The sequence below is a fragment of the Chitinophaga pinensis DSM 2588 genome, from assembly GCF_000024005.1.
Taxonomy (GTDB): domain Bacteria; phylum Bacteroidota; class Bacteroidia; order Chitinophagales; family Chitinophagaceae; genus Chitinophaga; species Chitinophaga pinensis.
This window is the reverse complement of sequence record NC_013132.1, coordinates 7726891-7957576: the sequence shown is the minus strand read 5'-3', so window position 1 is coordinate 7957576 and position 230686 is coordinate 7726891. Positions and strand designations below refer to the sequence as shown.

The 230686-nt window shown below is 45.6% G+C and carries 191 protein-coding genes and 1 pseudogene (1 of these 192 cut by a window edge); 112 read left to right on the top strand and 80 right to left on the bottom strand.

Features of this window, described 5'->3' with window-relative positions; translation table 11 throughout:
• The first annotated feature begins 61 nt into the window (after window positions 1-61).
• Window positions 62-226, top strand: coding sequence for a hypothetical protein (locus CPIN_RS39100; protein WP_012793887.1), 165 nt, complete (start codon window positions 62-64; stop codon window positions 224-226).
• Between the two features lie 30 nt (window positions 227-256).
• Complete coding sequence (locus tag CPIN_RS31240; protein ID WP_012793886.1) at window positions 257-1192, top strand: hypothetical protein; 936 nt, start codon at window positions 257-259, stop codon at window positions 1190-1192.
• Window positions 1193-1409: 217 nt separating this feature from the next.
• On the opposite strand, the gene CPIN_RS31235 is transcribed toward CPIN_RS31240, so the two are convergent.
• Window positions 1410-2348, bottom strand: coding sequence for an NmrA family NAD(P)-binding protein (locus CPIN_RS31235; RefSeq protein WP_012793885.1), 939 nt, complete (start codon window positions 2346-2348; stop codon window positions 1410-1412).
• A 109-nt stretch (window positions 2349-2457) separates the two neighbouring features.
• Window positions 2458-2883 carry a lipocalin family protein gene (locus CPIN_RS31230; RefSeq protein ID WP_012793884.1) on the bottom strand — a complete coding sequence of 142 codons (426 nt, stop codon included), beginning with the start codon at window positions 2881-2883 and terminating at the stop codon, window positions 2458-2460.
• Between the two features lie 142 nt (window positions 2884-3025).
• On the opposite strand from CPIN_RS31230, the gene CPIN_RS31225 reads away from it, so the two are divergent.
• From CPIN_RS31225 to CPIN_RS31195, 7 genes are all read left to right on the top strand, one after another.
• Window positions 3026-3538, top strand: a complete 513-nt coding sequence (locus tag CPIN_RS31225) for an RICIN domain-containing protein (RefSeq protein WP_012793883.1) — start codon at window positions 3026-3028, stop codon at window positions 3536-3538.
• Between the two features lie 357 nt (window positions 3539-3895).
• The gene (locus CPIN_RS31220) at window positions 3896-5038 is read left to right on the top strand and encodes a tetratricopeptide repeat protein (RefSeq protein ID WP_012793882.1); all 1143 of its coding nucleotides are present in this window, start codon (window positions 3896-3898) and stop codon (window positions 5036-5038) included.
• Between the two features lie 43 nt (window positions 5039-5081).
• Complete coding sequence (uvrA, locus tag CPIN_RS31215; RefSeq protein WP_012793881.1) at window positions 5082-7613, top strand: excinuclease ABC subunit UvrA; 2532 nt, start codon at window positions 5082-5084, stop codon at window positions 7611-7613.
• A gap of 74 nt (window positions 7614-7687) precedes the next feature.
• A complete protein-coding gene (locus CPIN_RS31210; protein WP_012793880.1) occupies window positions 7688-8485 on the top strand; it encodes a HipA family kinase in 798 nt (265 codons plus the stop codon).
• A complete protein-coding gene (locus CPIN_RS31205; protein ID WP_012793879.1) occupies window positions 8463-8846 on the top strand; it encodes a DUF3037 domain-containing protein in 384 nt (127 codons plus the stop codon). Before CPIN_RS31210 ends, CPIN_RS31205 begins: the two co-directional genes overlap by 23 nt.
• 340 nt (window positions 8847-9186) lie before the next feature.
• Entirely contained in the window at window positions 9187-10011 is an 825-nt protein-coding gene (locus CPIN_RS31200; protein ID WP_012793878.1) for a DUF5953 family protein, read from the top strand.
• Window positions 10012-10060: 49 nt separating this feature from the next.
• Window positions 10061-10801, top strand: coding sequence for a DNA-formamidopyrimidine glycosylase family protein (locus tag CPIN_RS31195; RefSeq protein WP_012793877.1), 741 nt, complete (start codon window positions 10061-10063; stop codon window positions 10799-10801).
• 35 nt (window positions 10802-10836) lie between these two features.
• On the opposite strand, the gene CPIN_RS31190 is transcribed toward CPIN_RS31195, so the two are convergent.
• Window positions 10837-11586 carry a hypothetical protein gene (locus CPIN_RS31190; RefSeq protein ID WP_187294710.1) on the bottom strand — a complete coding sequence of 250 codons (750 nt, stop codon included), beginning with the start codon at window positions 11584-11586 and terminating at the stop codon, window positions 10837-10839.
• A 229-nt stretch (window positions 11587-11815) separates the two neighbouring features.
• Between CPIN_RS31190 and CPIN_RS31185 the strand changes: the two genes are divergently transcribed.
• The 3 genes from CPIN_RS31185 (at window position 11816) to CPIN_RS31175 (ending at window position 14204) form a co-directional block, all read left to right on the top strand.
• The gene (locus tag CPIN_RS31185; RefSeq protein ID WP_012793875.1) at window positions 11816-12811 is read left to right on the top strand and encodes a DUF3667 domain-containing protein; all 996 of its coding nucleotides are present in this window, start codon (window positions 11816-11818) and stop codon (window positions 12809-12811) included.
• An 8-nt stretch (window positions 12812-12819) separates the two neighbouring features.
• Window positions 12820-13599 (top strand): enoyl-CoA hydratase-related protein, encoded by a 780-nt coding sequence (locus tag CPIN_RS31180; protein ID WP_012793874.1) that lies wholly within the window; start codon window positions 12820-12822, stop codon window positions 13597-13599.
• Window positions 13600-13679: 80 nt separating this feature from the next.
• Entirely contained in the window at window positions 13680-14204 is a 525-nt protein-coding gene (locus tag CPIN_RS31175; protein WP_148230679.1) for an Ivy family c-type lysozyme inhibitor, read from the top strand.
• 85 nt (window positions 14205-14289) lie between these two features.
• Here CPIN_RS31175 and CPIN_RS31170 read toward each other — a convergent pair whose 3' ends face one another.
• A complete protein-coding gene (locus tag CPIN_RS31170) occupies window positions 14290-16572 on the bottom strand; it encodes a Tex family protein (RefSeq protein ID WP_012793872.1) in 2283 nt (760 codons plus the stop codon).
• A gap of 136 nt (window positions 16573-16708) precedes the next feature.
• Between CPIN_RS31170 and mazG the strand changes: the two genes are divergently transcribed.
• Both mazG and CPIN_RS31160 read left to right on the top strand, forming a co-directional pair.
• Entirely contained in the window at window positions 16709-17476 is a 768-nt protein-coding gene (gene mazG, locus CPIN_RS31165; RefSeq protein ID WP_012793871.1) for a nucleoside triphosphate pyrophosphohydrolase, read from the top strand.
• A gap of 5 nt (window positions 17477-17481) precedes the next feature.
• Entirely contained in the window at window positions 17482-21249 is a 3768-nt protein-coding gene (locus CPIN_RS31160; protein ID WP_012793870.1) for a sensor histidine kinase, read from the top strand.
• 285 nt (window positions 21250-21534) lie between these two features.
• Here the strand turns inward: CPIN_RS31160 and plsX are convergent, their stop codons facing one another.
• The 3 genes from plsX to CPIN_RS31150 all read right to left on the bottom strand — a co-directional run bounded on the left by plsX (window position 21535) and on the right by CPIN_RS31150 (window position 23332).
• Complete coding sequence (plsX, locus tag CPIN_RS31155; RefSeq protein ID WP_012793869.1) at window positions 21535-22476, bottom strand: phosphate acyltransferase PlsX; 942 nt, start codon at window positions 22474-22476, stop codon at window positions 21535-21537.
• A gap of 45 nt (window positions 22477-22521) precedes the next feature.
• Entirely contained in the window at window positions 22522-22716 is a 195-nt protein-coding gene (gene rpmF / locus CPIN_RS37760; protein WP_012793868.1) for a 50S ribosomal protein L32, read from the bottom strand.
• A gap of 79 nt (window positions 22717-22795) precedes the next feature.
• Window positions 22796-23332, bottom strand: coding sequence for a YceD family protein (locus tag CPIN_RS31150; protein ID WP_012793867.1), 537 nt, complete (start codon window positions 23330-23332; stop codon window positions 22796-22798).
• Between the two features lie 168 nt (window positions 23333-23500).
• Here CPIN_RS31150 and CPIN_RS31145 point away from each other — a divergent pair, with 168 nt between their 5' ends.
• Complete coding sequence (locus CPIN_RS31145; protein ID WP_012793866.1) at window positions 23501-25522, top strand: ATP-binding protein; 2022 nt, start codon at window positions 23501-23503, stop codon at window positions 25520-25522.
• 225 nt (window positions 25523-25747) lie between these two features.
• Here CPIN_RS31145 and CPIN_RS31140 read toward each other — a convergent pair whose 3' ends face one another.
• The gene (locus CPIN_RS31140) at window positions 25748-26611 is read right to left on the bottom strand and encodes a fructosamine kinase family protein (protein WP_012793865.1); all 864 of its coding nucleotides are present in this window, start codon (window positions 26609-26611) and stop codon (window positions 25748-25750) included.
• 51 nt (window positions 26612-26662) lie between these two features.
• Between CPIN_RS31140 and CPIN_RS31135 the strand changes: the two genes are divergently transcribed.
• Entirely contained in the window at window positions 26663-27748 is a 1086-nt protein-coding gene (locus tag CPIN_RS31135) for a DUF3810 domain-containing protein (protein WP_012793864.1), read from the top strand.
• A 3-nt stretch (window positions 27749-27751) separates the two neighbouring features.
• Window positions 27752-30361 (top strand): MGH1-like glycoside hydrolase domain-containing protein, encoded by a 2610-nt coding sequence (locus tag CPIN_RS31130; RefSeq protein WP_012793863.1) that lies wholly within the window; start codon window positions 27752-27754, stop codon window positions 30359-30361.
• 177 nt (window positions 30362-30538) lie between these two features.
• Here CPIN_RS31130 and CPIN_RS31125 read toward each other — a convergent pair whose 3' ends face one another.
• Window positions 30539-31486, bottom strand: coding sequence for an arginase (locus CPIN_RS31125; RefSeq protein WP_012793862.1), 948 nt, complete (start codon window positions 31484-31486; stop codon window positions 30539-30541).
• 262 nt (window positions 31487-31748) lie between these two features.
• On the opposite strand from CPIN_RS31125, the gene CPIN_RS31120 reads away from it, so the two are divergent.
• The gene (locus CPIN_RS31120; RefSeq protein ID WP_012793861.1) at window positions 31749-32888 is read left to right on the top strand and encodes an acyl-CoA dehydrogenase; all 1140 of its coding nucleotides are present in this window, start codon (window positions 31749-31751) and stop codon (window positions 32886-32888) included.
• 204 nt (window positions 32889-33092) lie between these two features.
• Entirely contained in the window at window positions 33093-33770 is a 678-nt protein-coding gene (locus tag CPIN_RS31115; protein ID WP_012793860.1) for a YggS family pyridoxal phosphate-dependent enzyme, read from the top strand.
• Between the two features lie 107 nt (window positions 33771-33877).
• On the opposite strand, the gene CPIN_RS31110 is transcribed toward CPIN_RS31115, so the two are convergent.
• The 3 genes from CPIN_RS31110 to CPIN_RS31100 all read right to left on the bottom strand — a co-directional run bounded on the left by CPIN_RS31110 (window position 33878) and on the right by CPIN_RS31100 (window position 36259).
• Window positions 33878-34720, bottom strand: a complete 843-nt coding sequence (locus CPIN_RS31110) for a sigma-70 family RNA polymerase sigma factor (protein ID WP_012793859.1) — start codon at window positions 34718-34720, stop codon at window positions 33878-33880.
• 39 nt (window positions 34721-34759) lie between these two features.
• Window positions 34760-35221, bottom strand: a complete 462-nt coding sequence (locus CPIN_RS31105) for a carboxymuconolactone decarboxylase family protein (RefSeq protein ID WP_012793858.1) — start codon at window positions 35219-35221, stop codon at window positions 34760-34762.
• 111 nt (window positions 35222-35332) lie between these two features.
• Window positions 35333-36259 carry an alpha/beta fold hydrolase gene (locus tag CPIN_RS31100; protein WP_012793857.1) on the bottom strand — a complete coding sequence of 309 codons (927 nt, stop codon included), beginning with the start codon at window positions 36257-36259 and terminating at the stop codon, window positions 35333-35335.
• Window positions 36260-36398: 139 nt separating this feature from the next.
• Here CPIN_RS31100 and CPIN_RS31095 point away from each other — a divergent pair, with 139 nt between their 5' ends.
• Together CPIN_RS31095 and CPIN_RS31090 are read left to right on the top strand one after the other, a co-directional pair.
• Window positions 36399-36758 (top strand): VOC family protein, encoded by a 360-nt coding sequence (locus CPIN_RS31095; RefSeq protein WP_012793856.1) that lies wholly within the window; start codon window positions 36399-36401, stop codon window positions 36756-36758.
• 75 nt (window positions 36759-36833) lie between these two features.
• Window positions 36834-38075: a peroxiredoxin family protein gene (locus tag CPIN_RS31090; RefSeq protein WP_044220125.1), complete on the top strand. Its 1242-nt coding sequence runs from the start codon at window positions 36834-36836 to the stop codon at window positions 38073-38075.
• 93 nt (window positions 38076-38168) lie between these two features.
• Here CPIN_RS31090 and CPIN_RS37240 read toward each other — a convergent pair whose 3' ends face one another.
• The 3 genes from CPIN_RS37240 to CPIN_RS37235 all read right to left on the bottom strand — a co-directional run bounded on the left by CPIN_RS37240 (window position 38169) and on the right by CPIN_RS37235 (window position 40076).
• Window positions 38169-38477, bottom strand: coding sequence for a YtxH domain-containing protein (locus CPIN_RS37240; protein ID WP_012793854.1), 309 nt, complete (start codon window positions 38475-38477; stop codon window positions 38169-38171).
• A gap of 63 nt (window positions 38478-38540) precedes the next feature.
• Window positions 38541-39263, bottom strand: a complete 723-nt coding sequence (locus tag CPIN_RS31080) for an SRPBCC family protein (protein ID WP_012793853.1) — start codon at window positions 39261-39263, stop codon at window positions 38541-38543.
• Between the two features lie 159 nt (window positions 39264-39422).
• A complete protein-coding gene (locus CPIN_RS37235; RefSeq protein WP_012793852.1) occupies window positions 39423-40076 on the bottom strand; it encodes a hypothetical protein in 654 nt (217 codons plus the stop codon).
• Between the two features lie 143 nt (window positions 40077-40219).
• Here CPIN_RS37235 and CPIN_RS31070 point away from each other — a divergent pair, with 143 nt between their 5' ends.
• The gene (locus CPIN_RS31070; RefSeq protein ID WP_012793851.1) at window positions 40220-41065 is read left to right on the top strand and encodes a 3-keto-disaccharide hydrolase; all 846 of its coding nucleotides are present in this window, start codon (window positions 40220-40222) and stop codon (window positions 41063-41065) included.
• A 22-nt stretch (window positions 41066-41087) separates the two neighbouring features.
• On the opposite strand, the gene CPIN_RS38810 is transcribed toward CPIN_RS31070, so the two are convergent.
• Window positions 41088-41267, bottom strand: a complete 180-nt coding sequence (locus CPIN_RS38810; protein ID WP_148230678.1) for a hypothetical protein — start codon at window positions 41265-41267, stop codon at window positions 41088-41090.
• 182 nt (window positions 41268-41449) lie between these two features.
• On the opposite strand from CPIN_RS38810, the gene CPIN_RS31065 reads away from it, so the two are divergent.
• Window positions 41450-42631, top strand: a complete 1182-nt coding sequence (locus CPIN_RS31065) for an acyltransferase family protein (RefSeq protein ID WP_012793850.1) — start codon at window positions 41450-41452, stop codon at window positions 42629-42631.
• Here the strand turns inward: CPIN_RS31065 and CPIN_RS31060 are convergent.
• On the bottom strand, window positions 42564-43937 hold the full coding sequence (locus CPIN_RS31060; protein ID WP_044220121.1) for an endo-beta-1,2-glucanase: 1374 nt from the start codon (window positions 43935-43937) through the stop codon (window positions 42564-42566). The genes CPIN_RS31065 and CPIN_RS31060 overlap by 68 nt on opposite strands.
• Before the next feature lie 158 nt (window positions 43938-44095).
• On the opposite strand from CPIN_RS31060, the gene CPIN_RS39245 reads away from it, so the two are divergent.
• The 6 genes from CPIN_RS39245 (at window position 44096) to CPIN_RS31035 (ending at window position 49047) form a co-directional block, all read left to right on the top strand.
• The gene (locus CPIN_RS39245) at window positions 44096-44305 is read left to right on the top strand and encodes an RNA ligase family protein (RefSeq protein WP_222838164.1); all 210 of its coding nucleotides are present in this window, start codon (window positions 44096-44098) and stop codon (window positions 44303-44305) included.
• A 9-nt stretch (window positions 44306-44314) separates the two neighbouring features.
• On the top strand, window positions 44315-44809 hold the full coding sequence (locus CPIN_RS31055) for an RNA ligase family protein (protein ID WP_222838286.1): 495 nt from the start codon (window positions 44315-44317) through the stop codon (window positions 44807-44809).
• Window positions 44790-45902 (top strand): AAA family ATPase, encoded by a 1113-nt coding sequence (locus tag CPIN_RS31050; RefSeq protein ID WP_012793848.1) that lies wholly within the window; start codon window positions 44790-44792, stop codon window positions 45900-45902. Before CPIN_RS31055 ends, CPIN_RS31050 begins: the two co-directional genes overlap by 20 nt.
• A gap of 64 nt (window positions 45903-45966) precedes the next feature.
• Window positions 45967-47127: a multiheme c-type cytochrome gene (locus CPIN_RS31045; RefSeq protein WP_012793847.1), complete on the top strand. Its 1161-nt coding sequence runs from the start codon at window positions 45967-45969 to the stop codon at window positions 47125-47127.
• A gap of 87 nt (window positions 47128-47214) precedes the next feature.
• Window positions 47215-48123 (top strand): SDR family oxidoreductase, encoded by a 909-nt coding sequence (locus tag CPIN_RS31040; RefSeq protein ID WP_012793846.1) that lies wholly within the window; start codon window positions 47215-47217, stop codon window positions 48121-48123.
• Window positions 48124-48129: 6 nt separating this feature from the next.
• Window positions 48130-49047: a helix-turn-helix domain-containing protein gene (locus CPIN_RS31035; protein WP_012793845.1), complete on the top strand. Its 918-nt coding sequence runs from the start codon at window positions 48130-48132 to the stop codon at window positions 49045-49047.
• 72 nt (window positions 49048-49119) lie between these two features.
• On the opposite strand, the gene CPIN_RS31030 is transcribed toward CPIN_RS31035, so the two are convergent.
• On the bottom strand, window positions 49120-51330 hold the full coding sequence (locus CPIN_RS31030; protein WP_012793844.1) for a TonB-dependent receptor: 2211 nt from the start codon (window positions 51328-51330) through the stop codon (window positions 49120-49122).
• Between the two features lie 227 nt (window positions 51331-51557).
• Between CPIN_RS31030 and CPIN_RS31025 the strand changes: the two genes are divergently transcribed.
• Together CPIN_RS31025 and CPIN_RS31020 are read left to right on the top strand one after the other, a co-directional pair.
• A complete protein-coding gene (locus CPIN_RS31025) occupies window positions 51558-53006 on the top strand; it encodes a 3-keto-disaccharide hydrolase (RefSeq protein WP_012793843.1) in 1449 nt (482 codons plus the stop codon).
• 18 nt (window positions 53007-53024) lie between these two features.
• Complete coding sequence (locus CPIN_RS31020; RefSeq protein ID WP_012793842.1) at window positions 53025-55016, top strand: membrane protein; 1992 nt, start codon at window positions 53025-53027, stop codon at window positions 55014-55016.
• Window positions 55017-55339: 323 nt separating this feature from the next.
• Here CPIN_RS31020 and dcd read toward each other — a convergent pair whose 3' ends face one another.
• The gene (dcd, locus tag CPIN_RS31015) at window positions 55340-55876 is read right to left on the bottom strand and encodes a dCTP deaminase (RefSeq protein ID WP_012793841.1); all 537 of its coding nucleotides are present in this window, start codon (window positions 55874-55876) and stop codon (window positions 55340-55342) included.
• A gap of 87 nt (window positions 55877-55963) precedes the next feature.
• Here dcd and CPIN_RS31010 point away from each other — a divergent pair, with 87 nt between their 5' ends.
• The 7 genes from CPIN_RS31010 to lpdA all read left to right on the top strand — a co-directional run bounded on the left by CPIN_RS31010 (window position 55964) and on the right by lpdA (window position 64662).
• Window positions 55964-56632 (top strand): 4'-phosphopantetheinyl transferase family protein, encoded by a 669-nt coding sequence (locus CPIN_RS31010; protein ID WP_012793840.1) that lies wholly within the window; start codon window positions 55964-55966, stop codon window positions 56630-56632.
• An 18-nt stretch (window positions 56633-56650) separates the two neighbouring features.
• The gene (locus CPIN_RS31005) at window positions 56651-57163 is read left to right on the top strand and encodes a shikimate kinase (RefSeq protein ID WP_012793839.1); all 513 of its coding nucleotides are present in this window, start codon (window positions 56651-56653) and stop codon (window positions 57161-57163) included.
• 363 nt (window positions 57164-57526) lie between these two features.
• Window positions 57527-57922, top strand: a complete 396-nt coding sequence (locus CPIN_RS31000) for a DUF423 domain-containing protein (protein WP_012793838.1) — start codon at window positions 57527-57529, stop codon at window positions 57920-57922.
• Window positions 57923-58077: 155 nt separating this feature from the next.
• On the top strand, window positions 58078-59475 hold the full coding sequence (locus CPIN_RS30995; protein WP_012793837.1) for an alpha/beta hydrolase family protein: 1398 nt from the start codon (window positions 58078-58080) through the stop codon (window positions 59473-59475).
• A gap of 258 nt (window positions 59476-59733) precedes the next feature.
• Window positions 59734-62376, top strand: coding sequence for an FtsK/SpoIIIE family DNA translocase (locus tag CPIN_RS30990; RefSeq protein ID WP_012793836.1), 2643 nt, complete (start codon window positions 59734-59736; stop codon window positions 62374-62376).
• Between the two features lie 92 nt (window positions 62377-62468).
• Window positions 62469-63146: an outer membrane lipoprotein periplasmic chaperone LolA1 gene (locus tag CPIN_RS30985; protein ID WP_012793835.1), complete on the top strand. Its 678-nt coding sequence runs from the start codon at window positions 62469-62471 to the stop codon at window positions 63144-63146.
• 109 nt (window positions 63147-63255) lie between these two features.
• The gene (lpdA, locus tag CPIN_RS30980) at window positions 63256-64662 is read left to right on the top strand and encodes a dihydrolipoyl dehydrogenase (RefSeq protein WP_012793834.1); all 1407 of its coding nucleotides are present in this window, start codon (window positions 63256-63258) and stop codon (window positions 64660-64662) included.
• A gap of 253 nt (window positions 64663-64915) precedes the next feature.
• On the opposite strand, the gene CPIN_RS30975 is transcribed toward lpdA, so the two are convergent.
• The gene (locus CPIN_RS30975; RefSeq protein WP_044220112.1) at window positions 64916-65161 is read right to left on the bottom strand and encodes a hypothetical protein; all 246 of its coding nucleotides are present in this window, start codon (window positions 65159-65161) and stop codon (window positions 64916-64918) included.
• Between the two features lie 410 nt (window positions 65162-65571).
• On the opposite strand from CPIN_RS30975, the gene CPIN_RS30970 reads away from it, so the two are divergent.
• Window positions 65572-66405 carry a M57 family metalloprotease gene (locus CPIN_RS30970; protein WP_012793833.1) on the top strand — a complete coding sequence of 278 codons (834 nt, stop codon included), beginning with the start codon at window positions 65572-65574 and terminating at the stop codon, window positions 66403-66405.
• A 233-nt stretch (window positions 66406-66638) separates the two neighbouring features.
• On the opposite strand, the gene CPIN_RS30965 is transcribed toward CPIN_RS30970, so the two are convergent.
• Together CPIN_RS30965 and CPIN_RS30960 are read right to left on the bottom strand one after the other, a co-directional pair.
• Complete coding sequence (locus CPIN_RS30965) at window positions 66639-67535, bottom strand: class I SAM-dependent methyltransferase (RefSeq protein WP_012793832.1); 897 nt, start codon at window positions 67533-67535, stop codon at window positions 66639-66641.
• Between the two features lie 66 nt (window positions 67536-67601).
• Window positions 67602-69155 (bottom strand): acyl-CoA mutase large subunit family protein, encoded by a 1554-nt coding sequence (locus CPIN_RS30960; RefSeq protein WP_012793831.1) that lies wholly within the window; start codon window positions 69153-69155, stop codon window positions 67602-67604.
• Between the two features lie 114 nt (window positions 69156-69269).
• On the opposite strand from CPIN_RS30960, the gene CPIN_RS37230 reads away from it, so the two are divergent.
• Complete coding sequence (locus CPIN_RS37230) at window positions 69270-70196, top strand: M23 family metallopeptidase (RefSeq protein WP_012793830.1); 927 nt, start codon at window positions 69270-69272, stop codon at window positions 70194-70196.
• Between the two features lie 4 nt (window positions 70197-70200).
• Here CPIN_RS37230 and CPIN_RS30950 read toward each other — a convergent pair whose 3' ends face one another.
• From CPIN_RS30950 to CPIN_RS30935, 4 genes are all read right to left on the bottom strand, one after another.
• Window positions 70201-70737, bottom strand: a complete 537-nt coding sequence (locus CPIN_RS30950) for a DUF7935 family protein (RefSeq protein ID WP_012793829.1) — start codon at window positions 70735-70737, stop codon at window positions 70201-70203.
• Between the two features lie 179 nt (window positions 70738-70916).
• Complete coding sequence (locus CPIN_RS30945; RefSeq protein WP_245552050.1) at window positions 70917-72056, bottom strand: pyridoxal phosphate-dependent aminotransferase; 1140 nt, start codon at window positions 72054-72056, stop codon at window positions 70917-70919.
• A 248-nt stretch (window positions 72057-72304) separates the two neighbouring features.
• The gene (locus CPIN_RS30940; RefSeq protein WP_012793827.1) at window positions 72305-73021 is read right to left on the bottom strand and encodes a DUF4397 domain-containing protein; all 717 of its coding nucleotides are present in this window, start codon (window positions 73019-73021) and stop codon (window positions 72305-72307) included.
• A gap of 37 nt (window positions 73022-73058) precedes the next feature.
• The gene (locus CPIN_RS30935; RefSeq protein ID WP_245552049.1) at window positions 73059-74237 is read right to left on the bottom strand and encodes a serine hydrolase; all 1179 of its coding nucleotides are present in this window, start codon (window positions 74235-74237) and stop codon (window positions 73059-73061) included.
• Window positions 74238-74492: 255 nt separating this feature from the next.
• Between CPIN_RS30935 and secDF the strand changes: the two genes are divergently transcribed.
• Window positions 74493-77660: a protein translocase subunit SecDF gene (secDF, locus tag CPIN_RS30930; RefSeq protein ID WP_012793825.1), complete on the top strand. Its 3168-nt coding sequence runs from the start codon at window positions 74493-74495 to the stop codon at window positions 77658-77660.
• A 662-nt stretch (window positions 77661-78322) separates the two neighbouring features.
• Here the strand turns inward: secDF and CPIN_RS30920 are convergent.
• The 6 genes from CPIN_RS30920 to nusB form a co-directional block, all read right to left on the bottom strand.
• Window positions 78323-79435: a glycoside hydrolase family 5 protein gene (locus CPIN_RS30920; protein ID WP_012793823.1), complete on the bottom strand. Its 1113-nt coding sequence runs from the start codon at window positions 79433-79435 to the stop codon at window positions 78323-78325.
• A gap of 98 nt (window positions 79436-79533) precedes the next feature.
• Window positions 79534-82413 carry a DEAD/DEAH box helicase gene (locus CPIN_RS30915; protein WP_012793822.1) on the bottom strand — a complete coding sequence of 960 codons (2880 nt, stop codon included), beginning with the start codon at window positions 82411-82413 and terminating at the stop codon, window positions 79534-79536.
• Window positions 82414-82735: 322 nt separating this feature from the next.
• Complete coding sequence (gene coaE / locus CPIN_RS30910) at window positions 82736-83332, bottom strand: dephospho-CoA kinase (protein WP_012793821.1); 597 nt, start codon at window positions 83330-83332, stop codon at window positions 82736-82738.
• 70 nt (window positions 83333-83402) lie between these two features.
• Entirely contained in the window at window positions 83403-83744 is a 342-nt protein-coding gene (gene yajC / locus CPIN_RS30905; protein WP_044220102.1) for a preprotein translocase subunit YajC, read from the bottom strand.
• A gap of 42 nt (window positions 83745-83786) precedes the next feature.
• Window positions 83787-84230: a DUF1573 domain-containing protein gene (locus CPIN_RS30900; RefSeq protein WP_012793819.1), complete on the bottom strand. Its 444-nt coding sequence runs from the start codon at window positions 84228-84230 to the stop codon at window positions 83787-83789.
• Between the two features lie 28 nt (window positions 84231-84258).
• Window positions 84259-85188 (bottom strand): transcription antitermination factor NusB, encoded by a 930-nt coding sequence (nusB, locus tag CPIN_RS30895; protein ID WP_012793818.1) that lies wholly within the window; start codon window positions 85186-85188, stop codon window positions 84259-84261.
• A gap of 390 nt (window positions 85189-85578) precedes the next feature.
• Here nusB and CPIN_RS30890 point away from each other — a divergent pair, with 390 nt between their 5' ends.
• The 6 genes from CPIN_RS30890 (at window position 85579) to CPIN_RS30865 (ending at window position 93613) form a co-directional block, all read left to right on the top strand.
• On the top strand, window positions 85579-85860 hold the full coding sequence (locus CPIN_RS30890) for a co-chaperone GroES (RefSeq protein ID WP_012793817.1): 282 nt from the start codon (window positions 85579-85581) through the stop codon (window positions 85858-85860).
• 59 nt (window positions 85861-85919) lie between these two features.
• Window positions 85920-87554 carry a chaperonin GroEL gene (gene groL / locus CPIN_RS30885; RefSeq protein WP_012793816.1) on the top strand — a complete coding sequence of 545 codons (1635 nt, stop codon included), beginning with the start codon at window positions 85920-85922 and terminating at the stop codon, window positions 87552-87554.
• Window positions 87555-87661: 107 nt separating this feature from the next.
• Window positions 87662-88168, top strand: a complete 507-nt coding sequence (locus tag CPIN_RS37225; RefSeq protein WP_012793815.1) for an FKBP-type peptidyl-prolyl cis-trans isomerase — start codon at window positions 87662-87664, stop codon at window positions 88166-88168.
• A 58-nt stretch (window positions 88169-88226) separates the two neighbouring features.
• Window positions 88227-88724 carry an FKBP-type peptidyl-prolyl cis-trans isomerase gene (locus CPIN_RS30875; RefSeq protein WP_052306911.1) on the top strand — a complete coding sequence of 166 codons (498 nt, stop codon included), beginning with the start codon at window positions 88227-88229 and terminating at the stop codon, window positions 88722-88724.
• 339 nt (window positions 88725-89063) lie between these two features.
• A complete protein-coding gene (locus tag CPIN_RS30870; protein WP_012793813.1) occupies window positions 89064-90512 on the top strand; it encodes an L-serine ammonia-lyase in 1449 nt (482 codons plus the stop codon).
• Between the two features lie 293 nt (window positions 90513-90805).
• Window positions 90806-93613: a hypothetical protein gene (locus CPIN_RS30865; protein ID WP_148230677.1), complete on the top strand. Its 2808-nt coding sequence runs from the start codon at window positions 90806-90808 to the stop codon at window positions 93611-93613.
• On the opposite strand, the gene CPIN_RS30860 is transcribed toward CPIN_RS30865, so the two are convergent.
• The 3 genes from CPIN_RS30860 to CPIN_RS30850 all read right to left on the bottom strand — a co-directional run bounded on the left by CPIN_RS30860 (window position 93610) and on the right by CPIN_RS30850 (window position 98368).
• Complete coding sequence (locus CPIN_RS30860) at window positions 93610-94071, bottom strand: hypothetical protein (RefSeq protein ID WP_012793811.1); 462 nt, start codon at window positions 94069-94071, stop codon at window positions 93610-93612. The two genes, CPIN_RS30865 and CPIN_RS30860, sit on opposite strands and share 4 nt — an antisense overlap.
• A gap of 99 nt (window positions 94072-94170) precedes the next feature.
• The gene (locus CPIN_RS30855) at window positions 94171-96816 is read right to left on the bottom strand and encodes a valine--tRNA ligase (protein WP_012793810.1); all 2646 of its coding nucleotides are present in this window, start codon (window positions 96814-96816) and stop codon (window positions 94171-94173) included.
• 529 nt (window positions 96817-97345) lie between these two features.
• Window positions 97346-98368, bottom strand: a complete 1023-nt coding sequence (locus tag CPIN_RS30850) for a threonine aldolase family protein (RefSeq protein WP_012793809.1) — start codon at window positions 98366-98368, stop codon at window positions 97346-97348.
• A gap of 326 nt (window positions 98369-98694) precedes the next feature.
• Here CPIN_RS30850 and CPIN_RS30845 point away from each other — a divergent pair, with 326 nt between their 5' ends.
• The 4 genes from CPIN_RS30845 to CPIN_RS30830 all read left to right on the top strand — a co-directional run bounded on the left by CPIN_RS30845 (window position 98695) and on the right by CPIN_RS30830 (window position 102178).
• Window positions 98695-99552 carry a sigma-70 family RNA polymerase sigma factor gene (locus tag CPIN_RS30845; RefSeq protein ID WP_012793808.1) on the top strand — a complete coding sequence of 286 codons (858 nt, stop codon included), beginning with the start codon at window positions 98695-98697 and terminating at the stop codon, window positions 99550-99552.
• 241 nt (window positions 99553-99793) lie between these two features.
• Complete coding sequence (gene trxB, locus CPIN_RS30840) at window positions 99794-100738, top strand: thioredoxin-disulfide reductase (RefSeq protein WP_012793807.1); 945 nt, start codon at window positions 99794-99796, stop codon at window positions 100736-100738.
• A 226-nt stretch (window positions 100739-100964) separates the two neighbouring features.
• Complete coding sequence (locus tag CPIN_RS30835) at window positions 100965-101315, top strand: dihydroneopterin aldolase (RefSeq protein ID WP_012793806.1); 351 nt, start codon at window positions 100965-100967, stop codon at window positions 101313-101315.
• Between the two features lie 107 nt (window positions 101316-101422).
• Window positions 101423-102178, top strand: a complete 756-nt coding sequence (locus tag CPIN_RS30830; protein ID WP_012793805.1) for a tetratricopeptide repeat protein — start codon at window positions 101423-101425, stop codon at window positions 102176-102178.
• A 2-nt stretch (window positions 102179-102180) separates the two neighbouring features.
• On the opposite strand, the gene CPIN_RS30825 is transcribed toward CPIN_RS30830, so the two are convergent.
• Window positions 102181-103512: an MATE family efflux transporter gene (locus tag CPIN_RS30825; RefSeq protein WP_012793804.1), complete on the bottom strand. Its 1332-nt coding sequence runs from the start codon at window positions 103510-103512 to the stop codon at window positions 102181-102183.
• Between the two features lie 55 nt (window positions 103513-103567).
• Between CPIN_RS30825 and CPIN_RS30820 the strand changes: the two genes are divergently transcribed.
• Genes CPIN_RS30820 through CPIN_RS30805 form a run of 4 tightly spaced genes read left to right on the top strand, consistent with a single transcriptional unit; the run spans window position 103568 to window position 105927 of the window.
• The gene (locus CPIN_RS30820; protein WP_012793803.1) at window positions 103568-104443 is read left to right on the top strand and encodes a DUF3822 family protein; all 876 of its coding nucleotides are present in this window, start codon (window positions 103568-103570) and stop codon (window positions 104441-104443) included.
• The gene (locus tag CPIN_RS30815) at window positions 104434-104985 is read left to right on the top strand and encodes an RsmD family RNA methyltransferase (protein ID WP_012793802.1); all 552 of its coding nucleotides are present in this window, start codon (window positions 104434-104436) and stop codon (window positions 104983-104985) included. The genes CPIN_RS30820 and CPIN_RS30815 overlap by 10 nt, the downstream gene beginning before the upstream one ends.
• A 6-nt stretch (window positions 104986-104991) precedes the next feature.
• On the top strand, window positions 104992-105462 hold the full coding sequence (coaD, locus tag CPIN_RS30810; RefSeq protein WP_012793801.1) for a pantetheine-phosphate adenylyltransferase: 471 nt from the start codon (window positions 104992-104994) through the stop codon (window positions 105460-105462).
• A 30-nt stretch (window positions 105463-105492) separates the two neighbouring features.
• Window positions 105493-105927, top strand: a complete 435-nt coding sequence (locus CPIN_RS30805) for a hotdog fold thioesterase (protein WP_012793800.1) — start codon at window positions 105493-105495, stop codon at window positions 105925-105927.
• A gap of 28 nt (window positions 105928-105955) precedes the next feature.
• Here the strand turns inward: CPIN_RS30805 and CPIN_RS30800 are convergent, their stop codons facing one another.
• Window positions 105956-106582 (bottom strand): NUDIX hydrolase, encoded by a 627-nt coding sequence (locus tag CPIN_RS30800; protein ID WP_012793799.1) that lies wholly within the window; start codon window positions 106580-106582, stop codon window positions 105956-105958.
• A gap of 39 nt (window positions 106583-106621) precedes the next feature.
• On the opposite strand from CPIN_RS30800, the gene pyrE reads away from it, so the two are divergent.
• Both pyrE and CPIN_RS30790 read left to right on the top strand, forming a co-directional pair.
• Window positions 106622-107269 carry an orotate phosphoribosyltransferase gene (gene pyrE, locus CPIN_RS30795; RefSeq protein WP_012793798.1) on the top strand — a complete coding sequence of 216 codons (648 nt, stop codon included), beginning with the start codon at window positions 106622-106624 and terminating at the stop codon, window positions 107267-107269.
• Between the two features lie 69 nt (window positions 107270-107338).
• Complete coding sequence (locus CPIN_RS30790) at window positions 107339-107710, top strand: heavy-metal-associated domain-containing protein (RefSeq protein ID WP_012793797.1); 372 nt, start codon at window positions 107339-107341, stop codon at window positions 107708-107710.
• A 78-nt stretch (window positions 107711-107788) separates the two neighbouring features.
• On the opposite strand, the gene CPIN_RS30785 is transcribed toward CPIN_RS30790, so the two are convergent.
• Window positions 107789-108244 carry an LEA/WHy family protein gene (locus CPIN_RS30785; RefSeq protein WP_012793796.1) on the bottom strand — a complete coding sequence of 152 codons (456 nt, stop codon included), beginning with the start codon at window positions 108242-108244 and terminating at the stop codon, window positions 107789-107791.
• Between the two features lie 339 nt (window positions 108245-108583).
• On the opposite strand from CPIN_RS30785, the gene CPIN_RS30780 reads away from it, so the two are divergent.
• Together CPIN_RS30780 and CPIN_RS30775 are read left to right on the top strand one after the other, a co-directional pair.
• The gene (locus tag CPIN_RS30780) at window positions 108584-109216 is read left to right on the top strand and encodes a WbqC family protein (protein ID WP_012793795.1); all 633 of its coding nucleotides are present in this window, start codon (window positions 108584-108586) and stop codon (window positions 109214-109216) included.
• 230 nt (window positions 109217-109446) lie between these two features.
• Window positions 109447-110844 (top strand): type III PLP-dependent enzyme domain-containing protein, encoded by a 1398-nt coding sequence (locus CPIN_RS30775; RefSeq protein WP_012793794.1) that lies wholly within the window; start codon window positions 109447-109449, stop codon window positions 110842-110844.
• 360 nt (window positions 110845-111204) lie between these two features.
• Here CPIN_RS30775 and CPIN_RS30770 read toward each other — a convergent pair whose 3' ends face one another.
• Together CPIN_RS30770 and CPIN_RS30765 are read right to left on the bottom strand one after the other, a co-directional pair.
• Complete coding sequence (locus tag CPIN_RS30770; protein ID WP_012793793.1) at window positions 111205-112044, bottom strand: hypothetical protein; 840 nt, start codon at window positions 112042-112044, stop codon at window positions 111205-111207.
• A gap of 148 nt (window positions 112045-112192) precedes the next feature.
• A complete protein-coding gene (locus tag CPIN_RS30765; RefSeq protein WP_012793792.1) occupies window positions 112193-112648 on the bottom strand; it encodes an Hsp20/alpha crystallin family protein in 456 nt (151 codons plus the stop codon).
• Between the two features lie 230 nt (window positions 112649-112878).
• On the opposite strand from CPIN_RS30765, the gene CPIN_RS30760 reads away from it, so the two are divergent.
• The 14 genes from CPIN_RS30760 (at window position 112879) to CPIN_RS30695 (ending at window position 125888) form a co-directional block, all read left to right on the top strand.
• Window positions 112879-113292, top strand: a complete 414-nt coding sequence (locus CPIN_RS30760; protein ID WP_012793791.1) for a BrxA/BrxB family bacilliredoxin — start codon at window positions 112879-112881, stop codon at window positions 113290-113292.
• Between the two features lie 181 nt (window positions 113293-113473).
• On the top strand, window positions 113474-114772 hold the full coding sequence (locus tag CPIN_RS30755) for a prolipoprotein diacylglyceryl transferase (RefSeq protein ID WP_012793790.1): 1299 nt from the start codon (window positions 113474-113476) through the stop codon (window positions 114770-114772).
• Between the two features lie 4 nt (window positions 114773-114776).
• Window positions 114777-115208 carry a hemerythrin domain-containing protein gene (locus tag CPIN_RS30750; RefSeq protein WP_012793789.1) on the top strand — a complete coding sequence of 144 codons (432 nt, stop codon included), beginning with the start codon at window positions 114777-114779 and terminating at the stop codon, window positions 115206-115208.
• A gap of 295 nt (window positions 115209-115503) precedes the next feature.
• Window positions 115504-117966 carry a TonB-dependent receptor gene (locus CPIN_RS30745; protein ID WP_012793788.1) on the top strand — a complete coding sequence of 821 codons (2463 nt, stop codon included), beginning with the start codon at window positions 115504-115506 and terminating at the stop codon, window positions 117964-117966.
• A 267-nt stretch (window positions 117967-118233) separates the two neighbouring features.
• Window positions 118234-118800: an RNA polymerase sigma factor gene (locus CPIN_RS30740; protein WP_012793787.1), complete on the top strand. Its 567-nt coding sequence runs from the start codon at window positions 118234-118236 to the stop codon at window positions 118798-118800.
• Window positions 118800-119351, top strand: coding sequence for a hypothetical protein (locus tag CPIN_RS30735; RefSeq protein ID WP_012793786.1), 552 nt, complete (start codon window positions 118800-118802; stop codon window positions 119349-119351). The genes CPIN_RS30740 and CPIN_RS30735 overlap by 1 nt, the downstream gene beginning before the upstream one ends.
• Complete coding sequence (locus tag CPIN_RS30730; protein WP_012793785.1) at window positions 119335-120420, top strand: hypothetical protein; 1086 nt, start codon at window positions 119335-119337, stop codon at window positions 120418-120420. The genes CPIN_RS30735 and CPIN_RS30730 overlap by 17 nt, the downstream gene beginning before the upstream one ends.
• Before the next feature lie 43 nt (window positions 120421-120463).
• Window positions 120464-121198 carry a head GIN domain-containing protein gene (locus CPIN_RS30725; protein ID WP_012793784.1) on the top strand — a complete coding sequence of 245 codons (735 nt, stop codon included), beginning with the start codon at window positions 120464-120466 and terminating at the stop codon, window positions 121196-121198.
• Window positions 121199-121359: 161 nt separating this feature from the next.
• Window positions 121360-121851 carry a YajQ family cyclic di-GMP-binding protein gene (locus CPIN_RS30720; protein WP_012793783.1) on the top strand — a complete coding sequence of 164 codons (492 nt, stop codon included), beginning with the start codon at window positions 121360-121362 and terminating at the stop codon, window positions 121849-121851.
• A 155-nt stretch (window positions 121852-122006) separates the two neighbouring features.
• Window positions 122007-122258: a type B 50S ribosomal protein L31 gene (locus CPIN_RS30715; RefSeq protein WP_012793782.1), complete on the top strand. Its 252-nt coding sequence runs from the start codon at window positions 122007-122009 to the stop codon at window positions 122256-122258.
• Between the two features lie 68 nt (window positions 122259-122326).
• Window positions 122327-123496: a putative sugar nucleotidyl transferase gene (locus CPIN_RS30710; RefSeq protein ID WP_012793781.1), complete on the top strand. Its 1170-nt coding sequence runs from the start codon at window positions 122327-122329 to the stop codon at window positions 123494-123496.
• A gap of 33 nt (window positions 123497-123529) precedes the next feature.
• Window positions 123530-124291: a triose-phosphate isomerase gene (gene tpiA, locus CPIN_RS30705; RefSeq protein WP_044220084.1), complete on the top strand. Its 762-nt coding sequence runs from the start codon at window positions 123530-123532 to the stop codon at window positions 124289-124291.
• 378 nt (window positions 124292-124669) lie between these two features.
• On the top strand, window positions 124670-125278 hold the full coding sequence (locus CPIN_RS30700) for a 2'-5' RNA ligase family protein (protein WP_012793779.1): 609 nt from the start codon (window positions 124670-124672) through the stop codon (window positions 125276-125278).
• Between the two features lie 334 nt (window positions 125279-125612).
• Window positions 125613-125888 carry an acylphosphatase gene (locus CPIN_RS30695; RefSeq protein ID WP_012793778.1) on the top strand — a complete coding sequence of 92 codons (276 nt, stop codon included), beginning with the start codon at window positions 125613-125615 and terminating at the stop codon, window positions 125886-125888.
• A gap of 293 nt (window positions 125889-126181) precedes the next feature.
• Here the strand turns inward: CPIN_RS30695 and CPIN_RS30690 are convergent, their stop codons facing one another.
• The 6 genes from CPIN_RS30690 to CPIN_RS30665 all read right to left on the bottom strand — a co-directional run bounded on the left by CPIN_RS30690 (window position 126182) and on the right by CPIN_RS30665 (window position 134402).
• Window positions 126182-127312: a C1 family peptidase gene (locus tag CPIN_RS30690; protein ID WP_012793777.1), complete on the bottom strand. Its 1131-nt coding sequence runs from the start codon at window positions 127310-127312 to the stop codon at window positions 126182-126184.
• Window positions 127313-127417: 105 nt separating this feature from the next.
• Window positions 127418-129433, bottom strand: a complete 2016-nt coding sequence (locus tag CPIN_RS30685; RefSeq protein WP_012793776.1) for a M56 family metallopeptidase — start codon at window positions 129431-129433, stop codon at window positions 127418-127420.
• Between the two features lie 34 nt (window positions 129434-129467).
• Window positions 129468-129860, bottom strand: coding sequence for a BlaI/MecI/CopY family transcriptional regulator (locus tag CPIN_RS30680; RefSeq protein WP_012793775.1), 393 nt, complete (start codon window positions 129858-129860; stop codon window positions 129468-129470).
• 569 nt (window positions 129861-130429) lie between these two features.
• Entirely contained in the window at window positions 130430-131056 is a 627-nt protein-coding gene (locus CPIN_RS30675; protein WP_012793774.1) for a hypothetical protein, read from the bottom strand.
• Window positions 131057-131133: 77 nt separating this feature from the next.
• Window positions 131134-132000 carry a DUF4249 domain-containing protein gene (locus tag CPIN_RS30670; RefSeq protein ID WP_012793773.1) on the bottom strand — a complete coding sequence of 289 codons (867 nt, stop codon included), beginning with the start codon at window positions 131998-132000 and terminating at the stop codon, window positions 131134-131136.
• A gap of 23 nt (window positions 132001-132023) precedes the next feature.
• The gene (locus CPIN_RS30665) at window positions 132024-134402 is read right to left on the bottom strand and encodes a TonB-dependent receptor (protein WP_012793772.1); all 2379 of its coding nucleotides are present in this window, start codon (window positions 134400-134402) and stop codon (window positions 132024-132026) included.
• Window positions 134403-134844: 442 nt separating this feature from the next.
• On the opposite strand from CPIN_RS30665, the gene CPIN_RS37220 reads away from it, so the two are divergent.
• Window positions 134845-135846 (top strand): helix-turn-helix transcriptional regulator, encoded by a 1002-nt coding sequence (locus tag CPIN_RS37220; protein WP_012793770.1) that lies wholly within the window; start codon window positions 134845-134847, stop codon window positions 135844-135846.
• A 498-nt stretch (window positions 135847-136344) separates the two neighbouring features.
• On the opposite strand, the gene CPIN_RS30645 is transcribed toward CPIN_RS37220, so the two are convergent.
• The 8 genes from CPIN_RS30645 to CPIN_RS37215 all read right to left on the bottom strand — a co-directional run bounded on the left by CPIN_RS30645 (window position 136345) and on the right by CPIN_RS37215 (window position 147600).
• Entirely contained in the window at window positions 136345-138606 is a 2262-nt protein-coding gene (locus CPIN_RS30645) for a sodium-translocating pyrophosphatase (RefSeq protein ID WP_012793769.1), read from the bottom strand.
• Window positions 138607-138695: 89 nt separating this feature from the next.
• A complete protein-coding gene (locus tag CPIN_RS30640) occupies window positions 138696-140240 on the bottom strand; it encodes a bifunctional ADP-dependent NAD(P)H-hydrate dehydratase/NAD(P)H-hydrate epimerase (protein ID WP_012793768.1) in 1545 nt (514 codons plus the stop codon).
• Window positions 140241-140344: 104 nt separating this feature from the next.
• Complete coding sequence (locus tag CPIN_RS30635) at window positions 140345-140869, bottom strand: hypothetical protein (protein WP_012793767.1); 525 nt, start codon at window positions 140867-140869, stop codon at window positions 140345-140347.
• Window positions 140870-140912: 43 nt separating this feature from the next.
• Window positions 140913-141368, bottom strand: coding sequence for a hypothetical protein (locus tag CPIN_RS30630; RefSeq protein WP_012793766.1), 456 nt, complete (start codon window positions 141366-141368; stop codon window positions 140913-140915).
• A gap of 70 nt (window positions 141369-141438) precedes the next feature.
• Window positions 141439-142578, bottom strand: a complete 1140-nt coding sequence (gene nhaA, locus CPIN_RS30625; protein WP_012793765.1) for a Na+/H+ antiporter NhaA — start codon at window positions 142576-142578, stop codon at window positions 141439-141441.
• Window positions 142575-144704, bottom strand: coding sequence for an OstA-like protein (locus CPIN_RS30620; RefSeq protein ID WP_012793764.1), 2130 nt, complete (start codon window positions 144702-144704; stop codon window positions 142575-142577). The genes nhaA and CPIN_RS30620 overlap by 4 nt, the downstream gene beginning before the upstream one ends.
• Before the next feature lie 8 nt (window positions 144705-144712).
• The gene (locus tag CPIN_RS30615) at window positions 144713-145711 is read right to left on the bottom strand and encodes an MlaD family protein (protein WP_012793763.1); all 999 of its coding nucleotides are present in this window, start codon (window positions 145709-145711) and stop codon (window positions 144713-144715) included.
• A gap of 218 nt (window positions 145712-145929) precedes the next feature.
• Window positions 145930-147600, bottom strand: coding sequence for an N-acetylmuramoyl-L-alanine amidase family protein (locus CPIN_RS37215; RefSeq protein ID WP_012793762.1), 1671 nt, complete (start codon window positions 147598-147600; stop codon window positions 145930-145932).
• A 240-nt stretch (window positions 147601-147840) separates the two neighbouring features.
• Between CPIN_RS37215 and CPIN_RS30605 the strand changes: the two genes are divergently transcribed.
• Window positions 147841-150585 carry a putative LPS assembly protein LptD gene (locus CPIN_RS30605; RefSeq protein WP_063715346.1) on the top strand — a complete coding sequence of 915 codons (2745 nt, stop codon included), beginning with the start codon at window positions 147841-147843 and terminating at the stop codon, window positions 150583-150585.
• A 98-nt stretch (window positions 150586-150683) separates the two neighbouring features.
• Here the strand turns inward: CPIN_RS30605 and CPIN_RS30600 are convergent, their stop codons facing one another.
• From CPIN_RS30600 to CPIN_RS30590, 3 genes are all read right to left on the bottom strand, one after another.
• On the bottom strand, window positions 150684-151439 hold the full coding sequence (locus tag CPIN_RS30600; protein ID WP_012793760.1) for a lysophospholipid acyltransferase family protein: 756 nt from the start codon (window positions 151437-151439) through the stop codon (window positions 150684-150686).
• Window positions 151440-151539: 100 nt separating this feature from the next.
• On the bottom strand, window positions 151540-152283 hold the full coding sequence (locus CPIN_RS30595) for a peptidase associated/transthyretin-like domain-containing protein (RefSeq protein ID WP_012793759.1): 744 nt from the start codon (window positions 152281-152283) through the stop codon (window positions 151540-151542).
• Between the two features lie 98 nt (window positions 152284-152381).
• Window positions 152382-152957 (bottom strand): Crp/Fnr family transcriptional regulator, encoded by a 576-nt coding sequence (locus CPIN_RS30590; RefSeq protein ID WP_012793758.1) that lies wholly within the window; start codon window positions 152955-152957, stop codon window positions 152382-152384.
• Window positions 152958-153058: 101 nt separating this feature from the next.
• On the opposite strand from CPIN_RS30590, the gene CPIN_RS30585 reads away from it, so the two are divergent.
• The 3 genes from CPIN_RS30585 to CPIN_RS30575 all read left to right on the top strand — a co-directional run bounded on the left by CPIN_RS30585 (window position 153059) and on the right by CPIN_RS30575 (window position 156445).
• Window positions 153059-153799 carry an SDR family oxidoreductase gene (locus CPIN_RS30585; RefSeq protein WP_012793757.1) on the top strand — a complete coding sequence of 247 codons (741 nt, stop codon included), beginning with the start codon at window positions 153059-153061 and terminating at the stop codon, window positions 153797-153799.
• A 189-nt stretch (window positions 153800-153988) separates the two neighbouring features.
• On the top strand, window positions 153989-155299 hold the full coding sequence (locus tag CPIN_RS30580) for a DMP19 family protein (protein ID WP_012793756.1): 1311 nt from the start codon (window positions 153989-153991) through the stop codon (window positions 155297-155299).
• 393 nt (window positions 155300-155692) lie between these two features.
• Window positions 155693-156445 carry a M57 family metalloprotease gene (locus CPIN_RS30575; RefSeq protein WP_012793755.1) on the top strand — a complete coding sequence of 251 codons (753 nt, stop codon included), beginning with the start codon at window positions 155693-155695 and terminating at the stop codon, window positions 156443-156445.
• Window positions 156446-156738: 293 nt separating this feature from the next.
• Here the strand turns inward: CPIN_RS30575 and CPIN_RS30570 are convergent, their stop codons facing one another.
• Together CPIN_RS30570 and CPIN_RS30565 are read right to left on the bottom strand one after the other, a co-directional pair.
• The gene (locus tag CPIN_RS30570) at window positions 156739-157647 is read right to left on the bottom strand and encodes a helix-turn-helix domain-containing protein (RefSeq protein WP_012793754.1); all 909 of its coding nucleotides are present in this window, start codon (window positions 157645-157647) and stop codon (window positions 156739-156741) included.
• Between the two features lie 22 nt (window positions 157648-157669).
• On the bottom strand, window positions 157670-158485 hold the full coding sequence (locus CPIN_RS30565; RefSeq protein ID WP_012793753.1) for an SDR family oxidoreductase: 816 nt from the start codon (window positions 158483-158485) through the stop codon (window positions 157670-157672).
• 144 nt (window positions 158486-158629) lie between these two features.
• Here CPIN_RS30565 and CPIN_RS30560 point away from each other — a divergent pair, with 144 nt between their 5' ends.
• Window positions 158630-158878, top strand: a complete 249-nt coding sequence (locus CPIN_RS30560) for a hypothetical protein (protein ID WP_012793752.1) — start codon at window positions 158630-158632, stop codon at window positions 158876-158878.
• Between the two features lie 59 nt (window positions 158879-158937).
• On the opposite strand, the pseudogene CPIN_RS39710 reads toward CPIN_RS30560, so the two are convergent.
• A pseudogene (locus CPIN_RS39710) lies at window positions 158938-159138 on the bottom strand (LytTR family transcriptional regulator DNA-binding domain-containing protein); the annotation flags it as partial.
• A gap of 31 nt (window positions 159139-159169) precedes the next feature.
• Here CPIN_RS39710 and CPIN_RS30555 point away from each other — a divergent pair.
• The 3 genes from CPIN_RS30555 to CPIN_RS30545 all read left to right on the top strand — a co-directional run bounded on the left by CPIN_RS30555 (window position 159170) and on the right by CPIN_RS30545 (window position 161407).
• On the top strand, window positions 159170-159499 hold the full coding sequence (locus CPIN_RS30555) for a hypothetical protein (protein ID WP_044220074.1): 330 nt from the start codon (window positions 159170-159172) through the stop codon (window positions 159497-159499).
• Window positions 159500-159582: 83 nt separating this feature from the next.
• The gene (locus CPIN_RS30550) at window positions 159583-160554 is read left to right on the top strand and encodes an aldo/keto reductase (RefSeq protein WP_012793751.1); all 972 of its coding nucleotides are present in this window, start codon (window positions 159583-159585) and stop codon (window positions 160552-160554) included.
• Between the two features lie 43 nt (window positions 160555-160597).
• The gene (locus tag CPIN_RS30545; RefSeq protein ID WP_012793750.1) at window positions 160598-161407 is read left to right on the top strand and encodes a helix-turn-helix domain-containing protein; all 810 of its coding nucleotides are present in this window, start codon (window positions 160598-160600) and stop codon (window positions 161405-161407) included.
• Window positions 161408-161608: 201 nt separating this feature from the next.
• Here the strand turns inward: CPIN_RS30545 and CPIN_RS30540 are convergent, their stop codons facing one another.
• Window positions 161609-162469, bottom strand: coding sequence for a serine hydrolase (locus CPIN_RS30540; RefSeq protein ID WP_012793749.1), 861 nt, complete (start codon window positions 162467-162469; stop codon window positions 161609-161611).
• Window positions 162470-162577: 108 nt separating this feature from the next.
• Here CPIN_RS30540 and CPIN_RS30535 point away from each other — a divergent pair, with 108 nt between their 5' ends.
• A complete protein-coding gene (locus tag CPIN_RS30535) occupies window positions 162578-163336 on the top strand; it encodes a nuclear transport factor 2 family protein (RefSeq protein WP_012793748.1) in 759 nt (252 codons plus the stop codon).
• 53 nt (window positions 163337-163389) lie between these two features.
• Here CPIN_RS30535 and CPIN_RS30530 read toward each other — a convergent pair whose 3' ends face one another.
• Entirely contained in the window at window positions 163390-164010 is a 621-nt protein-coding gene (locus tag CPIN_RS30530; protein WP_012793747.1) for a hypothetical protein, read from the bottom strand.
• Window positions 164011-164152: 142 nt separating this feature from the next.
• Here CPIN_RS30530 and CPIN_RS30525 point away from each other — a divergent pair, with 142 nt between their 5' ends.
• The gene (locus CPIN_RS30525; RefSeq protein WP_012793746.1) at window positions 164153-165997 is read left to right on the top strand and encodes a glycoside hydrolase family 2 protein; all 1845 of its coding nucleotides are present in this window, start codon (window positions 164153-164155) and stop codon (window positions 165995-165997) included.
• A 144-nt stretch (window positions 165998-166141) separates the two neighbouring features.
• A complete protein-coding gene (locus CPIN_RS37210) occupies window positions 166142-167266 on the top strand; it encodes a YncE family protein (protein WP_012793745.1) in 1125 nt (374 codons plus the stop codon).
• 47 nt (window positions 167267-167313) lie between these two features.
• Here the strand turns inward: CPIN_RS37210 and galB are convergent, their stop codons facing one another.
• The 6 genes from galB to CPIN_RS30490 all read right to left on the bottom strand — a co-directional run bounded on the left by galB (window position 167314) and on the right by CPIN_RS30490 (window position 179283).
• Entirely contained in the window at window positions 167314-169755 is a 2442-nt protein-coding gene (galB, locus tag CPIN_RS30515; protein ID WP_012793744.1) for a beta-galactosidase GalB, read from the bottom strand.
• A gap of 3 nt (window positions 169756-169758) precedes the next feature.
• On the bottom strand, window positions 169759-172293 hold the full coding sequence (locus CPIN_RS30510; protein WP_012793743.1) for a cellulase family glycosylhydrolase: 2535 nt from the start codon (window positions 172291-172293) through the stop codon (window positions 169759-169761).
• A 320-nt stretch (window positions 172294-172613) separates the two neighbouring features.
• Window positions 172614-173642, bottom strand: a complete 1029-nt coding sequence (locus tag CPIN_RS30505; protein WP_012793742.1) for a glycoside hydrolase family 53 protein — start codon at window positions 173640-173642, stop codon at window positions 172614-172616.
• A gap of 14 nt (window positions 173643-173656) precedes the next feature.
• A complete protein-coding gene (locus CPIN_RS37205; protein ID WP_012793741.1) occupies window positions 173657-174715 on the bottom strand; it encodes a SusE domain-containing protein in 1059 nt (352 codons plus the stop codon).
• 24 nt (window positions 174716-174739) lie between these two features.
• A complete protein-coding gene (locus CPIN_RS30495) occupies window positions 174740-176332 on the bottom strand; it encodes a RagB/SusD family nutrient uptake outer membrane protein (protein ID WP_012793740.1) in 1593 nt (530 codons plus the stop codon).
• Between the two features lie 17 nt (window positions 176333-176349).
• Window positions 176350-179283, bottom strand: coding sequence for a SusC/RagA family TonB-linked outer membrane protein (locus tag CPIN_RS30490; protein WP_012793739.1), 2934 nt, complete (start codon window positions 179281-179283; stop codon window positions 176350-176352).
• 118 nt (window positions 179284-179401) lie between these two features.
• Here CPIN_RS30490 and CPIN_RS30485 point away from each other — a divergent pair, with 118 nt between their 5' ends.
• The 3 genes from CPIN_RS30485 to CPIN_RS30475 all read left to right on the top strand — a co-directional run bounded on the left by CPIN_RS30485 (window position 179402) and on the right by CPIN_RS30475 (window position 185192).
• Window positions 179402-183595, top strand: coding sequence for a two-component regulator propeller domain-containing protein (locus CPIN_RS30485; protein ID WP_012793738.1), 4194 nt, complete (start codon window positions 179402-179404; stop codon window positions 183593-183595).
• Window positions 183596-183873: 278 nt separating this feature from the next.
• Window positions 183874-184344 carry a DinB family protein gene (locus CPIN_RS30480; protein WP_012793737.1) on the top strand — a complete coding sequence of 157 codons (471 nt, stop codon included), beginning with the start codon at window positions 183874-183876 and terminating at the stop codon, window positions 184342-184344.
• Between the two features lie 140 nt (window positions 184345-184484).
• Window positions 184485-185192, top strand: a complete 708-nt coding sequence (locus tag CPIN_RS30475; RefSeq protein ID WP_012793736.1) for a hypothetical protein — start codon at window positions 184485-184487, stop codon at window positions 185190-185192.
• Window positions 185193-185289: 97 nt separating this feature from the next.
• Here CPIN_RS30475 and CPIN_RS30470 read toward each other — a convergent pair whose 3' ends face one another.
• On the bottom strand, window positions 185290-186591 hold the full coding sequence (locus tag CPIN_RS30470) for an alkaline phosphatase family protein (RefSeq protein ID WP_012793735.1): 1302 nt from the start codon (window positions 186589-186591) through the stop codon (window positions 185290-185292).
• Between the two features lie 200 nt (window positions 186592-186791).
• Here CPIN_RS30470 and CPIN_RS30465 point away from each other — a divergent pair, with 200 nt between their 5' ends.
• Window positions 186792-187349: a hypothetical protein gene (locus CPIN_RS30465; protein WP_012793734.1), complete on the top strand. Its 558-nt coding sequence runs from the start codon at window positions 186792-186794 to the stop codon at window positions 187347-187349.
• 21 nt (window positions 187350-187370) lie between these two features.
• Here CPIN_RS30465 and CPIN_RS30460 read toward each other — a convergent pair whose 3' ends face one another.
• Window positions 187371-187595, bottom strand: a complete 225-nt coding sequence (locus tag CPIN_RS30460) for an ADP-ribosylglycohydrolase family protein (protein ID WP_012793733.1) — start codon at window positions 187593-187595, stop codon at window positions 187371-187373.
• 296 nt (window positions 187596-187891) lie between these two features.
• Here CPIN_RS30460 and CPIN_RS37200 point away from each other — a divergent pair, with 296 nt between their 5' ends.
• Window positions 187892-189415, top strand: a complete 1524-nt coding sequence (locus tag CPIN_RS37200) for a family 43 glycosylhydrolase (protein WP_012793732.1) — start codon at window positions 187892-187894, stop codon at window positions 189413-189415.
• Between the two features lie 169 nt (window positions 189416-189584).
• Here CPIN_RS37200 and CPIN_RS30450 read toward each other — a convergent pair whose 3' ends face one another.
• The gene (locus CPIN_RS30450; RefSeq protein WP_012793731.1) at window positions 189585-190709 is read right to left on the bottom strand and encodes a beta-1,2-mannosidase; all 1125 of its coding nucleotides are present in this window, start codon (window positions 190707-190709) and stop codon (window positions 189585-189587) included.
• Between the two features lie 98 nt (window positions 190710-190807).
• Between CPIN_RS30450 and CPIN_RS30445 the strand changes: the two genes are divergently transcribed.
• The 13 genes from CPIN_RS30445 (at window position 190808) to CPIN_RS30385 (ending at window position 212501) form a co-directional block, all read left to right on the top strand.
• Window positions 190808-191374: an RNA polymerase sigma factor gene (locus CPIN_RS30445; protein ID WP_012793730.1), complete on the top strand. Its 567-nt coding sequence runs from the start codon at window positions 190808-190810 to the stop codon at window positions 191372-191374.
• Window positions 191375-191466: 92 nt separating this feature from the next.
• Complete coding sequence (locus tag CPIN_RS30440; RefSeq protein ID WP_012793729.1) at window positions 191467-192642, top strand: FecR family protein; 1176 nt, start codon at window positions 191467-191469, stop codon at window positions 192640-192642.
• A gap of 132 nt (window positions 192643-192774) precedes the next feature.
• Window positions 192775-196503, top strand: coding sequence for a SusC/RagA family TonB-linked outer membrane protein (locus CPIN_RS30435; protein ID WP_083781171.1), 3729 nt, complete (start codon window positions 192775-192777; stop codon window positions 196501-196503).
• A gap of 18 nt (window positions 196504-196521) precedes the next feature.
• Entirely contained in the window at window positions 196522-197952 is a 1431-nt protein-coding gene (locus tag CPIN_RS30430; RefSeq protein ID WP_012793727.1) for a RagB/SusD family nutrient uptake outer membrane protein, read from the top strand.
• Between the two features lie 31 nt (window positions 197953-197983).
• The gene (locus CPIN_RS30425; RefSeq protein ID WP_012793726.1) at window positions 197984-200422 is read left to right on the top strand and encodes a zinc-dependent metalloprotease; all 2439 of its coding nucleotides are present in this window, start codon (window positions 197984-197986) and stop codon (window positions 200420-200422) included.
• Between the two features lie 204 nt (window positions 200423-200626).
• The gene (locus CPIN_RS30420; RefSeq protein ID WP_012793725.1) at window positions 200627-201727 is read left to right on the top strand and encodes a DUF695 domain-containing protein; all 1101 of its coding nucleotides are present in this window, start codon (window positions 200627-200629) and stop codon (window positions 201725-201727) included.
• A gap of 47 nt (window positions 201728-201774) precedes the next feature.
• Window positions 201775-202356: a GDP-mannose pyrophosphatase NudK gene (gene nudK / locus CPIN_RS30415; RefSeq protein ID WP_012793724.1), complete on the top strand. Its 582-nt coding sequence runs from the start codon at window positions 201775-201777 to the stop codon at window positions 202354-202356.
• Window positions 202357-202481: 125 nt separating this feature from the next.
• Window positions 202482-203054 carry an RNA polymerase sigma factor gene (locus tag CPIN_RS30410; RefSeq protein ID WP_012793723.1) on the top strand — a complete coding sequence of 191 codons (573 nt, stop codon included), beginning with the start codon at window positions 202482-202484 and terminating at the stop codon, window positions 203052-203054.
• Window positions 203055-203207: 153 nt separating this feature from the next.
• Complete coding sequence (locus tag CPIN_RS30405) at window positions 203208-204230, top strand: FecR family protein (RefSeq protein WP_012793722.1); 1023 nt, start codon at window positions 203208-203210, stop codon at window positions 204228-204230.
• Window positions 204231-204279: 49 nt separating this feature from the next.
• Complete coding sequence (locus CPIN_RS30400; protein WP_012793721.1) at window positions 204280-207936, top strand: SusC/RagA family TonB-linked outer membrane protein; 3657 nt, start codon at window positions 204280-204282, stop codon at window positions 207934-207936.
• Between the two features lie 25 nt (window positions 207937-207961).
• On the top strand, window positions 207962-209332 hold the full coding sequence (locus CPIN_RS30395) for a RagB/SusD family nutrient uptake outer membrane protein (protein ID WP_245552048.1): 1371 nt from the start codon (window positions 207962-207964) through the stop codon (window positions 209330-209332).
• A gap of 31 nt (window positions 209333-209363) precedes the next feature.
• A complete protein-coding gene (locus CPIN_RS37195) occupies window positions 209364-211331 on the top strand; it encodes a TlpA family protein disulfide reductase (protein WP_012793719.1) in 1968 nt (655 codons plus the stop codon).
• A 69-nt stretch (window positions 211332-211400) separates the two neighbouring features.
• Entirely contained in the window at window positions 211401-212501 is a 1101-nt protein-coding gene (locus CPIN_RS30385) for an alpha/beta hydrolase family protein (RefSeq protein WP_148230676.1), read from the top strand.
• A 30-nt stretch (window positions 212502-212531) separates the two neighbouring features.
• On the opposite strand, the gene CPIN_RS37190 is transcribed toward CPIN_RS30385, so the two are convergent.
• Window positions 212532-214118, bottom strand: a complete 1587-nt coding sequence (locus CPIN_RS37190; protein ID WP_012793717.1) for a leucine-rich repeat domain-containing protein — start codon at window positions 214116-214118, stop codon at window positions 212532-212534.
• Between the two features lie 596 nt (window positions 214119-214714).
• On the opposite strand from CPIN_RS37190, the gene CPIN_RS30375 reads away from it, so the two are divergent.
• From CPIN_RS30375 to CPIN_RS30350, 6 genes are all read left to right on the top strand, one after another.
• Window positions 214715-215452, top strand: coding sequence for an SDR family oxidoreductase (locus CPIN_RS30375; RefSeq protein ID WP_044222828.1), 738 nt, complete (start codon window positions 214715-214717; stop codon window positions 215450-215452).
• 391 nt (window positions 215453-215843) lie between these two features.
• A complete protein-coding gene (locus CPIN_RS30370) occupies window positions 215844-216617 on the top strand; it encodes a YwqG family protein (protein ID WP_012793715.1) in 774 nt (257 codons plus the stop codon).
• A gap of 120 nt (window positions 216618-216737) precedes the next feature.
• Complete coding sequence (locus CPIN_RS30365; RefSeq protein ID WP_012793714.1) at window positions 216738-216986, top strand: hypothetical protein; 249 nt, start codon at window positions 216738-216740, stop codon at window positions 216984-216986.
• A 2-nt stretch (window positions 216987-216988) separates the two neighbouring features.
• On the top strand, window positions 216989-218029 hold the full coding sequence (locus CPIN_RS30360; RefSeq protein ID WP_044220065.1) for a tetratricopeptide repeat protein: 1041 nt from the start codon (window positions 216989-216991) through the stop codon (window positions 218027-218029).
• Window positions 217996-218661: a YdeI/OmpD-associated family protein gene (locus CPIN_RS30355; RefSeq protein ID WP_245552047.1), complete on the top strand. Its 666-nt coding sequence runs from the start codon at window positions 217996-217998 to the stop codon at window positions 218659-218661. Before CPIN_RS30360 ends, CPIN_RS30355 begins: the two co-directional genes overlap by 34 nt.
• Window positions 218662-218792: 131 nt before the next feature.
• Window positions 218793-218999: a hypothetical protein gene (locus CPIN_RS30350; RefSeq protein ID WP_012793711.1), complete on the top strand. Its 207-nt coding sequence runs from the start codon at window positions 218793-218795 to the stop codon at window positions 218997-218999.
• Between the two features lie 52 nt (window positions 219000-219051).
• On the opposite strand, the gene CPIN_RS30345 is transcribed toward CPIN_RS30350, so the two are convergent.
• Complete coding sequence (locus tag CPIN_RS30345) at window positions 219052-219933, bottom strand: enoyl-CoA hydratase/isomerase family protein (RefSeq protein WP_012793710.1); 882 nt, start codon at window positions 219931-219933, stop codon at window positions 219052-219054.
• A 59-nt stretch (window positions 219934-219992) separates the two neighbouring features.
• On the opposite strand from CPIN_RS30345, the gene CPIN_RS30340 reads away from it, so the two are divergent.
• Window positions 219993-220625, top strand: coding sequence for a Crp/Fnr family transcriptional regulator (locus CPIN_RS30340; protein ID WP_245552046.1), 633 nt, complete (start codon window positions 219993-219995; stop codon window positions 220623-220625).
• Window positions 220626-220638: 13 nt separating this feature from the next.
• Here CPIN_RS30340 and CPIN_RS30335 read toward each other — a convergent pair whose 3' ends face one another.
• The 4 genes from CPIN_RS30335 to CPIN_RS30320 all read right to left on the bottom strand — a co-directional run bounded on the left by CPIN_RS30335 (window position 220639) and on the right by CPIN_RS30320 (window position 225261).
• Window positions 220639-221556, bottom strand: coding sequence for a helix-turn-helix domain-containing protein (locus CPIN_RS30335; RefSeq protein ID WP_012793708.1), 918 nt, complete (start codon window positions 221554-221556; stop codon window positions 220639-220641).
• A 19-nt stretch (window positions 221557-221575) separates the two neighbouring features.
• Window positions 221576-222367: an SDR family NAD(P)-dependent oxidoreductase gene (locus CPIN_RS30330; RefSeq protein WP_012793707.1), complete on the bottom strand. Its 792-nt coding sequence runs from the start codon at window positions 222365-222367 to the stop codon at window positions 221576-221578.
• A gap of 101 nt (window positions 222368-222468) precedes the next feature.
• Window positions 222469-222861, bottom strand: coding sequence for a VOC family protein (locus CPIN_RS30325; protein WP_012793706.1), 393 nt, complete (start codon window positions 222859-222861; stop codon window positions 222469-222471).
• A 132-nt stretch (window positions 222862-222993) separates the two neighbouring features.
• A complete protein-coding gene (locus tag CPIN_RS30320) occupies window positions 222994-225261 on the bottom strand; it encodes an alpha-L-rhamnosidase-related protein (protein WP_012793705.1) in 2268 nt (755 codons plus the stop codon).
• A gap of 84 nt (window positions 225262-225345) precedes the next feature.
• Here CPIN_RS30320 and CPIN_RS37185 point away from each other — a divergent pair, with 84 nt between their 5' ends.
• Together CPIN_RS37185 and CPIN_RS30310 are read left to right on the top strand one after the other, a co-directional pair.
• On the top strand, window positions 225346-225684 hold the full coding sequence (locus CPIN_RS37185; protein ID WP_012793704.1) for a hypothetical protein: 339 nt from the start codon (window positions 225346-225348) through the stop codon (window positions 225682-225684).
• A 79-nt stretch (window positions 225685-225763) separates the two neighbouring features.
• Window positions 225764-227929, top strand: a complete 2166-nt coding sequence (locus CPIN_RS30310) for a TonB-dependent receptor (protein WP_012793703.1) — start codon at window positions 225764-225766, stop codon at window positions 227927-227929.
• Between the two features lie 44 nt (window positions 227930-227973).
• On the opposite strand, the gene ilvB is transcribed toward CPIN_RS30310, so the two are convergent.
• The 3 genes in view from ilvB to CPIN_RS30295 are tightly spaced (at most 59 nt apart) and all read right to left on the bottom strand, a layout consistent with a single transcriptional unit that may run on beyond the window.
• Complete coding sequence (gene ilvB / locus CPIN_RS30305) at window positions 227974-229713, bottom strand: biosynthetic-type acetolactate synthase large subunit (RefSeq protein ID WP_012793702.1); 1740 nt, start codon at window positions 229711-229713, stop codon at window positions 227974-227976.
• Between the two features lie 59 nt (window positions 229714-229772).
• Entirely contained in the window at window positions 229773-230288 is a 516-nt protein-coding gene (locus tag CPIN_RS30300) for a GNAT family protein (RefSeq protein ID WP_012793701.1), read from the bottom strand.
• A gap of 36 nt (window positions 230289-230324) precedes the next feature.
• Window positions 230325-230686 carry the 3' portion of a 2-oxoglutarate dehydrogenase E1 component gene (locus CPIN_RS30295; RefSeq protein WP_012793700.1) on the bottom strand. The gene runs 2407 nt beyond the window's last position, so only the last 362 of its 2769 coding nucleotides appear in the window; the start codon falls outside the window, past its right edge; it ends in the stop codon at window positions 230325-230327.

Genomic DNA, 230686 nt, shown 5'->3' with positions numbered 1-230686 from the left:
AGCATAACATTGTCGTCAGACATTTATCAGTTATATTGTCTGAAACAACTGTTACCCACTTATGCAGCACATTAACGTTACCCAGGTGGTTATTGTTATTTTCTTCGCTATTGCGCTGATCGCATTTGTCATTATCAGGAACCGTAAAGACCGGAAAAAATTGCTCAAGGATGATCCTGTGGAAGGAGAGATAGACGAACAACAGCGAAAGAAAGATAAACTGTAATAGTTATATTTGCCGCCCTAACTTATGTCTATGAATTATATCAGATTGTCATTTACATTGCTGGTTGTATCAGCAACCTTATTTTCTGCTGGCTGTAAAAAAGATGATAACTCCAGCCCTGTTGATGGGCAAACTCCTGAAGATACACCTACGTTGACGACTGTTACCTACCACAAAGATCTGGCGGTAAGTGATAATGTATTGTTGACAGACAAGTTTTATTACAAAAATGGCTTACTTACACAGGTAGATGCATCTACCGCAACTTCTTTGTCAGTACAGTATAATTTCAGTTATAATAGTGATGGTTCACTGGCGAAGATTGTATCTTTTGATGTCGCACAAACAAAGGCATATTATTACTTTCATTATGTGAATAACCGGCTTGATAGCTTGACGGTGACAGATACCTTGCGGGGTGGTTTTCCCGGTAATCTCATGGGGTTCCGTATGTCTTACAATAGTAACGGAAAACTGACCGGGATTCTCATGAATGTTTTGGAAGCCGGAGAAACGGTTCCTTATGATTACACCAGATGGAGCTATCACAGAGGGGCAAACGGAAAACTGGATTCTCTTACCGGTCAGTATAATCCAGAGATAGGAACAGCTGTAAGACGTATTTATACCTCCGGAGAAGCATCGCCTGTTGCAATGGCTATGAAAAAGCTACCTGCAGCTTACCTGATGGTGCTTGCTATCAGAAAAAAGGCCGTTTTGCTGTCTGTCGTTGCTAATAATCTCTATTTTCATCAATTCCTGAACCCGGATGATAACCTATTCAATAGCGGAACCTTTAAAGCAGGTAGTACGCCGGAGGAGCTGTATCCTTATCAGTGGCCGGACTATAAGTATAACATTGATGCGGTGTTGAATGCTGACGGCAGACTTACACAGGTCCAGTACACAGATAACTACAGAGGCGAAATGGAAGGAGATGGAGGATGTAAGTTTTTTTACAGATAATACAAGAAAGGTCGTCATCGGACGACCTTTTTCATTGATAAGCATCATCAGGAAAAGTGAAATTGCATCTTTTCCTGATGATACATTTATGTTGGTCATCACTTGTCAGAATACAGGAGACATGACACTCCCCTTACCCGTTAGCACAGGTGGTTTACAAGCATACAGATGGAGACATTGAAAGTTGGTTGGCTACGAAGAAAGAAGATTGTGCTTATCAGGCTGCAGCTTTTTTGCCAGCTGTTTTCTTTCTTGTTTTAGTCGTTTTCGTAACGGGAGTCACAGTTGCCTGTGCAGGGATATGTGCTTTTACATACGCTTCCAGCGTCGTTTTCAATTCGACCTGTATTGTGCCTTTTTTTTCTGGTGCTGCCTTACCGGAGATGACAGCCTGTGTCATTTCAACGAAGTTTCTGATAGCATCCGGTGTAAATCCGATACCATGTAAGGTACTTTCCCAGTCTTCTCTGCGGATCTGTACTGCCTTTACCTCCTTACCTAATGCGGCTGAAAATGCAGCTGCCACATCATTGCTGCTATACATCGCAGGACCAGTGAGTTCATATATTTTCCCATCTTCGTCCTCTTTTTGTATAACATTGGCAACAAATGCTGCCACTTCTTCAGGCGATACCATTGGAAGTGCAAGGTCTACCGGGAAAAATGTTGGTAAAATGCCTTTCTCCTGTACTGATTCCAGGTACATCATCCAGTTACTGAAATAATAGGAAGGGCGTACAAATGTCTGTTTGACAGGCATAGCAGTAAAAGCGTGCTCCAGCAGATAGGACATTACCAGGTTACCTGTACCTGTTTCATATTGCGCGCCAATAGAGGACAGACCTACAAGTCGCTTGATAGGGGAGTTAGCCAGCGCTTTCCTGTAGTTGTCCAGAATATCGATTGTTTCTCCTATCACATTCCTTTCATGATGTGTCTCGGGGGTAATGGCAAAAAGCGTACTGCCATCCTGAAAAGCAGCCACCAGTGCGGGAAGATCATTGGCGTCAGCGATGGCTACATCTGCGCCGAGTGCTTTCAGTTGGGGGGCTTTCTTTGCATCTCTGATAATACCTTTAACAGACTCTCTGCGTTGGATAAGATGGGATACTATGCCAGAACCGACCCGTCCTGACGCGCCTAATATAATATGCATAAAGTTTTGGGTTTTTTGTGGTTACCCCAAAAATTAGTCCATACATACAAAAACAGGCTACTGTTTTTACAGATAGCCTGTTCCCGAATAGGAATAGGGCCTCTTATTTTTAGTTCTGGTTAAAGGTCAGGTATTCTCCACTGTCGTCGTTATCGTCCTTCAGCTTGATTTCAGTGGCACTCAGGGAAATAATTTCCCAATCATCTGTCAGTTCTCCGAGGGGTTTATTGGCGTCGGATTTAACTCCAAAATTTAAGTTAAATTTTTTCGAACTGCTGCTGGCACTCCAACTGCCATTTTTGCTTGTCCCGCTTTTTGTCGCCACAGCCGTTCCATTACTGTCAAATGTGAAAGTATAACCACTGAAATCGCTGGTTTCATCTTTACCGCTGTCGGTAAACAATGTCACCCGCCAGGTACCCGTCGTCGGCGCATCCGGATTGATTGTCGGCGTAGGATTGTTATCATCATTGTTACTGCATGACATGACACATGCACAAAAGAACAGAACGAGTATCCAGCTGCTTCTCTTCATATACGTGAGTTTTTATTGATTTCTATGGGGCTTCTAATCTATTAATACGGATATATCACCCATTTGGTTGCCTCGGACAAATAATATTTAATTTGGCACTGTCCGCCAGTATGTCGAACTTTTATACTCTCAACGTCATTGTATGAAAAATCTCCACACTTTATGGGTCACGGCCATGCTTAATATTATTGCTGTGAACGCCTTCGCACAGACTATCAAAGGTACTTTCGCCATTCAGAATGTTCAGACCGGCATCTATCTCCGGATAAAAGATGCTGATACAAGAAATGGGACGCCTATCGTTGCTTATACACCGGTGAACTGGAAATGTGTCACCTGGGACTTCCACCAGGTAAACGGGGACACCTATGAGCTTAAAAACCTCTTTTCCGGCAAAACCATGCAACCTGTTGATGAAAAGCCATCCGCAGGTACTACGCTCGAAGAACAGCCCATGACAGCAGGTAAGTCCAGTCAGCAGTACGAATTCATACCTGTTGATAAAGGCACCTACCTCATCCGGGTGAAAGGATCCGATCTATATCTCACCCCAGCCGACAATAACGGTACCGTCAATGCAAAAATCCTGCTCGCAAAGAAGAATAATTCAAAATTGCAGCAATGGACGATCCACGAGCAACAACCAGCTATGTAATCATCTATGTAATTATGACATTACTGCCGGTTCCGGTTCGTTTAAAACGCGCTTCCGGGCCGGTTTATATTTAGCCTGGAAAATTAATTGCCCGCCTGGAAACAGGCAAAGGCAGATGGAGCTTGCTGGCCTTAGTTCTTTGAAGTCTGTCGAGCCCATGAAACCGGGGGTTCATCCATCTCCAACGCCCCAATCTCTTCTCCCAGGCCCAATAGCAAGTAACTTCAAAGAACGACAGTCTGCAACCCCATACCGCCTTTTGCCGTAAAAATCCCCAATAACCTCCCTTATTCATACAATCAACTAAATTTTTCTTTTTAAAACTAAATATTTAGTTTTAACCTTAAATGCGATAAGATGAATTACCTGCAATCTATACTATGCCTGCTTTTCTTATGCACAATGACAGACAGACTGGCGGCACAATCCACCATCGACAGAAACCGTGTTATGGAATACCTCCAGAACCTGCAATACGATGAGGCCATTGCCTACCTTCAACCCGGTATTGATAGTAACAATCTGCAACACGTCTCCCTGCTCGCCTATACCTATTACCAGGCCGGCAGGCTCTCCGATGCCATTAACCAGTATCAGCGGGTATTACAGCTGGACAGTAATCATATCACCGCCCATCAATACATCGCTTCCATGCATATGCAACAGGAACAACCGTTTTCTGCTATTGAACACTATAAAAGGATCGTTCAGCTACGTCCGCAGAGCGCCGCCGCATGGAAACAATTAGGCATGGCAGGGTTTACCGCCCGGCAGTCTGACTCGGCATTTGTATGGCTGACAAAAGCTTATGACCTGAATCCTACAGACGCCAGAGTAGTAGCCAGACTGGCAGAAGAATGGATCGACAGGAAACGCTTAGGTATGTCAGATACACTGCTCAATACCTACTTCGCTAAAGATTCCGGCAGCGCCGTTATTCTGATGACAGGCGCCCGTGTATCTTTTCTCCTGAAAGATTATAAACGCACCGTAACGATAGGGGATAAGCTCAAAACACTCAATGTCGCATCTCCCAACGCATTCCTTTATGTGGCCGCAGCCGCATTCAATCTTAACAGATTTAAAGACTGTATCGCCGTACATGATTACCTCGCCCTCCGCATGTCCAGTTCGGAAAATATCATGTACTACGCCGCTATGTCCTATACGCAACTGGGCAAATACCAGGAAAGTAACGACCTGTTGCAGACCTGCATCGACATGGCGAAATCCGTCAGCCTGGATAACTACTATACCGGTATGGCCATTAACTACGAAGCCATGAAACAATATAAGCCGGCTATTGCCAGTCTGGATACCGCTTATTACATGTTCCATCAGCCGCTGAAACAGTATAGTATCGGGCGTATCTATGACGCGCATCTGAAAAATGAAGCCATGGCCACCCGTTATTACAAACGATATATCCAGCTCTATAAAGGAGAAAGCACCGAAGAAAAACAGATCTACGATTACCTGAAAACCCGCTTCCAGAAATAACCTGACATTCTGTACAGGGGCATAATCTTTGTGCGGTTCAGGCATGTCAGATAAATCTTTACAGCCTGACCGCTCTCCCATGAGTGGTTTTGTACAGGTAAGGGGCGCCAGGGAACATAATCTTAAAAATGTAGACCTGCAGATCCCCAGGGATGCTCTCGTTGTATTTACGGGTGTATCCGGTTCGGGAAAGTCTTCACTGGCTTTTGGGACTTTATATGCAGAAGCCCAGCGCCGGTACCTCGAATCGGTTTCTCCCTATGCCCGCCGATTGTTTCACCAGATGCCCGTTCCGGAAGTAGATGAAATTGATGGGCTGCCGCCGGCAGTCGCCCTGCAACAACAACGGGGTACGCCTACCACGCGTTCTTCTGTAGGTAGTGTGACTACCTTATCCAATCTGCTGCGTATGCTGTACTCCCGTGCAGGTGATTATCCGCCCGGACAGGCTATTATTTATGCGGAAGCATTTTCTCCTAATACTGCCGAAGGCGCTTGTCCGCAATGTCATGGATTAGGTCGTATCTATGACGTCACAGAACAGTCTATGGTGCCTGATGATACACTGACCATCCGGGAAAGGGCTGTTGCCGCCTGGCCTACTGCCTGGCAGGGACAGAACCTGCGCGATATTCTCACCACGCTTGGTTATGATGTGGATACGCCGTGGAAAGAGTTGTCTAAAAAGGACCGTAACTGGATCCTGTTCACGGACGATCAGCCTGTCGTTCCCGTTTACCCGGGCTATTCGCCTGAAGAGGTAAAACGTGCCCTCAAAAGAAAAGAAGAGCCGAATTATATGGGCACCTTCATGAGTGCGAAACGCTACGTGATGCACACCTTCGCCAACACGCAGAGTGCCATGATGAAAAAGCGGGTTACCCAGTATATGCTCAGTACCGCTTGCCCTACCTGCGATGGTAAACGGCTGCGGAAAGAATCGCTTTCCGTAAAATTCGCAGGTCTTGATATTACTGAAATGTCAAGACTGGCATTGGCCCGCTTGTATAGTACGGTTAAGCCTTATGCGAGTAACAAAACGCCATTGCGCGCCGATCATGATCACCCGGAAAAGGCGATCGTCACACAACGTATTGCGGTCGATCTGGCAGCTCGCCTGGAAGTACTGATGGAACTGGGATTAGGATACCTCACCCTGGAACGCAGCACACCCACTTTATCTCCTGGTGAATTGCAACGTCTCCGGTTGGCTACACAGGTACGCTCTAATCTGTTTGGAGTCGTATATGTACTGGATGAACCTTCTGCTGGTTTACACCCCGCCGATACAGAGGCTTTATTAAAAGCGCTCGATCGTTTGAAAACGGCCGGTAACTCCCTCTTTGTGGTAGAACACCAGCTGGATGTGATCAGACACGCAGATTGGATTGTGGATGTTGGTCCGGCGGCCGGTGAGCATGGCGGACAAATACTCTACAGTGGTCCGCCGGCAGGACTGGCAAACGCTGCGCAATCTGTTACCCGTAAATATCTCTTTGAAGAAAATACTGCTATCTCTCATAAGCCGCGTACCCCTAAAGGGACCCTGCAACTGCGGGATATTACCCGTAATAACCTGCACCAGTTGTCCGTGGATTTCCCATTGGGCGTATTCACGACAGTTACCGGTATATCCGGTTCCGGTAAATCCAGTCTGGTCAGTCAGGCGCTCGTAGAGCTGGTATTAGGAAAGCTCGGTCAGCAGCACAGTGCTGACGAAGAAAACGCCGATCTGCTGGAACAGGAAGCCCCCACAACGCTGGAAGGCCATATCGCAGGGGGAATGGAGCATATTAAACGACTGGTGCTGGTTGATCAGCAGCCTATTGGTCGTACACCAAGATCTAATCTCGCTACTTACACCGGATTGTTTGATCATGTGCGTAAACTTTTTGCATCCACCAAACAAGCCAAAGCGCGTCGTTATGACGCAGGCAGGTTCTCTTTTAATATCGCCAAAGGACGTTGTGAAAACTGTAACGGAGAAGGTTTCGTTATGGTTGAATTGTTATTCCTGCCCAGCGTATATGCACCTTGTCCTGTTTGCGAAGGATCGAGATATAATGCCAAAACACTGGAGATTAAATACCGGGAGAAATCCATCGCCGATGTGTTGCAGATGACCGTAAATGATGCCTGGGAATTCTTTAGTGATGAAGCGACGATCCATCATTCCCTGCACGTATTACGGGAAGTGGGATTGGGGTATCTCCGCCTTGGGCAACCGGCGACAGAATTATCCGGAGGCGAAGCACAGCGTATTAAACTGGCCACTGAACTGCAACGTATGGGGCGTGGTAATGCACTCTACATACTGGATGAACCCACCACGGGTTTACATCCTGCTGATGTGGAAAAGCTCATGTCGCAGCTGAACCGTCTCGTAGATGCCGGTAACACCGTCATCGCAGTAGAACATAACATGCGTGTACTGGCAGGCAGTGACTGGGTCATTGATATCGGGCCCGGTGCAGGAGAGGAAGGAGGTAAAGTAGTGGCCAGCGGAACGCCGGCTACTGTAGCCAAAGACAGAAACAGCCGTACCGCCGCATATCTTGCACGTCATCTTAAATAGGCTTAATTTCACGCCACTTTGATAACCGGCAGTAGCAATAACTGCCGGTTGCCATTTGTATAAATAATGAATCAATGAGTATTAAACAACCCGACCTTAGAACGGTCAATGTGACCAGGTATGTGACGCCTCTGCGGGAAGGAGGTTCCCTGCCTGCCATTGCCGAAGCTGATGATGGATTCCTGTATGTACTGAAATTTCGTGGCGCCGGACAAGGAGTCAAAGCCCTGATCGCCGAACTGATAGGAGGAGAAGTAGCCCGTACGCTGGGCATGAAGATACCGGAGATCGTGTTTGCAAATCTGGATACCGCCTTCGGACGTACAGAACCGGACGAAGAAATACAGGACCTGCTGAAGGCCAGTGTAGGCTTAAATCTGGCACTGCATTATCTCTCAGGCGCCATTACCTACGACCCTACCGTCGCTGTAATAGACCCGCTGACGGCTTCTCAGATCGTATGGCTGGATTGCCTGCTGACCAACGTAGACCGTACACCCCGTAATACCAATATGCTGATGTGGCACCGGGAACTGTGGCTGATCGATCATGGCGCATCCCTGTATTTCCATCATTCCTGGGATAACTGGGAAGAACAGGCCAAACGTCCTTTCGTACAGGTAAAAGATCATGTGCTGTTACCACAGGCTGCAGAACTGGAGAAAGTAGACGCTGCTTTCCGTGCTATACTGACAGAAGAACAGATCCGTGCCATCGTAGCCGTAGTGCCGGATGAATGGCTGCTGACCTTATCGCACCATGGTACGCCGGAAGAGATCAGAGAGGTATATGCCCGTTTTTTAATCACCCGGATAGCCAATGCCGGAACATTCGTAAATGAAGCGCAAAATGCAAGAAAAACACTTATTTGAGTACGCCGTAATCCGCGTTATGCCGAGAGTGGAACGGGAAGAGTTTCTCAATGCCGGTGTCATTCTCTATTCTAAACAACAGAGATTCTTACAGGCGATCATTACGCTGAATGAAGAACGGCTGCGGGCATTCTCTCCTGAAACAGATATTGAAGAGGTAAAATCATACCTCCAGGCATTTGAATGCATTTGTAAAGGAGGTAAAGAGGCAGGACCTATCGGACAGCTGGATCTGGCGTCCCGTTTCCGCTGGCTGACTGCTACCCGTAGCACTGTCGTGCAGGCTGGTAAGGTGCATCCGGGCTTCTGTAGCGATCTGCCGCAGGCATTGGCCAGGTTGTATGAACAGCTGGTATTATAACCGGTGATATTTGGCGATTTTCTGCTTGCTGATCGCTTAAAAAAGACATCCTTTTACGTATACTTCACTTTCGTTTTATATCCGGCTATTTATTGGTCAATCTATAGTCTGCTATTATTCATCCTTCGTTCATCTTTCGTTGTTGATCGAAGCATGAATGATAGTTGACCATAGGTTAAGTACGATCAATACAAGGTAAAAAAAACGGGTTTCATCACACAGCAAAGGTCGTTTATTATACTGCACATATACGTCCCCGGATGTCAATGTTAAGTTTTCTGTACGCTCTTTTTTGTATGCACTTTTTGGTTAGATTTACAACAAACAACCCCGTTGCCCAATGTCGTTACACGTAAGCACCTTACAACTGTTCCGCCAGAAAGAAGCAGATTCGCTGCCACGTTTTCTTGACCTTGTACAGACTTGTAATGATCATAGTGAAGCCACCAGGCTGCAGTATATCTATGACGGGAACGCCTATAACGAATATACTTCTCCCGCAGCACTGGAGAAGGCTTTTGCCGATCTGGAGCAATTCTGGGATAAAGGCGATTATGATAAAGACGTGATCCTGTTCACCGACAGAGAACATCCTTTGTTCTCACTCGTACATACGGACCCGTTTGAATATACTCATGAAGATACGGCTGCCTTTACCTTTAATGGTGGCAGGCCATTATTGCAACCACAGGGACATTTCTCCTACGATACTTTCCATGATTTCTTTGTGGCTGCTATAGACGCCTATAAGGCTACCTATGCGGCCGTATATGATACAGATCTTGAAACGCTTATTTCCTTTGCTTCTTTTTATGGTGAAGTCGAAATAGATGAAGAGATCTCCACACCGGAAATCGTATTGGAAACACCTGAACAGCTGACGGCCCGGATCGGTCGTGTGATCTCACCGGAATTGTTTAATCCGCTGGAAATCCCACCGGCTATCTATTGGTTTAACTATTGGAATGAAGCGCAGGTAAAGGCAGTGGGAGAAGAGAAAATAAAGCAGGCGCCATTCGAAGTAATAGAAAAACGGGCAGATGGCGGTTATATCCTCGTTGTACAGAAAGAGAACTTTGATACCCATAATACTGCTCACCTGGAAAGATTAGCAGCCCTTTACGACCATTTTGATCTGTATAGCCTGCAACAGGGAGATGCCTGATGATCCGCTGGCGCAGATCTTGTATACAGTTCCTGTATAATAGTATCATATGCCAGAAGGTCCGTCCATTGTTATACTAAGAGAAGAGGTGCTATCTTTCAGGGGAAAGGAGGTCATTGATGTGGCCGGATATGCAAAGATTGACCTTGAAAGACTCCGCAATAAAAAGATCATTGCCTTCAAAAGCTGGGGCAAACACTTCCTGATCTGTTTTAAAGGATTTACCGTGAGGATCCATTTGCTGATGTTCGGCACCTACCGGATCAATGAGAAAAAAAACAGTAATCCTACCTTACATCTCCAATTTGCGAAAGGGGAACTGAATTTCTATACCTGTGCTGTCAGGATCATAGACGAATCGCTGGATGAGGTCTATGACTGGAGCGGCGACGTCATGAATGAAGCCTGGGACCCCAAAAAAGCCATGGCAAAACTGAAAGAGGTACCTGAGATGCTGGTGGCTGACGCCTTGCTGAACCAGGATATTTTTGCCGGTTCCGGTAATATCATCAAAAATGAAGTTCTTTTCCGTATCAGGGTGCACCCGGAGACCAAAGTCGGGGATCTGCCGCTAAAAAAGAAACGTGAGCTGGTGAAAGAGGTGGTGAATTATAGCTTTGACTTCCTGCACTGGAAGAAGGAATATAAGCTCAAAGAGCACTGGCTGGCGCATACAAAGAAGATCTGTCCCCGCTGTCATATTCCATTTCAGAAAGCTTATATAGGAACCACGAAACGGCGTACTTTTTATTGTACCAATTGTCAGATCCGATATTACGATACTAAATAAAACGGCCGCATCGTATCATGATGCGGCCGTTTTATTTAATATTTACGGTACTTATACCGGACTGTTCCTAATAGTTCTTTTTTCTTTCCGTAACACTCTTCCTGTGTAGGCAACCCCTTTTCATCATAGGAGTATCTCCAGATGGTATAGGTGGCTGTTTCTCCGTTCACCGTGGTCATTGCCCCGAGACGGTTCTGTGCGTCATAATCGAAGATATAATCAGGCAGCATCTTTTTACGGGTGGGAGAGTAACGCACGATGTCGCTCAGCAGTCCCTGGTCATTGTATTTGTAGTAAATACGGCGGCCTTTGGACCCTTTGCCACTTTCAATCTCTTCGGATACCTGTCCGAGAGAGTCCAGCGTAAAGCTGACAGTGGTGGAATCCTCTATTCTATCTCCATGAAAATGAATCATTTGAGATAAACGACCCTGTTGGTCATATTGATAGCGACGGGTCTCCGTGAATTTATACTTGGTCTTGGGTTCGTAGGAAGTCAGGTATACTTCCTGGATCTTACCGCTGGTATCATTGGTATTACGCATGTAGATCACGGTAGTAATGATATTCCTGGTACTATCAATTGTTTTGGTCAGCTTTCCTTTTGTGTTGAAATAAGAGGTCATTGCTGAATATCCTGTAGACCGGGATACTGTTACAGAGCGGATCTGGCGGAAGTTAGGTGACAGCTCCCGCGTACACCGGAAATCATTGTCGCTGTTGCGATCCTCGTCAAAGCTTTGCACAACCTGGGCAACTATCTTATTCTCCTTTAGCAGGGCCATATTTGCCTCGGTACGGGCAGTATTAACGATGTCCTGGTAATAAAATTGGGCGGAAACAGACAAGTTTAACCCAAAAAATGCCATAACAAGCAAAAAAATGGTTCTTCTCGTGTACATATTAGATACAAAAATAATGATTCAGGAACATTCGACAGTTCATTTCTGTAAAGATAATTTTTATATTTACCATCTATAACCTATCAACCACCTATCAACCAGTCAAACCGCTTTGAAAACACAGCCACTCAGAATTGAAACAAACTGTCTGAATTGTGGGACGGATGTACCCGGCAGGTATTGTACGAACTGCGGACAGGAAAACATTATACCCCACGAAACTTTCGGTCACCTGGTAAAGGAATTTGCGGCAGATATTGTCCATTATGATTCCAAAACCGCATTGACTTTCAAGTATTTATTCACCCGCCCCGGACATATTACCAAAGAATATACGGCCGGTAAGCGTGTCAGATTTGTACAACCCATCAAGCTGTATATTTTTTCCTCATTTCTATTCTTCCTGTTATATTTCGCGCTGACGCCGAAAGAAGATAAGGTGAAAATTGATCAGGAAACCAAAGCGCAACTGGACGCCAACCGGGAGAAAGCCAGGGAGTCTTTTGCCAGTCTGCCGGATTCCTTAAAAGCCGGCGACCTCTCTACAGAGAACTGGTTCAGAAGGCTCTATACCTTCGAATCCAGGGAAAAATATGACTCCTTTCAGTCAACATTACCCGATGAGTACAGGGACGGTCTCTTAGAACGTAAAATGGCCAGATATTATTTTAGTGCTGCCAATGGTGTGACGGATAGTGACGAAGAAAGTAAACATGCGGCAGAAGCACAGGAGGAGATCTTCCATCACAATTATCCTAAAATGATGTTTGTGCTGCTGCCACTCTTTGCACTCTATCTGCGATGGATGTACGACAAAAAGAAATGGTTCTATGCAGATCACGCCATTTTCTCCATTCATCTCCATGTTTTCTTTTTTATCTTTTACCTTTTCTGTGCTGCATTGGACCGCCTGTTTCATACAGAGGCCGTCACAAGTATAGGGCTGTTGGTTATATTTGCATATCTGATCATCGCGTTGAAAAATACCTATGGTCAGTCATGGGGGAAATCGGTGCTGAAAGGCTTCCTGCTGACGCTTACCTACCTGGTGACATTGCTGATCGTTTTTATCGGATTTATGGCAACTATCACGCTATTAAATACGTAAATTAGGGAATGCAACCACAATTTATAATCATACACCGGCAGGTAGCCCCATATGTGGCTCATATACAGTTAAACCGCCCCAAAGAACTCAATGCACTGAACCTTGAACTGATGATTGAGCTCAGGGATGCATTAAAAATGTTGGATGCGGATGACAATGTTCGTGCAATCGTCATCAGCGGTAATGAAAAAGCATTCGCTGCAGGCGCGGATATCAAACAGATGGCGGGGAAAACTGCCATGGACATGTATAACATTGACCAGTTCAGCACCTGGGACACAATAAAAAAAACTAAAAAGCCGTTGATTGCGGCAGTAAGCGGCTTCGCGCTGGGAGGGGGATGTGAGCTGGTGATGCTATGCGATATGATAGTAGCCAGTGAAACAGCGCGGTTCGGACAGCCGGAAATAAAAATTGGCGTCATGCCTGGCGCAGGTGGTACACAACGCCTGACCCGCGCCGTAGGTAAAGCCCTGGCCATGGAAATGGTATTGACAGGTCGCTTTATCACTGCACAAGAAGCTGCACGTGCAGGTCTTATCAACCGGGTAATACCGGTGGAACTTTTCCTGCAGGAAGCCATCCGGCTGGCGACTGAAGTAGCTGCGCTTAGTCCGTTGGCAGTAAAGATGGCTAAAGAATCTGTACTGAAAGCATTTGATAGCTCCCTCGAAGAAGGACTACATTTTGAACGTAAAAACTTTTATCTGCTGTTTGCCTCTGAAGATCAGAAAGAAGGCATGCAGGCTTTTGTTGATAAGAGATCACCTGTTTTTAAAGGAAAATAAAGCTGCGTATTACGAGCCGAATCATGCTCAGGCAGTTTCATTGTAATGCGCAGTAGCAATTCGTAATTGAGACCATGACCATGAACAAACATCTGGCAGCAGTATATGTTGTAGCTGCCTGTATTCTAGGATGCAAAGAACCGGCTGCTAATAAAGACAGCCAGCAAACAGGAGCTGCGCCTCCGCCCACCACAGACACCATGATGACCATCGCAGACACTATTGAACCCACTCAGGTCGCGTCATGGCAATCATTTGAAGCGTTTGAAGGGAAATATATTGCTGAGACAGGCATGTTGCAGAAAGAGCCGCTGAAGTCCCGTATTAAGGCACTACTGGAAAAAGAAAAACAGGACCCTCTTTTTGCAGAACGCTTTGATGTGACACCACCGGTCGAACTGGAAAATGAAGTATTGTATAACCAGGGATGCCGCCGCCACTATTGTGGAGCAGATGAAGCGGCACTGGCGGTTGATATGCGCCGGGACGTTGTCTACATCGGTATTGCCGTCAATGGTGTCGTGAAACTATTCAGCGAAAGAAGCGATTCTGCTTTCCCGGAAAAGCTGAGACGCTGGAAAATGAAATTTCCTTCCATGAACTGATACAGGATCATATCTGCCTTACCGGTATAAAAAAAGCTGTTGCGCCTTCGGCGAACAGCTTTTTTTATATTATTGCTTCAAATGTTTAGTTGAACTTCTTCTTCAGCTCAGCCAGTTTCGCCTGGAAATCATTCAGCGGCGCTGGTGCACCCTGTTTGGCATTCCTGTTACTACTGTTGCTGTTGTTGTTGTTACCACCTTCTCTTCTTTCTCTGCGCTGTCCGCTGCCTGCCTGTGGCGCTTCATTGTCTTTCATAGACAGAGAAATACGCTTACGGGAAGGATCCACCTCCAGTACAGTAACTGTTACTTTCTGGTTCAGTTTTACCGCTTCGTTAGGGTTGCTGATAAAGCGGTTGCTCAGGTGAGATATGTGTACCAGACCGTCCTGTTTTACCCCGATATCCACAAATGCACCGAAGTTGGTAATGTTGGTCACTACGCCTGGCAGTGTCATACCTACTTTCAGGTCTTCCATTTTGTGAATACCTTCGGCATATTCAAAGATAGCGATCTCGTCACGAGGGTCACGGCTTGGTTTGTCCAGCTCTTTCAGGATATCTTCCAGGGTCAGCAGACCAACTTCTTCGCTTACATATTCTTTCGCATTAATTTTCTTACGCAGTTCCTCTTTCGCCATCAGGTCCTGAACAGTACAGGACTGTTTGGCAGCCATGTTTTCGATCAGGGAATAACGCTCAGGGTGTACTGCGGAGTTATCCAGCGGGTTATCACCATTTTCGATACGTAAGAAGCCCGCACATTGTTCGAATGCTTTATCACCCAGGCGGGTTACTTTCTTCAGCTGCGTACGGTTTTTGAATGCACCGTTTTCTTTGCGGTATTTCACGATGTTTTCCGCCAGGGAAGGTCCCAGACCGGATACATACGCCAGCAGGTGTTTTGACGCTGTATTCAGGTTTACGCCTACATTATTCACGCAGCTTATAACCACTCTGTCCAGGCTCTGTTTCAGGCTGGATTGGTTCACATCGTGCTGGTACTGACCTACACCGATCGCTTTCGGATCGATTTTCACCAGTTCAGCCAGCGGATCGATCAGTCTGCGGCCGATAGATACGGCACCACGAACGGTTACATCAAAGTCAGGAAATTCTTCCCTTGCCACTTCAGAAGCAGAATAAACGGAAGCACCGCTCTCGTTTACCATGAATACGTTCACTTTTTTACCAAAGTCAAGTTTCTTTACGAACTCCTCCGTTTCACGACCTGCAGTACCATTACCCACGGCAATAGCGGCAGTGTCATATTTGTCAACCCATTTTTTCAGCAGGGCTTCAGCATCATCTCTTTTATAGTTCTTTTCCAGTGGATAAATAACGTCATTGTCCAGCATGTTACCCTGGTTATCCAGTGCTACCACTTTACAACCAGTTCTGTAACCCGGATCAATCGCAATTACTGCCTTAGGTCCCAGGGGTGCCGCCAGCAGTAACTGACGGAGGTTTTCTGCGAATACCTCGATGGCCTCTGCATCAGATTTCTCTTTGGTCAGCGCACGGAATTCGTTTTCCAGGGATGGGCGCAACAGGCGTTTGTAAGCATCAGCGGCTGCTTTTTCTACCTGTTTGCTGCTTTCGTTATTGCCGGTTACAAATTGTTTGTTGATGATCTCAGATGCATCTTCTTCTGCCGGATTGATCGTTGCATACAGGAAGCCTTCAGATTCTCCACGGAGGATCGCCAGGGCTCTGTGAGAAGGGATCGCGTGGATCTCTTCGCTGAAATCGAAATAGTCTTTGTATTTGGCGCCTTCTTCTTCTTTTCCTTCTATTACTTTGGATGTCAGCACGGAAGTATGGGTGAAGAGCTTACGCAGTTTGTCACGTACCTCGGCATTTTCATTGATCCACTCTGCCATGATATCACGGGCGCCTTTCAGTGCCTCGTCGGTAGAAGCTACCTGTTCGTTCAGGAATCCTTCCGCAGCGGTCAGCGGCGCAGCTTCCTGCTGTTCGAACAGCAGTTTAGCCAGTGGTTCCAGACCTTTCTCAATTGCCTGTGTACCTCTGGTCTTACGTTTCGGTTTATAAGGCAGATAAATATCTTCCAGTTCGGTGAGTGCCCAGGTGCCTTCAATTTTGCCAAGCAGCTCAGGTGTCATTTTCTCCTGATCTGTAATGGTTTTGATAATGAAAGCGCGGCGTTCATCCACTTCCTTGTAGCGTTTTTGCAGGTCCTCGATCTTTCCGATCTGTACCTCATCCAGACTACCGGTTACTTCTTTACGGTAGCGGCTGATGAACGGAACGGTCGACCCTTCCGCCAGCAAATTCATGGTGTTCTCCGCTTGTCGCGCTGAGATGTTCAGCTCCGCTGAAATTAGCGCAATGTGTTTGCTATTCATGAACTAAAAATTAATCGTTTTCCGGTTAACCAAAACCGGCGGCAAATGTAACTAAAATGCCCTATCTCTCAACAAAAAGAAATTAACATAAATCCCATACAGACGTCCCCCTGCGGGAATTCTTTATATTTGACAGATGGAAAATAATTCGGCCTTTAACCGCCTGCTGGAAATCATGGATGATCTGCGTGAAAAATGCCCCTGGGACAGGAAGCAGACCATTCAGACGCTCCGTCAGCAGACTATCGAAGAATTGTACGAACTCACAGACGCAATCACTGACCAGGATTGGAAATCCATCAAGGAAGAACTGGGCGACCTGCTGCTGCACATCGTTTTCTATGCCAAAATCGGTAAGGAGCAACAACAATTTACCATGGATGATGTCATCAACGGCATCTGCGAAAAGCTCATTTACCGTCACCCGCACATCTATGGAGATGTGAAAGTGGAAACGGAAGAAGAGGTGAAACAGAACTGGGAAAAGCTGAAACTGAAAGAAGGCAAGACTTCCGTGCTCAGTGGCGTACCCGTATCCCTGCCGGCCCTGGTAAAAGCCATGCGTCTACAGTCTAAAGCCCAGAAGGTTGGATTTGAGTGGGACGACGCCGAACAGGTATGGGATAAACTGAAAGAGGAAATGGACGAGCTCCACGAGGTTGTACAGCTGGGGCAGCCGGACAGGATGGAGGACGAATTCGGGGATGTGATGTTCTCCCTGGTCAATTATTCCCGTTTCCTGAAAGTCGATGCAGAGAACGCCCTGGAACGCACGAACAAGAAATTCATCCGCCGTTTTCAGCAGATGGAACAGATGGCGACAGCGCAGGGCAAAGCCCTCGATGAAATGTCCCTCACAGAGATGGATGCACTCTGGAACGAAGTGAAAAAATCAGAAAAATAAAGAACTTGCTGGATATCAAAGAAATAAGGATTTTTTTCATCCGCCATGGCTATCTCCTGATCATCGCTGCCTGGTTATTCACTTTTTCTTTCCTTTTCAGCAATTACTGGTCTTACTATTCCTCTCCGCAGGGGGTAAAACGCAGTCTGGAGAAAAGTATCAGGGAAAGGGAAGACGCCTTTCAGGAACTGTCAACAGATAGCACGCTGATAGAACATATTTTCGCGCGGGATCATGACGAGAAAGAGGAAAAACTGCTCTCCAAACAAAGCTTCTATGTCTTTGCATATGATAGCAGCACGGCCAGCCGCTGGCTGGTATACTGGAGCACCAACCTCGTATTACCGGATGAATGGCAGGCGCCCCTGCAACCGGGTATCCGTTTCCTCAAACTGAAAAACGGCTACTATGAGGTGATCTGTAAAAAGGTGCAGCCACAACAGGCCGGACACGAACGTTACCTGATGGCGGCTATACCCGTTATGATGGAATACAACCTCAGTAACAACTATCTTGTCGATCATTTCTTTGATAAACCGGCCCTGGGAATGGAATATACCATTCACCTGAAACCGCCCGGTATACCGGTATTGAACGGGCAAAACCTGATCCTTTTCTATCTCTATTACGATCGTACACTGGATACGGGACCGCCTAATCTGCTCAGTGTCATACTGCGCGTACTCGGTTGTATCTGTGTGCTGATATTTGTTAATCTCTTTGCCACTACACTGGCCCGGCAGAAGAATCCGTTGTATGGCTTCTTTTTCCTGTTTACCATTATCATCGTCTGTCGGACGCTGAGTTATCTTTACCCGTTTCCATTCAACCTGCGTTCACTCAACATATTTACACCGCTGATCTATGCGAAGGATGAAGTGTTCCGCTCATTGGGCGACCTTTTACTCAACGTATTACTCGGGTTCTGGTTATTACTGTTCTTCCGTGAACACGTAAAGACCATCAAGGCGCCACGGGTGACTAATCGCGGTCAGCAACGTGTGGTGATCATCCTGGCCAGTTTCATTATGTACCTGGTAGGAGAATTCCTGTCACAACTCATTCAGAGTCTTGTAATTGACTCAAGAATCTCGTTTGACGTGGCGAATCCTTTCAGTCTGAATGAATACAGTATTATCGGCTTCATCATACTTGGATTTATCTCATTCAGCTTCCTGTTTTTCTCACAGATCATCAACTATCTGCTGAATGAGCTGACGAACTTCCGCCACCGTACCAAATATCTGTTCCTGGGTATTGTCGGTATCGTCTGGCTGGCTTTCCGTGTACAGAACCCGGATATCTACTATTCGGTAGCCATGGTCATCTGGCTGATCATCTATGTGGTGCTGCTGGATGTGTTATCCTACCGCTTTGAGAACAGTCTGGCCACTGTTCCATTTCTCTTCTGGCTCTTCCTGCTGACGATCACTACGTCTGCTGTACTCGTATATTACAACGACAAAAAGGAGGTTAGTCTGCGGGAACGCATGGCCGTGGAATTATCCAAACAAAAAGACCCGTACGTAGAAATGCTGCTCACCGATGTGACGCGGCAGATGGAAGAAGACGAGCTTTTGCAAACGTTTTTCCAGCAAAGCAGTGCAGGCAGATCAACCCAGCGGGGCATAATGGACGAACTGAAACAGAAATATTTCAAGGGATACCTGGCCAGATTTAATGTTAGTTTTTATCCTTTTAACGAGTATTTCGAACCCCTTTACGGTGGAGATACCTCTTCATTTCCGACGCTCAGCCGGCGTATGCTGATGGGCTCAGAACTGATCGGAAATGAGTTGTATTACAACGAACGCAGTTATAACGATTACAGCTATATCGGTCGTAAAGATTTCTACCGGAATAATGCACCTGCAGGCTATCTCATATACGAACTGACGCCTGCGGTTGTCAATACCCAGCGACTGTATCCTGAACTGCTGGTAGACGGAGATATTTATGATCCGGAGAAAGAATCTTCCACTGCTTATTCCTACGCGATTTATGACCAGGGAGAACTGGTGAGTAATAACAACGATTATGCTTTCCCGGTCAAATTATACGCATCAGATATACCCAAAGATGAGATCACACTGGATTATCATAAAGGCTTCTCCCGCCTGATCTATAAGGCATCAAAGGACAAAGTGGTGATCGTGGTGAAGGAAAGCAGAAGTTTTGTGGAATTCATCACCCTGTTTGCGTGGATGTTCTGTCTTTTCCTGTTGATCATCGCGATTTACAGGGTGCTGGATCTGATGGTAAAAGCGAGAATGCGTATCGGTAATCTGAAAACGTTGATCAATATCAGCATCCGTAAAAAGGTGCATGGTACGATCATCTTTATCGTTGTATTTGCCTTTATCATCCTGGGTCTGACGACGATCCTCTTCTTCATCGACCGTTCTGAAAGAGAGAATAAAGAGCGATTGAGCCGTACGATTAATGAGGTGTCCCGCGATGTGGAAAAGGTATTCGAAAACCAGCGTATGTTCGATGACCTGGAGGATCTGTATGATCCGATATTCCAGGCAGGGCTGACAGCAGAGATGGCAGAAATAGCAGATGAAAGAGCCCTGGACATCAATATCTATGACCGGGATGGCAATTTGCAGGTCACTACACAGCCATTGATCACAGAGAAAGGATTATTATCCAGGAAGATCAATCCGGATGCCTTTCTGCAGCTTTATCGCGAACCAAAGATCCAGTGGATACAGAAGGAGAAGATTGGCGGCATGAAATACCTTTCCGGTTATAAGCCTTTACGGAGCAGTACCGGGGAGATCTTTGCCTATCTGAATGTGCCTTATTTCGCGACCCAGACGGAGTTGAATCAGCAGATCTCCAACTTCCTGGTCGCCCTGATTAATTTCAATGCCTTTATCTTCCTGATTGCGGGTTTACTGGCATTGCTGATCACGAATTCCATTACCAAATCCTTCTCGCTGGTAACAGAAAAGCTGCGGCACGTGAACCTTGGACAGCAGAATGACGAGATTGAATGGGAAAAGGATGACGAGATCGGGGCATTGGTGAAGGAATACAATAAAATGGTGCGTAAACTGGAGGTCAGCGCCGCCCGCCTGGCAAAGAGTGAAAGGGAAGGGGCCTGGAGAGAGATGGCGAGACAGGTAGCCCATGAGATTAAGAATCCGCTGACGCCGATGAAGCTCAGTATACAATACCTGCAACGGGCCATCGACAATGACGCACCAAACGTAAAGCAGTTGTCTAAAAACGTGGCGCATACACTGGTGGAACAGATAGAGCACCTGGCGAATATCGCATCCGATTTCTCGGCATTTTCGCGTATTGACGAGGCTAACAGCGAGGTATTGTTATTGAATGAGGTGCTGCATTCGCTGAGAGATCTTTACCAGATCCACGACAATTTCAGTATGCATTTCCCGCCACCAGGGAAGGCTTTTTATGTATTTGCCGATAAAACGCAGATGAATCGATTGTTTACCAATCTTTTGCAAAACGCGGTACAGGCATTACCGGAAGGAAGGGAAGGAAATGTGACGATTGCCATGACAGAGCAGGAGGAAGGTTGGGTCGTTGTGAGTGTAGAAGACAATGGAGAGGGGATTCCACCGGAAATACAGCCTAAGATCTTCGTACCGAATTTTACCACTAAAAACTCCGGTACCGGCCTCGGACTGGCGATGTGTAAAAACATCGTAGAGCAGGCGAGGGGAGAGATCTGGTTTGAAACGCAGTTGACCGTGGGTACGACGTTTTATGTGAGGCTACCGTTGGAAAAGGTGTAAAGTCAATTAGGAATTAAGAATTAAGAATTAAGAATTAAGAATTAAGAATTAGGAATTATTGCGAGCTATATCCTTCAGTTTAACATATTGATTAATTGAGACTTATAGAATAAAGAGAAAGGGGCTTTTCCTGTGGGGGAGAAGCCCCTTTCTCTTTATTATGTTGTCTGTCTCCGCTGCATTTCAATTCTTAATTGTTAATTCCTAATTCCTAATTGACAAAAAAATACCGCCTCTTATAAAAAGAGACGGTATCAATACCTTTCATTTTCGATAGGATGTAAATTATTTCACAAAGCTTTCGCGGATTTTATCCAGCAGCTTCGTTTGAATCATCTGTTGAGCCAGTGAGATCATGTTTTTAAAGGCTACGCCTTTAGAGATACCATGACCAATAATTACCGGTCTTGACACGCCCAGTACGGGAGTACCACCATAGCTTTCAAAATCGAACTTTTTCATGTAATCATCGTTGATGTTGCGTCTTAATGCAATATCATGGAATGATTCAGCCATTTTCAAAACTACGTTTCCGGTAAAACCTTCACACACAATCACATCTGCTTTGTTGGTGAGGACGTCGCGTCCTTCCACATTGCCGACGAAGTTCAGTTGCGGATGTTCCTTGAGTAGCGGGTAAGTTGCCTGTGCCAGGAGGTTTCCTTTTCCTTCTTCTTCACCGATATTCAACAGACCCACGGTTGGATCGTTGATTCCCAGGATGTGTTTGGAATAAAGGGAGCCGAGGACAGCAAACTGTACCAGATTCTCTGGTTTACAATCAGCGTTGATACCAACATCCAGCAGAAGCCCGAAAGATCCATCTTCCCTTGGAACGGGAGTGGATATAGTTGGCCGTTGTACACCTTCTATTGCTTTGATGGAGTAAAAAGTACCAACCATCATAGCGCCGGTGTTACCGGCACTGATAAATGCATCGATCTTGCCGCTCTGTAAGAGATGGAAGCCGATGCCAATAGAGGACTGCGGTTTTTCCTTCAGTGCCTTGGTAGGATGTTCATTCATCCCAATTACCTGAGATGAATGAACAACTGAATATTTTGATTGGTCTAACTGTGCTTCTGCTAACAAGGGCGCCAGAGCTGCCTCGTCACCGATCATTACCAGGTGCGCATCAGTAGCAACAGTGTCGAAAAATAATTTTACTCCTTTTACTGCTTCGAGAGGGGCGAAGTCGCCACCCATCATATCAAGCCCGATTCTCATGAACGTTTAGGTTTGTCTGTTTGGTCGGGGGTAAAAATAGTAAAATTATTTAGTGCTGCTTTGTTTTTCCAATACTACTTTTCCTCTGTAGTACAGTTTGTTCTCTACCCAGTGAGCACGATGTCTCAGGTGCACTTCACCAGTTGCGCTATCAGTGCTTAAAGTATCCGCAAAGGCCTTGTAATGCGTCCTTCTCTTAGCTGATCTTTGCTGAGAATGTCTGCGTTTCGGATTTGGCATCTTATTTAAGTTTTAATTGTCCGTGTTTAAGTTTAATAAAGTTAGTATCAATCTCCGCCTTCGACGTACACTGAATGTTTTAGTTCTCACGAAATTTATCCAGACCTTTCCAGATCGGATTCTCTTTTTCGTTAGCCTGCCGGTTCATTTGGTCCAGCATATCAAGAATCTTTGGATCACAGCCGCTTTGTCCTTTACTGTCAGCCGGGTGAATACGCTGCATAGGGATACTGAGATTGATAAACTCATAGATCCAGTCAGCCACATTCAGATGAGATTCCGTTAAAGATATAAAGGAAACATCTGTATCATCCTCCTCATTTAGCTCGTCCGGATTGTTTACCAATTTTACAACATGTTCAAAATCATCCCATAATTGTAAATCGAATGGCTGTCCGCAACGGTCGCAATTCACAGTAACAGTTCCGCCGATTTCAAACTTCAACAGGAAAAAATTATTTTTCTTGTCTAAGAGCAACTTTACAGTTGCCTTGCAGTTGCTGAAATCCTGCGGGCCGTAGTCTTCAAAGAAACTATCCGTAATTTGGTACTCAAATGTATGCTCTCCGGGCTTCAGTCCCACAAAGGCAATATCAAATTGACGGAGTGCTTTCATAATAAAATCCTCACTTTTAGAGGGATGCAAAGGTAACCAAATATTTCCAATTGCAAAAATTTCCTAATTTTGTGATTCCCAACATAATATTTATATATTGTATACTGTATAAATTTATGTACAGGAGCGCCAAACTTACGCGCCAACTTCCAACCAGTCCTATAAAGAATGGCCAAAGCCCGGATCAAAGGTACGAGAAAACATCCCACTGCCCGTAGTTTATCTGCGGACAATCTCGCTATATTTTCACTTCCCATCAGCGTATTGCTACAAAATAGTAATGCGGGTGTACTCGTAACCGATGGAAATCACCGGGTTATCTGGGTCAATTCCGTCTTCGAACAGAATGCCGGTCAGGAGGCGATGCACATCTTCGGTATGTCCTACACCGCTATTATCCGCTATTTCAGCCGGATGGTCGAACACGTGGAAGACTTTGAGCAAAAAATGCGGGATCTCCGGCTGAAAAAGAAACCTTATTTCGGGTGGGAGATCATTCTTCGCGACGGACGCATATATGAAGTCAGCTACAATCCTTTAATAGAAAAACGCCGTTTTATGGGCAGCGTCTGGCAGATTGTCGACGTTTCCCGCCATAAAATGCCCCGTTCGCAACTGGACCTGGCCCGCCGGCAGGCAGAAGAAGCCAGGGGCGCTCAGAAAGAATTCCTGGCCAGTATGAGCCATGAAATCCGGACCCCCCTGAACGTCATCGTCGGAATGACGCACCTGCTGGAAGAAACAAATCTCGATCCCAAGCAACGGGACTATATTAATATACTGAAACACTCTTCAGGTATCCTCATGGGCCTGATTTCCGATATCCTGGACCTTTCCAAGATCGAAGCCGGTGAATTGCAGGTTAACCAGCGGGAGTTCAATCTCACCGAACTGGTCCAGTCCCTCCGCCATACATTTGAACTGAAAATAGGCCAGCGGCCGGTCAGTATTTCCGCATCTATCGATCCGCAGCTGAAGACCTGGCTGGTAGGAGATGATATGCTGCTGAACCAAATACTTATGAACTTGTTAGGTAATGCAGAGAAATTCACACGGGAAGGTGAAATAGCCATTAACGTGCAACTGGATTCCTGGCAGGAAGATAAATGTTGGGTGACCTTTCAGGTATGCGATACCGGTATCGGCATTCAGAAAGATAAACTGGAACTGATCTTCCAGAACTACAAACAGGCAGAACAGGAGATCCGGGAAAATTATGGTGGCACAGGATTGGGATTAGCCATATCCAAACAGTTGGTTGAACTACAGGGCGGCAGCATCGTTGTCGAAGAAGCCGACGGCTTCAGCACCTGTTTTTCTTTTACACTGCCCTTTATTGATACCCGAAAACCCTTCGTTTCTAATGCAAGGTCAGGACATATGAAAAGGCAACCCAACTTTTCAGTAGCCAAAGTACTGGTGATCGAGGATAACCCCATGAACCTCCGGTATATTATCAGTCTGCTGGAAAAATATAATATCCAGCACCAGCTCGCGACCAACGGGCCGGATGCACTCTATTTTCTGGATTCCCGTTTATATGACCTGATTTTACTCGATATTCGTATTCCGGGTCTTAATGGTCTCGAACTGGCCGTAAAGATCAGACAGGACGAATCTAAACCCAACGTAGCCACGCCGCTCGTTGCGACCACCGCCCTGGCCATGGAGAGTACTTTTACACAGGCCAGACAGGCAGGGATCACCGATATTTTAACGAAACCTTATACACCAGACCAATTATTGCAGGTATTGAATAAGTATCTGAATGATGACGAAACAGAATTAATAATGGAAGAGCCTACAAACATTTCCGGATTTGAGTTCCATAACGAGCTGGATGTAAAGTACCTGAATACTTTATACGAGAACAATATCTCTTACGCCGCCGACCTTTTTGAGATCTTTCTCAAAACGATCCTGGAAGAAGTGGTGAAGATCAAAAAGCTGGTCGAAGACCGCGACTGGGAACAACTCAAATTCCAGGTACATAAGCTGAAGCCTAACTTCGCTATGGTGGGCCTCACCTGGATTACCAGTAAAATGCAGCAGCTGGAAAATACGCTGAACACCAATGCGGCCACGCCGCCGGAAGAGGTGGAAGCGGTATTTGCAGGTATCTCGCGCGACCTGGACAAATTCTATCCTATTATAGAACAGGAGTACGAGCGGATGAAACATATGCAGTAGTCAATTAGGAATTAGGAATTGGGAATTAAGAATTGTGCTATTATAGCATCAATGGTGAAGTTATAGGCTCCAACATAAATTGACAGATTAATCGTTTTAATAGAAAGAGGGCGTTCACCAACAGCGGACGCCCTCTTTCTATTATCATCTATCCCGAATATGCTTCAGGCAATATTACCATCTAAACGATCTTCCCTCCAATTCGTAATTCCTAATTCGTAATTCCTAATTGAAATTGTCCAGAATGTCCTTCACACTGTTATAATAGCTGCCGCCAAATAACAGCAGATGCACTAATAACGGATACAGCTGACAGATCCCTATACGTTGCTGCCAACCTTCTGCCAGTGGATACATTGTTTGATAGCTGAAGAAGAAACGGGTGTCAAATCCGCCAAACAGTCTCGCTGTGGCCAGATCCATTTCCCGGTTGCCGTAATAAACAGCAGGATCGTATACACAGGCCCTGCCATCACTTCCCACCATATAATTGCCCGACCAGAAATCGCCATGTAACAGGGATGGCTGTTCGTCCGGAAAGATCTGTGGCAGATGTCTCCACAAGGTCTCCATCTGGGTTACCATCTGTTTATCGATCACCTGACGATCATACGCTTCTCTCGTCAGCGGCTGCAGACGGTTGAAAGCATAGAAAACAGACCAGCTGCTGTAAGGTGTATTATATTGTTTGATATTGCCTATATAGTTTGCCTGTGGTAAACCAAAATGCTGCTGCGTATGCCGGTGCATACGTGACAGATTGGCGCCAAAGTTCTCCCAGAAGTCCGGATTGATACGGCCTTTCTCCATAAATTCCGTTACCAGGAATACTTTACCACCCGAACGGCCGGTAGCCAGCGGGCGTGGTACAGACAGGGTATTTGTCGCGGATAAGGTCTCCAGTCCCATGAACTCCCGTTCAAACATGTCAGGATAGTTATGCGCGTCATTCATTTTAAGGAATAGCAGACCATTGTCCGTATTCAGCTTAAAAACTTCATTTATATCTCCTCCGGGTATTTTTTCTGCGTAATTAATGTGTATTTTCATTCCCGACTGACAGGAAAGTGCAGATGTCAGCTCACCCATTAATTCAGCTCACCCATTAATATTTCATCGGTCATTCTTTAGCAGGTTGATATGGATTTTAAAATAAAGGTAAAGGGCATTGGTATACGTATACTGATCACCGTGGTTTGCATCTTGTTGCTGCACACTCTTTTCGCATTCAGCCATAGGTTTGCTGAGTTTTATTTTCATAGGTTATACGTTTGGATCAGTTTACTACTCCGGAAGGTACTGGGGAAAGTTCCTTTCAGTATCGGCGACGTAATTTATGCCGCCTGGATTATTACTTCGGTCATTTACCTGTTAAAGATATGTTATAAAATTTTAAAAAAGCAATGGAAGCTTTTAGGAATACAGTTTCTACAGGGGATTCAGGCATTATTATCTGTCTATCTGATATTTATGTTATTCTGGGGATACAACTACGACAGGAATTCCCTGGAAAGTGATCTCTCCCTGGAAGTCAATGAATATAATGCCGATCAGTTATACCGGCTGACCGATACTTTGTTGCAACAGGTAAATCAGTATAAAAGCGCCCTGGGGGATACCGTTCACGCTACTCACCCGGGTGCTGACAGTGCCGCCATGTTCAGTCAGGCCATAAATGCCTATGAGGCAGCCGTGGAAAAATGGCCCGGACTACGTTATAACAGCCCCTGTATCAAACCTTCTTTATACGGTCACTGGATCAATTATATGGGGGTGGGTGGTTATCTGAACCCCTTCACCGGCGAAGCCCATGTCAATGTTACGACGCCCGGATTCCTCCAGCCATTCACCATTTGTCATGAAGTAGCACACCAGCTGGGATACGCCCCGGAGGAAGAAGCAAACTTTGTTGGCTATCTTGTGGCAGGGAATTCGCCTGATATTCATTTCAGATATGCCGCTAACTTTGAGATGTTTATGTATAGTGTCAGACAATTACGCCGGCAGGATACCACCCTCGCCGGGGAGCTCTGGCGGAAGGCTGTGCCAGGTATAAGGGCCGATATGCGGCAGATCAGGGACTTCTATGACCAATACCGCAGTCCTGTGGATGATTATACGGCCATGATCTATGACCAGTATCTTAAAGCGAACAATCAGGAAAAAGGCATCCGCAGCTACAGTGAAGTAGTCGGCTGGCTAATTGCTTATTTCAAGATCAGATAAATTATGAATAAGGAACAACAGAGATTACAGCAGAATGGATGGAAGAAATGGGGATCTTATGTGAGTGATCGTCAATGGGGAACCGTCAGGGAAGATTATAGTGCGGACGGTAATTCCTGGGACTATACCACGCACGATATGGCCCGTAGTAAAGCCTGGAGATGGGGAGAAGACGGCATCGCCGGTATATCTGATGAAAAGCAGTTGTTGTGTTTCTCGCTCGGACTCTGGAACGGGAAAGATCCCATTCTGAAAGAGCGCTTCTTTGGCCTCACCAACGCCCAGGGCAATCACGGCGAAGACGTAAAAGAACTGTACTATTACCTCGATGCCACGCCCACACACTCCTATATGAAAATGCTGTATAAGTACCCTCAGCGGGAATACCCTTATCAGCGCCTCATCGACGAAAATGCCCGCAGAAGCAAACAGGAGGAAGAATTTGAATTGCTCGATACCGGCATCTTTAACGATGACAAATACTTTGACGTCTCTGTTGAATATGCCAAAGCCGGTCCGGACGATATTCTGATCAGCATTACGGCCCATAACCGGGGCCACGAAGCCGCAGACCTCCACCTGCTGCCTACTGTATGGTTCAGAAATACCTGGGTATGGGGCAGACATCCCTATAAACCGGCCCTCTGGGCAGAAGGAGATAAGGCTGTGCGCATCTCTCACGAGAAAGTCGACATTCAATACCTCTACCAGGAAGGGGAAGGCGATATATTATATTGTGAAAATGAAACCAACAACCGCCGCCTGTATAATGTAGACAGCAATACGCTCTACCCGAAAGATGGGATCAATGACTACCTGCTGCATGACGCCAATACCATCAACCCGGAAAAGAAAGGCACCAAAGCGGCTGTTCACTATAACTTCTTTGTACCGGCTAAAAGTCTGGCTACCGTACGCCTGCGACTGACCAACAAAAAGTCAGACGCTCCTTTTGCCGACTTTGACAACATTTTCCAGACCCGCCTCGCGGAAGCAGACGAGTTCTACAGCGATCTGCAGACGACCATCAAAAGTGAAGACGAAAAAATGGTACAGCGCCAGGCGCTGGCCGGTATGTTGTGGAATAAGCAGTTCTACTCCTATAAAGTACAGCAATGGATGGATGGCGATCCTGCCGGTCCGCCGCCACCGCCTGACAGACTCAACGGACGTAATAAAAACTGGAAACAGCTCAATAACGAAGATATCATCTCTGTACCCGATAAATGGGAATTCCCCTGGTACGCCGCCTGGGACCTCGCATTTCACTGCGTAACCCTGGCCATGGTCGACCCGGATTTCGCCAAACAGCAGTTACGCCTCCTGACAGAGGAATGGTATATGAACCCCTCCGGGGAATTTCCGGCTTATGAATGGGCTTTCGGGGATGTAAACCCGCCTGTACATGCCGGGGCTACCTACCGGGTGTTTAAGCAGGATGCCGCGATCACCGGACGAAAAGATTACGAGTTCCTGGAAACGGTCTTTCATAAACTGATGATCAACTTTACCTGGTGGGTCAACAGGAAGGATAGTAGTGGCAGTAATATTTTTGAAGGAGGTTTCCTCGGACTGGATAATGTCGGCGCCTTCGACCGCAGTATGCCACTTCCCAGTGGTATCAGGCAGGAACAGGCTGATGCGACCAGCTGGATGGCCATCTATGCCCTCAATATGCTGCATATCGCCCTGGAACTGGCCAGCTATAATAAGGTCTATACAGGAATGGCCACCAAATTCTTTGAACACTTCCTGTACATTGCCGGCGCCATGGCCAGCATGGGGGATGTGGAAAACGGTCTGTGGGATGACAAGGACGAATTCTACTATGACCAGATCCGCACTGCCGATAATAAGGTGGAACGTCTCCGGCTCAGAAGTATGGTCGGTCTGATACCCTTGTTCGCCGTAGAGGTGATCTCTACAGAAACCCTGAAAAACAACCCGGCTTTCGAAAAACGCATGTCCTGGTTCCTGCGCCACCGACCCGATCTCGCACAACTGGTATCCCGCTGGAATGAGGAAGGTCAGGGCAATAAACACCTGCTCAGTCTTCTCCGCGGTCATCGTATGAAAAGACTGCTTAGCAGAATGCTGGATGAAACTGAGTTCCTGAGTGAATACGGCGTGCGCTCCCTTTCTAAACAATACGAACACGACCCTTTTGTATTCTGTAAGGATGGGGTAGAGCTGCGGGTGAGTTACCTGCCTGGTGAAAGCGATAGTTATACCTACGGTGGTAACTCCAACTGGAGAGGGCCGGTATGGATGCAGATGAACTTTTTGATGATTGAAAGTCTGCGCAAATTCCATTATTTCTATTCAGACGATTTCAGGATCGAATATCCTACCCGCAGTGGCAACTACTATTCCCTGAAAGAAGTAGGGACCAAACTGGCGGAAAGGCTGCTAAAAATATTCCTGAAAGATGAAAATGGCAGAAGAGCGGTGTTTGGGGCGAATGAAAAGCTACAGACAGACCCTCATTTCAATGACCTGATACAATTCCATGAATATTTCCATGGCGATAACGGGAAAGGACTGGGTGCTGCTCATCAGACAGGATGGACAGGACTGGTTGCTAACCTGATCAAGATGAAGAATAACCCGTAAGAAAGAATTAGGAATTAACAATTAGGAATTAATAATTGAAATGCAGCGAAGATCGTTGCGTATATAAATAAAGCAAAAGGCTTCCACTATTGGTGGAGGCCTTTTGCTTATTTTAAGGACTATTGAAGAAAATTCTTAATTCTTAATTCTTAATTCTTAATTCTTAATTCTTAATTCTTAATTCAATAATAGTACGTTGACGCTGCGCTGTAGTATGTTAAAGGCGATTTCCGCCATTAAGTTCTCTTTATCAAGCGTAGGATTTACCTCTGTAATCTCAAAACAGCAGACTTTCCGGTGCTGCATGAATTTTGAGATCAGATCTTCCACTTCACGTTCCCGCAGGCCGTTGGTCACCGGGGTACCGGTTCCTTTGGATATAGAAGAATCCAGGCTATCCACATCAAAAGAAACATAAATGTATTCACAGTCGCTGAGATAACGGAAGACGGAACGGGCCACCTGTTCAGGACCTTTACGGCGTACCTCATTGGTAGAGATGACTTTCATGCCGTATGACTTGATCAGGTGCTCTTCTTCTTTTTCGTAATCTCTCAGGGAGATGAAGACAATATCTTCAGGTAAGATCTTAGGGGCGATTCCGCCAAGATTTTTAAGTGCATCCCAGGTTTTGATGGTATTGGCATCTACATCATGGACTTTACACTCCAGGTTGTCCTCCGCGATGGAGATGGCGACAGGCATACCGTGCATATTACCGGAAGGCGTTGTATAAGGGGTGTGCAGGTCGGCGTGGGCATCGATCCAGATAGCACCCAGTTTGGCTTTCGGACGGGCCATTTTCAGTCCGGCGATAGTCGCCCCGGCAGTACTGTGGTCACCCGACAATACAACGGGAAACCAGTTTGTTTTTACCGTCTCGCAAATGCTCTTACTGATCCTTTCATATAAGGTCAGGGTACCTTTGATACGTTTGGCATAGGGAGATTCAATCGGTTCAAACAGCAGCTTGTTTTCTGTCTCTATGGCTTCGGTAGGGAAGTGCACAAAGAAGTTGCTCATAAAATCCAGGGCAGCTATTTTGATGGCTTCTACTCCCAGACTGGCCCCGCGGGTACCAGCCCCAATCTCCGATTTCACCTCAATGATCTTGATATTTTTCATAAAAGAAAGTTATCCTGCTACAAGCTACACGATTTTAACAGAATGGTTGCCGCAGCCTATTGTCGAGGCGTATATCCACTTGCGGTAAAAGCTAAAACAATTGCAATAAGGACGCTGTATCTTCAAATAATCTTTAATGTTTTGCATAGAATGATGGATAACAATGAATTTTAAAGCCCCCATTTTTTTACATGACTATTAAAAAATAGCTTTGAAAAACTGATAAGTCATAAAACCCGTAAAACACGTAAAACACGATTCCATGGATTTTCAACTTACTGAAGAACACCTCATGATACAAAAGGCGGCCCGTGATTTCGCCGTCAATGAATTGCTCCCCGGCGTAATAGAACGTGACGAAAAGCAGATCTACCCCGCAGAACAGATCAAAAAACTGGGTGAATTAGGCTTTCTGGGTATGATGGTAGACCCGAAATATGGTGGCGCCGGACTGGATACCGTATCCTATGTGCTGGCCATGGAAGAGATCTCCAAAATAGATGCCTCCACCTCCGTATGTATGAGTGTGAATAACTCACTCGTTTGCTGGGGACTGGAAACCTACGGTACCGAAGAGCAAAAGCAGCAATATCTCGTTCCCCTGGCCAAAGGGGAGATTACCGGCGCATTCCTTTTGAGTGAACCGGAAGCAGGTTCCGACGCGACCTCTCAACGCACCAAAGCAGAAGATAAAGGTGATCATTACCTGGTAAACGGTACCAAAAACTGGATCACCAATGGAAGTAGTGCCAGCGTATACCTGGTTATCGCACAGACCCACGTCGAAAAAGGCAGTAAAGGGATCAATGCCCTGATCATCGAAAAGAACTCGCCGGGTGTTGTCGTGGGCGCAAAAGAGAATAAAATGGGTATCCGCGGTAGTGATACGCATAGTATTATGTTTCAGGACGTAAAAGTGCCGAAAGAGAACAGGATAGGAGAGGACGGTTTCGGCTTCAAATTCGCCATGAAAACACTGGCAGGCGGTCGTATCGGTATTGCTTCCCAGGCATTGGGCATCGCCAGCGGCGCTTATGAACTGGCCGTTAAATACGCGAAGGAAAGAAAAGCCTTTGGTAAAGAGATCAGTCAGCACCAGGCCATTCAGTTCAAACTGGCGGATATGGCTACCCGTATAGAAGCTTCCAGACTGTTATGCCTGAAAGCAGCCAGAGAGAAAGACCTGCATCTGGACTATACCCTCAGCGGTTCTATGGCAAAAGTATTTTCATCGGAAACTGCTATGTGGGTGACCACAGAAGCGGTACAGGTACACGGTGGTTACGGTTATGTGAAAGAGTACCATGTGGAACGCCTCATGCGTGACGCGAAGATCACACAGATCTATGAAGGCACCAGCGAAGTACAGCGTATCGTAATCGGCAGAGCGATTTTAGGTTAATTACTGACACCAGAACAATCTTAACGTCCCGGGCATCGCTTCCCGGGATGTTTTTGTTTGTACTATAGTTTTCCTGACATCCCCATATAAAGCATTTATACCTGAGTAGCCTGAAGTATGCCAGTACGTGTCCTTTGTCTTTTCACCAGTCGGCGGCTGACCAACTTATTTGCAATTCGCTCCTGATTGCGATACTTTTGCGCTATGTCAGTTAATTTACCCGCTTTTCAGAAAATAAACGAACAGCTAAAGCCATATAATGCAAAGCTGGTAGCTGTATCCAAGATCAAACCAGCCTCAGATATACAGGCGCTGTATGATGCCGGTCAGCGTATCTTCGGAGAAAATTATGTACAGGAATTGCAGGAGAAACAACCCTTGCTGCCTGCTGATATCGAATGGCATTTCATCGGACACCTGCAATCCAATAAAGTAAAATACATCGCGCCTTTCGTTAGTATGGTGCACGCGGTGGATAGTCTGAAACTACTGGAAGAAATCAGTAAACAAGCGGCTAAGCATAACCGTATGATCCGTTGTCTCCTGCAGGTGCATATTGCTACCGAAGAGACAAAATTCGGTCTGGATGAAAAGGAGTTGCTGGAACTGCTGGAAGCATATAAACAACAGGAAGCACGCTTTGCAAATATCCGGATCGCGGGTCTTATGGGAATGGCAACAAATACAGATGACATGCAGCAGGTACGTAATGAATTCCGACATCTGCATGCACTGCAACAAAACATGAAGCAACGCTTTTTCTCCGATACAGACGCCTTGACGGAACTATCTGTAGGCATGAGCGGAGACTACACTATCGCCCTGGAAGAAGGTAGTACCATGGTACGTATCGGCAGTATGCTTTTCGGCGCAAGATACTAGATGGGAAATTAGGAATTAGGAATTAAGAATTAAGAATTACCGCGAAGATCTCCGCTGCATTCCAATTCTTAATTCTTAATTCTTAATTCTTAATTCTTAATTGGATTTTATTTCCCTATGTTTTTTAACTTATCCGGATCTAATACAGTGGATATCTGCAGGATTTTATTATCCTCCGGAGAAATAGTGAATACCTGACATCCATACAGTTTTTCACCCAGGTAAAACAGCAAGGCCGGCTGGTGATTGATCAAGGTAAATTCAAATTCAAATTCACGCTGGTATTTATTGTATGTATATACAAGCAGTTCGGATACATCCTGCAAACCGGTACAGATCTTCCGGGCTACATTCAGTTTGCTGCCACCGTCAGCATAGAATACGATATCCTGCGACAGCATATTTTCCAGTCTTTGCGTATCTCCTTTACGGATAGCGTGCAGGTACTGATCGAGCAGGGCGGCTGAGACAGTCTTGTTGTTCATCGGCGCTCCCTGTCTGCGCGCGTCCAGCTTCGCCTTTGCACGACTGAGCAGTTTACGGGATTGTTCCACCGAACCGGAAAGTACATCGGCTATCTCGTCATGAGAATAGCCAAAGCCTTCTTTCAGTATAAAGACAGCCCTTTCTTTGGGGTTGAGTTCTTCCATCAGTATAAGCATTGTGTAGGAACCGATATCCCGCAGATGCAGCGCTTTGTCTGCCTCTTCTGTAGCTACCGGTTCCGGTAACCATACATCTTCGTAGTTTACAGTTTTACGCTTTTTCTTTGCATTGATCGACTGGTTGATAACACTACGTACCAGGTATGCTTTTTCATTCTCGATGCCTTCTCTGTTTGCAGTCACATAATTGGATAATACATCCTGTATGGTGTCTTTTGCATCCTCCGCAGAACCAAGAATATTATATGCGTATGGAAACAGTGTGTATTGATAATCTTTCAACATAATATACCGTGTGATCGTTGCTGAAAATAAACAGTTTTATTAAGCGTACTGGCCTACTTTATAATGACCGGGCGTCGTTCTGAAGGTTTTGTTCAGCCTGTTCCAGGTATTGACAGTCGCGATTGCCATGGTCAGTTCCGTGATTTCTTCAGTAGTAAAATGCTCGGTCAATGCATCATAAATAGTATCGTCAATATCCTGCTGATTCGCATTGGTGAGCGCTTCTGTGAATGCCAGGGCCGCGCGTTCCTTTGCATCATAATAAGGCGATTCTCTCCAGGCAATGACGCCATGCAGGCGTACCTGTGTATCGCCATAATGGATGGATTCTTTATGGTGAATATCGAGGCAACAGGCGCAGCCATTGATTTGCGATGCCCTGTAATACAGGAGTGATAATAATTTCTGATCAATATTACAGGTTTTCAGATAAGCGCCGATCTTCCCTAATGAAGTCATGAGTGCTGCCGGCATTTCCTGTAAAGAGATTCTCTGTGTCATATCAGTGCGTTTTTTGTGTGATTAAGATCGTGTACGGTAATATGACAAGCTGGAAAATCAAAACGTGACAGAAATCCTAAAATATTTTTTGGGGACGGTCAGGATGAACGATTATGGTGTCCCAATCCCATCGCCATCGAAGTCGCCTTTTACGCTAAACCGTTGGGTGGCTACCAGGTCATCCTTTGCGGCTACAGTGGCAGCTAGATAGTCAATGATCTTTTCCAGTACCTGCGGATCCCGGATGATCCTGTAATGTCCTTCTCCTTTTATCCTGAATCCTTCTACATCCGGATGTTTTGTCAGGAAATACCGGGACTGCTCCGGAGAAATGATCTCATCATTTTCATCGTAGATGAATAACATGCCATCGGTCTTTACGGAAGAGAACTGCTGGTGCATATCCATGGTGGAGATATTATCCTGTAAGGTCTTCTGTACGATGCCCGGGATTGCTTTTCTCACTTTGGGACCAAGTCCCATCTGGTCATATGCGTCATCAAAGATGGCCGGCGCCGAAATAGACGCTGCGATAATGATGAGTTTAGGCATATGTACCTGCTCCCTGGCCAGTGTCAGGGTTGCGGCCAGTCCGCCGAAAGAATGTCCGATAATACCATAAATATCAGGGTACAGTTCCAGGAAGGCCCTGATAACATGCATCCACTGAATCAGATTACTGTTTTTGCCTTTGGAAAACCCATGTGCGGGTTGATCGAAAGAAATCACCTGGTATCCATTTGCGACCAGTGTGTTGACAATATGCCCGAAATCCAGCGCACTGCCTCCCCAACCGTGGAGCAACAGGATTTTCCGGCCACTCTTGCCCCAGGTATATGTCTTTACATTGATCTGTTGTTTGCTGAATGCATAGGCTGTCAGTGCAGTATTACTTTCCGTTGCTGCCTGTCTGAGATTCAGATGGTGAGAGCGGAAGCTTCTCTTAGGCGGTTTACTGAAAAAATGAAGGAAAGTTTTGGCCGCCATCTGTGGAGATATACTGCCGATAATAGAAAAGGCTAACTTATATTTTTTCATGACCTGGCTTTAAAGGCTTGATAACTATGTAGAAATTTGCTTTATCCGCCATCTCAAAGGTAAATCTATGTGTGCATAGTTTGCATTTACTGAATATGTTTTTTACTTTAGGAAGGCACTTTAAGGAAGTTTAGGAATTATGATACAATTAAACCTGGTAGTTATTAAGACCAGCAGACAGGAAGAACAGGTCAGATTCTACAGCACAATAGGCATTACATTCGAATCGCATCGCCATGGCAACGGACCTTATCACTATGCAGCCACGCTGGACGGACTGACCTTTGAAATCTACCCTTTACCAAAAGGCACAACTGAACCCGATACCACCACCCGACTGGGATTTACCGTGGAAAATCTGAATAACACCCTTCAGCGCCTGGAAGAACTGGGAGTGGAAACCGTGCAGGCGCCTGCCAGTACGGAATGGGGATATGCCGCTGTGGTAAAGGATCCTGACGGCCGCCGCATCGAGCTGGTGGAGCAATTAATAAAATAACTTTTGTTAAAGTTGCTATACTCTACTAATATTGTAGGATATTTGACGAATACCACAATTGACGTAAACTTTAATATGAAGAAAATTTGGCTTTTATTATGCCTTCCGGCATTTATCTTCGGCACACAACTGGAAAAATGGGATCTGGAGCCAGGCGTCTGGCAAGCCAGTCTGCATAGAAAAGACGGCGCGGATATCGTTTTCAACTTCGAAGTAAAGGATAGCGCACGCAAAAAACTGATCTACGTACTGAACGCCAACGACCGCCTGCTGGTGGATGATGTGAAAGTCCAGGGCGATTCCGTATTTATCAAAATGCCTTTTTTTGACTCCGAGTTCAGGGCTTCTTTCACTAAAGGAGGTCAGATCCAGGGTAGCTGGATACGTCACCTGGCAGACAGGGACGTGAGCATTCCATTTACAGCCGCACACAACGTAAAACAACGTTTTGAACAACATACACCTGCCAAAGGTAATGTAACAGGCCGTTGGTCTACCTGGTTCACTTCTCCGGGAAAGAGCGATTCTTCCTTTGCGGTAGGTGAATTCAGACAGCAAGGCAATACCGTACATGGTACTTTCCTGACATCTACCGGTGATTACCGTTTCCTGGAAGGTATTGTAGACGGTGATACACTGAAACTCTCCACTTTTGACGGTTCGCACGCGTACTATTTCACCGCCCTGGTAAAAGACAATTTCCTGGAAAACGGGGTGTTTTATGCTGGTATTGGTGACGGAAAAGAGGAATGGACCGCTGTGAAGGATGATAAGGCTGCACTGCCGGATGAAACTTCACTGGCTGCTGCAAAACCAGGTAGTGGCCGCCCGAATTTCTCTTTCCCGGATATCAATGGTAAGAAAGTAAGTTTCAGCGACAAACGCTTCGAAAATAAAGTAGTGGTGATCACGATCATGGGTTCCTGGTGTCCAAACTGTATGGACGAAACAGGTTTCCTGTCAGAATGGTATAAATCGAATAAGGCACGTGGCGTAGAAGTGATCGGCCTGTCTTACGAGCGTACGACTGATTTTGCAAAATCACAGAAAGCGTTGCAGGGTTTCCTGAAAAGGTTTGATGTGAATTATCCTGTATTGATTACAGGCGTTACTGTCAGCGATCCGGAAAGAACGGAAAAAACCATTCCACAGATCACTAAGATCAAAGGTTTCCCGACAACTATCTTCATCGATAAAAAAGGAAATGTAAGAGAAGTACACACCGGATTCTCTGGTCCGGGTACAGGTGAACACTATGAAACTTTCAAGAAAGATTTCAATAATCTGGTAAACAGTCTGCTGGAAGAAAAATCATAAATCGGATACTACTAACCTGATAAAAAAGGAGGCGGTAACAGTTATAGCTGTACCGCCTCTTTTCTTTTATTGCTGGTCATCCGTTGTCAGTAGTTATACAGCTTCTTTTGCTTCTTTCTTAAAGCTGTTGAATGTTTCAATAGACTCGTCCAGTAATGTCAGGATTCGCTCCTTCACGTCGTCTTTCAGACCTGTTACCTCGTGTTCGAAAATATATTTCAACTCAGTTAATCCATCTGCGCCTTTGCCCAATATTTTCTTTACGCGGCCCTGCAACTGATGGGCGGATTTTCTGATCTTTCTTCTTGTTTCTTCACCGCTATCAGGAGCAGTTAATAATCCGATAGCCAATCCTGCCGCGACACCAGCCAATGCGCCACATAAAATTTTCGCAGTGCTCATAAAAATGATTTTTTTAAGGTGTAACAAATAAAGTGTACTTAATTTTTTCAAATATCAGGCCAGTCAGGCAGTAATCTCTCCGGTTTCTACATAATGTTTGAAACGCATCACATCTTTTTCTACCATCCTGTGAAAAGCGCTGTTCAGCAACCAGGCAAGTCCGGTACCGACATATCCTGCGGGTGGACGATAGGCGATCACTACTTCTATTTCTGTACCACCGTCTAGTGCATCTGAGAATGTTACCTTACCTGCGGTGGCAATATTAGAGCCTGGTGCAGAACGCCAGCCGATGAGGGCGCCTTCTTCATCCTTGATGATCTCGGCATCCCATTCCAGTGTACCTATTCCGCCGGGACCTTTTACGATCCAGTGAGAGTGATAGTCATCGTGCTCTGTGATAGATGCCAGATGACGCATGAAATGAGGAAGGTTTTCCAGTCTGCGCCAGAAGGCATACACCTCATCCCGTGGTTTGTCTACAATGAATTTAGCCCGTACGTTAACGGTGCTGTTGTGTCTGTCACTCATTCTTCTGCCGGCATAAGCGGATACAGGACAATTTCCTGATATGCCTCTGTACAGCAGATAACCACCGGCTATCAGTCTCAGCAGACTTCTGAAAGGATGTTTCGTAATATTGTTGATACCTGAAGCCGTCAGCAACGCGCCGCCGACAACAGATGCAATACGCCCCTGCCTGCTTACATTCAGGACATTCGACTGCTCATAGAGCCATGTAGCGCGGGGCTCGCCGTGTCCGTTTAAACTTCTGTATGTATTCATAAACAATGGGTTTTTGTAAATTCAGATAAAGCGAAAATCTTGCTTGAATGAAAATGAATTGAAAATCAGTTGTTTATAATGCCGTACGATTGTGGAAACTGCGTATAAAATTGCCCATCCTATCTACCTGATCTCCAATATGCCTGTCTTATTGATATATTACTTATTCTCTTTCTCATTCTCACGGCCTTGCATCCGTTCTTCCAGTTCATGAAAGATCTCTTTTCCCCATCTGGGAGAAAGCTCGTCTTTCGGCTTAAAAACGGCAAAACGTTGTCCTGCTTCTTCTGCAATAGGTGCAGCCTTCTTTTTACCGCCACCAAACAGGGCTGGAGTATGGTAAATGATAAGGGCTTTCATCAGATAAGCCCGGGGATTAGCGCTATCGGCTGCAATGGCCTTATCGGAATAATTACGGCTGTCTCCGCCAAGCGTAACTCCCCTGGAATTGTTGGCATTGATACGGGCGGATAGCCAGTAAGCCATCAGTGTCAGTGTTTCTGTATTTTCAGGTTGCAGATCCAGTGCTTTTTTCACAAAAGGTTCAGCTTTCTCCGTGGTAGGATCTGCCTGTCCCTTTGGCGCCCGGAAAGACGACTGCGTATACGCCCAGCCGGTGTAGTATTGTAACAGCCATTCCTCCGGATGTGCCGCTGCCAGCTTGCCTAGTTTCTCTGCACCCTGTTGCCAGGTATCGAAATCACTGGTCGCTTCCAGTTGCCTGATCTCCGCTTTTAACGGCTGTTGCCAGTCCTCTGACTGCGCTTTTGCCATAAAGCCTGTGAGTAACAGCAGTGTAGTAAATAATCTCATAAATATGCTTTGGAGTGAGTAATCCTAATTACATGCCAACTAGTTACACTGCACGACTCAGCATAATAACAGCTGACTGAGCGGAGTGGTTCTGTAATATTTGCATTTTACTCCCTATCTTAAGGCGATAAATAAACTGACGTATGAAAAAACTATTCACGTGCGGGCTGCTGCTGCTCACACTCTCAGGAATGGCGCAAAAAAAGGCGAATAAGGGTTGGGTTCAGCTTTTCAATGGAAAGGACCTGACAGGCTGGGATATCAAGATTAAAGGCCATGATCTGAATGATAACTATGGAAACACCTTCCGCGTAGAAGACGGATTGCTGAAAGTACGCTATGACCAGTACACCAACTTTAATGAGCAATACGGTCATATCTTTTATAATAAGAACTATTCCGCCTATGTGGTTGTGGTGGAATACCGCTTTGTCGGCGAACAGGTAGCCGGTGGTCCCGGATGGGCGCTGCGCAACAGTGGTATCATGCTACAGGGACAGTCGGCTGCCAGCATGGGTAAAAACCAGGATTTCCCGATCTCCCTGGAAGAACAGCTGTTAGGAGGAAATGGCACGGATCCCCGTTCTACGTCTAACCTCTGTACACCAGGTACAAACGTAGTGATGAATGGAAAACTGATCACAGAACATTGTATCTCTTCGACTTCAAAAACTTATGATGGTGAACAGTGGGTGCGGGCAGGTGCACTGGTACTGGGCGATTCCGTCATTAAACATTTCGTGTTTAATGATACCGTAATCGTGTATAATAAACCGCAGACCGGTGGTGGTAACGTGGAAGATGCGGATAGCACGCTGGTAGCAGCAGGACGTCCGCTGAGAGAGGGTTCTATCTCCCTGCAGAGCGAAAGCCATCCCGTTGATTTCAGGAAAGTAGAATTGTATGACCTGTCTCCGTATGTAAACGATCCGGTAAAACTGGAAGCCGTTTTAAGACAACTACAGAAACAGGGCATGAAGAAGAAATAATAAAAAAGCCGGACACCACGGCTCAGGCCATAACGGCTCTCTGGAACGTGGTGTCCGGAATATTGAATTGAACAGCGCCATGTGGCGGCTTCGGTGGTCTTGGTGGTTTGGGTGGACGCGGAGGACCATGATGGGGTGGAACACAACTTGCCCCCATCAGCAACAATCCCACTGCCACAGAGAATAGTCTTTTCCGTTTCATGTTGTATGGTTTGGATTGATATGACAGAAACAAAATACATGCCGTTAACGCCCTCAGCATTCCTACTGAACATTGACCGCATTCCACGCTTTTATAACCACTCATAAAGGGACTTTTTGCAGATGTGCAGAACTGCGTAATTTTATATCCCTGCCGCCCAAAATCCGCAGCCACTCATTTTAATGTCACAAGTATCCGCCCCTGGTAAACACTTTACCGGATTAGACCATTTGCGCGCCTTCGCAATCACCTTCGTATTTCTGTACCATTTCCGTATTTTCAAACATCCCGACTGGATTGATACTATCGGCGGCTTCGGATGGACAGGCGTTGACCTGTTCTTCGTACTCAGCGGTTATCTGATTTCTTCACAACTGTTTGCGCAGATCAACCGTCATGAAACGATCTCCTTCCGGGAGTTTTTTCTCAAACGTTTTTTCAGGATCATTCCGGCTTATCTGACTGTCCTGGCACTGTATGTTTTTCTGCCGGTATTCCGTGAGAAAGAAGCCATGGCGCCGCTCTGGAAGTATCTCACTTTTACGCAGAATATAGGTCTGCACCTGAAAGACCGCGGGACTTTCTCACATGCCTGGTCGCTTTGTATTGAGGAACAGTTCTATTTTATCCTGCCCTTATTACTGATCATGCTGGTGCGTTGGAAGGCACTGAAAGTAGGTCCCTGGCTGATAGGACTGATCTTTATCGGTGGATTTGCCATCCGTCTTTTCTCCTGGCATACGATTGTAGCACCAGCATTGGAGAGAGATGATGCATGGGTCACCTGGTATATGTGGATGTACTATCCCACTTTTACCCGTCTCGATGGGCTGCTGACGGGCGTAGCTATAGCAGCGGTATTTGCTTTCCTGCCTGCTGTAAAAGAGAAGATCACTTCCCTGGGTAATAAATTGCTGCTGATCGGATTGATCCTGCTCGTAAGTGCATGGTTCCTTTGTGAAGATCCTATGAGTTTTGGCGCTTCTATCTTCGGTTTCCCGCTGATCGCCCTGGGGTATGGTTGTATTGTTGCCGGCGCAGTCAGTGAAAGTAGTTTCCTGTATAAAAGAAAACTGGCTTTCACCACTACATTGGCGATGTTGTCATATGGTATTTACCTTTCTCATAAAGGCATTATCCATCTCACACAGTTAGCCTTAGAAAAGATGGGGATAACGGCTGACGGCAATCTCTCTTTTGTGATCTGTATTGCAACATGTGTGTCGGCGGCATTCCTCCTGAATATCATGGTGGAAAAGCCTTTCCTCAAATTGCGTGAGCGTGTCTTATCAAAACTCACTTCAGGTAAGGGCTCTGGAAATCAAGTTTCTTCAGGCCGGCCTGTACTTCAGGACAACTCATGAATAGTTTCCATAGCAGACCGCTACGATAGTTCTCCATCATCACAACGATAGGTCCCTGATCTATTGCCAGGTACTGCTGTGGATACCAGTTCTCTGTTTCACTGAAGGCATCGTAAAAGCCATATTTTCCAAAGATTTTCGTCCGCATATCATTGTACCAGTGTACCATGGCCTGTTTGGAATACTCCGGTGTATAAGGCATTGAAGACAGTGCCGCCGTGGGAGATATGACACCCAGGTCATTGTTTTCGCCGGGTGCATGTGCTGCATATCCTTTTACAGAATAGCTGGCAGTTAATCCCCAGCTGTCGGGACCGTAGCCCTTATAATGCTTCGGATTCTGTATACACCATTCTCTGTTGATCAGTACATGGTTGAGATTATTTTCCCAGTAATCCGCATAGCGGTCTTTTAGTCCATGGGGATCCAGTCCGAGGTAAGAATAGTGGGACCAGAATAAAGGTCCGCCGTATTCTTTCGCAAAGTTGTGCGATAATTTCAACGTATGTCCATAGGCGTTGATACTATCCTTTATAGCGCCGCTTTTCGCCCATCCTTCATGATATACCTCTGCAGGAATACCATGTGTAGGAGAGGCCGCTGCCAATATATACATGATCAGGCATTCATTATAACCGGTCACGGGGAAGTTCATCTGCCATTTATAATTAGGCGACCAGTGCCAGTAGAGCACATTTTTGCCGTTTCTATACCAGCTAAACTCTACCGCTTTCCATAACTGATCAATCCTGGCAGCCAGCGCTTTTTCCTGTTCGTTGCCATTGGCAAAATATTGTCTGACGCAAAGCAGCCCTTGTATCATAAAAGAGGTCTCTACGAGATCTCCGCCATTGTCTTTTTGTCCGAATGGCTTCACTTTTCCTGTCTCTCCATACAACCAGTGTGGCCATGCGCCGTGAAATCTGTCCGCCTTCTCCAGGAACGAAACGATCTTCATCAACCGTTCCAGCCCCTGTTCTCTGCTGATATATCCTCTTTCAATACCCACGAGTAAAGCCATCACACCAAAACCACTACCACCGGAGGTCACTACATTCATGTCATTCTCCGGATAATTACCGTCTACATGATAACGTTCCCTTGCCATACCACTAACGGGTTCTGCACCATCCCAGAAATACTGGAAGGTTTGTTCTTCCACGATATTAAAAATGGAATCTGCTGATAAAGCCAGGGTATCTGTGGCCGTGCTGTCTTTTGTAGACTGGTGGGAGGAGGAACCTCCACATGACATCATCGCTGGTATGCTTATCACCAGCAAACTGAAGAATAGTGAGTTTCTCATAAATGTAATTTAACGAAAATACTTACCTTCGCATCCAATTATAAAAAACAGACAAACCTTGCGTCATGTAATATCACAGGCATATTAAATCTTGAATCCGCCACCTGCGTCCTGCAGGACTGGCCTGTGAATTTCTTGCTTATTAAAACCACCCCGATATGGCTATTTCTGAGAAATATGGCCGTACCTATCATTTTCCGTTCTCGCCTGGTACGACCAGCGATGACCGTATACAGCATGATTATTGGCAACACATTACAGCCATCCCTCAGCTGATACACACGGAAAAACTGGACGGCGAAAATAATTGCCTGTCCCGCTATGGTGTATTTGCACGCTCACATGTAGCGCCCACAACATCTCCGTGAACAGAGAGTCTGCGCCGTTACTGGCAACTGATAAAACATGACCTGGGCAGCCTGGAAATATTTCTGGAAAACCTGTATGCGGTACATTCTATCGCTTACGGTCAACTTGATCATCATTTTTATGTATTCGCTGTCAGAGAAAACGGTCACTGGCTTAGCTGGGAAGAAACCTGCTTTTACGCAGCCATGCTTGACCTGCCGACGGTGCCTGTTATCAGACAATTGACAGCGCCACAACATAAAGCAGACTTCGAAAATGAGATTCTGACCATTGTAAAAGGCACTGGCAGCTTCGATGCACATGATGCTGCTACTGGTGCGCCAGCAACAATGGAAGGAGTTGTTACGCGTAATGCCGCAGGATTTCCTGTGTCTGCATTCGCAGAAAATGTATTTAAATATGTAAGAAAAGGGCACGTGAAAACAGATGTGCACTGGACGCGCAACTGGCGCAGAGCAGCCCTTAAATATGAAGGAGGTAATTATGTGGACCATCACCGATAATAAATCATGGGCACACCTGGAAGAACGTTACGACTGGGTGCGTGATATGCAACATGTCCCGCAGGATCCGGTACATCATGCGGAAGGCAATGTGGCAATACACACACAGCTAGTGCTGGAAGCATTGCAGGAGCAGGGCGCTTATCAGGTATTGTCTGCACAGGACCAGGAAATACTCTGGGCAGCGGCATTGCTGCACGATGTGGAGAAACGCAGCACAACGATTATTGAGTCCGACGGACATATCACTTCTGCCGGTCATGCCCGCAGGGGAGAAGGGACCGCACGCCAGATATTGTACCGGGAAATAGCGACGCCTTTTCACATACGGGAGCAGATTGCCAAACTGGTAAGGTTTCACAGTCTGCCTTTATGGCTACTGGAAAGAAGAGATCCTTTGCATACCATTATCCAGGCATCGTTGCAGGTAAATACAGCCCATCTGGCATTGCTGGCCCGCGCGGATATGCTGGGCCGTATTGCAGCGGATAAAGAAGACATGTTATACCGCATTGATTGCTTTGAGGAATATTGTAAAGAGCATCAATGCTGGGGGACTGCCTGGCCATTTGAAAACGCAGACGCGCGTATGCATTATCTGCATAGAGGAGATAGTGCCCCCGGTTATGTGCCTTACCATTCACCTGCCGTGAAAGTGGTGATCATGAGCGGTCTGCCCGGCGCCGGTAAGGATACTTATGTAATGCAACATTTTAAACAGCCGGATTGGGAGATCGTTTCGCTGGATGATATCCGCGTAAAAATGAAGATCAGTCCGACGGATAAAAGTGGGAACGGCACTGTTGTACAGGTAGCCAAAGAACAGGCCAGAGTATGCCTGCGCAACAAGCGTTCTTTTGTATGGAATGCGACCAATACCACGCACCAGATGCGGGAACAGTTGATCGCACTTTGCTTACAATATGACGCGCATGTCACTGTGATATACGTTGAGGTACCCCATAAGGAGCTATTCCGGCAGAACGGCGGGAGAGAGGCGATTGTTCCTGCTCCGGTCATGCATAAGCTGATCGGAAAACTCGAAATTCCTGATCTCACGGAAGCACACGAGGTAGTGTATCACGTACGCTAAAAATAGACAAGGGCCGGTATAACTTTACCGGCCTTTTTATTGTTATCTATCATATACGGTAACAATGAAAGGTCTGATATTCCTGCTGCTCCTTTCTTTCATCTGGATCGGCAGTATCATCTGCTCTGCATGGCGTCCTCCTGCTGTACCACAGGAAATGCCCGCATTTGCCGGTTCGGAAGCCTGTAAATCCTGTCATCGCGATATCTTCAATGATACACGTCATACGGCCCACTATCTTAGTTCCGCTTTACCCGATGATGCGCATATCAAAGGCAGCTTTGCTGCCGGCAAAAATGAATTTGTGTATAATCAGTGGATGGTATTGGTACTGGAAAAGAAGAAAGATCTTTTCTTGCAGACCGCCTACATGAATGGTATTCCTACAGAACAACGCGCTTTCGGTCTGGTCATCGGCTCAGGCAGAAAGGGACAGACATATCTCTATTGGGATAAAAATAACCTGTATCAGTTACCCGTCTCTTATTACGCTCCTGCTAATGACTGGTGCAATAGTCCGGGATATCCGCTGAATTACATCCGTTTTTACAGACCTATCCCTGCTACCTGCCTGGAATGTCATGCCAGTTATGCTGCAGCACAGGTAAAGAAAGACGGGAGTACCAGTTTCAATAAGAAATCTATCCTATATGGTATCGACTGTGAAAGATGCCATGGCCCGGCAGCTGCACATGTGGCTTTTCACACACAGCATCCGGATGAAAAGGCAGCCAATAGTATCATCAGTACCAAACAGCTGTCAAGACAGCAACGTCTCGATGCCTGTGCTTTGTGTCACTCCGGCTTAAGGAAGCAATTACAGCCTGCTTTTTCATTTACGGTCGGACAAAGACTTGACGACTTTTCAGTGCCGAATTATGATGTAGATACTGCCGGCGGACTGGATGTACACGGTAACCAATACGGTCTGCTGACTGCCAGCAAATGCTTTAAGATGTCCGCACAACTTGATTGTAGCTCCTGTCACAACGTACATATCAACGAGAGACATGATATGGCTACGTTCTCACAACGTTGTCTCAATTGCCATGCTACACATGATACGTGTACAGTGAAGGCATCCGCAGGTGTGATGTTAAAGGATAATTGTATCGACTGCCATATGCCGCAATTGCCTTCAAAGAAGATCACCTTGAAACTTGCCAGTGCAACGGCTGTTACGCCGGATCTTGTGCGTACACACCGTGTCGGGATCTACCCATAATATCCATTTCGGCTAAAGCAATAGTTAAAACGGTTAAATAGCACACGCAGATCTTACTCAACTTTGCTATATCAAAAAGCAATCATCATGCGTGTATTTGTAACAGGAGCCTCCGGATTTGTGGGGTCCGCAGTCGTAAAAGAATTAATTAACGCCGGGCATCATGTCCTGGGACTGGCCCGTTCTGAAGCAGCCGCGAAAAAAATCACTGCCTTGGGTGCTGATGTGCATCTTGGAGACCTGGCAGACCCTGAAAGCCTGTTGACGGCCGTTGCGAATGTTGACGGAGTGATCCATACAGGTTTCAATCACGACTTCTCAAAATTTGCAGAAAATTGCGAACTTGATCGTAAAGCAATTGAAGCAATGGGTGGTGTGTTAGCAGGGACAAGGAAGCCCTTTATTATCACTTCCGCTATCGGTGTGCTAACTTCGGTGGACAGACTGCTGACAGAAGATGATAAGCCTTCTCCAGCCAGCCATAATCCAAGAGTCGCCTCCGAACTGGCTGCCGGTGAACTGGTCGCAAAAGGAATAAAAGTCGCTGTTGTACGTTTACCGACTACCGTACATGGAGAAGGGGACCGTAGTGGGTTAGTACCAATTATGATGCGACTTGCAACAGAAAAAGGGTATACCGCCTATAAGGATGATGGCCTCAACCGTTGGCCCGCTGTACATGTGCTGGATACGGCGCGTTTATACAGATTAATAGTAGAGAAAGAATATCCAGCCGGCACCGTCGTTCATGCCATTACAGAAGAAGGGCTTTACTTTAAAGACATCGCTACCGCAATCGGAAAGCGGTTAAATCTGCCGACAGAAAGTAAGTCGCGGGAAGCAGCACCGGATTACTTTGGATGGTTTTCCCATTTTGCCGGATTAAATTGCGCGGCTTCCTCACAGCAGACACAAGCCTTCTTCGGCTGGCATCCGCAACATGCGACGTTGATGGAAGACCTGCAGGGGACTGTTTATTTTTCTGAAAAAAAATAAAGAATCATGTCAAAAGGCCAGCCATATCATTTTAAAAGCATCGCTGAGTTCCATCAGTTCAGAGGATTGCCGCAGCCAGAAAATCCCCTGATCAGCCTGATCGACGTCAGAGACCTGTTGTATGCACCTAACAGTGCATTTACATTGATCAATGATTTCTATTCGATATCGCTGAAGCGGAACTTTCCGTATAAAGTGAACTACGGTCAGCAGTCCTATGATTTCAATGATGGTGTTATGTTTTTTACATCACCAGGACAGGTGTTAAGGCTGGAAACCGGTGACGGTTCGTTTTCAGAAACTTCGGGATGGATACTGGCTTTCCATCCCGATCTTCTATGGAACACAGCTCTGGCAAAAACAATCAGACAATATGCGTACTTTGACTATGCTGTCAACGAGGCATTATTTCTTTCAGGAAAAGAGGAAACCATTATCAACGACATCGTGCAGCACATCAAAAATGAATATAGCGGCAATATGGACCGTCTAAGCCATGCCGTGCTCATTGCCCAGCTGGATTTATTGCTGATCTATTCGGAACGGTTTTATCAACGTCAGTTTATGACGCGCAGAATTGCCAGTCATCAGATACTCTCACGGCTGGAAGATCTTTTAAATGATTATTTTGAAAGTCCGGCGATAACCAATGAAGGCTTGCCTTCTGTCAGATATATCGCAGAAAGACTGAATATATCCCCTGGATACCTGAGTAGTTTGTTAAAGTCATTGACCGGACAGAATACACAACAACACTTACACAATAAATTAATCGATATCGCTAAGCAGAAGTTATCCACGACAAATCTTTCTGTTAGTGAGATTGCTTATGAACTGGGATTTGAACACCTGGCTTCTTTCAGTAAGTTATTCAAGGCAAAAACAAAGGTTTCTCCACAGGATTTCAGGGCCTCCTTTAATTAGTATGGAAAAGGGTTTAAGGGAAAAGGGCGGTTCGTGAGAATCGCCCTTTCCATATTCCTATTGCTTAACAAACTAAAACTTATAACTCAACGTCGCCCTCACATTAAACGGCGTCCCCGGAGTAAAATGTATCTCCGTCACCGGCGCAGCTTCGTCCTTCAACCTGCTCTCCGTCGCAAACTGCGTCTCATTCCATGCCGTATTAAAGATATTCTCTGTAATGACGCCAATTGTAAACTGCTTATACTGATAGCTGACATTTGCATCAGTTATACAATATCCTTTCGCGACAATGCTGTTATCTTCATTTGCCGGACGATGTCCCAGGTAACGGGTATTGATCCCTGCATTGATGCCGGAAGGATGATGCAGACTAACACCACCTGCAGCTGTGACCACCGGAGCTAAAGGAATATAGTTTTCTCCTTTTGCTTCTTCCGTTGCACGACCGTGTGTATAAGTAAAGTCGCCATTGATAAAGATCCATTTACCCAGCTGATAACGGGCGCCGACATCGATTCCTTTACGGCTGGTTTTTCCACTGGGTTCTACGATACCCGCGTCTCCCACATACACAAATTCCTGTTGCAGATAAAGGTACCACACAGCTGTATTCACTACCAGTTTGGAGACCGGTTTCCAGATCAAACCCAGATCTGCGCCATAGGCGGCCGGTAATGTGGATAAACCTTTCTGTTCGACTACAACGCGGGTATCATTGCTATGAAATCCCTTTCCTAATTTCAGGAAGTACTGGATTTTGTCGCTCGGATTATAGAGGAAGTTCAGCTTTGGACTCACGATAGATTTCCCTTGCGACTGTGTTGCATAAGTAGCAGCCAGTTTATCCACATAATCAAATTTGAAATGATCGACACGTACCGCCGGATTGATCAACCATTTACCTAATTTATAATCTGCGCTGACATACGCATACAGGTTCGTTTCATTGATATCACCCAGTTTCAGCTGCTCCAGCGTTGTTTTCCTGTTGACGGTGTGGGATAGTTCAATATCATTGACATCATCATTGCGTAAGCCGACAGCGCCTTTCAGTTCGATGGTGTTGTCTCCTACGTACACGGTTTTATTCAGTTCCGATTCAAATCCGAAGATGCTCCTGTTTTCTTTTTGTCTGAGCTGATCGCCATTCACGGGATCTTCCAGGAAGAAGGTGAAATTGGAATAGAGTTCAAAATGATAACGGCTGTAGTAGGCGGTATTTTTGATGAACGTATTTGCGTCGATATGCTTCAGGTATTGAAGATTCACATTGGTACGTCCGGTATTACCACCTTCCGTATTATCGATTGCTCCAAAGCGTGTGATGATACCTGCATCTACTGCACGTTGTGGAATCTGTCCGCTGGCGTCCCATTTACTGTTGAAATGAGAAACAGCTACTGACACTTTATCATTGTTATCGAGATAAGCCGTGTATTTGCCGATCAGGTTAATACGGTTGAAGTTCTGCGGAGAAATGAAATATCCGTCTGTCATCTGGTAATCAGCTGCCACATAGGCGGACTGCTTATTATCATTAACAAGGTTGAACATGCCCATGGTGCGATAGGTATTGAATTTACCCCCTTCAACAGTGATACTGCTGTGATCTAATCTTTCCCTTGTTTTGAAAGCGACATAACCGGCAGTGGCGAGGTTGCCCTTATCCGCATGATAAGGCCCTTTATCAAAGTCGATGTTTTCGATGGTCTCCGGTATCAGGAAGTGGAGGTCTGCATAACCCTGACCATGTGCATGACTGACCATATTCACCGGCATACCGTCCACACTGATGTTGATATCGGTTCCGTGGTCGATGTCAAAACCGCGCAGGAAGATCTGTTCTGCTTTGCCGCCACCGGCATGTTGGCCGATGAACAGGCCCGGTACTTTGCGTAGCAGTTCCTGTGAAGACTTCACGGGATTGGTTTTCAGATCAATGTCTGAAATGATGTTGAGGTGTTTCAGTGAAGTGGTGATGGCTACTTCGTTCAGTTGCAGGTCAGATGGCGCGAGGATAACACGCTGGTTCGCCTCTTTTAAAACGATTAGCTGTGTTTTAAAAGCCATCCGCGAAACTTTCAGAGAGTCGCCGGTTTGGGCGTCCTTCAAACGGAATACGCCCACTTCATTGGTATGCGTATGGGTACCGGTACGCTGGTTGTAAATAGTGACGTCCTGTAAGGGGTTTCTCTCCCGGTCGTAGACTGTGCCGCTGAATTGCTGTGCGGAGACGCCAAGCGTTAACAGACAAAGGGCTGCTGTAAAGATTTTGTACATAAAGTTGTGTGATTTTGAAAGCGCCTGGGAGGAACAGCGCCTTTGAATGCGCGAAGATATGAAAAGAGTTAACAATCCGTTAAAGATTTCAGCCATAAAATATTTCCGTTCATCCCATTTTCTTAGCATTTGGTTTGTGTTCGCGATAAACTATCTCTATATTAGCGCCTCGTCAAAAGGTCTCAACATTCTATTATTCCTCTTTTGACTTAATTTATTATAACGTTATGTTACTTAGATCGAAGAATCATGCAAGCCGGTCTCTGATGGGCATCTTGTGTCTCTGTGGTGTGGGGATGACCGTAGCCCATTCTGCTGCTGCGCAGACAGGCAAACTGCCATTGCAGGACCTATCCGCTTTCCGCGAGCCCGGCCAGAGCTGGAGTATCACCAGTGATGCCTCCGCAAAACTGGACAATCCGCACGTACTGGACGCTGTAGCTGGTACAGGAGTATTATTTAACATGCCGGATAAAAAACATCCGGGAAAAGACCTTTTCTCCAGCGCTGAATTTGGCGATGCAGATATTGAGCTGGACTACATGATGGCGCCAGGTTCAAACTCTGGTATTTATCTGCAGGGCAGGTATGAGATCCAGTTGCTGGACAGCTGGGGTACCAAAGCGCCTAAAGCAGGTGATAATGGTGGTATCTATGAGCGTTGGGATGATAGTCGTCCGAATGGTCTGCAGGGATACGATGGCCACGCGCCACGTGTAAATGCCAGCAAAGCGCCAGGTACCTGGCAGCATATAAAGATCTCCTTTATTGCTCCCCGTTTTGACGCTACGGGCAAAAAGATCGCAAATGCGCGTATGCTGCTGGTAGAACTGAATGGTGTGACCATCCAGGAAAACGTAGAACTGATGGGCCCAACCCGTGGCGCTATTGGTGGTGGCGATGAAAAAGCAACCGGTCCTTTACGCCTTCAGGGTGACCATGGCGCGGTTGCTTTCCGCAATATCGTGATCAACAAACCAGATGTTTCCCGTCCGTCAAACGAAAGAGACAGAGGGGTAGATCCTATCCTGGTAGATGCACCGGTAAACACTTTACTGCGCAGCTTCATGGATGTAAAAGATAATTACCGTATCGTTCACGCGATCTCTGTAGGCTCTCCTGAAAAAGTACATTACACTTACGACCTGGATAAAGGTATGATTGCGCAGGTATGGCGTGGCGAATTCCTCGATGCTACCCCAATGTGGCATGAAAGAGGTAATGGCTGCTCCCGTCCGCGTGGTGCAGTACAGTTCCTGGGTAAATCTTACTTCACACTGGGTAAACTCGCTTCTCCGCAGGCTGCCTGGACGACAGATACCACCGGTTCCGGTTTCCGTCCAAAAGGATATGTACTGGATGAAAACGATCTGCCTACTTTCCGCTACCAGGTATACGGTACTTCCGTATCGGATGTGGTACGTGTGCTGAGCGAAGGTCGTGGTATTCACCGTGAACTGTCAGTAGCTGCTCCTGTTGAAGGACTATACGCTAAACTGGCGGAAGGTGCTGCGATAGAAAATCCTTCCAAAGATTTGTATGTAATAGATGGTAAATCGTATTACCTGCAGCTCGAAGATGCAGGTGGTGAGAAACCTGTTATCCGTGACGGTGCAGGCGTAAAAGAACTCATCATCCCTGTTCGCAGTAAACTGAGTTATTCCATCCTTTTCTAATTCCTTTCGACTATTACAATGAAAAACATTTATAAGGCAATCATAAAAAAGACCACCCTGTACTCGCTGCTGATAGCTGCGGCGACGGGTGTTACTTCCGGGGTACGTGCCCAGGAAACGCCTAAAGAAGAAGACTTTTATAAGATCCTGAAGGTATCTTCTCCTGAAGGTACTTTGCTGGAAGTAGGCGGTCTGACCGTATTACCTAACGGTAACTTAGGTGTATCTACCCGTCGTGGTGAGGTATATATCGTGGAAAACCCGACCAGCCGCAAACCTTACTTCCGTAAGTTTGCCAGCGGTTTGCACGAGATCCTCGGTCTGGTATGGAAAGATGGTGCTTTCTACTGCGCACAGCGTGGTGAACTGACCAAACTGGAAGATACCAACATGGACGGCAAGGCAGATGTATACGAAACTGTATTTGCATGGCCGCTGTCTGGTCACTACCATGAGTATAGCTTCGGTCCGAAACTGGCGCCTGATGGCTCCTTCTTCGTATCCGGCAACGTAGCTTTCGGTAACCAGGAATGGTGGAGAGGTGAAAGCCGTGTTCCATGGAGAGGCTGGATGATGCACATCTTCCCTGATGGTCATATGGAACCTTATGCTACAGGTTTCCGTTCTCCTTGTGGTCTGGGTATGATCAACGGTGAATTGTTCTATACCGATAACCAGGGTGACTGGTTCGGTTCCGGTGGTGTATGGCAGGTAAAACAAGGTGATTTCATCGGTCATCCTGCAGGTTTACGCTGGACAAATCAGCCTAACTCTCCGGTGAAGCTGACTACAGAAAAGTTCTATTCTTTTGTGGATGAAGGTCGTCCGAAAGATGCAAACGGTAATTATACCAAACCTGAGAACAGCACCACTGCTCCATTCGTAACACTGATGGATGTAAAGAAGAATATCCCTGAACTTCGCCTGCCGGCAGTTGTACTGCCACACGGTATCCAGGGTATCTCTAACTCTGAGATCGTACAGATCCCTGAAGGTTCTTTCGGTCCTTTCGCCGGCCAGTTGCTGGTAGGTGATCAGGGTCAGAGTAAGATCATGCGTGTCGTAATGGAGAAAGTAAAGGGTGAATACCAGGGTGTGTCTTTCGATCTGCGTAACGGTTTCCAGTCAGGTGTACTGCGTATGGCATGGTCTAAAGACGGTTCAACCTTATTCGTAGGTGAAACCAACCGTGGTTGGGGTTCTGCCGGTGAAGCAAACGAAGGTCTGCAACGCCTGGTATGGAACGAGAAAATGCCTTTCGAAATGAAAACGATCAAGGCAATGCCGGACGGTTTTGAAATCGAGTTTACTTTACCGGTAAATAAGAAATCAGCGGAAGACCTGGCTTCTTACTCTGTAGAAAGCTTTACTTATAAATACCACTCTGTATACGGTAGCCCTATGGTGAATATTGCAAAATGTCCGGTAAAAGGTGTGAAAGTATCTGAAGACGGATTGAAAGCAAGAATCATCGTAGACAGTCTGCGTAAGGATTATGTGCATAATATCACCCTGGAGGGCGTGCGTGAAAAAGACAATTCTTATTCACTGGTACACCCAACCGGTTACTATACTATCCACAACTTCCCTGACGGCGAAAAACTGCCTTTAAGCCAGGCAAGTACTTTCAACTCTGCGAAAGTACAGGCTGCTGCTGCCGCTGAAAAAGCGAAAACAGCTGCTAAAGACGCTGCTAAAGGAACCACTGCTGCTGCAAAAACAGCTGCTGCTGCCGCTCCTGCTGTTGCCAAAGTACCTACTTACGACGAGGTGAAACCACTGCTGGCAAAATATACCTGCGTAGCTTGTCACAATGCAAGCAAACGTCAGGTAGGTCCGGCTTTCGTGGATGTAGCAAAACGTAAATATTCTAACGAACAGATCCTGAAACTGCTCGCTAATCCTAAGCCGCAGAACTGGCCTGATTACGCGACAGAAATGCCGCCAATGCCACAGGTACCTCGTGCCGATGGTTTGAAAATCGCTGCCTGGATCAATTCATTGAAATAATCGGGGGGACTATACGCCGGTTGCAAGCGCCGGGTAATTTAACCTTTAAAAGGGCCGTTCGCAGTAGCGTACGGCCCTTTTACATTTTTCAGGAGATAAAAAAGTATTAGCAGGGAAGGGGAGCTCCGGCATAGCTAAAGCATGTATGCGTCGTATATACTCCCTGTATGCGTCGTGTATAAAGTATGAAGACCTTTCCGGGAATACCGGAAAATTATATAAAAGATTATCAGTCAATTAATAAGGTAAAAAGTTAAAGGCCTCACGGGTACTCCGTAAGGCCTTTAACCATTATTTTCTGATACTATATTAACAGTATTATCTTAGAACTGATTTTTCCACATCATGCTTTCTACCGGCTTGATCGTGCGGCCATTATATTTGGCGTTCCCTTTTTGGTTGTAGAAAGTTTCCACATCGCCTTCTACTACAAAATAGATCAGCTGTCCGATCGGCATACCTGCATACACACGTACAGGCTGTGCACAGGAGATTTCCAGTGTCCAGGTATTACAGAAGCCTACATCGCCTTTACCGGCAGTTGCGTGAATGTCGATACCCAGGCGGCCGGTGCTGGATTTACCTTCCAGGAATGGCACATGGGCGTGGGTTTCAGTGTATTCGAGGGTTACACCAAGATAAAGCGTACCTGGTTGCAGCACATACCCTTCTTCCGGTATTTCAAAATGCTCGATCTCGTTGTGTGCACGGGCGTCCAGTATTCTGTCTTTGTAAGTTGCCAGGTATTTGCCCAGATGTACGTCGTAAGAGTTGGTGCCGAGATATTTCCGGTCATAAGGCGAAATAACGATGGTGCCTTTTTCAATTTCCTCCAATATCCTTTTGTCTGACAGGATCATAGATCGGGTGTAATTGGTTTTGTTGTCTTAATGAGTAGTTAGTTTAATGCATTCTGCATTCAGCTTTTTGCATTAATTTGGCAAGATATGCCATTAATACGTACCATACAAATAAACCCCGGCTGCCGGTTGGGGGTGTGGAGAATAGAAGAGGAAGAGGCTTTTTTCCGGGAGAAGGTGAATATCTCTCCTGCGATACACCATCCGCATAAGCGATTGCAGCATTTTGCAGGGCGCTACCTGCTCCAGGAATTATTCCCGGGTTTTCCGCTCTCCAGCATACAGATCATGCAGAGCCGGAAGCCTTACCTGGAAAGCAACAGTCTGCATTTTTCCATCTCCCATTGCGGGGATAATATCGCTGCCATCGTCAGCAGTAACGGCGCTGTAGGTATTGATATTGAAGATGTAAAACCTAAAATAGAAGCAGTCTCCCACAAGTTTTTATCGCCGGAAGAGCGTGCTTTTATTGATCCCGTGAACGCCCTGCCCCATAAGACGATCTGCTGGAGCGCGAAAGAGGCTGTTTATAAGTGGTATGGACTTGGAGGGGTTGATTTTAGAGAAAATATGCAACTTGCACCCTTTATTTTTCAGCCTAGAGGCTTCCTTACGTGCAATTTTAACAAAGCGGATAAAAATGCACGGTTATATTTGCAATATCTCATGGAAAATGAACTGTGTCTGACCTGGACAAACGACGTCGAAGATCTCACAGTTCCCACCATAGCAGAGAACGCAGCTTCAGGACATTAATGTTTAAAAACTGGTATTTTGAAAATTTTCTTACTCGGCTTTATGGGCGCCGGCAAAACTTACTGGGGAAAACAGCTGGCAGAACACCTGTCACTGCCCTTCTATGATCTGGATGATGTAATCGTCGAATCAGAAGCAATGTCCATCAGCGATATCTTTGCGACTAAAGGAGAAGATTATTTTCGTCAGCAGGAAAACTACTGGCTGAAAGAACTATCCCGCAATGAAAGCTTTGTAATATCCTGTGGCGGCGGTGCTCCCTGCTTCCAGGATAACATGGACATCATGAACGAGAACGGCGCTACCATCTGGCTCAATCCCAAATTATCCCTGATCGTGGACCGCCTCAAACGTAAAAAGTCTAAACGTCCCCTGATCCAGGATCTCGATGATGATGAACTGCTTGGTTTCGTTGAAAAGAAACTCGCAGAACGTATTCCGTTCTACGAACAGGCACAGATCACCATCGCGGAATCTGAAACGATCAACCTCGACTCTTTCACACAAAGACTGGCTGATATCAAAGCATAAGTGAAAGCAGTACCCAGGTCTGGTCAGTTTCCTGCAAAGCCTTTGCTATGCGCATCCGTAGCACTCCTGAAGCTACGTTTGTAAGTACGGAAAAGGTAGCAGATCACTGCGGATAAACGGGTGCAATTACATAACAGTATAGCCGGGACCGGCTTGACAGGATACCATACAGTTTCAAAATACCACAACCGTAATTTCCAGTAGTCCCATCACAGTGAGCCTTACCGGATATCCTGACTAATGTCATAGTCCCCCTGCCTGGAAAGCACTAATATCGCACAGTTTTCAGCAATGAAAACAAGGCTTTAAAAGCAGCACAACACCAGGCAATACTATTATCACATAACAAACATCAATCTATCAATGCATAAGGGATTTCTCATCATCGCATCGGTATTAGGTGCGCTGGCCGTAACATTGGGCGCTTTCGGCGCACATAAGCTGAAAGAGCTTGTACCACCGGAAACAGTCGGCACATTTCAGACAGGCGTTACTTATCAGTTCTATCATACCTTCGCCCTCCTGGCAGTAGGTATCCTCTTTGCTCACCTGTCGCCTGCCGCTGGTGGTTTGCTCGAATGGGCCGGCCGCTGCTTCTTTATCGGCGTAATACTGTTCTCCGGCTCGCTCTACATCCTGACCATGCTGAAAGCTACGGAAACCGTAGGTCTCAGCAAGATCGGTATTGTGACGCCTATCGGTGGACTCTTCTTTATCGCCGGCTGGGTTTGTCTCATCCTGGCCTTACTGAAGAAGTAAGTTCGTTGATACAAATACCACACATTGCTACAATAAACGACACTATCCAGGGGCTGACCGCAAAGGTTTAGCCCCTGTAATTTTAACATCCGCTCAACACTTGACAGCACGATAATTGCTGCATACCGGATCACCAAAAACACAAAGCTCAAACCATGCTCAGATATCTGATTATCATTTGCCTTTTTATTACAGGAACAGTGACTGCACAGGACATGAACGGCAACTGGTACGGCGTTTTCACCACTCCACAGGGTCAGAAACAACGTTTGCAGCTACAGCTCTCACGTGGTGTCGGTTATCAGCTCAAAGGCGTCCTGAAAAGCCCTGACATCGCAAAGGATGATATTGCACTGGACACTATCTGGTACAAAAACGGATACCTGAATTTTGCCATCAACAAGATCAGTCTTAAATACAGCGGTAACTGGAACTCTATCAGAAGCCGCTTCGAAGGCGCCTTCGAGCAGGTGGGTAATAAAACGACCCTCAACTTCTCCCGCGATGATGTGAAAGACCTGACCGTGACCCGTTTCCAGGACCCTTCTCCCAATACGGTGTATGATGTTGAAGAGGTTAAATTTGTTGATCCGGTAGACAAAGTCCTGCTCAGCGGCAGCTTTAGTCATCCCGGCGTAAACGCACCCTTTCCGGTGATCGTACTGATCTCCGGCGCCGGACAACAAAACCGTGACAACGAAATACTGGATCACCGTCCTTTCGCGGTACTGACCGATTACCTGGTAAAACACGGCATCGCTACCCTGCGTCTCGATGATCGTGGAATAGGAGAGAGCACCGGCAATTATGACTCTTCCGGTATCTTCAATTTTGCAGAAGATGTAAAAGCCGCCGTTTCCTGGTTGCGCAAAAATAAACTCGCGGATACTGCCGCTATCGGATTACTCGGTTACGCCGAAGGAGGCGCAGTCGCACAGATCGTGGCTGCCGCAGATTCCAATATCGCATTCGTCATCAACATGGCCTCTCCGGGTCTGGATGGTCGCGAGGCATACAATCGCCGTCTTGTACAGACGGCCCTGGCATACGGTGAAAAAGAAGCTTATGTGGAAGGATATGTCAGCAGCTATCAGCGCTACCTGAATGTGCTGGCACTGACCAATCACCCTGCCGAAAGACAGCGTAAAGCATCCGCCGAACTGACAGCTATCTATAACCATTTTGGCGACAGCACCAATACAGTTGGCAGACAACACTTTATAGAAACTACCTACGCGGTAGACACAAAAGCGGAAGCTTTGTCCCTGTTACAATACGATCCTGCTGCTTATCTCTCAAAAATAAAATCTCCTGTCCTGGCCATTAACGGTTCAGAAGACATCTTCAATGAAGCCACTTCCAACCTGAAAGGCATCGAAAGCGGTCTGATAAAAGGTGGTAATCAATTCGTTACTATACGCACATTCGCTGGTCTGAACCACCTTTTTCAGCGTTGTAACACCTGTAGCGCCGAAGAATATGCCACCATTGACGAGACAATAAACCCTGCCGTATTGGAGTTTATCACAAGATGGGTACAGTTGTTGTACTAGAAGGCGCTTGCGCGCCCTTTTAGTAATTAGGAATTAACAATTAATAATTAAGAATTTGCCGCTTACTGTGTCCTGTGGTTAGAAAAGCATTACTGTTCTAATTGATAATATGAGCATAGCGACTTCTTAACTCACCGAGGAGTCCTGAAGACGCCAATTCTTAATTCTTAATTTTTAATTCTTAATTCATAATCGCTAACCAAGAATTAATTTCTTAAATATGATTAAGCGTCCGTACTTTTGGGACGGCTATAACGTATGTCTAAAAATAAACTGAAAACAGAAAAACCGGAGAGTAAGAAACCTCGAAGCAGTGACCCCAACGTACTAAAGCAGGACAAAGAAGCAGAGGTAAAAGTAAAAGAATTAGTCAAGGACGAGAGAACCCATAAAGTTTTAGGGGTGATCTGCTTGTTGTTATCGCTCTACTGTTTTATCGCATTTACATCTTATCTCTTTACCTGGGAAGAAGACCAGGATAAGGTATTTCGTTATTCTGCCAGCATTCTGCTGATGGATATGGATAGCGTAAGGGTGGAAAACCTCCTGGGGAGGTTAGGGGCCTTCGTCTCTCATTGGTTCTTCTATAAAGGTTTTGGTATCGCATCTTACCTGTTTTGCTACCTGTTCTTTATCCTCGGCGTCAACTTCGTAGTAGGCCGCAGGGTATTCCGTGTGTGGCGAAATCTCAAATACATTCTTTTCGGTTTGCTGTTCATCAGTACAACCGCCGCTTTTGTGTCCTCCTTTTCCGACTTCCCATGGGGAGGCGCAATGGGGGATACTGTCAATCATTGGATGATTGGTTTCCTCGGAAGGGCAGGAGCGGCTTTGTTGTTGTTGGTAGCCGGATTGTCCTGGCTGATCTGGAAATACAACCTCGATTTCAAATGGCTGGAACAACGGCTCAAATCAAAACCCAAGCCTGCTGTAGCACCGGCGGCTACACCGGAACCTGCGGTGATAGCAGTGACGCCGATGTCGAACAATGCCACTGCCGCTAAAAACAACGCAAAAGAGAAAGAGAAGGAAAAAGAAAACAGACGTACGAATACACTGAAGGAGTCAAATGTAGCAGTTATCCCGCCGCCGGATGAAGAAGATGAACTGCCGGAAATGCAGCTCATTGAACGGGGCAGCGCTTCTATCACCCTGATCCCGCCGGCACATACGCATGTACCGGAAGAAGTGGAAGAAGAAGAGATGGAAGAAGAACTGGAAGAAGAGGAAGAAGATCCGGGACCATTGTTATATATCGAAGAAACCGTCGAGCAAACAAACGCACGCCGTAACAAGAAACCAAATGCAGAAGATGTCGCCTGGGAAATCAAACCTTCTGTAGAAGAAAATGAAGACGAAGCAGAAGAGGCGCCCAAAAGACCCGCAGTACAGCTGGACCCTTATGAACCAACCCTCGACCTGCGCGATTATAAATATCCTACGCTGGAATTGCTGGACAGCCACAATACCGAAAAGATCGTACAGGATGCCGGAGAACTGGACAGAAACAAAGACCAGATTATCAATACCCTGAAGAACTACGATATCGCTATCCAGAAGATCAGCGCTACTGTAGGTCCGACCGTGACCCTGTACGAAATCGTACCGGCCGCCGGGGTGCGTATCTCCCGTATCAAAAACCTGGAAGATGATATCGCCCTCAGTTTGTCAGCACTGGGTATCCGTATCATCGCGCCAATTCCGGGTAAAGGTACCATTGGTATTGAGGTGCCTAATGTGAAGAAAAGTATGGTGTCGCTGAGAAACCTGATCGCTTCTGAGAAGTTCCAGCAAAGTACCATGGACCTGCCGATTGCTATCGGTAAAAAGATTGATAACGAGAACTTTATAGCGGATCTGGCAAAAATGCCGCACTTGCTGATGGCAGGTGCGACCGGTCAGGGTAAATCCGTGGGTATCAATACGTTATTGGTTTCCCTGCTCTATAAAAAGCATCCTTCCCAGCTGAAGTTTGTACTGGTCGATCCGAAGAAAGTGGAGCTTTCCCTCTATAAGCTGATTGAAAAGCACTTCCTGGCCAAACTGCCGGGGGAAGAGGATGCCATTATTACAGATACCAAAAAGGTGATCCATACTCTGAATGCCCTTTGTATTGAGATGGACCTCCGCTACGACCTCCTGAAAGAGGCGGGTACCCGTAACATCAAGGAATACAATAATAAATTCGTTCAGCGCAGACTGAATCCGCAGCGTGGCCACCGCTACCTTCCATTTGTCGTACTGGTGGTGGACGAGTTCGCCGATCTGATTATGACGGCAGGTAAAGAGGTGGAAATGCCGATTGCCCGCCTGGCACAGCTGGCCCGTGCGGTAGGTATCCACCTGATCATTGCAACACAGCGTCCTTCCGTAAATATCATCACCGGTACCATCAAAGCCAACTTCCCGGCCCGTATCGCGTTCAAGGTATCGTCCAAGATCGACTCCCGTACCATCCTGGATACCGGCGGCGCCGAACAGCTAATTGGTCAGGGTGACATGCTGGTGTCCTTTAACGGGGAACTGGTACGTCTCCAGTGTGCTTTCGTCGATACCCCGGAAGTGGAAAGAGTGGCAGAATATATCGGTGAACAGCGTTCCTATCCGGAAGCCTATCTGTTGCCGGAATATGTGGATGACAAGGACATGGAAGGAAAAGAGATCAGTCTGCAGGACCGAGATCCGCTCTTCGAAGAAGCTGCCCGCGTGATTGTACAGAACCAGCAAGGGTCTACTTCACTGCTGCAACGCCGTATGAAACTGGGTTATAACCGTGCAGGCCGCCTGATGGACCAGCTGGAAGCAGCGGGCATTGTCGGACCGAACCTGGGTAGTAAGGCGAGAGAGGTAAATGTGAAGACAGAGGCTGATTTAGAGGAGATTCTGAACGATCTCGGCTGATAGTCGTACTTTTGGCTTTATATTAACTTTAGAAATAAACCTATCGGCACAACATTTGTCAAACTAACAGCAAGAAACAAAACTTACGAAAAATGAAGAGAATTTTATTACTGGCCATGTTGACGGGCGGAATTGTAGTGAATGGCATGGCTCAGACCAAGACGCCAGTGGGCAGTCTGGGTAAAAACGATCCAAAAGCAAAAGCAATACTCGACGGGGTGAGCAAGAAGTTTGCCCAGTTAAAATCAGTAGTCGCTAATTTTGTTTTGAAAGTAGAAGGCGCTAATAACAGTGTAACTGACTCTAAGAAAGGTACCGTTTACCTGAAAGGAGCCAAATATAAAGTGAACCTGGATGGTCAGGAACTGATCAGTGATAACAAAACGACCTGGACATACACAAAAGATGCTAACGAGGTAACAATCAACAATGTAGACCCTAACAGCACTTCCCTGTCGCCAGCTAAACTGTTCACCAATTTCTACGATAAAGATTATCTGTACCGCCTGGATGGAGAAACTACCGAAAAAGGAAAAGTACTCCAGAACATCGAAATGACACCTACAGATAAATCAAAGAACGTATTCAAAGTGATCGTTTCTATCGATAAGAAAGGCCAGAACATCGCTAAGATGAAGGTTTACGAGAAAAACGGCAATCATTATACATACGAGATCACCAACTTCACACCAAACGGAAGTGTGACCGACGCTACCTTTAGCTTCGATCCTAAGAAATACCCTGGTGTAGAGGTGGTTGACCTCCGCTAAAATATTGATGGGTCTTCGCGACCGAAGACGAGAAAAGCCTGGCTATTTTTGGCCGGGCTTTTTACATTTTATTGTTACCTTTGGCAAGTTTAAATTAAAATTAAGCAATATGGCATACGACGTAATCGTAATTGGTAGTGGCCCTGGTGGATATGTGGCTGCTATCCGTGCTTCTCAGCTGGGATTTAAGACGGCAATCGTTGAAAGAGAGAGCCTGGGCGGTATTTGTTTGAACTGGGGCTGTATTCCCACGAAAGCATTATTGAAGTCCGCACAGGTGATGGAATATATACAGCACGCCAAAAATTATGGAATTAACGCAGGCGAAAGTACCGCTGACTTTGATGCCGTAATTAAGCGTAGTCGTGGCGTGGCTGACAAGATGAGTAAGGGCGTTCAGTTCCTGATGAAGAAAAACAAGATCGACGTACTGGTAGGTAACGGTAAGCTGAAATCCAAAACGCAGGTAGAAGTAACTGATAAGGATGGTAAGGCGACCGTACATGATGCTAAATACATTATCCTGGCAACCGGTGCTCGTGCCCGCGAACTGCCAAACCTGAAAATAGATGGTAAGAAGGTAATTGGCTATCGTGAAGCAATGGTATTGCCAAAACAGCCTAAATCCATGATCGTTGTAGGTTCAGGCGCAATCGGTGTTGAATTCGCTTATTTCTACGCAACCCTGGGTACTAAAGTAACCATCGTTGAGTTCATGCCGCGTATCGTTCCGGTGGAAGACGAAGATATCTCTAAAGAACTGGAGAAAATCTACAAGAAGAAAGGTATCGAAGTCATGACCAATGCATCCGTTGAAGCTGTTGAAGCAAATGGTGAAGGCGTGAAAGCAAAAGTGAAAACTGCTACCGGTGAAGTATTCCTGGAAGCTGACGTAGTACTGAGCGCTGTAGGTATCGCTGCTAATATCGAAAACCTGGGCCTCGAAGCACTGGGTATCAAAACTGACAAAGGCAGAGTAACTGTAGATAAATACTACCAGACCAACGTACCTGGCGTTTTCGCTATCGGTGACATGGTTCCTGGTCAGGCACTCGCACACGTTGCTTCTAAAGAAGGTATCATCTGCGTGGAAGCAATTGCTTACGGAGAGAAGAAATATGCGCACAAACCTGAGCCTATCGACTACATGAACATTCCTGGTTGTACTTATTGTGCACCTGAAATCGCTTCTGTAGGTTACACTGAGAAAGCAGCAAAAGAAGCTGGTTACGAAGTGAAAGTAGGTAAATTCCCATTCTCTGCTTCTGGTAAAGCAACTGCTGCCGGCGCTACTGAAGGTTTCGTAAAAGTAATCTTCGACGCTAAATACGGCGAGTGGTTAGGTACCCACATGATCGGTGCTAACGTTACAGAAATTATCGCGCAGACAGTAACTGCACGTAAACTGGAGACTACTTACCAGGAAGTACTGGATTCAATTCACCCGCACCCAACTATGAGCGAATCTGTAAAAGACGCGATAGAAGTGGCTTACGGCGAAGCGATTCACCTGTAATCTGAAGTATTTAAATGAGTTTATAAAAAGAAAGAGCGTACCGTGAGGTACGCTCTTTCTTTTTCAATTAGGAATTAGGAATTAAGAATTAGGAATTACGTTTCAAAGTGCATCCTATACATCCAATAACTCACCACCACCCAAAAGCCAAAAGAAACGCAGGAATTAAGCGAAGGTTTTCAGATGGCAAAGCGGACCTCAGCCCGTCCCCTGCATACAGCTAAAGCACCCCAAAGGCACAATCCATAGCCCACTACCAATGCTCAATCATGTACTTAACGGGCGCCAGTCCGCGACACCATCTGAAACCGCCGCGTATCCCCTGCCTGCAACTCACCAACCCGATAAAACTTAAATCAAAGAGGCGATGTGATAACGATTTGTCCATCCTATCTATCATTTCGCCTTTATCCACTGCTTTCTGCATATTTCTCTTCAGGCTCTCTGCGTCATTCTCTATTCTTTTTCTTAGCCCCGACTTTTTTTTTCTGAGAATCATGGAATGTTGTAATATTGAACGTCGAGCAACAGAAATCTAAACACGAGCACTAAGTCAATAGAAAATCTACTTCCGGAACACCCGGAGTTAACCAGAATTATTTATTAATTGAAAATCCGGCAATGACGCGATAAACCGCTAGTATCTGCGTGTCTTGCAATGACAAAAAACCAAAGCATGAGTTAAGTAATTATCTGTCAGGTTAGCTATATCTACTGATGAACAATGTATTTATTCCATTGGAATAACTTATCTGCGTTTGCCTGCTATAAAGGCAGGGAAAACACTTTGCTGTCTGCCGCCAGCTGTTATACAGTTGTGCCCATAGCAAACGTAGATCCCACAACATCTGTCATCAGCTGATCAGCTAATAATATCTTCATTTTATCAGCACCCAAATCTTAAAATGTATGAGCAAACACACATTAACAGCACTCGCATGCCTGCTGGCAGGAGCCGCTATCTGCATTGTTTCCTGTAAAAAGGATACCACACCCTCTGCATCGGTTAATCAGGCCGGTGTATCACAAGCTACCTTGGATAAGATCAGTGCACTTGGTTTCAGCACTGCCGACGTCCGCAAATTCGATGGTAAATATCTCGTGGAAGGAGATATCCTGCTGAGTGATGCAGACCTGAACACCAAAGCAAACAGTCCTTTTCTAACCACTGCCAAAGAAGAGCAATACCGCACCAATTATGTGGTGACCGGTCTCCCACGTCAAATAACTGTAAGGGTTGCATCCAGCCTGGGTAGCGCTTTCGTAGCCGGTACGGATACCGCTATCGCGCGTTATAACAGACTGGGTCTTACGCTGACTTTCAGACGTATCACCAGCGGTACTGCCAACATTACCATTTCCGGTTTTAACCAGGGACCAAGTGGTGGTTTTATCACACTCGGTTCTTCCGGTTTCCCAACCAGTTCCGGTAATCCGTACAACTCTATTCTTATGAATACCAACTCCGCAGCATATGGCAGCAATCCGAATGTGCTGTATGTCGGTTCTGTTATTCAGCATGAAATCGGTCACTGTATCGGCTTCCGTCATACGGACTACTTCAACCGTGCGCTCAGCTGTGGCGGTACTGCTACCAACGAAGGTTCAGCAGGTATCGGCGCTATCCTGATTCCGGGTACACCCAGCGGTAACAGCGCTAACTCCTGGATGCTGGCCTGTTCTAATGGCGGCAACCGCACCTTCAACGCAAATGATATCGTAGCACTCAACTATCTGTATTAATTAATAAGATCCCTTATTAGCTGATGCATGAGCAAATGACGATAGCCCGCTGACAGCATCACTGTTATGGCTATCGTCCCTAATAAAAAAAGCAGCTATAATAACTGTACATTATTATAGCTGCTTTCATTTAATTCTACGAAAAACTATTCTAATTAATTCTTAATTCTTAATTCTTAATTCTTAATTCTTAATTCTTAATTCCTAATTGTCTTGACTAACAACTTCTATCTTTAATCTGCCTTACATTCGTAGACCACAGAACTACATCTGTCTACATTCTTCAGTCCTTTTCTGTAAGACCTGAATCCGTTCCAGAAGCCTTTAATCAGGCCATTTCCGCCTGTTTTATATTTCTCGCTCAACAGACTGACATAAAATCCGTCAAACACCATCGGATGTTTCCGCACGATCCTGATCTTATGTTGTTTCAGTAATTCCTCCATAGAAGAAGGAGAGAAATGATACAGGTGACGAGGTACGTCATAGGCTGCCCACAACTCTTTGTAATGCTCTGCATCAGGAGAGGTGTAGTTAGGAACGGCAATGATCAGCGCACCTTCCGGTTTCAGTAATGTCCTGATCTGTCGCAGGTAGTCATGCAGTGAATGTACGTGTTCCAGTACATGCCACATGGTGATGGCGTCATATTGTTGTGCCGGGAGATGGAATAGTTCTGAAGAGGGCAGCGGTTCGATACCATAGAGCGTCTTTGCATTACTCCTTGCGGTATCATCCGGTTCCAGTCCTGTTATGTCCCAGTTTAACTGTTTCATATAGTGAAGGAAAGCGCCTGTGCCGCAACCAATATCCAGCAGAGAACCCTGTTTAAGACCAGTGGCAGCCTTTACCCAGTTCTGCTTGGAGCGCATGGTGATCTTCCTCACGCTGTGATATAAACGATTGATTAAGCCTTTTTTAGTCTCGGAATGTGAAATGTATTCCTGTGATTGATAGTAACGGCCAATCTCTGCACTGCCGGGAACATGCTGGGTAAAACGTCCGCTGCAATGTCCGCAATGAAAAATGTCAAATGTTTCGCCCGATACTGTATGATCTTTGGCCGCAAGTACTTTGTGTATATTGCCTGATCCGCATATCGGACAGGCTTTATAATAAATCGAAGACATGGCCCGAAAATACAATACAATTACGAATTACGGATGACAATTGAGAACGAATTGATAATTAGTACACTATATACCCTTATGCTCTCCCCATACCTTTCTCAGCGTATCCGCGATCTCTCCGAGTGTGCAATACTGTTCTACTGCTTCCACTACAATCGGCATGAGGTTTTCCGTAGTATGTGCCGCTGTTTCCAGACGCTGTAAAAGGGCCGCTACTGCCGAGTTGTCCCTTTTTGCCCGTAATGCCTGCAGGCGCTCCGTTTGTACCTGTCTGATACTATCATCAATACGGAATACTTCTTCCGTTGCATTTTCTTTGACGGCGAACTTATTCACACCAACGATCACTTTTTCTCCCGACTCAATTTCCTGTTGATAACGATACGCACTACGTGCAATCTCGTCCTGCATGAAACCCTGTTCGATAGCGGCTACGGCGCCTCCCATGACATCGATCCTTTCTATCAGTTCCCAGGCCCGGGATTCCACCTCGTTGGTCAGTGTTTCCACATAGAAAGATCCTGCCAGCGGATCGACCGTATCTGCAATCCCGCTTTCATAACCTACGATCTGTTGTGTACGTAATGCAATACGGGCCGCTGCTTCTGTTGGCAGGGAGAGTGCTTCATCATAACCATTGGTATGCAGCGACTGCGTACCGCCTAATGTGGCTGCGAGCGTTTGTACGGTCACCCGTACGATATTGTTGTGTGGTTGTTGCGCGGTGAGCGTACTACCACCGGTTTGTGTATGAAAACGCAGCATCTGCGCTTTGGGGTCTGTAGCACCCATCCCTTTGGTAATATGTGCCCACATCCGTCTGGCAGCGCGGAATTTGGCGACTTCCTCAAACAGGTGATTATGTGCATTGAAGAAGAATGACAGGCGGCGGGCAAATACATTGATATCCAGTCCGCGATCCAGAGCCGCCTGTAAGTAGGCTTTTCCGTTGGCAAGGGTGAAGGCCAGTTCCTGTACGGCATTGGCGCCTGCTTCGCGGATATGGTACCCGGAGATGGAAATCGTATTCCATTTAGGCACTTCCCGGCTGCAATAATCAAAGATATCGGTGATCAGCCGCATGGAAGGTTTTGGGGGATAGATAAAGGTACCACGGGCCGCATATTCTTTGAGAATATCATTCTGAATAGTGCCGGATAACTTTTTCAGGTCCGCCCCCTGTTTTTTGGCCAGTGCGATATATAAAGCGAGTAGTATAAATCCGGTAGCATTGATGGTCATGGAGGTGGAGATCTCTTCCAGTTGTATGCCTTTGAACAGGCGTTCTATATCCTCTATGCTGTCAATGGCGACACCTACTTTGCCGACTTCCCCTTCTGACATGGGGTGATCAGAGTCATAACCGATCTGTGTAGGCAGATCAAAGGCCACACTGAGGCCCATTACGCCCTGTTGTAAGAGATAATGATAACGTTCGTTGGATGCTTCTGCCGTGCTAAAGCCTGCATACTGCCGCATCGTCCACAGTTTATCCCGGTACATGGAAGCATGCACGCCTCTTGTAAACGGGAATTCGCCGGGCGACTCCTGCATGGGCACAGTTTCCGTATATACTGATGCAATTGGGATACCGGCATCTGTTTTGATGATATTTTCCATAATGTGTTTTTCGTGGAATAAATGTAGTAGTAAGAGCAATGTTACATAATTATTACGTTATTGCCGTGGAGCTCAAATTATTGATAATTTGCAAAAAGTTTTTTCTGATAAGCTATGTTTATTTACGTATTGTTATTACTCACATTTGCCCTGGCCTTGCTCAGTATTTTCTTTGTTTTCAGGGCCTCCGGGAGGGGGCTGCAGCATAGCTGGTCCGTATTGCTTTTAGGTTTATCCCTCGGCGTATTTATTTATCTCTATGGAACCTGGATTTACCTTACTGTGGATGCCAAATGGGGTTTTGGCATCTGTTTATTGCTAACCTTGCTGGGTGTCCTTTTCCGCAAAAAGAAAGACAAACCGGCCCCCCGTACCTGGCGATATGTCGGCAATGTGTTCTTTTCAGCCCTTTTTATCACTTTATCGATCCTTTATTTTACCGGCACCACCGGGAAGGCAAGGACAATTGATCTGGCATTTCCGCTGAAGACGGGTCGTTATTTTGTCTTACAGGGCGGTAAAGGACTGCCGACGAACCTGTTTCATTTTAGTCTGCGTGGTGCGATATACGCCATGGATATCGTGAAATTAAAGCCGGATGGTAGCAGGGCGAATAAGATTTTCAGTCCGAAGCTGGAAGATTATGAAATCTTTGGCGATACCTTATACAGTCCGTGTGACGGCCGTATCGCAAAAGCGGTGGGAGACGACCCGGACAATATTCCGCCGAATATGGCCAGAGGTCCGCACAATACCAACCAGGTGTTGATCGAAACGGAGAACAGCTATGTTTTCCTGGCGCATCTGAAGCAGGGAAGTGTGATTGTAAAAGAGGGAGATATCGTAAAACAGGGAGATCCTTTGGGATGTGTGGGTAATTCGGGGTTCAGTTCAGAGCCGCACCTGCATATACAGGCCCATGTGAAGGTACCGGGAGAGCCCTGGTTCCGTTCTCCGCCAAGATATATTCATTTCAATGGCAGAGGCTATCTGTTGTATGAGGTGATCCGGCCACAGCGGGTGGAAATGGTAAAGAAGTAAACGGTTAAAATAACCGTTTAGCTTCTGCATTTAATATCTGTGAGGTCAGTTCGGAAGGAGATGTTTCCGCCTGCAAGAATACTTCGAGTATTTGTTTGTTCAGATCCATTGCAGTCGCTTCAGGAGGCAGTTGACTGGCTACCTGGTTAACGATGGTAATAGTCTGTTCTTTCAGCGTTTTTACAGCTTCCCAGGCTGTAGGAGATACGTAGATCTGCTGCGCTATATTATGTTCAAATTCTGCTTTAATGGTCTGTATCAGCCCTACCTGCATATCTATAGCGGTTAAGCCCGGCTGGAAAATGCGGCTGATCATGTTTTGCAGATTGATACGTTCTACCAGTAACACCAGGCGCTCGTAAGCGGCGAGTTGCAGGGGCAGGATGCTTTTGTCTACAGGTGTTTTTGCTGCAGCATCAGGAGCGGGAGCAGGTGTGGCGTCTTTTGGTTTACGGATGGTGTCTTTTACCATGGTATACGCGATGTAAATTGCGCCGGCAGCCAGCAGAATAAAGAGTAAGGTACGATTTGAGAAGTCCATTCGGATTGATTATTACTGACGCAAATATATGAAAATGAATTAATATGCAAAGGTTACAGCTAAAATAGTCGTGCATAAAAAAGAGTCAGGCTATAGTTATCTTTCGTTGAATCCTACGTTTTCAAGGTAGGATCAATGAAGGATAACTATAGCCTGACTATAGTTATATACGGGCAGCATTAGCTGAGTTGTGCTAATCCTGCTTTCAGCCGTTTCATACCTTCTTCCAGTTTTGCCATGGAAGTTGCATAGGAGAGGCGGATACAGTTCGGCTGTTCAAATGCAGCGCCGGTTACGGTAGATACATGCACTTTGTGCAGCAGGTACATACACATATCGTCTGCGTTACTGATCACAGTTCCTTCGTAAGATTTGCCAAAGAAGGCGCTTACATCGGGGAACATATAGAAGGCGCCATCCGGTTCTATCAGTTGCAGACCTGGTGTGCTGCTCAGTTGTTCAAATACAAAAGCACGTCTTTTTCTGAACTCTTCCAGCATGGCATGCGCCGTGCTGAGATCCCCGGTCAGTGCGGCTACGCCGGCTTTCTGGGTAATAGAGCTGGTGGCGGAAGTGAACTGGCTCTGGATATTCTCCGCAGCTTTTGCAACTGCTTTCGGAGCGGCCAGATAACCGATACGCCATCCGGTCATCGCAAAACCTTTACTCAGACCGTTGATGATGATGGTGCGTTCCTGCATACCTTCAAACTGGGCGATGCTTTCATGCTTACCAACATAGTTGATATATTCATAGATCTCATCTGCCATGACGTAGATCTGGGGATATTTTGCGAATACGTCTGCCAGCGCTTTCAGTTCTTCCTTGCTGTATACTGAACCGGTGGGGTTGCAGGGAGAGGAGAACATGAACAGTTTTGTTTTCGGCGTGATAGCCGCTTCCAGCTGTGCAGGCGTGATCTTGTATTTGTTTTCGATGCTGCATGGAACGAATACGACCTCACCCTGACACAGTTTTACCAGTTCAGAATAAGTAACCCAGTAAGGCGTAGGGATGATCACTTCATCACCGGGATTAATAACGCTCAATACGGTGTTGGCAATGCTCTGTTTCGCGCCTGTGGATACAATGATCTGTTCAGGCGTGTATTCCAGTCCGTTATCACGCTTCAGCTTATGCACGACCGCCTGGCGCAGGTCAGGAATACCGGCAACAGGTGTATAATGTGTAAAGCCATCGTCGATAGCTTTCTTAGCAGCCTCCCTGATGTGGGCAGGTGTATCAAAGTCAGGTTCTCCTATGCTCAGATCTACAATGTCTATACCCTGGGCTTTCAGCTCACGGCTTAATTTAGCCATCTTAATCGTTTGAGGCTCGGATATCCTCGACAGCCTTTCGGCGAGTTCCATTTGCTTCATAAACAATAACAGTTTTATAGGGTTAACTGGGACAAACCTACAATAAATTTGCAAGTGTCCTAGCACAAATAATGGAAAGCTATAATGGAGAAGCCTGGTTTACGGGAATGCACTGCATTAAAAAAGCAGCCAGGGTCAATTTGATCATTGACCCCGGCTGCTGCTATGTGGATAAACGTAATTATTGATTAGTACAGGCTGTACAGGTTATTCACCTTCAGTTTCTTCACATCGCTGAATGCTTTGTCGCCGGACATTACGATGGTGTACACTTTATTAGGCGTGAAGCTCAGGGTAGGAGCGGTATTTTCAACCAGTACGGAGTCCGTACCTGCCAGTTTCACTTTGATATTATTAGAGAACAGTGAGTTTTTAGGCTGTCTGAAAGAGAAGTCAAATCCGCCATTACCAACATATACACGATTGCTGTCTACCTTCTGGTTGTCGATATACAGGTCAACTGCCGGAATATTCGGGCTCAGGTGGAAGAAGCGGAAGTTCACGAAGTTTTCTTTGGCGGTATTGAAATCATCTTCAACTGCTCTCATGATAGGATTGGTAGAGTCGCCGTATGCGATGATGGTATTGTAGGTCAGTGAATCAAATACGCTGGTTACTTTTGCATAATCGTCTGTCTGACCGGCTTTCTTAAAGGTGAAAGTACGCGGACCGCCATAGATGACATAACCGGCAAACAGGAAACCTGTGGTCAATGGATTCTGATTCACTTTCTGTGAATTGTCATAAAAGTCCATATTGCTGGTGGTCAGAATACCATTAATAATAGAAACACCTGCCTGGGGTCTTGAAGGCGTAACCGGATCAGTTTTCAGACAGGAGCTTAAAGCTGTTACCAAGGTCACAAGGGCCAGTAATGCCCACACACGGATTTTTGTAGTTGTCATTGTGCTATCTTTTAGTGCAATTGAGTTTTTATAAAGATTATTCGATTCTGGTGTAATCAGACCTGAATCTGGACAGGTCCGGAAGATGTTTTCTTTTACGTTGCAGTTCATATTCGTATATAACCTGTCCTAACGCTTTCAAAAATGGTTTCCCTGTTTCTTCAAACTGATAATGCTCGTCGTTTAAAATACCGTCCTTATTAACATATACAGTGGCTGACAACATGAATTCTACCTGATGTGTGAAATCCGCTATATAGGCTGCATCAGTCAGAAATCCATAAGCCCAGCCGGGTTTATTAAAACTTCGCAGGTCTGCGTCCGGTCTGTTATGTGGCGTACCCCCGAATAAAAGGAATTTCACATAATTATGGTGGAATTCCGTGGTATCGTAGGGGGGATGTGCTGATTCTTCCGGTTGCGCTGACATGCAATGATATAAAAAACTGTAATCTTCTTCCTTTAAACGGAAACGACTGGTTTTTGTTACAGCTTCCGGAAAAATTATACGACGCAGTATTTCATGGAGGTCGGCCAGGGGAAGCCTGTTCTTCTGAGAGGCGTCCATGGGGCTATTTATAAGTTGGTGTTCTTTATTATAATAGGCGTGTCCTATGCTGTCGTGCCGTGGGGAAAACTGCAGCTGACTGTAAGCAGCTGGTTGCTGGTATAAGACCTTACCGGCTTTGCGGAAGGTGACGGCATTGGTGTGCCGGTTCTGTTCCGGACTGAGTCCGCTGACACCTACCCGGTGCAGTATCTGTGTATTACCGAAGCCCTTCTCCCACAATCGTTTATTAAAGGTCTCCTGTCCGATAAACTCATATAAACGATTAAATGCATCATTATCACTCACTAATAGTATTTTTTTAATATATTGCTCAACAGAAGGCTGACCATCAGCTGCGGAGCTATCTGTTAATACGGCCGGACTGATTCCTTCCAGGCTGTCGGTATACATAGGCGTGTGCCGGTCGAGTCCTGCGATGGCAAGGTCGTTCAGTTTTTCAAGCGCGAGTGCGGTAGCGGGTAACTTGACGGTAGAAGCAGGGTAGAAGTAGCTGTTGGCGTCGATATGATAATAATAGTCAGTAAAATGCGGCCGGTTGGCAGCGTCTCTGTCTATTCTTGTATAAATGATCTGTAAACCAAATGCCTGTGGATACTGATATATCGGGCCCAGCTGTGTGGAATGGGATGCTAAAAGAGTGTCCAAAAAAGGGTCCTGAGATTGATAATGTCTTGTTCCCATATTTTTATTAGTATTGCAGGCTGCAAAGAGTAGCATCAACCATAGATAAATACACCGGAGCATAGTTAAAGAATAGTTTTTTAAAGAAAAAGTAAGGGTTTATTAACTGAATATCAATTATTTCCACCTTTTTCCTTTTCTACCTTTGATCGGCTTTAATATATCAATTTAAATTCTATCTTTGCAACTCTTAAAAAATTTTTATAAACCCGAAACAATATGCAACTTAAAGGACTGGTTAGATTTTTTGCCGGTGCATTGATCCTTATCTCTGTGTATTATTTGTCGTTTACGTTCCTGGTACGTAATTACGAGAAAAAAGTTGCTGCGCAAGCCCAGAGTGACGTTACAAAATCACTTCCATCTGCGGAGCAGCAGTATCCTGGAAATAAAGAGCTGCAGGCTGTTTATTCGGATTCACTGGCAGAACTGGTGAAAGAGAGAAGACAAAGGATCCTGGATAGCACCAGCAACAAAGAAATGGCGGGTTTTCCTTGGTACGTAACCTATGACAAAGCCAAAGAAAAAGAGCTGAACCTGGGGCTTGACCTTCAGGGTGGTATGAACGTCGTTCTTGACGTGAGTGTGGAGGATGTGATCCGTGCATTAAGCGGTCAATCCCGTGACGCGGCTTTCAACAAAGCCCTGGAACTTGCTGTACAGCGTAAGAAAACCAGTCAGTCAGATTTTGTAACATTGTTCGGGCAGGCATATGAAGAAGTACAGCCACAGGGCCGTCTTTCTACCATTTTTGCCAACGCTTATCAGAAAGATATCGACTTTAATACAAGCAATTCAAAAGTATTAGATGTGATCCGTCGTGAGGCAGGTGCAGCTATCAAAAATACTTACCTCGTATTGCAGAAACGTATCGATAAATTCGGTGTGGCTTCTCCAAACATCAGCCTGGATGAAAACAAAGGTATCATCTCTGTAGAGCTGGCCGGTGTTGATAATCCTGAGCGTGTGAGAAAATACCTGCAGGCCAGTGCAAACCTGGAATTCCGTGAAGTATATAAAAATGACGAGCAGTTCATCGCTGGTGTTATTCAGCCAATGAACGAAGCGATCAAAGCTGCTGTAGGCGTTGCTCCGAAAGCTGCAACTGATTCTACTAAAAAAGATACAGCCGCTGTAGCAAAAGCTGGTGCTGATACTTCCACTACCGGTAGCCTTGCCGCTATCCTGGATGGTAAAGACAGCGCTAAAGCAGGTAAAGCTGATTCCCTGAAATCAGACGCCGAGCGCAGAGCTGAGCTGGCTAAAGCTGAGCCTTTCTTCAGCATCTTCTTCCCAAGATATGATCCAAGACAAGGTGTTGCTTTCGGTCCGATCGTTGGCCACATCCTGCCTTCTGATACTGCTACCTTCAGACGTTATACCGAGATCCCTTCAGTAAGAAATGTACTGCCTAAAGATCTGGTATTCGTATACGGTGCAGAAGATAAAGAAAACAAGCGTGCTCCACTGCCTGTTTACGCTATCAGAGTAAACCCGATCAACCCTACTCCACGTGTAAGTGGCGAAAGAGTGATCGACGCTAAACAGGATTATGACCAGAGCGGTCGCCCTGAAATTTCCATGACGATGGACCAGGTTGGTGCTAAAGAATGGAAAAAACTGACCGGCGAACTGGCTCCTACTGATCCTTCTAATGTTGCTTCTCTGAACTACGTTGCCGTTGTACTGGATAATATCGTTTACTCTGCTCCATCCATTCAGGGTGAAATCGCAGGTGGCCGTTCTTCTATCTCCGGTAGCTTTACCCTGGAAGAAGCAAATGACCTGGCAAACATCCTGAAATCAGGTAAAATGCCAGCTCCTGCTAAAATCGTTCAGGAACAGATCGTCGGGCCAACCCTGGGTGCTGAATCCATCGCTGCGGGTGCTAAATCTTTCCTGATCTCTTTCGTAGTGATCTTCGTACTGATGCTGGTATATTATAATACAGCTGGCTGGGTAGCAAACATCGCCCTGATCCTGAACCTGCTGTTCACTTTCGGTATCCTCGCTTCCCTCGGCGCTACGCTGACAATGCCTGGTATCGCGGGTCTGGTACTCACCATCGGTATGGCTGTGGATACGAACGTAATCATATTCGAACGTATTAAAGATGAACTGAGCCGCGGTAAGACTTACCAGCAGGCAGTAGAAGACGGTTACAAACGTTCTTACGCTCCTGTACTGGATGGTCACATCACCTCCCTGCTCACAGCGATTATCCTGTTCTACTTCGGTCTTGGTCCGGTACTGGGCTTCGCTACCACTCAGATCCTCGGCTTGCTGCTGTCTCTGTTCTGTGGTATCATGATCTCCCGTATCGTTACTGACTGGTGGACTAACAAGAAAAGACACTTCGAATACTTTACACCAGTTTCCCGTAAAATATTCAAACACGCTGCTTTCGACTTCGTAGGTAAAAGAAAATACGCTTACATCGTATCATTCGTAATGATCGCTTTAGGTGCATCTTCCTTCTTCCACGGTTTCCGTCACGGTGTTGACTTCGACGGTGGTCGTAACTACACCATCCGTTTCGAACAACCAATGAAAGCGGACGATGTACGTGATGCACTCGAACACGAATTCGGTACCGAGCCTTATGTGAAAACAATCGGTAACAGTAACCAGCTGAGCATCACTACCAACTACAAAATCGAAGAACAAAGCGAAGCGGTAGACAAAGAAGTAACGCAGAAAATGTTCGACGGACTGAAGAAATTCTACGAACCAGGGCTGACTTTAGAAGCATTCTCTTCTCCAAGGTTCATCGTAGCATCTCAGACAGTATCTCCGACCATCTCTGATGACTTACGTGCAGGTGCGATTAAAGCAACTGTATTGTCCCTGATCGTGATCTTCCTGTATATCCTGCTGCGTTTCAGCAAATGGCAATATTCTATCGGTACTATCTTCTCCCTGTTGCATGACGTGATGGTAACACTGGCTGTATTCTCTTACTGCCGCGATATCGTTCCGTTCGCACTGGAAGTTGACCAGCACTTCATTGCGGCGATTCTGACCGTGATCGGTTTCTCAATGAATGATACCGTGATCGTGTTCGACCGTATCCGCGAATACTTCCGTACAGGTACTATGAAGGGTGCAAGCAGAGACCAGATCATCAACAAAGCGATCAACGATACATTGAGCCGTACTGTGATGACTTCACTGACAGTGTTCCTGACCATCCTGATCCTGTTTATCTTCGGTGGTGAAGTAACCCGCGGTTTCGCATTCGCAATGCTGATCGGTGTAATCACTGGTACTTATTCCTCTATCTTCGTAGCTGCGCCAGTCCTGGTTGACTTCGATAAGAACAACCAGCTGGCTAACGAAAGCGAAGCACTTCCTGTAAAAGAAGCTGCCGCTACAGCTAGTAAATAAGTGTTCAACTAAAATGTTTGATATGAAGAGCCCTTCGGTTTAACCGAAGGGCTTTTTCTTTTAGACAGGGTGACAATTAGGAATTAGGAATTAAGAATTAAGAATTGGTTAGCCTGACAAGGGCTTGGGCTCTCCTTTCGAAGAATCAGGATCAGGACCTGAGCAGGTTTTGTAAGGGAAGGTTTGACCGGGAAAGGGTATGGAAAAATAATTTATTGATTGACAAGATTTTAGAATTTTATTTCGGCAAATAGTGGGAGAGCAGGTTGACAGGATATTAACTCAATGATGCAGCGGTTAGCAATAGTGGTTGCCCAGGGATCAGTCTATAAGGAAGTACTGATGCTCCGCAGGTATGCTTCAAAAATGATCAGAAACCAGCTTTTCCGCTTGAAATCTGGTATATCTGGCAGGAAATGGATAATTAATAAGGAAGGTATTCCTATCGGAAAACGGGGCTGTAAACGTACATTAGGGGGAGTGAAGAGAAGCGTAATGCAAGAACGTGTGAGATGCCGGCCGGCGGACAAACGTTGCTATAACGTGGAATTTTGGTACTTCGGCGTCATAAGACAAAAAACCGGGACTATCTACAAGCCGCTGGCTTACTGATAGTCCCGGAACCGGGTTTGGGTTAGTATTTAATATCGTTTGTTTTTATCTTAATCTCTGGTCAGCAGCTTAATCAGCTTATCATCTTCTTCACCATTGTCCTGTATTATACCAAAGCTGCCCTTGTAATCCCAGACACTCCAGGAGATATTGTTTTTATCCAGTGCTTTCTTTACGTCTTTGTACCAATGTAACCGGTCTTTACGGTATACGCTGCTCAGACAGCCAAACTCCCCGCAATACAGGGGTAACTTCAGTTTCTGTGCCACTTTAACGGCGGTCATGATCTGTTGTTCGATGACGTCTGCATTATACTCTTCGGTGGCGCCGGCCAGTATATTGCGGATGGTAGCCGGTTGCTGGGCCATCTCCTTCTGGGAGATAGTCGCACCGGGATAGTGTACGGGACCGCTGAAATCCTTGTGGGCTGTCCAGCTGGCTTTGTAATGTGTAAAGAAGAATGGATTGTAGTAATGGAAGCTCAGGATGATCCGCTTATCATTTGCCGGTATCTTCAGCAGCGGAAAAGTCGCGTAAGACTGATAGCGGTTACTACCTACAATGATCACGCGTTTGGGCTCTAGTTCCCTGATCAGCCCAACACCACGAGCCAACAGATCATTCCATTGGGATGCGCTGTCAGCTACCGGCTCATTCAGTAATTCATAAGCTACCAGGTCAGTCGGGTATTTCTTCAGTTCTCCACTCAGTTCTCTCCAGCATTGCAGGAAACGTTCCTGTGAAGCAGATTCCTCCCAGAGGCGGTTCTTTTTACCATCAAAATGATGGCTACGAAGGATGTGCATGTCTACAATCGCCCGTATATGGTATTGTTTACACCATCCTATTGCTTTGTGCAGCAGGACGAATGCGTCTTTGTATTTTTCTTCTTTGTAGTCCCATAATTCCGCTTCTTCTACGGGGATGCGGATATGGTCAAACCCTTTGGATGCCAGCAGGGCCACGTCTTTTTCTGTGAAATACTCGTTCTGGGCTACTCCATTACGGCCACCGGACTGCGATAACCAGTGACTGATGTTCACTCCCTTATGGATATCAAATCCTTCAGGCATTCGTTGGGTCTGTGCAAACACCGCTGACGAGGGAATAGTCAGCAGACTCACGATCAATGTGATAATAGGCAGTTTGTAGATCTTTAACATGACGCAAATATTCAAAAATTAGTCTGTAAGGTCAAACCTGTTCGCCGGAAATGAACCGTCTCCGGGTGAACAGGCAATGACTGTGGCCGAACAGTCTGTTAACTGAACAGGAAAGCAACATCGTCTTCTGTCAGCTTTTTCACGAAGCCGGTATCCTCACTGATCAGGTCATCGGCAATCATTTTCTTTCTTTCCTGGAGTGCCAGTATTTTTTCTTCGACACTGTCTTTACAGATCATTTTATAGGCAAAAACTTTATTCTGCTGACCGATACGGTGGGTACGGTCAATCGCCTGTTGTTCTGCTGCCGGGTTCCACCATGGGTCTACGAGGTAGACATAATCAGCGGCGGTTAATGTCAATCCGACACCCCCTGCTTTCAGACTGATCAGAAACACCCTCACCTGCTCGTCTGTCTGGAATTGCTGCACCAGTTGTTGTCTGTTCTCAGCTTTGGTGCTGCCATCCAGGTAGAGGAAGGGAAGACCTTCACCTTCCATGGATTTCGCGATCAGCTGTAACATGCCGGTGAATTGTGAAAAGACCAGTACTTTATGTGCGCCGGTATTCTCACTGATTTCGCGCATCAGTTCATCCAGTTTGACAGAACTGGTTACATGCGATTCCTGTTCCACTAATTGCGGCGCATTACAGATCTGTCGTAGCCGGGTCAGACCTTCCAGTACGTAAATAGTACTGGCAGCCATTCCCGATTCGTTGATCTGTTTGAGCAGCTTTTCCTTGTACATATCGCGTATGCGGTTGTACGATTTCCGCTGTTCTTCGCCCATCTCACACCACATAATGATCTCAGTCTTATCCGGCAAATCCTGTGCAATTTGTTCTTTGGTACGTCGCAGCAGGAAGGGATAGATTAATCTGCGCAGCCGGCCTGCCTTTTCTGCGTCGGCATATTTGTCAATCGGCATGGCAAATTCTGACTTAAAGAACGCCTGATTACCTAACAGTCCGGGATTCGCAAAGTTCATTTGCGCATAAAGATCCATGGTGTTATTCTGGATAGGAGTACCGCTCAATATAAGTCTGTTGCGGCATTGCAGTACCTGTAGTGCTTTGGTCGTTTGTGAAGAAGGATTCTTGATCACCTGACTTTCATCCAGTACGACATAACCGAATATATGATTGTTGAAGATTGCGGCATCACTACGCACGGTACCATAACTGGTGATGATCAGTTGTTGTTGTTTCCAGGCAGCGGCGTCATATTGTCTGTTACCACCATGGTACACCGTGTAGCGCAAACCGGGTGCAAATTTCTGCAATTCGGCCTGCCAGTTATAGATCAATGAGGTTGGACATATCACCAGGTGTGTTTCGCCCGGGTATTTTTCTGCGAGGTGTTGCAAAAAGGTGATGGTCTGTAAGGTTTTACCAAGACCCATATCATCTGCCAGGCAGCCACCCCAGCGCATTGCATCCAGCAAACACATCCACTCAAATCCTGCCTGCTGATAATTACGAAGTGTGGCCTGTACGGCTGTAGGGACAGGGAATTGTCCGGCGGAGTGTGCCTGTAAACGGCGTAGTTTCTCCAGTGTATTTTCCTGTACCGGCGTTTCTCTGTTTTCCAGCATTTCCTGGGCGACAGTAAAATGCAGGCGTGATAATTTCAGTCTGTCTTTATTGACCTGTCCGAGTTTCCACAGCAGATCATGTTTATGCAGCCATTCATCGGGGATGACACCGATGGTTCCGTCTTTCAGTAAGAGGTGTGGTTGCCGGTGTTGTAAGGCTTTTTGTATATCGGTGAGGGCAACGGGAATATCGCCGTAGTGTATATCTATTTCAAGATCGAAAGTATCTTTATCATCACTGTGCCAGCGCACATCCATTACAGGTATATTGGTGTTATAACGGAAGTGCTTCAGCTGATCCATGCCGTATACGCCAATGTTCTTATCTGTCAGCTTGCGATAGCATTTAACGAGCCACTGGCTTTTCTCTGCGTCTGCGAAAGGCAGATAGAAATAACCGTTACGCTGTTGTGCAAAACGTGTATGCAGACTACGGATGAAGGCGATCATTTCTTTTTCTGCCTCCATGTGTCGCCGTATCTCGTACTGTATATCGCCTTCTGCCCGGAGTACCACAGGTTCGCTGCTGTCTTCAATGGAGAAATTGCCGTATTGCCATTGCGGAGTCAGTACGAGAAAAGACTTATTCAGTTCACTCAGCCAGATGTTGCATTCCGGTGCTGTATCGATGACTTCTTTTTGTAAGAGGATGCTTTTGTCCACGGTGTATTGTTCACTTAAAGCAGGCAGTACCTCCTGGATGAATGTGGTTTCTTCTGCAGCAGGGATTTCTTTTACGCCGGCAGGAAATTGTTCCAGTATAGCGGCGGCAGCGGGAGCGAGGATAAACAATTCACCTTCTCTGCGTAGCAGGAATCCGTAATGTTCAAAACCGGAGAGTGGCGCTACCTGTCCGTTGATAGTGACGATGGCCACCATGCGCAAAGCGCCGGTAGTCGTACGTTTCAGTTCGAAGGAGAGGATAGGGGTGAAGTTGCTGACTGTTACCGGACGCGTATGTTTCATGAGCATACTATCGTCCGTGATCATGGTATACCAGGGCAATACGGGCGTTAGTGGCCGTAGTTGCTGTAATGTATGGTAGAGGTACTGTTGCAGGCCTTCCTGTATAAACTGCTGCTGGGTAAGTTCTTTTACGGGATTGTCGCGGAACTTCTCTTTCAGCTGTAGTTCTTTGTAGACCATAGCTTCCTGCGTACAGGGTTGCAGCAGGTGTTGTACGCCTGCCGGCAGTGTATTGAAGATAGATAATGATTTTTTATCACTCAGAGGCACACGCTGACAGGTACGTCCGGCCGCATCTTCTTTCAACATCCCTGCACTGATCTTCACCGGTTCGGGGTGATTGGATTGCAACTCCAGCAATAGTACGGGAGTTACTTTGTTCTTATTGTTACTGCCTTGTGTAATGGTTTTCCCCATGAAATCGTATGGTTATGTTAATTGGGTTAATTACTTGTAATTAAGAATTAAAAATTAAGAATTAAGAATTATCGCGAAGATCTTTACGATAATTCTTAATTCCTGTCTAAATCTCTTTGCAAACATCCGCCACAACTTATTATCTTCATTTACTCAAACTCAGATATCCACAACTCTCTGCTGCATTTCCGATTTGTAATTTATTTGACGCTTTCAGCGGGAAACAATTATTGCGAACTCCCCTCTAAACAGCTAATTCTTAATTCTTAATTCTTAATTCTTAATTCCTAATTCCTAATTCCTAATTCTTAATTCTTAATTCTTAATTCCTCCCTGCTAGCTCCAACAGTTGCCCGTGCAAGGCCAGCACTTGCGGGATGACCATTTCCTGTTCATCATTTTTAATGACATAGTCGCACAATTTCATCTTGATATTATCATCGATCTGTTTATACATCCGGGCGAGTACATCGGCACGGCCGATATTGTCACGTTTCATGACACGGTGTATACGTAGGGGCTGGGGAGCGGATACGCCGATGCATTTATCGAGAAATTGAAAAGAGCCTGATTCAAAGAGGAGGGCGGCTTCTTTTAGTACGTAAGGGGCGGTTTGTCGGTCGGCCCATTCATCGCTATGACGGATGGTAGCGGGGTGTACGAGGGAGTTGAGCAGTTCCAGCTTATCTTTATCGTTGAATACAATTTTCCCGAGGGCTGCTCTGTCAAGGACATTACCGGCACTATAGATATGTTCTCCGAAATGTTCTTTCACCTGTTGTATCAGCAGTTCATCTGTCTGCATAATAGTTTTGGCAGCATCATCTGCATAGTAAACAGGAACGCCCAGCAGGGCAAAGATCCTGGCCACTGTACTTTTCCCCGAGCCTATTCCGCCTGTAATACCGATTTTTAACATAGCACCAAATTCCAAAAAAAATCCCAAACTCCGCGAGGGAATTTGGGACTTACTGTCGGAAGACAGCAAATTATTTTGCAGGTGTCTCGGCAGCTTTCTGCTGAGCAGAGGTATACTCCATGCTGATCGCAGAGCGTTCAACTGTAAAGTAAGTACCCGGGCTTACCTCGATCTGGAGGGTATTATTGTCGTTGATCTTTTTAACCTTGCCATGGATACCTGCGATAGTAACGATTTTGTCGCCTTCGCGCAGATTGCTGATAAAGTCTTTTTGCAGTTTTGCTTTCTTAGTCTGAGGACGGATCATGAATAACCACATTACCAGGATCATACCCCCGATAAATATAAACTGGAAGCCAGCGCCACCTTGAGCACCAGCTGCACCACCACCCATCAGTAGAACGTTCAGCATGTTAGTGTACATCGTATTAAGTTGTTATTTGTTGTTAGTTTGTTATGATTTCTGTTTCATTATCGTACACTGGATTTTTGGTCCCTGTACCTGTTCAGGCTTTGTATTGGCCCTGATAATGATTTCTTTTTCAGTATATCCATCTTTACCTGCGCTGTTGAACACCACTTTCATGTAGCTGCTCTTTCCTGGCTTGATTGGTTCTTTCGGCCAGTCCGGAACGGTACAACCGCAACTGGAGGTAGCATCTGTTATCAGCAGGTCTCCGTTTCCGGTATTTGTGAATTTGAAGGAATATTCCACTCTTTCGCCTTCTGTAATGTTACCGAAGTTATGGACCATTTCATCAAAGGCGATCACAGGCGTACCTTTTGAAGTGTCGGCGGCAGCGCTTGTTTCCTGGGCTGCTTTTTTGCCGGCATCTGAGCTATTACAGGCGCCTGCCAAAAGGCTGCCGGCGATCAGGTAGAAGAATATCTTTTTCATAATTGTATCGGGTTCGACCCAAAAATAGCTATTTTTTTGTACGGTCGACCTTCTTTATCTGATTGGCCTGATCCAGGTCTTTCAGGATATTATCCAGAATACCATTTACGAACTGACCACTCTGAGGAGTACTGTATGCCTTCGCCAGATCAATGTATTCATTGATTGTCACCTTGGTAGGTATGGTTGGGAAATACAGGAACTCACATACACCCATCTCCATTAACAGCATATCCACTGCGGCGATACGTTCAGGATCCCAGTTCTGTAATTTTGGCTTAATCAGCTCCAGGCAATATTCTTTCTTATCAAGTACGGTCAGCAGCAGTTCACGTGCATACTCCAGTTTCTCCCGGCTGATCAGCTGAAGAAAATTGAAGAGGTGCGGTTTGTGCATGTAATTGGCTACCAGGAGGTCCATCATTTCGGCGTCGTCGCTCCAGTGCAGGAAGCTATCTTCCATGTGCTGCAGGAACAGCTCATTTTTAATAAGGATCTCTTTGTATACATACTCCATGATCTCCTTTTCGGTCGCTTTGCTGCGGCCTGGCTCCTGGGTGTATTGCTGGTAAATGTCTGTGGCTGTGAGCGTGTTGTACAGTTTTCTGATCAGGTCTGGTTCCGGAAGGTGTTTGAGCTTCCATTGTTCCAGGTTCACCTGAAAACCTTTGTCATTGATGATCTGGAAAATGAACTCATTTCCCGCTATTTTGGTGTTGACCTGCAGGTCGGCTGCTGAGGGAAGGTGTTTGGAAGCGCGGGTCTGAGCGTCAATTTCTGCATATTGTGCTACCTGCGTGAGGCAGTATAACATGTATGTAAAGAGCTGACTTGTCTGGTCCAGTTTTTCGTTCAGCAAACTGGTGGCCGTGCCCGGCTTAATCGCACCCGGTTCCATCGTTTCGAGCGCATAAAGGGTCTGCATGACCTTCACCCGGATATTTCTTCTGCTAATCATCTTATAATCAAGAACTGTATGAGGGCGCAAAGCTATGGAAAATTTGACCAAATAGGTATTGGCAATTCATAATTAGGTAGCTTTTACGAGGTGGTTTATGTCTATCTGATTGATATTCATGTAATAATGATATTTTTCTGCCGGTGAGACAGGAGAAATATGACAATTTGCTGCGTTTGTGCGGCAGAAGTAAGGAAGATATGTCGGTAGTTTAGGATTTGCACATTGATTCTGTCAGGTTTTTTCTGAAAAAATGGCATTTTTGTCAGTGTAGGCAATATGCCTATCTTCGGTGACTGAAAATTTGACCAGAAAAATGCCTTGGCACAATTATCGAAGTGCCAAGAGCACAATAAACCTTCATATTACCTTTTTAAAAAGTATAATTATATGGCACAAGATTTAAGTATTAAACCCTTAGCTGACAGGGTGATCGTAAAACCCGCAGCAGCTGAAGAGAAAACAGCTGGTGGTATCATCATCCCAGATACTGCAAAAGAAAAACCACAGAGAGGTACTGTAGTTGCAGCAGGTCCTGGTAAGAAAGACGAGCCGGTAACTGTAAAGGTGGGAGATACCGTATTATATGGTAAATACTCCGGTACTGAGATCAGCATTGAAGGTGGCGACTACTTAATCATGCGTGAATCTGACATTTTAGCGATTGTTTAATCAATCACACTGAACTGACGGACAAAACCAAACACTCAACAGAAAAACACAAAGCTATTATGGCAAAACAGATATTTTTTAGTACAGACGCCCGTAACAAAATGAAGAAGGGCGTAGATACCCTGGCAGATGCAGTGAAAGTAACCCTGGGTCCTAAAGGTCGTAACGTTGTAATCGAAAAGAAATTCGGTGCTCCTTCTTTAACTAAAGATGGTGTTAGCGTTGCTAAAGAAATCGAACTGGAAGATCCAATTGAAAATATGGGTGCTCAGATGGTAAAAGAAGTTGCTTCTAAAACCGCTGACATCGCAGGTGACGGTACAACTACTGCTACCGTTCTGGCACAGTCTATCATCGGCGAAGGCCTGAAAAACGTTGCTGCCGGCGCTAACCCAATGGACCTGAAACGTGGTATCGATAAAGCTGTTAAAGTAGTTATCGAAAACCTGGCTAAACAGGCTGAAACTGTTGGTAACGACAACAAAAAAATCGAACAGGTTGCTGCGATCTCCGCTAACAACGATTTTGAGATCGGTAAACTGATCGCTGAAGCGATGAATAAAGTAACCAAAGATGGCGTTATCACCGTTGAAGAAGCGAAAGGTACTGATACTACTGTAGAAGTAGTAGAAGGTATGCAGTTCGATCGCGGTTACCTGTCTCCGTACTTCATCACCAACAGCGAAAAAATGCACGCTGAGCTGCAGAACCCTTACATCCTGATCTACGACAAAAAGATCAGCACCCTGAAGGACATCCTGCACATCCTGGAAAAAATCGTTCAGAACGGCCAGCAGCTGCTGATCATCTCTGAAGATCTGGAAGGTGAAGCACTGGCTACACTGGTTGTGAACAAACTGCGTGGTCAGCTGAAAGTTGCAGCAGTAAAAGCACCAGGTTTCGGTGACAGAAGAAAAGAAATGCTGCAGGATATCGCAACCCTGACAGGTGGCGTTGTAATCAGCGAAGAACAAGGTTACAAACTGGAGAATGCTGACCTGAGCTACCTCGGTCGCGCTGAATCCGTAACTATCGATAAAGACAACACTACTGTTGTTGGTGGTAGAGGCGAGAAAGATGCCATTCAGGCTCGTATCAACCAGATCAAAGCACAGATCGAAGTAACTACTTCTGACTATGATCGCGAAAAACTGCAGGAACGTCTTGCTAAACTGAGCGGTGGTGTGGCTGTACTGTACGTAGGTGCTGCTACCGAAGTAGAAATGAAAGAAAAGAAAGATCGCGTTGATGATGCCCTGCACGCTACCCGCGCTGCTGTTGAAGAAGGTATCGTTCCTGGTGGTGGTGTGGCTTACATCCGCGCTATCGAAAGCCTGGATACACTCAAAGGTGACAATGCTGACGAACAGACAGGTGTTGCGATCGTTAAACGCGCTATCGAAGAGCCACTGCGTCAGATCACTGCTAACGCTGGTATCGAAGGTTCTATCGTAGTACAGAAAGTAAAAGAAGGTAAAGGTGATTTCGGCTTCAACGCCCGCACTGAAGTATACGAAAACCTGCTGGCTGCTGGTGTTATCGACCCTGCTAAGGTTACGCGTATCGCACTGGAAAACGCTGCCTCTATCGCAGGTATGCTGTTGACCACTGAGTGTGTAATCGCTGACAAACCAGAACCTAAATCTGCTGCACCAGCTCCTCACGGCGGTCACGGAATGGGTATGGACTATTAATATAGTATCCAAAAATATAAGTGAAAGGGTATCTGTCATCTGGCAGATACCCTTTCCTTTTTTGTGCGCTTACTGTAACTTTAGGGTATTATCTCCGTTATAACTGTATGAACGCATATTTACGCGCCGCTTTTAGTCTTTTATTATCACTTGTCCTGATAACCGGTTGTTCAAAAGATGAACAGTCTGAAGCCTACAACGATGTCGGTGACTACGAAAGAACAATGAGAGAACAGGATATTGCTATTCAACAATATATCAGCGCCAATAATCTGAGACTGGAGCACGACTTCAGCGGAATTTATTATAAAATAGAGAATCCGGGCGATCAGCGCGCCTTTATGAACCTGAATTCTGTCCCTACACTGAGTTACGTACGCCGTAACCTGAAAGATTCTATCCTGGATGCTTCTTTTGGGAGTACTAACTTTGACGGTCGTGCCCTGAAAGATCATATCGTGGGCTGGCAGGTAGGATTACAGAAAATAGGAAAAGGAGGGAAAATATTCCTGATCATTCCTTCTCCACTAGGCTTTGGTAATATCGCTGTAGGTAATATTATACCTGCGAATACCGTTCTTGTCTGTGATATGGAACTGGTAGACTTTAAATAACTCACCCGTAATTAATTATCAATATTATAAATTCGAGCACTTCATGAAAAGATTTCGCATGAGACACCTGCTTTTTATCGGAGCAGCGATGATGATGGTTTTTTTTGCAGCCTGCAGCAAAGACAAAACTGAACCTTATGACCCGACTCCTCAGTTCAATAAGGATGTTGACTCTATCAAGGCTTACCTGAAAGCTAAAAACCTGACAGCTATACAGGATTCTATCAGTGGTATTTTCTACAATATTTCCGTACCGGGTAATGGGGTAGACAGCGTGAAATACAACACGACTAAAGTAAAGGTTTTATATACCGGTAAACTGCTGAATGATGTTGTGTTTGATGCTACCACAGGTACCACCACACGTGAGTTTATGGCAGGAAGCGTGATTGTAGGCTGGCAATTTGCACTGACAAGAATCTCCAAAGGCGGTAAGATCAGGGTATATATTCCTTCTTATTACGGATACGGTGCGCAGGCAAAAGATGGCATTCCGGCAAACTCTCCGTTGATATTTGATATCGAACTGGTAGATCTGACCAACCCGATACAATAGCAATAATTTGTACTTTACACTGAGAAGCCTGTTCTGTAATGGAGCAGGCTTTTTTAATTAGGAATTAGGAATTAGGAATTAAGAATTGCTGACTACTCATGTTGTTCAGACTAACATATTGACTAATTAACATTTACATTGTAAATGCCCTTCCTTTTATGCCAGCCCATCTCCGCCGCATTTCAATTCTTAATTCTTAATTCTTAATTCTTAATTGTCTACAGCTACCTTACAATTTTATTACACGAGTCTGGTACTGGCGTACTATGCAGTCGCGCCCTGTAATGATATTGTAATACGCCTATATATAAAGAGGCGGTATGCAAAATCCGCTTACATTTGTTCAAATTCTATGTCGTGGCACACGAATGTATATCGGTTTTTGATATTTTTAAGATAGGCGTAGGTCCTTCCAGCTCACACACGTTAGGCCCATGGCGGGCGGCCCTGCAGTTCCTGCAAGAAATTCAGGCTACAGGACGAAAACTCAATTCCATTGAACACGTCAGCGTTTTGTTATATGGCTCATTAGCCAAGACTGGTCATGGCCACGGTACGGATATCGCGGTGCAGCTAGGTCTTTGTGGTGATGACCCTGTTACATTTGATGTGAATCAGATTAACAGCAAAATGGATGATATCCGCCGAAATAAGGAAATGATGCTCGGCGGTACGCACCGTATTGCATTTGACCCCTTACAGGATATCTCTTTCCTGTTCGAAGAATCACTGCCTTTCCATCCCAATGCACTGACTTTCCTGGTCACTTTTGCAGACGGAGAGCAACAGGCTGCTACCTATTATTCTATCGGTGGCGGATTTGTCGTAAAGGAAGGGGAAGCATCCGGTAGTGGCACACAGGTAGACCTGCCCTTCCCGATAGATACCGCCCGTCAGTTACTGCAATGGTGTATCAAAACAGGGTATTCCATCTCTGAACTGGTGATGGAAAATGAACAGGCATGGAGACCGGAAGCAGCCACCAAAGCTGGTGTTATGAATATCTGGCGGGTGATGAAGGAATGTATCTACCGTGGTTCGCATACAGCAGGTGAACTGCCCGGCGGACTCCGGGTAGCCAGACGTGCAGCCGCGCTGAACAAGAAATTATTAAAAGGACGTGCTTATAACGATTACGACTCCTGGATTGCCGCGATCAGGGAGGGTGGTAACCACTTCGCTTATACGCTGGACTGGGTAAGTTGTTTCGCATTGGCGGTCAATGAGGAAAATGCCTCTTTCGGCCGCGTCGTAACTGCGCCTACCAATGGCGCCGCCGGTGTAATTCCTGCAGTATTGCAATACTTTATTGCCTTCTGCGATGGCTACCAGGACGAGAAGATCATGCAGTTTATACTCACCGCTTCCGAAATCGGCAGCATCTTCAAAAAACGTTCTACCATCTCCGCAGCCATGGGTGGTTGCCAGGCAGAGATCGGCGTATCTTCCGCCATGGCGGCAGCCGCACTCACCGAATGTCTCGGCGGTTCTCAGCGCCAGGTGCTCATGGCAGCAGAAATAGCGATGGAACATCACCTGGGACTGACCTGTGATCCTATCGGCGGACTCGTACAGGTACCCTGCATTGAAAGAAATACCATGGGGGCTATCAAGGCGATCACCGCTTCACAGCTGGCTTTGCAGAGCAACCCCGAACTGGCGAAAGTATCACTCGATGCAGTCGTGAAAACCATGTGGGATACCGCATTGGATATGAATAGTAAATACAAGGAAACTTCTGACGGCGGATTGGCCGTAAATATACCTATCAGCCTTCCGGAATGCTGATTCAATTAGGAATTAGGAATTACGAATTAGGAATTGAATAATAATTGACTGATTCGTAATTCCTGATTTTTTTTGATCAATTGATTTGTGCCGATGTCCACAAGCAGCAATAAAGTCCCCATTTATTTAAGCGATATACATGCCTGATGTTGGTGAATGAATATCCACTATATCGTTATAACATGTAGCTAAATTTCAGATACTACCTTTTCTCATTGGCAGCCTCAATTCCTAATTCCTAATTCGTAATTCCTAATTTCTAACGTATCTTGTTTGATATACCTGCAATTGATATGAAAACTATCTCCTGCCTACTTTTATTATTGTTCCCCTTTGCCTTAATGGCGCAATCATTTGGAGGTAATCCACCTTCCGTGAAATGGCATCAGATCAATACCGATACCGCTCGTGTGATATTTCCTGCCGGCCTGGAGCAGCAGGGACAACGTGTGGCTAACCTTATTCACTATATTGACAGGTATACCCGTACATCCATCGGAGACAGGAATAAAAAAGTCAGTATTGTATTACAGAACCAGACATTGGAATCCAATGGTTATGTCGCCATGGGCCCTTTCCGTTCTGAATTTTATCTCACACCGCCGCCGGCTTCCGCAGATCTCGGATCATTGAAATGGGAAGACCAGCTGGCGATTCATGAATACCGTCACGTATTACAATACCGTAATTTCAATCAGGGACTGACCCGGGTTGCTTATTATGTGATGGGAGAGCTGGGAATGGCAGGTTTTGCCAGTACTGCCGTGCCCAATTGGTTCTGGGAAGGAGATGCTGTGACCATGGAAACAGCGCTGAGTTTGCAGGGCAGGGGCCGTTTGCCTGCTTTCTTCGACGGCTTCAGGGCTTTATCCCTGGAACATCGCGATTACAGTTACATGAAGATCAGGAATGGTTCTTACGTGGACTTTACGCCGAACCATTACCCTTTAGGATATTTGATGAGTATGTATGGCCGTGAACATTATGGCCGTACTTTCTGGAAAGACGTTACTACTGACGCGGTACGTTACCGGGGGCTTTTTTATCCTTTATCCCGTAGTCTGAAGAAACGTACAGGCACCAATTCCGCCGGTTTCTATCATGCCATGCTGAAAGAGTATCAGCCATTGTGGAATAACTATGCAAAGGAACAGCGTAAACCTGGGAAAGCTTTACTGGAAGTACCTCATACCGTTACCAACTATAAATACATTTATCCGGTGAAGCCGGGAGAATGGCTGATCTACAAAGACTCCTATCAGCAGCTGGCTGGTTTTTACCTGTTGGATAGCAGTGGGCATCAAAAGCTGGTGACCCGTCCGGGTATGAACTTCGACGACTATTTCAGTTATCGCAATGGTCGTCTGGTATGGACGGAAGCCCGTTTCCATCCCCGCTGGTCCTGGAAGGATTATTCCGTCGTAAAGACATATGATATGTCTACCGGAAAGACGGCGACCCTCACACATACAACACGGTATTTCTCTCCTGATATTTCTGCAGATGGTAAACGTATTGTGGTCGTATCCACACTGACATCACAACGATACGGTTTGCAGATACTGGATGCACGGACAGGTGCATTGATCGATTCTTTACCGAACCCTGATAACTGGTATTATACTTATCCGAAGTTCTCTGCGGATGAACAATGGGTGATCAGCAATGTGCGTAATAACCAGGGAGAGATGGCGATGTTACGTCAGTCAGTGAAGACGGGAGAACGGGAACTGCTGACACCTTTCTCCTTTACGGTATTGGGTATTCCATCGGTTGGCCAGGATACGGTATATTATACCGCTGCTTACAAAGACGTAGATAACGTATACGCACTGACGTTATCTGATAAAAAGATCTGGCAGGTAACCGCGCATTCCAATGGCGTGTTACATGCAGCGGTTGATAACAGTTCCCAGCAGGTCATCTACAGCGCATTCGGTACAAAAGGATATGCGCTGTATGCAGCACCGCTGGCGCCGAAAGAATGGCAGCCGATAGATACAGGACGTAATTATCATAGTGCCTGGTTACGGCCGGATTTTCAGGAAGGTGGCAGCATATTGGAGAAAGCGCCGCATGAGGAGTATACCGTAACGAAATATGAGAAAAGCAGCCGTCTGTTTAACTTTCATAGCTGGCTGCCTACTTTTGATGATCCTGATTATAGCGTGACTTTATACGGAGATAATATCCTGAATACGGCTACGACAGCTATCGGATATACCTACAACCGTAATGAGGGGAGTTCCGGTTTTACCGGCGATTTCATTTATGGCGCATTGTTCCCGTATTTGCAGGCAGGAGCGAAGTATACCTTCAACCGTTCCGATCTCTTTACCGGTAAGGGACGTTTATACTGGAAGGAAATGGATGTACACGGCGGTTTTACGATTCCGCTGAACCTGTCTTCCGGTTTGTATAGTCGTAGTCTGTCAGTGTCGTCCATGTATCACTACCTGGAGCGCATCCCGCAGGGGGCTTTCCGTTTTACGCATCCGAGTGTGCAGTATATTGGCAATACCCTGGTGTTTAATAACCAGCGGCTCAGGGCCAGGCAGCATATTTATTCTCATTTCGGACAATACATCGCTTTACAGTATAACCGCTCGCTCACCAATGTATTTGCGGAGCAGTTGTTCGCCAGACTGGACCTGTATCTGCCGGGTATCCTGCCGAGTCATAGTCTTGTGTTACAGGGTGCATGGCAGCAGCGGGATACTTCCCGTAATTACTCTTTCACAGACAACTTTGCCTATTCCAGGGGATACAATGAGCCATTCTATGAGCATGTGTATAAGCTGGGAGCGAATTATCATTTCCCGATCGTTTATCCGGACTGGGGATTTGCACAGATCCTCTATTTCATGCGTATCAGGGCGAATGTTTTCTATGACTACAGCAGGGCCTATAATTTTATCAGGAAGATAAATACGGAGTATAAATCTACGGGTGGAGAGCTGTTCTTCGACACAAAAGTGGGCAATGAAGTGCCTTTCACCTTTGGTTTGCGGTATAGTCACCTGTTTGACAAGGATCCTATTGATAACGCAACACAAAGGTTCTCATTCATTCTGCCATTGCAGCAGCTGTTCAGCTATTAACGAACGTTGAAACGAAGTTTAGGCGCTCTGTACAGTTTATCGCCGGTATAGTTGATGATGATGTTATCGAAGTAAAATACTTCATTTCTCTCAAGCATCTCTTTGATGCGCTCTACCCAGAAGGCAGGGAGTCTGTCGCCTTTGAAGTCGTCTCCGACAAATTCGGAATAGAAGCCGGGTTTACCGGTTGTATCGTTCAGATAGGGTTCCTTTCTTTCGTAGGTGAACTGGAAGGATACCACAGGATATTTGTTATTCTTTTCGTCCCTTACTACGAGCGGAGAATCAAGCAGTTTGATAATTTCCGGGCGTGGAAGCGTATCTGGCAGGAAAATGCCCCAGGTGCTACGGAAGCGGGTGGTAGTAGTGGCTGTTTTACCAGTAGCAGCGGTTGCAGGTTTCTTAACAGCAGGTTTCTTTGGCTTTGCAGTCTGCGCCAATACTGGCATACTGGCCATGAATAAAAGGATTCCCGAAATCAAATAACATTTACGCATAGTATAAACAGGGATATAAGCAATCGCCCGGAGTAGTTAACGTCCGGGCGATATTGAAAATTATAGTGATTTCAAACTTTCCGTAATGGCGGCAATTTTTGCCTCAGCGTCTTTCTTCTTATTTCGTTCTATCTCTACCGCTTCCGGTTTTGCATTCTGAACAAACTTTTCGTTGCTCAGTTTTTTCTCAACTGATACCAGGAAGCCTTGCAGATAAGCCAGGTCTTTCTCCAGCTCTTCTTTCTGGGCGGTGGTATTTACAACGGTTTCCGTACCCAGGTAGAATTTGTCTTTCTGCACTACCAATGTGATACAGCCAGCTACCGGTTCTTTGGTGTAGTTGATTGCTTTCGCGTTTACCTGTTTGGAGAGCATACCTTCGATCTGTTTGAAGGCGGCTTCCTGCAGGGTATCGATATGCAGTACAATTTCTTCTTTTGGCTTGATCTGATGTTTGTTACGTGAGTCACGGATGCTGGTGATCACTTCTTTAGCCAGTTCGCCTTCTGCAAGCATATTGGCATCAATCGTACCAGGAGCGCTATACTGTCTGATGATCAGGTCATCGCCAGCTGCACGTTCTTTCAGTAACTGATAAACTTCTTCTGTCACAAATGGCATGAATGGGTGCAGTAACTGCATCAGTTCTTCGAAGAAGTAAACGGTTTTCGCATAGATACCTGCATCGCAAGGTTGTTCGAAACCAGGTTTTACCCATTCCAGGTACCAGCTACAGAAATCATCCCAGATCAGGCTACGTACTGTTTTCAGGGCTTCATTCAGCTTAAAGTCCGCAAACTCTTCCGCCAGCTGTACTTTTACTTCATTGAGTCTGCTTTCGAACCATCTTACTGCGAAATGGTCAACCGCGGCATTGGCATCGCCGGCAGTATTCGCTTCCCACATTTTCACCAGTTTCAGGGCGTTCCAGATCTTGTTGCTGAATTTACTACCCAGTTCCAGTGCTGCGTCATCAAACAGCAGGTCATTACCTGCAGGAGAAGAAATCATGATGCCATAACGAACGGCATCAGCACCGTATTTATCAATGAGTTCCAGCAGATCGGGGGAGTTACCCAGCTGTTTACTCATTTTACGACCTTGTTTATCTCTTACCATACCAGTGAAGTATACATCACTGAATGGCTTTTCGTTTCTGTATTCCTGACCTGCCATGATCATACGGGCTACCCAGAAGAAGATGATATCCTGTCCGGTTACCAGTACGTTGGTGGGGTAGTAGTAATTGATTTCTTCATTGTCTGGCTGGGAGATACCATTGAATACTTCCATTGGCCATAACCAGGAAGAGAACCAGGTATCCAGACAGTCTTCGTCCTGACGAAGGTCAGCGGCTGTGTAGGTAGCGCCTTTCGCTTTGAACTGGGCGATGGCGGTATCTACGTTCTGCGCTACTTCGAATGTGCCATCAGGTGCATAGAAAGCGGGGATCTGCTGTCCCCACCAGAGTTGGCGGGAGATACACCAGTCTTTTACGTTCTCCATCCAGTATTTGTAGGTAGCGAGGAAACGGTCGCCCGGGTGGATCTTTACGTTTCCGTCTACTACTGCGTCCAGGGCAGGTTTAGCCAGTTCTGCCATCTTCACGAACCACTGGGTACTGATACGCGGTTCTACCACAGTATCAGGATTGCGCTCACTGTAGCCGAGACGGGTGGTGTATTCCTGTTCTTTAACGAGGATGCCTTGTTCGTCGAGTGCAGCGATCACCTTTTTACGGGCTTTGAAGCGGTCTTCACCGATGAATACGCCGGCAGCAGGGCTGAGGGTACCATCATCGTTCAGGGTATCAACTACTTCCAGGTTGTGTTTCAGACCCAGGTTATAGTCATTGATATCGTGAGCAGGCGTCACTTTCAGGGCGCCGGTACCGAATTCTTTATCTACGTAAGTATCGAAGATGATAGGTACTCTGCGGTTAACCAGTGGTACGATGGCAAAGTGACCTGCCAGGTGTTTATAGCGGTCATCATCAGGGTTTACGCAGATAGCGGTATCGCCCATGATGGTTTCAGGACGTTGCGTAGCGATGGTGATGCTTTCGCCGGTAAGATTATTTTCAGAATCGGTGATAGCGTATTGAACGTGGTACAGTTTACCGTTGATGTCTTTGTACTGTACTTCCTCGTCACTCAGGGCTGTTTTTGCTTTCGGGTCCCAGTTGATCATACGGGCGCCGCGATAGATCAGTCCTTTACCATACAGATCAACGAATACTTTGATAACTGCCTGATAGTAATGGTCGTCCATGGTAAAGGTTACCCTGTCCCAGTCGCAGGAGCATCCCAGTTTTTTGATCTGGTTATAAATGATGCCACCATATTTATCTTTCCACTCAAATGCATATTTGAGGAACTCTTCACGGGTAAGCTGTGATTTCTCAATCCCTTTTTCGGTTTTGAGCATGTTCACCACTTTTGCCTCTGTTGCGATGGACGCATGGTCAGAACCAGGGACCCAGCAGGTATTGTATCCGCTCATACGTGCACGGCGCACCAGGATATCCTGGACGGTCTCGTTCAGGGTATGTCCCATGTGCAGCACACCGGTGACGTTAGGAGGAGGGATCACAATGGTAAAGGGGGGACGGTTGTCCGGTTTACTACGGAAATAACCTTTGTCCATCCAGTGCTGGTACCATTTGCCTTCAGCAGCAGCAGGCGTAAAATTTTTAGAAAGTTCCATGCTTGCGATATATCATTTATATAAGTGTGCAAAAATAAGAGAATAACCGATTAGAATCATCTTCGTTTTAGGGAGGAGAGTCCCCTTTCTTCACTTTTCAGAGTAAAACGACCGCTTACAAAAAAAATGCGGCCGGGTATACAATCCCGGTTGTGTCTGCCGGCGGGGCAGGCTAGTTTTGATCAGCTTTCAGCAACTATTGCCGACAGATAACCCCGTAATGTATTATTATTAACCGAATCACCTTTGCCAGCCTATCTCCGAAAGATGGTAGCTTCTTATGCAGTACTGAAATTAAATTTAAAATCATTGCCGTATCCGGACGATTGCTCACTGAGGCGCATAGCAAAGGGATTGATCTCCGTGATTACCGGCAGGTAACAGCGTGGCTGAATTAAGAACAAGGAGAAGGAGCTGTTCGCCGTAAAGCGGACAGCCCTTTTATTAAATTAGGAATTAGGAATTAAGAATTAAGAATTATGCGGATAGCGTACTATTTGCTGGAAATAATGCCAGTTTTTGGAATTGGCTATTCCATGTGCGCAATGACGGCACATGTTTTTTCCACCATTTCCGGTGTAATATCCAGGTGAAGGACCATACGGATCTGTGTATCGGAAATTGGTGTGACAAGGATGCCTTCCTGTTTCATATAGTCGGTGAATAGTTTAGGCGTCCAGTCGTCCTGTACATCAAAGATGAGAATATTAGTTTCTACCGGCAGCATATGTCCGACGAAGGTTTTCTGCAACAGGTACTTAGCGATCTGCTTGGCGTTCAGATGGTCTTCTGCCAATCTGGCAATGTGATGTTCCATGGCATAAAGTCCGGTTGCTGCCATATAGCCAGCCTGTCGTAATCCACCGCCTAATTTTTTTCTCACCCTGCGGGCAGATTTGATAAATGCAGTGCTCCCCAGCAGGACGGAGCCCATCGGGCAGCCCATGCCTTTGTTGAGGCAGACGGAAATGGTATCGAACAGTTCCCCGAATGTCTTCGGATTTTCCCCGGTTGCTACGAGCGCGTTGAACAGTCTTGCGCCGTCCAGGTGTAGTTTCAGGTGATTATCGCGGCATACATTTTTGATCCTGGTGATCTCTTCTACATCATAGCAACAGCCGCCTCCGCGATTGGAGGTGTTTTCCAGGCAAACCAGGCTGGTAGTGGCTTTGTGCACATCGTCAGGATTGATGGCAGCAGCTACCTGTGCAGCGGTGATCATACCACGGTCGCCTTCGAGCGCCCGCACCTGTGCGCCGGCATTAAAAGCGATACCTCCGCCTTCATATATATATACATGGGCTACATCACTGCAAATCACCTCATCACCCGGCTGGGTATGTACTTTGATTGCAATCTGGTTGCTCATCGTGCCGGAAGGGCAGTACATGGCAGCTTCTTTGCCAAAATATGCTGCCATCATGGCTTCAAGCTCGTTTATGCTAGGGTCTTCGCCAAATACATCATCACCGGTGGCTGCTTCAGTCATCGCTTTAAGCATTCCGGGAGTTGGCTTTGTGAAAGTATCGCTCCTGAAATCAATAATCATCATTGAAGAATTTGCAATGTATCGAATAATAAATTAGTGAAGTTAATAATCTGAAGTTGATTATTTTTCAATTGTTAAAATTTAACTAAAGCCGTAAAAATACCTAATAAAGGGTTATTAAATATCGTTTATATAGAGTACTTTGTTATAGCAAATTGATGGCTTGAAAAGTATTTGGAGGTGTGGGATATTAGCACGATCTTTGCAGGCTAATTTGTTAAAACGATAATGTTAGAGGAGTGGAATAGGTTGTAAGATAATTATTTAAAATATCTCAACAAAAAAATTCTTTTGATGTTATTCAATTTATAAACTAATAAACTTTCAATATGAGGCAACTTAAAATTGCCACCCAGATCACAAACCGTGATTCGCAGGCGGTAGAAAAATACCTGCAGGAGATTTCAAAGATCCCTTTGTTAACACCTGAGGAAGAGACCGTTTTGGCGCAGCGCATTAAGATGGGTGACCAGAAGGCTCTTGAACGTTTAACTACAGGAAACCTTCGTTTCGTAGTATCAGTAGCAAAGCAATATCAACACCAGGGCTTAAGCCTCAGCGACCTCATTAACGAGGGCAATTTAGGGTTGATCAAGGCTGCGCAGAGATTCGATGAAACGAAAGGGTTCAAATTCATTTCTTATGCTGTTTGGTGGATTCGTCAATCCATACTACAGGCTTTAGCAGAACAGGGCCGTCTGGTTCGTCTGCCGCAGAATAAAATCGGCACTTACAATAAAGCTAACAAAGCCTACATGGCATTTGAACAGGAGAATGAAAGAGAACCTTCAACAGAAGAGTTAGCAGAGATCCTGGAAATGTCTGAATCAGAGATCAACAATATCTTCCAAAGCAATACCCGTCACATGTCATTGGATGCTCCGGTTCACGAAGCAGAAGATGTGGCAATGGGGGACCTGCTGGAAGGTGGCGATATCACTGATGATGATGTGATGCGTGATTCACTGCGTGAAGAGATCCGTCGTGTGCTGAAATCACTCAGCCCTCGTGAAGCGGAGATCGTAAACGCATACTTTGGTCTGGATGGAGAGAATGGAGCAACGATCGAACAAATCGGTCAGAAATACGACCTGACAAAGGAAAGAATTCGTCAAATCAAGGAACGCGCCATCAAAAGGCTGCAAAAAGCCCGCTACAGCGGAGCACTGAAATCTTACCTGGGTTAATCCCCATATTAAGATGGAGGAGAAGAGGATAAGCATTTGGTTGCTATTCAAATCATAGATCTATAACTTTTATATAGATGCACCGGCTGTAATTTTATAGCCGGTGTTTTTTATTTTATGGGGAAACGTATTTTTGCAAACTATATGGTTGGGCGTGGTTCGTGTACCTGTCATGTGAGCCGGTAACGAATACGGACATTCATAAACGATCATTATACCTTATTAATATTACATAGTAAGCATGGAAACTAACCAACAGGAACATGTACATTTATTGATAATAGGTTCCGGACCGGCAGGCTACACTGCCGCTATATATGCCGCAAGAGCAAATCTTAAACCTGTACTTTACCAGGGTATTCAACCGGGCGGTCAGCTGACCATCACGACAGAAGTAGAAAACTATCCAGGTTACCCGGAAGGTGTTCAGGGACCTGAAATGATGGTTGACTTTGAAAAGCAGGCGACCCGTATGGGCGCTGATATCCGCTTTGGTCTGGCTACATCCGTAGACTTCAGCAGCAAACCATATAAAGTAACGATCGACGAATCCAAAGTGATGACGGCAGATGCTATCATCATCGCGACAGGCGCTTCTGCCAAATGGCTGGGAATGCCTTCCGAACAACGTCTGAACGGTAGCGGTGTATCTGCCTGCGCTGTTTGTGACGGGTTCTTCTTCCGTGGTAAAGAAGTAGCTATCGTAGGTGCTGGTGATACCGCTGCCGAAGAAGCACTGTACCTGTCTAAAATGTGCAGCAACGTTCATATGATCGTTCGCCGTCATGAAATGCGCGCTTCCAAAGTAATGCAGGACCGTGTACTGAAAACTTCCAACATCATCGTATACTGGAATACTGAAACCCAGGAAGTACTGGGTGAAAATAAAGTGGAAGCAGTAAAACTGCTGAACACTGCCAAAAATGAAGAAACTACCGTTCCGGTAAGCGCTTTCTTTGTGGCGATCGGTCACCAGCCAAACTCCGCTATCTTCAAAGATTACCTGGAGCTGGACGAACAGGATTATATCAAAACCGTACCAGGGTCTTCCCGTACTAACCTGGAAGGTATATTCGCTTGTGGCGATGTACAGGATAAGATCTATCGTCAGGCAGTAACAGCTGCGGGTAGTGGTTGTATGGCCGCGTTAGACGCAGAACGTTATTTATCAGCCCAGGGCATATAAACAATTAAGAATTAGGAATTAAGAATTAAGAATTGAGAAATCAATTGCCTGATTCTTAGTTCCTTTTTTCTTTAGTCAATTGCCATGGGGGGACTGCGTTATGGTGTTGGCAGTCAACAATGCTGATGTTAAAGTGAAGGTCTGGATTTAAGTTCGAAATGTAGACTCTTCCTTCTACAGGGATTAAAATTCTTAATCCTTAATTCTTAATTTTTAATTTCCTCTCATGCTTACCGTTGGACTAGAACAAGCTACTTTTCGTGCATTTCATGGTTTATATCCGGAAGAACGGGTGATAGGCAATGAATTTGTCGTAGACATCTTTGTGACTATTCCTGGTACACATCATATTGACAGTATTGCTGAAACGGTTAATTATCAGGGACTTTACAATATCGTGAAGAAGATCATGGCCGTTCCGCAACCCCTGCTGGAACAGGTTGTATATAATATCAGCGGGGCGGTGAAGGAGAAATATCCTGAAATCCAGCGCTCGGTTATATCCCTTAAAAAAATGAACCCTCCGATGGGGGCTCCTATTCGTAATTCCATTGTAACGCTCGAAAAGAATTATTAAAACAAGGAGATTTCTTCTGTATGTACAGATAAATACATATACGGTATGGGTTATCTGTCGATAAAGCGTTAAATTTAGTTAATTTAATATGTGTAAAATTCCGCCCTATGTTTTATAAGGTATTTACATCTGCTGCTTTATTCCTGGTATCTGCATTTACATATGCGCAAAGTGCTGACGAGATGGTTGACCAGGCGAGACAACTGGAAAAACAAATGAAAGAGCCAGCCGCCTTGTCTCTTTACAAAGATGCGCTCAAAGTACAACCTGATAACATTGCCGCACTGACAGGCGCCAGTGAACTCAGTGCCCGCGAAGGCAGCAGAGCTACCGAAAAGGACGAGAAAACACGTAATTATACCGAAGCAAAAAGTTATGCAGATCAGGCGATCAAAATAGCGCCGGAGAATGCGGAAGCTAATTATGCGATGGCGGTAGCACTGGGTCGTGTTGCGACCACCCAGGGCGCGAAGGAAAAGGTCGCCGCTTATAAAGAAGTAAAAAGATTTGCTGAACTGGCCATCAAGTTTAACCCTACCTACGCGAAAGCCTATTATGTACTGGGCAAACTCAGTTATGATATGGCGAATATGAACGCACTGGAAAAGGCGGCAGCAAAAATGCTGTTCGGCGGTTTACCGGAAGGTTCACTGGACAATGCGATCACCAGTTTTGAAAAATGTCGTAAACTGGATCCCTCCCTGCTGGTCAACTACCAGGATCTCGCCAAAGCTTATAAAGACAAGGAAGAACTGGAAAAGTCCATCGAAGTGTTGCGGAAAGCTGTGACCCTGCGTCCGGTATACCAGGATGATCCGGGTATCAAGTCCAACTGCAGAAAGATGCTGGAAAGCATGGAGTAATTTCAGATAGACTTAGATTTCCATTTTTCGCTTCGCAGATAGAAGAAGCAAAGTACAAAGATGATGGTCCAGTAGAAGAAATCGGCCAGCCAGGCTACATATAAAGGGCTGCGCCATTGTTCCACTACAATATTGCAATATAACAGGTAACCCACTACTGCGGCGAATTCAATACCGAGATTGATCTTTGTATTGCCGGTACCTGTCACCGCACTCAATACGACCCCGGATATTGCCATCAGGAGGGTGCTCAGGGTAATAATACGGACGGAGGGAATGGCATCTCCTATCAGCTGCATATCCGTTGTGTAGATCCGCAGGATATTGTATGGGAAAAGGTTTACCAGTATGCACACCGTTACTGCACATAGTAAACTGATCGTGACAATTTTACGGATCACCCCGAATACCTGCGCCGTTTTTCCCTGACCAATGATATTACTGACCATGGTGTTACAGGTTGCGGCCAGGGACCAGGTAAAGACGCCAAAGAATCCGAAGATACTTCTAAGCATATTGGAAATAGCCAGGGGGCGCTCGCCCAGATGCTCAATAAAAATGAAGAAGATAAACCAGCTGCCGATACTGAACAGGAATTGCACGATCAGTGGTGCAGAAATGGTCAGGATACTACGCATAATTGTCCAGGAGGGTCTGAGGTATTTAAACAGCAGGAAGCGTTTGTGAAATCCCATACCAAAGAGGATCGTATATGCGACGGTCATACCCGTGCCTTCTGCAATGACAGAGGCGACTGCAGCACCGTTTAATCCGAGGGCAGGTAATCCCAGTTTGCCGAATATCAGGGTATAATCAAAGAAAATATTGACAACTTCCTGGCATAAAGAAGTCACTGCCAGTACTTTGGAATTACCGCTGCCGATGTAGAAGGCATTGGCCATACTTAGCATCATCAGGAAGGGGAGCCCCCAGATGCGGATGCGGATAAAGGACAATGCGGCTGCGTATATCTGTTGATTATGAAGACTTTTTGAGAAGAACCAGGGCGCCAGGAGCAGGGTAATGGCGATGACCAGGAAGGAAGAACACAGGCCGAGCAGCAGGCCATTGGAGAAGAGGCGGCCGATTCCTTCTGTATTCAGCTGACCTGCCCGGCGGGCGATCAGGACCTGCAGACCATTATTCAATCCATAAGCTACCATATACATCACGAGATAATAAATACCGGCGATGCCGTTGGCCGCCAGCTGAAACTCCCCCAGACGACCCAGGAAAGCGGTATTTGTCATGTGATTTATCTGTGGAATAATGAGAGCCAGGCATATAGGGGCAGCAATTTTTATTATTTGCCGCGTACTTACTTCGAACTGCATAGCTGCAAAAGTCACGTTTTTTGAGTATTATTGTGCCATATCTAATGTATTAATAATGTCTGTGTCCTATAAAATTCATCCTGCCTTTGCTGCGGATGATGCATCTCTGCTAGAGACGGATCTTACTTCCTGCCAGCTGCTTGTTCTAATCGGTAAAGGGACCTTCAGTTACGTAGTGTATAATCCGGCCGCGAAAAAGTTCCTGGCATTGAAATCCTATCATTTTCTACCGCAGAAGACTGCCACCGCAGATCTGCAGATGATTGAACAGATATTCGATGCAGACAAGCTGCTATTCACCAATTTCAACCTGGTGCAGCTGGCCTTTGACGGCGTAAACAGTACATTGGTGCCCGAACAGCACTATAATCCATCTCTGAAGAAAGATTACCTGCATGTCATTTACCCTGAACAGACCCAGGAACTGGTGCTGGCGGATGTATTGACAGATCAGCAGCTGGTTAATATCTACTCAGTGGATAAGGATGTGATGGGCTTTTTAAGAAAGGAATTTTCGACGGATAAGGTGATCCACGCTAATTCGGGATTGCTGAAGTCTTACCGGTTTGATAACGACTTCCTGGAACTGAATGGCGTTGCTTATGTTGATATTCAGCAACATAAGTTCTCGCTGACCATTTTCAGGTTTGGTAAACTGCTGATTCAGCAGGATGTGTCCAGTCAGACGGGTCTGGATGTAGTGTATCACCTGGTGAATATACTGCGTCAGACGGGTCTCGACGAACAGCTGGTGAAGGTGAAAGTAGGAGGGGCGGTAACATCTGATTCACAGATACATGAGGAATTACGCCGATTCATTCCGAAACTGGAATGGATGCCTCGCCTGCCGGGCTTCTGGTACATCCCGAAAATGGAGGAGATTCCGGGCTATTATTTTAACAATCTTTATGCGATGGCATTATGCGTATAATCGGAGGCGAGAAGGGAGGATTGCGGTTTCAGCCGCCAGCAAATATGCCGCATACCCGTCCCACGACAGATATTGCGAAGGGCGGACTATTTAATATCCTTGAGAATAATCTGGAGTTCAGCGGACTGAAAACACTGGATATTTTCGGAGGAACAGGCAGTATCAGTTATGAGCTGGCGTCCAGGGGCGTGACCGACCTGACTATTGTGGAGAAAGATCCGAATATGGCGGACTTCATACAGAAGACGGCCAAATCACTGGAAGTACCCGTGAAGTTGCAGCGTATGGATGTGTTCAGATACCTTGAACAGTGTACGGAGAAATTCAACTTTATTTTTGCGGGTCCGCCTTACGCGCTGACCACCATTGACCAGTTGCCGCTGATTGTTTTCGAAAGACAGTTGCTGGAGCCGGAAGGTTGGTTTGTGCTGGAACATACCCCTCGTAATAACTACAAGAATTATTCATATTACCGTAGTGAACGTAACTATGGTACTACCATCTTTTCGATCTTCATTAACAGGGAGGAGCTGAAAAAATAAACAGGCATGAAACGTATTTGCTTATTCCCGGGCACTTTTGATCCGATCACGCTTGGGCATACGGATGTTATAGACCGTTCGCTGGACCTTTTCGATGAAATAGTAGTAGGTGTTGGCGTGAATGCTGCCAAGACGCCGATGTTCCCCCTGGAACAGCGTATACAATGGATCCGTGAGATCTATAGCGACAGGCCGAAGGTAAGAGTGATCTCTTATGAAGGACTGACAGTGAACACCTGTAAAGAGATCGGCGCGCAGTTTATTTTGCGCGGCATCCGCAGCATTGGCGACTTCGAATATGAGAAAGCGATCGCTGATGTGAACAGGATGATGGATGAAAATATCGAGACTATTTTTCTGAGCTGTTCGCCCCGTTATTCCACACTGGCTTCTTCGCTGGTGAGGGATGTGCTGCGTTATGGCGGCGATGCTTCCCAGCTGTTGCCGGCCAATATTATCAGGCAGCTCAAAGCATAACCTTTTTTCACTTTTAATGCGTCATTACCCATGAAACCAATATGGCATTCTCTGGATATCTCCCTCGACCAGCTGAACGAATATGGTAATAATACTTTGTCCGGCCACCTGGGCATGGAATTCACAGAAATCGGTCCTGATTATCTGCGAATGATCATGCCGGTGAATAATCAGACAAAGCAGCCATTCGGTCTTTTACATGGCGGTGCATCTGCGGCGCTGGCGGAGACGGTGGGTAGTGTGGCTTCTTCATTGATCATTGATCCGAAGAAACAGATCTGTGTGGGACTGGATATCAATGCAAACCATCTCAAGGGGGTATCTGAAGGGTATGTACATGCGATCGCAAGACCATTACATATCGGGTCAACAACGCATGTATGGGATATCCGGATTTGTGACGATGACAATAAACTGGTATGTATCAGCCGCTTAACGGTGGCTGTAAGAGATAAAAAAGCTTAATGCCCCTACAGGCATTAAGCTTTAATTATTATACTGCATAGCCATCTTTTGCGAAGACGTCTATAATATTCTGATAGGAGAACTTCAGGTATTTACCCAGGTGCTCCGGTTTAATCCACTGTATATCGACAATATCTTCTTCTATCTGCGGAACGGTCAGTTCTGTGCCGGTGAATTTCATTTTATACCAGTAAGTGTGTTTCAGCGTTCTCTTTTCTTTCCAGGTATAGAAATGGAAGGTTTCCCCGATTTTATGCTCCAGTGTGACGTTATGTAGTCCTGTTTCTTCGGCCACTTCTCTGAGGGCGGCTGTTTCCAGGTTTTCTCCCGGATCCTGTTTGCCTTTTGGCAGATCCCATTTACCACGGCGGAACATCAGTAATACTTCTTCTTCCTGGTTGGTGATCAGGCCGCCGGCAGCTACCAGCACGTGAAAGTATCCTTTTACCTGTTCCAGCAGGGCAGGCGTATCCGGATGGATGAAAATGGCAGATTCAGATTTGCCTGTCTCTAGGGCCTGTAATACCGATTCTATAGTAGCAGCGTCCGGCTCCGTATACAAAGTTGCATCTTTGTATATTTCAGGGATTCCCTGATGGGTAGCCGTGATCAGCAGCGGACGTTCATTGAGATAAATAACTGTATCTGTTTGCATGGCGCAAATGTAATCTGTAATTAACTATTTTTGCTTACTATGAGTAAGATCAGCGAAAAACAGGTGGCAGAGAAACTGCTACAGATACAGGCGGTAAAATTGCGTCCGTCAGAGCCATTCACATGGGCATCTGGCTGGAAATCTCCTATTTACTGCGACAACCGTAAGATATTATCTTATCCTTATGTGCGCGACTATGTAAAGTCTGAGTTGTGCAATGTGGTATTTGAAACGTTCCAGGATGCGGCGGTATTAGCCGGCGTGGCTACCGGTGGTATTCCATTGGGCGCCCTGGTGGCAGATCAGCTGAAGCTGCCTTTTATATATGTAAGAGCGAAGGCGAAGGAACACGGTATGGGCAACCTGATCGAGGGTGTATTACAGCCGGGTCAGCCTGTCGTGGTGGTAGAAGACCTTATTTCTACCGGTAAGAGTAGTCTGGAGGCAGTGAATGCGATCCGTGCAGCCGGTGGTGAGGTAATTGGTATGGTTTCTATTTTCAACTACGGATTTGATATTGCGGTTAAGGCATTCGAAGAGGCGAAAGTACCTTACTATTCACTGAGCAACTACAGTGCATTGATTGAGCTGGCAGTTGAAAAGGGAATGGTATCGGCTGACGAGCAGGCTACGCTGGAAGCATGGAGGAGTGCGCCGGATAAGTGGAATGCAGCACCAGCTGTTTAAACCGTTCTTCCCAAATCAACTTTTCAGTTAATAAGTATTCGTTATATTAGGGTCTGTAAAAAGAAAATTATGCGTATCATCAAATTAGTATTGGTATTATTATTTACGGGTATCGGTGTTACAATGGCCCAGACTAAAAAAGGTACATTGGTAACTGCCAAGGTGAATACCCCTACTGTGCAGTGCGAGCAATGTAAAAATCGCATTGAGAGATACCTGTCAAGAGAAGAAGGCGTTCAGTCTTCCAAAGTAGACTTCAAAAAAGGCATCACTACTGTAAAGTTCTTCAGTGATCGTACGAATATAGAGAACGTAAAAACTGCTATCGCAAATGCGGGGTACGACGCAGACAATGTCACTGCAAATGAAGAAGCTTACACTAAACTGCCCACCTGCTGTAAGAAGCCGGAAGATGGCGGCCACAGTGATAAGAAGCACTAATTAAGCTGACAAACGTATTCAAAAGAAAAGGCCTCGGTTGCATTGCAACGAGGCCTTTTTAGTTTTACACGGTTATGATCAGAAAAACTTGATTGGCTGTTTTGTTTCGCATTTGATAGGGAATGGCAGGTATACGCCGCCTTTGCCTACTTTACAATTGCCGGTTGCCTTGATGGTCACCTCTTTATTCATGAGGGCGCCTAAAGCATTTTTAAAGACGTTTTCCATATTTACTTCCAACTTTACGGGGAAGTAAAAGGTGTCTTTTGCCGGGATTGCGATCATGGTATCCTGTAGAGAATGGCCGACCAGGTTGTCGTCCATAAAAAGATCAAAAGATGCGTCCTTCAATTTGAGTTTAAAATTGTTAGGATTGTAATATGCCAGGGTCAACCGGACAATACTTTTAGAAAAGCCGAGGTTGTCGAAGTTGATGCCTGCCACTCTTACAAATTCAAGATCTTTGGCTTTCTCACATGAACTCGCTACGCCCCAGATCGTTAAGATGATAATGCCGAGTCTGAAAAACTTCATGAAAGATTTTTGACAAACCTACACCAAAGGGTAGAGATGTCAAAAGTGAGGAGAAGGAATTAGGAAAGTTTTAACCTCTTTAAAACCATGGGTTAATATTTTACTTGAAGTATTACGGTCCCTGGAAAATGAACAAAGAAAGCTACTAAATAGTTTAGTAAATTTGCGGCTTCCTGCGTACTTAGTTAAAAAGCAACAATACTAAAGCGAGTAGCATATATATTATGCTTCTATGAGCTGTGAGTCAGCTATTTAGCACAGCTTATCAAAGAATTTGGGACAAGCTTTTTAATTGATTGAAACATACAGGTTTAGCTATTAAATACCAATTTTGACGACATGGCAGCTGATGCACACAAGAAGACACTACTCATTGAAACACAGTATTTTCCAAATATTTCCTTTTACAAAACTTTAATTAACTACGATCATCTGCTCCTGGAAAAGTTTGAACACTACCAGAAGTTAAGTTATCGTAACCGTTGTTATATCGCCGGACCGAACGGACGCATTTTATTAAGCGTTCCATTATCCCGTGGAAAGAATCAGCGGACGGTAACGAAGGATGTAAGGATCAGCAATGATGAGCGTTGGCAGGCGTTGCACTGGAAAACCCTTGTGTCTGCTTACCGTCGTTCTCCATGGTTTGAATATTATGAGGACGAAATGGGCCTTTTGTATGAAAAACCGGTATCATTTCTGCTGGACTGGAATATGCTTTGCTTTGAGTGGGCCAACAAGATCATTGGCGTGAATACGCCGGTTAGTTTTACAGATGAATATCATAAGACATATGAGGTGGCTGGCATAAACGATATGAGGGATATCATCCGGCCGGAAGAGAAGGAAGTGGAGGAAGACACGGTTCGGTATACCCAGGTATTCCAGGACCGCGTTGGTTTCCTGCCTGATCTGAGCATTCTGGACCTGATTTTCTGTGAGGGAAAACGTAGCCTGGAGCTAATTAAATAGGGGTAAAATATTACATACATTACGTGATAAAAAGTTGAAACGTAATATTTTAGCGTAATATTTAACCGTTTAAAAAAAAATGAAACTTTTTACCCAGCCAATAACACAAAATATTTAGCTTTGCAACCAATTTTGCTGGGCTTCGAACTGACGTAGGTGCATAAACCAGGAGTTTTCCAGCGAGGGTTGTGATAGCTTTTACTAATCCTTAAAATGTCTTATAGGTTTAAATGAACAGTACCTACACAGATCTCGTGCACCAAACCTTCGAATTCCCACAGGAAGGTTTTGACGTTCAGGATAACTACCTGGAGTTTAATGGAGTGGATATCAAGGCTTTGATAGACAAGTATGGGACACCTTTCAAGCTGACTTATCTGCCGAAAATCGGTATGCAGATTAATAAGGCGAAGAAAATGTTCCAGGATGCAATTAAGAAGAACAGGTACGACGGGAACTATTACTACTGTTATTGCACCAAGAGTTCGCATTTCTCCTTTATCATGGAGGAAACGCTAAAGCATGGTATTCATATCGAGACTTCCTTCGCGTATGACATAGACATCGTCACGAAGTTGTACGAAAGGAAAAAGATCAACAAGGATACTTTTGTGATATGCAATGGTTACAAGACCAAGCCATATACAAAAGCTATTTCCCGTCTGATCAACTCAGGTTTCCGCAATGTGATTCCTGTACTGGATAACAAAGAGGAGCTGGAGGATTACAAAAAATTCATTCGTACAAAGGATAAGGTGAAGCTGGGGCTGCGTATTGCGGCGGAAGAGGAACCTACCTTTGATTTTTACACATCCAGATTAGGCATCCGCTCCCGTGATGTGCTGGAGTTTTACGTGGATAAGCTGAAGGGAAATGAAAAATTTGAGCTGAAAATGCTGCATTTTTTCATGAACAAGGGTATTAAAGATGATATCTATTACTGGAGCCAGTTTAACCGTGTGGTGAACCTGTACTGTCAGTTAAAGAAAATCTGCCCTGAGCTGGATAGCATTAACGTAGGTGGTGGATTTCCTATTAAACACTCCCTTGGTTTTGACTATGACTACAATTACATTGTAAATGAGATTGTTGCCAACATCAAGAGTATTTGTAAGAAGAATAAGGTACCCGTTCCGGATATCTACACTGAATTTGGATCTTTCACAGTGGGAGAGAGCGGCGCTGTAATCTATAGCGTTGTGGGTGAAAAGATGCAGAACGATAGAGAGAACTGGTATATGATTGACAGTTCCTTTATCACCACCCTGCCTGATACCTGGGGTATCGGGGAAAAGTTCCTGATGTTACCCATTAATAAATGGGATCAGGAATACCAGGAGGTCCATCTTGGAGGGCTGACCTGTGACGGATATGACTTTTACACTTCAGAAGAGCACATTAATGCGGTGTTCCTGCCGAAGCTTGCCGGAGAGGAGCCATTATACATTGGTTTCTTCCATACCGGTGCTTACCAGGACCAGTTAAGTGGATATGGCGGTATCAAACACTGTCTGATCCCTTCGCCTAAACATGTGATCATCGGATATGACAAAAACGGGCAGCTGAAAGACTGGCTGTATGCCAAGGAGCAAACTGCCCAGAGTATGTTAAAGATTTTGGGTTATTAAAAAAATGGGTTAGTAATCCACTGAAATGCCCCGCGATTTCTCGCGGGGTTTCTTTTTTGTATGATTATCCGTTATATGAAAAAAATAGGCTCCCCTTATGCAGAAGAGCCGTTCACGGCATAGGTTTACCATCTAAGCATAAAGGAAAATAAGACCAAGAAGGGATAAAAGGTTGTGGTGTATAGGGAGAAAGAAGGACTCAGTCGGTGTATAGGGAGAATAGGACCCTGTTTGTTTACATTGCAAAGATAGGGTGCGTCTGAGAGGTGGGAAATACCCGAAAGTTGTAATTTTTTTAACAGTTATTTACCATTTTAGAAAACGTCTTACACAGAAGTGTAAGCGGCGAACCTAGCCGTTTTAATTTTCTGTACCCGTGCCATTGTCGAGGTAGCTGATGGCCGTTTCACACTGTTTTTCAATTTCAACCAGGCAGGCTTCCAGCAGTTCTTTGTTGCCATCCATGTATTTGGACTTCCCGGAGCGCGACAATCCTTTCAGTATAATGAATTGTTTTGTAAGATGTTGACTCAGCAGGGAAGAGTGTTGTTTCTGTTTTTGCAGGGTGCGTTCACGTTCTGTGATGAAGATGTTCTTATAATGTGCACCCAGTACCCTGATTAAGAATAATATATAGAATGCGGTGAGGATCGGATTAAAGATCAGGCTTTGTTCCGGACTAAACCCGGCTGTGCTGAATACGGGGATGTGGTTGACCTGGATCCAGGCTACCAGACTGAGGTAACCGCACAATACAGCGCCTAATGCCAGGGTGGCTGTTATATTGGTAGCGATGTAACAGAACAGGATACTTACAATCCAGATCATAGAATATCTGGGTGAAAGGTCCTGGTTATTTAAGAAAGAACAGGCGGCCGGGAGGATTAAGGTAAGGAAGGCGGCAAGGATACTGATCGTTTTTACGGGAGCGCCTTTTCTTACCAATAACATACAGGTGACCAGGGTGATCAGGAATGCAGTGCTTAATAACAGTTCCGTTGTATTATGTGTATAAAGCCCGATCAGGTATTTTGGTATTAATAACAGTAAATGGAAGAACAGATAATCAAAAAGCAGCCTCGCATTACAACGGTCTTTTGAGTCCGTCGTAATGTGTAAGACGTTGCCAATCACCGCATTTTCCAGGTTTTGGTACGTCTTTAAAGCAACTTTGTATATTTTTTTGATCAACTGCGGCATAGCCATACGGTTATATGAGCAAATTATCTTTAAAAAGTATTTCCGCCCTTAAACGTTTGTGTGAATTATTGGGTAGCTATGCCATGGAATTATAAAAAAAATCCCCTCCGGGAGGGAGGGGATTTCACACGTTATCCAACCTTTCTACTTATTCAACTACAATTGCTTTTGCTGCATCCTGCACTTTTTCTTTCTTCGCCAGCTGCAATTTCAGTATACCATTTTCGTATTTCGCCTGGATCTTTTCAGCATCCACCTGTTCATTTAAGGTAAAGGAACGTTTGAATGAACGGAAGCTGAACTCTCTGCGTAATTGTTTCTGATTTTCATCTTTGGTTTCAGCAGCTTTCTCTGCACTGATAGTCAATACTTTGTTTTCAAGATTGATCTTGAAATCTTCTTTTGCTAAACCTGGTACAAGCAGATCTACCTGGTATCCTTCTTTATTTTCTGTGATGTTCACTGGTGGGTAAGCACCGTAGAAGTCGTTGGTGTGAACGTCATCTTTCAAAAATCTGCTAAAGCCATTGTGGTTGAAGATATCTTCTACTAAACCACCGAAAGATTTTACTGCTGGAGCCTGGTTGAATTTTACGAATGTCATGATTATAATTTTTTGAGTTTGTTTTAAAATTTGAACGATTAGGTATAAGCAAACAGGATACCATGGCATAAAACCTGCTAAAATGCTATGAAACACCGTTATTGACCGGACTTTTTGTCCGTTTGTATTGTTTTGCCATGACATATGGTCATATTCATTCAAGTTTTTCTATTTAATCTGCTGAATGCTTAACTTTGTGGAAACTATCGAACAAAAAAAATTGTAGTTATATGTATCCAGCAGAACTAGTAATGCCCATGAAGGCAGAATTGACAGATAATGGTTTTCAAGAACTGCTTACACCTGAGAAAGTGGATGAGATATTAAAGCAAGAGGGAACAACCCTTGTGATGATCAATTCAGTTTGCGGTTGCTCTGCAGGTAGTGCACGTCCTGGTGTGCTGATGGCCGTTGCGCACAGTGAAAAGAAACCAGACAGATTAACAACCAGCTTTGCGGGTTTTGATCTGGCAGCGGTTCAGCAGCTTCGTTCTCACCTGTTACCTTATCCTCCGTCTTCTCCTGCGATCGCTTTATTTAAAGATGGTCAGCTGGTGCATTTTATTGAGCGTCACATGATTGAAGGTCGTCCTGCACAGATGATTGCAGCGAACCTGGCTGACGCGTTTGCGCAATACTGCTAAAAACTTATTCCAGATTGTAATCCTTTCTGCTGTTGCTTGTTAATATATTATTTACACAATAGAAAAAGGGATTATGATTTGGAATTTGTAATTTTTACAGCTTACTTTGGTGGTTTGATTTTCCATTTGACTAATTCGGCTTTGTTCATAGGAAAATTCAGATCACCAATTTTTTTTGGCTATGTATCCTAATCTATATTACGCTTTTAAAGACCTTTTTGGTCTGAATATCCCGCTGCTAAAGCTTTTACAAACTTTCGGTTTCTTTGTTGCCATCGCTTTTCTTGTGGCGGCCTATGTGTTGACCATAGAATTAAAAAGACGAGAGCAACTTGGTTTGCTGACAGGGATAAAAGGGAAAGCAATTATTGCGAAGCCTTTTAACATGACAGAGGTGCTTGTGCATGCATTGCTTGGTTTTGTGTTAGGATATAAACTGCTTGGTTTAGCCACTGAATGGGACGAAACGGTGCAGGATGTACAGGCCTATGTATTTTCTATACAGGGAAGCCTGTTAGGAGGTGTTGTACTGGGAGCTATCCTGGGATATTTTAAATACAGGGAAGCTAAAAAAAATCATGCGCCTGAGATTAAAGAGGAAATCGTTACGATTATGCCGCACCAGCGTGTGCCGGACATTATTGTAATGGCTGCTGTGGCGGGATTGCTGGGCGCCAAGATATTTCACAACCTGGAAAACTGGGGCGATTTCGTCAAAGACCCTATCGGTGCTTTGTTTTCCTTCAGTGGTCTCACCTTCTATGGAGGACTGATCGTCGCTTCTTATGTTATTATACGCTATGCGATCAAGAAAAACATCAATGTATGGCAACTGATAGACAGTGCTGCTCCCTCATTGATGCTGGCTTATGGTGTTGGTCGTATGGGATGTCATTTCTCCGGAGACGGTGACTGGGGTATTTATAATAGTGCCTACGTTACCGATGCAGCAGGCAAAATTGTACCCGCTGACCCGGCGAAGTTTCAGGAGATGGTGAAGGCGAGTGAGCAGTTCTTTGTCAGACAATATGGTAGTCTTGAACATATTCCACATGCAGCTTTCACGAAACCTGCCGGTCTGAGTTTCCTGCCTGACTGGTTATTTGCATATGGTTATCCACATAACGTTATTAATGAGGGTGTACAGATGGCCGGTTGCGCTGGAAAATATTGCAGTGTATTGCCGGTATCCGTTTATCCTACTGCTTTATATGAGATCATTACCTGTCTGATCCTGTTCGCCGTATTATTTGCGCTGCGTAAAAAGGTAACTGTACCGGGTATGCTTTTTGGTATTTATCTGATAATGAACGGCGTTGAACGTTTCTTTATTGAGAAAATCAGGGTGAACACGAAATATGATATTTTCGGTTTTCATCCTACACAGGCTGAAATCATCTCTTCATTAATGGTAATCGGTGGCGCAGTGTTGATCTGGTATTGCCGCAAAATACATAAAGCAGCAAAACCAGCTATCTGATAATATGCAACGTCATCCGGTCCTGATTCCGTTATCACAGGAACATCAACGTTTACTGTTCGTTTGCCGGTATCTGAAAAATGATGCCGCCGCTTATGAGGGTTTTCCTCTTGAAACAAATGCCAAGCTGGCCTATATCGTAAAAGTATTCCAGGAGGTGATGGTACCACACATACAGAAAGAGGAATATCTCTTTGAAATGTGTACCGGACATCACCCGGAAATCGATCAGCTGATACAGGAGCTGATACGGGAGCACCAGCAGATCTCCCGTATGTACAGTGCCCTGGCCGAAAATAATGATATGATTGCCGCCATGGACCTCCTGGCCCGCAGCCTGGAAGAACATATCAGGAAAGAAGAGCGGGTATTATTTGAAAAGATCCAGGCGGAATTGCCCGAAATCCTGGAACGTATCAAGTGGGCATCAGCATGATTATCACCACCTTATTATAGAGGCGTTGCCGGCAGGCAGCGCCTTTTTTTATGAATATATCGCCCGACTGCAACGAAACCATCACTGAGTCGTCTTTATTATAGGTTCCTGACCCTTTTATTGAACTTTTACCAATCATCCCTGGCAGGATACCGTTTGTGTAAAACTATGTACTATGCAATGCAAACTACCTACCTTTACACTGTAGTTGTTTAAGAAAGGATCTGTACTAAGAACGGTTCTATAGCAATAAACAATTAGAATAAAGCCTATAATAAATTTAAATCCTCCTTATATGAAATCGACCACTACATTGTTGGCCTCTTTTTTAACTATCTGTAGCATAAATACCATTCAGGCACAGCAGATTGAAACAGCCCGGGTTACTGGCCGGGTATTACAAACAGGTGCAAAGCCTGTGGAATTTGCCACTATTACTTTACTGAAAGCAAAAGATTCTTCCCTGGTAAAAGGTGCTATTGCAGACATCAATGGCCAGTACGAATTTGAACAGATAAAACAAGGTAAGTACCTGATTGCCGCTGCTTACGTAGGCATGACGAAAGCTTACAGCAAACCTTTTGAAGTAAAAGGCAGCGCACCGGTATCTATGGAAACACTGACACTGGGTGCAGACGCCAAGAATCTGAAAGAAGTAAATGTCACTGCCAAGAAACCTTTTATTGAGCAGCGGGCTGATAAAATGATTGTAAATGTTGAAAACAGCATCATCGGCGCTGGTGGTACCGCTATGGAAGCACTGGAAAAGTCGCCTGGTGTATCTATCGACAAAGACGATAATATTAGTTTAAAAGGTAAAAGTGGCGTTGTTATCATGATTGATGGCAAGCTTACAAATATGAGTTCCCAGGACGTTGCGCAGCTGCTTAAAAGCATGCCCAGTAGCAATATTGAGCAAATCGAACTGATCACCAATCCTTCCGCCAAATACGACGCAGCTGGCAACTCCGGGATCATCAACATTAAGCTGAAAAAGAATAAAATGGTGGGGTCCAACGGTAACGTATCACTGTTTGGAGCTTATGGTCTGACACCCAAATATGGTGGTGCGCTGAACCTGAACCATCGTAATGAAAAGTTCAACCTCTTCGGATCTTACAACTACAATCACCGTGAAAACCAGCAGCACCTTGGTTTATACCGTACCGGTACTACTGAAGGAAGACCTACTGTATTCGATCAGGACAATGAACGGAAAAGGAAATCGGATTATCACGGTGTGAAAGTGGGGATGGACTACTTCATCAACAAGAATAATACAATCGGTGTCATGGTAGATGCAGGATTCAGAAGCAATACAGAACCTGCGGATGCGCTTACTAAGATCGGCGACGGACAGCGTGTGGATTCTACCCTGAAAACACATACCAATGCAGACGGTACCTGGAGAAGATGGGCATACAATGTGAATTATAAAGCCATCCTGGATACAACGGGTAAAGAACTGAATATCGACCTGGACTATGCCCGTAACAGTGAAGAACGTGGTAACGATATCTTCTCTACTATCTGGGATTCTGCCGGTAAAAATTATATGCGTGGCGATACCTCCCGTAACAGTCAGCCAAACAGCATCGACATCAAAACCATTAAGGCTGATTACGTACATCCGCTGCGTAACCAGGCCAAGCTGGAAGCCGGTTTCAAACTGAGTTTCGTAAAGACTGACAATGACGCAAAATTTGATTCACTGCGTAGTGGCAACTGGGTATATGATAAGAACCGTTCCAACCACTTTATCTATAAAGAGAATGTGAACGCTGCTTATGTCAATTTCCAGAAACAGTTTAAAAAGGTGAATGTACAGTTAGGGCTGCGTGCTGAGCAGAGCAATATAGAAGGTAATTCTATCACAATGAACCAGGTGACGGATACCAGTTATTTCAATCTGTTTCCAAGTATATTCGTAAGCTATGACATACATAAGGATCATCAGCTGGGATTGTCTTACAGCCGCCGTTTACAGCGTCCTGACTACGAAGACCTGAATCCGTTTCAGATCTATCTGGACAGATATACACTGATCTCAGGTAACCCTTATCTGAAACCATCTTATGCAAACAGTGTTGAGTTCACGCATACATTCAAACATTTCCTGACTACCTCTGTCGGTTATACGCATACAAAAGACAAGATCACACAGATCGTGGAAGCTGACAAGGATGTAGTATCCGGAGATACATTGAATATCCGTTACAAATACCTGAACGTAGCAAAATCTGATATCGTCAATCTGAATATCTCTTTCCCGATCACGATCACAAAATGGTGGAGCAGCTTTACTTATCTGTCTGCTTACTACAACAAGTTCCAGACGATTGTGGATAACCAGTCAGTGAATATTTCCAGTGGTGGATTCATGGGACGTACGCAACAGACGTTTACTTTACCGAAAGACCTGAGTGCTGAAGTAAGCGTATTCTATCTGTCTCCGCAGATCGCTGATGAAGGACTGTTCAGAATGAAACATATGTGCGCCGTTGATCTGGGTGTATCCAAACAGATCCTGCACAAAAAGGGAAGTCTGAAACTGAATGTAAATGATGTATTCAATATTCAGCGCTTCCGTGGAAGTTTCGAAAATGGTGGCCGTTACACCGGTGTGACCAGCAAATGGGAAAGTCGTCAGGTGCGTCTGACCTTTAACTACCGCTTCGGTAACACCAATATCAAAGCTGCCCGCAACCGTAAAACCGGCCTGGAAGATGAACAGGGTCGTGTGAAAGACGGTAACTAATCTGACCTGTTTTTAGGTATATATATAAGGATGGAAGGGACGCGACCTATTCTTGGGTTGCGTCCTTCTTTTTAATTAGGAATTAGGAATTAAGAATTAAAAATTGGAATGCAGCGAAGGGGAGGTTTAATTGTTAATTCTTAATTCTTAATTGTTAATTCTTAATTTATTATAAGCTGATTATTAGTTGATTGTGGCCTTCTGTGTTGTTTGTTTTTAAAAATATTCTCTTTCCGTGCAACCTTTTTCTAAAATATTGTCTTTATAATGCAAGCATCAGCCAACAACTTGAACAATACATCCATAACAGACCACCTGGTGTCCCGGTGTAAGAAAGGAGACACGCTCGCATTCCGTGAGTTATACAATGCATATTCTGCTGCAATGTATAACATCTGTCTGCGTATGACGGGGAATCCGGCAGATGCCGAAGATACCTTGCAGGAGGCTTTTATGCAGGTGTTTAAAAATATAGAACGGCTTGAAAACGCGGGCAGCGTCACAGCATGGATCAAACGAATAGTTGTGAACCATTGTCTGAGCCACCTGCGTAGAAAGAAAGTATATTTTGAAGAAGTAGACAATATAGACGTAGAAGAAGAAACAATCGTAGACGAATCAGATTTTGCCTGGACGGTAGCTGCGATAAAGGAGGCGATACACGTTTTGCCTCACGGCTATCGTACCGTTCTTAACTTGTACATATTTGAAGAGTACTCACATAAAGAAATTGCTTCCATGCTGGACATTTCTGAGTCAACAGTGAAAACACAGTATATGCGTGCAAAAGATAAAGTGAGACAGATCATAAAACAGAGAAAATCAATACGCTGATGTCAGAAAGTAGTTTTGAAGATTTTGTCCGACAGCATCGTCAGGAATTTGAAGCAGCCGGTCCTGGTCCGGGAGTATGGGCTAGCCTGGAACAGCAGCTTAATCCACCCCGCAAAAACAGGGTGATTCAAATGATCGGCCGTCACTGGTTGAAAGCAGCTGCTATTCTCGTATTGCTGGTGAACAGCGTCATGATCTATCAGTTCCTGCAGATGAAGCAATCGCAGCACCTGATCAACGTAGCTCCTGAAATGCAGGAAGCGAAGATGTATTATACTTCGCAGATAGAGCAGCGCTTGCAGACAATTAAAAGTTATCCGAATTCTGTATTAGGACTGGATAGCGTAGGTCGTAAGGAACTGGAGTTGCGTAATGAGACCTATCAGATGCTGGAAGCGGAACTGATCCAGAATCCAGGCAATGAAAGAATTAAAGCAGCGATGGTCCGCTATTACCAGATGAAGCTGGACCTGCTTGATAAAATATTAGAAGAGCTGAGAGAAAAACAGCCCGTAAGCCAAAAGCAATCTAATTATGAAAGAGAAATTTAGTATCCTGTTATTGTTATTGCTACCTATACTCACCTACGGTAAGAAAGGGGACAGTGAATTTAAAAAGGTTATTGTAAAAGAATTCAGCACGAATCCTGGTACTACGTTAAGTGTTAGTAACAAGTATGGTAAGATCATTGTGCATACCTGGAATAAAAATGAAGTAAAGGCGACCATTACTATCACAGGTTTCGGTAAAAGCGTAGAGGAAGCGACCTCCATCGTGAATATGGTAGACATTGCGCAGAATAATTCCGGTAATAGTGCGAGTCTGCAAACGGTGTATAATCCGTCATCTTCCGGCAGCAAATGGTTCTCCTGGGGGGGCAAAAAAGATTCAAAGGATTATGTGAACATCGACTATGAGATGTATGTTCCTGAGCGACTGGCGCAGCTGGTGCTGGACAACAACTTCGGGGATGTGATCACAGATGTGTTGTCGTTCCCGGCGTCTATCAAAATGAACTATTGCAATTATGATATCAAGGAAGCGGAGAGAACGCTGGAACTGAATATGAATTACTGTGACCGTGGCCGTATTGGTAAAGCGGAGACGGTGAATATCAGGGCTAACTATTCCAATCTTAAAAGCGATATGATCGCTTCACTGACCACGCGTTCCAATTATTGTGAATACAACCTGGGTACAGTGACCCGATTGGCTACCAACGGCAACTATGATGAATACAACGTCAACAAGGTTGGTTCATTCAATGGCAGAAACACTTATACTGATTTTCGTTTTGCAGAGGTTCAGTCAGATATCAATTCAAAACTGGTGTATGGCGATCTGTCTGTAAAAGCGTTGGGAACAGGTTTTAAGAGTGCTGAGCTGCAACTGACGTACACCGATGTAAAGCTGGGTGTACCACGACGACTCGGTCTGCAAATAAAAGCGCAGCTGAACAACGGGGATGTCAGAACAGGCGAAATTTCCCTGAAGAATGTATCCAGCATTAAGAAGAATTCACAATTAATATACTCGGCTTCCACGTCCAACGCAGACGACAGATCTGCCACCGTTACGGTGAACGGCGTGTACAGTGATATCAGCTTTGAAAGCCGTTAATTAACACAATCAGCAAAAAATCCTTCATCGTTAAATCTCATGTATGAAAACATTACGTTTAAACTGGGTACTGCCAGTAGCACTATTGCTGTTCACTATCACCGCATCTGCCTTTAATGTCCTCAATGAAAAAGTAAAGGGGAGCGGTAACATTAAATCAGAAGCCCGTACGGAAGGACCATTCAGGAGTATCAGCACTTCAGGTTCCTATAACGTGTATATCACGCCTGGTGCTAAAAACGATATCAGAATTGAAGCAGATGATAACCTGCTGCCATATATCGAGACGAAGCTGAGAGGGAATGATCTGGAGATCGGTACAAAAAGAGGATATGATATCAAGCCATCTAAAACCATCAATATATATGTGACCCTGGATCAGCTGGAAGAATTAAATTCCAGCGGTAGCGGCGGATTTTACAGCAAAGGCAAACTGAAGGGAAATAGTGTGAAATTCTCTTTCAGTGGTTCTACCAATACAGAGCTGGAGCTGGATGCCAGCAACCTGGCAGTAGAAGTGTCTGGTTCCAGTCACCTGAACCTGAAAGGACATATTCCATCCACCAAATATGAGATCTCAGGTACTGCTGATGTGGAAGCACTGGAATTGCAGTCTTCCGACGCGAAGGTCTCTATTTCCGGTACCGGTAAACTGGACATTGCTGTGGAGAAGAAGCTGGATGTGAGTGTTGCCGGTATGGGTAAGATCCGTTATAAAGGGTCACCGGTGATCAACCAGTCCTCTTCTGGCATGGCGAAGATCACTAAAGTTGACTAAAGATAGTTGTTGGCTGCTTGTAGCAGATACAATGCAGCCTGTTAACGGGAGGCATTCCGTTAACACACCCCGGGTATTGTCCCGGGGTTTTTTTATATAAGCCAGTATTGATTTATATTTGTAGCCCTTACGTAATTAGTAGATTATTAAAATATTTCAGCATGCCATCCTTTGATATTGTTAGCAAAGTGGATACACAGACACTTGATAATGCGATAAACACCGTTAAAAAGGAGATTACCAACAGGTACGACTTTAAAGATTCGCATGTTACTATTGAATTGAATAAGAAGGAACTGGGCCTGACCATCGAGGTAGACAGCGATATGAAGCTGGGCCAGGTAATTGACGTCCTGATCAGTCGTACGATGCGGCAGGGGCTGGACGGTAACATTTTCGATCTGAGTAAGGAGCATTACCAGAGCGGAAAGGTGGTTAAAAAAGACGTTCCTATCAGAAATGGTATCAAACAGGAAGATGCCAAGAAGCTGGTTAAATTGATCAAAGATTCCGGGGCTAAGGTACAGGCGGCCATTATGGACGATATTGTAAGGGTGACCGGTAAAAAGATCGATGATTTACAGGAGGTTATACAGAAGACGAAGGAAGCGAACTTAGGTATTCCTTTACAGTATATAAATATGAAGAGCTAAAATATTTAGTCTTCAGTTTGTGTTTTTGAAAAATTATTTTACCTTTGCACCCTGTCTAATAATATTGGTATGAAACCAAGCATGGCATTCATCATGCATCAGAAGAATGAATATGCGGGGTTGCATCTGGTAACAAAAAGAAAATTAACATTCAGATGAAACAGGGAATCCATCCAGAAAGCTACAGATTTGTAGTATTCAAAGATATGTCAAACGGTACTAGCTTTTTAAGCCGTTCTACCGCTCCTTCCAAAGAAACTATCACCTGGGAAGATGGTAACGAGTACCCGGTAATTAAGCTGGAAATTTCTAATACTTCTCACCCTTTCTATACTGGTAAGAACGTATTGGTGGATACAGCAGGACGTATCGACAAATTCAACAAACGTTACGCTAAGAAAGCCTAATCAGGCCTCTAAAATATTTTCAAGAATCCCATCGGCATTTTCGATGGGATTTTTTATTTTTATCCCCTATGAAGCGGAATTACATTCTTTTAGACACGCCCGCCCGAGAGCTGTTATATCCCTTCACGCATACAAGACCGGTGGCAGCCTGCCGTATAGGTATTCTGACGATCCGCGAGAAATGGGAGCATTGGCTGAATACCGCTATCAGTCACTTCACCGTCCCTTATTTACAACAAAAATACCCGCTTAAAAGAGATGAGACCATGCCGGCAGTCCTGATTGCAGGAAATGTGCTGCCAGATAAGGCATTGGTACAGGCTATTGCTGCATTGCAGCCTGGTCAGGGACTTTATAAGTCGGATGAATTCATTGCTAAGGTGATGCCGGGAGATCAACCTGATGCAGCACCTATAGAACGAAAAGAGTATCTTGGCGAAATATCGGCGGTGAGGAGGCCCTGGGATTTCTTTTTGTTGAATGATAAGGCGCTTCGCAGTGATTTTGACCTGCTGACTGCCGGAAGGGTATCGGCGCCTCTCAGTGATACGAATAAGGTGAGTGGTGCGGAGCAGATCTTCCTGGAGGAGGGGGCGGTGGTAGAGCACAGTATCCTGAATGCGCTGACCGGACCTATTTATATCGGAAGGAATGCGGAGGTTATGGAAGGTTGTCTGGTAAGAGGGCCGCTGGCGATGGGAGAGAAGGCGGTGCTGAAAATGGGCACTAAGGTATATGGGGCGACGACGCTGGGACCTGGCAGTGTAGGAGGGGGAGAGATCAAGAATGTGATAATGTTCGGTTATTCTAATAAAGGGCATGACGGTTACCTGGGAGATGCGGTGATCGGGGAATGGTGTAACCTGGGTGCTAATGCGACCTGTTCTAATCTGAAGAACAATGGGAGTGTGGTAAGAGTCTGGGTGGAGGCTTTGCAGCAGGCGGAGCCGGCAGGTAACAAATGTGGATTGCTGATGGGAGATTACAGCCGTTGTGGCATTGGTACGATGCTGAATACGGGTACGGTGATCGGCGCCTCCTGTAATATATTCGGGGGCGATTTTCCGCCTAAATTTGTGCCTTCCTTTTCATGGGGTGGCGCGGGGAAAACAGAACGTTACCGTATTGCGCAGGCTTTACGCGATATCGAGACCTGGATGCGCTTTAAAGGGCAGGAGATGACGGAGACAGACAAACAGGTACTGGAAGTTTTGTTTGCAAAGCTTTCAGATGATTAATAAACCTTTTTAAAAATCAATATAGCGATAGACATGAGAAAAAAAATCGTTGCTGGAAACTGGAAAATGAACCTGACCATCGGACAGGCAGAACAGCTGATCAATGACATTTTGCAGGCTGGCCTGCGTTTGAAGGAAGGACAGGAAGTGGTAGTCGCCACCCCTTTTCCATACCTGTTGAAAGCAAAGGCATTATTGAAAAATACGCCTGGTTTTTATGTGGCAGCTCAGAACTGTGCATCTGAGAAATCTGGTGCATATACTGGTGAGGTATCTGCAGAAATGCTGGCTTCTATTGGTGTTGACTATGTAATACTGGGTCACTCTGAGAGAAGGGAATATTTCCAGGAAAGCAATGCTGTACTGGCAAAGAAAATTGATCTGGCGCTGGCAAACGGCATCAAACCAATCTTCTGTTGCGGTGAACCACTGGAAGTAAGGAAAGCTGAAACACAGAACGAATATGTTGCAAAACAGCTGGAAGAGAGCCTGTATCACCTGACTGAAGAGCAGCTGAAAGATGTCGTTATCGCTTATGAGCCAATCTGGGCAATCGGTACTGGTCTGACAGCGAGCGCTGCGCAGGCCCAGGATATGCACGCTTTCATCAGAGGACAGATCGCTGCTAAATATGGCAGAGAAGCGGCTTTACGCCTGACTATCCAGTATGGTGGTAGTGCAAAACCTTCTAATGCAGGTGAACTGTTTGCTTGTCCTGATGTGGATGGTGGTCTGATCGGCGGTGCTTCATTGGTAGCTGCTGATTTCCTGGCTATCGTTAGTCATCTGGGATAAGCTAATCAGAAAATATATTGGGGAAGCGGGCCGGATGGTCCGCTTTTTTTAATTAGGAATTAGGAATTAAGAATTAGGAATTAAGAATTAGGAATTAAGAATTAAGGATTAAGAATTAAGGATTAAGAATTAAGGATTAAGAATTAAGGATTGTTTTTAGAGGTGTTTTGGGGTAAAAGGGTGTGTTTTACCGTCTCGTACTAAAAAAATAAGCAGTTTGTTTTCGCTTTAAGTTGTTTGTAATCAGGTTGATATGTTGGCAAACGAAATTAATTAGTATAAAATGCTAAAAATATTAGTATTTCAGTAGAAAGTTAGTATATTTGTATTGTCAATATTCAAGTAACCAGTACATCTTAATTTAAAAACTACTTGGTTATGCATACAGATAACACACTTGCATTTGAACAGGAACCATTGTTTGATTACTTGTTGGTAGTAAGTCCAGGTACTAGTATTGCCAATGATGTAACGGCATTAAAGCAGTTAGTTGCCCAGGAACTGGGAATGTACGGTAGTCGCTTTTCCAAGGCGCATATCAGTCTTTTCAGATCTGTATTCCCTGAGAGATTCCAGGAAGATTTCGTTCATATGCTGGATGATATCGCCAGAAGACAATCAGGCTTCACGTTATATACCTCAAAGTTTGACCATTTTGAACACGGACCGGATAAACGAACGATCTATGTTAATGTAGCGAATCCCAAACCTCTCGTTGAGCTACATAAGAAAATACTACATGAGTTTGATATAAAGCCGGGATCATTCAAGCCGCATATCACTATTGCCAGGGCTATCAGTACACCTGAATTTGATAAAGTGTATGATCATTTTTACAATCAGGTTTTTGTACGGAGTTTTCAATGTAAGAGCTTTATGCTGTTACGTAAGCCGGCAAGTGGTGGTCACTACGAGCCTGTAAAAGAATTCATATTTGGAGATGAAGCGGTTCAGCAGGATATTAACCTGTTTAATTACGCAGCATAACCTATGCAACTTTTTTCCTTATTGGCTTTTATTCGCTGTTTGTTAACCTGATTTCGTTTTTTTTATTGCGCGTATTCCATTGTGCTGACAGGTGAGTGTACTGATAGCTGGTCTTGTTGTGCCTGTACGGGCGAAGTGAGTGGATCTTGGTTTCCCTTTATGTTTTATGGCAGTACATATTTTGCTGGCAGGCTGTGTTGGTGTACTGGTGAGATGATGCAAGTAAGCCCTTCAGCTGTACTGCTGATTTTAATTTTTCCTTTTACCAGGCTGTTTGTAGTTTTGGATAGTAAGGTCATTATGGTCATTACACATCCACTATTAAGCCGCTTATATGGAAAAGATACATAAGGAAATCCTGGTGAAAGGCAGGGTACAGGGCGTATATTTCAGAGCCAGTGCCAAGCATACTGCCGATGATCTCGGTATCACAGGCGAGGTAAAGAATTTACCTGACGGTAATGTGTTTATTACTGCGGAAGGAGATGAACACACTATGGAGTCATTTATAGCCTGGTGCCGGCAGGGGCCGCCTTTTGCAAAGGTCACTGAACTGGTGATTACGGTGGCGCCTTTGCAAAATTATAAGGCGTTTGAGGTGGTGAGGTAAAGAAATTTGGGTGGTATGCCTTCCTCAGGCCCATTGAAATAATAATGATCTGCAGCGGCAGTGACTGATAGTAAGTCATTGTTGTGAGCAGACACCATATAAAGGATTTTCCCTGATAGGGATATTGTATGTAGCATTTTTAATACGCTGTTTCCCTCAAACAAATGACCATGAAAAAGGGCAGTCTTGTGATTTCACAAGGCTGCCCTTTTTCATGGTCAGGATCTGTATTGATCCGTTTATGTATAGTGATCTGCAAGGGACCGGCAGCTTTTACTGCGTTATCCGCTTACTTATTTTACTGCCAGTTTACCGCTGAGGGACTTTTCCAGTGCGGCTTTCGGAACAATGATCGTAATCGTATTGATCGCGAAATAGGGTATTGATACTTTAATGAAACCATCAAAAGGACCGGATTGACTACCGTATGAATTTTTCACGATGAAGAATTCCTTGCCTTTCCCTGTTTTACCGATGCCGGTAATGTGCATCAGGTGGTCATCTTCTGTAACGAGTTCGTCGAATAACTGCTGACGTTCTTCCTGTGAATAATCTTTCTCTTCCACATCAGGATTGATCAGGGCGCCACGGGTGAGTGAATCGGCAAGCGGGCGTAATGCATATCCTTTTCCTACCATAAAACCATGGTTGCTTACATCAGCGTCCCATAATACGGTATAACCTTTTTCAACAGCTGTTTTAGCAATATCGATCAGTTCTTTCAGCGGGATGTTATAGTAAGCGCCGTTAGAGACGTTGTCAGGTACTTCGATGATGAAAGAGCTGTAGAAGGGGTGATGTGTAAAGGACGTCAGACTAACATAGTCATCCGCATTGAATTTTACGACTTCTTTTGCGAAGGTTTTAGCTGTGTAAGACCGTCCTTTATAGGTGAAGTTGGCAGGTACAGTACCGAGGTATTTATCCATAATAGCATTGAAGCCGTCTTCCCAGTTCGTAGGAATGGGTCTGCTAAGCTTCAGGATGCTGTCAAGGTAAGCACGCAGTTGTCCGACCATCTCCGCGTGATCATGCCATGCCTGGCCTTCTTTTAGCCCACTGTAGGCATCCTCCGGAACGACACCGTATGCAGCAATGGCATGTAAGACATCATGTCCCAGTCCGCCTTCATCAAAACGGGTAAAACCTTGTCTGTGGATATAATTTTCAGCTTTTTCGCGATAGATGTTGCGTACGGTGAACATTTCGGAAAGGTCCAGTGCCTGTTGTCCTTCATGGAGGCAGGCAGATTCGATCATCGAGGTGGTGGAGAAACACCAGCAGGTACCGGTGTTGGCCTGATTTTTTACAGGCGTGTAGGGGTTATTCCTGATGATCTTAATTTCTTCCAGGGATCTGTTTGTTTCCTGTGCCTGGCTTTGTATGGTAAAAACCAATGCCAGCAATGTAACAGCTATTCTCATATGTAAAGTGAGGTTTGATACCTAAAGATACGGGGGAATCGTATAAAAAAAGCGCTACTGCTATATGAACGGCAGTAGCGCATGTAATGGCGGAAAAAAGTATGTTTAGTGTTCGTTTGCGTTGATTTTCAGGCTTCCTTTTTTGCCTTTGACAGATAGTTCGTCAACACTGCCGATAAGGTCAGCGTATTTTTTCAGTACATCGTCTGACTGGCGCACACCGTTGATGGTTAATACATCGTCTTTCTTTTCGATGGTGAATGTGCCGTCGGCGTCTATGAGTTTATCATCTGCCATTTTTTTGATCAGTGTTTTGTACTTACTGGAAACCTTTTCGTTGGCAGCTGCTGCGTCATCTTTGATCTTTTGCTGCGTCTGTTCGATTTGCTGTTGGGACTGTTCAATTTCCTGCTGGGCATTGATGATTTCCTGACGGGTTTTCTCCATCATTTCTTTCATTTCTTTGCTGTTGAGCATTTTCTGGGATTCGTCTATACTTTTCTGTATAGTCTGGCGCATTTCGTCGGACGTTGCCATCGCCAATGCCAGTTTAGCGCTTTCCATGCCTTTGCGGATTTGTTCCTGCATCATATCCGGGTCTATTTTCACACCTTGTGCAGCTGCTTCTTTCATACTGCTTCTTAGTGCCTGGCGCATTTCATCCCAGTTGATCTCTTTTATGGCGTTGGTCATATCTTTGTTTACCTGTTTCCAGTCAACATTTTTCATGGCCTGTGATACTTCTTTGTTGATCTGATCCCAGTCAATATTCTTCATCGCCTGCTTTACTTCGTCGTTGATCTTCTGCCAGTCCACATTTTTCATGGCATTGGCCACTTCTGCGTTCATCTTGCTCCAATCCACATTTTCCATCGCTTTTTTGGCAGCTTCCATGCTGGTGTTATAGTTTTCCATTAACACCCTGTCGCGTTCCTTTTCACGTTCTTCCCTGGTAGCAGGAACGGTGTCAGTCAGGAGGGTGTTGATATTGGCTGCATGGAATACAATCGGGTGACCAGTAGCAGGGGCCAGGGGAGCCGGGATGATATTGTTATCAGCGGCCTGCTGCTTGTCCGCCTGTTTTTCTTTATGCGGAGGGTTTAACCAGGCAATGGATACAAGGCCGACGGCAATGATCATGACAGCTAATAACTTTTGCGTATAGTTAATATTTTTAGTTTTCATTTCCATGATACGTTTGATACGGTGAAATAAATGTTGTTTGTTGTCGGCTGCTGCCATGGCGAGCGAGTTGACTGTTAACCGGTATTCTTCTAACGCGACCAGGGCTTTAGCGTAATGCAGCGGTTGTACCTGATTTTTTAGTACAAGATCATCGCAGCAGTGTTCCCTTTCCAGGCGGATATTTTTAGAGATCCACCATATAAAAGGATTAAAAAAGAGAATGGTTTCAACGATTGACTGGAAGATATTCAATAGATAATCATTGCGTTTGATGTGTGCCAGTTCATGGAGCAGAATGGCTTCGAGCTGTTCTGCCGTGAGATTGTTGAACATGGCTACCGGTAGCAGGATAACGGGTTTGAGGAAACCTATCATCACGGGTACCTGGATGTACTGCGATATCAGCAGTTTCACCTTGCGGGGAATACGGAGCTGACTTTTCAGTTTGGTCATGTGTTTTTCCCATACTTCATCAATGGGGAACACCTGTTTTTTTCTGATCTGTTGCAGTTGCACGAGATCAGCGGATAATTTTATCGTCATGACTGCCACGCCGGCCACGTAAATGGCGACCAGTACCGGAAACCACATTTCCAGTGTGGGAAACAGCGTTGTGAGTTGTGACTGACTTTTATAGATGACCGGTACTTCCACAGCGGAAGACTGTCTGATACCGGTTTCTATCATGAACTGGGCGGCTGCATGTACTCTTCTCACTCCCTCTATCTGTTGCCAGAGGGTCACGGAAAACCAGGTAAAAATGCCTGCCAGTGAAATGTATGACAGGTTATATTTTATGCTGGAACCCGCCTGAGGCCACAGAAACAGTACGAGACGTAAACAGGCAAAAATGAAGAAGGCCTGCCAGAATGAGTGCAGAAGTGCCCAGCCGAAAGCCTGGATCACATCTGCAGTGAAGGGGAGTTGTGCAGTCATGATAGTGGTATTAGATGCGTCAGGAGCGCCGGGTTTACTTTTTCTGTTGTTGCTCTATTTCATTCAGGTACTGTTTGATCCTATCCAGTTCCTCCTGTGAGGAACGGTGATTACCCAGTGCCTGCATCACCAGTTGGGTGGCAGATCCGTTAAACACTGTATCGATCATTTTAGTCAGTAACTGTTGTTGTGTACTTTCCTGGGAAATCGCAGCTTCATAGACATGCGTCTTGCTGCTGGTGTCCCTTTTGAGCAACCCTTTCTCATGCATGATCTGCATCAGTTTAAGGGTAGTTGTATAACCGGCGTCTTTGCTTTTCTCTAATATCTCATGCACTTCCCTCACAGTACCTGCGCCTTTTTCCCATAATACTCCCAGGATCTCCAGTTCACTTTCTGTAGGCTTGTAATTTTTTGCGGTACTCATTTGTTTTCAATGATTATATGATCTACGAATATCTTCGTAAACAAATGTACGACAAGTTTCGTAATTGCCAAACATGAGGGGAGTTTTTTTTAAAAAAATTAGGAATTAGGAATTAAGAATTAAGAATTATGGGGGGAATAGGCGGACAATTGAGATATTGATAGCTGAGGGAATTGGGATAATAATTACGAATTAGGAATTAGGAATTAAGATTAGGAATTATGGGGGAATAGGCGGACAATTGAGATATTGATAGCTGAGGGAATTGGGATAATAATTACGAATTACGAATTACGAATTACGAATTACGAATTACGAATTACGAATTTTTGGGAGTAGCTTATCTTGGGGGTTAAATTTGAGAAAGGGCCGTAATGAACTGACTTTAGTTTTAGGTATCAGCAATTAATTATTCAATATGTCATCCACGTAAATCTTCGCTGCATTTCAATTCCTAATTCCTAATTCCCTAATTCCTAATTAAAAAAAGGCATGTTGCTCATTTCTGCATGAAATCGTTCAGCGAAATGGGCAACAATGCCTTGTAGAAAACATATTGGGAAGCAATGTTAGAACTTACCGGCTTTCAGACCGATATTTAAAGATGGACCGCCTATCTTGCCATCTGTGATACCGGCTGTGCTGGAACCGGCAATGTAACGGTAGGATGCTCCCACATCCAGACGCAGGAATTTGGTGATATTGACTTCCAGATTAGCGAAAGGTTCAGCAACGAAGAAACCGCTCTGGTCATACACGTTGTTGTGATCCCAATCGTCATTATCCCATTTGTTTTTGTCCCGGCGACCTACACCGCCACCACCTAATAATGCACCTGCCGTCCAGTGTACCAGTTTGTCTGAATTGTGGATATATTCAGCCACAAAACCGGTGTACCAGAGATTTACATAATCCTTGTACCCTGCGGTATTCAGTGTTGGCGTTTCCACGTTATTTATCAGCGAATAAGCGCCCGCACCCAGCATGATTTTACCGTTCAGTAGTACACCACCGTAACCACCTGTCAGCAATCCAAATTTACCATCGATGGGTGTAAATTTGGCTGCAGGCACCCCATATGCCCCTATAGTTGTTTTTTTGCCATTTTTTTTCGCAGAAAATAATGTTTCCTGATTGGATTGTGCAAACGTCTGCTGTGCCGCGAGCACCAGGAGTGCTGCCAGAATCTTTTTCATAAAATTGTATTAGTGTTGTTGGGAAGAATGCCGGCTAAGAGACAGGCTCTTAGCCGGCTGTTATAATATTGAGAGATTTATTCTATTACGCGTTCTTTGCTGCTTACTGCTGATGTACCGAACCAACCGAGGATCCTTGTTTTACCACCGGTTGTTTTATTGATAACATTACTTTTTACATTTTCCAGCACCTTCGCAAACAGGCCGCCGGAGTTGATCTGTTCTTCTACCTGTGTCACGAAGAAATGGCTCTGATAGGTAAGTGAGCGCAGTTTTACGATCACTTTTTCATTTTTCTGGAAAGGCTTATCAAAGTCGGTCACTGCTTCCTGTATCGGCAGAATGAAAGAAGAACCATCTTTTACGCTCTGGTCGAAATAACCATCCACAGAGAATGCATCGCCTACCTTATGTTGCAGATCATTTCTGTAAGAGCGCATCCAGTAGTAATCCACGCCGCCTTCGATGTCTTTTGCATGGAACTTCGCCACATAACCATCTTCAGAAACAAAGTTTTCTTCTTTTGTCTGGAACTTGTAGGAGATAGAATCGATCACCGTATTTCTTTTGATGGTATCTATCGCTTCAAATACTTCTGTTCCGTATTCTACTTTCAGTCTGTAGGCATGTCCTGTTACGCCGATGGTTTCATTGTCTCCCGGATCGTAGGTGTAGTTACCATCCTTAAAAGTGAATGGGTATGATTTATTCGCTGTTTCATCGAAGAGTGTGATTACTGCATCTCCGATTACCGGCGACGGCGTCTGATCTGTATATGCCACTGACTTCGTAAATCTGATCTTCTGTACACCTGGTTCTGTGGTGATCCAGGCATCGAGTACCGGGTAAGAAGTACCTTTTGCGACATCAATATCCACTACGTCCTCGCAGGCTGTAAAGGCGGCTGCTATCACCAGTAATATGCTGAGTCTGATCTTTTTCATCTGTATTGTGTTTTGCGGATATTTTAGAATTTGAAGTTATAGGTGATACCAGGGATGATAGAACCTATGATGGAAAGACGAACCGCTTCTTTTTTGGATGGATCATCTTCGTTCTGTCTGAAGTACACGGTGTAGGCATTTCTGCGGCCGTATACATTGTAGAGTGAGAATACCCATTCTCCTTTCCAGCGACGGAGTTGTTTTCCTTTTAACGTTAACGACATATCCAGGCGGTGGAAAGAAGGCAGTCTGTAGTTGTTACGTTTGTCAGTACTGTTGTAAGGAATATCCCAGTCCTGGAATTCCAGACGGCTGTCGGCAAAAGTAGCCGGTGTTCCTGACGCATATACCCAGTTGGCGGAAAGAGAGGTGCGTTTTGATAACTCGTGTGTGATAACCAGGTTCAGGTTATGTGTACGGTCGTAACGGTTCAGGAACCATTCATCTTTGCTGATACCGGTTGTTTGTCTTTCGGAACGGGACAGTGTGTAACTCACCCATCCGGTCGTCTTACCTACTTCTTTCTTCGCCATCAGTTCCAGACCATAAGAACGGCTGTGTGATTGCAGGAGGTCTGCTTCGATCTGCTGGTTCAGTTCCAGGTTGGCATTGTCGATATAATCTAGCTGATTTTCCATGTTCTTGTAGAACGCTTCACCGGAGATTTCGAAGACGCCGGAAGGAGCATCATATACATATCCGATCGTATACTGATCCGCTACCTGTGGTTTGATATTGTTGGTACTTGGCGTCCAGATATCCAGCGGCGTCGGAGAAGCGGTGTTGGACAACTGGTGCATGAACTGTGTCGTACGTGCATAAGATGCTTTCACGGCATGGTTCGGCGTCAGTGCATAACGGGCAGTGATCCTTGGTTCCAGGTAACTGTACGCTTTGATCAGTTCGTTGGCGCCATATTGTTTTGTGCCGGTCAGTGTTCTGCGGATACCTGGTGTGGTATCGTTGTAATAGTAGGCCGTTCCTTTACCGAGATATTGGTAAGAAGACAAACGCACACCATACTGTACGCCGAATTTGTCGCTTGGTTTCCACTCATGATCCAGGTAAGCGGCTGCTTCCAGACCATGCTGCTGCGTGAGTTCTTTTACAGAAGTTTCATCGCCTTCCACACCGGTACCCGTACCTGGTTTGAAGGTATAGTAGAGTCCCTGCAGACCGAAGTGTACGCTATTGTGTGTATTAATGTAGTAAGTAAAGGCTGGTTTCACACCATAGTTGATGATGTTCGACGTCCATTTGTAACGCTGTGACTCTTCCCCCGCGCCTTTCTGACTTTCATTATTGAAATCCAGGGTATAGTCGTAATTACTATAGAAAGTAGTCAGGTTCAGGAATGTTTTGTTGGTGAACACATGGTTCCAGCGTACAGTCGCTGTTTTATTACCCCAGTTCATATTCACCTGCGTACCGAATCCGAATACGTCGCGGCCCAGGTAACCACTGGCGAAGAGCGTATTGTTCTTGTTCAGTTTGTAGTTCACCTTTGCAGTCAGATCGTAGAAATTCAGTTTGGTATCTTTCATGTCCCCTTTCAGGAAAGGTTTCATAAGGATATCGATATAAGAACGACGGGCTGCAATGATGAAGGAAGATTCATCTTTCTTCAGCGGGCCTTCTACTGCCACTCTGCTGAATACATTGCTTATACCGCCATTTACATTGAATTTCTGGTTGTTTCCGTCCTTCATGCGTATATCCAGTACAGAAGAAGTACGACCGCCGTATTCAGCCGGAAAACCGCCTTTAATGAGATTGATGGTTTTTACTGCATCCGGATTGAATACAGAGAAGAAGCCGAGCATATGGGTAGAGTTGTATACAGGGGCTTCATCCAGCAGAATGAGGTTTTCGTCAGCGGCTCCACCACGTACGTTAAAACCATTCGCGCCTTCACCTACTGTGTTTACACCTGGTAAGGTCTGGATAGAACGCAGTACATCGACTTCACCCATAAAGGTGGGCATCTTTTTCATCTGCGCGATGTCCAGTCTGTTCAGACTCGTCGTCAGTGTATTAACTGCTTTCTCTTGTTTATTACCGCTTACCGTGATGGTGCTTAACTGAGAACTGGATTTCTCCAGTTTCATGTCCAGCGTCTTATTAGCTTTCAGCGAAACATTCATTTTGATTGTCCCATAACCGATATAAGAGAACTGGATCTCATGATCGCCTGCGGGGAGTGTCAGGGAGTAAAATCCATATTCATTGGTTACAGTGCCCAGGCTGGTGCCTGCCTTTGCTACAGTGATGCCGATAAGGCTTTCACCATTTTGCTGGTCTTTTACATAACCACTGATCGTGTATCGTTGTTGCGCATGTACATAGCTTACCTGCATAAGCAGCAGGCATATGCCCAGCAGCATAAGTAATCTTGTCTTCATATAAGGTACTTGTATTGTTTAGTAGCGGATAGCTGGCTATAACATTTTTGTTACGCATATATGACGTGGTGATATGAGATTACCCCTAGCGTGTCCTTAAATTTTTTTAAAATATATAAATTAATCGAGCAATTCGCAGCGAAAGCCCATATTCCCGACAAACTGTATGATGTCGTTTTCGGCCACGGATAAGGATCCGGGTACAATGCGCATTACTTTGTCGCAATCTTCAATGTCGATGGTGCAGTCACTGTCAAACCGGGTACGTATCGCGTTAATTATTGTAAGCTTATCCTGTTGGGTACATATATTTGTACGGAATATTCCGACCACCATGACTATAATTATTGAACGTTATGGAATATTTTTGTGCAAAAGTGCAGGTGTTTGTCCGTATAGCTGTTACACGAAAAGGATTAAAATTTATATTTAAAGGATTTTTATGGACATCCAGATCAGAAATGACGCCAGTGAGCTAATTTATAATGACCAGCAGGAGTTTCCGCTGGACAAGATGCGTTCTGTTTCCCTGATAGAGGATAAGCAGACGTTGAATCTGGATTTTGTCGAAATAGATTTTCAGGAAATATACTTTGACGGGTATCATATAGCTATCGGAGGCGCCAACGTTCATCAGAACCTCCATATCACTGCTACTGAACAAATTTCCACTATATCGTTGATGTTTGTGCTGAACGGAGAGTTTGACTCCGGTCCGGGACAAGAAGGGGTTTATGCTAAACGTAGATATAAGTCGCTGGAACACAATCTTTTTTATAATCCTACGGTGGAGGAGAATATTGATGTGGAGAAACAGCGGGATTTTGAAATGATCGGGCTGAGTTTTTCGAAGGAGCGGTTCCTGGAGCTGGCCGCGAATAATGGACGGGTGTTGGAGCAGCTGGCGGATAAAGTAGCTGGCGATAAGATGATCTACCTCAACAGGAAGGTGAATCCGCCGATTACTACGCGGATGATGATGGTGCTGGAGGAAATCCGTCAGTGTAAATTTAATGGCGGGATTAAAAAGCTTTACTTGCAGTCTAAGGTGTTGGAATTGCTGGCGTTGCAATGTGAGCAGTATGAGCGGGTGGAGAATGTGCGGAGTGTTTCCGTGGGATTGACGCCGTCGGACAGGGAGAAATTGCATTATGCGAAGGAGTTGTTATTGAAGAATATACAGCATCCGCCATCTTTGCCTGAATTGTCCAGGATGGCAGGGCTGAATGAGTTTAAACTGAAGAATGGTTTCCGTCAGTTGTTTGATAATTCGGTGTTCGGTTATTTGAATGATCATCGCATGGAATATGCGAGAAATATGATTAGCCGTCAGCAGTCGAGTATGACTGAAATTGCGGATGAGCTGGGGTTTTCTTCTGTCCAGCATTTTAGTGTAGCTTTCAAAAAGAAATTTGGGGTTAGTCCGAGTAAGATAAGGGTTTGATAGTAGTTATCTTACGTTGATGCTTCGTTTTCTTTTGGAGGATGAACGAAGGATGGATGTTGTGTGGCTATATCTGGGTGGTGGTATCAGGCTGATTTTCTGGTTTTCGGATTGAAGGGTATTGGATGGTGGAAGGGAAGTGTGGGGTGGCTGCTGCTGCTGTGGTTTCAGATACCTGGCGGACTGACGCCCGTTTTTAAGAGGATTGGGCGTGGGAGTCGGGCTGTGCGGTGGGGCTTTGGGGGAGGGTAGCTGGATGCAGGGGACGGGCTAAGGTCCGCGTAGGCATCTGAAACCTCCGCTGTAAAAGCCTGATCAGAGGAAAATGGGGTGGTGGTGGTTAGTGTGATACTGTTTTCTTATATAAGTTAAAATGGGGACCGGTTATACCGGTCCCCATTTTGTTATGAGTGGAAAAAAGATTGTTTATTATTCTTACTTCTTAATTCTTAATTCTTACTTCTTACTTCTTAATTCTTAATTCTTAATTCTTAATTCTTAATTCTTTTTGGCTAATACCGGTGTTTTAACTGTTTCCTGTGTTTGTGCCTGTGTCTGCGCTACCTGTTCGGTGGGGGCTGACTTCTTCGCTGCAACGACAGTTGTTTTACCGTGGATTTCAGCGAGGGTAGGAGCGATGACCAGGGATACGATAGACATCAGTTTGATCAGGATATTCATGGATGGACCGGAGGTATCTTTGAATGGATCGCCTACGGTGTCGCCGGTTACGGATGCTTTGTGTGGTTCTGACTTTTTGTAGTAGATCTCACCTTTGATCTCAACGCCTTTTTCAAATGATTTTTTGGCGTTATCCCAGGCGCCGCCGGCATTGTTCTGGAACATTCCCATTAGTACACCACTTACGGTTGCACCGGCGAGGAAGCCGCCTAATACTTCGGGGCCGAAGATGAAACCAACGACGATAGGGGTGAGGATCGCGATACTACCTGGCAGCATCATCTTTTTGATGGAGGCCTGGGTGGAGATCGCCACACATTTATCGTATTCAGGTTTGCCGGTACCTTCCATGATGCCCGGGATTTCTTTGAACTGGCGGCGTACTTCTTCTACCATGCTCATAGCGGCTTCACCTACAGCGCGGATGGCGAGGGAGGAGAAGATAAAGGGGATCATGGCGCCGATAAAGAGACCGGCCAGTACATCTGCATGATAGATATCGATACCACTGATGCGGGCCACGCCTACGAATGCGGCAAAGAGGGCCAGTGCAGTCAGTGCTGCGGAAGCGATAGCAAAACCCTTTCCGGTAGCGGCAGTGGTGTTACCTACTGCGTCGAGGATGTCTGTTTTTTCACGTACTTCTTTTGGCAGTTCGCTCATTTCAGCGATACCACCTGCGTTATCGGCAATAGGACCGAATGCGTCAATGGCCAGCTGCATCGCTGTAGTCGCCATCATACCGGCTGCTGCGATAGCTACGCCATACAGACCTGCACAGGCATAAGAACCATAAATACCCGCTGCGAGTACGATGATCGGCAGCAAGGTGGATTCCATACCAACTGCCAGACCAGCAATGACGTTTGTGGCATGACCGGTGGATGACTGACGGATAATAGACAGTACCGGACGTTTGCCCATGGCGGTGTAGTATTCGGTGATGATACTCATGAGGGTACCTACTGCCAGACCTACGAAAATAGCGCCTACAACACCGTTCTGGGTGATGGCTTTTACGTTTTCTTTCAGTACGCCGGTGCCATCTTCTACGTAGTCACGTTTGAGGTAGATGGATTCAGCAGGCAGAATATAATATACGAGTGCTGCACTGGCAATTGCTGAGAGTACGATAGAGCCCCAGTTACCCATATTCAGCGCCCTTTGTACAACGCTGGTATTCAGTCCTGCATTTTCAGATATTCTGACGAAGAAGGTGGCTATAATTGAGAATACGATACCAATACCTGCGATCAGCATTGGTAAAATGATAGGAGCAACGCCGCCGAAGTTATCGCGGGAGGTTACTTCACTGCCAAGCACCATGGTGGCGAGTACGGTAGCAACGTATGAACCGAAAAGGTCAGCGCCCATACCGGCTACGTCTCCTACGTTATCGCCTACGTTATCGGCAATGGTGGCAGGGTTGCGCGGATCATCCTCAGGGATGCCGGCTTCCACTTTACCTACGAGGTCAGCGCCTACGTCGGCTGCTTTTGTATAGATACCACCACCTACACGTGCAAACAGGGCGATACTTTCCGCACCAAGCGAGAAGCCGGTCAGCACTTCGATGGTTTTAATCATTTCTTCTGAATTGGCGCTCGCGCCGAAATATGCTCTGAGGAGGATGAACAGTCCGCCGAGACCTAACACGGCCAGACCGGCTACACCCATTCCCATTACTGAACCACCTGTGAAGGATACTTTCAGTGCGTTGGATAGACTGGTACGTGCTGCCTGCGCAGTGCGTACGTTCGCTTTGGTTGCTATCTTCATTCCGATGAAACCTGCAGTAGCAGAGAACACGGCGCCGATAACAAAGGCAATGGAGATAATCCAGTCAGAATTGTGGTTTGTTGCGCCCATATAACCGAGGAGGAGAGCGGCAATAATAACAAAGTAAGTAAGGATCTTGTATTCAGCTTTGAGAAATGCCATCGCTCCTTCTGCAATGTGCTGGGCGATCTCTTTCATTTTTTCATTGCCGGCGTCCTGGCGGGATACCCAGGAACTTCGGATAGCAGTAAATAACAAGGCTAGTAATCCAAAACATGGAACGAGGTAAACGATATTCATATACGTGATTTTAACAATTCCTATAAATATAACCTTTTATCGAGTATTTATCATGGGGTTTTGGCGCGGGAAACGGGGCAAAAAAGGGGTTAACAGGATAGCCGTCTGCGCAGTTCCAGGAAGCTTTTTCCAAGGAACTCAACAATATCTTCCGCTATCATGGCTTCTTCTGAACGTTCTGCTGCGGCGTGGTCGCCGGAGAGTCCATGCAGCCAGACGCCCATGAGCATCGCCTCCCTGGGAGTGTAGCCCTGCGCCAGCAGGGAAGTGAGTATGCCGGTGAGTACATCACCACTGCCACCTGTGGCCATACCTGGGTTGCCGGTGGTATTGAACCAGATGGAGCCATCCGGGAAAGCCATCGCAGTATAGCGGCCTTTCAGCAGGATGTTTAGTTTTCTTTTAACGGCATTTGCTGAGAGTAATTCCAGTCGTTCCACATCATTGGCTGTTTTACCGAACAGCCGTTCAAATTCCTTCGGATGTGGCGTCAGAAGCGATCCTGGGGGTATTTTATCCAGCATGGCTGGCGAAGACCCTAAGATGTTCAATGCGTCGGCATCAATGACCATTGGCTGATGAAAGTGCTCCAGTAGTTTTTCGAAGGCCCAGCAGGTACCTGCGGCAGTGCCGAGTCCGGGGCCGATACCGATCGTTTTATATTTAGCGGCGGCTTCCGCATTGGGAATATGCGTATGGAAGCTGGAGCTATGGTCTTTTTGTTCGTCGATGAAACACATGGCGCCGGGGCTGGATATTTGTATGATATCATATCCACATCCGGGTATGTGACAGGAGAGGAGTCCGACGCCTGTACGGAGACAGGCTTTGGCGCTGAGTACGGCCGCGCCCATCTTTCCTTCGCTGCCTGCGATCAACAGGGCATGTCCGAATGTGCCTTTATGGGAGAAGGGTTTCCGCGGACGGTAGATATTTTTTATCTGAAGTGCATCTGTGATATGGAAACGGGAGGGCGTCTGCGCAATATAATCGGGTGAAAGATCTATCGGCAGGATGCAGATATCTCCTACAAATGTTGCGTTTTCCGGCAGGAGGAAGGCCAGTTTATAGAATTCAAAGCTAAGGGTATGATCTGCCCTGATAACGGTAGTGTTGAGCGAAGAAGCGTCTGCCTGCAAACCCGAAGGAATGTCTATGGCAACTACTTCATGCGCGGCCTTCAGATCATTGAGTTGTCCGATGACGGCTGCGGTCCAGCCTTCGACGGGACGGCTCAGTCCTGTGCCCAGTATAGCGTCTACAATAAGGGCTTGTGCATCAGGCTGTGGCAACAAACCATTCTCCGGGATATCATGTATGGCCGAAGGATATTGTTGTTGTAACGCATTACGGTTAGCCGTATGATCGGCAGAGGCTTTGGAGCTGTGATGCAGTACGTAGGCATGTGCGTCATAACCACGGTTGCGGAGCAGGCGGGTGATAGCGAGTCCGTCGCCACCGTTGTTGCCCAGTCCGCAGTATACATACACAGGGGTATACTCGCTGTAATGCCGGCAGATCCAGGCAGTGCAGGCGATGGCCGCTTTCTCCATAAGATCCAGGCTGCTGATGGGGGTTTGCCTGATCGTGTAAGCGTCTGCTTCGCGAATCTGTTGTGCTGTGAATATTTTCATGGTTATTATCTGCCGCAAGGCATAGCTTATAAATATAAGCAAAAAAAAACGACCATACCGCACTGCGGTATGGTCGCCTGATATTGTTACTGTAAAGGGAGCGATTAGAAAGTATACCTAACTGATGCACCACCGATTTCTTCTCCTACGAAGTGAGTACCACCGTTGAAGTTGAAATATGGTTTCAGGTCAGCGCTCACTACCAGCGGAATGTTTTTGAATTTGTATTCCAGACCTACGATACCGTCCAGACCAGCGCTTACGTAAGTACCGTCGCCATGTCTCCAGTAATTGTCATAGTCGTAATCGCGGCGATCGTAAACACCTACGTGTGCACCACCACCGAAGTACAGGTGAAATTCTGGTTTAGGGAATGGGGCGATATGGTATTCATACAGACCGGTGAAGGTTACGTTCCTTCTGTTGCTAACGTTGGTAGTTACCAGACCTTCAATTGCGTGAGGACCAGTAAAGAAGTGTTTAATGGTTCCACCTACCAGCCATGGGTTTACTCTTAAACCTACTGCGTTTTCGTAGCCAAAATCTCCGGAGCTGCTGCGTCTCTTTTGTGCATTTGCCGTCACTGTCATTAATGTGATCAAGCCAAATAGTAACACAATTTGTTTCATAATTATAACTGTTTAAAAGAATGCTTAATAGGTTTTTCCTCTCTTACCTTCCGAAGGTATATCGTACGGATAACGCAAAATCCGTGAGATCGGAAGAGGTGTTGAAGTGAATAGCCGGTTTCCAGTCAAGACTCAGGTTCAGCGGCAGTGAAGGGAAGGTATAATCCATTCCTCCTATGCCATCCACGCCTGCTATAAATTTCATATTCCCATCCGTTTTGCGGGAGCCCATATGTGCGCCGCCTCCGATAAACCATCCCAGACCTTCCGTCGTTTGCGGAGAGAGATCGAAATGGCGTTCATAGAGACCGGTCACGGTAAAAGTCCCGGAATAAACGCCGGCTATACCTTCAACAGCATTGGCATCGCTAAAAAAATAACGTGCGGTAGCGCCGAATGGCAGGCCAAGACGTAATCCTAATTGCGGATTACCTTTTGTTTGTGCATTCACAGTTTGAATACACACTCCAAGTAGCAGGGTTATGAACAGACGCTTCATAAATTATTGCATTGCTTCGCAATAACGATGCCAAGATACAGATTATTATTATTGCTATAGTAAATAAAGGTTATGCAGATCGTCTGAGAAAGACATATCCAATTAGCCCCGAAAAGAGGGAAGCCGCTATGATGGCTATTTTAGAAGTGATCTGCCAATCGGCTTCCGTATAGGCCAGGGTAGCAATAAATATGGACATGGTAAATCCGATGCCCGCGATCATGCCTATACCAAGCATCTGCGGCCAGTTGGCGCCATCCGGCAGGGTCGCCAGTCGCAGACGGGTAGCCAGGAACGAAAAGAGGAAGATACCTAATGGTTTCCCGATCACCAGTCCGGCCAGTATGCCATAACTGATAGAGCTGGTAAATGCCTGCCATATGTCGGGCGGAAAAACAATCGCAGTGTTGGATAAGGCAAAAACCGGCATGATGACAAAGTTTACGGGGTCATGCAGCCAGTGTATCAAACGGGATATTTTTGAAAGAGGCATGCAACTGGCAAGTAATACACCTGCTATCGTCGCATGAATGCCGGAATTATATATACAATACCATAATATCAGGCCGGGTATAAAATAGCACCATAAGCGGCGTACTTTAAATACATTCAGGAGGATAAGTACTCCCATTACACCGGCAGCTGCGATCAGATAGCCGGTTTGTATACCAGCGCTATAAAAGATAGCAATTGTTACAATGGCTCCCAGGTCATCGATGATGGCGAGGGCAGTAAGAAATATTTTAAGAGACAAAGGTACACGGTCACCTAACAGAGAAAGGATACCCAGAGAAAAAGCGATGTCTGTCGCCATTGGTATTCCCCAACCATTGGCAAATGGCGTATTTCCATTGAAAAGTGCGAAGATGATTGCGGGACAAAGCATTCCTCCCAGCGCAGCGATAATGGGCAATAAGGACTGGCGGAGGGAAGATAATTCACCGATAGTCACTTCTCTTTTTATTTCCATGCCGACCAGGAAGAAGAAGGGCACCATCAGTCCGTCGTTGATCCAATGCAACAGTGTATGCGGGAGGTGCAGGGCCGGGATAGGTATATGTACTGCAGTATCCCACCAGGCAAGGTAGGATTGCTGCCAGGGAGAGTTGGCCAGTATTAAAGAAACAGCGGTGCAAATGATCAATACAATCCCTACTGCACGGCTATCATGTAAAAATTCGTAGATGGGTGATAATAATCTTTTTATCAAAACTCGTCGTCTTCTTTTTTAGGCGCCTCCTCTTCCTTTTTCTTTACATCTCCGGCAGTACCGAACAATTCATACTTGCTCTTTGGTCTGCGTTTAATGTCCCAGTGGAAGTTTTCCAGTTTCATCTGGTCCATCGGGCGCTGTCCGAAAGGATACATCGTCCCTTCCGGATCTTTGATGAATGAGATTGTATGCAGTTGTCCTTCTCTGAAATAGATATTGATGACACCACTCAGGGTCCGGTTCACACTCACATAGGCGCTGTCGTCGTCCTGAACGTAGTAGATGCTTTCGGCGTTACCGTCCACGTGCATCCAGTCAATGGCTTGTCCGGCAAAGTAACCGGTGATCTGGTTTCCCTTGATCTGGTTATACATATTACGTCCTGCTTCTTTTACGAGTAGTCCGTTCTGGTCCAGCAGCAGTTTGTCTGCCTTCTGGTTTTTGGTATACATAAAGATCGTGTCTCCGCTCAGCTGTGTTTCATTGGCCCATAATACCGGGTTTCTGTAGAAACGGAAGATAGAATCTTTGCCGGAATAATACAAGCTATCTGCTACTCCCTGGAGGGAGTCAGAATAGATACGCACATTGTGCCAGGCTCTGATGAACCGGATTTCGGTAGTATCCTGTTTCTGTGCGCTGGTATCAGCAGGCAGTGTCAGGGCTTTGGCCATGCCGCTGGTATCATTTGGTATAGACAAGGCTTTTGCCTTCATGATGCCGATAGAATCTTTCGCCAGTACGATGCCTGCCGGATGCGGCAGTTTACTGGTATCTTTTGCCAGTGCGGCCGCTTTTTCTTTGAAGGCGATTAAGACGGAGTCTTTGGACAATACGATACTATCCGGTTTGAGCGCTTTGGTACTGTCGACCAGTTTGGCCAGTGCGTCCGGTAGTTTCGGAATTGTATCAGGTCCGGGCGGAGCGACCATAACTGCTTGCTTTTTAGCATTTTCGGGATCTATGGCGTTCTGTAATCTTCTGGCGAATGCGGAAGTATCGGATGGAATGTCCGGTATTGAGTCTGGCAGTGCTGCTTTGACCGAGTCTGGTATGACCGGCGGACTCACTTTCTGCACTGGCAGGGAGCGGCGGCCACGGGTTACGGGCTTCACGGTGTCGGCGGTGACTTTTACAATGACTGTATTCGTGTCTTTCTTAACGATACCGGAATAGAGACTATCTGCCGCGAGGAAGAGGGTATCTTTCTCCCTTTCCAGGATCATCAGCGGATGCTGGGTGGCCAGGACGGTTTTCTCTATCTGATTTACGGTACCATAGTTGGAGAGCAGGGTCATTTTCTGCGCGGTATCGCGGTAGATCATGTTTCCCACGGCGTAAGCCAGACCGGTACGTTTATCCATCGTGATCCTGTCGGCGGTGATGGTAGCGGTACTATCCTCGATGGTAGGCCGGCTGTCGAAATTACCCTCGCCTGTTTCGGTATTATATTCACCGGAAGTCGTGTACATGACGCTCTTGCCATCGTTGATGGTGGTGGGCGCCAGGATAGTGGCTATTTTGGTGGCGGTGTTATATAATAAAGTATCGGTAGTGAGGGTGTATTGCGGATCGACCAGCAATACGTTGTAGTTAAAGTATACGTCTTTGGTATCTGCGTAATAATAACCTTCCTGGCTGGTGAGTACACTTTTACCGTTGACCAGTTTACCTCCTTTTACATAAGTGCCGATACGGGCATTCATGTCGTAGAGGAGTTCCGGACCGGAGAGGGTGACTTTACCGTCGGTCAGCCGGGCATTATCGCGCAGGGTGGCCAGGCGGGTATTTCCTTCGTAGTGAAGGTATTCGCCATAGATGTGAATACTATCGGCCTGATTAATATGTATATGACCATAAGCATCCAGCACATTTTCTTTTCTGTTGATCAATGCACTATCGCAATAGAATAAAGTATTTCCCTGACGGAAAATGGCATTACCGATAAACCTGTTCAGCTGTACGCTGTCTTTTGTGAGTACATTCAGTTTATCGGACTGAATGATATGAATAACCTGTGTGGTGTCTTTCTGCGAAGGTTCTGCTTCCTGCGCCCTGGCAGTGAAGATGCCTCCCAGAAATAGTCCGGCAAGGAGAAGCCCGCATTTTGCTAAGTGCTGCATTTTCAAGATTATAGTGCCTTCGCGGTGTCAGATGGTATGGGCTGTACTTTCGCTTTTTTACCGAACAGGGAGAAGTGTACGTAACGTTTTGGATTCACGCGCAGATCTTCCAGCAGTTTGTTCAGGTTACTGAGTGAGTTTTGCAGATTATTATATACCTGCTTGTCGTTCAGCATGAGGCCTACGGAACCGTCGGTACTATTTAATTTGGTAATTGTTTCGTTCAGGCGTGTGGACAGCTGATGTAATTGCACCAGTGTTTTATCGAGTTCACCGTTTGCGAGGGCGGCAGTTGTTTTTTCTGCGTTACCAAGTATGGCGGTGATTTTATCGTTATTGTTTTTAAGATTAGCGGTCAGTGCTTCCAGGTTGTCGAACGTCGCCTTTACATTTCCGTGCTGAGGGTCCAGCATACCATTTAAAGAGGCGGAGGTACGGGTAAAGTTGTTCATGGTGGTATTCAGGTGAGCGATGGCTTCACGCAGGTTACCTTTTGTAGACGGATCGAAGATGGAATTGACGGTGAGCAGAACGGAGTCTACGGAACCCAGGGTACCTTCAAGTTTTTTCACGAGCGGGTTCAGTTGTTCTTTGAGTGCGTCGGTGATGGAACCATCGACAGCGGCATAGATGGTATCGCCGCTTTGCAGATAGGCATTGGCGTTACCGAAGTCGATCTGTACGGTTTTGGTACCTAACAGGTCGCTGGAGATGCGTGCCACTGAGTTTTGCGGGATGTCGATCTTTTTGGTGATACGCAGTTCCACCAGGATCCTTCCGGCGTTCTTATCCATGATTTCCAGGTTAGACACGCTACCTACCACGAGTCCGTTCACCTGAACGGTTGCGGATGGTTGAAGGCCATTTACCTGGGTATATACGGCGTAAATTTTCTTACTGGTTGAAAAAAGGCTTTTTCCCTTTAACAAATTAAAACCCAAAATCAGCAATGCAATTGATATAGCTGCAAGGACGCCTACTTTGGTTTCGTTAGATACTTTAAGCATAGAATACGTTATACGTTGCTACAAAAATAATCAAAAAAGGTTGCGGGCAATCACAATCCGGATGCCGGGCGTCTATACCAAATCTGATACCGTTTTCGATGACGGCAGGCAAATATGCAGCTTTTCGGGAGAAATTAATCTAATATATTGTTAAAGGAGATCTTGGGGCGGGTCAGGTAACGGGAATGTGTGTGGTGTATTGGCTAGGTTGGAGTGGTTTATCTGCTGGCGATACGGTTATTATCTGCGGTTACTACGGTGGCGTTCCAGAAGCCTGCTTTTTTTGCTTTGCTGAGTGCGATGTTGGCTTCTTTTTCGGTTTTGAAGTTCACCCAGGTATATTTATTAAGGGTTTTGCGGTTGATGACGACTGACACCCGGACGATCGTGCCGCGTAAGTCTTTGAAGACGGGAGCGCTGCGGGTATATTTTTTATCGGTAACGACCAGCTGTATATCATATTTAAAGCTGACTTTAGGAATAGAAGGGATAGCAGCGGGAGCAGATCCGGCTGCTGCCAGCTGGCCTTTGGTACTGCTCTGTCCTACCAGGACCGCTTTCCGGAAGCCAAGCTGCTTTGCCTGACGCAAAGCAGCATTGACTTCTGCCTGGGACCGGAAACTGCCCCATATATATTTATACTTATTGATCTTTTTACTGTTGGCGACCAGCTGTTCTTTTCGGATGGTTCCCCTTAGTTTATTAAAGATAGCGGCGTCCCGGGTGTACTTTTTGTCACTGACGAGCAGCTGGATATCATATTTATAGGCGGGCGCTTCCGGTTCTTTCCGGACAGCTACCTGACGGGTAGCTGTTTTGTTCTTTGAGCTGGATGCAACTGCCGCCGGGGTCTTTGTTTTTGTGGCTGCTACCGCATTCCGGGCATCATTGCTCCTGGATTTAGGGGAGCGGTAGCTGACAGGAGTGGACTGTTCGGAGGAAGCGGGAGCGGCAGACTGCCTGTCTTCGGGCGCGCTGTAACGGCCCAGTTCATCTTTATAACGTTTGATGGCTTTGAAGATACAGGCAGCGGCTTCCTGTTGTCCTTTGTCGGAGTTCAGGTAGTCTTCTTCTTCCGGATTGCTGATAAAGCCCAGTTCCACCAGTACGCTTGGCATGGCGGTAGCCTGGAGGACCCAGATACCTTTTTCATCACGCTGACGGGCGCCACGGCTGATACGGCCTACATTGGTGAATTCGTCTTCAATGAGGGTAGACAGGCGAAGGCTCTGGTCGAAATAGGCGTTACGAAGGGTATTTAATAATATAAAGGTTTCAGGATCAGACATATCCAATACGGAATTCGCATCTTCCGAGTTGGCGTCCAGCATGATTACGGAGCTTTCTTTCAGTGATTCTGTTTTGGCATTGTTCTTACCGGTAGCCCATACATAGGTTTCGGTACCCTGGGCGGTGCTTGGTGAGGTAGCATAGATGGCTCTTTTTACGGGCACTTTCTTTTTACCTTTCTTGATATAGACGGTTTTGTAGCCGGTCACTCTACGGGTAGGACCTGCTGAGTTACAGTGAATTGAAATAAAAAGGTCTCCTTTTTCCCTGTTGGCGATAATCGCTCTTTCATTCAGGTCGGCACGGAGGGTGGAGCCCAGGGCGTTCCTGGTCTTACGCGTATATACTACACGTACGTCCTTCATGTTTTCCTCGATGATCTTCCCCAGTTTCAGGGCCACGTCCAGCACTACACCTTCTTCGGTAGAAAACTTGCCACGGGCGCCAGGTGTCTGCGCACTATGGCCTGGATCGATAATGATGGTCCTGAGCGGAGGATTTTGTTTTTTGCCAATAAGAGGTCGGTTCGTCGCGTAAAGTAGGATAGTCCCCAGGAAGATGGCACATCCGAAAAATATCCAAAATCGGTTCCAGCGCATGATTCAGTTTTTATATAATTTAATGGGCGTTAGTATTCTGTTAAATTGTTCAGGGAGCGCAGCGTCCGCTTTGTTCCTTGGATTGTCGTTCGTATTTTGTCCTTCGATAAATGACTGGATGCTTTGTTTGGCCTGGCGCTCATTTTCGTTTTACAATTGATAATAATTTGTATAAAATCTTGTAGGTTTGTGCCCGCTTAACACATGCACCTGAATTACAAAAATAATTATAAAAAGTTTTTGCGACGGATATACCTGACTTTTGCAGGTATATTAATTGCCATTCCTTTTATAATAAACGCAGTAGCAACTCCCGCGCCAAATGCCGGAGGACGTTTTAACAAAAGTTTCACAGATACCGTACCAAAACCGGATACGAAACCTGTCGTTCCTGATACTAACAAACTGCCTCAGAAAGAGGCGCCGGTTAGTACTGAGGAGCCGAAGGCGACCGAAGAAGGTTTCCCTGACGAGAATACCGGTACGGATAGTCTGGATTTACCAAAGGTATCGAAAGATAGTCTGGAAGCGCCTATTACTTATAAGGCAAAAGACTCTATCGTCCTCCTCGTACCGGATAAACGTTTCTATTTCTATGGTACTGCCAATACCAAATATCAGAAAACGACACTGAATGCAGAGCGTATGACCTATAACCAGGCTACGGGTATTATGGAAGCTACCACAGCGACCGATACTGCCGGTAAACCTTATGGACGCCCGCAACTGGAAGATAATGGACAGGCTTTCGACTCAGATACCCTGAGAGTGAATATCGCAACACATCGTGCAAAGATCATCCATACGCGTTCACAGTATGGGGAAGGATTTGTGTTGAGTGAGCAGACCAAACGCGAACCTGACAACAGCATCTTTGGTTACAAAAACGGTTATACTACCTGTAATCTGGATACGCCTCACTTCCAGTTCAGGGCTAATAAAATCAAGGTAATTCCTGATAAACTGGTTATATCCGGTCCTGCAAATCTTGAGATCGAGGGTGTCCCAACGCCTTTATTTATACCTTTTGCCATATTCCCGATCACACACGGACAACAATCAGGTATCCTGGTGCCGAGTTATATCGTGAATGCACAAAAGGGGATGGGTTTACAGAACGGTGGTTATTATATAGGTCTGGGTGATAATTTTGATATGACCCTGCGTGGTGAGATCTATTCTTATGGTAGCTGGCAGTTAATGGCCAGTCCTACTTACCGCAAGCGTTATCATTATAATGGTGGTTTTACCCTGAGTATTGCCAATACCCGTTTCGGTGATCCGGCAGTAAAATCAGAGTTCACCAAATCCCGTGACTTCCGTTTTACCTGGAATCATAGTATGGACAGCAAGGCCCGTCCGGGTATCACCTTCGGTGCGAATGTGAACTTCGGTACGGCAAAGTTCAATACCTATAACGTATTTGACTATGCTTCGCGCGTGACCAATACTTTATCATCATCCATCAACTTTTCAAAGACCTGGCAGGGTAAGCCTTTCAACTTTACCTCCAGCCTTTCACACTCACAGAACCTGACCACCCGTGACGTGAACATCGCATTCCCGTCAGCCACATTTACCATGAATACTATCTATCCTTTCCAGCCAAAAGAAGTGATAGGCAAAGCGAAATGGTATCATAAACTGGGGATAGGGTATAATGGTACCCTGAATAACAGTGTGACCTTTAAGGATTCTGTGTTTGGTAAGTCGAAGATGTTTGATGCGTTGCAGTCAGGTGTGAAGCACTCCCTGCCTATTTCATTCTCCATTCCGGTGTTCAAGAACTTTACCCTGTCACCGGGTGTGAGTTATTCAGAATACTGGTTTACCAAAAAGACAATCAGGACCTGGAATCCCGGAAAGCGTGTCAGCATTGACTCCCTGGGTGGCATCGATACAACGTACGAATCCGGGTTTTATACCGCCAGACAGGCAAGTGCCAGTATTTCACTGTCCACTGCTGTGTATGGTATGTATCAGTTCAGCAAGACTTCCAAGATCAAGGCCATCCGACACGTGATGCGCCCTACGATCAGTATGAGTTACCAGCCTGACCTGGCCAAAGACGCTTATTATTATCTGCAGTATAACAGAGAAGGGGAAACTTTAAGACAATCTTACTTCCTCAGTTCTTCGGTGGGTGTACCTTCAGACGGGCGGGCCGGATCGATCTCCTTCGGATTAGATAACAACCTGGAAATGAAGGTCTTCTCTAAAAAGGATACCTCTGCCAACCATGAGAAGAAGATCAAGCTGCTGGATGGTTTTGGTATCAATACATCCTATAACCTGCTGGCAGACAGCTTTAAACTGGCCCCGTTCAGTATCTATGCGCGTACCAACCTGTTTGATAAACTGAACATTACAGCCAGCGGTAGTATTGATCCGTACGAGGTAAACTCACGTGGCAGAAGACTGGATAACTATGTATGGAACACCGGTAAACTGAGCCTTGGGCGCCTGACAAATGCGAGCATCGCTATGAGTACCTCATTCCAGTCGCAGGACAAGAAAGCAAAAGATAAAGAACAGCAGATCAATAATATAGAAAACGAACAGAGTACAGATGCGGCTTTCCAGGCACAACAGCGTCAGCTGGAGCAGGTAAGAAGAAATCCGGGTGAATATGTGGATTTCGATATTCCATGGAAGCTGGATCTGTCTTATAGTATGACTTATTCCAAACAGATCCTTGTTGACTCGGGTGGCGTTGTAAATACTTTCAACCAGTACCTTAGCTTTAACGGTGATTTCAGTCTGACGCCAAAATGGAAGATCGGTGTAACCAGTGGTTATAACTTTAACGAGCAGAAGCTGGCTTATACCAATATGTATATTTCCCGTGATCTGCACTGCTGGCAGATGTCGATCAACCTGGTGCCAATCGGTACATATCGTCAGTTCAGTATTACGATCAGTCCGAAGTCAGGTATTCTAAGAGATCTGAGGATCAACCGATCGCGAACGTTCTACGATTTGTAGTTACGCGGTTAGTGAAAGATATAAAAACGAAGAAGGCGCATATCATATGCGCCTTCTTCGTTTTTATATAGACGGCTTGTGCCTTTTAATGATGCAGTTTATGCTTTTTGTTTCCAGTGTTGTTCGATATGCTCCCACATCGTTTTAAACACCCTTTCTTTTAATGATTCCAGATCAGCGGATGTCAGTGCTGTCGTATCCACCGGCGCCAGAAAATGAATATCTATTGCGTGCGGAAGGGCATAAAATACTTTCCCCGGCGGCATAATCTTACGCGTATTAAAAATAACGGCCGGCAGGATCGGTTTGTGGGTTTCGATGGCCAGTGTAAATGCGCCGTCGTAGAAAGATTTCAGCGGATCGTCGGTTTTGTTACGCGTACCTTCCGGGTATAACAGCATGTGTACGCCGTCGCTGAGCACTTCTTTCATTTCTGCTACGCTACGTTTCCGGCTTTCCGGATCATGCCTGTTCACCAGCACGGAACCTACCTTATACATGATACCGAAGATAGGCGCCTTCTTCATTTCTTCTTTGGCCAGGCTCTTGCTGGCAGCAGGAATGGCGTAGGTAGTGGTGGGAACGTCCATCATGGAATTGTGGTTACACACGATGATGTAGGGCTGATCGGAATCGAAGTATGCTTTGCCTTTCACCCTTACCGGACAAAAGATCAATGGCATGTATACATGCATCCAGGCCCGTCCGAGGGTCATGAAATAACGGATATTCCTGGGTCCAGGAAGTAATGAGACCAGCCACATAGGCAGCAGCATGATCAGCATAGTGCAGATAAAGACGATCAATGCATAAGTAGCGTATAACCTGGCCAGGAGGTTCGTAAGCCATTTCATATCTGTCGGAGTTATTCTTGAGTCCCTGTAATTTATATATAAATATAGGGACTATCTCCTATATATGCGTACATGCCTGCGGCGGACGTACTAAAAAAGCCTATTTGCTTTCGGGATGCTCGCGTTTCCAGTCATATCTGAAATAGCGGGCGAGGTCTTTGATGTATCTGAAGTAATCGTATTCTGTATCGTATTCAAGGATCTGGTAGTAGCTGGGGCGATAGCGTTGCATAAAGGCTTCCAGGGCGGTGGAATCGCTGATTCCGGTCAGTTTTTTTACCAGGGCTTTATTGAAACGGTGATTGACGTAATCTTCCTGTTCCAGTTCTATCAGGTGATCTCTGAATCGTTCCATTCTTTTGATCTTCCGCATGGAGAGCAGGGCGTCGAGGTTGAAGCCTACGACCGTACTGCCGGTGCTGATATATTCCGGACTGAAGTTAAATACCTTCTGATATTCCATACGGTTGGCGATGGAATCCATCTGATAAGTTCTTCTTTTTTCTTCCACGATAACAGTAGGCAGGGTCGTAACGTCTACGTGTATTTTTGTATCGAAAGGACGGTTACGCGGGATTTCCGCTACCGGAATTTTCATGGTGGCTTTTCCCTGGTAGGAGAAGCTGAGGGAATCGGCAGGGGCCATATTGAGGCTATAGCGACCCAGGGAGTCGGTAACGGTACCGCCGCCACTGGAACTCATAACGCTGACATAGGGCATACCAAAACGGCCGGAACGATCGTATACTGTACCGTATACCCGTACCTGCGCTGTGGCGATTCCGCCTGCCAGCACCAGTATAAAAAACAGGACCGTTTTTAGTAAAAGGGTAGAATTACTCATTATGGGCTAAGCTAAGGCAGCTAAAAAAGATAATCAAGAATACGTGAAATATTAACATTTCATTTTAGATGAACGGTCACCTGGGAGGGACAGACAGCCTATAAAACCTTATTGCGCCTGATCCTGCTGAGGGATTGCGGGGTGATACCCAGATAAGAGGCGACGTCGCTCAATTGTACCCTTCTGGCGATATCCGGTTGTTTTTCCAGGAAGAGCTGATAGCGGGCTGTGGAATCGAGGCCCAGGTAGGCATTACGGGTGTTGATTTTTTCCAGTAAGGCTTGTTGTATACGTGCATCTATCAGGGGTTTCAGCAGGGGATATGTCTTATAAAGGTCCAGCAGTGCGGCTCTGTCAATCATCATCACTTCCAGTTCACAGGCTGCTACGATTGATTCATGTGCGAGTGTCTGGGTCATAAAGCTGTTAAGGATGGTACAAAAGTGATTTTCATTCACGAAAAAGTAGGTCACGTCGTTACCATTGTCTCCCTGTACCAATATCCTGAGCACGCCTTTGCAGATAAAAAACAATTGTCTGCAAACATTTCCCGAATGGAACAGCACTTCTCCTTCTTTGAAGGTCTTACGATCAAAGGTATGCAGGATCTCCGCCTGTTCTGTTGCAGAAAAGGTATTGCCTGGTTGAAGATAATTGAATAGCTGGCTGTCCATGTAGCAAATATCTGCAATTTGATGCAGTTATTCCTTTTTTACCATTTGTTCAGTGTCTGGAATTCTGCCGGGGCGACCTTTGACATATCAAACGAATAATCATGGAAAAACAGACTAAGAAACAGACATTGGAAGGTCAGCGGGTGATTATACTGGGAGCAAGTTCCGGTATAGGATTGGCAACAGCTATTGCCGCTGCGGAAGAAGGCGCAAAGGTAGTTATCGTATCAGGTAATCAGCAGCGTATTAACGAGGCGCTGAAACAATTGCCGGCTGGTAGCGAAGGGTATGCCGTTGACCTGTCACATGAAGAAAACATCCGCGCTTTCTTTGAAGGGGCGGGGAGCTTTGATCACCTGATTTATACAGCAGGCGAGAACCTGACTTTACAGGAGATCAACAAAACCAACATCGCGGATGCACAGCGATTTTTTAATGTACGTTACTGGGGTGCTTTTGCTGCTGTAAAATATGCGGCTCCGCATATCAGAAAAGGTGGTTCTATCAATCTTACCGGTGGTAATTCAGGTCAGCGTCCGAATGCAGGATGGGGCGTAGCATCCAGTATCTGTATGGCCATGGAAGGGTTCACCCGCGCTATGGCAGTAGAACTGGCGACTGTGAGAGTGAACCTGGTTGCGCCTGGCGTAGTGAGAACCAATTTGTGGAATGGTATGCCGGAGGCAGACAGAGAAAATATTTTTACGACGCTTGGGAATGCATTGCTGGTGAAGAGAGTGGGTGTATCGGAAGATATTGCGCAGACATTTGTGTATATGATGAAGCAGGCATTTGCGACAGGGCAGGTGCTGACTGTTGATGGTGGCGGGGTGTTAGTTTAATTAGGAATTAGGAATTAGGAATTAGGAATTAAGAATTCAGTGGCAAGGTGCTGCTGTGAAAATAAAAGCGGACGATTCTTCTTGCAGAAGGGATCGTCCGCTTTTATGATTATTGCATTATAATAAATGTGTATATTTATTACTTCCCAATGGCAGCAAGTGTCCGAATAACCAAATAGATTTTATTCCATGAAGACTAATAACAAACTATCAACTGAGGACAAACAATTAATTGAAGAACATTTAAACGGTGATCTTTATAGTAAAACAGACCCGGAAAACCAGATCAGACCAGAGATATCGCCGGTTGATTATTACAGATTGCATAATATGGATTTTAACTGGGCGGTATTAAGTCCGTTGTCAAAAATGGTCGCTGAATATCTGGAGCAAAACCAGTTAGACCTGACAGAAGCGATTGCTATAACATCACCTGAACAAAAGTTGCTGTTCTTCTGGTGGTATTTAGATGGTCAGGTGACAAATGGCGGTTTCAGCCAATTTATCGACAATGGCTATGATAAATATTTCCCGCCGGTTTTAAACGGCTTAAAGCTATTGCCCAATAAAAAATATTATGAGCTGGTTGAAAAGGTGTATTTCCGTTATCTGAAAGGAAGGCTCAGCACTATTAATCAAAACAACATTCCTTATTTCAAAATAAACGCACAATTATATAAGGATGTTGAGGCTTTCATCAGAGAGCATCAGGAGCAGTTTATTAAACCAATAGATAAAAAATATACCGGCCGGTTGGAGTACAGGACTGGTAATATTTTAGAAGTTTTAGAAGTAAAGAAAGGCGTGCCGGAAGGGAAATATGAAAAATATGTGGACGATGTGAAAGTGGAGGAGATAGTCTATCGTAAGGGTAAGCAGGTTGCTGAAAAGAAATTTAAAGAAGGGCTGCCATACGAGGAGACAAGAAGTGATGATACTGTTAAGAACATGGAACATACACTGAAATACTATCCGAACGGGCAATTAGAATCACATACGAAAAAAATAGTAAAAGACAGCTATAATTCCAATATGGTATTCAAAGATAGATTTTATGATACCGGCATCATAAAAGCGCAATATTGGGAGGACGAAACGGAAAAAATTCACATCAAGAGATATTTTGATGATGGACAGATCAGAAGTTACCACACACTTAAAAAAATTGAGAATGAACGCTTCAACAAATTGAGTGAATACCTGATTTGTTTTGACGAAAACAGAAAGGAAACATTAATTAACGGGAATGGTATTTTTTATGATTATGATTTTAAAGAAGAAAACAGCAGATTTTCATTTTATAGTTATGTGGTGAATTGTGAAAACTATTTATCTAATGGCGAATCAATTGGTTACCAGAATGGAAAATTGTGGCTTAAAAGAACCTTTATTAATGGGATAGAACACGGTTTGAATATTGAATATGATGACAATGGTAATGAAGAGGCTATAAGAGAATATGAAAGTGGAAAGTTTGTGCGGGTAGTGAAACAAAAATAAAATTTAATAAAATGTATTCATGTAATGGGCCAGTCTCTTCAGCGAGGTATGGCCCATTTTTTTCTGCACTACATCCGTGGGCGGCGACTTAGATAATTTGACTGACATTTCTTCTCAGCCGCCCAATTAAATATCTTTCTTTGCTGAATAAATAGTTGTAACATTGATAGAGCCCGAATCTAAATCTGTCAGCCTGATCTAAATCGAGTCAATCAAATTCGCAGAACTTTTTTTTGAGAGCCTAATGTATACCGACGTTTAAGTGAACGCTGTAGCTATTCAATAACTTTTCCTGTGGTATCCTATGTAGTAAGCATGGTGATGATGTTCTGCGCCCATATAATGCTTTTTTATTACCCTAATCTTTCACTTTAAAAACCTAAATGCAACAACATGAAAAACATGTTTCTTCCGCTGCTGCTCCTCCTGACTATTTGTTTTGCAGCCTGTAAAAAGTCAGCCGAAGGTCCCGGTGAGACGCCACAAACAGAGTATGATAACGCCGCTAAAGTACGCGCTTACATCCGCGATCTGGGATTCCCTGACAATGCGGTTGTCGAAAATGCAAAAGAGTTTATTGCCGAAGGAGATATCGTCTTCCCTAAAGACATGGAGATACCTTCCGGTAAGCCTAAAACTGAACAGTATTATACCGGTAGTCTGGTATCTGCGACCAATGTGACAAACATCCGTCTGCGCATTGATGCTTCCATGACTTCCATGACATCAGAGATTAACTCTGCTATCAGCCAGTGGAATGCTATTTCGGGTTGTTCTATCAACTGGACAGTGACTACTGGTTCTTCCTATGATGTGATTATCATTGACAGTAATCTGGGCAGTGGCGTATGCGGTTCCGGTACATTCCCTTCCGGTGGTCGTGCAGGTGGTACGATCCGTATCAACAAAGCCTATATTGCCGGTAACAGTTTTGCACAGCGTGCACGTACCATCTGTCATGAGATGGGACATAATGTGTCTTTCAGACATACGAACTGGTCAGCAATCGGTGAATCAAGTGCTACTGCCGTTCCTGGTGTAGGTGGTACGGATGCGTCTTCATTGATGAATGGCGGTCAGTGTGGCAGCGGTGCAACCGTATTGTCTACAAAAGATATCCAGGCTGCACAGGTGCTGTACCCATGATAGAAATTAGGAATTAAGAATTAAGAATTAAGAATTGATTTATTATTGGCTTCGTATGGTATTAAGTGAGGTGTTTTCTAGTCCAAGAGCTTTCTTTAATTGATAATTGTCTTAATGCTATATAAAAGAAGCGGCTTTCCTGGTAGAGTGCCGCTCTTTTATATAACCAGGTGTGTTATTGTTCAGCTATGAATAATAGTCTGTTTATTGATTTATGACAGTCTGTTTCTGCAATTCCTAATTCTTAATTCCTAATTCTTAATTCCTAATTCTTAATTCTTAATTCTTAATTCCTAATTCCTAATTGTCCTGAAAGCTTTCGGCGATTGTCCTGTCTTATTTTTGAAGATCTTTGTAAAATGAGATGGATGCTCAAATCCCAGATCGTAGGCGATTTCGCTGATTGGTTTATCGGAGCTCCAGAGCAGTGTTTTAGCCCGGTCTACTAATTGCAGGTGAATGTGTTCCTGCGTTGTTTTACCGGTGTATTTATTAAGCAGATCGGAGAGGTAATTGGGCGAAAGGTGCAAACGGCTCGCGAAGTATTTTACGTCCGGCAGACCTGCTTCGATTAAAGATTCCTGTGAGAAATAGTCTTTCAGCAGGTGTTCGAAACGTTCGACGGTATCATTGCTGATATGGGCCCGTGTGAAGAACTGGCGATCATAGAACCTGTTGCAGTAGTTCAGCAGCAGTTCCAGGTTACTTTGAATGAGTCCCTGGGTATGTTTGTCGATGTTTTGTGCATATTCTTTCCTGATGTTATTAACGCATTCACCAATTGTGCGTTTTTCCTCTTCTGACAAATGCAGCGCTTCGTTTACAGCATAGTGAAAAAAGCTATAGTCATTTATCTTTCTGCCAAGGGCGGTGTTGTTAATAAGATCGGGATGGAAGAACAGTCCCCAGCCTTCTTCTATCTGCATATTCTTGCTGGTGGCGGTTACCTGGTGCGGAGCCGTGAACATCAGTGAACCTTCGCTGAAATCATAATGTGACCTGCCGTATTTCAGGATCCCTTTGAACTGCTTGCAAAAAATACTGTAGAAGCCCAGGCGATAGAAGGATCCATCAGCGGGAATATTTTCCCTGTTCACCGCCAGCAGGTCGATAACGGTGATCAGCGGATGTTGTGGTTTGCCACATCCATAGAATGTATGCAATTCACTGATCGTGTTGATATCTACATAGCTGTTTTGCATAACCTAAAGATACGTCAGAGAATTATATACCAAAGTGTCCGGATACCAACTGTTTAAAGGCCACATCTCCTTTTTCCAGTTTGTAGTTAATCATATTCGCCGCATCGGCGCCTACCACATAGCGTAACTGTTCCGTATTATCTGTTGCTGCCAGGTAGATGGCATCGCTGACTTCTGTGATATTGGCATTACCTCTGCCGGGGCTTTTAGCGATGGCGGTAAATTTCTCAAAGAAAGGCTGATAGTCTGCAATATCACCTGCGCCGAAGAAGTCCATCGAACTGCCATTGAAGTTTGTGCGATAGCTGCCGGGCTCAATAAGTTTGAGTTTTATACCGAGCGGGTTCAGTTCATATTGCATAGCTTCTGTCAGTCCTTCCAGGGCGAATTTAGTTGCATTGTACAGTGCGCCGAAAGGAATGGTAATACGGCCACCCATGGAAGAGATATTGATGACGACACCTTCCTGCTGTTTGCGCATGGCGGGTAATACTGCCTTGGTAACATCGATTACGCCGAAAAGGTTGACTTCAAACTGGCGACGGATGATTTCATCTGAAGCTGCTTCAATTGATCCTATAGCACCATAACCAGCGTTATTGACGAGTACGTCGATACGGCCAAATTTTTCGAGTCCGCGGGCAACTGCCTGTGTAATACCCGCCTTATCTGTAACGTCCAGTTGGGTGATCCACACATTCTCGAGCGCTGACAATTCGGTATATTTTTCAGGGTTGCGCATTGTTGCTATTACGTTCCAGCCTTCGTTATGAAACTTTAGCACTGTTTCTTTGCCAAAACCGGAAGAGGCGCCGGTGATAAATACTGTCTTTTTCATTTGTGATTGCTTTAATGACGACGCAAATTTCCGACGCCGGACGTGCGCGGACTTATACATATCTACGCTTGATTTGTACAATTTCCGGATAGATTGGTTATGCGATCTTTAATAGGTAAATTTGTGTATATAAAAACAATCACCATGGACAAGAAAGATACGATTCCGGTTGGCGGTACGTTTTATCCATATGTAATGGAGCTTTTTGAGAGCAAACAGAAGGTAGGCATTTTATACGAAGATAACGGTGTTACCCGCGCTAATGGCCTTATTGAAAGCGTCTTTGAGCGGGATGGCCTGCAATGGCTGAAGCTGGAAGACCAGACAGAGATCCGTATTGATAAGCTGTATGCTATCAATGGAAAGTTTTCTTCTGATTATTCAGAATGTTGATCATTATTATATGCATTATAACAGGCATAGTCGCATGTAGTCAGTCGATGACTGCGTGGCTATGCCTGTAGTTTTTTCATGAGGTCACGGGCATAGGAAGCTCCGATAGGGATACTGTGCGGGCCTATCTCTATCTGTGTAGCAGCGTAGGAGCTAATGTGGTCAAAGGAGATAATGAACGAACGGTGTGCGCGGGCGAAATGATTCGCAGAGAGCTTTTCTTCAAAGTAGGTGAGTGTCTGGTAAGTGGTGATCGTTTTATCAGTAGTATGCTAGGGGAATTTCCTGAGTGTGGAAGAAGTGCGGGAGCGACTGGTCAACGGGAAGCCGATGTACCTGAATGCGGGCGCTAATTATCACCAGACGCCGACAAAGAAAGAACAATACCTGTATACATTTATGGCGGAACATATGTACCGGCTGATATGCCCGGTAAACAGCGCGTATGATTCTCAGACACGCTCAGCAGGTAAGTTGTTGCAGTATGTGGAGTTGTTGCCTGTGGGCAGTAAAGATCCTGCGGTAGATATGTTTGAGACGTCTGTAAGAGGGAATACAAATGTCATTAATTATCATACCAATAACAATCGGGCGTTCTGGCAGTTACCTTCAGAAAAGTGAGCCATACAGGCAAATAAATTGAGCTATTGGGGCAATCGGTGGGGCTTTTAAAGCTTCACCTTTGTTGTATTAAATCAATAACAATGGCAACAATTGAAAAAATAGCATTGGGTAATAATGGTCCGCTTGTGTCTAAACTGGGCTTGGGCTGTATGCGTATGTCAGCAACCTGGGGACCGCGTACTAATGATGAAGCAGAAAGTATCGCCACCATCCAGGAGGCATTGGACAGAGGAATCAATTTTTTGAATACCGGTGACTTTTATGGCAGCGGACACAATGAGCTGTTAGTAGGAAAGGCGATCAAGGGCAGACGGGATGATGCGTTTATCAGTGTGAAATTTGGCGCTATATTCCATAACAGACAGCTGATAGGGCTGGATATACGTCCGATAGCTATTAAGAACTTTATAAATTATTCACTGGTGCGTTTAGGCGTAGAGACCATCGATCTTTACCAACCCTGCAGGCTCAATGATAGTGTGCCGGTGGAAGATGTTATCGGTACTGTGGCTGACCTGATCAAGGAAGGGAAAGTACGTCACCTGGGTGTTTCTGAAATCACAGCAGATCAGCTGAAGAAAGCCAATGCGGTTTATCCGGTGAGCGCGCTGGAAATAGGGTATTCACTGGCTGATCGTCAGATAGAAAGCGAGCTGCTTCCGACGGCGAAGGAACTGGGCATTGGCGTGGTGGCTTTCGCTAATACAGCGGAGGGCTTGCTGACCGGCGAAATGAAGGCGCCACTTCCGGCGGATACTTATCTGTCCCATTTCACCCGTTTTCAGGGGGATAACCTGATTAAAAATCTGGAGAAGGTAGAGCTGTTGAAGCAGCTGGCGCGGGAGAAAGGTTGTACACCGACACAACTGGCTATTGCCTGGGTAAACAGACAGGGTGAGCATATTATGCCTTTAGTGAGTATGAGCCGCAGATCCAGACTGCCAGAAAATATGCAGGCGATGGAGATTTCCTTTACAGCGGCAGAGATCAATCAGTTAAATACAGATTTCGCCCCCGGAGCGATTCTCGGTAGTACTTATCTGCAACGTTAACTGATTGTAGCAGAAGACGTTCAGCTTTCATAACTTTATGGACATGGAGAATCCAGTCGTCATTATTCCCGGGGTATTATTTTACTCTTATCTATCCAGTCAGCGCAAGGAAGATGTTGCGTTTCTGGAGCATAATGTGCTGGTATTACAGGTATCCGGACAGTTTACCCTGGAAACAGCCCAGCAGAAAATTTTATTGCAAAAAGGGCAAATGCTGCTGATCGGTAAGAATCAGCTGGGTCAGATCACAAAGACGCCATTGCCAGGTGAGAACTATCAAACGATTGTCATCACGCTGCAGGAGGATTTGCTGAGAAAAGCAGCCCTTGAAGAAAGGATAACGGTGGATCAACCTTATACCGGTCCGCGTAATGTTCTTGTGCCGGTGAATGATTTCCTGAAGGGGTATTTCGAATCAGTGATACCTTATGCGCGTAACCGGGAGGCAAATATTCCTCCTGCTATCGGGATTCTAAAGGTAAAGGAGGCGGTGGCATTGCTTTTACATGCGATGCCGGCGCTTAGGGATCTTTTGTTCGATTTTTCGGAACCCCATAAGATTGACCTGAAAAAGTTCATGCTGAGTAACTTTTACTTTAATGTGCCGGTTACGAAGTTTGCAGAGCTTACCGGGAGAAGTCTTGCTGCTTTCAAGCGGGATTTTAAGACGGCATTTGGCATGGCGCCGAGGCATTGGTTACAGGATAAGCGATTGACAGAGGCGCGTCACCTGATAGAAAAAAAGAGCAAGAAGCCGTCTGCTATTTATCTGGATCTGGGCTTTGAGAGTCTTGCGCATTTTTCAAATTCTTTCAAAAAGAAATTCGGTAAATCACCTACTGACTGGAACTGATCCGGCTGGTAAATGATTCTGTCAGATATAGCTCCCTTGTTACAATAAGGGAGCTATTTTGTTTACAAATAATTGACTGCATGTTAGTGTAGTAATAAATCAACATGGATTTAAGGTGTTCTTTGGTCTGGGAATAGCCGTAACCCGCATTTCGAAAAAGAAGGAGGGCAAAACATTAACAGTATTGGACATATGGAGACTTTAGTGATGTTCGTAGTAATCCCAGAGATAAGCTGAGACTTTTCTGATCAGGTTTTCTGCTTCGTTTTCATTGGTCCAGCGTTGGTCTTTGTTGTTTTTAGTACCAACATAGAACACATATTCACCGTGCGGGGCATTGACCAGGATAACTTCTGATCTGGATGCATCCACGGAGCCTGATTTGTGGGCGGCTTGTGTATAAGGAGGGATCTGCGACAGTCCCACTTCATCATAATAACCGTGTGTCATCAGTCTGTACATCCGGGAAGAGGCATTCTCACTGATCACTTCTCCCTTGCGGATCTTGACAAGCAGTTCTGACATTTCGCGTGGTGTGGTCATTCCCCAGCCATATACATTTCTTATCGCTTCCCGGCCAGGCGTACGAGAATTTACGCGGGTATTATTGAGTCCATATTGGGCCATGAGTTCATTGATGCGCTGTCCGCCCCCTGCCAATGCCTGATTCCAGAGAGAGGTGGTGTTATCGCTGTAGGCCATCATTAAGGCGACTAATACGCTCAGGTCAGTCTCCGTGCTGTCTTTGAAGAATTGCATTAATCCGGAGCCACCGTATTTAATGGAATCACGATACATCAGCGGCTGATGGTAGGAGAGTTCCCCTTTTTCTATCTTATCAAATACACCAACCAGGATAGGGACCTTTACGATACTGGCGGTAGGGAAGATGGTGTCGGCGTTGATATCCACATACCGTCCTGTTTTCAGGTTTCTGACATAAATGCCTACATCGCCCTGGAAGCCGGTAATGATTGCTCTTAGTCCTTTTTCCAGTTTACGGTCCTGTTGTGCAAATGTTAGCGCTGGCAGCAGCAGGAAGAAAAGCAGGTATCGTTTCATGATAAGCAGGCGTTTTTACCAAGATAAAAAACGGCGGCGAGATTTTCAGCATATTGGTAAAGCGGCGGCATTGTGTTATTTTGTACAGTATAAAATATACCCCGAACCATGAAGACAATTCTCACGTTTTTGCTTTTACTCTGTTGTAATATGCTATCGGCCCAACAGACGGATGCCGAATTATCTGTGCTGATCATCCGGCAGGATAGCCTGTTCTGGGATGCGTACAATCGTTGCGATACCAGCGCTATGGGCTCATTTTTTACTGCGGATGTAGAATTTTATCATGATAAGGGAGGACCGACTATCGGGTTGCCTGCGCTTGTCAGATCATTCAGTAAGAATCTGTGTAGTAACCGTAACTGGCATCTTAAAAGAGAGCCGGTACCCGGCTCTTATAAAGTATTTCCGCTGAGGAAAGATAACGCGATTTATGGGGCCGTATTAACCGGTGAACATGTGTTTTATATTCTGGAATCAGGAAAAGGGCCGCAACTGGATGGACATGCCTCCTTTACGCATCTCTGGTTAAAAGGAGATGGCCTATGGAAGATGAAGAATTTATTGAGTTATGATCATGGTCCTGCTACTTATCAGAATAAACGGAAAGAAATTGTATTGCCTGAAAAGGTATTGTCGGCATATGTGGGAACGTACCAGGGACCGAATGTAGGTATGTTACAGATTACAATAGAGAAAGGTGCATTGGTGATGACGATTAAAGACAAGGTATATCGGCTGTATGCGGAGAAAGAGGATGTTTTCTTTGATAAAGACCGTGACCTGGTGTTTGAGTTTGAGAAGGAACGGAAGTTGACGGTGAAGGAAAACGGTGTGGTGGCGGAGGTGTTGCCGAAGATAAAATAAAAATACACAATAGCAGGGAGGCTACCAGTATGTAAGGGGCCTCCCTTTTTATTTTAAATAGACCATAGTCTTACTGCGAACTTTATTTTCCAGTCATGTTCTTTTTTTTCCAGTACAGTGATATGACCATGTCCGCAAAGACCATGGCAGTGTATGGAATGATAAACAACAGCTGTTTTTCCATCGGCAGAATAATATACGTCTGAAAAAGCGTAAATGCCTGCGGAGAGAGGATGTGCATCGTAATAGTGTTTCCAGTCTTTGTCTATATGGTTAGGCCGTATGGGAAGACTGTTGGCGAGATCAATTTTTTCTTTGATATGAAATTCCTGTGCTGATAGCTTTCCCTGGCGATGTGTATTGTGAAATAAAAGAACAAGGTTCCAGTAGGCTGTATCAATAGGCACTGTTAGTTTTTCATTACCGGGCATTATAAGATTGGGCCCTAGTTGGTCTTGCTGACCATCTTTAAGCATGTCTATCAGCCATGTATCATCGATATCCGTTTCCAGTTTCTTTATTATAGTTACACTACTGATCTTGTCCTTACGTTCTTCTACATCTTCTATGAATACTGCTGTATATACTTTATAATCTTCCGGAGAAGGCTGTTGGGCTGATATCCGGACAACACATAAGAGGAGCAGGGTTACGTGGAAAAGGAATCTGCGCATAGGGGTAGGTATTTACATCAAAGTACGGTAATATCAGGAGAAATGTGAATTGTTAATAGAGTTTAAATAGAACTGCCTGTGCATCAGTGACTAGTACTTTTTAAAACATTTGATTAAATTTAGCCTCTACAATCTATCATGTATGAAAAAACTAGTATCCTGTCTGCTGTCGTCTGTGTGTCTCGCTACGGCAGCAAATGCCCAGCAGCAACAGTGGCATCTGATCAAAGACAGAATTGTAACCCAATGGGCTGAGAAGGTAGATCCTAAAGCACCTTTGCCCGAGTATCCACGTCCGATGCTGGTTAGAAGTAATAACTGGCAAAATCTCAATGGTCTCTGGAGTTATGCAATTACAGGTAAGTCTCAACCGCAACCATCTACTTATGATGGAAGCATCCTTGTTCCTTTTGCTGTGGAGTCAGCATTGTCAGGCGTAGGCCGCAATGTTGGAAAAGACAGTTTGTTGTGGTATAAAACCACTATCAGTATTCCTGCTTCTATGAAGAACAAGGAAGTACTGCTGCATTTCGGTGCTGTGGACTGGCAAACAGAGGTTTTTGTGAATGGCGCCAGCGTAGGTAAACACGAAGGTGGTTATGATCCTTTCAGCTTTAACATTACTTCTTTCCTGAAGAAAGGTGGTAAACAGGAAGTGACAGTACGCGTGTGGGACCCGACAGATGACGGTCCGCAGCCCGCGGGTAAACAGGTCGTAAAGCCAGAAGGTATCTGGTATACACCTGTAACAGGTATCTGGCAAACGGTATGGCTGGAAGCGGTTCCGAAGACATACATCGCCTCTACCAAACAAACGCCTGATGTGGATAAACACACCCTTACACTGTCTGCGGATGTACAGAATGTGCAGGATGGCGATAAGCTGAAAATTGAAGTGCTGGAAGGCGATAAGGTGATTGCCCAGCAGGAGGCGGGTGCAAAAGATGCGGCGGTTATTACGATGTCCAACGAGAAATTATGGTCTCCTTCCAATCCGTATCTGTACAACCTGAAAGTAACGCTGCTGCGCAATAATAAACCAGTAGATGAAATCAAGAGCTATTTCGCGATGCGTAAGATTTCCATGGCGAAAGATGCGAAAGGCGTACAGCGTATGATGCTGAATAATGAGTTCTTGTTCCAGTATGGTCCACTGGATCAGGGCTGGTGGCCTGACGGTCTGTATACGCCGCCTACATATGAGGCAATGGTATACGACATCGATCAGCTGAAAAAAATGGGCTTTAATATGATCCGAAAACACATTAAAGTGGAGCCGGCAACATATTATACCTATTGCGATAAAGCAGGTATCCTGTTATGGCAGGATATGCCAAGCGGTGACAGAGGTAATGGATGGGAAAACCGTCCGGGTATCTATGATCATCAGACGGACAAAGACCGTAGCGCTGCATCAGAAGGCTATTACCGTAAAGAGTGGAATGCCATCATGGACGCTTTGCACAACTATCCGAGTATCGTAGTATGGATTCCATTCAACGAAGCATGGGGTCAGTTCAAAACGGTTGAGATCACAGAGTGGACTATGAAGAAAGATCCATCCAGACTGGTGAACAGCGCGAGTGGTGGTAACTTCTACATCACTGGTCATATCCTGGATCTGCATAATTATCCGCATCCAGCGATGCCAAGTCCGGAGCTGTTTGGCGAAAAACAGATCCTGGTATTGGGAGAGTTTGGCGGATTAGGTTTACCGGTAGAAGGACATACCTGGCAGCAAAACAAGAACTGGGGCTATCAGTCATTCAAGACCTCTGATGATATGTTCAAACGTTATAATGAATTTACGCAAAGGATCTCGCAGCTGATCCCGTTAGGTTTATCTGCGGCGGTATATACACAGACAACCGATGTGGAAGGTGAGATCAATGGTTTTATGACTTATGACCGTAAAGTGGATAAGTTCCCGGTGGATAAGATGAAAGAAGCGAATACGAAGTTGTATAATCCGGCACTGGCGAAATAAGATCAGTCCGGTAGGGAAATAAATTAGGGCCGCCTCGGGTAACTGAGGCGGTTTTTTTATTACATTTAGCAGAGAAACCGTGTAGCATATATTAACCCTGATTTGTTTTCCCCTTGTCATTTAAAACCCTCAAATATAGTTGCTATGAAAAAAGCCAGCTTTCTGTACGTCAGCTTTGTTATGTTGTTATGTTCATTCTATGCGTGTGATAAACCGCAGGTTGAGCCTTCCTCTTTATTAAGGAAAAACACGCTGGGTATTAATCAAAATCCTTCCGCTGATTCTGTTGGTCTGAATGGCATATATGTGCTCAGTATGGACCAGGAGCAAGTCCCCGGTGGGTCGATTGGTTATTATGATTTTAACACCGGCACTTATGATCCGGATCGTTTTTTCTCTGCAAACGGGTATAATATCGGCCCTTACCCGACTGATATGGAGCGTTATGGCAGCAAAATCTATGTTACTGTTACATATGCACGTGCAGTAGAGGTGCTGGATGCGGTCACACTTGTTTCGCAGGCACGTATTCCTTTTCCCGATGGAGATGCTCCTTATGTTGGTCCTTCATACATAGCGTCTGCTGCGGGTAAAGTATTTATTTCCTGTGCTGACGGCTTTGTGCGGCGAATTGACACGAGTTCCCTGACTATTGATGGTAGTTTATTTACTGGAGGTGAACAGATGGACATGGCTGTCAGTGGTAACAGCCTTTATGTGAACGTTCTGCATGGTGATTACGAGCCGGAAGATACTTTCAGGCTGCCGGTGATAGACATACCGTCTTTTACCTTAGATACAACCCTGAAATTCCTGAATCAGCCGATAAAGGCGAAAACCGGTAATGACGGCAATGTGTATGTTCATCTGACGGCTGATTACTATGGTCCTGTACAGCCACCTGCAGGTCTTATCAGCATTAATCCAACGACAAATATTGTCACCGATCTGGGGTATGGTGCAGCTATAGATGGTATGGCCACCCGGGGGGATTCTTTGTGGGTAATAAACGCATTTCAGCCGCTGAGGATATATAATACTGTTTCCGGTGGATGGCAGGCTGTTAGTTATACTAAGCCTCCGGATATGCGGTATACGCCTGTCAGAATAGAAGTGAACAGGACCAATGGTGATTTTGCTATCCTGGATTCACAGGAAAACAGTGTATGGGATTATACGAAGTTTTACTATTACGACCACAGTGGTAACATGTTGTTCTGGTATCAGACACACAGGTATCCGACGGATATGCTCTTTATGTATAAATGAGTGATATAAAGGAAAAGGCCGCTTCCTCAGAGAGCGGCCTTTTCCTTTTATTTAACATGTATTGTACAACTGGCAGATTGCAAGCCATCTGATTTTACAAGCGCTTTTACAACGCCTGTTTTTTCTCCCGATTGAACAATAAATACGAGTTTACCACTAAATGCTTTCATCTGCGGTAAATGAAAGGCTTCCAGGCAGGTAGGATCGCCATTGGCAACTGCTTTAAAGCTACCTGCACCTGTTATTTCAAACTGCAATAAGTTTGTGGCGGCAGGACAAAGATTCCCTTTTGCATCTACTACACTAGCTGTAATATAAGACAGGTCTTTCCCATCGGCGGTTAACACGTTATTGTCCGCTTCCAGCTGGATATGATGTGGTGTGCCGGCTGTCGATACGCTGTCTTCTGCAACGGCTTTACCGGTATTATCATAAGCCACTACACGGATGGTACCTGGCTGATAGACCACGTCATTCCACATCAGGCGGTAGCGGCTTTGGTGCGTGGAAGTGTCTTTGCTTAATTTTCCCATGCTTTTCCCATTGACAAAGAGTTCTGCTGAAGGATAACTGGTATAGCAGAATACAGGTGTGACCTGTCCTTCTCTGCCTGGCCATGTCCAGTGAGGCAGGAGGTGTAAAGTGGGTTGTTGTTTGTTCCAGTGACTTCTATACAGGTAGAAACGGTCTTTTGGAATACCTGCCAGGTCGAAGATGCCGAAATAGGAGCTGTGCGAAGGCCATTTGGAATCATAGGGGGTAGGTTCGCCGAGATAGTCGAAACCGGTCCATACGAATTCACCCATGGTGTAGCCGAGGTCTTCCTGTTGTACGAATTCGTCATCAGGCACCTGTGACCAGGAGCAGACTTCGAAGTCATAGGATGAACATTGGTTGTCATCGTACATTTTTCCTTTGTAGAAACCCACCGGGAATTTATAAATCCCCCTGGAACTTACGGTAGACGCCGTTTCTGAACCCATGAGAAAACCCTGTGGGAGTTTACTGTGGGCTTCCGGATAACGGGCAGGTTTGTAATTAAAGCCCGGTATATCGAGTACAGCGGCGAAGCCTTTATTGATAGCATCGTCAAAACGGTCCATACCTGCCGTTACCGGACGGGTAGGGTCTTCGCGGTGACAGATGTCCTGCAGGCGGCGTGCGATGTCTTTCCCATTGGCGGAGCTTTGATCAGGTACTTCATTGCCGATGCTCCACATGATATTGGAAGGATTATTCCGGTAGTGATGCAGCATATTCAGTAAATCCTTTTCGACCCAATCATCGAAATAAAAGCTGTAACCATTCTTCACTTTTGGTGCTTTCCATTCGTCAAAAGACTCTACCATCAGCATGATGCCCATTTCATCACAAAGTGTTACGAGTTCTGGTGCGGGCATGTTGTGCGATGTACGGATCGCGTCGCAGCCCATATCTTTGAGCAGGCGGATCTGTCTGCGTAAAGCGGCGGTGTTGATAGCAGCGCCTAGCGGACCGAGGTCATGGTGATTGCAAACGCCCCTGAACTTTCTCGGCTGACCATTCAGCAAGAAACCTTTACCGGCCTTGTATTCGATGGTACGGATACCGAAGGGCGTCTCATATTGGTCTTTTAGCTGTGTTCCTTCATATACCTGTGTGACGGCTTTGTACATGACGGGGGTCTCCGGAGACCATAGTACGGGATGCGCTATGGAGAATTGCTGTGTGACGGTGCTGCTGTCTGCTTTTAAAGGCGTAACGGCAGTAGCTACCACTTTACCGGCAGCATCGAGCAGACGGGTCTTTACGCTGAGTGTAGATTGTTTATTACTTCTGTCGATGGTGGTCAGGAGTTGTACTGCTGCATTTTCCTGTGTGATTGTCGGGGTGGTGAGATAAGTACCCCAGACAGGCACGTGCGTATCGTTGGTGACGATCAGGTGTACGTTGCGGTACAGTCCTGCGCCGGGATACCAGCGGGAAGCCTGTTCGAAGTTTTCCAGCCGTACGGCGAGTGTGTTCTGCGCTTTTGTATGCAGGAAGGAGGTAATGTCAAAAGAGAAGGAGTTATAGCCATAGGGCCAGTTACCCACTTTTTTACCATTAACATATACTACTGCGTTGCTCATGGCGCCGTCAAAAAGAAGGACCGCCTTTTTGCCTGCGCGGAATTCCGGGACGGAGAAGGACAAACGGTACCAGCCCGCGCCAATGAACGGCAGACCACCTGTACGGCCTGCCTTCATTGTTGCTTCCTGTTCACCGTTCTGTACGATCTGTACTTTTTGTAAATCGTTATTGCCGTCAAACGGGCCTTTTATAGCCCAATCGTGCGGTATGCGGACTGTCTCCCAGCTTTTATCATTAAACGCCTCATTTAAGGCCTGCGGATGCTCGCCTTTGGCAAACTTCCAGTTCTTCTCCAATAGGTATTCCTGACGTGCCTGGGACATCCCTTTTACACTCATGAGTACCATTGCCAGTAATGCTATTTTACACTTGTTCATACGCTATTTAACTTTTAACCAGACGGATTCTACTTCTATGGTATATGGTGTGGTGTCCGCAGTGGGTATGTTGGTGAGTTCTATTTTGTCGAGCTGTGGGATATCGAAAGCCTTGTCCGCTGCTGCTTTAAACCATAAGGGCATAAAGCCGGGGTAAGGCCTTGGCAGTAATAAAGCCTTATCCGCAGATAAACTACGCAAGGGAACTTCGATGTCGCTGTATGCATCTTTGAGTGGGAACGTAGTCGCAAAAGCGCTGGCATCAGCCGTGACCAGTGCTATCCGGGCTTGGGTATTTGCGACTCCCTGTACCCTAGCACGGATCACGATGGTATTATAGGCTTTCAGTTCGGATGCCCTGTCTTTGATATGTACGTCGACTGCTCTGCTAACACCGGTGATGGTATCTGAGCCCTTTCCTTGTCCTGCGATGCGGAGTGCCAGTTGACCGGAGCTACTGCCTGCCGTATAAGCATCTTGTGTGTAGGCAGGAATGGTGATGAGATCTTTGTTGTCAGTCACATTGAGTAGTGACAGAGCGGTATTAGGCGCTGCGACAAAAGTCTGCCAGGTATCGCGCTGGTAGTTATCCCATGCGTGAGGATCACCTTCATGCTGGCCGGGGAAGCTGGTGTAATGATCGCCTTGTTGTATGACCAGTCTGTATTGCAGCAATCCAGGTTGCAGTATTTCGGGAGAGAGTGTGGCCGAATAAGCAGCTACACCTGTTGGATGCATATCAGCTTTGAACCACTGTCCGCCGAGACGATTCCCTTCCAGCCATACCTTCGCATTGGCATCGATACCCGTAATGGTAGCGGTGACAGTTGCCGGTTGATCCGCTGATATTTCCGTCAGTGGCTGGTGGAAGACTGCCAGTGTGGTACGTACCGGTTGCGGAGCGGCAAATTCCTGTAAAGCGATGATGCCATTGACAGTACTGTTGGTTGCTGCTGCGGTTGTTCCTTTGCTGGTCAGCAGATAAGTACCAGGATATACTGTGCAGGAGTTACCTGATACCTGTGGCTGGTGATGATTACCTGTATTGACTGGTGTGATGCTGAATGCTTCGCCCAGGTCGGGCAGGTTGATACTGATGGATTGGTTATTCCATTGTACCCGGCGTACTTCTTTTGCCAGCGATGCTTTTTCAAAAGGATCGCTCAGGGGAATGACGTCGGGCATGATTTCCAGTCGCCAGTTACCTGCTGCTATTTTGTCGAGGAAATACGCGCCTGTGCCGCTGTATTGTACAACAGAAGAATTACCGGTACCGGCAAGATGTTCCAGTGCGGTGCTGTTAAGCGGGGCGGTGTTGGTGTGACTGGTGTAATAAAACTCCGTCTTAGTGTTCCACTCGCTGAGTTGTTGTGCATAACTCAGTCGTGTGGAACCGAAGAGGGTATCCGCCGGATAGGTACCATAGTTTTTATTACGCGGCAACTGATGAAATACCTTGCCCGCTATCAGTAGACTGATCGCCTTTTCGGGCGTATAGATCATATTGAGGTAATGTGTCTGGTATTCTGTATTGGCATAAGCCGTCGCCATCGGGTCATACGCAAATTGTGTGGCCCATTGAAAGCCGGCAGTTCTGAAACTGCGGGCCATGGCGGGGTACATGACAGGTTGCAGTACATCTCCCGCGTCAAATTCATACACCATTCTGGCTTTGTTGTGAAAGGCCGGAATGGTGTCGAAGGGGATGCTGTAATGATCGACATTCGGCAGCAGGTTACCCTGTAAGGTACGGTTAGCCACCAGTCCTGTCGGGTACCATTGAAAACTTACACCATCGATATTGGCTTTTGCAACGGCGGCGGCATAGTAAGGCGACTCACTGATATTGTAGAAGACAGGTTTTTTCCAGCCGGTGGTTCTGATAGCGACTGCGAGTCTGTTGACATAATTTGTGGCGCCTTCCTGTGGCCCGCTGTGATGCGGTTCATTGTTAATCTCTGTTGCAATGATATCAGGATCGTTCTTATAGGTCAAGCCGGTATAAGGGTTGACATGTACGAAGAACTGTTTTACATAATTCTCCTGTGCACGGATTGCAGTATCATTCACCAGTGCTTTTTCCTTACCATAGCGGTAAGAGAAACTGCCGGTATTTTCATCTTTCTCCGGATAACCGTTTCCCCAAAAGGCAATAGGCGTCAGCAGTATTTTGATCTTTCTTTCTTTCAGTTTGCTGATGAGATAGTCAAAGAGATCAAGGTGGTCATTTGTGAGCAGATTGCCTTGTGCGTCTGTGATTTCTGTGTCCCAGACATGCACACGGAAAGCATCTACGCCCAGGCGGGCAAGGTGATAAACATCATCATCTATTGCCTTTTTCAGATCGGCGGCTACTGCTTTGTGTGAACGGTATCCATATGCGAAGGGCGCTGTGTAATTCACGCCGAAGAAAACAGCTTCTTTCTGGTCTTTTGTATAACGTAATACGCCGGTTTTGTCCACATAGACCAGCGGTTGCTGGGCCAGGGCCTGACAGGTGAGTAGGAGTGTTAGTAGTAAAAGGGTCGTTTTTTTCATTATCCTAAATTGAGTGGAATTAGGAATTAGGAATTAAGAATTAAGAATTAAGAATTAAGAATTAAGAATTAAGAATTAAGAATTAAGAATTAAGAATTAAGAATTAAGAATTAAGAATTAAGAATTAAGAATTAAGAATTAAGAATTAAGAATTAAGAATTAAGAATTAAGAATTAAGAATTAAGAATTAAGAATTAAGAATTAAGAATCGTACATCTGGTCCTAATACTACCAATGATCACATATTTGTAAAGTCCTATAAAAGGCAGATTGTTTTTATTGGAACCCCCAATTCTTAACTCTTAATTCTTAATTGTTAATTATCTGAAGGCGTCTATCGCGAATGTAGGCTTGCCGGTATTGTCAAATGCGCCGAGCAGGTAGTTCTGCCATCTGTTATATGCCTGTGGTTCCCAATAGAAGAGTCCGAGGCCTTTGCCATCCGGTAAGTTATGGATTCTTGTGTAAAGGTCACGGATAAAGTAATTGGTGGCAACCGGTGATGTGGCGGGCATCCCTATTTCGCAGAGCATGATCTCTTTGTTGTAACGGGATACCATATCGCGCATGTTGGCTTCGCATTGCTGATTAGGCGTCTGCCATTCTACCGTAGCAGGGTAAAGAGACATACCAATAATGTCGAAGTTGGCTTTATTGGCTGTGAGGCCGTCGAACATCCATTTATAGAGTCCGTTGTCATATCCGTTTGAAAGATGAACAATGACTTTGATATGGCTGTCGATTTCCTTTACGGCTTTATAACCGGCGTTGATCAGCAGGGCAAAGTTATCCATGTGTTCGGATGCCTTGCCTAGAGGCCATAACATACCATTGTTGGTTTCGTTGCCGACCTGCACCCATACAGGGATGATACCTTTTGCTTTCAGGGCGGTCAGTACTTCATGTGTATGGTTATAGACGGATGTTTGCAGTGCTGTGATATCCTGGTTGCTCCAGGCCGCAGGAGTGGTTTGTTGCCCGGGATCCGCCCATGAATCGCTGTAGTGGAAATCTATCAGTAATTGCATACCGAGTGCATGTGCGCGTGCTGCTTTGGCTAATACATCAGCGAGGTTATTGTACCCACCGGAAGGATTGACCCATATGCGCAGACGGATAGCGTTCATGTTGACGTTTTTCATCAACTGCATGCCGTCGGTTTGTTTGCCGGTAGTATCGTAAAATTTCATACCTGCGGCTTCCATTTCTGTAAGCCAGCTAACGTCTGCGCCGCGTACCATTTTCTCCAGGATAGGATTGGTAGCTGGCGTATTGCCCGGCATTTCATATTTTTTGCAACCCATTGCTGCCGCTAAGAGCAGGCTAGTTGCTATTATCAGTTTTTTCATGTCCGGTGTTTGATTTATAACTTCGTGAGCGTATAGGTGTAGTTGCCCGCCTGACTCAGGTTCAGGACTACTTTGTAATTGCCTGCCACACCGCCGGGTGCAGAGATATTACCACCATCCTGTACCAGTTTACCGTCGGTCGGACCGTAGTTGAGCGTCCAACCTTTATTGGCCCTGAACTTGAATCCACCGGCGCCTTTGATCGCTACTGAGTTGGCGATCCATGTGCCGGAGGCAGCGTCGAATGTCATGGGAATATCTGTTTCCCAGTCACTGGCAACTGCATCTCCTACGAGCGACCAGGTAGTAAGTGTTGTGCTCCAGTCCCTGGAATTGACATTGGCTTTTACCAGGAAATAACCTTTGCCAGGGGTGTAGAGATTACCACCACCTTTTACCATCTTGGTTGTGCTTTCATAACCCCATGCCGGATCGTTCCAGTTGGGCGACGTTGTGATCTTGAAGGTGTAATTGCCACTGGCATTGTCCGGGAAATAGATATAGCCTTCATAAGCTCCTTTACCGCCTGCATCTGCGATGGTAGGAGCGGTGGCTGCATTCCAGCCCTGGTATTCTCCGGGTACCCACAGGAGGGCTACATTACCCGGTGCATAAGCGGTGACGGTGATGGCCAGAATAGCGGAGTAAGTAACCGGAATCGTGGATGGATTGGTAGCCGTACCATTCTGACGGACTTCCCCTTTCATGCGTACATAGAGCGGCGCAGCCCTATTACCTTCCAGTCCTGTTTGTAATGCGATGGCATTCAGTTCTGCGACAGTGTAATGTTTAGCGGTATCTGCATTCATTACAAATGTAACCGCATGGCTCATGGAGTTGCTGGTGTCAAATTCAAGCGAATAAGTGACGTCAGCACGGATGCCGTAACTAAGTGCGGACCATGCGAAGTGAACCGCTATATCGTCACGGTGTGTACTATCCAGTACGACAGATGTAATGGTGCTGGTGAATGAAGGTGTGCCTGCCGGAAGCGTGTACACTGATTTTATTTCGTCCTTTTTACAGGCAGTAAAAAGGAGGGTGAGTAAGAGATAAGCAAAGATTCTTTTCATACAATCATTTTACAGGTGGATGTATTAATAGCCATCATTCTGGACAAGGTTAGGATTGGCGATCCTGTCTGTCGTGGGAATCGGGAACACATTGTACTTGTCCTGTACACCCGTACCTGCGGCAACACCTCCTTTGAAAGGCCATAGATAGCTGCCGCTGGTGAGTCTGGCAAAGCGCACCAGGTCAGTCCTTCTTTTTGCTTCCCAATACAGTTCTCTGCCTCTTTCTGCGAGTATGAAATCCAGGGTGAGTTGTGTTGCGCTGATATCACCGTTGTTATTGCCGTATGCTCTGCGACGTAACAGGTTGACATAGTTTACGGCTTCTGCGACAGAGCCGCCACTGCCGCCGCGCACCACTGCTTCTGCATACATCAGGTAAGCATCTCCTAAACGGAACATCGGAAAGTCGGTATCTGTGAATCTCCTGGTAGGATCGGATCCCGGTTGACCGGTAGAGCTGATGTTTTTAAACTTCGGCACTGCATAGCCGTCATTGAAACTGGCGATATCGCTGATGTCGAGGTTTTGTCCGGTGGCATAAAACATGGCGCGTTTATCTACCGTACCAAAAGGATCAGGGAAGAGGTCTACAATAGCTCTTGTCGTTCGCATACCGCCCCAGGCGGTAGATACGCCATAGTCGGCTACATTCATAGCACCACCGATAGAACCTAATACGATAAAGGTGGTATTACCATAAGACTGTGAAGTCACACCATCAGCCAGGATCGGGAAGATGATCTCAGTTGTTTTATCGTTGTCTGTTTTGAATAATTGGGAATAGTCTGGTGCAAGTGAATACGGACTATTCGTCATCAGTTTGTTACAGTAAGTGATTGTCTCGCTGTTCTTCTCTGTGCCGGTATATACTTTTGCATTGAGATAAAGTTTGGCGAGCAGCATCCAGGCAGCGCCTTTGTCTACGCGACCGTATTCATTGGTGCGTGGCTCAGGCAGGAGTGTTTCCAGCGCTTTTAATTCTGTTTCCAGGTAAGTGAACAGTTCTGCTCTTGAGATCTGTTTTGGTTGGAATGCGCCTACAGGATCGGCTTCTGTGACGAAGGGAACTTTGCCATACATGTCGATCGCTGTCCAGTAATAGAAGGCACGCAGGAAGCGTGCTTCGTTGCGGTATTCTTGTATATCGGCTGCTACATCCGCAGGAAAACTGCTCATTTTCTCTTCTGTGGTCTGCCGCAGGAATTCATTGCAGGCAGCGACACCGAAGAAGATACGGTCGTAAAGCACTTTTACATATTTACCATCAGGTGTAAAGTTCAGGTTGTGAAAACTCAGCAGGTCGCCGTCATTCCAGCCGATGACTGCTTCGTCAGTAGTGAGTTCCTGCAATTGCCAGTAGTTACGCAGAAACACGTTGGTGCCGGTATTGTCAGTAACGATATCGGAAAGACTGTTGTCTTCGTAGTGTTGTCCGCTGAGACAAAGACTGCCATATAGTTTTGCCAGTACGCCTTTGATCTTTACAGGATCTTTATATACAGTTTCAGATGTTTCCTGTACATAAGGCAACCGGTTCAGGTCTTTGGTACAGGAGGCTGTGGTCGCCATAATAGCGGCACAGGCGGTTATGATTGATAGTGATTTGATAGTCATGTTCCTTCTTTTCAAGGTTAATAAGCGATGTTGATACCGAGAGAATAGATGCGTGGTTTTGGATAAGGATTGTTGTCAATACCACTGAAGATCTCCGGATCGAGTCCGCTGTATTTTGTAACGACAAATACATTCTGCACGATGGCATTTACACGCAGAGAAGCTGTATTCCGCAGGATCTTTCCGAAGTTGTAACCCAGGGATAAATTGTCCATCCGCAGGAAAGAAGCGTTTTCCACATAGTAGTCGGATGAATACTGGCTGTTGCTGAAACCCGCATTCAGATAGTCCCTGTTTACGTTACCCATGTAGCCCATGGATGTCCTTATACTATTGTAAGCACCACCGGCAGAGCGGATGTTGTTGTATACATAGTTGCCGATGTTACTGCGTAATACGAAGGAGAGGTCCCAGTGATCGTAATTGAACTGGGAGGTAAAGCCCATGGTCAGTTTAGGGTTCGCTGATTTATATCTGTAGAACATGTTGCTGCCTTCGCCGGGTTTCTCATAGACGCCTTCTACCGGACGGCCATCGGGGCCATACACCTGTTTATAGACATAGAAGGTTTGTGGTGAATAGCCAACGGTGTTGATCTGGATACTGTTGCCTGTACCGCCGGAGATACCGCCTGTGAGGATACCTTCAGAGCTGGAATCGGAGACATTGGACAGTTTCAGGATTTTGTTCTGGTTGTAGCTGATATTGAAACCGGCTTTCCAGTTCAGTCGCTGCTTTTCGATGATGGTGGCATTGATAGCGAGTTCAACACCTTTACTTTCAATATTACCGACGTTGGTCAGCACGTGGTTACTGAGATTCGCACCGGCAGCGGTAGGAATATCAGCCAGCAGGTCTTTGGTCTTTTTATAATAGAAATCGAGGGTACCAGTTATCCTGTTGTTCAGGAAGCCATAGTCCAGACCAGCATTCCAGGCGGCAGTCTGTTCCCATCTGATATTCGGGTCATAGGCTTCTGCACGGTAGGTGTAGTAAGCACCGTTGCCGAAAGGATATTGTACATTATTAGCTCCCTGGGTATAAATGGGCAGGAAAGGATATGCCAGACCGATATCCTGATTACCGGTGACACCGTAACCTACACGTACTTTCAGGTCGGAGAAGAGATGGGCGTTTTTCAGGAAGCTTTCCTCTTTAATCCGCCAGGCCAGTGCGATGGAGGAAAAGTCACCCCAGTGATTGGCTGGACCGAAACGGGAAGAACCATCCCGTCGGAAGGAGGCTGTCAGCAGGTAGCGATCCAGTAAGCTATAGTTAGCGCGGGCGAAGAAAGAGACCAGTGTATTGCGGCTGGAATCTGCCACAGGAATATTGATCACATCACCGTTGGCGTTTCTTACCGGGTAGGCAGGGCTACCTCTGAAGAAATCCTGGTAGGAGTAACCGGCAGTGACATCAAACTTACTGGCCAGTTCTTTCAGTTCCTTGTTATAGGTCAGATAGAAATCAAAGAGTTTGTCTTTTCTCCGTTGGGAGTATTCCGTCATGGAACCACCCCGCTGGTAGGAGAGGGCGGCATAAGCCGGTACAAAGCCGTTTCCTTCCGTTTTAGAGATATCATAGCCGGCATTGGCGGTGGCTGTCAGCGCAGGCAGGAAAGGTAGTTTATAGTCCACTTTGATATTGCCGATGCTTCTGTATACATCGCTGAGGCTGGAATTCAACAATAGCTGACCCAGTGGGTTTTTGGTGGCCAGTTCGATAGGAATACCGGTAGAAGCGTTCAGCCATTCGAAGAAATTACCATACTTATTGCTGGCATATACCGGCTGGGTAGGATCGAATCCGATGGCTGCCCCGATAGCACCTTCATTGGCAAACCGGGATTTCTGGTAAACGCCTTTCAGGTTGATAGTGACCTTTAAGGTGTTGTCGAAGAAAGATGGATTCAGGTTCAGGGAAGCGGAAGTCCGTTTGATGTTGCTGGTTTTCAGGATACCATCCTGGTAGGTATGACCGATGGACAGTCGATAGGGCAGTTTTTTGATACCACCGGAGAGCCCGAGGTTATAGTCCCCTCCAAAGGCTTTCTGAAAGATCTGGTCCTGCCAGTCGGTGTTGGCGGTGCCTACAAGTGCTTTTTCTTCGTCGTTACCCTTTTGGGCGATCAGGTGACGGAATTCGTCGCCGTTCAGGACGCCGATTTCGTTTCTTCTGATGGATTCGGACAGGACGGTATTGAAAGTGACTTTCAGTTTGCCGGAAGAGCCGCTTTTGGTCGTAATGATGATCACCCCGTTGGAGGCTCTGTTACCATAGATGGCGGTAGCGGAGGCGTCTTTGAGGATGTTAAACGACTCAATATCGTTCGGGTTGATCAGACTGAGTGGGTTGGCGACGCCAGAGACCCCTTCGCTGGTCAGCGGTACCCCGTCTACCACAATCAGCGGGTTATTACTCGCATTAAGGGAGGTACCCCCTCTGATACGGATAGTACCACCTGCACCCGGCGCGCCGCTGTTGGGCGTAATGACTACGCCGGCGACTTTACCGGTTACCAGTTGATCGGGGGTAGTGATGGCGCCCTGCTGGAAGTCCTTCGAACTGACGGTAGCGATGGAGCCGGTCAGGTCTTTCTGTGCCCGGGTACCGTATCCGATCACGACGACGTCGCTGAGCGTTGATACGGACTCCTGGAGAATGATGTTTAAGGAGCCGGCGGAAGGTACCCTGATTTCCTGCCTTTTAAAACCTACAAAGCTTACGACAAGGGTATCGCCTGTCAGTGCTTTGATGGAAAAATGGCCAGCCGAATCGGCAATGGCGACGGTGCCTGCTTTTTTTACTGCAATAGTTGCTCCCGGAATAGCTTCTCCGGTGGCAGACCGGAGTATCCCCCTGACAGTTTGCTGGGCTGATGCTGACAGTCCGGCTAACAAGGCAACAATAAGATAGATGATACCGTGGAATCCCCTTTTTGTAATTTTCATCGTGGCATTTTTTATTTTGGCCGTATTTTAGGTTTGCAAAGTAAAATAGATGGCCTCGGGGCTGTTATTCTATCTGACATTTTTTTGGTTCTATTGATCTAATTTTGACGCTGTGTGTATGTTCCACGCTTTATCCCGGGCGTATTTCCGCTTTTCTGCTCATTGCCTGACACGTTACGCAGCGTTCTTTCGCTGTGCCTTACTGGGCGTCTTATTGTTGTCTGTTGCGCCGGTATTTTCCCAGGCACCGGTCCTTCATTTTCGTCACCTGACCAATGAACAGGGACTGTCAAATAGTACGATTGAGACGATTTTCCAGGATAGCCGGGGCTTTATGTGGTTTGGTACCAGGGACGGTCTAAATAAATATGATGGTTATCAGATCGTTGTGTATCGATATAATGCTGCAGACAGTACCAGTATCAGTGATAATTATATCAGGTGTATCTATGAAGACAGAGAAGGCGTCATCTGGGTCGGTACCCAGAATGGTCTGAACCGGTTTGATGCCGGGAAGAACAGTTTTACCCGTTTTCGCACCCGGCCAGGGGGGCAGGGGGTGTTGAGCAATAACCAGGTGACCTGTATTTATGAAGACGCGCAACGCCGTTTATGGATTGGTACCTATGGCGGAGGACTGAATTTGTATAAACGGGAGTCGGGTACCTTTTCCAGTTTCAGACATAGCGGAGGTGAATCAGGGCAGTTTTCTGACGATCGGGTGAATGCCTTCTGTGAAGATGCCAAAGGCCGTTTCTGGCTGGCAACGGGGATGGGATTGGTAGAGTTTGACCGTACAAGGTATCAATTGATCGAAGCGTCTCCTTATAATGGGAGAAGGCAGGCTATCCGGACCATCCGGAATGATCATCAGGACAATCTATGGTTAGGCACGGAAGAAGATGGTCTCCTCTGTTATCATCCTGATAGTGGTACCTACCAGCTGTATAGTCACCGGGAACAGGAACAAGGCAGTATATCCACTAACCAGATCCGGGCGATCCTTCCCGACCGTCAGGGGAACATCTGGATAGGAGGCGTTAACGGCGGATTGAACCTGCTGAACCCGGAAAGTAATTCCTTCTATCATTATCAGAATGAACCGGAATATCCCCGGAGTTTGTCACAACGTACCGTGTCTGCGCTCTTTGAAGACAAACAGGGAATTATATGGATAGGCACGCACCGGGGGGGTATCAATATATATGTGCCAGGTGCAGAGAAGTTCAGGCTCTACCAGCAGCAGGTGAAACAGAATAGTCTGAGTTACAATGACGTGAAGGCTTTTTGTGAGGATGGGAAGGGGAGGATCTGGATAGGAACTGATGGCGGCGGACTGAATCTGATGGATCGCAACAGCCAGACCTTCCGGCATTATCAATATGACGCTTTTAATAAGAACACGATCGGATCGAATGAGGTGCTGAGTATTACGGAAGACCGGACGGGCAATCTCTGGGTAGGTACCTGGGGCGGAGGCCTGAACCTGTATCACCCCGGCACGGAGAGCTTTACCCGATTTGTTAATAATCCGGCTGACCCGCAGAGTATTCCTTCCAATTATGTACAGAAGGTACTGGAAGATAGCAGGGGCCAGTTGTGGATAGCTACTTATTATGGCGGGGTGAGTATCTATGATCGTAATCGTCAGCAGTTCACCCGTTTTACCGGGACGGGGAATACCCGTCTGTCTGGTAATAATGCAGTGTCCATGACAGAAGATAAAAAAGGGCGGATCTGGATCGGAACAGATGATGGTGGATTGAATTGTTATGATCCCGCGAGCGGAAAGATATCCTGGTATTTTATTGCAGGAGAGAAAAAGCCGGATCTGCGGGTGTTGTTTACGGACTCCCAGGGAAGGTTGTGGGCCGGACAATCAGGATTGTACCTGTATAATGAGACGGCAGATAGTTTCGCCTTGTATACAAATGAAGCCGGATTAGGGACAGCCTTTATCAAAGGTATGACAGAAGATAAGGCGGGTAATTTCTGGATCTCTACTTCGAATGGTATCACCTGTTATCATCCGGATCAGCATCAATATAAACAGTATAATACGGGAGATGGGTTACAGGGGTTGGAATTTGAAGCGAATGCCTATCTGCAGACAAAGGACGGTCTGATGTTATTTGGCGGCATCAACGGTTTTAACGCATTCTACCCGGGGGAGATTCGCACGAATAATTATCTGCCGCCAGTTTATCTGACCGATTTGCAGGTCGCTAATCAGCGCATGTTACCTGGTATGAAGGGTTCGCCATTGTTACAGGATGTGAGTGTGACGGATAAGATCAGGTTTGACTACCGGCAGTCTTCTTTTTCGTTCAGCTTCGCCACATTGGATTATACCGCTCCCGGCAATAACCAGTATGCATATAAACTTGATGGTTGGGATAAGGACTGGAATTATGTGGGGAATGAGCGCAAGGCCGCTTATACAAATCTGAATCCTGGTACCTATGTGTTTCATGTAAAAGCTTCGAATAGTGATGGCGTATGGAATGAAAAAGGTACGTCTGTGGTGGTGGTGATTGAACCGCCGTTCTGGAGAACCTGGTGGTTCATCTTACTGCTTTCTGCTGCCATTCTGTATGCAGTATACCGGATCCTGGCTTTCAGAAGAGCGTCTGAATTAAAGAAGATCAGCGAGAAGAAAAAGGAAGAAGTACACCAGTTGAAACTGCAATTCTTTACGAATATATCCCATGAGTTCCGTACACCGCTGACATTGATACTGGGTCCCTTGGAGAAGATGATCAGAGATGCAAAAGACAATGGTCAGCTGCATTATTTCAAACTGATGCAGAAGAATGCGTATCGTTTGCTGGACCTGGTGAATGAGGTGATGGATTTCAGGAAAGTAGAGTCAGGTGTACTGCAGTTGAAAGTGATGCCGGCTAATCCGGCTTTATTCCTGGAAGAGATCGCGGAGGAGTTCAGGGAATGGGCGGTTGAAAAGCAGATCCGGTTTACCGTAAATACGGTGCAACCACCAGAAGAAGCCTGGTTTGATAATCAGGTACTGGAGAAGATCATTTACAATCTGCTGAGTAATGCATTTAAATATACGCCTGCGGGCGGAGTGATTACCCTGGAAATGCGTAGTTCGCTGGAAGAGATAAAGCCTTCCTTTCCGCATGAACTGGCGGTGCAAAATGAGTATAAGACAGATGCTTACCTGCATATCAGGGTGGTGGATAATGGTATCGGTATTTCGAAAGAATCGATCGAGCATTTGTTTGAAAGATATTTCAGGGTGAATGAAAATCACCTGGGTTCGGGTATCGGACTGGCATTTGTGAAGAGTCTCACTTTCCTGCATAAGGGCAGTATACACGTATACAGTGAGCGGAAGCAGGGGACGGAGTTTATCATATCGATCCCTTATCAGAAGGAAGATTATGCGGAGGGAGAGCGATGGATGGGAGATCCGGCAAAGACAGCACGGCAACTGGAAAGTCTGATCTCCAATCAACGATATACGTTGACGCAGCCGGTGGAGAATGGTGTAAGTGAAGTGGAGGAGGACACTGGTCATTCGCAGGCATCATTGGCCACGATACTCGTGGTGGATGATAACAGTGAGTTACGGGAGTTTTTGAAGGGGGCATTGTTGCCGACGTATCGTATTATAGAGGCGTCCGACGGACAAATGGGTTTTGAAAAAGCAAAGGCAGAGATGCCGGATATTATCATCAGTGATGTGATGATGCCGGTACTGGACGGTATTGCTTTTTGTAAGCTGGTAAAGGATAACCTGGAGACGAGTCATATTCCGTTTATCATGCTGACAGCTAAGACGGCATTGTCTTCCAATATTGAAGGAGCCGCTTCGGGAGCTGATTTTTATTTTGGCAAACCTTTGAGTATTGAGTTGTTACTGATCACGATCAGGAATACGCTGGAACAACGCCGGAAGGCAAGGGAAAGATTCCTGAAGGATTATTATTATGAAGCGAAAGAACTGGTGACATCCACAAAGGATAAAGAGTTCATGGATACACTGCTGGAAAAGATAGAGGAGCATCTGATGGATCCGGATTTTGATATCAGTGTGCTGTGCAGTAGTATGGGGATGAGTAAAACGAACCTGTATCAGAAGATCAAGCAGCTGACGGGACAGTCCACCGGTGATTTCGTACGTACCATTCGTTTAAAGAAAGCAGCGTATATCATGTCGCATGAGGATGTACCACTGTCGGAGGTGATTTTACGGATAGGGATACAGACGCAGTCTTATTTCACGAAAGCGTTTAAGAAGGAATTCGGGAAGACGCCGACGCAGTTTTTACAGGAACTGAAGCAGTAAGCAGATGGTTAAAAAAGTATTACTCCGGAGACGTGTATTTAAGGATAACTGATTGATAATTATGTTGTTGGTGGTTTTAATGTAGCTTGCGAATATTGGGGACGAACAGGCGACGGTATAGCGACGAATCTACGACGAGCAAGCGCAAGCACTGATATGCATAAATTTGGTAGTATTTTAACCAACTTTCTATAAACTTATCTATTTCAAAATAAGGGCGACAAACGGTACCTGCTGGCAATAAATTTGATGCGGGTAGGTGAACTAAAACCATTGTTATGGAGTCCATTCTGAAACCCTTCTTAGATTTATTACATGAGCTGTACATAGGCACAGGCGGTGAACATTCCTGGGTTATTGACGCCAAGCCGGGTCAGGGCTTTACAGCCGCTGTTAAAACCATTAATGCCCAACAGGCGTCTACTCCTATTGTAGAAGGCGGGTCTACTATTGCGGCGCATACAGAGCATCTGCGCTGGAGCATCTATTTTGCACTGGCGTTTTTTAAAGGGAAAAAGCCTGAAGGGAACTGGGAGGAAAGCTGGCAGATCCGTGAAGTAGATGAAGCGGAGTGGACGAAGTTGCAGCAGGATTTGCTGGAGGCATATGACAAACTGGTAGTGGCAATTAAGGGTGTGACGGATTGGTCTAATCCTTTCTTCGTACAGGGTGTACTTGCTTTGGTACCACACGCGGCTTATCATCTGGGCGCAGTGAAACAACAATTAACGTTTGTGCAAGCTCATTAAATAGAAGGTCTTAGATACGATTGTCGTGTTTAAGACCTTTATTATTGTCATAATTATTTGATACGTATAGCCTTAGCGAAGCCTGCATAATGTTTTGAAATGCTGCTTAAAGTGATTAAGTTTGGTATTATTCCCTATCTATGGTTAAATCCTTATTCCTTGTACTGTTAGCTGTTTGTTTATACCCGGTATTCTTGTTTGGCCGGACGGATTCGCTACCTGGAAAATACTTCAGTCTGGGAGCGAAAAGAGCAGGTATCTGTTTTGGAAATGCACCTGTTTATACCGGTTTTAGATTTAATCTCATCAACAAAAATGTAAAGCAGACCAACATACTGGATGTCTGTTTTTTCAGCTTAGGGGAGGATAGTCTGCATACCAGTAATGGTCTTTCGCTCATGCTGACGGGAGGGGCGCAGCATAAAAGCAATGGACTTATGATTGCACCGGTTGGCGTTGGAATAAATATTGAAAATGGTGTTGCCCTGACTGGTCTGTTGAATGCCTTTGATAAACTCAATGGTTATGGATTGGGCTTTATGATGTTTGGAGGCACCCTTAATGGATTAGGTACAGCTTTTCTGATTATGAGGAGAACACCGGCAGATACGATTGGCGGCAGGATCAATGGGATGGCGGTCGGGGTCTTTAGAATAGATGTCGGAGAGGTAAGGGGTGTTTCTGTAGCGTTCCTGAACAATACAAAAGCACACAGTGGATTTGCCATTGGTGGATACAATAAAACGAATAAGCTGAAGGGGGTGCAATTGGGTCTGTATAATGTAGCGCTGAACAATCCCAGAGGCTTTAGGAGGCTACCTTTGCTGAATATGCATTTTGGAAAATAAATCTACTAATATTTATTGAAAGACGCGTCTTTGTAAAATGTATAAAGGAGGCGTTCACTAGTTGCGGACGCCTCCCTTATGTATACAAATATATTATTTATTTCTCCAGCAGATTCGCTGGTATATTACCGTCCGTCTTCATTGACAGCTGTAGTAATTTCGCCAATGCAGGCGTAATATCTCTCAGATTCATCCCGGCAATCATTCCACCTTTTTTTATACCTGCTCCACAGGCTACAAAGCCGGTACGTATTTCCTGGAAATCAGGATAGTAACCATGTGAACCGCCATGGCCTGGTTTCACAGCATCGCCTTTCACTGCATTCCCGAAAGAAGCGCCGTTTTCTCCGCTCAGCGCTAATCCCACTTCCGGGTTGCCGCCTACTTTATCGATCTGTTTGCGATCAATGATACGAAACAGCTTTTTCTCTTCCGGAGATAATCCCGCCAGCAGATCGGTCACCTGTTTCAGTGTTTTTGTATCGTTTTTGTCTTTCAGGTACAGGTAGCTGGAACCGCCCACTGAGCAGAATTGCGCTTTCCAGTCGTTTGTTTTTACATCATTGATCAGTCCTGCTTTGGCCAGCCATACATTGGGGTTTACACTTGTTTTTACATCCAGGAAACCGTGGTCGCCGGTAACGATGAGTACTGTGTTTTCCCAGATACCTGCTTCTTTCAGCGCATCGATAATGATCCCTACACTGCTGTCTGCATCAGCGATGGCAGCGCGTACTTTGTCGCCTTCACGACCCTGTTCATGTTGATAATGATCCACAGAAAAGAAGTGGATGGTCATCAGGTTAGGCTGATCTTTTTTGATCACATAAGAAGCGATCTTAGCGATGTTATGATCTTTTCCCCATTCGATGCGGTCGGTATTATCAAATACATTCTTTTTCAGATCAGCGATAAAGCCGGCTGGCTTTGAATACACCTCACGCACACTGTCGCCCAGTCCGCCGATATCAGGAATATTATACATCACAGGTGCATTGGCGGATACCGGCCAGAGGAGTGCCGCTACTTTCAGTCCTTTTTGTTGTGCAACGCTCCATACGGTAGGTACTTTGATGGAACTGTCCTGCCAGTACGGCTCATTGGAAGGGCCATTCGGATTGAATTGATTGTTGTAGTAAATACCATGTTTTACCGGCCATACGCCTGTAACAATCGAAGTATGTGAAGGATAGGTCATAGAAGGAAACACACTGTTAACACCTTTCGCATAAACGCCGTTTTTAGCTATTTCACGCAGATGCGGTGTCTTCCAGGTGCTATCCATATAAAAGTTAGGACGGAAGCCGTCAATTGTGATCAAAACCACGTGTTGTGCCTGTTGGGCAAAGATGCTGTGTGTCAACAGCAATAACATCATAAATACTAATCCCTTTTTCATTATTTCTGATTTACTGACAGGAGTATAATACCGGCATAAAGATATTCAGCACTATCGTGGAGGTGTGTTAATTATTTATTACCTGGGAAGAACGGCCGTCTGAGCGTACGGGCGATAAAATACCTGGTTCCGGGTATTTCCGGAAAACTACTCCTGTGTTATTTTTACGCTTACAGCAATTCTGAACAAAAAGTTTAACTATGTCTTTTAGAAAAATTACGGGCCTGTTTGGGATGCTCGTATGTGTATTTGTTGCCCTCGTTTCTTTTTCTGCGTGTTCTAAAGATGATGATGATGCAGGACCAGGTGAAAGTAACGACTATTATTTCAAAGCAACTTTCAACGGAAAGGCGCTTGATTTCACACACACTGCAAAGTTTCAGGGCGGTGGTAATGATGGCCGCTGGGAACATATTGTAATAAGTGGTCATGAAGCCAGGTATCCTACAGATGGTAGTCCGTTCCCGCCATCATATGACATTGAACTATGGAGGGTAGGAGGAAATATTGGTGCGGGTAAGTATGAAAGCGCTTTGGAAGAGGAGATGATCTCTCGTTATGCCATCCAGACGAATAGTGGCACATTGGTGTATAATACATTAACAGACGGCGATAATTTTACTTTAAATATTGAGTCAATAAGTGATAAAGGTATCAGGGGTACTTTCGGGGGAACAATCAGAAATAGCGCCGGTGCGGCGATAGAAGTGAAAGATGGCAGTTTTAATCTGCCGTATGATGAGTTGGTAAATCCATAGGGGAAAAGTAAGAAACCGGGCTTAGAGAGTCCGGTTTCTTAATTGAAGACGGGTGCTGTTGATAATGCCCCGCATCCATTCGTATTCAGGTAAAGCGTGTAATTGTTCTCTAAGCTCCGGGGGAATGCCGGTTAACCCCACTAAAGTACCTGCGATCTGACCTGCAATAGCCGCATTGGTATCTGTATCTCCACCTGCGTTGATGATCTCCCTGAACATGCTATTTGGATCGTCGGTAATCTGCACTTTTTCAATTTAGCAAGGTCAATTTAGTAAAGTCAACGCAAAATATACTACAGTGAAAACGTGAACAATTGTTCATGTTCCTTTCGTTTCCGGTAAAAGATTGACATTATTCATCGATAAATACAAAATGTCAGAAATTGCTGTTATTTTCACACGTATTACTGTTACACATTTCCGCTCTCCTTACAAACAAGACCCGTTATCAGCAGGAAGGTCCCTTGCTGACTGGTGTATTTTAGTGTCCGTAATCCACGTTATTTTTTAACAACCATATATAAACCCTCAAATTAGCGAAGATGAAAAAACTTCATTTGTTATGCCTTTCCGCGTTAATGCTGCTCTTATCAGGTCCGGGTTGTAAAAAAGCAGAAGATAAACAGGACCGGCTGAATGGCGCTGCTGCCTTCAAAGGTCTCACTGCTCTTGCTGCATCTCCCATTTTTACCAACGCATTACCCTCTATTGACAATGGTAGCTATTATGATCCATGGGTCATCCGTGTGGGCGCTTATTATTACTATTGCGGCTCTGACGGAGGCCGCCTGTGGATTGCGAAATCTGCTACCTTGCAGAACTTATTACAACAGCAGAAAAGCTACATCTTTACGCCGCCGGGAGGCACGCTCTATTCCTCTAACTTATGGGCGCCCGAGCTGCATTACCGTAGCGGAAGATGGTATGTTTATTTCGCTGCGGACAATGGCGATAATGCCAATCACCGTATGCACGTATTGGAAGGTGGCACTGATGCCAACGATCCTTTAAACGGCGGTTATGCTTACAAAGCGAAACTTACTCCTACTACCGATCGCTGGGCGATAGACGGTTCTCCTTTCGACTTTAACGGACAACAATACTTTGTCTGGTCTGGTTGGGAAGGTACCACCAATGTTTCCCAGTACATCTACATCGCCAGAATGAGCAATCCTTACACAATTTCTGGCGAAAGGGTAGAGATCTCAAGACCTGATTATGGCTGGGAACAGGTCGGTTCGCCTACTGTCAACGAAGGTCCCACACCATTGATCAGTGGCAGTACCGTGAATATTATCTACTCTGCAAGCGGTAGCTGGACCAACGATTACTGCCTGGGGCGTCTTACCTGCACAAACGGCAACCTGATGGCTAAGTCCTCCTGGACCAAACCCTCTTCTGCCGCCTTCTCACGATTCGGAAACGTATTTGGTCCTGGTCATGCCTCGTTTGTAAAATCGCCTGATGGTATCCAGTCATGGATCGTGTACCATGCTGCTAACTATGACGGCGCTGGCTGGGATAGAAGAGTGATGGCGCAGCAATTCGCCTGGGATGGAGATATTCCTTTCTTCGGCTATCCGATTGAAAAAGGGATTCCGATACCTTCTCCTTCAACCGGTCCTGAATATGCAATGCCTGTTGCCAATGGTGTGTACAGGATCAAGTCTAAAGTCACCTCCCAGTGTATTGATGTGCCTAACGCAAGTAATACCGCTGGGCTCCAGATACAACAATGGACAGACAACAACACCAACGCACAGAAATGGACATTTACCAGTCTGGGGAACGGTTATTATAAGATCACCAACGTGGCTTCCGGCTTAAACCTCGATAACGCGGGTGGTTCAACAAGTGCAGGGAATATCCTAATTCAGTGGACAGACAATGGCAATATCGCTCAACACTGGCGGGTACAGGATATGGGCAACGGCTATTTCAAACTGATCAACCGCAGGAGCCTGCTGGCAATTGATGTACCTAACAGTAATCAGACGCCTGGAACGAAATTGCAACAGTGGTACGAGAACCAATACGATGCAGAGTTGTGGCAAATTATACCTTAGATAAATAAAAAGAGGCTGCCAACACTTGAGCAGCCTCTTTTTATTTGAATACCTGATGGAATCAGGTGGTCATTTCAGCAATTCTGAGAATGGTCGTTTATTTTAATACATCCTCTTTATCAGTTTCAGCATTATTATCAATCAATTCTTAATTTTTAATTGTTAATTCCTAATTCGCCGAAGGCGTATACACCGCTACTGCTACTCTTGAATCCGCACAACCATAATACAGGAAATACTTTCCCTTATAATACACTAAGCCTTCAATAAACACCGTCCCTGCCGGATACTGTCCGCTTTTCTCAAACGACTCTGCTGGTACCATAAATGGTTTATTCAGTCTGCTGATCAGTTTGGATGGATCTGCTGCACTGAACAACATCTGTCCTGCGCAATAAGAATTGGCGGTATAATTAATATCTCCATCTGCCCCTGAGCGGTTCTTACCATTATACAGGAGTACAATGCCTTTGCTGGTCAGTATAGCCGGAGGACCGCATTCCGTCAGGTGACTATCAAAATATCCTTTTCGTGGAGAAGCCAGTTCCTTTAATGCACCATTTGCGTCCACCAATGGTGTCCAATCGACAAGGTTTTCGGAGGTAGCCGCATATACATGGTTTTCTCCCCAGTACATCCAGTATTTACCTTTGTATTTTGCAATACGCAGCTCACCGTTTTTGAGTGTGGTCAATACGGAGGCTGATTTGGAAGCAATATCATGGAACTTACCATTGTAGGCATCCTGGAAGATCGGACCATGCTTTTTCCAGTGTACCAGGTCTTTGGAGGTAGCCGCACCAAGGCGTGGCACTTTCTTGTTCCATTGTGTATATAACATCAGATACGTGCCGTCTTCCGTCACTGCTACCCGTGGATCTTCACAACCGCCTGTCCATTCAAATTCCTGCTGATCGTCCATATCCGGGAACAGTACCGGTTTGCCGGTACGTCTCATGGTGATGCCATTGGAACTTTCCGCCAGTCCGATACGCGAGGTACGGGCGCCTATTCCTACACCGGATTTGTCTTCAGCCCTGTACATGACATAGACCTTGTTATCCTTTACGGCAGCGGCCGGATTGAAGGTGTCATTGCTTTCCCAGTCCAGTAGCTTTTTTTGCATAGGATCGTAAAAATGGGTCGTGGAATCGGGTGAGATGATCGGGTTGACGCCTGTGGGTCTGACAAAGGGCCCTATCGCCCAGTCCGGGTATTTATTGATGGACTGCTGCCCATAGCTGTAAAGGGCGCCCGATAGGAGCATCGTAAATAAGAGACCTGATTTTTGCATATAACGAGAATTTGTAGAATATGACTGGTATAATACAACATTTCCTGCGGAAGCCAGTGCTATAATTTTCTGCCGAAAACAATTACTTTTATGCGGTCATGGTTCCTCCATTAGATAATGAAATTTTTTTATTCAGGCAGATTGGGGAAGGAAATGAGATTGCATTCCGTAAGGTTTATTACCACTATTACAGGCAATTATATGGTTTCGTGCTCAAGGCTGTAAAGTCCGACCCTGTCACAGAAGAAATTGTGCAGGAGACGTTTGCCCGTTTGTGGGAAAACCGCGCTGCTCTTGGAGAAAAAGGATATTCTGCCCCCTGGCTCTTTCGTGTTGCTGCCAACCTCTCCTTTGATTATATGAGGAAAGCCGCTCATGAAGCAAAATATTTTAATCTGTTGTCAGCCTCTCCCGGTGAACCTTCTGCCAATAATGTAGCCGACTATATAGAGGGCGTACAAAGCAACCATCTTTTACACGAGGCCATCGACAGTTTACCTCCCCAGCGCCGCACCATTTTCCGGTTATCAAGATTAAAAGGGCTCAGTCACCAGGAAATTTCCCAGCACCTCAATATTTCTGAAAATACCGTTAAAAACCAGCTGGTGACCGCTTTAAAGGCTGTTCGCCAGTTCATGAACGATGCTACCCGCCTCTTTTTTTAAGTTTTTTTTCAAACTGGATAGTCCCTCGTCTTTTCTCAAACGTTATTAATTGCAAAGGAGCCTCTTTACCTCTTTTCAACCACAACCAAAATATGGCAGAAGATACACGCGAAGAGCGGATCAAATATCTTATCAATCAATACTATGCAGGTACTGCAACTGTTGCAGAGTCCAGCGAACTGAGATCATTTCTCTTACAGGGAGATGATAGGGAGCTTGTAGTGGCGCAACTGGAAGAGCTGGCAATGACAGCGCCTGCAGCTACGCATATCAGTGAAGAACAACTGGATACTGTATTTGACTCGATCGTATCTTCCCGTACCAGACAAATGCCTGTTCGCCGTTATATCTATGGCGCAGCCGCAGCCGTACTGGCATTGGTAGTGGCTGGTAGCATTTATTTCTTTACGCGCGAACACCAGTCTGTGTCACCACAACAGGTAAATGTAGCAGAAATACAGCCGGGGCATGATGGCGCTGTACTGACACTTGCCAATGGAAAACAGGTCGTACTGGATAACCAGGCCGACGGCGTTATCGGAAATACAGATGAGAATATCAGCAAAAAAGGGGGAGCGCTGATCGTTGATGGAGACGCACAGTCACATAACAATACAGCACTGAATACGCTTACCACGCCTCGGGGAAGACAATTTGCACTGGCATTGCCCGATGGTAGTAAAGTATGGCTGAATGCCGCTTCGGCTATTAAATTTCCTGCTGCTTTTGCACAGGAAGAACGCACTGTTTATCTATCAGGAGAAGGCTATTTCGAGATCGCTAAAAAAACAGATGCCAAAGGAAAGAGAATACCGTTCAGGGTTGTGGTCAACCAAAAAAGCACGATAGAAGTGCTTGGAACACATTTTAATATTAATGCTTATGAAGATGAAGAAAGTATCCGTACTACCTTGCTCGAAGGCGCTGTAAAGGTCAGCGCAAGCACAAACACTGTAACACTGGTCCCCGGTCAGCAGGCCGCTATTATCGCAGATCACATCGCCGTTGATAAACATGCCGACCTGGAAGAAGCTACTTCCTGGAAGAACGGACTGTTTGTTTTCAATGGCAGAGCCGACCTGCGTGAAGTCATGCGCCAGTTGTCAAGATGGTACGATGTGGAAATCGTTTTTAAAGGAGAAGTGCCGGACATTGCTTTTACCGGTGAAATGCAAAGAAATCTAAACTTGCAGCAGGTGACCAAAGGACTAGCTGCGATGGGGGTCAATTTTAAAATAGAGGGACGAAAAATTATTATCTATCCTTAATATCAAAGTACCAAAAGAAAAAACCGGAAGTGTTCCAGCACTCCCGGCAAAGTCTCAGGTCCGAGTAATTTAACAGCAAGTAGGTCCGATACCACTTATTTGTCATTATCAACCAGAAACCGTTACAAAAGTATGTTTTTTTACGCTTTATGTAACCGGAAGGGGCGTGCCATGTCCTGTGCCAGACGGCAGTCTTTCCGGTTATCACCACAAACAGTGAAGACAGTGAAACTGAATGTTCTATTCATGTTTGCATTTCTGATGCAAGTTAGTGCCAGCGGCTGGTCACAGGTCATCAACTATTCCGGGAACAATGTCCCGCTTACGACAATCTTCAGCATTGTTAAACAGCAAACCGGCTACGTGGTACTCTACAATCCGGATCTGGTAAAGAAGACTACACCTGTAACGGTGCGTGCCAGCAATATGCCGCTGACCGCCTTCCTGGACAAAGTCCTGGCAGAAAGGTCATTGGGCTATTCCCTGGAAGATAAGACCATCTTTATTACAAAGCGTACCACGCCTGCGCGTCCGGCAGTCAATGAAGCTGCTGTTGAGAAAGCGGCAGTCATTCTGCCAGTAGTAAGTGGTTTCATAAAAGATGACAAAGGACAGTTCCTGCCGGGTGTCTCTGTAAAAGTGAAAGGCTCACTTTTCGGTACCAGCAGTAGTGAATCCGGTTATTTCAAGTTAACGGGTATACCTGCTGATGCTGTGCTGGCTATCTCCAGTGTAGGGTTCGAATCTCTTAACATCCCATTGCAGATGTGCTGTAACAGGGTCATGGTAAAGAATGTCGACGCTACCATGGGTGATGATGGCAGTCTGGTACTGACTATTACCATGAAACTCGCTGTGAAATCACTCGAGGAGATCGCTGTTACGAATACCGGTTATCAGGAATTGCCAAAAGAACGTTCTACCGGTGCTTATGGAACTGTTGACAATAAAGCGCTCAATGCCCAGATCAATACAGACCTGGGTGCCGCTGTTGAAGGTAAGGTAGCGGGCCTGAGTCTTTACAAAGGTGAGCCAATGGTCAGGGGATTGAGTACATTTTCAGGAAGTGTAGGTACGTATCCGCTGATAGTACTCGACGGACTGCTTACTGAAAATACCCTGGATATGATCAACCCTTATGATGTCGAGTCTATTACCGTACTCAAAGATGCTGCTGCAGCGTCCATTTATGGTGCGCGTGCCGCAAATGGCGTCATTGTGATTAATACAAAGAAAGGTAAAAGAGGAGGGGTCAGTCTCTCAGTAAATGCAGATTACTTTGTAACAGAGCGTCCTGACCTTAGTAAGATGCATTACGCTACTTCCGGGCAGATGGTTGATTATGAAAGGGATATCTATGCAGGTGAATTACGCCGGTATGCAAATGCGCAGGAATTATTTAACTACTATGGTAGCGTTGGCGGAAACACGAGTAGATACTTTTCTCCATTGTACAATCTGTACAGAAAGGAAAGCATTGGCGAGATCAGTACACATGAAAGAGACGCTGCCATCGAGCAATTGAAAAGCTACGACTATTATCAGCAGTTTCATGATAATGTATGGCAGAACCAGGTGCGGAAACGTTTTAATATTTCACTTGGTACAGGCAGTGACAAGAGCAATACGTATTTTTCCATTAACTACGATGGTAACAACCAGCTCATACGCAATAACACCGACGAGAACCTGAACATTTATCTGAAATCAAGCTTTAGTCCGCTTCCCTGGCTGACGGCAACATTCGGTGCAAACGGTGCTTATTCGAAAGTAATAGCATCGGAGAATCTCTATACTGACTATAAGACACAACCTCGCTATAGTCGCATCGTAGATGAAAATGGGAATCGCGTTTATGCTGACTATGTATCATTCAGAGACGGTTTTAGTAGCTCTGATTACGTAAATGGTACTGTCATTGATCAACTAAAGGGCAATACACAATTTAAATCTTTCAGTTTCAATCTGCTCGATGAACTGGATAATAGCAGGAGTAAATCACAGCAACTGCGTTTGCGTACATTTGCAGATATAGGCGCTAAGTTGTTTGCGGGATTGAAATACAGCCTGAAGTTCCAGTACGAAACGTCGCGGAATGAACAGGAGAGTTTTGCAGGAAAGGATGATTACCGCATGAGGTATCTCTACAACGCAATGACAAGCTATAATGCAACGACTAACATTTATACACACGAAATTCCCTTTAGCGGACGTCTTTACCAGATGAATCAGCAGGCGGACAACTTTACCTTCCGCCAGCAGCTTGATTTCGACAGGTCATTTAATGTCAATGGCAGAACGCATGATTTCAATGCCATTGGCGGTTTTGAAATGAGACAGTCCCGCACACCGGTATCTGTAAGCGACCTGCGGTACGGATATGATCCTGTTACATTGACTTCCCAACAGGTGGATTGGTACCGCCTTGGTGAATCGGGGATCAATAGTTACCTGTTTGGTACAACTACACTTGGTTATCAACCGGGAAAGAATAAAACAGAGGTACGCCACAGATTTGCATCTTACTATGGTAATATCGGTTATACCTTTGACCGACGTTATAACGTCACTGCCAGTGCAAGGATAGATCAGACCGACCTGTTTGGTACAGATCCGAAATACAGGAACCGCCCGCTGTGGTCAGTCGGTGCAGGATGGAACGCAACAAATGAAGCATTCCTGAAAAATATCAGCTGGCTTGACTTCCTGAAAGTGCGCGTGACTTATGGTGTGAATGGTAACGTCGATCAGACCTCATCTCCATATATCACCGCCAGACTGAGAAGTGATAACCTGTTCACTGAATTACAGTATACAGACATCCTTGCATTGCCTAACCCGAAGTTACGCTGGGAAAAAACGGCGACGCTCAACTTCGGTACAGATTTTACTATATGGAATAACCTGCTGAGAGGTAGTATTGATTACTACAGAAAATACAGCTCAGACCTGATTGCTACAAGCACGCTTGACCCTACGGTAGGTACCAGCTCCCTCAGCATCAACAACGGTGCGATGTCTAATCGTGGTATCGAACTCAATCTTTCTTCAGAATGGCTGAATAAAAAAGATTTCGGGGCCGTGTCGTCATTCGTGATCGCCTTTAACAGGAACAGGATAGAAAAGGTAAGCAATGCCGCGACAACCGGATATTCATATATATCGTCTCCGTCAAACTACTATTATCCCAATACACCGTTTAACTCCGTATACGCTTACAGATATGGCGGAACTATCAATGGATACCCGTATATACTGGATGAGAACGGCCAGCCTAATGTGATTTTCGATGCAAATGGGAATCCTACAGACGTTAAACAGGTAAATGGTCCTGCTGCGATAATCAGAGTAGGTACACTGATCCCTAAGTTCAACGGCTCATTCCGTCAGAGTTTCCGCTATAAAGGCGTAGAACTGGGTGCTATGTTTGCTTTCTATGGTGGCCATCAGATGAGAAGAGATCGTATGGACTTTTCGGGTACTACCCAGCAGAACCGCGAACTGGCTAATCGCTATAAAGATGAAGTTCCGAATGGTAATCCGAGACTGGAACTGGACTACCCTGATGTCCTCAGAAGTTATGCTACTACACTGTCTTCTTACTGGCGTTATTCAGATATTCAGGTGGTGAGCGCTACTTCTGTCAAGCTACGTAATCTTTACTTATCCTATACCTTGCCCCAATACCTGTGCAAAAACATATTCGCTAAACAGGTAAAGTTCACTGCACAGGCGAATAACCTGTGGATGTGGAGTAAAGCCGGGGACGATCTTGACCCGGAAACAGCAAGCCTTAACAGTGGGACCAGAAATCTGCCTACATCGCGTTCATTCCTGTTCGGTGCAGCGGTTAGTTTCTAATTATTAAAACATTAGCGTATGAAATCAGGTATTTATCACTTCGCATATATTCTCGTTATTGCCATTCTTACATCGTGCAATAAATATCTTGACATCGTTCCGAAGGGACAACTGGTAGTGGAAACTACGCAGGACTTTTATAATATGGTAAGCCTCCCCAACAGAGGATATCCGATTAATAACTTCCAGTACCTGGTAGACGATCAGTGGATGAAAGAGTCCAATGTGATCGGTATCATCAAAAACATGGATATTATTAACTTCACTGCTGATACTACTGAAAATCGCGTCAACAGGCTGAGCGCTTCCTCCCTGTATAATCAGGCATATAAGTACATTAACAGATGGAATATGATCATTACGCTTGTTGATGGCAGCGAGGGAGATGAAAATCTCAAGAAGCTGGCAAAGGCCGAAGCGAGAGTTCAGCGTGCATTTGATCATTTTGTTGTCCTGAATACATTTGGCCGTCCATATGTGCCGGAAACGGCAGCCAATGACGGCGGTATCTGCATCATGGATAAGTATGATCTGGAAGCGAAACCATCGAAATCATCAGTAGCGGAAGTGTATGCTTTCATAGAAAAAGATCTTGACGAATCTATTCCATATCTGCAGGTAACGCCTGTGGATGTATACCATCCATCTCTCGCATTTGCATGGGCGCTGAAAGCGAAGGTACATCTCTTCAAAAGAGAATGGGATAAATGTATCGCTGCGGCGCAGCAGTCATTGTCGTACAATAACAAGCTGCTTGACCTTGTAGCATTGAAAGCAGCAGGCGGCCCCACCTTGAATCCAATCGCAGCCGGCAATAATCCGGAAGTACTTAGTTATACATACATGACGGGTCGTAATGAGTTAAACTTAGGATACACATTTATTATTAGTCCTGAGTTAAGAGCACTGTTCGGTCCTACTGACACGAGGTTTACTATGTTCTTTAACACCACCAACCGTACATACCTGGATATTGGCTCAAATACTGCTTACTGGCAGGTGAAATTTACAGACTTCTTTACAGTGACTGTGGGTATGAAAACGCCGGAAGTGCTGTTAATGCTGGCTGAATGTTATGCCCGTAAAGGAAGTCTTACCGAAGCGATGACACTGATTAATGACCTGCGTGCCAAACGTATCACCGATGCACAGGAAGCTCACCTGGAAACGCCAGCTACTGTAAAGGAAACGATGGATATCCTCATCAGCGAAAGAAGGAAAGAACTCCTGTTCGGCTTTCATCGCTTCTGGGACCTGCGCAGACTGAATCTCGAACCGGAATATGCAAAAACGGTAGTGCATAAATTCCCGCTGGTCAATACGACTGTGCCACAGGTAGAATATAAACTGCCCCCTAATTCATATATGTACATCATTCCGTTTGCACAGGATGTATTGAAGCAGAATCCTAAACTAACTCTTAATACAAATGAAAAGCTTCCCTGGTAAGAAGATCTAAATTAATTATATCAATTCCAACATGAAGAGAATTACGATGGGGCTGTCATTACTCACGATGGTAATGGCGGCCCATGCTCAGGACAAAAGCAAGCCGGCCGGAGATTCTGCAAAGGTGAGCAAAAACATGGCTTATGAGAAAGTTATTACCAAAGACGCCATTACCCGTCAGGGGATGTTTACCGTTCACCTGGTAGATAACAAGTACTACTTTGAAATACCTGATTCCCTGTTAAAAAGGGATATCCTGGTGGTTACCCGTTTTGTCGGTACACCGGAACTCTCCGGGGTATATGCTGGTGAAAAGGCCAATGAACGTACCATCTATTTTGAAAAAGGACAGGGTAACAAACTCCTCATGCGGGTGGATGTGTTTTCTGTGAGGGTGAAAGATGAAAATCAGGCATTGGCTAAAGCCGTGCAGTCATCCGCAATAAAACCCATTACAGCCGCCTTCGATATCAAAACCGTCAATAGTGCCAATGGCAATATGGTGATCGATGTCACTGATTTCCTGAAAAAGGACAACAGTGCATTATCCATAGATGCAGCGGTAAAGAACGATATGAAACTGGGCAGTATTGCAGATGACCGTTCCTTTATTACCAGTGTGAATGCATATCCGATCAATATCGAGGTACGTACTACCCGTACCTACACGACTTCAGGCGCTGCTATTCCGGCTGCGGCTTTGTCAGGCGCTGTTACCCTGGAGATGAACGTCTCTATGGTATTGTTGCCGAAAGAGCCGATGCGTAAGCGCTTATTCGATGAAAGGGTTGGTTTTATGGCCAGTAAGTATATCCTTTTTGATGAAGATGCACAGGTGTCACAGGAGAAATACCTGATTCAGCGTTATCGCCTGGAACCTAAACCGGAAGACCTGGAGAAATACAAACGCGGAGAGCTGGTAGAACCAGTTAAACAGATCGTTTACTATATCGATCCGGCTACACCGAAGAAATGGCGTCCTTACCTGATCGCCGGGGTGAATGACTGGCAGAAGGCATTCGAACAGGCAGGTTTCAAAAACGCTATCGTTGCAAAGGAATGGCCGGAAGGAGATACTACCATGAGCCTGGAAGATGCAAGATTTTCTGTAATACGTTACCTGGCGTCTCCTATTCCGAATGCGTATGGTCCGAGGATCAGTGATCCCCGTAGCGGTGAGATCATAGAAAGCCATGTAGGATGGTATCACAACGTCATGAAACTGATCCATGACTGGTACATGATACAGGTAGGACCAAATGATGCGCGCGCCCGTAAAATGGTATTTGACGACGAACTGATGGGAGACCTGATCCGCTTCGTATCCTCTCATGAAATAGGACACACGATCGGTCTGCGTCATAACATGGGCGCCAGCAGTCAGACGCCGGTAGAGAAACTTCGTGATAAAGCCTGGGTAGAAGCCAATGGTCATACCGTATCCATCATGGACTATGCACGTTTCAACTACGTGGCACAACCGGAAGATAATATCGGTAAAGCAGGGTTGTATCCCCGTATCGGCGCTTATGATAAATGGGCAATACAGTGGGGTTACAAACAGATCTTCAATACCAGTGATGAGTATCAGGATAGTAAAATACTCAACAAATGGGTCGTAGACAGTCTGGCGGCTAATCCACGCCTGTGGTTTGGTGGTGAAGGCAAAGGAGAAGATCCGAGAAGCCAGACGGAAGACCTGGGAGATGATGTGATGGTAGCCAATGAATACGGTATCAAAAACCTGAAAAGGGTAGTACCGGAACTGGTGAAGTGGACGGCGGAAGACGGGGATATGGATGATAACCTGGAGCGGATCTATAAAGGCGTGGTAAAGCAGTACACCAAGTACCTGTATCATGTAATGAAGTATATCGGCGGACAGTACGTTACCCGCAAGAGTGCCGAACAGCCAGGCGATGTATACGAGAAGCTGCCGAAGGCCAGGGTGAAGGAAGCGATCAGCTTCATCGGTCGTAACCTCATGGAACCCCCATTGTGGTTGTATGACAAGAGCATCACCACCCGGCTGAATATATTTGAGATGGATGAAATCATGACCATGCAGAATAACATGATGACCACCATCCTCAATGCAGGAATGATGTACAACCTGGTACAGCGCTATACCAACGGTAAAGAGCAGTATACTGTTACAGAATACCTGAATGATGTGAAAAAAGCTGTCTGGAAACCGCTGGCGGGCGATCCGGTAAAAGATACGTACTACAGGGGAGTACAACGCATGTATGTTGAAAAACTGGTAATGGCGATCAATACCTCCAGACTAAAAGAAGGCAAGCTGTTGAACAATCTGGAAAGGAGTGATGCCAGTCTGTATGCAAGAACCCATCTGCAGGCTATTAAAAATGAACTCATGATCAGCAATGTGCCGGGAGCACTAAATCAGGCGCATAAAACTAACCTGATCAGAGAGATAGACAAATCCCTGAAGGGAGATGATAAATAAAGGTTTTGAGTGATGAATGCAAATCGCCGGTGCTGGTTCTCCAGCCCGGCTTTTTTTATGCACACCTGTTTCCTGTCTGCCAGTCTGCTTTTCCCGCTGGGGATCGTTCGTTACCTGTATAACTGACTTATTTAAGGAGAAATCTCCATAAGACTGTCGGGGCCGGCGAAATGTTACATAGTATTGGGTAACTTTGTACTACGTATGAAGCTGATAAAACAACTAAAAGGACTGTTTTCCACGAAAGAAAAGCCGATCGGAAGCTATGCTGATTTCTGGAAATGGTTCCAGCCAAAGGAAAAAGGATTTCGTAATGCTGTCAGGACCGGTCAGCGGGTGGATGAAGATTTCCTTGATCCGATCTTTTCCAAACTGCAGGAACTGAGAAGCGGCATCTATCTGCTGGCAGGTATGAGCGACAACAATACCGTCGAACTGGTATTTACCGCAGAAGGTAACTTCCGGAACATCTATTTTGTGGAAGAACTGGTCGCTGCCGCACCCTTCATGCCCGGCTGGAAATTCACTGCTTCTAAACCACCGACAGATATCAGCAATTTCGTCATCGAAATGGGTGGGTATAAATATGATACAGCCAGTCTTTCCTTTTATCCGGAAGAAGACGCTGACTATCCTGATGAAATCCAGATCACAATCATCCATAAGGATTTTAACACTGAAAATAGCCGGGATATCACCCTGGGGGTATATAACTATCTTGATAACTATCTGGGCGAATTAAACGCCATTACAATCATCGATTCCCTCGCCGTAAAAGGGCCCGTTGAAGCGGAGCAGGAGCTGATCGCTATCGAGAAACTGGAAGGCTACCTGAAATGGCGACAGAAGGAGTTTGTGGAAAAGTATGACGCTGTACGGCATAATGTTAAGGAAGATATGTATGCTTCCCTCAACGGCGAACTGGAAGATGGCCGCCCATTGGTGATGATCGTTAACAGCACCCTGCTGGAATGGGAAGGGAAAGCTTCTCACCCCTGGATCATTGATTTTACCATGGAATATAATGGGGAGCAGACCAACGGTATGCCTGATAAACCTACTTATCAGCTGATGGATACGATCGAGGACGAAATGGCTGCTAAACTGCCGGACCTGGAAGGCTATTTAAATATCGGCCGGCAAACCGGTGGTAGTAAACGCAAGGTCTATATGGCCTGCCGCGATTTCCGCAAAACATGCAAAGTCTTTGATCAGCTGAATGATCAGCACGGGCATAATATTAGCATGAACTTAACTGTTTTTAAAGACAAATACTGGCGGTCTTTTGATAAATTCAGGGTTTAAACCACAACTACATCATTCCTGCATAAGGAAGTTATAAATAATACGCAATGATTAAACACGTTGAGATCCTGGATACCAAGATCCTCTCTGATAACTGGTATATACTGAAGAAAGTTACCTACGAATACACAATGGCCGACGGACGCAAAGAAGTGCAATCCCGTGAAGCCTATGACAGAGGAAACGGCGCCACCATACTGCTGTATAATAAAGAACGTAAAACCGTTATTCTCACCCGTCAGTTCAGACTTCCGACTTATATCAATGGTAATCCGGACGGGATGCTGATAGAAGCCTGTGCCGGTCTGCTGGACAAAGACAATGCGGAAGACTGCATCCGCAGAGAAACAGAAGAAGAAACAGGCTACAGGATTGAAAACGTGCAGAAGGTATTTGAAGCATATATGTCGCCCGGTTCAGTAACGGAGATCCTTTATTTCTTCGTGGCGGAATATAAACCACATATGAAAATCGGTGATGGCGGCGGACTGGAGCACGAGCAGGAAAATATCGAAGTATTGGAACTACCATTCGAAAAAGTCCTGGAAATGGTACGCAGCGGTGAAATTAAGGATGCGAAGACCATCATGCTTATTCAATATCTGCAGATCCACCAGTTGTTGTCCTGAACATCCTGAAACGGTATTGGTCACCTGACAGCCGGAATCTATTCCGGCTTTACTCACTTTGGTAATATCTGATATGTATAGTACATTTATACGTCAGGGTACTGTAAATTTAAAAACTGTACGGTTTGTCAGGTGAACAATTATTATGGGATGCGGTCAGAAATAGTGATGTAAAAGGCCTGGAAGCATTATATAAAAAGTATAATGAAGCTTTATACAGCTATGGTAAGAAATTTACCGGGGATACCCACCTGGTAGAAGATGCCGTACAGGAAACATTCATCTCCATCTGGAAATACCGGGAACGTCTCTCCGTGACTTCCATGTTCAATCTCTATATCTTCAAATCTTTCCGTAACCACCTGTTCCGTCTTATCAAAGAACAACAAAATACCTCCTACCAGGAAGATGACCTGTCCTTCTCGTTTGAACTGGGTTTTGATGCCCGTTTTATTGAAGGAGAGGAGGCCGCTATACTATCTGCCCAGATCCGCCAGGCGCTTTCCAAACTGACCAGCCGGCAAAGAGAGATTATCTGGTTCCGCTTCTTTGAAGGCCGTTCTTTCGAAGAGATCGCAGAGATTATGGACATGCAGGTCAGGGCCACCTATAAGCTCTCTGCCCGTGCCCTGGCTTCCCTGAAAGAAATTATGGAAGGACCAGCCCTCTTATTGTTGCTTTCCTTATTAAGGAATTGATAATTAGCTATATAGCTCTTCCCCTTTCCCCACTCATTGCAAGTTTCTCTGCCTGTTTCAAAAAAAACTGAAAAAAAGTTAAAAAACGTGGGGCACTTTTAGTGTAATGTCTTCTTTTATATACAAACGCTTACCAAAATCGAATCTTAAAGGATGAAACGCTCCGTTCATTACTATGCCAGCTTTACTGCCATCCAACTGGCCGCAGATCCTTACTTCCTGGAATGGGTAAGGTTCCCTGATGCTGCTGGTAACCAGTTCTGGGAGCAATTCCTGTTGACTTATCCGCATAAAACTGCCGATATCGCCCGTGCCGGTGAGATCGCACGTAGTATGTATGCATTGGCTGACAAGCCTTCCGCGCAACAGCAGGAAGATAACTGGAAGCGTATCCAGGCAGCTTTGCCAGATACTCAACTGGCCATGCCACGTCGTTCCATCCTGCGTACGATACGACCGGTATGGACAGCTGCAGCCGCTGTAGCCGTAGCAGCTATCGCCGTATGGCTGATATTTCGCCCGGTAACCAGAGAAGTGAGTATCGCTTCCGGTTACGGAGAGGTAAAAGGCGTTTTGCTGCCAGATGGCACACAGGTAAAACTGAATGGTAATTCAAGCTTACGATATAGTGAACAATGGAAAGCCGGATCACCCAGGGAAGTCTGGGTGGAAGGGGAAGCCTTCTTTGACGTAAAACCGGTAGCCAGTAACAATGCCTCTCAACGCTTTGAAGTGCACAGCGGCGATATCGATGTACAGGTCCTTGGTACATCATTCAACGTGCGCAGCCGCAGAGGGATCAGTGATGTAATGCTGACTACAGGAAAGGTCATGGTGGCGGCCGACGGGAAAGAGCAACTCCTGTCCAGCCCCGGAGAACTGGCCACATTCAATCAGAAAAGACTGGAGAAAAAAGTAGTACCGGTCGCTAACTACACCAGCTGGCAGGAACAGAAACTGCAACTGGAACAAACCAGCGTAGCTGATCTCTTCGCAAGGCTGGAAGATGACTGGGGTTATAATATCCGGCTGAACGACACTTCCCTGCTTCAGAAGAAGATCAGCGGGGAAATAGACATGAAGGATAAACAGGTATTAATTAATGCGCTTGCTTTGATACTACATGCAGATGTATCACAACAGGGAGAATCAACCATCATAATCACACCCAACTAACAATCTGACAAGAAAGGGGACAAGTTTTTAATTCAAAATCACAACAGGCATGATCAATCTGAAAAAGGTTGCGGCCTTCTGCTGTCTGCTCTTATGCAGCTTGCAGATATTTGCTGCCGTAACCCGCCAAAATCAACCGGGAATTTCGCTGAAAGAAGCGCTTAAAAACGCCTCTTCCAGGTTCCATGTATCCTTTATCTATGAAGATGAACTGGTAGCTAATAAGACCGCTAAGGTGCTGCCGGACGCCAGTTTTAAAAACGTGGAAGGATATCTTGATGTTATTCTGAAACCTTATCACCTGCAATTCAGAAAACTAAGCAATACACAATATGCCGTATTTGCTAAACAACCTGATGCAGCTGCCAGAGACAAAGAAAGATCAAAAACCAATCAGATGGCTCCGGAAGAAGCTGCCCCTTCACAGGCAGCTCCCGGCCAGCCTGTACGGTCAATACAGATAGAGATCGGTAACGGTGACGGTGAACAGGATAATACGCGCTTCCTGTTTGGCGTCGTGACTGACGACAACGCAGCGCCTATCACCTCCGCTACCGTAAGAGTGCCTGGTACGAATGTCATGACACTGACGAATGCGCAGGGTGAATTCAAGCTAAAAGTGCCTTTGAATACGCGTAGTCTGCAGATCTCCTGTGTAGCCTATGAAACACAGGAATTACAACTCTCCAGAACGACTTATTACGACGTAAAACTGAAAGATAAAACCGGTTATCTGAAGCCTGTTGAAGTAGTCTCTACCGGTTATGTGAATCTGCCTAAAGAACGTGCCACCGGATCTTTCGGAGTCGTGACAGCAAAAGAACTGGAGAAAGTACCTACTGCCAACGTATTACAACGTCTCGAAGGACAGGTGCCCGGCTTACAGCTGCAGGTCACTTCCGGTGATAACAGTTTTGTGTATGATAACGTGACACCCGCCATTAATAGTAATACAAGAACGATCGGCCGTAATGACTATGGTGTGAATATCCGTGGTACAACCACCATCAGAAGTGAAAGTATGCCATTGGTCGTAATTGATGGTTTCCCTACTGAAATGGACCTGAAGACCTTCAATCCGAATGATATTGAACAGATCACTTTCCTGCGTGATGCAGCAGCAGCCTCTATCTGGGGCGCCCGTGCAGCTAATGGTGTGATCGTAGTAACAACAAAGAAAGGCAGAATGCGTCAGCCGGCTGTGAACTTCTCCGCAGGTTTCGGCACACAGGCCAGGCCAGCTGTAAGTTATCTGCCATTGATGAATTCCAGTCAGGTACTTGCTTATGAGAAAGAACTGGTAGACAAAGGCGTGATCAATGCTTCCACCTATAATCCCTATACCTCCGGTGTTAAATATTTTGTCAACGAAGGTACTGACCTGGCTTATCAGCTGCGTAGTGGCAGGATCACCCAGGCAGAATATGATGCCGCTGTTACCCGCCTGGGATCCATCAATAACTATGGTCAGATAGAAGACTACCTGTTACAGCGTGCCACCAGTCAGAACTATAACCTGTCTATCAGCGGTGGCTCCGATGTGCATACCTATTTCGTATCCGGCTCTTATGCAAAAGAGAGTCCGAGTACTGTCGGCAGCGTAGGCGAAAGGATCACACTCACAGCCAACCAGGAACTGAAGATCATTAAAAAGATCACCCTGGCTTTAAGCCTCAAAGGATCTTTCTTTAACTACAAGCAGAATGGTAAAGGCGCCGGCGCATTGCTGAACGGTGCGAATACATTCCTGCCTTACAACTCCATCGCAGATGGCAATGGTAATCCTACAAGGTATTACTATGGTATAGGCGAACACTATGCTGATTCATTGACCGCAATGGGGTATAAAGATTGGTCATACAACTATATCGACGAACTCAAACTGGTCAATAACAGTGCATCCGATAACAACTATTCCGGTAACCTGAGTCTTAATATTCCGATCTACAAAGGACTGACATTTAACGGTTCCTATGCCGTGGAACGTGTGAACTTCAAAAACGAAGTATTGAATGATGTGAAATCATTTTACACACGTAATATTTTCAACCAGGGTACAGTGATGCAGAATGGTCAGCTCAGAAAGAACGTACCGGAAGGCGCGATCTTTTCAAACAACTATACCACACAGGATAACCATAGTCTCAGAGGTCAGTTCTCCTTTAACAGAGGTTTTGGTAGCATCCACGAACTGAATGCGCTGGCTGGTGCGGAAATACGCGAAACAAATGCGGGTTCCTCCACGTTCACGCTGTACGGTTATAATCCTGAAACTGGTATCTCGCAGAATGTGGATTACCTGACCCCTTATTCAACGATCTTCTATAGTTCTGTATTTGCGGGTGCTCCTTCTCAGACAGACCGCAGGAACCGTTTTCTTTCCTACTTCGGTAATGCGGCCTACACCCTCATGAGCAGGTATACCTTTTCTGCCAGTGTGCGTTACGACGACTATAACAACTTTGGTCTCGACAGGAAATTCAGGGCAAAGCCTTTCTGGTCTGCCGGTGCAAGCTGGAATATCACACGGGAAGATTTCATGAGACAGCTGAGCTGGATCAGCAATCTGACCTTACGTGCTACTTACGGTGTGAATGGTAACATCAACCGTGAACTGCGTCCCTTTACAAATATCGGTATAGGTACTTCTGATTTTCAGACAGGGCTGCCATATGCGACCATCACTGCTTACGCCAATCCTGCCCTCCGTTGGGAAAGCACTTACGTGACCAACTTAGGTATCGACTACTCCCTGTTCAATGGACGACTGAGTGGTATGTTTGAAGTCTATAACAAAAAGGGAAAAGATATCATTTATCCGCTGGAAATAAATCCGACTTATGTGGGGGCTAATAATACACTCAGCAGAAATGGCGTGACGATGTCCAACCGTGGTATAGATATCGCTGTCAATGGTGCCGTAATAGACAGCAAAAGCTTCGGATGGAGCGTTGGTCTGACATTTTCTTACAACAGTAATAAAGTAACAGATAACCGCTTCGGACCAACTACCTCCCTGTATTCCAGTTTATCTAATACCGTCCTGAATGGTTATCCTTCTGATGGTGTATGGGTATATAAGAATGCGGGTCTGAGCAGCACCGGTCTCACACAGATCTACAATGAAAAAGGAGAGAAGTTACTGCCGTCTCAGAACGTGACCAGTGTGGATGCGTTGAAATATACCGGTCGTCGTTCTGCACCGTACTACGGTTCTGTGAATAACACCTTCCGTTATAAAAACTGGTCAATGTATGCGCTGATCACTTATAGCTTCGGCAATGTATTCCTGAAACCAGCAGTATCTAATTATCCAAGTACAAGAACATTCAGTTACAGCCTGAGTGCTGATATTGCTGATCGCTGGCAGCAACCAGGTGATGAAGAAAAGACAGTAGTACCTGTTGTGGGTAATGCTTATTCTCCACTGGCAGCTTTCCGTTATGCTTTCTCAGATGTAAATGTGCAGCCGGGTGATTACATCCGTTTCCGTGAATTATCACTGGGATACCAGTTGCCGGAAGCCTTTGCGGGAAAAGTATTTGCAAAGAATATCAAGGTAAGTGGCGTTGTACGCAACCTGGGACTGATATGGAAAAAGAACGACGTAGGACTGGATCCGGATTTCGTTCCGGCATTGAGCAGCACGGTGATGCACCTGCCGCCAACGACGAATTACAGTCTGATGATCAACATTGGTTTATAACAACTGAAAAATCGGGATGATGAAAATGATCAATATAGCAGCAGCGGTACTGGGTACGATGATCCTGACCGCAGGTTGTTCAAAATATACAGATATCAAAACCCAGGGATCGCTGATTCCTGGTCAGATCAGCAATTACCGCTATCTGCTTAATTATACAGATACCTATGAATACGGTGCTTATCTGCCGGATCTCGCATCTCAGGATATAGAGATTACGGACAGCACACAGCAGGTAGCCATCAACAATACGATCAGCAGTGCTTTCTTCAGAAATACGTATACCTGGCGCACGCCGATCTATGAAAATACGCTTGACAGGGACAGAGACTGGGACACTTATTATGGACGTATTTACAACTGTAACGTGATCCTGGATGAAGTACCCGGTGTAACAGACGGTACTGCGGAAGAGAAAGCGGAGTTGATGGCAGAAGCACTGACCCATCGTGCAGATGCTTATCTGAACCTGGTGAATGAATACGGTAAACCATACAATGCCGGTACTGCTGCTGCGGATCCGGGCGTACCATTGCTGGTCACGCCTTCTCTGGACCAGCCACTGAACCGTGCAACTGTTGCCGCTGTATATAGCCGTATTGAAGCAGATCTGAAAACTGCTGCGCTGTCATTGCCACGGACTACACAATACAATACACTGCCTGGGAAAGCGGCTGCCTGGTCATTGCTGGCAAGGATGTATCTGCTGATGGGTAACTATCCTGCGGCAGGTACGTATGCAGACAGTGCATTGGCTGTTAAATCTACTTTGCTGGACCTGACTGCCGGTGCAGTGCCTTTACGCAGAAATAATCCGGAGACCATCCTGAGTAAAATTGCAGGTACTTCCTTCGCCTGGGCGCCTACTACGATGCGTTTAAGCCAGGAACTGCTGGATCTGTTGGGTACGAAGGATATGCGTTATCAGTTGTTTACCGCTGATGCGCCTTCCATGCTGGGAGCTGGTTATACAGGCCGCTTCTTCTCTTACGAAAGGATCAACTACGAGAACCGTAGTATTGGTACATCCGTACCGGAGATGATGTTGATCAAGGCAGAAAGCCTCGCCAGGAATAACAATGCCGGTGCTGCAATGGAACTGGTAAATAAACTGCGGGAGAAGCGTTTCCAGGCAGCTGACTATGTAGTGTTGACAGCGACCGATGTGAATGATGCTATCGTAAAAGTCATCCAGGAGCGTCGCCGTGAATTCTTCTGCCGGATGCTGCCATGGTTTGACCAGCGTCGCCTGAAGGACGATCCTCTGTTCAGAAAAACATATACCCGCACCTGGCAGGGCGCCACTTATAGACTAGACCCTACGAGTAACAGATATGTATTCCCGATAGCACAATACTACATCAATCTGAACCCGGAGATTCAACAGAATCCGTGATCAGTATCAATGAATCATAAAAAGGAAATCAATGAAATTATCTGGAATTGCGCTGCTGATGCTGGCTTCCATGACCGCCGTAAGTGCAGGTGCGCAGCAGAAATTTGAGCTGTCACCCGAGAGACCCAAGCTGGGAGATAAGGTGCATGTGACCTACCGTCCTGATAGTACCCTGTTAAAGACAGGCAAACCGGTAAAGGCGGTCGCATATTACTTTGACACACTTTACCACTGGTCAGTAGTTGACCTACGCTTAAAACAGGCTGTAAAGGGTGTTTATGAGGCAGATGTACGGCTGGACTCCACTGTCGGTCTGATCGCCTTTAAATTCAGAGCAGGAGAGGTGACTGACAGCAACGATGATGCGGGTTATGTGATCATGAATGCACAACCCGGCAGACAATACAAAGGTGCTTACGCAGGGTATGGTATGCTCCGTGCCGAAAGATATGGAATGGGGATTCCGGGTTATTACAGGAATTTCCAGATCAGTGATACGGCTTATTATTTCTGGTTAAACCAGGAAATCGGCTATCAGCAGGGTGCTTCCCGTGCGCTGGCGTATCCTTTTATCATCGCCTATGCCAATATGACGATGCCACAAGGCGGTCCTACGGATACCTTACCACGCATCCGGCGTGCGGCTGCTTATCTCATGAGTCTTCCTGATCAGACAGAAAAGGAAATGTATGAGATCGCTGTTATTGCAGAGCGTTATCTGAAAAACAAAGGCAAAGCGGACTCTGTCCGTACTGTAATGCGCCAGCGCTATCCTAAAGGCATCCTCAGTAAGCAGGATGCGTATCAGGCATTCATACGTGAACACGATCCTAGGAAGAACTTCGCGATGGCGGAACAATTCGTACTGGATTATACACCGGATGCCACCCTGGATAAACTGGCTGATATCAGTTTTGACCGTGTGTACAAAACTATTTTCGCTAACTACATCGCGAAGAATGACAGCACTTTACTGCCGCGTTATGCAGCAAAGGCGCCTGTCAGTGCAATGGCCCAGGCATACTATAAGCTGGTGGAAATACCATACGAAGACTGGAAAACACTGACTGCAAAACAGGTCTATCCTGTTGCAGTTGCTATCATGGAAAGAGTGGAATACCTGAAGGCACATCGCCCGAAGGAGTACTTCTATTACTCTCCTGAACAATGGGCGGAAGAGTGTGACAGAATATTTGCAAATGATCAGATCACACATGCCCAGATATTGCATGAGACGGGCCGTGATAAAGAAGCGATGCAACTGGCTAACCATGCCCAGGAACGATATCAGTATAGCCGGGCGAAACTGAACGAATTACAGGCAGAACTCTTGCTGAAAGCTGGTAAAAATAAAGAGCTTTCTGAAGTACTGCATAACAGCGTACGACTGAATCAGGCATCTGCCCGCATCTTTGAATTACTGAAAAAAGAATACTTGAACACACATAAAAATGCCGATGGATTTGATGCGTGGTTGTCTTCTCTGAAAGATGCGCACACTATGGAACTGTTGGTAGAAGATGTGCAGAAGGCAATGATTAATCGTCCTGCTATTCCTTTCTCTCTTGACCTGATGGATGGAAAACCGGTATCTCTGTCTTCACTGGCCGGTAAGGTAGTGGTACTGGACTTCTGGGCTACCTGGTGCGGTCCTTGTAAAGCAGCGATGCCAGGTATGCAGATGGCGCAGGAGCGTTTTAAAAACGATACTTCTGTTGTGTTCTTCTTTGTAGATACGCAGGAGAGAGACGCGGACTACAGAACTAAAGTGAAATCTTTTATCGCGCAGAAAAAATATCCGTTCAAAGTGCTGTTTGACAAGGGTGAAGACGCTTATGCCGGATATGCTAAAGCCATCCAGACTTCTGGTATACCTTTCAAGGTAGTGATTGATGGAAAGGGTAACATCCGTTTTGCACAGGTAGGCTACTATGGTAGTCCGAGTGCGCTGGCAGATGAAATCAGCACCATGGTATCACTGGCCCGCGAAGCAAAATGATGGTTGATAATAAAAAAGTAAAGAGATATGATGGAGCGCAGTTTACTGCATTCCTGCAATTTTAACACCATGAGTTTCTTACATACATTACTACTGACGCTGCCTTCTTTCTTTCATCCAGGGTCGCAGCCGCTTCCTGCAGATACGCCGTATCAGTCTGTAAATGTCGATTACTATAATGCAGACAGTACGGTGCATTTTGGTGCTACACTGACGATGCCACATACAAAGAAGCCTTGTCCGGCAGTGGTACTGTTATCCGGTACAGGTAAGCAGGACAGAGATGGTACGATGGCAGGGCATAAGATGTTTTTCGTCATTGCAGATTATCTGTCCAGGAATGGGATAGCTGTACTGAGAGTAGATGACAGAGGCGTGGGAGCCACCGGTGGTGAATATGAAGATGCCACTACCGCCGATTTTGCAAATGATGCATTAACCGGGCTGCACTGGCTGATGGGGTATAAAGGCATCAATCCGCATAAGGTGGGATTGATCGGTCATAGTGAAGGCGGTGCAGCGGCGTATATTGCGGCTTCAGAAAGCCGGGATGTGGCGTTTATCATCTCGCTCGCGGGACTGGCTACACCAGGATTGCAGGCACTGAAAAAACAGAATGAGATGATTGTGCATAAAGCACCTATTTCAGAACAAAAGAAATATCGCTTTAACAGTATCAACGAGGTGATGTTTGATACGGTATATGCATACGCACAATCACCGGCATTGGAAGCGCACATGCGGAATGCATATAAGATCTGGCAGGCGGCAGACAGTGCCTATATGGTGGCCCATCCACAGGATCCTGCTGACAAAGGCCGTTTCTTTTTTCCGATGGAGTCATATGTCATGATGGCTACCGGCCCCTGGTACCGTTATCATGTACGCTTTGACCCTGCGCCTTTTCTCGAAAAGATAAAAGTGCCTTTCCTGGCCATTAACGGAGACAAGGATATTATGGTCGATGCAGAAAGCAGTCTGGCTTATATCACGCAACATACTGCGGACAATAAAAATGTCACAACGCTGAAAGCACCAGGTTTAAATCACCTGTTTCAGCATTGTAAGGAATGTACGAACAGTGAACCATCACAGCTAAAAGAGGATTTCGCTCCTGAAGTCCTGCACACCATATCCGAATGGATCAAAAAAAATACCGGCTCGCATTAAGCGGCCGGTATTTTCCTTATAGAGGATAGCTTATATCGTTATTTTCAGCCATTTCCTGGCTTCCGCAATATCAACGACCTCTGTACCGAAACTGGAACGTGTTTCCAGTTTCTTCAGATTCGGACGGTTCAGTATCTCCTTCTGCAACGTTGAATCATCAAGGGAACCCTGCACACACAATACTGACCATTGCGGTACCTCCAGTAATTCAAGGAAACGCTTACGCGACGTATGGCCGGAGTACCGTACATTCACCGTTTTCAGCCTGGGTAATGTAGCCAGTACCTTTACATTCAGAAAACCATCATGTAGATTGAATGAGATCTCTTCCAGCTGCTGAAATACGGAGAAATTATCCTGTAAGCCTGCCAGACTGCCCGCATTAGCGATATCCAGTTTCTTCAGTTTTTTACACCCCATCACAGCTTCCGGTAATTCCCTTGTACCAAAACCTGCTATAACCAGGTGTTCCAGTTTAGGAAGTACTGTCAATAACTTGCCTCTCAGGTGTAATTCCTTCAGTGACTGGAAGCCACTATCCAGGGTCAATAAGGCGTCTTCTTTCTGATAATCGACGTTCAGTACTTCCAGGGCAGGAAGATCTTTTAAAACGGCTGGAATCGCTGTTAACTGACAATTGAACAACGACAGTTTTTTAAGACCCTGTAAAGCAGCAAAAGCATCCGGAACCGTACTGATATTATTATAAGAAAGATTCAGTGATTCAAGTCCGGGCATCCTGGACAATACTTCCGGCACTTCCTGCAGGTAGCAGTCTGCCAGATCAATGGTAGTCACCTGGTCCATAGTAGCCAGTTCGTCATCAAGACTTTCCAGCGGATTATTAGACAGATTCAGCTGCTGTATCTCCTTAAGTGCGAACAACTCTTTTGGCAGACTTTTGAGTTTCATCTTCGACAGGTCGGCCCGTTTGTTCTTTGACAACAGGGCTTTTTCCAGTCTTTTCAAAACCGGTGAAGCAGCGGAATCAGGCTTCAGGATAGAAGTCCCTTTTGCCATTGCCTTCAATATATTGCCTGTCTGTACACTTTCCTCAGCTTTGCTCCAATAGCCTTTATTCAGCACATCCGCAGGCTCATGTGCCGGTGCGTCCTTCAGTTCAATATCCGACAACCAGACGCCTCTTTTCACCTTGTCTGAGTGGAAGTTGAAACTATGATCGGAAGAGAGAATCACTTCTGCGGAGATATCTCCATTAATGTCAGACATGCCATGGTTATAGCAGCCGGCATATAAGGTTTGTTCAACGGTCACATTGCCCTCAATACGCATATAGCCGCCGCCCATGAAGATGTTCTTCGCAGAGACGTTACCCAGTACCAGTGTGAAAGGACCATAATCCGTTTCCGGTTGCGTGAGTAAACCGTCAATTGTAAGATTTCCGCGGAAAAGTACCCCGCAGCGATCTTGGGTATAGAACATTTTGTCAAGATCGAGACTTTCGAAATGCGCATCATTGTCAAAGACATAGAAGTTACCCGTTAAGCCTTCGAGCATAAATGTCGACACACCAGGCGTTTTGTATTGTTCCAGGGCTTCCTGCAGCGTCATGATACGTGCATCGTCAATGGTTGTGTAGGATTTGGGATGATCCATATAGGTTTTTTCAATCTGTGTTTTTTAAAATCGGGATAAATATACAATGCCGAATGCAATTATTTAATGTATGTTGATAGGTAGTGTATCACCTCTGGATACCTGAAAGCGTGTACAGTGCATTGGTACGTCAGTGGTGATGGCCTGGAAGTAATTGGTAGTCATCTCGTTATGACGGTTCTTCGATCAAAAACAGCCTAAGGATATGGATATCAGTGGCTTATTTGCCTGTTCTTCGATGTACAACGAAGGTATCCCGTAACTACGCCGTTATTACTCCGTTTATGAACGTAGCGGTAACGGCATAGTTACGGGATAATAACGGTATAGTACGAAGAATTAACAATAAGAAATGCATTAGATGGAGGTCTCCCGGGAACCTAACAATTGCCAGGAAAAAGATGATAATATGTAGATTTTGTTGTTTAAAGTCCGTATCCGGGAAGACTGATCACCCGTAACCACTGCCATATAATGAAAATCTCCTGTGCACTATTTGCCAAATGGCAAATGATATGAAAGGGAAGAGTCCCACCTTTGAATCGTCAAAAATGAATGACGACATACAAATTTCTAAAGCACAAAAAATAGTTGAGATGAAAATAGCATTAGTTACAGGGGCAAATAAAAGTATTGGTTTTGAAACAGTCCGCATACTGGCAGGACAAGGTTACCAGGTTTACCTCGGTAGCCGGGACGTAGAAAATGGAAAGGCAGCAGTTGCCAGCTTAAACGCACAGGGTTTACAATCCATTACCCCGGTACAGATAGACGTGACAGATCCTGCCTCTGTTGAACAGGCAAAAGCTTTTATCGCAGAACAGTCCGGACATCTGGATATACTGGTGAATAATGCCGGTATCCTGGGTGATTTCCCCCAGACAGCCGTAGCTGCTCCGATAGAAAGTATCCGGAAGGTATTTGATACCAACTTCTTCGGTACCATCAATGTTATACAGACCTTCCTGGAATTGCTGTACAAGAGTCAATCACCTGTTATCGTAAATGTCACTTCCGGACTGGCCTCACTGACATTACACAATGATCCGGAATGGATTTACTATAAATACAAGACGGCCAGCTATGGTCCATCTAAAACTGCTTTGAATGCCTACACGATCACGTTGGCTTCAGAGTTACAGGAAAAAGGATTTAAAGTGAATGTAGTGGATCCGGGACATACCGCAACTGACTTCAACCGTCATACCGGTACAGGTACCGTAACAAGTGCCGCTGAGTTTGTGGCGCAATATGCGATGCTGGAGAGTGATGGGCCGACCGGTCAATATTTTAGCAAGGATATCCAGGAAGAGAGCAAGGTGAGTCCCTGGTAATTAATTTAGTATAGGCTTTACAGAGAGCTGAGGGGATGAATGCTCCTCAGCTTTTCAACTCACAGCTATGTGTCACACCGTCTGAAATATGGGACTATACCAGGAAGTCAATTTCTGACTGGAAGAATGTTTACCATGAGGCATGCAAAAGCTGTAGCATGATTGACAGATGTGGTGGGTTCTTTGCATCGGGGATGGCAAAGCACAGCAAGGCCATTCATGCGATATGATCCCGGCTATCCCAAAAAAGTTCCCATATAAGTACTAGTAAGAAATAAAAAGTACTGTATCTTGTCGCCCATTGTAAACCATACTATGGACAAGAAAACCTTTTACGCGGCATTGACCGCCAATAACCTCGACCAATATAACCCCGCAGTTTGAGACATTGATGCATGACTCCATCCGTTATTACCTCACATCGCTGGAAGACGAATCCGCAGAAATACCTGGTGTCTCAAAAATGGGTGGTATCCCTGATCTGCCGGCAGCAATTGAATGGCCCAATGATTTTTATGAAAACCCATTGTCATTTATTGCCCAGTTGGATTGCTCTGAAATAAAACCTTTTGATACTTATAATGTACTGCCTGATACAGGATATATATTCGTATTCTATGATCCTTATCAGGAGATGGGCGGTTATTCGCTGGAAGAAAAACAACTGTTCAGGGTACTTTATTTTGACGGGCCCAGAGAGGAATTGATACGGACCCCCTTCCCCGAAGGACTGGAAGATTTTGGGAAATATAAACCCTGCCGCCTGAAAGGAGAGTTGCATATATCCATGCCTTTCAAATGGGGAAAGCATTTTTCTTTTTTAAGTAAGGAGGAAAGAGACGTCTACGGAGATAAAGTATGGCTGAACGGCAATATCAATAAATCCCTGGGAAGGGCAGATAATATGCAGGGGGAAATGGAGGGGCTTTGCCAGATGGTGACTAATGGGTTTTATCCCGACAGGAAAGAAGCATACGAGGAGCCAGAGAATGCTGCATTGAGAGAAGGGGAAAAGGATTGGATATTACTCTTGCAGGTAGATAGTAATGAAGCTGCGAATGGTATGCGTTGGGCAGATATGGGCAGATTGTATTTCTGGATCAGGAAACAGGACCTGCTGAAACGGAATTTCAATGATTGCTGGTGTATCCAGCAATCTTATTAATAAAAAGAAGGAATAAATAATAACCCTGATTAGTATTACCATCATGACCAACGCAGAGAAAATAAATCGTCTGAAACACCTGTATATAAACGCAGAAAAACTGATCAATGGATATAAATAATGATAGCTGAAAATCGCTGGAATGAGGAGGAAGTAAAACACGCTATTGCCGTGCTGGATGAAATGCTTGCCTTGTTTCCGCTTACATTCAGTGAAGACGCATTACAATCTACCCGTCAGCCGGCTCTGATGATTAATCTGGCTGATGCAGATGACGAACCTGTAGAATTTGTTACCAAAGAAAACGGCCTGACTACTTATCGGCAACCAGAAACACTACTGTATTATATCAATCTACTGTACAGATAATATTGGAAGATAAAAAGTTCTGGGTGCTGAATTATGTGACTAATTACGCCAGGGATGAAAAGGTGAAAGCGCAATATAGACCCCTGACACTTGCGCAGGGAAAGAAATGTATAACAATCTTTCCTGAAGGATCTTATTTCGCACACTGGCAGGAAGACATGATGGCAATATATGCCAATCAGGTCGGCTGGTTTTCTTGTTTGGATGAAGAAGATCCTGTTAAACTGGAAGAAGCGCTCGCATTATTGGAAAGAGGATTTAAGATCTATGATCCTAATAGACATAAATACCTGGAAGATACAAAAACGCGTTTGCTGTTAAAATTAGGTAAGACAGCCGAAGCCTACAAAATAGTAGCAGCAGCGCTGAAGAAAGATCCGAAAGATCCCGATTTCCAGGATCTCAAAAAGGATCCTGCATATCTCGCCTGGGGGAAGCAAGCAAAAAGTGCCGCGAAAGAAGAAGAAAAGGTATATCAGCAGGCAGTACAGGAGGAGATGCAAAAAGTGACGGACAGCTTCCGGCATCCTGAACATCCGCTCATACAGCAACATGCTGCTGCATTGAATCTGATCAAACAACGGATGGTGACTGTCCGTATGAATTACGCAATAAAGAGCAGGAGGGAGAGACGGGCTTATCTCCTGGAGATAGGTAGCGGCGGAGAAGGTGTTTATTATGGAAACGATGGTGTTCCTGCGCTGAGCGATCTGCCTAAGTCGGATTATAAACAAATCGCAAAACCTTTCCCTGCCGTTGGTGGAAAAATAAAAGCACCTTTTAAGCTACCGACCGGGGTTCAATTTACAGACGGATGTATTCTCCTGGGCTATTCCCATGCACAGAATGCACTTTACCTTGTTACAAACGGGGACTGTGAAGGAGAAGTATGGTTTGATACGCTGCAATATGGCGCTGAGGCAGGAGGTAAGTTTGCACCGGCTTCCAACAAACGCCTGAAGCTACTGGCATTCCTCGCAGAAAGTATACAGGCTACTATCGACGGTATATGGAAGGCTTCGGAAGAAGGCGATTGGCTGTAACAATCAACAGAAGTCGCTATCTTCGTCTGACACCTGTATTAAAACGATATGACATGAACCCTGAAGTGGATGCATATTTAAGCGAACTTACACAATGGCGGGATGAGTCTGAAAAGTTGAGAAAGATCATTCTTGCCACTGAGTTGACTGAAGAACTGAAATGGGGGAAGCCCTGTTACAAGTACGGCAATACCAACCTTGTGATCATCCAGGGTTTTAAGGATTACTGTGCATTGCTGTTCTTCAAAGGCGTTTTATTGAGCGATCCGGAAAGCGTACTCGTTAAGACCGGAGAAAATACAGAGGTCGGCAGGCAACTAAGGTTCACCAGCGTAAAGGAGATCACAAAATTAGCGCCGGTAATCAGCGCTTATATCTATGAAGCAATAGAAGTAGAAAGAGCCGGTCTGAAAGTGGAAGTAAAGAAAAGTACCGAACTGGATATCCCGGAAGAGTTTCAACAGCAATTAGCAGCAAATGCTGACTTGAAGAAAGCCTTCTTTGCATTGACCCAGGGACGGCAGAAAGCATATATCTTTTATTTCTCCGGTGCCAAACAATCCAAAACGAGAATGAGCAGGGTGGAAAGATGTATACCGCAGATCCTGGAAGGAAAGGGGATGAATGATTGAGTAATATCGGCCCGGATCAGTGGTGTCATGGTTTTTATGGGACCAGTATTTATGAGCAGACAGGGTACCCGCCAAAAACGTATATTGTTGTAACCTTTATTCTCAACAATCACACGTTAAGTATCTTGCCTATGTCATTCATACAGAAAATGAAGTCCCGTAAAAATCAGCTGATCGCTTTACTGATTCTCCATGCTATCCTGCTTATATGGAGTTACGGTTATGTTGTCGCCCATCAAGGGTATGATGGTATCAGTCTGCTGGCAATAGCCGTACTGGCAGCCGCAACATTGTATTCCTTCATTAAACTGCTGACTTATTATTGGGATAAGTATTAACCTGAAAACATTATAAACACGCAGAGGCAGCTTATACTGCCTCTGCTTTAGTTTACAGACTATTCATAATACCCTCCAGATCTCTTTCCCCTTCTCTCGTCTGTGCTCCGGCAGCTAATGCTACTTTGGCCAGTTGGACGGTTTCCGGTCTCAGGAAAAGATCCATACATAGCTTATTCTCTGTTGCCAGACCTTCATAGCGGTCACCATTAGCAGCATCCACGGCTTTTTTTGCGCCAGCGGCTACGCCAGCAGGTAATCCGGCAATCCTGGTAGCCAGGGTCTCTACATAAGTATATAATTGGTCCTGTGGTAAGGCCCGGTTTACCACACCATACAATTCCGCTGTTTTAGCGTCCAGCAATTCTGCGCCCAATACCAGCTCCAATGTCCTGGCTCTTCCGATTCTGCGGGTAAGATATTGTGTACCACCACCACCGGGGATAATACCCATCATGGCTTCCGGTTGTGCGATCTTCGCTTTTTCCAGTGAAGCAAAACGCATATCGCAGGCTTGCGCAAATTCATGTCCGCCGCCGCGTACAAAACCATCAATGATGGCAATGGTCGCCTGTGGCAACTGGCTGATTTTTTCATGCAGCTGCTGCATCGGATTGATAAGCGGGTCCATCTTCGCCGGATCTACTAATCCTGCAAAAGAAGAAGGATCCACGATATAGTTCATATCTCCATGCGCAATGAAGTAGTCGGAATCTGCACTCTGAAAGACGATTACTTTCAAGGTATCATCTGCCTGCACGGCTTCGGCGAATGCCGCCAGGTCAAGCATCATGGTAGCATCCAGTACATTCATCGGTGGGTTGTTGAATGATACGTACGCAACGGCATGTTGTACGCTTACCTGAAAAGCTTTGTATACACTGTAACGGACTGTTGCCTCCTGGTCTATGGCTGTGATTTGTTTGTTCTTCATTTCTTCTTTAGTTTTGAGATAACAAAGTTCCTGGCTGCCGGCATCAAGAAAAAAGTCATTTGACGCAAAATATTCGCCTGTTCCACCAGGGCAATGTACAAGGGACTAACAGTATGTTTACCGCATTAAGCACATACCTTAAAGAAAGAACATACCTTACGCCGCAGGAACTGGGGCTTATAGAACAATATTACACTAGCCGTTATTTAAAGAAGAAAGAACACCTGTTACAGGAGGGAGAGATCTGCCGGCATAGCGGATTTGTAGTAAAAGGTTGCCTGCGTACTTATCGTGTGGATGAAGAAGGGAAGGAGCATACCTTAAAATTTGTCATAGAGAACTGGTGGGCCTATGAACCGGAGAGCTATAGCAATGGTACCCCCTCCGCATTTAATATTCAGGCACTGGAAGACACTGAACTGATACTTTGCCTGAAGGATGATTTTCAATACCTGCTGGAAAGAATACCCAATCTCAGGGTGCTGACAGAAAAACTCCAATCTAATAGCTTTAATGCCAGTCAGCAGCGGATCTATCACCAGATCGGACATAGTCCGGAGGAGCGCTATAAGTCGTTCATAGCCGAATATCCGGATATCTTTAACAGGGTACCCCTGCACATGCTGGCTTCTTATCTGGGGATGTCCAGGGAGACAATCACCCGTATACGGGCACATTATGCAAAGAAATAACCTGTAGGGAGACCTAATTAAACCCTGCTCTGAATGTCAACGGAGACTGATCAGTCTTGGCTTTGAACAGTTTACTGAATGACTGGGAATGCTGGAAACCCAGTTGATAGGCAATTTCACTGACAGACAGGTTAGTGGCTGACAACATTTCTTTTGCTTTATCAATCAGTTTATCGTGAATATGCTGCTGCGTGGTTCGTCCGGTGTGTTCCTTGATCAGATCACTGAAATAGCGCGAGGATAGATGGAAAGCAGCGGCGATATCCGTCACATTGGGTAGCCCCTTTTCTGCCAGGGTGCTTTCAGCAAATAATTCATCCAACAACGCTTCGAATTTTACCAGCAGACTGTTATAATGCTGTTTCCGGGTAATAAACTGCCGGGTATAGAAACGGTTGCTGTACGTGAGTAACAGATCCAGGTTCGATAAAATAACATCCTGACTCAGGTGATCTATCGCCCTGTTAAACTCTTTCTCCAGCTGTATGAAAATGTGCTGAATAAAGTCTTCCTCTTCAGCTGATAATATCAGTGCTTCATTCACGGCATAATCAAAGAAACCATAGTTTTTGATCTTACTTTCCAGTGCATGCCCTCGCAGGTATTCCGGATGTATCAGGACAATAAACCCGGTAGGAGCTATCTGATCCGGTTCTTTAATAACTACCTGCTTGGGAGAGAAGAAGGACAATACCCCTTCATCAAAATCGTATAGGGACTGACCATATATGATCTTGTTACCACAATTCTTTTTAAAAGTGATCTGGTAAAAGTCCATGGTTAATTTGATAGGACCATCCGCCGCTAACAGCGGAAAGTCTTCAAAACGCTGTATACTGAATAAAGGGTTTCTCGGTTTGGGGAAACCCAGTAATTCATTATACGTGTTCAATGTGCCGATATGAATATGAGGAATCGCCTTCTTTTTCACGTTGTTGGATTTAGTCTTATTACAACATCCTTTTCCGGTAAGTCTTTGCCGTCTGACCCGCTATCGTTGCATCAGACAGTATACTTAATATTTTCGCACCAAAACGGTTAAAGCCGCCGGAGATGGCAAATTTCCGTTTTTCTTTATAAGCTTTAATAAATTCTGTGGCCACCTGTTCAGGTGTTTGTGCACGAACGCCGGCAGTAAGCGCATTGGCTGTTTTCTCATCTACAGCGGAACCCTGGATAAAATTGCTGTCGGTTAGTCCGGGGCAAAACAGCAGGACATGCACACCATGCGGTTTGGCTTCTTCATACAAAGCCCGGGAGAAAGAACGGACGAACGCTTTTGTAGCGCAATAGACAGCCATATAAGGAGCCGGTATAAAGGAGAGTAAAGAGCCGATATTGACAATTGTACCCCGTTTCCTGACCGCCATATCTTTGAGGAAAAAGTGCGTCAGACTCACCATCGCGTTCATATTTAGCAGCATCATATTCAGTTCATGCTGCAGGTCGCGCATGATCAGTTCGCCGCCTGAACCCATCCCGGCATTGTTAATAAGAGACTCCACTTCATATCCTCTTTCTTTGCAGGTCTGGTAGATAAATTCCGCACTTTCCGGTTTGCAGAGATCTGCTGTGATATAATCGGCTTTGATGCCGAATTGTTGCGTGAGTGTTTTACACAGCAACTGTAGTGCCTGTTCACTTCTGGCTACCAGTACCAGATTTTCCTTTTGCTGGGCGATCTGTCTGGCGATGGCTTCTCCGATACCAACAGAAGCCCCTGTAATAAGCGTTACTTTCATTTATCCTGGTTTTATTGCAGGTCTAAAGGTCGCTTACCCGGGACTGCTGTCTGTATCTGAAAGTGCGTTAGTTGTAGCCAAAAGTAGTCTGGCCGGATGGCCTACATATGGAAGACGTTGAATTTATGGCCATCAGGGTCGGTAAAGATAAAACCATAGTATCCTTTCCCAAAGGCTTCAGGAGGAGAGACAATTTTGCCACCGGCGGGTTCTACTTCCTTCGCCCAATTATCCATCTCTTCTTTGCTCTCCGCAGAAATCGTGAATACGATCTCATTGGCGGTATGTGCGTCGGACATCTTGCCTTTGATATTAGGTTCCAGGATGTCTTTCAGAAAAAAGTGGATAATGAAGTCCTCATCACTAAAGAAGAAACTTACCAGTTCTTTGGATGTATGCGGACCATTGGGCTTAAAGCCAAGTTTAGTATAAAACTGCGAGGTGCGTTCCAGATCGCTTACCGCATAATTGGCCCAGATTTTTTTAGGTTTCATGACGTTGGAAAGTTAAAGGATTTAAAAATGAGTGTATGGATCAATTCACATGTGAGTTCAGGTAATTAAAGATACGATATCAAATCGCAAACCATTTATATGAACAATACCGGGAAGCGGACAGATCATTGGCTAGCGGCCTTTGGATACTTCGAAGCGATGTCTGCCAGGAGCAACATTGTGTATTTCGTAACAGGCGCCTTTATAAGCGGCTTTAATCAGCATCCCATCCAGGCGGATGCTTGCTTTATCCGTAGGAAAAGGCAGATAGACATGAGCCGTCATATTACCCGGTAAGGTGAGCTGCAGGCTGTATCTGGTGGGCGTACTTTCCATCTCTTCTTCAATCGTACCGCGTATTGTTTTGTAGCTTAGTTGGAGGGGACCAGGTAATACCCCCTGAGGTCTGATCTCCACTTCTTCAAAACCAGGTGTGATGGGCTGAATACCTGCGATATACCTGACAATACAGTTGGCCGGTGCAGCACCCCATGCATGGCCCCAGTCCTGGTTGGGTTTATATGACTGTCCCCAGGCTTCCATTGTCATCGTTGCTCCTTCCCGGAGCATGTTAAACCAGCTTCTTTTCTCTGTGGATGTCAGCAGTTGCAGTGCATAATCAGCATCTTTCGCTTTATACAATCCATCCAGCAGGAACTGTGCGCCGTATACGCTACAGGCCATACCACGGGAACGTATAAAAGATAATACACCGGCTACTTTATCACCAGGTACCAGACCGAAGGCCAGTGCAAAGAAATTGGCATGTAGAGAACTATGCGGAATACCTTCTCCGTCTACAACGATGTTGGTTTGTTTATCAAAGAATACCGCTTGAAAAGCGGATCGTACCCTGGCTGCTTCATGCGTATAGTACTCCGTATCAGCATTATTCCCGATCGCTTTTGCCAGCTTCGCCATTGCTTCCAGTCCTGCATAGTAATAGGCGTTAACGACCGCATTATAATCCGCAAAGACAAAGCCGTCGGTTTCTCCCATAATATCAGTACCACCGAATTTAGGCGGTGGCCAGTCTACAATATCTTTTAATTGTGCATTGGCATCAAAGGATGCATAATGAATAGACTGAAGGAATGCCGGTGTTTGTTTACCAGTACGCGTACTGATCAAGCCATCTTCCCGGGCGAGGGCGCTCAACAATTTAGCTTTAAGATCCGGGTATAGCTTTTTAGCCAGGCGCAGGTCACCGGAATAGAGATAGTCATTCCATGCAATGAGGACATTCTGCAAAGACCATTCAGTAGGCCAGGTCGGATGATAGATCAGGTAATCCAGCGTACGCTTTGCAATTGTAAATTCCGCATCACTGATATAGTGGGAGAGCTGGTTGATCAATGCATCTGCTTCATAAGGAATACGTTCTCTGTCACCGTCAACATAATAGCCGGAAAAAGATGTCGCTTTGATGGTGTATTTACAGAGATCCCATATTTGATTGAGCCCTTTGTGTGCGCTCTTAAAGGTAGTCGCTGCATCATCAAACGGACTGCTCACCATATACCGGTACACGCTGCCTATGGTATAATTGCCCCTGGCTATTTCAACATAACGGAAGGGAAGTACCTCACCGATGTCGGCAGGCATTAACACGGCATTCTTTTTAGTATTCCGTGCATCTGGCGCGATGACAGGCTGGTAGGTATGTAGCCCCTGTTGCAAAGGTATCTTTATCATTTTGTAGCGTACGGAACCAGGAGGCTGTTGATTGACATGTCCATCTGCGGTAAGAGCTTCTCCGAGGTGTACAACCAGTGTATCATTGTTGTTGGCTGCGTTGACAGATAGCTTTATCTGACTGAAAGCATCTTTACCAAAATCATACAATACATGATGTGTATCAGGGTTGTTGGTTTTCAATGCCTGCTGAAGCGTTTTAATCAGCACAAAGGATGGCAGGCGATAATCGTCCAGTGTTTTCCCTGTAGAGAATGTCTGCATAGCAGCATACTTACCCGGCTTGCCATGTTGGTCCCAGGTACGTACTTTCCAGTAATAGATCATAGATGCCTGTAGTGCCGGACCGCTATATAAAACACTTGTGCTGTTGTTGCCGCTTATTTTACCTGAATTCCATACATCTGCGGAGTCCTTCAGCAGTAGTTGTTTGTTACTGGCTACGAGGATCTGACAGGCGGATTGATATTGAGCTGGCAATACCCAGGAGAACATGGGATAGCGGCTGTTTACCTGGCAGAACCGGAAGCTGTCTCCGGATAGCACTGCCTGTTCCAGAGGTACATTCGTCATGATGCCGTGTTCATATACCTGTGATGGGTTTTGCAGCAGGTCAACTCTTAGCGAGAAGGGAGTGGGTTGTTGCCGGGCAATGGCAGACAGGCAGGTGAATGATAGTAGCAGAAAAGCAGTTGTTATTTTCATGCGTGGTAATATTGTTGATAGCGGCTTGGTGTGCTGCATCAGTAGTAAAATACTACCTTATACGTTCTTTTTAAAACATTTTTAATGTCTATCTTTGTCCGGATGAAATGGTTCGTTTATATATTTTCACTATATGTCCTGGTCTTATCAGGCATCCACTGTGATGCCGATGATGACTGCTGTAGTGATGTGATAACATATACCACTTCATCTCATGAACAGGAATCCCCCAAAGATCATAAACCCGTATCTCCCTGTTCTCCCTTTTTTGCCTGTGGCGTATGCCATGGCGTAGTAATACCGGAATCTTATACGATAAAGCCGGTCTCTTTACCTTCTGACAAGGAACTGCATAGTCAGTATATCGAACCGCAATTAAGGGATTTCTTTTCCGCCATCTGGCAACCGCCCAAACAGGTTTAAGCGAATACAAGAATGTTAGAATAGTACAAGGTTATGCCTTGTGCCATCATTGCTATTGCTTAAATATTCCAGCTACAACATGAGACTTATATTTACGATCATGCTGCTTTGCACGGCCGGCTTGTGCACAGCGCAGCATACATTGACCGCTGTGGTTAAAAACGCGGAAACCAAAGCCGCTTTACCAGCTGCCACTATTACACTGTCAGGTATCAATAAAAACGTCAGGACGAATGCCAATGGCCTCGTCATCCTCAATAATATACCAGCCGGTACATACCCGCTCAAGGTCAGTTTTGTTGGTTTCGAAACCTATACCGACAACATCTCTTTTCCCTATAGCAACGATACGCTTATTATATTGCTTGTACAGGCAGAGGAAGAAATGGAAGAAGTAGTGATCAGTTCCACGCGTAGTACAAGAACGATCCGGAATATCCCTACCAGGGTAGAATTGATCGGCGGGGAGGAGTTAGAGGAAAAGGGGAATATGAAACCGGGAGATATCCGTATGATGCTCAATGAAAGCACGGGTATACAAACCCAGCAGGTGTCGGCGACGTCTGCTAATTCCAGTATTCGTATTCAGGGACTTGACGGCCGTTATACCCAGATGCTGAAAGATGGCTTCCCTTTGTATGCGGGTTTTTCCGGCGGACTGGGATTGTTACAGACCCCACCGCTGGACCTGAAGCAGGTAGAGGTGATCAAGGGTGCTTCTTCTACCTTATATGGCGGCGGTGCTATTGCCGGATTGGTGAACCTGATTTCCAAGGTACCGAGGGAAGAACGGGAGCTCCGTTTTCTGATTAATGGAACATCTGCCGGAGGACTTGACATAAATGGTTTTTACGCCCGGAAACTAGAGAAAGTTGGTTGGACAGTATTTGCTTCCCGAAACAGCAGCAGGCCCTACGATCCCTCAGAAACCGGCTTTACGGCGATTCCTAAAACCAGTCGCTATGTGTTCAATCCAAAGCTGTTTGTTTATGTTAGTCCTAAGACGCAGCTGATGATCGGGGCCAATACGACTTTTGAAGACCGTATGGGTGGGGATCTGGCTTATATAAAAGGCAATGGGGATAACGTACATCGTTATTTCGAACAGAATAAGACCACACGTGTTGCTACACAGTTCTCACTGGATCATCAGTTTAATCAAACCAGCAGTCTGTCTGTTAAGAATGCCGTGAGTAATTTTAAACGGACCATTACCATACCCGATTATATATTCGATGGTAAACAATGGTCTACTTATTCCGAAGTGAACTACCATAAAAACAGTGAGACACTGGATTGGGTCACCGGGTTGAATTTTTATACTGATCAGTTCCTGGAGTATCCGAAAGATAATTTCGAAAAGCGGAATTATACACAGCAGACTGCCGGCGCATTTGTGCAGAATACCTGGAAAGCGGCCGACTGGCTGCAAGTGGAAACCGGTGTCAGAGGCGATTATGTAATTGATTATGGCCTGGCTTTTCTCCCGCGTATCTCCGCATTGTTTCATCTTTCTGAAAAGCTTAGCTCCCGTTTAGGCGGCGGACTGGGATATAAGACGCCTACGATCTTTACAGAAGAAAGCGAACGCCTGCAATATCGGTATGTGTTGCCCATTAATTCTCAGGATAACAAATTGGAGAAATCCCTGGGTGCTAATGTGGATGTGAATTACCGGACTGCCTTCCTGGATAAGTTCACCTTTAGTATCAACCAGCTTTTCTTCTATACCCGTATCAATGATCCGTTATTGCTGCAAACGAGCGGTAGTAATCTGTATGCCCTGGTGAATGCCAATGGCTATATTGATACAAAAGGATGGGAGATGAACATAAAACTGGGATATGAAGACTTCAAATTGTTTGTCGGGTATACCTTTACAGATGCGACACTGCATGAAGGCACAACAAAGCGGGTGAACCCACTGACAGCCCGTCATCGCCTGAATAATGTACTGATGTATGAAGTGGAAGATAAGTGGAAGATCGGGCTGGAAGCTTACTACTACAGCAAACAGACCCTGAACGATGGTAGTGCCGGGAAAGCATACTGGACCTGTGGATTTATGGCGGAGAAATTATGGGAGCGGTTTTCCCTGTTTATCAACTTTGAGAATTTTACGGATACCCGTCAGACGAAGTTCGATAGTATCTATAGAGGTACGGTAAGCAATCCTGTTTTCAGGGACATTTATGCCCCGCTGGATGGCTTTGTGGTGAATGGAGGGCTGAAGATCAGATTATAATATCAGTACGAGCCATATACCTCTTATGGCTCGTACTGTTTCTGCTATTTTAATCTTATTTCACTGATGCTGGCTCCCTGAGGCACCATGGGGAAAATATTGTTTTCTTTACCGACCATCACTTCCAGGAGATAAGGACCTTTGTGATGGAACATTTCCGCAATGGCATGCCGCAGGCGCTCCCGCTCAGATACACGTTGCCCCGAAATACGATAAGCAGCAGCAAGCGCCACAAAGTCCGGGTTCTCCATGTCGGAGAACGCATACCGACGGTCGTTAAAAAGCTCCTGCCATTGGCGTACCATGCCTAAAAACTGATTATTGAGGATAATGATCTTGATATCCAGTGAATGCTGCATGATGGTACCCAGTTCCTGAATATTCATCTGAAAACCACCATCGCCAACGATCGCCAGTACTGTCTTATCTGGTGCGCCATACCTGGCGCCCAGGGCCGCGGGCAGTGAGAATCCCATTGTTCCCAGGCCTCCACTGGTAATATTACTTCTGGTATGGTTGAATTTCGCATAACGGATAGCTGCCATCTGATTTTGTCCCACGTCAGAGACAACGATCGCATCTCCTGACGTAAATTCATTCAGTATATTTATCACTTCTCCCATGGTCAGTTCGCCGGCCGTCGGATGCAGCTCAGGCTGAATAACAGTATCATATTCCTCCTGGTAGAGTTTGTTGAATTTCTCTATCCATGTGCCGTGATCTTTCCTGTTGATTGAAGCAGTCAGCAGTGGTAATGTCTCTTTACAGTCACCCAGTACAGATACGGTGGACTTTATATTTTTATTGATTTCCGCCGGATCGATCTCCAGATGGATCACTTTAGCCTGTCTGGCATATTTATCCAGCCGGCCGGTTACCCGGTCATCGAAGCGCATGCCGATGGCGATCAACAGGTCACATTCATTGGTAAGCACATTTGGCGCATAGTTGCCATGCATACCGAGCATACCCATATTCAGCGGATGATCTGAAGAGATAACTCCTGCACCTAATACCGTCCATGCGGCCGGAATACCGCTCTTTTCTATAAAGGTCTTAAACTCAGTAACTGCGTCGCCTAGTATAACACCCTGGCCCCAGATAACAAATGGTTTTTCAGCGTGGTTAATCAGGGCGGCAGCTGACTGAATGTCTTTCTCCCGAATGACTGGCTTGGGTCTGTAACTCCGGATATGGTCACACTTTTCATATCCTGTATATTCAAAAAGCTGTAGCTGCGCATTCTTGGTGATGTCAATCAATACAGGCCCCGGACGGCCACTACGGGCGATGTAAAATGCCTTTGCCAGTACGGATGGGATCTCCGCAGCATCAGTGATCTGGTAGTTCCATTTGGTGACCGGCGTCGAGATATTGATGATGTCAGTTTCCTGAAAGGCGTCCGAACCAAGCAGATGCGCAAACACCTGTCCGGTGATACACACCACCGGTGTACTATCGATCATCGCATCTGCGATTCCCGTGATAAGATTAGTAGCGCCTGGCCCGCTGGTGACGAATACGACGCCTATTTTTCCAGATGCACGCGCATATCCCTGTGCCGCATGAATACCGCCTTGTTCATGTCTTACGAGGATGTGTTTCAATTGCTGGTCATAGTCAAACAGCGCATCATACATAGCGATGTTGGCGCCGCCAGGCACACCGAAGATAACCTCGGTCTCTTCTGCTATCAGCGCCTCCATAATGGCAACCGATCCTGGTATTGTTTTTATTTGCTGCTGAGAAGTTGTTTTGTCTTCTTTTGAATGTGTACTTTCCATACCTGTCATTATTCGCCTGATGCAGATTATTGTTTTACTGGTTAAACTGGTACTACCTATTATTCTTTTATCAGATAGACCAATGGTATGCCCAGTTCATTAACGCCGCTTATAGTTGTGTTCTTTATGAATCCATAGTCTGTAAACAGCGTCAGGTCGGCAGCACCTTCGTGTTCACTTATCCAGACGGTCTGCCGGGTTTTGCAAATACAGAGACACTTTTCGAATAAGAGCTTTCTGACAGCGGTTTCATGGAATCTTTCCAATACTGAAAAGTCAGCAATACGAGCTACACTTTTCCCCTGGAGTATTTCCGGTCGTTCACCTTTTGTAGTGATCCGCGCATATCCTGCCACCTCGCCATCCACGAAAGCGACCAGTACCTGATTGGAAATGTTATTCAATTCACCACGCAATGTATGATCGCTGTAGTGATGCTCGATATATGCTGTTATTGCCGGTTCCGAAACCCTACCATTGAACTTTTCCTTTATAGTAGCCTTACCGATAAATGATAGGGTACGACGGTCCTGTTCTGTACCAATACAGAAGTTGATCACTATCCTGTTCGTCATAAAATCTTCGATTAAAATATAATGTGGTTACAAAAATTATTTATTGTAGTTATTAACATCTTTTTCAAAGGCCCGGTTGAGAAGAGTTTCCTGTTCATTGGCATGCCGCATTGCGTAACCCGTTGCCGTGCTGCCTGATTCAGGCCTGGAAATAACATGCAGCTGCATATGATGTTTATAGAATTTACGGCAGAGATAAGGCCAGGGGCCCATATTTTCAGGTTCTTCCTGTACCCAGATAAATTCCTTTGCGTCAGTATATTTGTCCCTGATACTTTGCATCTGTGTAAATGGCATCGGATATAACTGCTCAATACGAACGATCGCCACATCATTACGCCCGGTCTCCTGACGCTTTTGAAACAGATCGTAGTAGATCTTTCCTGAGCAGAACAATA

Coding starts and splice junctions, on each gene's coding strand:
- CPIN_RS37185 (WP_012793704.1), top strand. CDS start 225,346: ATGTCTATCTTTGTCCGGATGAAATGGTTCGTTTATATATTTTCACTA.
- CPIN_RS30345 (WP_012793710.1), bottom strand. CDS start 219,933: ATGAAGAACAAACAAATCACAGCCATAGACCAGGAGGCAACAGTCCGT.
- CPIN_RS30330 (WP_012793707.1), bottom strand. CDS start 222,367: ATGAAAGTAACGCTTATTACAGGGGCTTCTGTTGGTATCGGAGAAGCC.
- CPIN_RS30920 (WP_012793823.1), bottom strand. CDS start 79,435: ATGTTAAAGATCTACAAACTGCCTATTATCACATTGATCGTGAGTCTG.
- CPIN_RS30645 (WP_012793769.1), bottom strand. CDS start 138,606: ATGAATATCGTTTACCTCGTTCCATGTTTTGGATTACTAGCCTTGTTA.
- CPIN_RS31060 (WP_044220121.1), bottom strand. CDS start 43,937: ATGAGAAACTCACTATTCTTCAGTTTGCTGGTGATAAGCATACCAGCG.
- CPIN_RS31110 (WP_012793859.1), bottom strand. CDS start 34,720: ATGTTGAAAGATTATCAATACACACTGTTTCCATACGCATATAATATT.
- CPIN_RS30865 (WP_148230677.1), top strand. CDS start 90,806: ATGAAAACTATCTCCTGCCTACTTTTATTATTGTTCCCCTTTGCCTTA.
- CPIN_RS31190 (WP_187294710.1), bottom strand. CDS start 11,586: ATGGCCCTGCTAAAGGAGAATAAGATAGTTGCCCAGGTTGTGCAAAGC.
- CPIN_RS37195 (WP_012793719.1), top strand. CDS start 209,364: ATGAAATTATCTGGAATTGCGCTGCTGATGCTGGCTTCCATGACCGCC.
- lpdA (WP_012793834.1), top strand. CDS start 63,256: ATGGCATACGACGTAATCGTAATTGGTAGTGGCCCTGGTGGATATGTG.
- CPIN_RS30785 (WP_012793796.1), bottom strand. CDS start 108,244: ATGAAGTTTTTCAGACTCGGCATTATCATCTTAACGATCTGGGGCGTA.
- CPIN_RS30890 (WP_012793817.1), top strand. CDS start 85,579: ATGGCACAAGATTTAAGTATTAAACCCTTAGCTGACAGGGTGATCGTA.
- CPIN_RS30300 (WP_012793701.1), bottom strand. CDS start 230,288: ATGACGAACAGGATAGTGATCAACTTCTGTATTGGTACAGAACAGGAC.
- CPIN_RS31045 (WP_012793847.1), top strand. CDS start 45,967: ATGAAAGGTCTGATATTCCTGCTGCTCCTTTCTTTCATCTGGATCGGC.
- CPIN_RS30385 (WP_148230676.1), top strand. CDS start 211,401: ATGAGTTTCTTACATACATTACTACTGACGCTGCCTTCTTTCTTTCAT.
- CPIN_RS30695 (WP_012793778.1), top strand. CDS start 125,613: ATGGAAAAGATACATAAGGAAATCCTGGTGAAAGGCAGGGTACAGGGC.
- secDF (WP_012793825.1), top strand. CDS start 74,493: ATGCAACTTAAAGGACTGGTTAGATTTTTTGCCGGTGCATTGATCCTT.
- CPIN_RS31170 (WP_012793872.1), bottom strand. CDS start 16,572: ATGAATAGCAAACACATTGCGCTAATTTCAGCGGAGCTGAACATCTCA.
- CPIN_RS37205 (WP_012793741.1), bottom strand. CDS start 174,715: ATGAAAAGAATCTTTGCTTATCTCTTACTCACCCTCCTTTTTACTGCC.
- CPIN_RS30370 (WP_012793715.1), top strand. CDS start 215,844: ATGCATGACTCCATCCGTTATTACCTCACATCGCTGGAAGACGAATCC.
- CPIN_RS37220 (WP_012793770.1), top strand. CDS start 134,845: ATGGACATCCAGATCAGAAATGACGCCAGTGAGCTAATTTATAATGAC.
- CPIN_RS30575 (WP_012793755.1), top strand. CDS start 155,693: ATGAAAAACATGTTTCTTCCGCTGCTGCTCCTCCTGACTATTTGTTTT.
- CPIN_RS30505 (WP_012793742.1), bottom strand. CDS start 173,642: ATGAAAAAACTGATAATAGCAACTAGCCTGCTCTTAGCGGCAGCAATG.
- CPIN_RS30325 (WP_012793706.1), bottom strand. CDS start 222,861: ATGAAACCTAAAAAAATCTGGGCCAATTATGCGGTAAGCGATCTGGAA.
- CPIN_RS30680 (WP_012793775.1), bottom strand. CDS start 129,860: ATGAGTACCGCAAAAAATTACAAGCCTACAGAAAGTGAACTGGAGATC.
- CPIN_RS31140 (WP_012793865.1), bottom strand. CDS start 26,611: ATGGGTGAGCTGACATCTGCACTTTCCTGTCAGTCGGGAATGAAAATA.
- CPIN_RS31235 (WP_012793885.1), bottom strand. CDS start 2,348: ATGCATATTATATTAGGCGCGTCAGGACGGGTCGGTTCTGGCATAGTA.
- CPIN_RS30450 (WP_012793731.1), bottom strand. CDS start 190,709: ATGCAAAAATCAGGTCTCTTATTTACGATGCTCCTATCGGGCGCCCTT.
- CPIN_RS30960 (WP_012793831.1), bottom strand. CDS start 69,155: ATGGAAAATATCATCAAAACAGATGCCGGTATCCCAATTGCATCAGTA.
- ilvB (WP_012793702.1), bottom strand. CDS start 229,713: ATGGAAAGTACACATTCAAAAGAAGACAAAACAACTTCTCAGCAGCAA.
- CPIN_RS30405 (WP_012793722.1), top strand. CDS start 203,208: ATGAAACGCTCCGTTCATTACTATGCCAGCTTTACTGCCATCCAACTG.
- CPIN_RS30465 (WP_012793734.1), top strand. CDS start 186,792: ATGTCTTTTAGAAAAATTACGGGCCTGTTTGGGATGCTCGTATGTGTA.
- trxB (WP_012793807.1), top strand. CDS start 99,794: ATGGAAACTAACCAACAGGAACATGTACATTTATTGATAATAGGTTCC.
- CPIN_RS30860 (WP_012793811.1), bottom strand. CDS start 94,071: ATGGCCAGTATGCCAGTATTGGCGCAGACTGCAAAGCCAAAGAAACCT.
- CPIN_RS30830 (WP_012793805.1), top strand. CDS start 101,423: ATGTTTTATAAGGTATTTACATCTGCTGCTTTATTCCTGGTATCTGCA.
- CPIN_RS30995 (WP_012793837.1), top strand. CDS start 58,078: ATGCTCAGATATCTGATTATCATTTGCCTTTTTATTACAGGAACAGTG.
- CPIN_RS30940 (WP_012793827.1), bottom strand. CDS start 73,021: ATGACAACTACAAAAATCCGTGTGTGGGCATTACTGGCCCTTGTGACC.
- CPIN_RS30545 (WP_012793750.1), top strand. CDS start 160,598: ATGGAGAATCCAGTCGTCATTATTCCCGGGGTATTATTTTACTCTTAT.
- CPIN_RS37210 (WP_012793745.1), top strand. CDS start 166,142: ATGAAAAAAGCCAGCTTTCTGTACGTCAGCTTTGTTATGTTGTTATGT.
- CPIN_RS31200 (WP_012793878.1), top strand. CDS start 9,187: ATGTCGTTACACGTAAGCACCTTACAACTGTTCCGCCAGAAAGAAGCA.
- CPIN_RS31035 (WP_012793845.1), top strand. CDS start 48,130: ATGTCAAAAGGCCAGCCATATCATTTTAAAAGCATCGCTGAGTTCCAT.
- CPIN_RS30580 (WP_012793756.1), top strand. CDS start 153,989: ATGAAGACTAATAACAAACTATCAACTGAGGACAAACAATTAATTGAA.
- CPIN_RS30975 (WP_044220112.1), bottom strand. CDS start 65,161: ATGATTCTCAGAAAAAAAAAGTCGGGGCTAAGAAAAAGAATAGAGAAT.
- CPIN_RS31115 (WP_012793860.1), top strand. CDS start 33,093: ATGTCAGTTAATTTACCCGCTTTTCAGAAAATAAACGAACAGCTAAAG.
- CPIN_RS30480 (WP_012793737.1), top strand. CDS start 183,874: ATGGAGTCCATTCTGAAACCCTTCTTAGATTTATTACATGAGCTGTAC.
- CPIN_RS30620 (WP_012793764.1), bottom strand. CDS start 144,704: ATGCAGCACTTAGCAAAATGCGGGCTTCTCCTTGCCGGACTATTTCTG.
- CPIN_RS30595 (WP_012793759.1), bottom strand. CDS start 152,283: ATGAGTAATTCTACCCTTTTACTAAAAACGGTCCTGTTTTTTATACTG.
- CPIN_RS30560 (WP_012793752.1), top strand. CDS start 158,630: ATGGACAAGAAAGATACGATTCCGGTTGGCGGTACGTTTTATCCATAT.
- CPIN_RS30600 (WP_012793760.1), bottom strand. CDS start 151,439: ATGAAATGGCTTACGAACCTCCTGGCCAGGTTATACGCTACTTATGCA.
- CPIN_RS31105 (WP_012793858.1), bottom strand. CDS start 35,221: ATGACACAGAGAATCTCTTTACAGGAAATGCCGGCAGCACTCATGACT.
- CPIN_RS30445 (WP_012793730.1), top strand. CDS start 190,808: ATGGTTCCTCCATTAGATAATGAAATTTTTTTATTCAGGCAGATTGGG.
- CPIN_RS30805 (WP_012793800.1), top strand. CDS start 105,493: ATGAAACCAATATGGCATTCTCTGGATATCTCCCTCGACCAGCTGAAC.
- CPIN_RS31205 (WP_012793879.1), top strand. CDS start 8,463: ATGCAAGAAAAACACTTATTTGAGTACGCCGTAATCCGCGTTATGCCG.
- CPIN_RS31070 (WP_012793851.1), top strand. CDS start 40,220: ATGAAAAAACTATTCACGTGCGGGCTGCTGCTGCTCACACTCTCAGGA.
- CPIN_RS31240 (WP_012793886.1), top strand. CDS start 257: ATGAATTATATCAGATTGTCATTTACATTGCTGGTTGTATCAGCAACC.
- pyrE (WP_012793798.1), top strand. CDS start 106,622: ATGAGTAAGATCAGCGAAAAACAGGTGGCAGAGAAACTGCTACAGATA.
- CPIN_RS31135 (WP_012793864.1), top strand. CDS start 26,663: ATGGATTTTAAAATAAAGGTAAAGGGCATTGGTATACGTATACTGATC.
- CPIN_RS37235 (WP_012793852.1), bottom strand. CDS start 40,076: ATGAGATTATTTACTACACTGCTGTTACTCACAGGCTTTATGGCAAAA.
- CPIN_RS31025 (WP_012793843.1), top strand. CDS start 51,558: ATGTTACTTAGATCGAAGAATCATGCAAGCCGGTCTCTGATGGGCATC.
- CPIN_RS30915 (WP_012793822.1), bottom strand. CDS start 82,413: ATGGGGAAAACCATTACACAAGGCAGTAACAATAAGAACAAAGTAACT.
- CPIN_RS30590 (WP_012793758.1), bottom strand. CDS start 152,957: ATGGACAGCCAGCTATTCAATTATCTTCAACCAGGCAATACCTTTTCT.
- CPIN_RS30760 (WP_012793791.1), top strand. CDS start 112,879: ATGTATCCAGCAGAACTAGTAATGCCCATGAAGGCAGAATTGACAGAT.
- CPIN_RS30765 (WP_012793792.1), bottom strand. CDS start 112,648: ATGACATTCGTAAAATTCAACCAGGCTCCAGCAGTAAAATCTTTCGGT.
- CPIN_RS30535 (WP_012793748.1), top strand. CDS start 162,578: ATGAAGACAATTCTCACGTTTTTGCTTTTACTCTGTTGTAATATGCTA.
- CPIN_RS30750 (WP_012793789.1), top strand. CDS start 114,777: ATGCAACGTCATCCGGTCCTGATTCCGTTATCACAGGAACATCAACGT.
- CPIN_RS30485 (WP_012793738.1), top strand. CDS start 179,402: ATGTTCCACGCTTTATCCCGGGCGTATTTCCGCTTTTCTGCTCATTGC.
- CPIN_RS31130 (WP_012793863.1), top strand. CDS start 27,752: ATGAATAAGGAACAACAGAGATTACAGCAGAATGGATGGAAGAAATGG.
- CPIN_RS30985 (WP_012793835.1), top strand. CDS start 62,469: ATGAAGAGAATTTTATTACTGGCCATGTTGACGGGCGGAATTGTAGTG.
- CPIN_RS30395 (WP_245552048.1), top strand. CDS start 207,962: ATGATCAATATAGCAGCAGCGGTACTGGGTACGATGATCCTGACCGCA.
- CPIN_RS31050 (WP_012793848.1), top strand. CDS start 44,790: ATGTGGACCATCACCGATAATAAATCATGGGCACACCTGGAAGAACGT.
- CPIN_RS30755 (WP_012793790.1), top strand. CDS start 113,474: ATGTATCCTAATCTATATTACGCTTTTAAAGACCTTTTTGGTCTGAAT.
- coaD (WP_012793801.1), top strand. CDS start 104,992: ATGAAACGTATTTGCTTATTCCCGGGCACTTTTGATCCGATCACGCTT.
- CPIN_RS30665 (WP_012793772.1), bottom strand. CDS start 134,402: ATGAAGACAAGATTACTTATGCTGCTGGGCATATGCCTGCTGCTTATG.
- CPIN_RS31000 (WP_012793838.1), top strand. CDS start 57,527: ATGCATAAGGGATTTCTCATCATCGCATCGGTATTAGGTGCGCTGGCC.
- CPIN_RS30375 (WP_044222828.1), top strand. CDS start 214,715: ATGAAAATAGCATTAGTTACAGGGGCAAATAAAAGTATTGGTTTTGAA.
- CPIN_RS30745 (WP_012793788.1), top strand. CDS start 115,504: ATGAAATCGACCACTACATTGTTGGCCTCTTTTTTAACTATCTGTAGC.
- CPIN_RS30800 (WP_012793799.1), bottom strand. CDS start 106,582: ATGCAAACAGATACAGTTATTTATCTCAATGAACGTCCGCTGCTGATC.
- coaE (WP_012793821.1), bottom strand. CDS start 83,332: ATGTTAAAAATCGGTATTACAGGCGGAATAGGCTCGGGGAAAAGTACA.
- CPIN_RS30950 (WP_012793829.1), bottom strand. CDS start 70,737: ATGGACTTCTCAAATCGTACCTTACTCTTTATTCTGCTGGCTGCCGGC.
- nusB (WP_012793818.1), bottom strand. CDS start 85,188: ATGATTAGCAGAAGAAATATCCGGGTGAAGGTCATGCAGACCCTTTAT.
- CPIN_RS30615 (WP_012793763.1), bottom strand. CDS start 145,711: ATGCTTAAAGTATCTAACGAAACCAAAGTAGGCGTCCTTGCAGCTATA.
- CPIN_RS30310 (WP_012793703.1), top strand. CDS start 225,764: ATGAGACTTATATTTACGATCATGCTGCTTTGCACGGCCGGCTTGTGC.
- dcd (WP_012793841.1), bottom strand. CDS start 55,876: ATGATCCTGTCAGACAAAAGGATATTGGAGGAAATTGAAAAAGGCACC.
- galB (WP_012793744.1), bottom strand. CDS start 169,755: ATGAACAAGTGTAAAATAGCATTACTGGCAATGGTACTCATGAGTGTA.
- CPIN_RS31175 (WP_148230679.1), top strand. CDS start 13,680: ATGAACAAACATCTGGCAGCAGTATATGTTGTAGCTGCCTGTATTCTA.
- CPIN_RS30820 (WP_012793803.1), top strand. CDS start 103,568: ATGTCTGTGTCCTATAAAATTCATCCTGCCTTTGCTGCGGATGATGCA.
- CPIN_RS37200 (WP_012793732.1), top strand. CDS start 187,892: ATGAAAAAACTTCATTTGTTATGCCTTTCCGCGTTAATGCTGCTCTTA.
- CPIN_RS30565 (WP_012793753.1), bottom strand. CDS start 158,485: ATGAAAAAGACAGTATTTATCACCGGCGCCTCTTCCGGTTTTGGCAAA.
- CPIN_RS30510 (WP_012793743.1), bottom strand. CDS start 172,293: ATGAAAAAAACGACCCTTTTACTACTAACACTCCTACTCACCTGTCAG.
- CPIN_RS38810 (WP_148230678.1), bottom strand. CDS start 41,267: ATGAAACGGAAAAGACTATTCTCTGTGGCAGTGGGATTGTTGCTGATG.
- groL (WP_012793816.1), top strand. CDS start 85,920: ATGGCAAAACAGATATTTTTTAGTACAGACGCCCGTAACAAAATGAAG.
- CPIN_RS31065 (WP_012793850.1), top strand. CDS start 41,450: ATGTCACAAGTATCCGCCCCTGGTAAACACTTTACCGGATTAGACCAT.
- CPIN_RS31020 (WP_012793842.1), top strand. CDS start 53,025: ATGAAAAACATTTATAAGGCAATCATAAAAAAGACCACCCTGTACTCG.
- CPIN_RS30640 (WP_012793768.1), bottom strand. CDS start 140,240: ATGAAAATATTCACAGCACAACAGATTCGCGAAGCAGACGCTTACACG.
- CPIN_RS31220 (WP_012793882.1), top strand. CDS start 3,896: ATGAATTACCTGCAATCTATACTATGCCTGCTTTTCTTATGCACAATG.
- CPIN_RS30945 (WP_245552050.1), bottom strand. CDS start 72,056: ATGGCTAAATTAAGCCGTGAGCTGAAAGCCCAGGGTATAGACATTGTA.
- CPIN_RS30990 (WP_012793836.1), top strand. CDS start 59,734: ATGTCTAAAAATAAACTGAAAACAGAAAAACCGGAGAGTAAGAAACCT.
- CPIN_RS30850 (WP_012793809.1), bottom strand. CDS start 98,368: ATGATGATTATTGATTTCAGGAGCGATACTTTCACAAAGCCAACTCCC.
- CPIN_RS30775 (WP_012793794.1), top strand. CDS start 109,447: ATGAACAGTACCTACACAGATCTCGTGCACCAAACCTTCGAATTCCCA.
- uvrA (WP_012793881.1), top strand. CDS start 5,082: ATGTCAGATAAATCTTTACAGCCTGACCGCTCTCCCATGAGTGGTTTT.
- CPIN_RS30720 (WP_012793783.1), top strand. CDS start 121,360: ATGCCATCCTTTGATATTGTTAGCAAAGTGGATACACAGACACTTGAT.
- CPIN_RS30780 (WP_012793795.1), top strand. CDS start 108,584: ATGGCAGCTGATGCACACAAGAAGACACTACTCATTGAAACACAGTAT.
- CPIN_RS37215 (WP_012793762.1), bottom strand. CDS start 147,600: ATGCGCTGGAACCGATTTTGGATATTTTTCGGATGTGCCATCTTCCTG.
- CPIN_RS30420 (WP_012793725.1), top strand. CDS start 200,627: ATGAAGCTGATAAAACAACTAAAAGGACTGTTTTCCACGAAAGAAAAG.
- CPIN_RS31195 (WP_012793877.1), top strand. CDS start 10,061: ATGCCAGAAGGTCCGTCCATTGTTATACTAAGAGAAGAGGTGCTATCT.
- CPIN_RS31120 (WP_012793861.1), top strand. CDS start 31,749: ATGGATTTTCAACTTACTGAAGAACACCTCATGATACAAAAGGCGGCC.
- CPIN_RS31180 (WP_012793874.1), top strand. CDS start 12,820: ATGCAACCACAATTTATAATCATACACCGGCAGGTAGCCCCATATGTG.
- CPIN_RS30675 (WP_012793774.1), bottom strand. CDS start 131,056: ATGAAAAAGATTCTGGCAGCACTCCTGGTGCTCGCGGCACAGCAGACG.
- CPIN_RS31125 (WP_012793862.1), bottom strand. CDS start 31,486: ATGAAAAATATCAAGATCATTGAGGTGAAATCGGAGATTGGGGCTGGT.
- CPIN_RS30530 (WP_012793747.1), bottom strand. CDS start 164,010: ATGCGCAGATTCCTTTTCCACGTAACCCTGCTCCTCTTATGTGTTGTC.
- CPIN_RS30900 (WP_012793819.1), bottom strand. CDS start 84,230: ATGAAAAAGATATTCTTCTACCTGATCGCCGGCAGCCTTTTGGCAGGC.
- CPIN_RS31210 (WP_012793880.1), top strand. CDS start 7,688: ATGAGTATTAAACAACCCGACCTTAGAACGGTCAATGTGACCAGGTAT.
- CPIN_RS30670 (WP_012793773.1), bottom strand. CDS start 132,000: ATGAAAAAGATCAGACTCAGCATATTACTGGTGATAGCAGCCGCCTTT.
- CPIN_RS31100 (WP_012793857.1), bottom strand. CDS start 36,259: ATGAAAAAATATAAGTTAGCCTTTTCTATTATCGGCAGTATATCTCCA.
- CPIN_RS37225 (WP_012793815.1), top strand. CDS start 87,662: ATGAACGCATATTTACGCGCCGCTTTTAGTCTTTTATTATCACTTGTC.
- CPIN_RS30400 (WP_012793721.1), top strand. CDS start 204,280: ATGATCAATCTGAAAAAGGTTGCGGCCTTCTGCTGTCTGCTCTTATGC.
- CPIN_RS30495 (WP_012793740.1), bottom strand. CDS start 176,332: ATGACTATCAAATCACTATCAATCATAACCGCCTGTGCCGCTATTATG.
- CPIN_RS30730 (WP_012793785.1), top strand. CDS start 119,335: ATGAAAGAGAAATTTAGTATCCTGTTATTGTTATTGCTACCTATACTC.
- CPIN_RS31040 (WP_012793846.1), top strand. CDS start 47,215: ATGCGTGTATTTGTAACAGGAGCCTCCGGATTTGTGGGGTCCGCAGTC.
- CPIN_RS30570 (WP_012793754.1), bottom strand. CDS start 157,647: ATGCAAAACAGCTATGTAGATATCAACACGATCAGTGAATTGCATACA.
- CPIN_RS30585 (WP_012793757.1), top strand. CDS start 153,059: ATGGAAAAACAGACTAAGAAACAGACATTGGAAGGTCAGCGGGTGATT.
- CPIN_RS30350 (WP_012793711.1), top strand. CDS start 218,793: ATGTCATTCATACAGAAAATGAAGTCCCGTAAAAATCAGCTGATCGCT.
- CPIN_RS30525 (WP_012793746.1), top strand. CDS start 164,153: ATGAAAAAACTAGTATCCTGTCTGCTGTCGTCTGTGTGTCTCGCTACG.
- CPIN_RS30970 (WP_012793833.1), top strand. CDS start 65,572: ATGAGCAAACACACATTAACAGCACTCGCATGCCTGCTGGCAGGAGCC.
- CPIN_RS30815 (WP_012793802.1), top strand. CDS start 104,434: ATGCGTATAATCGGAGGCGAGAAGGGAGGATTGCGGTTTCAGCCGCCA.
- CPIN_RS30965 (WP_012793832.1), bottom strand. CDS start 67,535: ATGTCTTCGATTTATTATAAAGCCTGTCCGATATGCGGATCAGGCAAT.
- CPIN_RS30475 (WP_012793736.1), top strand. CDS start 184,485: ATGGTTAAATCCTTATTCCTTGTACTGTTAGCTGTTTGTTTATACCCG.
- CPIN_RS37230 (WP_012793830.1), top strand. CDS start 69,270: ATGTTTATTTACGTATTGTTATTACTCACATTTGCCCTGGCCTTGCTC.
- tpiA (WP_044220084.1), top strand. CDS start 123,530: ATGAGAAAAAAAATCGTTGCTGGAAACTGGAAAATGAACCTGACCATC.
- CPIN_RS30700 (WP_012793779.1), top strand. CDS start 124,670: ATGCATACAGATAACACACTTGCATTTGAACAGGAACCATTGTTTGAT.
- CPIN_RS31010 (WP_012793840.1), top strand. CDS start 55,964: ATGCCATTAATACGTACCATACAAATAAACCCCGGCTGCCGGTTGGGG.
- CPIN_RS31230 (WP_012793884.1), bottom strand. CDS start 2,883: ATGAAGAGAAGCAGCTGGATACTCGTTCTGTTCTTTTGTGCATGTGTC.
- CPIN_RS31150 (WP_012793867.1), bottom strand. CDS start 23,332: ATGAAAGCACTCCGTCAATTTGATATTGCCTTTGTGGGACTGAAGCCC.
- CPIN_RS30550 (WP_012793751.1), top strand. CDS start 159,583: ATGGCAACAATTGAAAAAATAGCATTGGGTAATAATGGTCCGCTTGTG.
- CPIN_RS31080 (WP_012793853.1), bottom strand. CDS start 39,263: ATGAATACATACAGAAGTTTAAACGGACACGGCGAGCCCCGCGCTACA.
- CPIN_RS30540 (WP_012793749.1), bottom strand. CDS start 162,469: ATGAAACGATACCTGCTTTTCTTCCTGCTGCTGCCAGCGCTAACATTT.
- CPIN_RS30435 (WP_083781171.1), top strand. CDS start 192,775: ATGTTTTTTTACGCTTTATGTAACCGGAAGGGGCGTGCCATGTCCTGT.
- CPIN_RS31225 (WP_012793883.1), top strand. CDS start 3,026: ATGAAAAATCTCCACACTTTATGGGTCACGGCCATGCTTAATATTATT.
- nudK (WP_012793724.1), top strand. CDS start 201,775: ATGATTAAACACGTTGAGATCCTGGATACCAAGATCCTCTCTGATAAC.
- CPIN_RS39245 (WP_222838164.1), top strand. CDS start 44,096: ATGGCTATTTCTGAGAAATATGGCCGTACCTATCATTTTCCGTTCTCG.
- CPIN_RS30735 (WP_012793786.1), top strand. CDS start 118,800: ATGTCAGAAAGTAGTTTTGAAGATTTTGTCCGACAGCATCGTCAGGAA.
- CPIN_RS30845 (WP_012793808.1), top strand. CDS start 98,695: ATGAGGCAACTTAAAATTGCCACCCAGATCACAAACCGTGATTCGCAG.
- CPIN_RS30320 (WP_012793705.1), bottom strand. CDS start 225,261: ATGAAAATAACAACTGCTTTTCTGCTACTATCATTCACCTGCCTGTCT.
- CPIN_RS30710 (WP_012793781.1), top strand. CDS start 122,327: ATGAAGCGGAATTACATTCTTTTAGACACGCCCGCCCGAGAGCTGTTA.
- CPIN_RS39100 (WP_012793887.1), top strand. CDS start 62: ATGCAGCACATTAACGTTACCCAGGTGGTTATTGTTATTTTCTTCGCT.
- CPIN_RS30855 (WP_012793810.1), bottom strand. CDS start 96,816: ATGGAACTTTCTAAAAATTTTACGCCTGCTGCTGCTGAAGGCAAATGG.
- rpmF (WP_012793868.1), bottom strand. CDS start 22,716: ATGCCAAATCCGAAACGCAGACATTCTCAGCAAAGATCAGCTAAGAGA.
- CPIN_RS30440 (WP_012793729.1), top strand. CDS start 191,467: ATGGCAGAAGATACACGCGAAGAGCGGATCAAATATCTTATCAATCAA.
- yajC (WP_044220102.1), bottom strand. CDS start 83,744: ATGCTGAACGTTCTACTGATGGGTGGTGGTGCAGCTGGTGCTCAAGGT.
- CPIN_RS30425 (WP_012793726.1), top strand. CDS start 197,984: ATGAAGAGAATTACGATGGGGCTGTCATTACTCACGATGGTAATGGCG.
- CPIN_RS30690 (WP_012793777.1), bottom strand. CDS start 127,312: ATGAGAATAGCTGTTACATTGCTGGCATTGGTTTTTACCATACAAAGC.
- CPIN_RS30875 (WP_052306911.1), top strand. CDS start 88,227: ATGAGACACCTGCTTTTTATCGGAGCAGCGATGATGATGGTTTTTTTT.
- CPIN_RS30790 (WP_012793797.1), top strand. CDS start 107,339: ATGCGTATCATCAAATTAGTATTGGTATTATTATTTACGGGTATCGGT.
- CPIN_RS37240 (WP_012793854.1), bottom strand. CDS start 38,477: ATGAGCACTGCGAAAATTTTATGTGGCGCATTGGCTGGTGTCGCGGCA.
- CPIN_RS30365 (WP_012793714.1), top strand. CDS start 216,738: ATGATAGCTGAAAATCGCTGGAATGAGGAGGAAGTAAAACACGCTATT.
- CPIN_RS30635 (WP_012793767.1), bottom strand. CDS start 140,869: ATGAAACAAATTGTGTTACTATTTGGCTTGATCACATTAATGACAGTG.
- CPIN_RS30470 (WP_012793735.1), bottom strand. CDS start 186,591: ATGAAAAAGGGATTAGTATTTATGATGTTATTGCTGTTGACACACAGC.
- CPIN_RS30355 (WP_245552047.1), top strand. CDS start 217,996: ATGGAAGGCTTCGGAAGAAGGCGATTGGCTGTAACAATCAACAGAAGT.
- CPIN_RS30630 (WP_012793766.1), bottom strand. CDS start 141,368: ATGAAGCGTCTGTTCATAACCCTGCTACTTGGAGTGTGTATTCAAACT.
- CPIN_RS31095 (WP_012793856.1), top strand. CDS start 36,399: ATGATACAATTAAACCTGGTAGTTATTAAGACCAGCAGACAGGAAGAA.
- CPIN_RS30430 (WP_012793727.1), top strand. CDS start 196,522: ATGAAATCAGGTATTTATCACTTCGCATATATTCTCGTTATTGCCATT.
- CPIN_RS37190 (WP_012793717.1), bottom strand. CDS start 214,118: ATGGATCATCCCAAATCCTACACAACCATTGACGATGCACGTATCATG.
- CPIN_RS30490 (WP_012793739.1), bottom strand. CDS start 179,283: ATGAAAATTACAAAAAGGGGATTCCACGGTATCATCTATCTTATTGTT.
- CPIN_RS31145 (WP_012793866.1), top strand. CDS start 23,501: ATGGCCAAAGCCCGGATCAAAGGTACGAGAAAACATCCCACTGCCCGT.
- mazG (WP_012793871.1), top strand. CDS start 16,709: ATGGAAAATAATTCGGCCTTTAACCGCCTGCTGGAAATCATGGATGAT.
- CPIN_RS30835 (WP_012793806.1), top strand. CDS start 100,965: ATGCTTACCGTTGGACTAGAACAAGCTACTTTTCGTGCATTTCATGGT.
- CPIN_RS30685 (WP_012793776.1), bottom strand. CDS start 129,433: ATGACTGCACAACTCCCCTTCACTGCAGATGTGATCCAGGCTTTCGGC.
- CPIN_RS30725 (WP_012793784.1), top strand. CDS start 120,464: ATGAAAACATTACGTTTAAACTGGGTACTGCCAGTAGCACTATTGCTG.
- CPIN_RS30715 (WP_012793782.1), top strand. CDS start 122,007: ATGAAACAGGGAATCCATCCAGAAAGCTACAGATTTGTAGTATTCAAA.
- CPIN_RS31030 (WP_012793844.1), bottom strand. CDS start 51,330: ATGTACAAAATCTTTACAGCAGCCCTTTGTCTGTTAACGCTTGGCGTC.
- CPIN_RS30770 (WP_012793793.1), bottom strand. CDS start 112,044: ATGCCGCAGTTGATCAAAAAAATATACAAAGTTGCTTTAAAGACGTAC.
- CPIN_RS31090 (WP_044220125.1), top strand. CDS start 36,834: ATGAAGAAAATTTGGCTTTTATTATGCCTTCCGGCATTTATCTTCGGC.
- plsX (WP_012793869.1), bottom strand. CDS start 22,476: ATGAGAATCGGGCTTGATATGATGGGTGGCGACTTCGCCCCTCTCGAA.
- CPIN_RS30825 (WP_012793804.1), bottom strand. CDS start 103,512: ATGCAGTTCGAAGTAAGTACGCGGCAAATAATAAAAATTGCTGCCCCT.
- CPIN_RS30740 (WP_012793787.1), top strand. CDS start 118,234: ATGCAAGCATCAGCCAACAACTTGAACAATACATCCATAACAGACCAC.